This is a genomic window from Bradyrhizobium sp. DN3, assembly GCF_041357655.1.
Lineage (GTDB): Bacteria > Pseudomonadota > Alphaproteobacteria > Rhizobiales > Xanthobacteraceae > Bradyrhizobium.
Map to the genome: position 1 here is coordinate 112897 of NZ_JAULLN010000004.1, position 227919 is coordinate 340815.

211 protein-coding genes, 3 tRNA genes and 9 pseudogenes (2 of these 223 cut by a window edge) are annotated in these 227919 nt (G+C 62.4%); 115 read left to right on the plus strand and 108 right to left on the minus strand.

Features of this window, described 5'->3' with window-relative positions; translation table 11 throughout:
- The 3 genes and pseudogenes from AAE027_RS07810 to AAE027_RS07820 form a co-directional block, all read right to left on the minus strand.
- Window positions 1-708 carry the beginning of a strawberry notch-like NTP hydrolase domain-containing protein gene (locus AAE027_RS07810; protein WP_370986098.1) on the minus strand. It extends 3615 nt beyond the left edge of the window, so the window shows 708 of its 4323 coding nt (coding positions 1-708); it begins with the start codon at window positions 706-708; its stop codon lies off the left edge, out of view.
- 183 nt (window positions 709-891) lie between these two features.
- Window positions 892-2972 (minus strand): annotated as a pseudogene (locus AAE027_RS07815) (ParB/RepB/Spo0J family partition protein).
- Between the two features lie 124 nt (window positions 2973-3096).
- The gene (locus AAE027_RS07820; protein ID WP_370986099.1) at window positions 3097-4059 is read right to left on the minus strand and encodes an ArdC family protein; all 963 of its coding nucleotides are present in this window, start codon (window positions 4057-4059) and stop codon (window positions 3097-3099) included.
- A gap of 970 nt (window positions 4060-5029) precedes the next feature.
- Between AAE027_RS07820 and AAE027_RS07825 the strand changes: the two genes are divergently transcribed.
- The 3 genes and pseudogenes from AAE027_RS07825 to AAE027_RS07835 all read left to right on the plus strand — a co-directional run bounded on the left by AAE027_RS07825 (window position 5030) and on the right by AAE027_RS07835 (window position 8292).
- A complete protein-coding gene (locus AAE027_RS07825) occupies window positions 5030-6889 on the plus strand; it encodes a reverse transcriptase domain-containing protein (protein ID WP_370986100.1) in 1860 nt (619 codons plus the stop codon).
- A gap of 501 nt (window positions 6890-7390) precedes the next feature.
- Window positions 7391-7630 (plus strand): hypothetical protein, encoded by a 240-nt coding sequence (locus AAE027_RS07830; protein WP_370986101.1) that lies wholly within the window; start codon window positions 7391-7393, stop codon window positions 7628-7630.
- Window positions 7631-8012: 382 nt separating this feature from the next.
- Window positions 8013-8292, plus strand: a pseudogene (locus AAE027_RS07835) (hypothetical protein).
- A gap of 25 nt (window positions 8293-8317) precedes the next feature.
- Here the strand turns inward: AAE027_RS07835 and AAE027_RS07840 are convergent.
- Entirely contained in the window at window positions 8318-8506 is a 189-nt protein-coding gene (locus tag AAE027_RS07840; protein WP_370986102.1) for a DUF3606 domain-containing protein, read from the minus strand.
- 238 nt (window positions 8507-8744) lie between these two features.
- Here AAE027_RS07840 and ligD point away from each other — a divergent pair, with 238 nt between their 5' ends.
- Entirely contained in the window at window positions 8745-9692 is a 948-nt protein-coding gene (gene ligD, locus AAE027_RS07845) for a non-homologous end-joining DNA ligase (RefSeq protein WP_370986103.1), read from the plus strand.
- 82 nt (window positions 9693-9774) lie between these two features.
- Here the strand turns inward: ligD and AAE027_RS07850 are convergent, their stop codons facing one another.
- The 3 genes from AAE027_RS07850 to ku form a co-directional block, all read right to left on the minus strand.
- A complete protein-coding gene (locus AAE027_RS07850; protein ID WP_370986104.1) occupies window positions 9775-10239 on the minus strand; it encodes a metallophosphoesterase family protein in 465 nt (154 codons plus the stop codon).
- On the minus strand, window positions 10236-10739 hold the full coding sequence (locus AAE027_RS07855) for an NUDIX hydrolase (protein ID WP_370986105.1): 504 nt from the start codon (window positions 10737-10739) through the stop codon (window positions 10236-10238). The genes AAE027_RS07850 and AAE027_RS07855 overlap by 4 nt, the downstream gene beginning before the upstream one ends.
- A 284-nt stretch (window positions 10740-11023) precedes the next feature.
- Entirely contained in the window at window positions 11024-11956 is a 933-nt protein-coding gene (gene ku, locus AAE027_RS07860; RefSeq protein WP_370986106.1) for a non-homologous end joining protein Ku, read from the minus strand.
- Window positions 11957-12098: 142 nt separating this feature from the next.
- Here ku and AAE027_RS07865 point away from each other — a divergent pair, with 142 nt between their 5' ends.
- The 5 genes and pseudogenes from AAE027_RS07865 to AAE027_RS07885 all read left to right on the plus strand — a co-directional run bounded on the left by AAE027_RS07865 (window position 12099) and on the right by AAE027_RS07885 (window position 14650).
- Window positions 12099-12494 carry a hypothetical protein gene (locus tag AAE027_RS07865; RefSeq protein ID WP_370986107.1) on the plus strand — a complete coding sequence of 132 codons (396 nt, stop codon included), beginning with the start codon at window positions 12099-12101 and terminating at the stop codon, window positions 12492-12494.
- 46 nt (window positions 12495-12540) lie between these two features.
- On the plus strand, window positions 12541-12990 hold the full coding sequence (locus AAE027_RS07870) for a hypothetical protein (RefSeq protein ID WP_253587629.1): 450 nt from the start codon (window positions 12541-12543) through the stop codon (window positions 12988-12990).
- A 3-nt stretch (window positions 12991-12993) separates the two neighbouring features.
- Window positions 12994-13718 (plus strand): annotated as a pseudogene (locus AAE027_RS07875) (SOS response-associated peptidase).
- Window positions 13715-13840: pseudogene (locus AAE027_RS07880) on the plus strand (Y-family DNA polymerase); the annotation flags it as partial. The pseudogenes AAE027_RS07875 and AAE027_RS07880, both read left to right, overlap by 4 nt.
- A gap of 138 nt (window positions 13841-13978) precedes the next feature.
- Window positions 13979-14650, plus strand: a complete 672-nt coding sequence (locus tag AAE027_RS07885) for a hypothetical protein (protein WP_370986108.1) — start codon at window positions 13979-13981, stop codon at window positions 14648-14650.
- A gap of 259 nt (window positions 14651-14909) precedes the next feature.
- Here AAE027_RS07885 and AAE027_RS07890 read toward each other — a convergent pair whose 3' ends face one another.
- Together AAE027_RS07890 and AAE027_RS07895 are read right to left on the minus strand one after the other, a co-directional pair.
- Window positions 14910-15797 (minus strand): ImmA/IrrE family metallo-endopeptidase, encoded by an 888-nt coding sequence (locus tag AAE027_RS07890; protein WP_370986109.1) that lies wholly within the window; start codon window positions 15795-15797, stop codon window positions 14910-14912.
- A gap of 2 nt (window positions 15798-15799) precedes the next feature.
- A complete protein-coding gene (locus AAE027_RS07895; RefSeq protein ID WP_024342647.1) occupies window positions 15800-16126 on the minus strand; it encodes a helix-turn-helix domain-containing protein in 327 nt (108 codons plus the stop codon).
- A 148-nt stretch (window positions 16127-16274) separates the two neighbouring features.
- Between AAE027_RS07895 and AAE027_RS07900 the strand changes: the two genes are divergently transcribed.
- From AAE027_RS07900 to AAE027_RS07925, 6 genes and pseudogenes are all read left to right on the plus strand, one after another.
- A complete protein-coding gene (locus AAE027_RS07900; protein ID WP_370986110.1) occupies window positions 16275-16493 on the plus strand; it encodes a hypothetical protein in 219 nt (72 codons plus the stop codon).
- Window positions 16494-16495: 2 nt separating this feature from the next.
- A complete protein-coding gene (locus tag AAE027_RS07905) occupies window positions 16496-16759 on the plus strand; it encodes a DUF1883 domain-containing protein (RefSeq protein ID WP_091880655.1) in 264 nt (87 codons plus the stop codon).
- Between the two features lie 60 nt (window positions 16760-16819).
- Complete coding sequence (locus AAE027_RS07910; RefSeq protein WP_370986111.1) at window positions 16820-17449, plus strand: nucleotidyltransferase domain-containing protein; 630 nt, start codon at window positions 16820-16822, stop codon at window positions 17447-17449.
- Entirely contained in the window at window positions 17446-17583 is a 138-nt protein-coding gene (locus AAE027_RS07915) for a hypothetical protein (protein ID WP_370986112.1), read from the plus strand. The genes AAE027_RS07910 and AAE027_RS07915 overlap by 4 nt, the downstream gene beginning before the upstream one ends.
- Window positions 17580-18085: pseudogene (locus AAE027_RS07920) on the plus strand (DUF6602 domain-containing protein). The gene AAE027_RS07915 and the pseudogene AAE027_RS07920 overlap by 4 nt, the downstream one beginning before the upstream one ends.
- Window positions 18034-18297, plus strand: a complete 264-nt coding sequence (locus tag AAE027_RS07925; RefSeq protein ID WP_479714212.1) for a hypothetical protein — start codon at window positions 18034-18036, stop codon at window positions 18295-18297. The pseudogene AAE027_RS07920 and the gene AAE027_RS07925 overlap by 52 nt, the downstream one beginning before the upstream one ends.
- Before the next feature lie 129 nt (window positions 18298-18426).
- Here AAE027_RS07925 and AAE027_RS07930 read toward each other — a convergent pair.
- Window positions 18427-18969: pseudogene (locus AAE027_RS07930) on the minus strand (DUF2130 domain-containing protein); the annotation flags it as partial.
- Window positions 18970-19021: 52 nt separating this feature from the next.
- On the opposite strand from AAE027_RS07930, the pseudogene AAE027_RS07935 reads away from it, so the two are divergent.
- Window positions 19022-19446, plus strand: a pseudogene (locus AAE027_RS07935) (DUF2130 domain-containing protein).
- 74 nt (window positions 19447-19520) lie between these two features.
- Here AAE027_RS07935 and AAE027_RS07940 read toward each other — a convergent pair.
- Complete coding sequence (locus AAE027_RS07940; RefSeq protein WP_091880661.1) at window positions 19521-19970, minus strand: hypothetical protein; 450 nt, start codon at window positions 19968-19970, stop codon at window positions 19521-19523.
- A 1160-nt stretch (window positions 19971-21130) separates the two neighbouring features.
- Here AAE027_RS07940 and AAE027_RS07945 point away from each other — a divergent pair.
- Window positions 21131-22162 carry an agmatine deiminase family protein gene (locus AAE027_RS07945; protein ID WP_370986113.1) on the plus strand — a complete coding sequence of 344 codons (1032 nt, stop codon included), beginning with the start codon at window positions 21131-21133 and terminating at the stop codon, window positions 22160-22162.
- A gap of 7 nt (window positions 22163-22169) precedes the next feature.
- Here the strand turns inward: AAE027_RS07945 and AAE027_RS07950 are convergent, their stop codons facing one another.
- Window positions 22170-22415 carry a hypothetical protein gene (locus AAE027_RS07950; RefSeq protein WP_244550967.1) on the minus strand — a complete coding sequence of 82 codons (246 nt, stop codon included), beginning with the start codon at window positions 22413-22415 and terminating at the stop codon, window positions 22170-22172.
- On the opposite strand from AAE027_RS07950, the gene AAE027_RS07955 reads away from it, so the two are divergent.
- The 3 genes from AAE027_RS07955 (at window position 22335) to AAE027_RS07965 (ending at window position 25449) form a co-directional block, all read left to right on the plus strand.
- Complete coding sequence (locus AAE027_RS07955; protein WP_479714211.1) at window positions 22335-22949, plus strand: DNA-3-methyladenine glycosylase; 615 nt, start codon at window positions 22335-22337, stop codon at window positions 22947-22949. The genes AAE027_RS07950 and AAE027_RS07955 overlap by 81 nt on opposite strands.
- 417 nt (window positions 22950-23366) lie before the next feature.
- Window positions 23367-24197, plus strand: coding sequence for a hypothetical protein (locus AAE027_RS07960; RefSeq protein WP_370986115.1), 831 nt, complete (start codon window positions 23367-23369; stop codon window positions 24195-24197).
- On the plus strand, window positions 24133-25449 hold the full coding sequence (locus AAE027_RS07965; RefSeq protein WP_370986116.1) for an ATP-dependent nuclease: 1317 nt from the start codon (window positions 24133-24135) through the stop codon (window positions 25447-25449). Before AAE027_RS07960 ends, AAE027_RS07965 begins: the two co-directional genes overlap by 65 nt.
- Window positions 25450-25556: 107 nt before the next feature.
- On the opposite strand, the gene AAE027_RS07970 is transcribed toward AAE027_RS07965, so the two are convergent.
- The 6 genes from AAE027_RS07970 to AAE027_RS07995 form a co-directional block, all read right to left on the minus strand.
- Window positions 25557-27422, minus strand: a complete 1866-nt coding sequence (locus AAE027_RS07970) for a hypothetical protein (RefSeq protein ID WP_370986117.1) — start codon at window positions 27420-27422, stop codon at window positions 25557-25559.
- 32 nt (window positions 27423-27454) lie between these two features.
- Complete coding sequence (locus AAE027_RS07975; protein ID WP_370986118.1) at window positions 27455-27757, minus strand: hypothetical protein; 303 nt, start codon at window positions 27755-27757, stop codon at window positions 27455-27457.
- Between the two features lie 1221 nt (window positions 27758-28978).
- Window positions 28979-30307, minus strand: a complete 1329-nt coding sequence (locus AAE027_RS07980; protein ID WP_370986119.1) for a hypothetical protein — start codon at window positions 30305-30307, stop codon at window positions 28979-28981.
- Window positions 30308-30534: 227 nt separating this feature from the next.
- Window positions 30535-31758 carry a hypothetical protein gene (locus AAE027_RS07985; RefSeq protein ID WP_370986120.1) on the minus strand — a complete coding sequence of 408 codons (1224 nt, stop codon included), beginning with the start codon at window positions 31756-31758 and terminating at the stop codon, window positions 30535-30537.
- 21 nt (window positions 31759-31779) lie between these two features.
- Complete coding sequence (locus AAE027_RS07990; protein WP_370986121.1) at window positions 31780-32241, minus strand: hypothetical protein; 462 nt, start codon at window positions 32239-32241, stop codon at window positions 31780-31782.
- A gap of 99 nt (window positions 32242-32340) precedes the next feature.
- Entirely contained in the window at window positions 32341-32823 is a 483-nt protein-coding gene (locus AAE027_RS07995) for a hypothetical protein (protein ID WP_370986122.1), read from the minus strand.
- A 27-nt stretch (window positions 32824-32850) separates the two neighbouring features.
- On the opposite strand from AAE027_RS07995, the gene legP reads away from it, so the two are divergent.
- The 4 genes from legP (at window position 32851) to AAE027_RS08015 (ending at window position 37317) form a co-directional block, all read left to right on the plus strand.
- Window positions 32851-33741: a Dot/Icm T4SS effector Zinc-dependent metalloprotease LegP gene (gene legP, locus AAE027_RS08000; protein ID WP_370986123.1), complete on the plus strand. Its 891-nt coding sequence runs from the start codon at window positions 32851-32853 to the stop codon at window positions 33739-33741.
- A 9-nt stretch (window positions 33742-33750) separates the two neighbouring features.
- Window positions 33751-34932: a caspase family protein gene (locus tag AAE027_RS08005; protein ID WP_370986124.1), complete on the plus strand. Its 1182-nt coding sequence runs from the start codon at window positions 33751-33753 to the stop codon at window positions 34930-34932.
- A gap of 18 nt (window positions 34933-34950) precedes the next feature.
- Window positions 34951-36123, plus strand: a complete 1173-nt coding sequence (locus AAE027_RS08010) for a hypothetical protein (RefSeq protein WP_370986125.1) — start codon at window positions 34951-34953, stop codon at window positions 36121-36123.
- Between the two features lie 117 nt (window positions 36124-36240).
- Entirely contained in the window at window positions 36241-37317 is a 1077-nt protein-coding gene (locus tag AAE027_RS08015) for a hypothetical protein (protein ID WP_370986126.1), read from the plus strand.
- Here AAE027_RS08015 and AAE027_RS08020 read toward each other — a convergent pair.
- Together AAE027_RS08020 and AAE027_RS08025 are read right to left on the minus strand one after the other, a co-directional pair.
- Window positions 37314-39470, minus strand: coding sequence for a glycoside hydrolase domain-containing protein (locus tag AAE027_RS08020; protein WP_370986127.1), 2157 nt, complete (start codon window positions 39468-39470; stop codon window positions 37314-37316). The two genes, AAE027_RS08015 and AAE027_RS08020, sit on opposite strands and share 4 nt — an antisense overlap.
- 40 nt (window positions 39471-39510) lie before the next feature.
- Window positions 39511-40401: a DUF3616 domain-containing protein gene (locus AAE027_RS08025; RefSeq protein WP_370986128.1), complete on the minus strand. Its 891-nt coding sequence runs from the start codon at window positions 40399-40401 to the stop codon at window positions 39511-39513.
- On the opposite strand from AAE027_RS08025, the gene AAE027_RS08030 reads away from it, so the two are divergent.
- From AAE027_RS08030 to AAE027_RS08040, 3 genes are all read left to right on the plus strand, one after another.
- Window positions 40394-41047, plus strand: a complete 654-nt coding sequence (locus tag AAE027_RS08030; protein ID WP_370986129.1) for a hypothetical protein — start codon at window positions 40394-40396, stop codon at window positions 41045-41047. The two genes, AAE027_RS08025 and AAE027_RS08030, sit on opposite strands and share 8 nt — an antisense overlap.
- 53 nt (window positions 41048-41100) lie before the next feature.
- Window positions 41101-41805, plus strand: a complete 705-nt coding sequence (locus tag AAE027_RS08035) for a serine protease family protein (RefSeq protein WP_370986130.1) — start codon at window positions 41101-41103, stop codon at window positions 41803-41805.
- A gap of 209 nt (window positions 41806-42014) precedes the next feature.
- Window positions 42015-43424, plus strand: a complete 1410-nt coding sequence (locus AAE027_RS08040) for an esterase/lipase family protein (protein WP_479714209.1) — start codon at window positions 42015-42017, stop codon at window positions 43422-43424.
- Window positions 43425-43509: 85 nt separating this feature from the next.
- On the opposite strand, the pseudogene AAE027_RS08045 reads toward AAE027_RS08040, so the two are convergent.
- Together AAE027_RS08045 and AAE027_RS08050 are read right to left on the minus strand one after the other, a co-directional pair.
- A pseudogene (locus tag AAE027_RS08045) lies at window positions 43510-44550 on the minus strand (TIR domain-containing protein).
- 41 nt (window positions 44551-44591) lie between these two features.
- Complete coding sequence (locus tag AAE027_RS08050) at window positions 44592-45722, minus strand: Fic family protein (RefSeq protein WP_370986132.1); 1131 nt, start codon at window positions 45720-45722, stop codon at window positions 44592-44594.
- A 319-nt stretch (window positions 45723-46041) separates the two neighbouring features.
- Here AAE027_RS08050 and AAE027_RS08055 point away from each other — a divergent pair, with 319 nt between their 5' ends.
- The 6 genes from AAE027_RS08055 to AAE027_RS08080 all read left to right on the plus strand — a co-directional run bounded on the left by AAE027_RS08055 (window position 46042) and on the right by AAE027_RS08080 (window position 53342).
- Entirely contained in the window at window positions 46042-49926 is a 3885-nt protein-coding gene (locus tag AAE027_RS08055) for an XRE family transcriptional regulator (protein WP_370986133.1), read from the plus strand.
- 164 nt (window positions 49927-50090) lie between these two features.
- The gene (locus AAE027_RS08060; RefSeq protein WP_370986134.1) at window positions 50091-50366 is read left to right on the plus strand and encodes a hypothetical protein; all 276 of its coding nucleotides are present in this window, start codon (window positions 50091-50093) and stop codon (window positions 50364-50366) included.
- Between the two features lie 144 nt (window positions 50367-50510).
- Window positions 50511-50858, plus strand: coding sequence for a hypothetical protein (locus AAE027_RS08065; RefSeq protein WP_370986135.1), 348 nt, complete (start codon window positions 50511-50513; stop codon window positions 50856-50858).
- Window positions 50859-51434: 576 nt separating this feature from the next.
- Window positions 51435-51884, plus strand: coding sequence for a hypothetical protein (locus AAE027_RS08070; protein ID WP_370986136.1), 450 nt, complete (start codon window positions 51435-51437; stop codon window positions 51882-51884).
- An 8-nt stretch (window positions 51885-51892) separates the two neighbouring features.
- Window positions 51893-52429, plus strand: a complete 537-nt coding sequence (locus tag AAE027_RS08075) for a hypothetical protein (protein WP_479714210.1) — start codon at window positions 51893-51895, stop codon at window positions 52427-52429.
- A 13-nt stretch (window positions 52430-52442) separates the two neighbouring features.
- A complete protein-coding gene (locus tag AAE027_RS08080; protein ID WP_370986138.1) occupies window positions 52443-53342 on the plus strand; it encodes a hypothetical protein in 900 nt (299 codons plus the stop codon).
- Between the two features lie 91 nt (window positions 53343-53433).
- Here AAE027_RS08080 and AAE027_RS08085 read toward each other — a convergent pair whose 3' ends face one another.
- From AAE027_RS08085 to AAE027_RS08100, 4 genes are all read right to left on the minus strand, one after another.
- Window positions 53434-54177, minus strand: a complete 744-nt coding sequence (locus AAE027_RS08085; RefSeq protein ID WP_370986139.1) for a hypothetical protein — start codon at window positions 54175-54177, stop codon at window positions 53434-53436.
- A 174-nt stretch (window positions 54178-54351) separates the two neighbouring features.
- Window positions 54352-55029 (minus strand): hypothetical protein, encoded by a 678-nt coding sequence (locus tag AAE027_RS08090; protein WP_370986140.1) that lies wholly within the window; start codon window positions 55027-55029, stop codon window positions 54352-54354.
- A gap of 126 nt (window positions 55030-55155) precedes the next feature.
- Window positions 55156-55278, minus strand: coding sequence for a WGR domain-containing protein (locus AAE027_RS08095; protein ID WP_370986141.1), 123 nt, complete (start codon window positions 55276-55278; stop codon window positions 55156-55158).
- Between the two features lie 50 nt (window positions 55279-55328).
- Window positions 55329-55655: a hypothetical protein gene (locus tag AAE027_RS08100; protein WP_370986142.1), complete on the minus strand. Its 327-nt coding sequence runs from the start codon at window positions 55653-55655 to the stop codon at window positions 55329-55331.
- Window positions 55656-55869: 214 nt separating this feature from the next.
- Here AAE027_RS08100 and AAE027_RS08105 point away from each other — a divergent pair, with 214 nt between their 5' ends.
- Window positions 55870-56112, plus strand: a complete 243-nt coding sequence (locus AAE027_RS08105; RefSeq protein ID WP_370986143.1) for a hypothetical protein — start codon at window positions 55870-55872, stop codon at window positions 56110-56112.
- Between the two features lie 67 nt (window positions 56113-56179).
- Here the strand turns inward: AAE027_RS08105 and AAE027_RS08110 are convergent, their stop codons facing one another.
- A complete protein-coding gene (locus AAE027_RS08110; RefSeq protein ID WP_370986144.1) occupies window positions 56180-56635 on the minus strand; it encodes a hypothetical protein in 456 nt (151 codons plus the stop codon).
- A gap of 9 nt (window positions 56636-56644) precedes the next feature.
- Window positions 56645-57151, minus strand: coding sequence for a gamma-glutamylcyclotransferase (locus tag AAE027_RS08115; protein ID WP_370986145.1), 507 nt, complete (start codon window positions 57149-57151; stop codon window positions 56645-56647).
- 321 nt (window positions 57152-57472) lie between these two features.
- Here AAE027_RS08115 and AAE027_RS08120 point away from each other — a divergent pair, with 321 nt between their 5' ends.
- Window positions 57473-58036 carry a hypothetical protein gene (locus AAE027_RS08120; RefSeq protein ID WP_370986146.1) on the plus strand — a complete coding sequence of 188 codons (564 nt, stop codon included), beginning with the start codon at window positions 57473-57475 and terminating at the stop codon, window positions 58034-58036.
- Between the two features lie 207 nt (window positions 58037-58243).
- Here the strand turns inward: AAE027_RS08120 and AAE027_RS08125 are convergent, their stop codons facing one another.
- The 10 genes from AAE027_RS08125 to AAE027_RS08170 all read right to left on the minus strand — a co-directional run bounded on the left by AAE027_RS08125 (window position 58244) and on the right by AAE027_RS08170 (window position 74957).
- The gene (locus AAE027_RS08125; protein ID WP_370986147.1) at window positions 58244-58843 is read right to left on the minus strand and encodes a DUF3800 domain-containing protein; all 600 of its coding nucleotides are present in this window, start codon (window positions 58841-58843) and stop codon (window positions 58244-58246) included.
- A 17-nt stretch (window positions 58844-58860) separates the two neighbouring features.
- Entirely contained in the window at window positions 58861-59298 is a 438-nt protein-coding gene (locus AAE027_RS08130; protein WP_370986148.1) for a hypothetical protein, read from the minus strand.
- 8 nt (window positions 59299-59306) lie between these two features.
- Window positions 59307-59627, minus strand: coding sequence for a helix-turn-helix domain-containing protein (locus AAE027_RS08135; protein ID WP_370986149.1), 321 nt, complete (start codon window positions 59625-59627; stop codon window positions 59307-59309).
- Window positions 59628-59718: 91 nt separating this feature from the next.
- On the minus strand, window positions 59719-65874 hold the full coding sequence (locus tag AAE027_RS08140) for an HTH domain-containing protein (RefSeq protein ID WP_370986150.1): 6156 nt from the start codon (window positions 65872-65874) through the stop codon (window positions 59719-59721).
- Window positions 65875-66236: 362 nt separating this feature from the next.
- Window positions 66237-66473, minus strand: a complete 237-nt coding sequence (locus tag AAE027_RS08145; protein WP_370986151.1) for a tyrosine-type recombinase/integrase — start codon at window positions 66471-66473, stop codon at window positions 66237-66239.
- An 875-nt stretch (window positions 66474-67348) separates the two neighbouring features.
- Window positions 67349-68680 carry a tyrosine-type recombinase/integrase gene (locus AAE027_RS08150; protein ID WP_370986152.1) on the minus strand — a complete coding sequence of 444 codons (1332 nt, stop codon included), beginning with the start codon at window positions 68678-68680 and terminating at the stop codon, window positions 67349-67351.
- Between the two features lie 578 nt (window positions 68681-69258).
- Window positions 69259-70098, minus strand: a complete 840-nt coding sequence (locus AAE027_RS08155) for a universal stress protein (RefSeq protein WP_370986153.1) — start codon at window positions 70096-70098, stop codon at window positions 69259-69261.
- A 124-nt stretch (window positions 70099-70222) separates the two neighbouring features.
- The gene (locus tag AAE027_RS08160) at window positions 70223-70612 is read right to left on the minus strand and encodes a response regulator (protein WP_370986154.1); all 390 of its coding nucleotides are present in this window, start codon (window positions 70610-70612) and stop codon (window positions 70223-70225) included.
- Window positions 70609-73650 (minus strand): GAF domain-containing protein, encoded by a 3042-nt coding sequence (locus AAE027_RS08165; RefSeq protein WP_370986502.1) that lies wholly within the window; start codon window positions 73648-73650, stop codon window positions 70609-70611. Before AAE027_RS08165 ends, AAE027_RS08160 begins: the two co-directional genes overlap by 4 nt.
- Before the next feature lie 407 nt (window positions 73651-74057).
- Window positions 74058-74957: a LysR family transcriptional regulator gene (locus AAE027_RS08170; RefSeq protein WP_370986155.1), complete on the minus strand. Its 900-nt coding sequence runs from the start codon at window positions 74955-74957 to the stop codon at window positions 74058-74060.
- Window positions 74958-75165: 208 nt separating this feature from the next.
- On the opposite strand from AAE027_RS08170, the gene AAE027_RS08175 reads away from it, so the two are divergent.
- The 4 genes from AAE027_RS08175 (at window position 75166) to AAE027_RS08190 (ending at window position 78484) form a co-directional block, all read left to right on the plus strand.
- A complete protein-coding gene (locus tag AAE027_RS08175) occupies window positions 75166-76374 on the plus strand; it encodes an arabinose transporter (RefSeq protein ID WP_370986156.1) in 1209 nt (402 codons plus the stop codon).
- Window positions 76371-77147 carry a carboxymuconolactone decarboxylase family protein gene (locus AAE027_RS08180; RefSeq protein WP_370986157.1) on the plus strand — a complete coding sequence of 259 codons (777 nt, stop codon included), beginning with the start codon at window positions 76371-76373 and terminating at the stop codon, window positions 77145-77147. The genes AAE027_RS08175 and AAE027_RS08180 overlap by 4 nt, the downstream gene beginning before the upstream one ends.
- Window positions 77148-77268: 121 nt before the next feature.
- On the plus strand, window positions 77269-77664 hold the full coding sequence (locus AAE027_RS08185) for a (R)-mandelonitrile lyase (protein ID WP_370986503.1): 396 nt from the start codon (window positions 77269-77271) through the stop codon (window positions 77662-77664).
- A gap of 46 nt (window positions 77665-77710) precedes the next feature.
- Window positions 77711-78484 (plus strand): SDR family NAD(P)-dependent oxidoreductase, encoded by a 774-nt coding sequence (locus AAE027_RS08190; protein ID WP_370986158.1) that lies wholly within the window; start codon window positions 77711-77713, stop codon window positions 78482-78484.
- Window positions 78485-78510: 26 nt separating this feature from the next.
- On the opposite strand, the gene greA (AAE027_RS08195) is transcribed toward AAE027_RS08190, so the two are convergent.
- The 3 genes from greA (AAE027_RS08195) to AAE027_RS08205 all read right to left on the minus strand — a co-directional run bounded on the left by greA (AAE027_RS08195) (window position 78511) and on the right by AAE027_RS08205 (window position 80016).
- Window positions 78511-78993, minus strand: a complete 483-nt coding sequence (gene greA / locus AAE027_RS08195) for a transcription elongation factor GreA (RefSeq protein ID WP_370986159.1) — start codon at window positions 78991-78993, stop codon at window positions 78511-78513.
- 68 nt (window positions 78994-79061) lie between these two features.
- On the minus strand, window positions 79062-79547 hold the full coding sequence (locus AAE027_RS08200) for a hypothetical protein (RefSeq protein ID WP_370986160.1): 486 nt from the start codon (window positions 79545-79547) through the stop codon (window positions 79062-79064).
- 133 nt (window positions 79548-79680) lie between these two features.
- A complete protein-coding gene (locus AAE027_RS08205; protein WP_370986161.1) occupies window positions 79681-80016 on the minus strand; it encodes a hypothetical protein in 336 nt (111 codons plus the stop codon).
- Window positions 80017-80273: 257 nt separating this feature from the next.
- Between AAE027_RS08205 and AAE027_RS08210 the strand changes: the two genes are divergently transcribed.
- Entirely contained in the window at window positions 80274-80507 is a 234-nt protein-coding gene (locus AAE027_RS08210) for a DUF3551 domain-containing protein (RefSeq protein ID WP_370986162.1), read from the plus strand.
- Window positions 80508-80554: 47 nt separating this feature from the next.
- Here AAE027_RS08210 and AAE027_RS08215 read toward each other — a convergent pair whose 3' ends face one another.
- Window positions 80555-81073, minus strand: a complete 519-nt coding sequence (locus AAE027_RS08215; protein WP_370986163.1) for a hypothetical protein — start codon at window positions 81071-81073, stop codon at window positions 80555-80557.
- A 38-nt stretch (window positions 81074-81111) separates the two neighbouring features.
- A complete protein-coding gene (locus AAE027_RS08220) occupies window positions 81112-82659 on the minus strand; it encodes an acetolactate synthase large subunit (protein WP_370986164.1) in 1548 nt (515 codons plus the stop codon).
- 266 nt (window positions 82660-82925) lie between these two features.
- Between AAE027_RS08220 and AAE027_RS08225 the strand changes: the two genes are divergently transcribed.
- Window positions 82926-83504 (plus strand): L,D-transpeptidase, encoded by a 579-nt coding sequence (locus AAE027_RS08225; protein ID WP_370986165.1) that lies wholly within the window; start codon window positions 82926-82928, stop codon window positions 83502-83504.
- 80 nt (window positions 83505-83584) lie between these two features.
- Window positions 83585-84400, plus strand: a complete 816-nt coding sequence (locus AAE027_RS08230; RefSeq protein WP_370986166.1) for a DUF2927 domain-containing protein — start codon at window positions 83585-83587, stop codon at window positions 84398-84400.
- A 181-nt stretch (window positions 84401-84581) separates the two neighbouring features.
- Here the strand turns inward: AAE027_RS08230 and AAE027_RS08235 are convergent, their stop codons facing one another.
- Window positions 84582-85709 carry a threonine synthase gene (locus AAE027_RS08235; RefSeq protein ID WP_370986167.1) on the minus strand — a complete coding sequence of 376 codons (1128 nt, stop codon included), beginning with the start codon at window positions 85707-85709 and terminating at the stop codon, window positions 84582-84584.
- Between the two features lie 381 nt (window positions 85710-86090).
- On the opposite strand from AAE027_RS08235, the gene AAE027_RS08240 reads away from it, so the two are divergent.
- The 3 genes from AAE027_RS08240 to upp all read left to right on the plus strand — a co-directional run bounded on the left by AAE027_RS08240 (window position 86091) and on the right by upp (window position 89384).
- Entirely contained in the window at window positions 86091-87347 is a 1257-nt protein-coding gene (locus tag AAE027_RS08240; RefSeq protein ID WP_370986168.1) for a GTP cyclohydrolase II, read from the plus strand.
- Window positions 87348-87354: 7 nt separating this feature from the next.
- Entirely contained in the window at window positions 87355-88593 is a 1239-nt protein-coding gene (locus tag AAE027_RS08245) for a URC4/urg3 family protein (RefSeq protein ID WP_370986169.1), read from the plus strand.
- A 161-nt stretch (window positions 88594-88754) separates the two neighbouring features.
- Window positions 88755-89384: a uracil phosphoribosyltransferase gene (gene upp, locus AAE027_RS08250; protein WP_091881044.1), complete on the plus strand. Its 630-nt coding sequence runs from the start codon at window positions 88755-88757 to the stop codon at window positions 89382-89384.
- A 6-nt stretch (window positions 89385-89390) separates the two neighbouring features.
- Here the strand turns inward: upp and AAE027_RS08255 are convergent, their stop codons facing one another.
- The gene (locus tag AAE027_RS08255; RefSeq protein WP_370986170.1) at window positions 89391-90503 is read right to left on the minus strand and encodes a M48 family metallopeptidase; all 1113 of its coding nucleotides are present in this window, start codon (window positions 90501-90503) and stop codon (window positions 89391-89393) included.
- A gap of 3 nt (window positions 90504-90506) precedes the next feature.
- A complete protein-coding gene (locus tag AAE027_RS08260; protein WP_370986504.1) occupies window positions 90507-91652 on the minus strand; it encodes a YjgN family protein in 1146 nt (381 codons plus the stop codon).
- Between the two features lie 388 nt (window positions 91653-92040).
- Between AAE027_RS08260 and AAE027_RS08265 the strand changes: the two genes are divergently transcribed.
- Window positions 92041-93306 carry a cytochrome P450 gene (locus AAE027_RS08265; RefSeq protein WP_370986171.1) on the plus strand — a complete coding sequence of 422 codons (1266 nt, stop codon included), beginning with the start codon at window positions 92041-92043 and terminating at the stop codon, window positions 93304-93306.
- A 177-nt stretch (window positions 93307-93483) separates the two neighbouring features.
- Window positions 93484-94758, plus strand: a complete 1275-nt coding sequence (locus tag AAE027_RS08270; RefSeq protein ID WP_370986172.1) for a cytochrome P450 — start codon at window positions 93484-93486, stop codon at window positions 94756-94758.
- A gap of 268 nt (window positions 94759-95026) precedes the next feature.
- On the opposite strand, the gene AAE027_RS08275 is transcribed toward AAE027_RS08270, so the two are convergent.
- Window positions 95027-95947 (minus strand): LysR substrate-binding domain-containing protein, encoded by a 921-nt coding sequence (locus AAE027_RS08275; RefSeq protein WP_091881052.1) that lies wholly within the window; start codon window positions 95945-95947, stop codon window positions 95027-95029.
- Window positions 95948-96072: 125 nt separating this feature from the next.
- Here AAE027_RS08275 and AAE027_RS08280 point away from each other — a divergent pair, with 125 nt between their 5' ends.
- The 4 genes from AAE027_RS08280 to mdlC all read left to right on the plus strand — a co-directional run bounded on the left by AAE027_RS08280 (window position 96073) and on the right by mdlC (window position 100992).
- On the plus strand, window positions 96073-97242 hold the full coding sequence (locus AAE027_RS08280; RefSeq protein ID WP_370986173.1) for an acyl-CoA dehydrogenase family protein: 1170 nt from the start codon (window positions 96073-96075) through the stop codon (window positions 97240-97242).
- A 9-nt stretch (window positions 97243-97251) separates the two neighbouring features.
- Entirely contained in the window at window positions 97252-98355 is a 1104-nt protein-coding gene (locus tag AAE027_RS08285) for a CaiB/BaiF CoA transferase family protein (protein ID WP_370986174.1), read from the plus strand.
- A 15-nt stretch (window positions 98356-98370) separates the two neighbouring features.
- Window positions 98371-99222 carry an HTD2 family dehydratase gene (locus tag AAE027_RS08290; RefSeq protein ID WP_370986175.1) on the plus strand — a complete coding sequence of 284 codons (852 nt, stop codon included), beginning with the start codon at window positions 98371-98373 and terminating at the stop codon, window positions 99220-99222.
- A 147-nt stretch (window positions 99223-99369) separates the two neighbouring features.
- Complete coding sequence (mdlC, locus tag AAE027_RS08295; protein WP_370986176.1) at window positions 99370-100992, plus strand: benzoylformate decarboxylase; 1623 nt, start codon at window positions 99370-99372, stop codon at window positions 100990-100992.
- Window positions 100993-101088: 96 nt separating this feature from the next.
- On the opposite strand, the gene AAE027_RS08300 is transcribed toward mdlC, so the two are convergent.
- A complete protein-coding gene (locus AAE027_RS08300) occupies window positions 101089-101865 on the minus strand; it encodes an SDR family NAD(P)-dependent oxidoreductase (RefSeq protein WP_370986177.1) in 777 nt (258 codons plus the stop codon).
- Between the two features lie 73 nt (window positions 101866-101938).
- On the opposite strand from AAE027_RS08300, the gene AAE027_RS08305 reads away from it, so the two are divergent.
- The gene (locus AAE027_RS08305) at window positions 101939-102409 is read left to right on the plus strand and encodes a MarR family winged helix-turn-helix transcriptional regulator (RefSeq protein ID WP_370986178.1); all 471 of its coding nucleotides are present in this window, start codon (window positions 101939-101941) and stop codon (window positions 102407-102409) included.
- A 162-nt stretch (window positions 102410-102571) separates the two neighbouring features.
- On the opposite strand, the gene AAE027_RS08310 is transcribed toward AAE027_RS08305, so the two are convergent.
- A complete protein-coding gene (locus tag AAE027_RS08310) occupies window positions 102572-103366 on the minus strand; it encodes an SDR family oxidoreductase (protein WP_370986179.1) in 795 nt (264 codons plus the stop codon).
- Window positions 103367-103419: 53 nt separating this feature from the next.
- Window positions 103420-104115, minus strand: a complete 696-nt coding sequence (trhA, locus tag AAE027_RS08315) for a PAQR family membrane homeostasis protein TrhA (protein WP_370986180.1) — start codon at window positions 104113-104115, stop codon at window positions 103420-103422.
- A 180-nt stretch (window positions 104116-104295) separates the two neighbouring features.
- Here trhA and AAE027_RS08320 point away from each other — a divergent pair, with 180 nt between their 5' ends.
- The gene (locus tag AAE027_RS08320; RefSeq protein WP_370986181.1) at window positions 104296-105765 is read left to right on the plus strand and encodes a YcjX family GTP-binding protein; all 1470 of its coding nucleotides are present in this window, start codon (window positions 104296-104298) and stop codon (window positions 105763-105765) included.
- Complete coding sequence (locus tag AAE027_RS08325; protein ID WP_370986182.1) at window positions 105762-106790, plus strand: YcjF family protein; 1029 nt, start codon at window positions 105762-105764, stop codon at window positions 106788-106790. The genes AAE027_RS08320 and AAE027_RS08325 overlap by 4 nt, the downstream gene beginning before the upstream one ends.
- A 117-nt stretch (window positions 106791-106907) precedes the next feature.
- Here AAE027_RS08325 and AAE027_RS08330 read toward each other — a convergent pair whose 3' ends face one another.
- Entirely contained in the window at window positions 106908-108497 is a 1590-nt protein-coding gene (locus AAE027_RS08330) for a glycosyltransferase family 39 protein (protein ID WP_370986505.1), read from the minus strand.
- A 424-nt stretch (window positions 108498-108921) separates the two neighbouring features.
- On the opposite strand from AAE027_RS08330, the gene AAE027_RS08335 reads away from it, so the two are divergent.
- The 4 genes from AAE027_RS08335 (at window position 108922) to AAE027_RS08350 (ending at window position 112915) form a co-directional block, all read left to right on the plus strand.
- On the plus strand, window positions 108922-110652 hold the full coding sequence (locus AAE027_RS08335) for an adenylate/guanylate cyclase domain-containing protein (RefSeq protein ID WP_370986183.1): 1731 nt from the start codon (window positions 108922-108924) through the stop codon (window positions 110650-110652).
- A 333-nt stretch (window positions 110653-110985) separates the two neighbouring features.
- Window positions 110986-112185, plus strand: a complete 1200-nt coding sequence (gene sorA / locus AAE027_RS08340; protein WP_370986184.1) for a SorA family sulfite dehydrogenase catalytic subunit — start codon at window positions 110986-110988, stop codon at window positions 112183-112185.
- Between the two features lie 12 nt (window positions 112186-112197).
- Window positions 112198-112506 carry a SorB family sulfite dehydrogenase c-type cytochrome subunit gene (gene sorB / locus AAE027_RS08345; RefSeq protein WP_370986185.1) on the plus strand — a complete coding sequence of 103 codons (309 nt, stop codon included), beginning with the start codon at window positions 112198-112200 and terminating at the stop codon, window positions 112504-112506.
- A 208-nt stretch (window positions 112507-112714) separates the two neighbouring features.
- Entirely contained in the window at window positions 112715-112915 is a 201-nt protein-coding gene (locus AAE027_RS08350) for a cold-shock protein (RefSeq protein ID WP_008563500.1), read from the plus strand.
- Between the two features lie 173 nt (window positions 112916-113088).
- Here AAE027_RS08350 and AAE027_RS08355 read toward each other — a convergent pair whose 3' ends face one another.
- Window positions 113089-113550 carry an Lrp/AsnC ligand binding domain-containing protein gene (locus AAE027_RS08355; protein WP_018643717.1) on the minus strand — a complete coding sequence of 154 codons (462 nt, stop codon included), beginning with the start codon at window positions 113548-113550 and terminating at the stop codon, window positions 113089-113091.
- A gap of 114 nt (window positions 113551-113664) precedes the next feature.
- Here AAE027_RS08355 and putA point away from each other — a divergent pair, with 114 nt between their 5' ends.
- The 3 genes from putA to AAE027_RS08370 all read left to right on the plus strand — a co-directional run bounded on the left by putA (window position 113665) and on the right by AAE027_RS08370 (window position 118799).
- The gene (gene putA / locus AAE027_RS08360; RefSeq protein WP_370986186.1) at window positions 113665-116664 is read left to right on the plus strand and encodes a bifunctional proline dehydrogenase/L-glutamate gamma-semialdehyde dehydrogenase PutA; all 3000 of its coding nucleotides are present in this window, start codon (window positions 113665-113667) and stop codon (window positions 116662-116664) included.
- A 115-nt stretch (window positions 116665-116779) separates the two neighbouring features.
- Window positions 116780-117985 carry a CaiB/BaiF CoA transferase family protein gene (locus AAE027_RS08365; protein WP_370986187.1) on the plus strand — a complete coding sequence of 402 codons (1206 nt, stop codon included), beginning with the start codon at window positions 116780-116782 and terminating at the stop codon, window positions 117983-117985.
- 166 nt (window positions 117986-118151) lie between these two features.
- Window positions 118152-118799 (plus strand): glutathione S-transferase family protein, encoded by a 648-nt coding sequence (locus tag AAE027_RS08370; RefSeq protein ID WP_370986188.1) that lies wholly within the window; start codon window positions 118152-118154, stop codon window positions 118797-118799.
- A 222-nt stretch (window positions 118800-119021) separates the two neighbouring features.
- On the opposite strand, the gene AAE027_RS08375 is transcribed toward AAE027_RS08370, so the two are convergent.
- The 6 genes from AAE027_RS08375 to AAE027_RS08400 all read right to left on the minus strand — a co-directional run bounded on the left by AAE027_RS08375 (window position 119022) and on the right by AAE027_RS08400 (window position 124531).
- On the minus strand, window positions 119022-119186 hold the full coding sequence (locus AAE027_RS08375; protein WP_370986189.1) for a hypothetical protein: 165 nt from the start codon (window positions 119184-119186) through the stop codon (window positions 119022-119024).
- An 80-nt stretch (window positions 119187-119266) separates the two neighbouring features.
- Entirely contained in the window at window positions 119267-120817 is a 1551-nt protein-coding gene (locus AAE027_RS08380; RefSeq protein ID WP_370986190.1) for a hypothetical protein, read from the minus strand.
- Between the two features lie 93 nt (window positions 120818-120910).
- On the minus strand, window positions 120911-121909 hold the full coding sequence (locus AAE027_RS08385) for a hypothetical protein (RefSeq protein ID WP_370986506.1): 999 nt from the start codon (window positions 121907-121909) through the stop codon (window positions 120911-120913).
- Between the two features lie 453 nt (window positions 121910-122362).
- Window positions 122363-122860: a TPM domain-containing protein gene (locus AAE027_RS08390; protein WP_370986191.1), complete on the minus strand. Its 498-nt coding sequence runs from the start codon at window positions 122858-122860 to the stop codon at window positions 122363-122365.
- A gap of 3 nt (window positions 122861-122863) precedes the next feature.
- Window positions 122864-123790 carry a TPM domain-containing protein gene (locus AAE027_RS08395; RefSeq protein WP_370986192.1) on the minus strand — a complete coding sequence of 309 codons (927 nt, stop codon included), beginning with the start codon at window positions 123788-123790 and terminating at the stop codon, window positions 122864-122866.
- Between the two features lie 138 nt (window positions 123791-123928).
- Window positions 123929-124531 (minus strand): LemA family protein, encoded by a 603-nt coding sequence (locus tag AAE027_RS08400; RefSeq protein WP_091881097.1) that lies wholly within the window; start codon window positions 124529-124531, stop codon window positions 123929-123931.
- Window positions 124532-124673: 142 nt separating this feature from the next.
- Between AAE027_RS08400 and AAE027_RS08405 the strand changes: the two genes are divergently transcribed.
- Genes AAE027_RS08405 through AAE027_RS08415 form a run of 3 tightly spaced genes read left to right on the plus strand, consistent with a single transcriptional unit; the run spans window position 124674 to window position 127890 of the window.
- The gene (locus AAE027_RS08405; RefSeq protein WP_370986193.1) at window positions 124674-125525 is read left to right on the plus strand and encodes an enoyl-CoA hydratase; all 852 of its coding nucleotides are present in this window, start codon (window positions 124674-124676) and stop codon (window positions 125523-125525) included.
- Between the two features lie 4 nt (window positions 125526-125529).
- A complete protein-coding gene (locus AAE027_RS08410; RefSeq protein WP_370986194.1) occupies window positions 125530-126678 on the plus strand; it encodes an acyl-CoA dehydrogenase family protein in 1149 nt (382 codons plus the stop codon).
- Window positions 126679-126693: 15 nt separating this feature from the next.
- Window positions 126694-127890, plus strand: a complete 1197-nt coding sequence (locus AAE027_RS08415; RefSeq protein ID WP_370986195.1) for an acyl-CoA dehydrogenase family protein — start codon at window positions 126694-126696, stop codon at window positions 127888-127890.
- Window positions 127891-128108: 218 nt separating this feature from the next.
- Here AAE027_RS08415 and AAE027_RS08420 read toward each other — a convergent pair whose 3' ends face one another.
- The 4 genes from AAE027_RS08420 to AAE027_RS08435 all read right to left on the minus strand — a co-directional run bounded on the left by AAE027_RS08420 (window position 128109) and on the right by AAE027_RS08435 (window position 133721).
- On the minus strand, window positions 128109-130430 hold the full coding sequence (locus tag AAE027_RS08420) for a xanthine dehydrogenase family protein molybdopterin-binding subunit (protein WP_370986196.1): 2322 nt from the start codon (window positions 130428-130430) through the stop codon (window positions 128109-128111).
- A gap of 126 nt (window positions 130431-130556) precedes the next feature.
- Window positions 130557-131642 (minus strand): S1C family serine protease, encoded by a 1086-nt coding sequence (locus AAE027_RS08425; RefSeq protein ID WP_249759938.1) that lies wholly within the window; start codon window positions 131640-131642, stop codon window positions 130557-130559.
- 174 nt (window positions 131643-131816) lie between these two features.
- Window positions 131817-132692 (minus strand): dihydrodipicolinate synthase family protein, encoded by an 876-nt coding sequence (locus AAE027_RS08430; RefSeq protein WP_091881110.1) that lies wholly within the window; start codon window positions 132690-132692, stop codon window positions 131817-131819.
- Window positions 132693-132755: 63 nt separating this feature from the next.
- A complete protein-coding gene (locus tag AAE027_RS08435) occupies window positions 132756-133721 on the minus strand; it encodes a VOC family protein (RefSeq protein ID WP_370986197.1) in 966 nt (321 codons plus the stop codon).
- 197 nt (window positions 133722-133918) lie between these two features.
- Here AAE027_RS08435 and AAE027_RS08440 point away from each other — a divergent pair, with 197 nt between their 5' ends.
- The gene (locus tag AAE027_RS08440; RefSeq protein ID WP_370986198.1) at window positions 133919-134785 is read left to right on the plus strand and encodes a S1C family serine protease; all 867 of its coding nucleotides are present in this window, start codon (window positions 133919-133921) and stop codon (window positions 134783-134785) included.
- A complete protein-coding gene (locus tag AAE027_RS08445) occupies window positions 134782-135153 on the plus strand; it encodes a response regulator transcription factor (RefSeq protein WP_130220512.1) in 372 nt (123 codons plus the stop codon). Before AAE027_RS08440 ends, AAE027_RS08445 begins: the two co-directional genes overlap by 4 nt.
- Window positions 135154-135164: 11 nt before the next feature.
- On the opposite strand, the gene AAE027_RS08450 is transcribed toward AAE027_RS08445, so the two are convergent.
- The 4 genes from AAE027_RS08450 to AAE027_RS08465 form a co-directional block, all read right to left on the minus strand.
- On the minus strand, window positions 135165-136241 hold the full coding sequence (locus AAE027_RS08450; protein WP_370986199.1) for a sensor histidine kinase: 1077 nt from the start codon (window positions 136239-136241) through the stop codon (window positions 135165-135167).
- Window positions 136228-136920 carry a response regulator transcription factor gene (locus AAE027_RS08455; RefSeq protein WP_370986200.1) on the minus strand — a complete coding sequence of 231 codons (693 nt, stop codon included), beginning with the start codon at window positions 136918-136920 and terminating at the stop codon, window positions 136228-136230. The genes AAE027_RS08450 and AAE027_RS08455 overlap by 14 nt, the downstream gene beginning before the upstream one ends.
- Before the next feature lie 97 nt (window positions 136921-137017).
- Window positions 137018-137560, minus strand: a complete 543-nt coding sequence (locus tag AAE027_RS08460; protein WP_370986201.1) for a hypothetical protein — start codon at window positions 137558-137560, stop codon at window positions 137018-137020.
- Between the two features lie 321 nt (window positions 137561-137881).
- Window positions 137882-140218, minus strand: coding sequence for a Tex family protein (locus AAE027_RS08465; protein WP_370986202.1), 2337 nt, complete (start codon window positions 140216-140218; stop codon window positions 137882-137884).
- Between the two features lie 639 nt (window positions 140219-140857).
- Between AAE027_RS08465 and AAE027_RS08470 the strand changes: the two genes are divergently transcribed.
- The gene (locus tag AAE027_RS08470; protein WP_370986203.1) at window positions 140858-142327 is read left to right on the plus strand and encodes an amidase; all 1470 of its coding nucleotides are present in this window, start codon (window positions 140858-140860) and stop codon (window positions 142325-142327) included.
- Between the two features lie 39 nt (window positions 142328-142366).
- On the opposite strand, the gene AAE027_RS08475 is transcribed toward AAE027_RS08470, so the two are convergent.
- Window positions 142367-142687 (minus strand): hypothetical protein, encoded by a 321-nt coding sequence (locus AAE027_RS08475; protein WP_164934991.1) that lies wholly within the window; start codon window positions 142685-142687, stop codon window positions 142367-142369.
- Between the two features lie 143 nt (window positions 142688-142830).
- On the opposite strand from AAE027_RS08475, the gene AAE027_RS08480 reads away from it, so the two are divergent.
- Together AAE027_RS08480 and AAE027_RS08485 are read left to right on the plus strand one after the other, a co-directional pair.
- Entirely contained in the window at window positions 142831-143739 is a 909-nt protein-coding gene (locus AAE027_RS08480; protein ID WP_370986204.1) for a PaaI family thioesterase, read from the plus strand.
- A gap of 66 nt (window positions 143740-143805) precedes the next feature.
- Complete coding sequence (locus AAE027_RS08485) at window positions 143806-144171, plus strand: hypothetical protein (RefSeq protein ID WP_370986205.1); 366 nt, start codon at window positions 143806-143808, stop codon at window positions 144169-144171.
- Between the two features lie 211 nt (window positions 144172-144382).
- On the opposite strand, the gene poxB is transcribed toward AAE027_RS08485, so the two are convergent.
- The 3 genes from poxB to AAE027_RS08500 all read right to left on the minus strand — a co-directional run bounded on the left by poxB (window position 144383) and on the right by AAE027_RS08500 (window position 147790).
- Window positions 144383-146119 (minus strand): ubiquinone-dependent pyruvate dehydrogenase, encoded by a 1737-nt coding sequence (gene poxB / locus AAE027_RS08490; RefSeq protein ID WP_370986206.1) that lies wholly within the window; start codon window positions 146117-146119, stop codon window positions 144383-144385.
- A 107-nt stretch (window positions 146120-146226) separates the two neighbouring features.
- A complete protein-coding gene (locus tag AAE027_RS08495) occupies window positions 146227-146859 on the minus strand; it encodes a 2-dehydro-3-deoxy-6-phosphogalactonate aldolase (RefSeq protein WP_370986207.1) in 633 nt (210 codons plus the stop codon).
- A 1-nt stretch (window position 146860) separates the two neighbouring features.
- Window positions 146861-147790, minus strand: coding sequence for a 2-dehydro-3-deoxygalactonokinase (locus AAE027_RS08500; protein ID WP_370986208.1), 930 nt, complete (start codon window positions 147788-147790; stop codon window positions 146861-146863).
- 217 nt (window positions 147791-148007) lie between these two features.
- Between AAE027_RS08500 and AAE027_RS08505 the strand changes: the two genes are divergently transcribed.
- Together AAE027_RS08505 and AAE027_RS08510 are read left to right on the plus strand one after the other, a co-directional pair.
- Window positions 148008-149105 (plus strand): LLM class flavin-dependent oxidoreductase, encoded by a 1098-nt coding sequence (locus AAE027_RS08505; protein WP_128941523.1) that lies wholly within the window; start codon window positions 148008-148010, stop codon window positions 149103-149105.
- Window positions 149106-149161: 56 nt separating this feature from the next.
- Window positions 149162-149716, plus strand: coding sequence for a flavin reductase family protein (locus AAE027_RS08510; RefSeq protein WP_370986507.1), 555 nt, complete (start codon window positions 149162-149164; stop codon window positions 149714-149716).
- A gap of 339 nt (window positions 149717-150055) precedes the next feature.
- Here the strand turns inward: AAE027_RS08510 and AAE027_RS08515 are convergent, their stop codons facing one another.
- The 3 genes from AAE027_RS08515 to AAE027_RS08525 form a co-directional block, all read right to left on the minus strand.
- The gene (locus tag AAE027_RS08515; protein ID WP_370986209.1) at window positions 150056-151921 is read right to left on the minus strand and encodes a sigma-54-dependent Fis family transcriptional regulator; all 1866 of its coding nucleotides are present in this window, start codon (window positions 151919-151921) and stop codon (window positions 150056-150058) included.
- 108 nt (window positions 151922-152029) lie between these two features.
- Complete coding sequence (locus AAE027_RS08520) at window positions 152030-155335, minus strand: acetyl-CoA carboxylase family protein (RefSeq protein ID WP_370986210.1); 3306 nt, start codon at window positions 155333-155335, stop codon at window positions 152030-152032.
- A gap of 193 nt (window positions 155336-155528) precedes the next feature.
- Window positions 155529-157211, minus strand: a complete 1683-nt coding sequence (locus tag AAE027_RS08525; protein ID WP_370986211.1) for a methyl-accepting chemotaxis protein — start codon at window positions 157209-157211, stop codon at window positions 155529-155531.
- 358 nt (window positions 157212-157569) lie between these two features.
- On the opposite strand from AAE027_RS08525, the gene AAE027_RS08530 reads away from it, so the two are divergent.
- Together AAE027_RS08530 and AAE027_RS08535 are read left to right on the plus strand one after the other, a co-directional pair.
- Window positions 157570-158070 (plus strand): hypothetical protein, encoded by a 501-nt coding sequence (locus AAE027_RS08530; protein WP_370986212.1) that lies wholly within the window; start codon window positions 157570-157572, stop codon window positions 158068-158070.
- 11 nt (window positions 158071-158081) lie between these two features.
- Window positions 158082-158555 (plus strand): hypothetical protein, encoded by a 474-nt coding sequence (locus AAE027_RS08535; RefSeq protein ID WP_370986213.1) that lies wholly within the window; start codon window positions 158082-158084, stop codon window positions 158553-158555.
- A gap of 244 nt (window positions 158556-158799) precedes the next feature.
- Here AAE027_RS08535 and AAE027_RS08540 read toward each other — a convergent pair whose 3' ends face one another.
- Complete coding sequence (locus tag AAE027_RS08540; protein ID WP_091881148.1) at window positions 158800-159399, minus strand: TetR/AcrR family transcriptional regulator; 600 nt, start codon at window positions 159397-159399, stop codon at window positions 158800-158802.
- Between the two features lie 173 nt (window positions 159400-159572).
- Here AAE027_RS08540 and AAE027_RS08545 point away from each other — a divergent pair, with 173 nt between their 5' ends.
- The 3 genes from AAE027_RS08545 to AAE027_RS08555 all read left to right on the plus strand — a co-directional run bounded on the left by AAE027_RS08545 (window position 159573) and on the right by AAE027_RS08555 (window position 160821).
- Window positions 159573-159950: a tautomerase family protein gene (locus AAE027_RS08545; protein WP_091881150.1), complete on the plus strand. Its 378-nt coding sequence runs from the start codon at window positions 159573-159575 to the stop codon at window positions 159948-159950.
- 102 nt (window positions 159951-160052) lie between these two features.
- A complete protein-coding gene (locus AAE027_RS08550) occupies window positions 160053-160424 on the plus strand; it encodes a hypothetical protein (RefSeq protein ID WP_370986214.1) in 372 nt (123 codons plus the stop codon).
- 1 nt (window position 160425) lies between these two features.
- Window positions 160426-160821 carry a GFA family protein gene (locus AAE027_RS08555; RefSeq protein WP_091881155.1) on the plus strand — a complete coding sequence of 132 codons (396 nt, stop codon included), beginning with the start codon at window positions 160426-160428 and terminating at the stop codon, window positions 160819-160821.
- A 15-nt stretch (window positions 160822-160836) separates the two neighbouring features.
- Here the strand turns inward: AAE027_RS08555 and AAE027_RS08560 are convergent, their stop codons facing one another.
- Both AAE027_RS08560 and AAE027_RS08565 read right to left on the minus strand, forming a co-directional pair.
- Window positions 160837-161766, minus strand: a complete 930-nt coding sequence (locus tag AAE027_RS08560; protein WP_370986215.1) for a CobW family GTP-binding protein — start codon at window positions 161764-161766, stop codon at window positions 160837-160839.
- A 3-nt stretch (window positions 161767-161769) separates the two neighbouring features.
- A complete protein-coding gene (locus tag AAE027_RS08565) occupies window positions 161770-163260 on the minus strand; it encodes an amidohydrolase family protein (RefSeq protein WP_370986216.1) in 1491 nt (496 codons plus the stop codon).
- A gap of 842 nt (window positions 163261-164102) precedes the next feature.
- On the opposite strand from AAE027_RS08565, the gene AAE027_RS08570 reads away from it, so the two are divergent.
- The 5 genes from AAE027_RS08570 to groL all read left to right on the plus strand — a co-directional run bounded on the left by AAE027_RS08570 (window position 164103) and on the right by groL (window position 168689).
- Window positions 164103-164387, plus strand: coding sequence for a type II toxin-antitoxin system RelE/ParE family toxin (locus tag AAE027_RS08570; protein WP_091896996.1), 285 nt, complete (start codon window positions 164103-164105; stop codon window positions 164385-164387).
- A gap of 40 nt (window positions 164388-164427) precedes the next feature.
- Complete coding sequence (locus AAE027_RS08575; protein WP_370986217.1) at window positions 164428-164724, plus strand: HigA family addiction module antitoxin; 297 nt, start codon at window positions 164428-164430, stop codon at window positions 164722-164724.
- A 37-nt stretch (window positions 164725-164761) separates the two neighbouring features.
- Window positions 164762-165193: a hypothetical protein gene (locus AAE027_RS08580; protein WP_091896991.1), complete on the plus strand. Its 432-nt coding sequence runs from the start codon at window positions 164762-164764 to the stop codon at window positions 165191-165193.
- 127 nt (window positions 165194-165320) lie between these two features.
- Complete coding sequence (locus AAE027_RS08585) at window positions 165321-166346, plus strand: alpha/beta hydrolase (protein ID WP_370986218.1); 1026 nt, start codon at window positions 165321-165323, stop codon at window positions 166344-166346.
- Window positions 166347-167063: 717 nt separating this feature from the next.
- Window positions 167064-168689 (plus strand): chaperonin GroEL, encoded by a 1626-nt coding sequence (groL, locus tag AAE027_RS08590; protein ID WP_370986220.1) that lies wholly within the window; start codon window positions 167064-167066, stop codon window positions 168687-168689.
- A gap of 41 nt (window positions 168690-168730) precedes the next feature.
- On the opposite strand, the gene AAE027_RS08595 is transcribed toward groL, so the two are convergent.
- Together AAE027_RS08595 and AAE027_RS08600 are read right to left on the minus strand one after the other, a co-directional pair.
- Window positions 168731-169027, minus strand: coding sequence for a cytosolic protein (locus AAE027_RS08595; protein WP_370986221.1), 297 nt, complete (start codon window positions 169025-169027; stop codon window positions 168731-168733).
- Between the two features lie 493 nt (window positions 169028-169520).
- Entirely contained in the window at window positions 169521-170078 is a 558-nt protein-coding gene (locus tag AAE027_RS08600; protein WP_370986222.1) for a DUF4844 domain-containing protein, read from the minus strand.
- A gap of 542 nt (window positions 170079-170620) precedes the next feature.
- Here AAE027_RS08600 and acs point away from each other — a divergent pair.
- From acs to AAE027_RS08630, 6 genes are all read left to right on the plus strand, one after another.
- Window positions 170621-172648, plus strand: a complete 2028-nt coding sequence (gene acs / locus AAE027_RS08605) for an acetate--CoA ligase (RefSeq protein WP_370986223.1) — start codon at window positions 170621-170623, stop codon at window positions 172646-172648.
- A gap of 58 nt (window positions 172649-172706) precedes the next feature.
- A complete protein-coding gene (locus AAE027_RS08610; RefSeq protein WP_370986224.1) occupies window positions 172707-172964 on the plus strand; it encodes a hypothetical protein in 258 nt (85 codons plus the stop codon).
- Window positions 172965-173480: 516 nt separating this feature from the next.
- Window positions 173481-174368, plus strand: coding sequence for a class I SAM-dependent methyltransferase (locus AAE027_RS08615; protein ID WP_370986508.1), 888 nt, complete (start codon window positions 173481-173483; stop codon window positions 174366-174368).
- Window positions 174365-174733, plus strand: coding sequence for a DMT family transporter (locus AAE027_RS08620; RefSeq protein ID WP_370986225.1), 369 nt, complete (start codon window positions 174365-174367; stop codon window positions 174731-174733). Before AAE027_RS08615 ends, AAE027_RS08620 begins: the two co-directional genes overlap by 4 nt.
- 6 nt (window positions 174734-174739) lie before the next feature.
- A complete protein-coding gene (locus tag AAE027_RS08625; RefSeq protein WP_370986226.1) occupies window positions 174740-175429 on the plus strand; it encodes a glycosyltransferase family 2 protein in 690 nt (229 codons plus the stop codon).
- A complete protein-coding gene (locus AAE027_RS08630) occupies window positions 175426-175836 on the plus strand; it encodes a DUF2304 family protein (protein WP_370986227.1) in 411 nt (136 codons plus the stop codon). Before AAE027_RS08625 ends, AAE027_RS08630 begins: the two co-directional genes overlap by 4 nt.
- Before the next feature lie 32 nt (window positions 175837-175868).
- On the opposite strand, the gene AAE027_RS08635 is transcribed toward AAE027_RS08630, so the two are convergent.
- Window positions 175869-177629 (minus strand): hypothetical protein, encoded by a 1761-nt coding sequence (locus AAE027_RS08635; RefSeq protein ID WP_370986228.1) that lies wholly within the window; start codon window positions 177627-177629, stop codon window positions 175869-175871.
- Window positions 177630-177798: 169 nt separating this feature from the next.
- Here AAE027_RS08635 and galE point away from each other — a divergent pair, with 169 nt between their 5' ends.
- Window positions 177799-178911 carry a UDP-glucose 4-epimerase GalE gene (galE, locus tag AAE027_RS08640; RefSeq protein WP_370986229.1) on the plus strand — a complete coding sequence of 371 codons (1113 nt, stop codon included), beginning with the start codon at window positions 177799-177801 and terminating at the stop codon, window positions 178909-178911.
- Between the two features lie 344 nt (window positions 178912-179255).
- Here galE and AAE027_RS08645 read toward each other — a convergent pair.
- Both AAE027_RS08645 and AAE027_RS08650 read right to left on the minus strand, forming a co-directional pair.
- A tRNA-Glu gene (locus AAE027_RS08645) sits at window positions 179256-179330 on the minus strand.
- Window positions 179331-179558: 228 nt separating this feature from the next.
- Window positions 179559-179903, minus strand: a complete 345-nt coding sequence (locus AAE027_RS08650; RefSeq protein WP_091896954.1) for a hypothetical protein — start codon at window positions 179901-179903, stop codon at window positions 179559-179561.
- On the opposite strand from AAE027_RS08650, the gene AAE027_RS08655 reads away from it, so the two are divergent.
- The 3 genes from AAE027_RS08655 (at window position 179902) to AAE027_RS08665 (ending at window position 182759) form a co-directional block, all read left to right on the plus strand.
- Window positions 179902-180909 carry an RluA family pseudouridine synthase gene (locus AAE027_RS08655; RefSeq protein ID WP_370986230.1) on the plus strand — a complete coding sequence of 336 codons (1008 nt, stop codon included), beginning with the start codon at window positions 179902-179904 and terminating at the stop codon, window positions 180907-180909. The genes AAE027_RS08650 and AAE027_RS08655 overlap by 2 nt on opposite strands.
- A 218-nt stretch (window positions 180910-181127) precedes the next feature.
- Entirely contained in the window at window positions 181128-182027 is a 900-nt protein-coding gene (rpoH, locus tag AAE027_RS08660) for an RNA polymerase sigma factor RpoH (protein WP_018643767.1), read from the plus strand.
- A 390-nt stretch (window positions 182028-182417) separates the two neighbouring features.
- Window positions 182418-182759, plus strand: a complete 342-nt coding sequence (locus tag AAE027_RS08665) for a hypothetical protein (RefSeq protein WP_370986231.1) — start codon at window positions 182418-182420, stop codon at window positions 182757-182759.
- 221 nt (window positions 182760-182980) lie between these two features.
- Here AAE027_RS08665 and AAE027_RS08670 read toward each other — a convergent pair whose 3' ends face one another.
- The 5 genes from AAE027_RS08670 to AAE027_RS08690 all read right to left on the minus strand — a co-directional run bounded on the left by AAE027_RS08670 (window position 182981) and on the right by AAE027_RS08690 (window position 188063).
- Entirely contained in the window at window positions 182981-183607 is a 627-nt protein-coding gene (locus tag AAE027_RS08670; protein WP_370986509.1) for a peptidoglycan recognition protein family protein, read from the minus strand.
- A 34-nt stretch (window positions 183608-183641) separates the two neighbouring features.
- Window positions 183642-184850, minus strand: coding sequence for a GGDEF domain-containing protein (locus tag AAE027_RS08675; protein ID WP_370986510.1), 1209 nt, complete (start codon window positions 184848-184850; stop codon window positions 183642-183644).
- A gap of 753 nt (window positions 184851-185603) precedes the next feature.
- Entirely contained in the window at window positions 185604-186215 is a 612-nt protein-coding gene (locus AAE027_RS08680) for a LysE family translocator (RefSeq protein WP_370986232.1), read from the minus strand.
- 51 nt (window positions 186216-186266) lie between these two features.
- Complete coding sequence (locus AAE027_RS08685; RefSeq protein ID WP_370986511.1) at window positions 186267-186641, minus strand: response regulator; 375 nt, start codon at window positions 186639-186641, stop codon at window positions 186267-186269.
- A gap of 618 nt (window positions 186642-187259) precedes the next feature.
- Window positions 187260-188063, minus strand: coding sequence for a lytic murein transglycosylase (locus AAE027_RS08690; RefSeq protein WP_370986233.1), 804 nt, complete (start codon window positions 188061-188063; stop codon window positions 187260-187262).
- Window positions 188064-188219: 156 nt separating this feature from the next.
- Between AAE027_RS08690 and AAE027_RS08695 the strand changes: the two genes are divergently transcribed.
- The 3 genes from AAE027_RS08695 to AAE027_RS08705 all read left to right on the plus strand — a co-directional run bounded on the left by AAE027_RS08695 (window position 188220) and on the right by AAE027_RS08705 (window position 189965).
- The gene (locus AAE027_RS08695) at window positions 188220-188747 is read left to right on the plus strand and encodes a hypothetical protein (RefSeq protein ID WP_370986234.1); all 528 of its coding nucleotides are present in this window, start codon (window positions 188220-188222) and stop codon (window positions 188745-188747) included.
- Between the two features lie 131 nt (window positions 188748-188878).
- On the plus strand, window positions 188879-189229 hold the full coding sequence (locus tag AAE027_RS08700; RefSeq protein WP_091898785.1) for a hypothetical protein: 351 nt from the start codon (window positions 188879-188881) through the stop codon (window positions 189227-189229).
- Between the two features lie 499 nt (window positions 189230-189728).
- On the plus strand, window positions 189729-189965 hold the full coding sequence (locus tag AAE027_RS08705) for a hypothetical protein (protein WP_091898783.1): 237 nt from the start codon (window positions 189729-189731) through the stop codon (window positions 189963-189965).
- A 155-nt stretch (window positions 189966-190120) separates the two neighbouring features.
- On the opposite strand, the gene rpoD is transcribed toward AAE027_RS08705, so the two are convergent.
- On the minus strand, window positions 190121-192262 hold the full coding sequence (rpoD, locus tag AAE027_RS08710) for an RNA polymerase sigma factor RpoD (protein ID WP_370986235.1): 2142 nt from the start codon (window positions 192260-192262) through the stop codon (window positions 190121-190123).
- Window positions 192263-192637: 375 nt separating this feature from the next.
- Entirely contained in the window at window positions 192638-194647 is a 2010-nt protein-coding gene (gene dnaG, locus AAE027_RS08715) for a DNA primase (RefSeq protein ID WP_370986236.1), read from the minus strand.
- A gap of 255 nt (window positions 194648-194902) precedes the next feature.
- Here dnaG and AAE027_RS08720 point away from each other — a divergent pair, with 255 nt between their 5' ends.
- The 3 genes from AAE027_RS08720 to AAE027_RS08730 all read left to right on the plus strand — a co-directional run bounded on the left by AAE027_RS08720 (window position 194903) and on the right by AAE027_RS08730 (window position 196103).
- Window positions 194903-195214, plus strand: coding sequence for a BrnT family toxin (locus AAE027_RS08720; protein ID WP_370986237.1), 312 nt, complete (start codon window positions 194903-194905; stop codon window positions 195212-195214).
- On the plus strand, window positions 195162-195476 hold the full coding sequence (locus tag AAE027_RS08725; protein ID WP_370986238.1) for a BrnA antitoxin family protein: 315 nt from the start codon (window positions 195162-195164) through the stop codon (window positions 195474-195476). Before AAE027_RS08720 ends, AAE027_RS08725 begins: the two co-directional genes overlap by 53 nt.
- Window positions 195477-195539: 63 nt before the next feature.
- Window positions 195540-196103, plus strand: a complete 564-nt coding sequence (locus AAE027_RS08730) for a chlorite dismutase family protein (RefSeq protein WP_370986239.1) — start codon at window positions 195540-195542, stop codon at window positions 196101-196103.
- On the opposite strand, the gene AAE027_RS08735 is transcribed toward AAE027_RS08730, so the two are convergent.
- Window positions 196100-196498, minus strand: a complete 399-nt coding sequence (locus tag AAE027_RS08735) for a gamma-glutamylcyclotransferase family protein (protein WP_370986240.1) — start codon at window positions 196496-196498, stop codon at window positions 196100-196102. The genes AAE027_RS08730 and AAE027_RS08735 overlap by 4 nt on opposite strands.
- Before the next feature lie 291 nt (window positions 196499-196789).
- Here AAE027_RS08735 and AAE027_RS08740 point away from each other — a divergent pair, with 291 nt between their 5' ends.
- Complete coding sequence (locus AAE027_RS08740) at window positions 196790-197593, plus strand: N-formylglutamate amidohydrolase (protein ID WP_370986241.1); 804 nt, start codon at window positions 196790-196792, stop codon at window positions 197591-197593.
- A 3-nt stretch (window positions 197594-197596) separates the two neighbouring features.
- Here the strand turns inward: AAE027_RS08740 and AAE027_RS08745 are convergent, their stop codons facing one another.
- The 3 genes from AAE027_RS08745 to AAE027_RS08755 form a co-directional block, all read right to left on the minus strand.
- Complete coding sequence (locus AAE027_RS08745) at window positions 197597-198217, minus strand: LysE family translocator (protein WP_176946147.1); 621 nt, start codon at window positions 198215-198217, stop codon at window positions 197597-197599.
- Window positions 198218-198421: 204 nt separating this feature from the next.
- Window positions 198422-198961, minus strand: a complete 540-nt coding sequence (locus AAE027_RS08750; protein WP_370986242.1) for a hypothetical protein — start codon at window positions 198959-198961, stop codon at window positions 198422-198424.
- Between the two features lie 2 nt (window positions 198962-198963).
- On the minus strand, window positions 198964-200412 hold the full coding sequence (locus tag AAE027_RS08755; protein WP_370986243.1) for an LVIVD repeat-containing protein: 1449 nt from the start codon (window positions 200410-200412) through the stop codon (window positions 198964-198966).
- Between the two features lie 129 nt (window positions 200413-200541).
- On the opposite strand from AAE027_RS08755, the gene AAE027_RS08760 reads away from it, so the two are divergent.
- The 3 genes from AAE027_RS08760 to AAE027_RS08770 are packed head-to-tail and all read left to right on the plus strand — an operon-like array spanning window position 200542 to window position 201828.
- Window positions 200542-200856 (plus strand): ArsR/SmtB family transcription factor, encoded by a 315-nt coding sequence (locus AAE027_RS08760; RefSeq protein WP_091898771.1) that lies wholly within the window; start codon window positions 200542-200544, stop codon window positions 200854-200856.
- Window positions 200849-201316, plus strand: a complete 468-nt coding sequence (locus AAE027_RS08765; protein WP_370986244.1) for an SRPBCC family protein — start codon at window positions 200849-200851, stop codon at window positions 201314-201316. Before AAE027_RS08760 ends, AAE027_RS08765 begins: the two co-directional genes overlap by 8 nt.
- Window positions 201316-201828, plus strand: a complete 513-nt coding sequence (locus tag AAE027_RS08770; RefSeq protein ID WP_370986512.1) for an SRPBCC family protein — start codon at window positions 201316-201318, stop codon at window positions 201826-201828. Before AAE027_RS08765 ends, AAE027_RS08770 begins: the two co-directional genes overlap by 1 nt.
- A 157-nt stretch (window positions 201829-201985) precedes the next feature.
- Here the strand turns inward: AAE027_RS08770 and AAE027_RS08775 are convergent, their stop codons facing one another.
- From AAE027_RS08775 to AAE027_RS08800, 6 genes are all read right to left on the minus strand, one after another.
- Window positions 201986-202759 carry a DUF2189 domain-containing protein gene (locus AAE027_RS08775; protein ID WP_370986245.1) on the minus strand — a complete coding sequence of 258 codons (774 nt, stop codon included), beginning with the start codon at window positions 202757-202759 and terminating at the stop codon, window positions 201986-201988.
- A gap of 130 nt (window positions 202760-202889) precedes the next feature.
- On the minus strand, window positions 202890-203333 hold the full coding sequence (locus AAE027_RS08780; protein ID WP_370986246.1) for a hypothetical protein: 444 nt from the start codon (window positions 203331-203333) through the stop codon (window positions 202890-202892).
- A gap of 2 nt (window positions 203334-203335) precedes the next feature.
- Complete coding sequence (locus AAE027_RS08785) at window positions 203336-203704, minus strand: YybH family protein (RefSeq protein ID WP_370986247.1); 369 nt, start codon at window positions 203702-203704, stop codon at window positions 203336-203338.
- Between the two features lie 82 nt (window positions 203705-203786).
- The gene (locus AAE027_RS08790) at window positions 203787-204254 is read right to left on the minus strand and encodes a MarR family winged helix-turn-helix transcriptional regulator (RefSeq protein ID WP_370986248.1); all 468 of its coding nucleotides are present in this window, start codon (window positions 204252-204254) and stop codon (window positions 203787-203789) included.
- Between the two features lie 9 nt (window positions 204255-204263).
- Entirely contained in the window at window positions 204264-205874 is a 1611-nt protein-coding gene (locus tag AAE027_RS08795; protein WP_370986249.1) for an acyl-CoA synthetase, read from the minus strand.
- Window positions 205875-206055: 181 nt separating this feature from the next.
- Window positions 206056-206511 (minus strand): GatB/YqeY domain-containing protein, encoded by a 456-nt coding sequence (locus AAE027_RS08800; protein ID WP_370986250.1) that lies wholly within the window; start codon window positions 206509-206511, stop codon window positions 206056-206058.
- Between the two features lie 226 nt (window positions 206512-206737).
- On the opposite strand from AAE027_RS08800, the gene carA reads away from it, so the two are divergent.
- Both carA and AAE027_RS08810 read left to right on the plus strand, forming a co-directional pair.
- Window positions 206738-207928 (plus strand): glutamine-hydrolyzing carbamoyl-phosphate synthase small subunit, encoded by a 1191-nt coding sequence (gene carA, locus AAE027_RS08805; protein ID WP_091898753.1) that lies wholly within the window; start codon window positions 206738-206740, stop codon window positions 207926-207928.
- A gap of 209 nt (window positions 207929-208137) precedes the next feature.
- Window positions 208138-208659, plus strand: coding sequence for a cupin domain-containing protein (locus AAE027_RS08810; protein ID WP_370986251.1), 522 nt, complete (start codon window positions 208138-208140; stop codon window positions 208657-208659).
- Between the two features lie 159 nt (window positions 208660-208818).
- On the opposite strand, the gene AAE027_RS08815 is transcribed toward AAE027_RS08810, so the two are convergent.
- A complete protein-coding gene (locus tag AAE027_RS08815; RefSeq protein ID WP_370986252.1) occupies window positions 208819-209343 on the minus strand; it encodes a Dps family protein in 525 nt (174 codons plus the stop codon).
- A gap of 114 nt (window positions 209344-209457) precedes the next feature.
- Here AAE027_RS08815 and AAE027_RS08820 point away from each other — a divergent pair, with 114 nt between their 5' ends.
- Window positions 209458-210159, plus strand: coding sequence for a class I SAM-dependent methyltransferase (locus AAE027_RS08820; RefSeq protein ID WP_370986253.1), 702 nt, complete (start codon window positions 209458-209460; stop codon window positions 210157-210159).
- Window positions 210160-210213: 54 nt separating this feature from the next.
- A tRNA-OTHER gene (locus AAE027_RS08825) sits at window positions 210214-210289 on the plus strand.
- Window positions 210290-210401: 112 nt separating this feature from the next.
- Here the strand turns inward: AAE027_RS08825 and AAE027_RS08830 are convergent.
- Window positions 210402-210773, minus strand: a complete 372-nt coding sequence (locus AAE027_RS08830; RefSeq protein WP_370986254.1) for an ArsR/SmtB family transcription factor — start codon at window positions 210771-210773, stop codon at window positions 210402-210404.
- A 108-nt stretch (window positions 210774-210881) separates the two neighbouring features.
- Here AAE027_RS08830 and AAE027_RS08835 point away from each other — a divergent pair, with 108 nt between their 5' ends.
- The 3 genes from AAE027_RS08835 to greA (AAE027_RS08845) all read left to right on the plus strand — a co-directional run bounded on the left by AAE027_RS08835 (window position 210882) and on the right by greA (AAE027_RS08845) (window position 216361).
- A complete protein-coding gene (locus tag AAE027_RS08835; RefSeq protein WP_370986255.1) occupies window positions 210882-212051 on the plus strand; it encodes an MFS transporter in 1170 nt (389 codons plus the stop codon).
- 142 nt (window positions 212052-212193) lie between these two features.
- Window positions 212194-215658: a carbamoyl-phosphate synthase large subunit gene (gene carB / locus AAE027_RS08840; protein ID WP_370986256.1), complete on the plus strand. Its 3465-nt coding sequence runs from the start codon at window positions 212194-212196 to the stop codon at window positions 215656-215658.
- A 229-nt stretch (window positions 215659-215887) separates the two neighbouring features.
- Window positions 215888-216361: a transcription elongation factor GreA gene (gene greA, locus AAE027_RS08845; protein WP_027525218.1), complete on the plus strand. Its 474-nt coding sequence runs from the start codon at window positions 215888-215890 to the stop codon at window positions 216359-216361.
- Window positions 216362-216588: 227 nt separating this feature from the next.
- On the opposite strand, the gene AAE027_RS08850 is transcribed toward greA (AAE027_RS08845), so the two are convergent.
- Window positions 216589-217068, minus strand: coding sequence for an Lrp/AsnC family transcriptional regulator (locus tag AAE027_RS08850; RefSeq protein WP_091886563.1), 480 nt, complete (start codon window positions 217066-217068; stop codon window positions 216589-216591).
- A gap of 267 nt (window positions 217069-217335) precedes the next feature.
- Here AAE027_RS08850 and trxB point away from each other — a divergent pair, with 267 nt between their 5' ends.
- The 5 genes from trxB (at window position 217336) to AAE027_RS08875 (ending at window position 221301) form a co-directional block, all read left to right on the plus strand.
- Window positions 217336-218301, plus strand: coding sequence for a thioredoxin-disulfide reductase (gene trxB, locus AAE027_RS08855; protein ID WP_370986257.1), 966 nt, complete (start codon window positions 217336-217338; stop codon window positions 218299-218301).
- A 4-nt stretch (window positions 218302-218305) separates the two neighbouring features.
- Entirely contained in the window at window positions 218306-219229 is a 924-nt protein-coding gene (locus tag AAE027_RS08860) for a LysR family transcriptional regulator (protein WP_027575284.1), read from the plus strand.
- A 446-nt stretch (window positions 219230-219675) separates the two neighbouring features.
- Window positions 219676-220584, plus strand: a complete 909-nt coding sequence (locus AAE027_RS08865; RefSeq protein ID WP_370986258.1) for a 4-hydroxy-tetrahydrodipicolinate synthase family protein — start codon at window positions 219676-219678, stop codon at window positions 220582-220584.
- A 293-nt stretch (window positions 220585-220877) separates the two neighbouring features.
- On the plus strand, window positions 220878-221027 hold the full coding sequence (locus AAE027_RS08870) for a hypothetical protein (protein WP_164934661.1): 150 nt from the start codon (window positions 220878-220880) through the stop codon (window positions 221025-221027).
- 127 nt (window positions 221028-221154) lie between these two features.
- Window positions 221155-221301 carry a hypothetical protein gene (locus tag AAE027_RS08875; protein WP_164934659.1) on the plus strand — a complete coding sequence of 49 codons (147 nt, stop codon included), beginning with the start codon at window positions 221155-221157 and terminating at the stop codon, window positions 221299-221301.
- A gap of 77 nt (window positions 221302-221378) precedes the next feature.
- Here AAE027_RS08875 and AAE027_RS08880 read toward each other — a convergent pair whose 3' ends face one another.
- Together AAE027_RS08880 and AAE027_RS08885 are read right to left on the minus strand one after the other, a co-directional pair.
- Complete coding sequence (locus AAE027_RS08880) at window positions 221379-222056, minus strand: ParA family protein (RefSeq protein WP_091886574.1); 678 nt, start codon at window positions 222054-222056, stop codon at window positions 221379-221381.
- Window positions 222057-222406: 350 nt separating this feature from the next.
- A complete protein-coding gene (locus tag AAE027_RS08885; RefSeq protein WP_370986259.1) occupies window positions 222407-222766 on the minus strand; it encodes a hypothetical protein in 360 nt (119 codons plus the stop codon).
- A gap of 472 nt (window positions 222767-223238) precedes the next feature.
- Here AAE027_RS08885 and AAE027_RS08890 point away from each other — a divergent pair.
- Window positions 223239-224168, plus strand: a pseudogene (locus AAE027_RS08890) (AEC family transporter).
- Here AAE027_RS08890 and AAE027_RS08895 read toward each other — a convergent pair.
- The 5 genes from AAE027_RS08895 to AAE027_RS08915 all read right to left on the minus strand — a co-directional run bounded on the left by AAE027_RS08895 (window position 224161) and on the right by AAE027_RS08915 (window position 227164).
- A complete protein-coding gene (locus tag AAE027_RS08895) occupies window positions 224161-224640 on the minus strand; it encodes an RES family NAD+ phosphorylase (RefSeq protein WP_370986261.1) in 480 nt (159 codons plus the stop codon). The pseudogene AAE027_RS08890 and the gene AAE027_RS08895 overlap by 8 nt on opposite strands.
- A gap of 9 nt (window positions 224641-224649) precedes the next feature.
- Window positions 224650-225363, minus strand: a complete 714-nt coding sequence (gene parS, locus AAE027_RS08900; protein WP_370986262.1) for a type II RES/Xre toxin-antitoxin system antitoxin — start codon at window positions 225361-225363, stop codon at window positions 224650-224652.
- A gap of 187 nt (window positions 225364-225550) precedes the next feature.
- On the minus strand, window positions 225551-225964 hold the full coding sequence (locus AAE027_RS08905) for a hypothetical protein (protein ID WP_370986263.1): 414 nt from the start codon (window positions 225962-225964) through the stop codon (window positions 225551-225553).
- 347 nt (window positions 225965-226311) lie between these two features.
- A tRNA-His gene (locus AAE027_RS08910) sits at window positions 226312-226388 on the minus strand.
- Window positions 226389-226729: 341 nt separating this feature from the next.
- Complete coding sequence (locus AAE027_RS08915; protein ID WP_130212981.1) at window positions 226730-227164, minus strand: phasin; 435 nt, start codon at window positions 227162-227164, stop codon at window positions 226730-226732.
- Window positions 227165-227882: 718 nt separating this feature from the next.
- On the opposite strand from AAE027_RS08915, the gene AAE027_RS08920 reads away from it, so the two are divergent.
- Window positions 227883-227919 carry the 5' portion of a PAS domain S-box protein gene (locus AAE027_RS08920; RefSeq protein ID WP_370986264.1) on the plus strand. The gene runs 3293 nt beyond the window's last position, so only the first 37 of its 3330 coding nucleotides appear in the window; its start codon is at window positions 227883-227885; its stop codon lies beyond the right edge, outside the window.

Genomic DNA, 227919 nt, shown 5'->3' on the forward strand with positions numbered 1-227919 from the left:
GATGTGACGGAGAGCCGCATCCGCCATCCGTCGATCGACATTCGCCACCGCGGAGAACGGCGGGTTCATCAGAACGACGCTCGGCGCGACACTCACGTCGAGGTGGTCATCGATCTGAGCAGCATCGAACCGCGTGACGTTAACGCCCGCGAATAGATCCTCGAGCAACCCCGCCCGGGTCTCGGCCAACTCGTTCAACATCAAGGCGCCCCCGGCGAGCTCTGCAAAGACGGCGAGCAAGCCCGTCCCCGCGGAAGGCTCCAGAACGCGATCGAGCGATGTAATGCCGGCTGCAGTGCATGCGACCAGTCCCAGCGGAATGGGCGTCGAGAATTGCTGAAGCGCCTGGCTGTCCTCGGAACGCCGCGTGTGGGTCGGCAGGCAGTTCGCGACTTTCGCTAGCATCGGCAGCATGGCAGCCGTCGAGCCAGCCCTGGCCCGTATGGCCGGTCCGAACTTGCGAAGAAACAGAACGGTTGCCGCCTCGCAGACATCATAGGCGGTCTTCCAGTTCCAGGCGCCGGCCGCGTCGGAGGCGCCGAAGGCAGCCTCCATGGCGCTACGCAGAACAGCGGCATCGATGCGCCGGCCGAGTTCGAGCTCGGTCAGGAGCTGTCGCGCGGCCCTGACAGCGGCGGAGGTGAAAGTTGCAGCGGCGCGCAACGAAAGCGGCGCGGCGGCAGCGCCGCCGGCGAGAGATTCGGTCATGGCAGGGTTCTTTCGGAGAGCAGGAAGGGGTCGGACCGCCAGGCGCTCTCCTTTGACCCCGACGGCTCAAACCCGTCCCGGCCCGGCTCTCCCTCTCAAGCCTCGCTCAGAAGAATGGGGACTGGCGCTGTGCACCGGTCCCCGCGCTACCGCGGGACGGCTGTGCCATCCCGCTCCATGATGTCACTCAGCCGCGTCGAGCTGTTGCGAATCTTCGTCGCTGCCGTTTGCGGGATCCTCCTCATGGGCGAGGAATTCTGGCAGCGCACCCGCTTCGCCCTCCTGCTCCACTGGCGCCGCATCGGGATCGACGAGACGCAGCGGCTCCGGCAACCAGCCCGAGCCATCCAGAAGGCGCTCAGCCTCCTTGGCCATGTCAGCCTTCTTCAGATGGCGAGGACTCGCCTTTGGCCTCCCGCACGGCCTCCAGAATTCGCGGTTTGGTGACCCGGCCGAGATAGTTGTCGCGGAGGGCTTCCACCCTGCCTGAACCATGTCGAGCCCGACCGCCCGCGCCAGCACATCAGCTTGGTCGAGACGCGTGCGGACGCCGTGGGCTGAGACCGGCCCTGATTGTAGCGATTGGCCGGCTCACAGACGGCATTGACCGCAAATGACGCACAGTGGGCGAACAGCCGTGCCTGTGCACCACCATCGAGAGCCGTCAGCGTATCCCAGAGATCGTTCTCGCTCTTCGGCAACCGCGCCTTCCAGGCCTCGTGCCGCGCCTCGACAGCTTTGGCAGAGACGCTTTCCCTCAGCCCCGGAGCTTGGGCGGGAAAGTTCGGCGTGCGAAGGCCGATCTCAAGACAGCTCCCGGACGACGCGAACCGGTAAAAGGCCGTCAGCACGAAGTCATGCAGCACCGCCTGGAACGCGACCGCAGGATTTTCTGCCAGCGCATCGCGCAATGCCAGCGTCCGATGCGCCGTCAGCTCGGTGATCAGCCGATCCGGCAGAGGCTTGGCCGCGTCTTCATCATCATCCTCGGCATCGGGAGCACTGCCTGCGACCGCGATGACCGTGCGCTGGACGGAAGGGCCCTCCTCTTGACCTTCGCTCGACGACACGTCGGCGTCCTGCCCGACATGAGGATCAGTTGCCAGCACCTCGTCCTCTGGCCGGAGGTAACCCCGGTCCACGGAGAGGCGCCCTTCGGAATCGATGCTTATGAAGACACCAGCTCGGGCGATCTCCGTCGGTTCGTAAAGCATCGGCCGGTTTTCGAATGCCGCCAGTGCCGACTCGATTTCGCCGAGACGCTGATCGACCTCGTCGGGCAATTCATGGCAATCCTGGCAATCGGACTCAAGTTTAGCCTGCTCGGCGGTGAGAGCATCGATGGTGGCCTGCTCCTCAGGCGAGAGATCGACAGGTTTGCCTTCGATTTCTCTTAGGCCCTGAGTGTGACCGTAGGAGAATTCTACGGCGACGGAGATCCACTTCCAGCCTTCGGCCGCAATCGCCTCAGCTTCGGCTTTGAGCTTTTTGGTTACGAGGCGGTCGAGCAACACGACGTCCTGCAGCCAGCCGCCGTCGTCGTGCTCGAATAAATCCCGCAGAACACCGCCACCCGCGTGCTGATAGGTATCGAGGCCCACAAACTGCGCCCGGCGATCGGACCCGCGCACGGTGTTCTCGGTGAGCAGCCGGCGGATCTGGTAAGGCTCGTCATAACCAGAACGGCTGACGTTCTCCCAGACTTGCTCCTGGCGGGCGTGATCGGCTGTGACCGAGAACACCGTGAGCTGCTCGAGCGTCATGCCTTCTTCGGCATAGACCTCATGCAGCTTCGGCGACACCGACGCCAGCCGCAGCCGCTGCTTGACGATCGCAGGGTTCACGAAGTGCCGGGCGGCAATGTCTTCTTCGCTCATGCCGAGGCCGCGGAGGATCTGAAAGGCCCGAAACTGATCAAGCGGATGCAGGCCGACCCGCTCATCGTTCTCCGCCACCGAATCGTCCTCGGCGATGCCCCCTTCGCGAACGACGCATGGCACCGCTTGCGTCTTCGACATGCGCTTCTGTTTCACCAGGAGCTCGAGAGCGCGATAGTGCCTGCCGCCCGCGGGCACCTCGAACATGCCGGTCTCGTTGCCATCTGTATCAACGACGGCCCGGACACTCAGACTTTGCAGAAGCGTACGCTGCGCAATGCTCTCGGCTAGCTGCTCGATCGAGACACCGGCCTTGACGCGGCGAACGTTCGACTGGCTGAGTACGAGCTTGTTGAAGGGAATGTCCCGGGAAGGCGACAGCGTGATCTTTTAAACGGCTTTCGTCATCTTGGCTCTCCACGACGGGCGGCCGAAAGACTCTCTCTCGGCTACCAACCCGTCGCAAACGGCCTCCCCTCCTCTCACTCTCGCGCGGCCACGAGGCCAAGCATCACGCCGCCTCATGATCGGCCACAACCGAATCCAGCGACGCGGGCTCAATGGACCCGGGAACGAAGCCGAGCAAATAATCCGCGGCCTTGCTCGCCTGCGAAGCGGCACGCACGATGGCCCGATTGTCTTCGCGCAGGACTTCAAGCCAGGAGCCGATATAGTCGGCATGGCGCACGGTCGGGACGATCCCGAGCGATGCGCAGCTGAATGCGGAACTCAACTCGGCAACCAGTTCTTCGAAGGCATATTTCTTGGTACCGTAGCATCCGCTCTGGTCGCGATTGAGACGCGAGAGGTGCCCGGTCGCATGACCGAGTTCATGCAAGGCCGTACGGTGCCAGTTGATGGGTTCGAAATAGGCCTGCGGCGGCGGGACCTGAACATAGTCTTCGGTTGGTGCGTAGAATGCGCGATCTCCACGGATCCGAAATGGAATTCCGCTGGCCTTGATCAGGGCGTCGACCCTGGGTTCGATGAGGCCAGCCGGCGGGGGCGGCGCAGCGGCGGCGATGCCATCGGGCAGTTCCTCACACTGATCGATGTTGAAAACGGTAAATCGTTTGAGGAATGGAATTGCCTGCGCGTCCTCGCCGGTCTCAGCGGCGCGTCGCTTTTCGTCATTCGGCACGAAACGATCCGCGTAGACAACGGTGGTACCGCGCTCTCCTTTGCGAACGTGACCACCAAGCGAGAGCGCCTGGCGGAAAGTGAGCCAGCTTTGCCCGGTGAATCCGCGTTCGATCACCGCTCCCCAGAGAATGAGGATGTTCACGCCACTGTATTGCCGATTGGTCGACGCATTTTTCGGCATGGCCAGCGGCGCTTTCGCCGCGGCCGTACCCCAGGGCTGGACCCAGGGCACGCGGCCGGCCTCGAGCTCGGCAATGATCTTGTCGGTGATTTCGGTATAGAGGTTCGCCCGGGCCAGCCCGGCGCGCGCGCGAGCAGTAGGGTTTGACATCGCGGGTCTCCGCGACGGGCGCCACGAGCCTCTCTCGCAGCTTGTAACCCGTCACGGAAAAACCCAGCCTGCACTCTTACTCTCAGCCCTTGCGCCATCTACCGAGGGCCGCAGGCCCGATCAGGCGTGCGCCCAAGGACGCATCGCCTGGAAAATGGCACCCGGAGAGCGTGAGCATAGCGACCCGAAGGGGCACGCGGGTCCGAGTGCAGCGACGAGACCGGTTCAATAGCGGCACCCGGGAACGGGGCAGTGATAGCGATCGCCGCAGGCGAGCCCCTTTCCCGAGTGCCCCCGGCGAGGAGCACCAAAGCTCTAGCGCGAGGGATCGAAGCCGCAAGGCGCGCGCCGTAGAGGCGTGGAGAAGAAGGGAGTGTTCGAAAGAATGGAGCCTGCTGGTTATGGCTCTTACTTGCCCGGCTTACCGGTGTCGGAAACGACTGAAACCTCGAAAGGGGAACGGGACCAGAGCATGCCGGGAAACGTCTCGAAATCGGGCGCCGCAGCCCGGTGGAGAGTACAAAGTAAAGGTATGCATGGTGAAAGCTGTATTGCCTGAATCCCAGTTTCCAGTTGCCAAAGGGCTGGCCGTAGCGAACGCGGCTGACACGCTATGCCACGCGGGGCAGATCGCACCTCCCAGTGCGAACTGCCACCAGTCCGCGTGGGACGACCACCGTCAGTGGGTCAAGGAGACGAACGGGACACCTAAACATGCCGTAACTCCCCACACACGTAACTACGGGATCGCCTACAGCAGGCTCTTTCGAGAACCTGTATGGCGACGGAGCCGTCATAGTACCCAAATGCCCGACGTAATGGCCGGGACAGCCGCCGCGAGGTGGACGATCATGCGTATAAGGCCGGGTGACCGGACCGAAAGCGCCTCCGATCGGGGGAAGGACGATGCCGTTAACAGCGGCATTTGCAGTATGCGTAGAAGAGATTCTTCGACGGAGAGGTTCTGCTGATGCAGGCCGCTACTATCCAGAGAAGGATTGAATCACTGCCGACTTTGTCGCGGTCGGGTAAGCGCGTAAATGGCCTTCACCGCCTGATGAGATCTCCGCATCTCTTCGAGCGGGCCTACGAAAAGGTCTCCCGCAACAAGGGAGCCCTGACGCCCGGTGTAGATGGCAAGACCTTCGACGGCATGTCGCTGGCGAAGCTTGCCGATATTGCCAGGCGCGTAGCAGAGGGTACTTATCGCTTCCGGCCAGTCCGGAGGGTTTATATCCCAAAGGACAACGGCAAAACACGACCGCTGGGTATCCCCACGGTGGAAGACCGGCTCGTCCAGGAGGCGGTCAGGATATTGCTCGAAGCGATCTACGAACCTGTGTTCCTCGATGAGTCGCATGGGTTCCGCCCGGGCCGATCCTGCCATACCGCTCTCAAGACCATCAAGAAGACATGGACGGGTTGTAAGTGGCTAGTCGAAGTGGATGTGCGTGGGTTCTTCGACAATATCGACCATGACATTCTGCTCGAGCTTCTGAGAAAACGGATCGATGACGATAGGTTCATCGGCCTGATCGAAGGAATGCTCAAAGCAGGTTACATGGAAGATTGGGTCTACGGACGCACGTACAGTGGTACGCCACAGGGCGGCGTTGTCTCGCCCTTGCTCGCCAACATCTATCTGCATGAGCTGGATCAGCAAATGCAGACAATGAAAGCGGACTTCGACAAAGGCCGCGTGCGGCGTCCATTCCCGCGCTATGCCGCGCTGGAACGGCGCGTGCTCCGTCTCCGCCGCAAAATTGAACGGCTCCGTGCCGACGGCGCGGATCGGGCTGAGATCGACGCTGCATTTGCAGAGATCAAAGCCGTCAACAAGGACAGACGGAAAGTACCTTCCGTCGATCCGATGGACCCCAACTTCAAAAGGCTCCGCTACTGCCGCTACGCCGACGACTTCCTCATCGGCGTGATCGGGAGCAAGCGGGAAGCGTGTGAGATCATGGCGGGCGTCGAACAGTTCTTGACGCACGCCCTGAAGCTCGCCGTGTCGCCCGAGAAAAGTGGAGTTCACGCCGCTTCAAAGGGAGTGACCTTCCTCAGCTATCGCATCTCGACATACACATCCTACGGGGCTGGACGGAAAACCAGCCGCACGGGACCGGACGGACGGACATGGCGCGTCCTACGCCGCCCGACCACCGACAATGTCAGCTTGCGAGTGCCGCGGCAAGAAGTCACCAAGTTCTGTAAGCGACACGGCTATGGCGACCTCGCCAGGAAGACTGGCCGTCATCGCGCACAGTTCCTTGTTACCAGCGACGTCGCAACCGTCCTCGCCTATAACTCAGAGTTCCGTGGATTCGCGAACTACCATTCGTTGGCCGACGACATCAAAAGCGCCTTGGGACTGTTGGAGCTTGTCGTGTTCCGCAGTGCCGTGAAGACGCTGGCGATGCGACATCGGACGACGACAGCGAGAACCATGAGGCGTCTGTGGAATGGGACGGACTACGAGGTTAGCTCTGTAGTTCGTGGCAAGCTTCGCAGCATCAAGCTGTGGAGACTGAAGCATCTCACTCAAACCTTCTGGCCGAGTCCTATTGTGGACAACGTCACGGCAGGCGCGTGGTGGGTCAAAAACCCAAATGATCTGATCGACCGACTTAGCGCTCGCAGGTGCGAAGCGTGCGGCGGTACGAGCGGACCATTTGAGATGCATCACCTCCGCCGCGTAGGAGATCTGCGAAGCGTGCTGGCGGTTTGGAAACAGTCCGGTTGGCGGCGCAAGACTATTGTCCTGTGCCCGTCATGCCGAACAACCGTTTCTGGTCGAAAGCATGCGCGTACGGAAAGCCGTGTGCATTGAAAGGTGCCCGCACGGTTTGGAGGGAGGCGTAGGGATATCCTCTTACGAGGTGTCCCGCGCCTACCCTACCGAGACGCTGCGCGGCTCGGTTCACGAGAGCCCGGTGCGGCTCTGGCCGCACGCGCCAAAACCTGAGCGAACGGGATGCAGGCAATGATACGAGAACCGCCCAGCATTTTCACAGGAGTCTCACAATTATGGAAGAGAGGCCTGTGGGCGGAGCGAAAGCGAAGACCGCTCGCGGGACGCAGCGAAAGAGGCACCCGCAGGAGGGTCAGCATAGCGCCGACGCGTAGCGGCGGGACCCGGGACCGAGTGCAGTCGCGAGACCGGTTAAGAAGGCAGCCGACCCGAAGGGCAGTGATAGCGACGCCGGCATGCAATGACGGCGGGCCCGAGGGCGAGTGCCTCCGGCGAGCGACCCAATGCGGATTTACGTCTGCTTGGTATCAATTTTGCTTTTGTGATATCGTCTCACTCGTGCGCATGTCGATGCACGGCGTGGGCATGTTCACTGAGTCAATTCTTTACAGAGGACGACATGGCCAAGAAAGCCAAGAAGGCAAAGAAGACCGCGAAGGCAGCCACCAAGAAGGTGGCAAAGAAGACTTCAAAGAAAAAGAAGTAGTCGTATCGGCTACTGATCTATTGCCGCCTCCGGGTCGCAACCCGGATGAGAAGCGAGACCTCCCAAAGGATATGAAGCGTCCTTTGCAGCCGTTCGGTATCGCGGCACGCTAAGATAAGGCCGGACCTTTGTGCAGGTGGCTGCTGCATAAAGGTCCGGTTTTTCGTTTCTGCCCCGCGAGGGGCGTGATCTGCTCGTGCGCGAGGGATCGGAGCCGCATGGCCGAGACGCTGTGCGGCTCGGTTCACGAGAGCCCGGTGCGGCGACAGCCGCACGCGCAAAACGAATAAGGAGCAACAACCTGAGCTCGGACGTCTGAAGTATCGGAAAACAGTTTCTTCAGTTCGTTCTCGCCCACCCTACCACCTGGCCCGCTGAAAAATTCGGCCTTTGAAGGACCACGAGATCCCACGATCCGGAAATCCCAGTCGTGTGTTAGGGATGGGGAACGTCTGCGGGACTAAACGATTCGTCTCAGCGTGGGAGAACCTTTCAATGCTGATGACCAAGCAGAGACGGCCAGCGATCCGCACCTCTGCGCGGTTGGGCGATCAACGTGCTGAACGAAGCCGGCGCCATCCGCGAGCGCGAGGAGCACGGTTGGATGCAGGACCGCGCCGATCCGCATGCCCGAGAGCGGGCCTTCGATATCGCCCGTCGAGACCTGCCGGAAAGCGTATCCCGTCAAGCAGCGGAGGCCGCGGTTCACGACGTGCTGGACTCGATTGGTGATACCTGCCCAGAATGCCCCCCTGACGAGGAGGACCGGCGCTAGCCCCCGACGCCGCCCCGTCTCCGACTCAGCGGCCTAGCCGTTTCTCCACGCGCTTGCGCGTGTTGCCGACCTTCTTGACGGCTTTTTTCACCGCAGGTGCCGACTTTCGCGTCTTCTTCGCCTCGTACTGCACCTCGTAGTCCTGCCCGCCAGCCACCCGCGCCCGGTCCTGTTTTCGGCCGCGCGCCGTCTTGCTCTTCTTCGCTACCGCCATCGGTGCCTCCTGTTGTGACATCGAAGCAACGCGACAGGGATTCGCATGTTCCGGAACGATTCGAACTGTGCCAATTTGAATCGGCCGTGGAGTTCTTCAGTGGCGTTTCGACGTAAGAGGCGGGCGGCGTCGGCGTCAAGGCGCTTCTCCCCCGCTTCATCGAACCGGCCCCGGCCACCTCGAGCGATAAGGTGCCGTCCATGCATTACGCAACACGCTCCGAAAGATTGGCCCTTGAATGAGCCGGACGTCGACCCTGCCCAAGCGCTTACAGCCGATGCTCGCTACGCTCACCGACGCGCCGTTCGACGACCCTGACTGGATTTTCGAGGATAAGTACGATGGCTTCCGGATGATCGCGGAAATCCGGCGCGGCAAGGTTTCGCTCTACAGCCGCAACGGCAAGATCATCAGCCGCAGCTATATCGAGGTCGCCAAAGCGCTGGAGGACGTGAAGGGCGACGCCGTGATTGACGGCGAGCTCGTCGCAATCGGAAAGGACGGCGTCTCGCATTTCCAGCTGCTTCAGAACGCGCTGCGCCATGAAGCGAAGCTCCTGTATTGCGCCTTCGATCTCATGTTTCAGAACACAGTTGACTTGCGCAAACAGCCTCTTCTCGAGCGCAAGGAGCGGCTGAAAGCGATCCTGCCGAGCCACCGCCTGATCGCCTTCAGCCGTCACCGCAAAGCGAACGGCACGAAATTCTTCGGCGAAGCCGAGCGGAAGGGTCTGGAAGGCGTCATGGCGAAGCGCGCCGACAGCGCTTATGCCTCCGGAAGCCGGACGGCGGATTGGCTGAAGATCAAGACAGCAAAGCGGCAGGAAGTGGTGATCGCGGGCTTCACAGCGCCTAAGCGCACGAGGCCGTTCTTCGGCGCCCTGGCCCTCGCCGTGCGGGAAGACGACACATGGCGCTACATCGGACATGTCGGCACTGGCTTCAGCCACAAGGTCCTGGAAGACCTCCATGCCAAGCTCATGAAGCTGACGACCCCTAAATCACCCTTCCCTGCCAAAGTGAAGGACGAGGCCGCCACGACCTGGGTCAAGCCCTCGTTGGTTGCCGAGGTCAAATTTGCGGAGTGGACGAGCAAGGGCGAACTGCGCCAGCCCGTCTACCTCGGGCTCAGGTCCGACAAGCGGGCGAAGGAGGTCGTGCGCGAGCGAGAACGTCCGCGCAAGTAGAGCTTCCCTTCGGCGAAAGCCGGCAAAAAGGATTGATGCACTCGCCTCCTTCGGTGTGAACTCCCTCGGCGGTGGCACTAACTCAGTCGCCTCCAAGGTCGTGGATTTCCGGTCGCATGCCGTCAGGCGTGAGTTCGAGCGTCGCAAGCGTGATCGGCAGCTTGAAACGCCGGGGTCCCGCGCTGCCGGGATTCAGATAGAGAACGCCACCGACCCTGTCGATCTTCGGCACGTGGGAATGCCCGGAGATGATGACGTCGATGCCAGGACCTAGATCGGCCTTCAGCGTCTTCAAGTCGTGCAGAACGTAGATCGACTTTCCCGCCAGGCGCGCAAGGTTCGTGTCGGGGTAGTCGCGAGCCCACTCGGCACTGTCCACGTTTCCACGAATGGCCGTCACGGGCGCAATCCGGCGAAGCGCATCGACGATCTCGGGGCGCCCGATGTCCCCGGCATGGATGATGTGATCGACGCCCGTCAGGCCTCGTTCCGCCTCGGGCCTCAACAAACCGTGCGTGTCCGAAATGATTCCAATCCTGAAGATCATTTCCCGACGCTTTCAACCGCGATCGCCAAAAGACGATCGAGAAACTCTACCTGAGCGGACAGCATCTTGGTCCGCGCGAGCTCGATATCGAACCATTCCGCGCGGTCGACTTCGGGAAAGCTCTGCCGTCGACCGCTTCGAGGCGGCCATTCGACATCGAAGGTATTGCTGGTCAGCGCTGCCGGATCAAAGTGCCCCTCGCCGGCGAATGCGATGACGCGCTTTCCGCCTTGCTGTCGCACCTCCCCTAGGGCCTTAAGTGGGCCAACCGAAGCGCTTGGGCCGAGTTCTTCGGCAAATTCGCGCCGCGCGACGTCCTCCGGAGTATCATTGGCATCGATTTCGCCCTTTGGAATGGACCAGGCGCCATCATCCTTGTTACGCCCGAACGGACCGCCGGGATGAACGAGCAGAACCTCGAGCCCACGAGCGCCTTTGCGGTATGCGAGAATGCCCGCGCTCGAGGTCGATCTGCTGGAAGTTTTTTTCACCGCAGCCATATCGCTCCTACTTTGCAGAGCAATCGACAGCCGGCGAGCCGTCGTCCCGCCATACCGGACCGCGCTCGCCGAGCGCCTGCTTATCCTCGTCCACGCTCCAATGCACCGTTACTTCTGCCTCGCAGTCGGCCGCGTTCCTGGCGCGCGCATCGACCCGCCGGGCCCATTAGACCACCGACGAGATGATCTCGCGTGACCTCGTCGAGATGGGATTTGCCATTCGCCAGAGCCTGCCGCGGACGACGAATAGTGGCCGTCCGGCGTCACCGGATGCTTCACGACACCTAAGCCGACTTCCGCTGCGGCTTGGCCGCCGGCTTCTTCGCCGCGGCCTCTTTCGCCGGCTTCTTGCCCGCGATCGGCATCAACATTTCTTTCTGCCCCGCGGCGGCCTTACGCGGCTTTTTGCCTGATTTCTTGGGTGCCTCTGTCGCGGACGCGCCCTCTCTTCCGATGCTCTTTCGCAGCGCGTCCATCAGGTCCACCACGTTCTCACCTCGAGGACGCGCTTTCGCGGTAATGGGCTTGCCAGCACGCTTCTGATTGATGAGATCGATGAGGGCGGTCTCGTACTGGTCTTCGAACTTGTCCGGCTCGAAATGGCCCGCCTTCTGATTGACGATGTGTTTGGCGAGATCAAGCATGTCCTTGGTGACTTTGACATCCTGGATATCGTCAAAATATTCATCCGCAGCACGGACTTCGTAGGGGTAGCGCAGCAACGTGCCCATCAGTCCCTTGTCGAGAGGCTCGAGCGCGATGATGTGCTCGCGATTGGTCAGCACCACACGACCGATGGCGACCTTGTTCATCTCGCGGATGGTTTCCCGAATGACGGCGAAGGCATCGTGCCCGACTTTGCCGTCCGGACGCAGGTAGTAGGGGCGAATGAGATATCGTGGATCGATCTCGCTGCGGTCGACGAACTCATCGATCTCGATGGTTCGCGTCGATTCCAGCGGGACGTTTTCAAGCTCCTCCTTGGTCACCTCGATGAAGGTATCGGTATCAACCTTGTAGCCCTTGACGATGTCCTCGTTGTCGACCTCCTCGCCGGTGTCGGCGTCAACCTTGGCGTACTTGATCCGATGGCCAGTCTTTCGGTTCAGCTGGTTGAATGAGACCTTTTCGGATTCCGAGGTGGCCGGATAGAGCGCGACCGGACAGGTGACGAGGGAAAGACGCAGGAAGCCTTTCCAGTTAGCGCGGGGGGCCATGGGAACTCCGATACAGATACCGGATTCAAGACGAACGACCCAGCTTGGTTCCGACATCGCGACCCGTCCCCACAGGGGGATTTTTCTTCAGCGGCTGCCTGGTCAGACTCGACATTTGTTCTTGTTATGTTCTAATTCGGGCATGACCGACCGACCCGCGAGCTGGCGCATGCCCACCCCGAAACAGATGGAAAAACTGGCCGCTGAAGCCGACCGTAGACGAGCGCCGTCCGCTGCGCCTCCAGATGCTCCCCTCCCGGCCGAATATTGGGACTCAGTGCTCAAAGACCCCCGCGCAGACGCGACCGTGACCCATGCCCGACAGCGACGCCTTTCGGAAATCAAGGGCCACGTGCTGCGTGTTTCCTGCCGTCGCTGCGACCGAACGGTCGAAATCCAGACCGCCGATGCCGTCCGCTTGTATGGCGCCAACGCAGTCTGGAAAGACGTGGCGCAGCGGTTGCTCGACAACACCTGCCAGCAGCGCACCGGCAGGCATGAAGAAGACGGGTGCTGGCCAGCGTTCGAGACGCCGTAGTCGCTTTGGGTTTGCCGATCCGATCTCGTTGCACCTGGATGTCCGGATGGCGCCGAAGTATCACCCTACGCCCCTGTCGGGCGGCGATCGCAAGGCTCTGGCGAAAGAGCTCGGCAAGGCACGCGCGATGGCGAACATCCTGGCGACCCAATCAGCGGAGATGCGGGCCAAGGGCGAGGCGATGATCCAGCAAGCCGACAGGCTGCTTTGCGAAAGCTGGAACGAGCGGATGTGGAGTGACGGCGAACCGATCGATCCGTCGCCGACCATCGATCAGGCCGTGAACGGAGGCTTCCCCTGGCTGGAGATCAGGTGCGCGCGCTGCAAGACGCCGAGCGATGTGGATCTCGCGGCGATGAAGCACCCGCCGACCACCTTCGTGCACGATCTCGCCAGCCGGCTGCGCTGCCGCAAATGCGCCAAGGCGGGCCGGCGCCCATCCGCGACTCTGCTACAGTTGACGTGGCAGCCGCGCCACCCTCGAACCGAATCCTGACCGATGTGCAATCTTTATTCGATCACGACCAACCAGGCTGCCATCAGCGCGCTGTTTCGCGTGGTGAACCGATACGTCGGCAATCTGGCGCCGATGCCGGGGGTTTTTCCCGACTACGAGGCACCCATCGTGCGCAACGGAGCCGAGGGCCGCGAACTCGCTACGGCGAGATGGGGAATGCCGTCGTCGTCAAAAGCGCTGATGGACGCCACGAAGAAGCGAGCCGAGAAGCTGCAGGCCAAGGGCAAGATGGTGGATTTTAAGGAATTGCTGCGGATGGAGCCGGACGGCGGCACCACCAACATCCGCAATATAAAGAGCAAACACTGGGCACGCTGGCTCGGCCCCGAACATCGCTGTGTAGTGCCATTCAACTCGTTCAGCGAGTTCAACAAGGCCGAAGGCGGCGATATCTGGTTCGCGCTCGACGACACCCGTCCCCTCGCGTGCTTCGCAGGCATCTGGACCAACTGGACGTCCGTCCGGAAGGTCAAGGAGGTGAGACGACCAACGACCTCTACGCGTTCCTCACGACGGAGCCGAACGCCGAGGTCGGCGCCATCCATCCCAAGGCGATGCCCGTGATCTTGACGACGCCAAAAGAAGTCGAGACCTGGATGACGGCCCCTCTGGACGAGGCCCTGAAGCTACAGCGGCCGCTCGCCGACGGAACGCTTCGGATCGTCGCCCACGGCGTTAAGGAAGACACGGCCGGGCTCGCAACGTGACCATCGAAAACGACGAGGCGGCTTCCCCGAACCGCCAACGCAAGATCATCCATATCGACATGGACGCCTTCTACGCATCCGTCGAGCGGCGGGACAATCCGGATCTTCGCGGTAAGCCATTGAGAATGCGTCTGGGTTGGTCGTCTCGTCTTGGCCACTGCAACGATCTGTACCCCCAGCGATCCTGTGGCAGCATACCGTGCGCGCAGCAGCGCGCCGCACGTTGAAGGGCCTCGCCTTTGATGAGCGAATGCCAGCCGATGCGCAAAGCTGGACCGAAGTACCGTTCGGTCAGGACAAGCCCGATTCGCTCGAATGGCCTTGGGACGCAACGGTCACCATTTCAATACCAGAGGCCGGGCTCGTTTACGGCGGACGCATGGACAGGATCGACGTCGGAGCGGCGGGGATCGCGCGCGCATCAGCGCATCAAGCTGCAGGCTGATCGGACGGGAAGTCGCGCCCTGCTCGACCAGGCAGAGGCCCTCCGGGCGGAAGCAGTCACGGACGGCGTCCATTTTCCGATCGCGCCGGATCTGTTTGGCGGCGTTTACATGGACCTGAAGGTAGTGGACACCGTGGGGATCGGTGCGGGCGACGCCAGTTTCGTCAATAAGCAGGTGCTCGATGCCGCGCATTCCGAGACCTACGGCATTGCACCGGTGCTGAACACGCAGAACACCTACGAAATGGTCTACAGCTTCCGGATTGATCAGGGCGCGGGCTTGTTCGGCACGGCAGTCGAGGACCCCTTCAAGTGCTACGATTCAGCGCTTCTGAAGCCCGGCGTGACGGCGATCATGCTGGCGTACGATGCGGCGCCCGAGACGCTGCAGTACACCCGTATCCTCGTCAATGGACAGCGTCCGCTGGCTGCCTGGCTTCTCGACAATGCCGAACAGACGTGGGTGAACCAAGCACGAAGAGGATGAAGCCGAGCGCCTGATCCCCGTTCAGATGAATTATTCTTTCACCGTCCAGGTGTCAGGCGGGGTGGACGTCCGTTACACGCTCACATCGCCGATCTGGAGCCCCGCGCAGATCGGTGGCGGCGCCGGTGCGGTCCAGAGCAGCCAGATGTCCATCTACTTGAACGGCGAAGATGCCAATCTGGCTGGCAACCAGGGCCGACCAGTAATGTCTTGCCCCGGACGCTCGGCCGCCCGTTCGACCGACCTTGGACGCAAGACTCTAACGCCAGCGCGCCTGTTGATCTCTGAAGCGCTGCGCCGAGGTCCGGTTGTCGTCCGCCTCTTCCGCCTCCTCGATCTCCAGCCAAAGCATCAGCAGCGCAAACCCATCTTGTTGAGGATAGACCTGCTCAAACAGCTCTGCCCGCTGCCCCTGCTTCAGGTCCACCCAGTGCTCCGGAATGATGGATGACAACTCGCTGGCGACCCGCTGCCGCAGATCTTTCGCATGAAAGCTGGAAGCCCGCGGGACAGGCTTGCCATAGTGCACGCAAATCCACGGGAACGTCGGCCCCTTGTGGATGCGCCGGACGACGCCGTCCTTGATGACGACGATGGCCAGTTGCTCTGGATGATAACGGGCGTAGGCGCGGGCGGCCGCTTCCTTGCTGACCTCAAAGTGCCTCGCGACCAGCGGGACGTGCGCGAGTGTCGGATCGCCCTTGGGGATGAACTTTTTCAAGGCTGGTGGCGGGATCAGAATGAGGCCGGAGAATTCGTTCGCTTCGGCTTCCATGCGCGCGTAGCGGTCGCCCTGCTCCGTTGACCATTTGGCCATATCGGCCCGCGAGCAAAGAAATTTACCAGCCTCGACTGGCCGATGAGACACGATCAGGAAGTGTCCCAACTCATGCCCGATGGTGAACCTGCGGCGGCCGGAAGGCGCCGCGCGGTTGATGAGAATGAAGCCGGTCGAGCGAGCATCATCAGTGACGAGGCCTCCTTCGAAGCCTTCGGTCTCAAGCGGCGCGATCCGCTCGATGTCCAGTTGGAGGGCCAACTCTTCGATCGGCACCGGTATTGGCAGGTCCTTTTCGACGGACAGAATCTTGGTGACGAGGCCCATCGGCGAGCCCGTGTCGGCCAAGTCGATCCGCGAGATCTTCATGGCTACCCCTTGGGCTTCCTGTTCTTTAGGTGATCCATCATGGCCTGAATGGCTTGGCGGTCGGCAGAACTCAATTCGTTCAATTCCCGATACATGGCCACGACCTGCGGGTCGGCATCCTCGCCCGCCGGATTCTCGCCGATCAGTTCGGCGACGCTGACGCCGAAGCACTTTGCCAGCTTGGTCAGAAGCTCGATTGACGGATTGCTGCTCTTGCCGGTCTCCAAGTCCCATATGTGCGCCTTGGATGCCCCCACCTCATCCGCAACGTCCTGAAGCGACTTCTTTTTTTTCAGCCGCAGTTCTTTGATTTTTGAAGCCAGCGCCATCGAAACCTCTCGTGAATCGTAACGGCGCGGCTTGGGGCCGCGCCGCTCATCTGACGATTTTGTACCACAGCCATTGACGAGCCGCAAACCGTATAGATATACTTGTACAGAATCGTCGACATGAGTCGCGATTGGAAAGGAGCGACTGATGTCGAAATCAACTAAAGGCGGCGGTCCCTACCGCAGTGCAACCACCGGCCAGTACGTGACGCCGAAGTATGGACGCAGCCACCCGAGCACCACGGTTCACGAGGCACCGGGCAGGCACGGGTCGAGCGGGCCGCACTATCGCAGCGCCATCTCGGGCCGGTACGTCACGACCAAGCACGGCCAGTCCCATCCGAACACGACGGTGAAAGACAAGTAGCCATGAACTTCATTCACAACGACCTGGGCTACTTGAACGGCGGAGAAGTGGTCGAGGTCAGCCTCGACCATGCCGCCAACGTGCGGCTGATGGATGCCGGCAATTTCCAGAGTTACCGGCAAGGCCGGCAGCATCGCTACTATGGCGGCCAGGCGCGGCAGACACCGGTAAGGCTGCAGGTGCCGCAGTCGGGTCACTGGCATGTGGCGATCGACCTGGGTGGCGGGGCCGGCTCGATCCGGTCCTCTGTCAGGGTGCTCTCGTAGGAAGGACCATCGATGAATGCACTCGAATTGCGGGGTCTCGTCAATTCTCGGGGATGGCGGATGATGTCCGAGCAGGATTATCTGAACGCCATTCTGATGCGCGAACAGGTCGGCACGGGCCTGGCATCGCCCGCCCTGTTCGTGCCTGGCGTGATCAGGCCGGTCATCGAACAATGGGCCGGCCGATACCTTTTGGACGTCACGCCGAGCGGCTCCTACGCAAAGGGCACGGCCAACAAGAGCGGCACCGACCTCGATCTGTTCATCTCACTGTCGCCGGACACGGCAGAGACACTCTCGGAGGTCCACAAGACCCTGGCCGCGACCCTGAAGGCCGCAGGTTATCAGCCGCGCCCGCAGAACGTCTCGATCGGCATCAAGGTCAACGGCGACGCGGTGGACCTGGTCCCGGGTAAGCGGCAGAACTGGCTGTTCAATGACCACAGCCTGTACAAAAGGCGCGGTGATACCTGGACCAAGACCGACATCTCGCAGCACATCGCGAAGGTGAGCGGCTCGGGACGCCAGGCCGAGATCCGGCTTATCAAGCCCTGGCGAACCCAGAAGAGTCTGGAGTTTCCGTCATTCTATCTCGAACTGGCAGTCATCAAGCGCTTGAAACCGCCTGGTTGTCACCGCTGGCCGACAACATGCGCACGGTCTTCACCTATCTTCGCGGTAACATCATGACCGCGCGCTTCGTCGACCCGTCGAACATCAACAACATCATCTCCGACGATCTCACGGTGGCCGAAAAGCAGGCCATTAAGGCGGCCGCGGCGGCTGCTCTCATTGCGCCCTATTGGAGAGACATCGTCCTATGAGCGGGTGGTCGCTCGAGAAGCTCCTCGCCGGCCTGCATGGGGAGATTTCACTTCGGCTCGAGCGAAGCCGCGCCGCCATCGGCCATCCGGTCGCCAAGGGCGACGCGACGGAGGGCATCTGGATCGAACTGCTCAAGAACTACTTGCCGGAGCGATATCGCGTTGATCGGGCCTTCGTGATCGACAGCACGGATACCACTAGCCAGCAGATCGACATCGTCATTTATGACCGCCAGTACACTCCGCTCATTTTCAAGCAAGACGGCACCCTGGTGATCCCGCCGAAAGCGTCTACGCTGTCTTTGAAGCCAAGCAGTCAATCGATGCGGATCAGGTCGAATACGCCGCGCGCAAAATCGCGAGCGTGCGGGCTCTTCATCGAACCAGCCTGCCAATTCCCTCCGCCGGTGGTATGCAGCCAGCCAAGCCGCCTGGACACATCATCGGCCTTTGCTCACGTTTGAGAGCGAGTGGAAGCCGGCACTGGGCGAACCGCCGCTGAAGGCGCTGACGGCGGCTGACGGGATGGCACCGCTGGACCTGGGATGCGTGGCCGCACACGGGATCTTTATGAAGCAGGAGAAAGGCCACACGATCGAAGCCGATAAGCGCGCCGCAACGGCATTCCTGTTGGAGCTGATCGCGAGACTGCAGACGATCGCGACGGTGCCCATGATCGATGTTCGAGCCTATGCAAAGTTCCTAAAGGACTGAGAGAACCTGCACCTCAAGCCGGCTCTCGCTTGCGTAGGACCGCTACCAGGCGCCGTGCGGTTTTGACCAACCTAGGCAAGTTCTCCATGAAATGTCCGGCGCTCTCTCTTTAACCTAGCTAGGCAGAGATCACTCCGCGGCTTCAGCGGGCGGGCTCTTCAGCTCAGCAAATTTCGCCGCCATCGTTGGATTGCCCCTAGTCAGCTTCTTGATCGTGACGTCCTGCGCCTTGTCGTTCGCAAGGCGGAGGTTCCGGTCGGCTCCGATCAACGCATCCTTGGTCTTCTGCAGATGGTCGATAGACTTGTCGATCTCTGCGATCGCGGTCTGGAAGTGCCGGGAGGCAAGATCGTAATTCTTCGAGAATGAGGTCTTGAACGTCTCAAGCTGGCTTTCAAACTGGGTGATGTCGATATTCTGCGCCTTCACAAGCGCGAGCTCGGTCTTGTACTTGAGCGAGTTGATGGCCGCATTCCGCAGAAGCGTAATCATCGGGAGAAAGAACTGCGGCCGGATGACCTACATTTTCGGGTAGCGGTGGAAGACGTCAACGATGCCGGTATTGTAAAGTTCGTTATCCGGTTCGAGCAATGAGACCAGGATAGCGTACTCGCACCCCTTCTCAGTGCGATCGCGGTCGAGCTCCTTGAGGAACTCTTCGTTCTTGCTTTGGTAGCCAGGTATCGGCCGCGACAACAAGCGTTCAGCCAAGGCCGACATCGCCTTGATCATTTCCACTGCCCTACCCAAAGGTGTGGAGACCTTCGACCTGATCGATGGCGTCTACGTCGCACACCCGCGCTGCGCGATTCCGGTTGCCCTAACTCTTCGTCAAGGTCTTTTGGAGGTCGCCAGCTCACGCACGACGGACAGCAGTCAAAGGCTGAACAGGTCTATCATTATCTTACCGGATCAAGGTTCAAACAGCGGATTGAAGCCATTGTTGAGCGCTTCAAAGACATGCGAGACGACATCGATAAAGAGCGCAAGTTCATGCTGAAAGCCTGGGCCAAACGCGAAACTCAAGTCAGTGCGATGGTTGAATCTACCGTTGGCATGGTAGGCGACCTGCACGGCATTATGGGGCAAGCAATGCCCGAGATTTCGGCGATAGAGGAGCCGCCGCTGCTCGAAGGCAAAGCCGCTTAGGTCGATGCCGCAGCCGGGTCTCAAGCTCCATGCCGCGCTACATTTGGATTGTGCGGCCCGCGAAACGAACTTGCTTACTTGAGCGCGGCCGTCAGCAATTCAATAGAGCGCCGGTATTTGTCGTCACCGGCTCGTTTCTCAGGCGGCAGCTTCGCCAGCCGGGCAGGATCGAGATTGTCTTGGTTGTCGGCCCTCTTCACTGCCATTGCCATGCGGTCACCTGACCTTACAATCTCTTTGATGCAATCAAGGTACGGAATGCCTTTAGGTTTTGAGAGGCGCTGCACCGAATCCACAACCCTGTGAGGATAACCCAAGCGAAGCAGATCCTCCGCGGTGTATCTGGTGTCCTCGATCACGTCATGAAGCAACGCCACGAGCTTGCATTCGATAGAGGCATCTGGCCCTAGTCGATTCATCACGGATACGGGATGCTTCCAGTATTCAACACCTCCCTTGTCCACCTGACCGGCATGGGCCGATTTGATGAAAGCAATGGTTTGCTCAATTGAGGGAGTTGTCATGATAACGATTGTACGCGGCCAGCTTCTTCTGACAAGCGGGCACTTCGTTCAATATCTCAAGGCTACTCGCTTGGACGCCAATGCCTTTAGGCCAGCGATCTTCATTCGTTGCAACGGTGGCGAGTTATGTCGCCAACTTTTATATTCCCAGTGAACCATAGTCGAGGCTCTACCGGCACAACCCGAGGGTTGGGGCACCTAGGATCCAAAGCAGATTTTTATTAGCGTTATTTGACAACAATTGCGAACGCTTCATTGTGGTCGCGACCGTTCGCTGCCCTACCACGAGATTTTCCGTGACTGTTATTACACGTCGCAAGCTAATTGCGGGAGCCGGTTCGTGTTCGCTCTCCTCCTTCGTTCCTTGCAGACGCCGGGTCGACCCGGACGGCAACGAGAGAGCTTTTGTCATCGCTAATGATGACGAGCTGCGACATGGCTGCATATTTGCAAGGATGGGAAGCAGTCTCCTCCAGACGATGCGCTTAGCGCGTCCGCCATCGATTTTTGGACGTTTAGAGTAAGCGAGATTGAGACCAACACGCTTGCAGCATCCGTAGGACGCCTCATCGTCTGGGATGACCTTTTCTCATCTAGAACCCTCGCTAAAAGCGTGAAATCCATTCTAGAGGCTTTTCCGGAATGGTATGGCTTTGATCCTCTCGTCGGCAGGTGCTCATTCCACCTCGACGATTTCAGCGAAATTGGCCCTGCAGTCCGATCTGTGCTTCCAACAACAACAGGGTCCAGCCGTTCTCATCGAGTGGCGTTAATCGACGTTGAATCGTGTGGGCTCAGTCGAGTCGACTGGCCCGACGTTCTGCCACATCTCCATAATTCCTACGATGCTATCCTCGGATTTGCGCATTTCGCGGGGCGCGGCCCCAGCCACCCGCACGAGCTGTGCGATCTCGAATTCGATAATTCGAGGATCGCGAACACCTTGGCCTGCTGCGATCTTGCGTTCTGGACCAGTGACTCTCTGCTTGGATTTGACGATGTGCCAGATTACGAGGCCAGAACTCCTGTTCTGACTGCCTTAGTCCATGACTTCCTTCATGCCCTCTCAGCAAATAGCCCTGTTCGGAACTTAGCCGGGATATCCGAAGCGAGGCTGCGACCGGAACGTCCGCATAGAAAGTTCTCTGTGAGCTTAGAATATGATGAGGAAGGCGTTCTGCTTATCGACCGACGAATTGTGCTGTGACCGGTCAGATCGCTCAAAAAAGACCCGCGAAATGATTCCAGAGATCAAGATCCCCGCCGAATGGGAGCCGCACGCCTTCTGCTATATGGCTTGGGCTGTGCATCGAGAGTGGGGAGCTGACGTAGACAACGTGAAGCGAGAGCTTCGCGAAGTCATCAGCACGGTCGCCGAATATGAGCCGGTTCGGCTTTTAGTGCCGCCAGACCTTATCAACGAAGCCCAATGTCTGAACTTTGGTCAGAATGTCGAAGTCCTCCCGGCTCCCGTTGACGATATTTGGATGCGAGACATTTTGCCAACGTTTGCGCTGCGAGACGGCGCACCCATTGCAATCGACTGGAACTTCAACGGTTGGGGCTCCACCTCTCTGCGTCCGCCTCGTTCCGGAGACCGTCTTGCCGGAGCCATCGCATCTATCACCGGATTGCCAACAGTTTGCGTGCCATTCGTCGCGGAGGGTGGCGCGTTTGTCACGGATGGATACGGTACGATTGTCACGACGAAGAGCTGCTTGCTCAATCCAAATCGAAATTCTGCGATTGCCGGTGAGACAGACGCATGTATGGCGCGAATTGAACATGGGCTCTGGTCAGTAGGAGGTCGCAACGTCGTATGGCTTGAGGGCGACAGGAACGAACCAATCACAAGTGGGCACGCAGACGGTTATGTGCTTTTTGCCCCATCTCGCACCGTTCTGGTCGAGGGAATTGACACTGGCCTTCGATCTAACAACCGCCGGGCCGCCGATATCCATATCCTAACAACAATGACAGACACGAGAATGTCCCTGTTCAGAGTTGCTGAGGTTTTGCCGCCTCGCCAAAGGTTCTGGCGATTTTCGGGCTCACTGTTCGCGCCATGTTACCTAAATGCGCACGTTGCCAATGGCGCAGTGATCACCGCGATTTTTGGAGACCCAGAGCGGGATGAAGCGGCGAGGAACGCTTTGCAGTCCGCTTTCCCCGAAGAGAGATTCGTATGCTAAGGATTGATCACATTGCAAATGGCGGCGGCGGCGTGCGCTGCCTAACGCAGCCAATGCCGGAATCAAGGGAAAACGAAATATGATCGGGTTTGATTGCACCTCGTTCGAGTCCCTCCGACCACTTCCACAGGAGTTCTTCAAATCCGATGTTGAAACTGTCGCAAGAGCGCTGATAGGCGCTTTCCTCTTTAACGTCGATGAGCAGGGCACTGCGGTTGGAGGCCGGATCGTTGAAACAGAGGCATATTGCCAAGCCGACCCTGCTGCGCACTGTTTCGACGACAAACGTCCTCTCGGGAAACCACTTCCGCGCAGATTCTTCGATTCGATGTACCTGCCCGGAGGGCACGTATACGTTTACAAGGACGGTCCAAAGTATTGCTATTTGAATCTTACGTGCGGAGCACTGGACTACGGAAGTGCCGTTCTGATCCGAGCAGTTGAACCATGCAACGATAGCGTTGATGCGATGAAGGATCGGCGGCTAAAGTTCGTCAAGAGCCTTTCCGATGCGGAGCTAGAGCAAAAACTTTGCTCTGGTCCGATTAGGCTTTCTCAAGCGCTCGGTATCGAGCCTGGCATGGATGGAGCCCCCATTTCAAGAACCTCGCTCCGGCTATTTAGTAGCACCGAGCCCCCGGGAATTGTTTGCGGCCCCAGAGTGAACGTTACGCGGGGAGCGAATATAATTCGACGATACGCGATCCGCGGTTCAGCGTTTGTCAGCGAACGTGGAAACGAGCGATATCCTCTTTCCAACGGGCAATATGAAGGTTCAGCGGGATAAAGGCTCTGCAGCGGTGAGCCGGTATCGCGAGCGCCCGCTTGTACCAGCCCGGATCACTGCGTATGACGGACGGCAAGGGAGCCGACAGTTGAGAGCGCCTGCGCAGTTGGTAGATGTGAGGTGTCGAGGATTCGAGCCGGGGGAGCGCCATTTACGTTGCCCCTGACGGCTTTCCCCTGAATTCATTGGCTCCGTGGCTTAACACTGCGCGGGGACCCTCCTCCCCTTGCGGGCGAATGCGGCTCTACAATCAATTGATCATGCAGGCGAAACCGGGGCGGGCTGCCGCCGCGATTTTCCGCCGACTGACGCCCGTCCGGTTTTCCGATGCGCCCAATCGAGTTGTGGACTCTTGAGGCTAAACGCATTGCGTTTGTCTGTCTGCCAGGACAATCTCGTAGCGAGGGCCGGGAGATTATGATGCGGTTGATCAGATTTAAGGTGACGAATTTTCGATCCGTCGTTGACAGCGGCTGGATCGACGCCGAGCGAGTTACAGCGCTGATTGGTGTCAATGAGTCCGGCAAGACTAATCTGTTGCTCCCGCTCTGGAAGCTGAACCCGGCACGCGAAGGCGACATTAAGCCCACGTCAGATTATCCAAAGGGTAATTACGCAGCAGTGCGTGCGGCTCCAGGCTCATTTCCGTTCATACATGCGGAGTTTGTGCCGACTGATGCAATCAAGACGAAGCTCACTGAGCTTACCGGATTGGATAAGAATTCGGTTGCACTTGTTTGTGTCCACCGCTTCTTCGATGGGAGACACACAGTCACATTTCCGAACTTCAAGAAGACGGATACGCTAAGCAGCGCGGAATTAGTCGCAATCCTTACGGCCGCTGAGACCGACATCAGCGCGATGAATCAGTTAAGCAAGGAAGGGAGTTTGAAGGCCGACATACAAGCCGCTTTAGCATCTGCAAAACAGAGCGACGGGCCAGTCTCGGCTTATGACGCTGAAGCGCTAGATGCTGTGGTTGCGCCCTTCTCAGCGCTCCTTCCTGAAACGCCAGCTCCAACAAGCTCGATTGTGCCGCGTTTGAATCTGCTGATCGAAGACTTACAGGTCGCTAGGCTAAAACTGTTGGCTCCTGCGCCAAATGAAATCGATGCGGTGAAACAACTCGTAATCGAGAGCCTGCCGAGATTCGTATTACGGCAACCTCGACTCCGAAATCTACTTGCCGCATGTCGTTCAAAATTTAGCGCGCGAAGACCTTGGCGCGAAGGAGGCCGCAAAAGCTAGGACACTTCGGGTCCTGTTCAATTTTGTGCAACTACAACCACAGCAAATTCTAGAACTCGGACGCGATTTCCGGGATCCTAGCCGCCAACCAAACGAACAAGAGATTGCGGAGATCGCGACTAAAAAGCGCGAACGCACGATCTTGTTGAACTCGGCCGGAACTGATCTGACAAAAAAGTTCCGCGACTGGTGGAAGCAAGGTGACTATACATTCGAATTTCAAGCTGACGGCGACCACTTTCGGATTTGGGTCAGCGATTCGAAGCGGCCGGAAAAGATCGAACTGGAAGATCGTAGCAGCGGGTTACAATGGTTTCTGAGTTTCTACCTTATTTTCCTGGTGGAAAGCAGCGGCGTCCATGCCGATGCGATTTTACTCTTGGACGAACCGGGGCTCTCTCTACATCCACTGGCACAACGCGACTTGTCGGCATTCTTCGAAAACCTCGCGTCGACTAATCAAATTATTTACACGACGCATTCGCCCTTTCTAGTCGATGCCGACATGCTCGACCGCGTGCGGAAAGTCTTTGTTTCGGAGGACGGCTCAACTAAATCGTCGTCAGACCTGCGACAGGGCAGCGATAATCCTCGGCGAGCCGGAGCTACATACGCGATTTACTCCGCGCTCAACATGAGCCTCGCTGAAAGCATCCTGTATGGCTGCCATCCTGTGATCGTGGAGGGACCGTCGGACCAACATTACCTAGCTCTCATCAAAACGGTACTGATCGCCAACAAGAAGATAACCCCAAAGCGAGAGCTGGTGTTCCCGCCCTCTCATGGTGCGAACAACGCCAAGGTTATTGCTAGTATCCTCGGCGGAAAAGATGAGGTTCTGCCAAACGTGCTCCTTGACGGAGATGACGCTGGCAGGAAGATGGCGCGCGACCTGCAAAATGGTTTGTACCAAAGCGCCAAGGGCAAGGTAAAAACTACGGACAAGTATGTCGGCTTCACTAATTCCGAGATCGAGGACCTTTTCCCCCAAGACTTCCTTGTCGCAGCCGTGGACCGCTGGGGACGCAAAGCAGATATACCATTTGTTGACGTTGTGAAGTCCGGAGTGCCTATCGTTCCGCAAATCGAGGCGTGGGCGAAATCACAAGGCGTTCCACTGGATGATGGATGGAAGGTGGACGTGGCGCGCGAAGCTAAGAGACGAGCATTAGAATCAACAAAACCTCTTTTCGATAACGCGACCTTGGACAATTGGGCAAAGCTTTTTGAGGATCTGTTGAGCGAGAGCTAAAGGGCTCCAGGATCAGGTGCCAAGGTCGCGAGATCGGAGAAGATGAATGCGATCACGACCGCTGAGTTGCCGTCACTCAAGCGCAGATTATCTCCCAGTCATGATCACTAGGGGACAATCCAGCTCCAACCTTTGTTATCGATTTCGTCGCGCGGGATTACCACCTGGCGAGTATTTTCAAACTGCCAAGCCGCCGTATTCCGATCCTGACGCCCGTCTATCGTCACGTCTTCGGCTGGAGCGCTCCTCAGATTGATAACGAGCGCCTGCGCATCGTCCGCTAAATCGAGTTCGACGAAGTCCTTGTCGGCTCGCGATGGGAGGTTGGTTGGGCGATTACGCCACAGGGCAATCGTACGCTTGCCCCCTCCGCGCGTGGCGTTCGATCGCTTGATAAGAGCAAACGAGGTTAGGGTCAGAACCGATGAGCCCGGATCGTCAGCGAGGTTGGTCGCGTATAAGCCGGGCCAACGCCCCTTTAGTTGAGGGCCATCCATCAGGAGGGCGAAGATCAGGTTCGGTCCAAGCGACCTGATTTCCGACACAACGGGGTCCGCTCGCGCGAGGTCTTCGCAGATCACCGCTGTGAATGCAGATTGAGACCTAAAGACATCGATGTGAAGAACCCGGTCCTCAATCTCGAGATACTCCCACCAAACGCAATCCGTGCTTAGGTCGGCCTGCAGACCGTAGGCGCGAATCTGCGAATCATCCACTCTCCACCGGTGATGTTTTTTTCTGGAATGGGTCTCGGCGATCCGTTTCCCCAGTTCTTGGTGGATCACGGTAAAAACAACCTGGTTGCCTTTCCGCCTGTTGCAATCTTCGGAAACGCCCGCGATCAAGAACTCGATGGCAGGCCATCTATCCCGGAGGTGTCGAACCAATTCGTCGTACGTAGCCCAATCGAGTGAATATTCGGGCAGCACTACGCCATGTACTTCGCCGCCAGCCTTCTTAAGAAGCTCATTCACGAAGTCCACGAACGAGCGGCGAGCGCTGGAGTCGCTCCAGTGACCATCGCGGGCGGGGTTGTCCTTTTTCGGTGAGAGCCATTTCTGCTCCACTCGAAATCTGCCCCACTTCATATCTGCAGGACCGTTATGAACATCGCCTTTGAAACATCCCTCCGGAATTTCGTAGGGAAAAGGAACGAGTAGGACGTTCAGGCTATCATGGCGGTCCGACGTGCTCGACCATAGCTGCTGATGCCAGTAGACGTTCGGATGACCGTGCGGGCGCAGCAAAGTCAGGTTGTGGCTCAGCGTTCTCATGGTGCAGCCCACGTCCGTGGTGCGGCCCTTCGGAAGAACCCGGACGACATCACGAGATGCATCAACAGCGAGGCTGTCGAGTGCCACGTGACGGCTCAGGTGCCTGTCGTCGGTTCGGGAACGGCTCGACGGAATCACGAGCTTTCTGGTGCGGTTAATGAGCAAGTACGAGGCGAGCTTATTGGCCCAATTCGGATCTGCGCCGTCGTCGCCGAACGTCTCGTAGCCGCAGTTGATGCTCGCTTCATCCGCAATCACCAGAAGGGCATGAGCCGATTTCCACCATGACAGACGTGGTCTCGTTGCTTGTCCAACAACAAGCGGCTCGTTGCGGCAGGCCCAAAGCTCGGCCCAGAGTTCGGCTATTTCAGGTTGGGTCTTGAAGACATTGGAGGCCCAGCTCTTGCCTATCTTGCGCCAAGCGACCAGCTGCGCTGCCTTCGGCGCTTGAGTTGCACCAGAATAGCCAACCTTCGGCACGCCCCTTGTAGAAGCGAACGGAGCGACGATGTAGGTATAGGCACCTGAAGCATCGAGCAGATGGGCAACAGCTCCAAACAGCTCGGCAGGGAGAGCGGGAGGAGCAGACCAACGTCCCGTATCGGGATTGGTGCCTTTCGGAAACAGCCTCTTCAACTCGCTGCCAACAGTCGCAGACGCGGGAGGATTACCCGCGCGCGACTGGCGTCGTTTCGTCATCCCCCCTGCCCCCGCAATGAGGGGCGATTGTACTAGGAGCTTTTAAGTCCTAAAATGCGGTTCAATCCAACGATGCCCGCATAGCCCGCTTGTTCCCAATCGCCGTTGCTGATTGTCTTTTCCCGCGTTTGCCCCGGATACGCAGCAGCGAACGACGATGCCGCACGTTCTACGTACTTGCCAATCAGCTTAGCCGCTGCAGGATCGGACTCCAGCAACTTCAATACATCCGGGGCGCCCTGACCTGCGCCGAGCGCGAGAGCGAGCGATCGCATCTCGTTGCTCTTCCGGAGCGGCTTCAACCGGCGCTTCATGTTATCGTTGGTGCTGCCCATGGGGAACGGCTGGATCGGAGTGTGGCGAGAAAGTGTTTACGCGGCCTTAATAACAAGCTCGGCTGGGAGAGGTCAACGAAGATCTCCCCGTACGGTTGCACAATCGCACAGGATCGTGACGGGGGCGTGGCGCTGCCTAGCGCCGCACCTTCAGATGTAGGGAACGGCACCCGCGGTTCAATGCGCAAAGTTACAGACGCCGGTGCCCGCCTCGATCGAGGCATATTGCCTCATTTTAGGTAATACCTCAATTTGAACTTCTCAAAAAAGGTATTACCCGATTGCCTATAGGAGTGCTTTTAGGTAATACCCAAGCTTCAAACCTTCACGGACGTCGTTCGTAGACATCACCAGGTTCTCATGACCAGGACGAACGCATCAAGACCTAGGCGATCGCAACGAAAAGCGGGCGCTAAGGTGGGTCGGCCTCCCACCGGCAAGGATCCGATGCTGTCCTTTCGCGCGGCGGATGAGCTCATTCATCGGATTGAGCGCTGGTCCAATTCCCGTGGCATGAGCAGATCCGAAGGCTTAAGGGCACTGATCGAGCGAGGACTCGTCGATTCGCTAGCACCCTCCTGGGGCACTCCTGAGCTCGGCTGGCCACGCTAGTCACCGGCAGGTAGAGCAGAATCCCGGCAGTCGCGTGCAATTGCCTTCGGCACGATCCGGATTTCAGTCTGCGAATGCGATCGAATTTGTCGACGCTTTCAGCACGGCTGGCAACAGCCGCTTACACTAGAGCAAGAAAGGGGTGTGGAGGGTTTCAGTGGGAAAACTCCCGCAATAGCTTGCGGCGTTCGACCCGAATACCGCAATCGCGTGGGCGGTCAGCCCTGCCGGCCCTCAGATCTTTCTCCTGCCGTGTGCCCGCGCGGCCGCCTTTCGTCTGCTGTCTTGCCGAACGAGCGCCAAAGGATAGCCATGTCAGGCTCGATTGGTATTGATCGCAAGCGATGTACCTGTCGGGCCGTACGAGGATTAAACGTTCGCACTCCAGGCTCAAACCTGGCCCCGCTGATAAGAGCCAGCCTCGCGATGAGTATAATCAATGACTTATTGGTCGCACGACTGGCCCTATAGGCGAAAAATGGGCATTCGTGGCATGACCACCGCCCTTTGGCGGACTGCCCGAGGTCGACGATCCATGGCTCAACCGCCCTGACCTCGTCGCGTTCGGAAACACAAGATTTGAATGACAGCTAGCCCCGCGTGGCGAGACTAAGGATCCGGACAAGACCATTCTCCATAGCAATGGCCCTTCACCTGGTTGCTGCCGCAGCAGATCTCGATGTGGTTGGCGCATTGGCTGCCCGCCGCTCCGCACTGCACATTCATACGAGAACGAAGCCCCGCTTGCGGTTGAGAGATCGAGGGAAGACCAACCTTCTTTTTTTCCTTCACTGTGCCGTGAATCCTGAGAAAGATTCGGTTCGACCCATCCGTCGGAAGGACTGAGACATCGCTGCTCGCAAGCGTCCACCTCTCGTTTGCGTCGCTTTCGGGTATCAAGACGAAGTCGGCGCCAGTGGAGGACTCGACCTTTCCCTGGAATTCGACCCACTCCGAATCGCGAAAGTCAGCTGGGACAACCAATGTCGTCGTCATGCAAGGAGCTCCTAAGCGCGGAAAAACGACCCAAAGTAACTTCGCCGCGACCGGCAGACTAGTAGCCAGTATTGCGACCGCCAAACCGACACAGATGAAGCCACGAATGCCGGGGTAAATGATGTCGAACAGGGAGACGCCGAGATGGTACGTTTCCAAAGCAAGCCTAGTCGGAAACAGGCGCGCCATGGCAGCGGCAGCAGCCACCGTCGCTTCGACCGGCGGTCGATCGGAAGCTGCCAGCGTCTTCAGCCGTCCGGCTCGTTTATCCAAAAGCTCCTTCGTATCCTCTTCGAATAGACCTCGCCGTTCTTCGCCGAACGCCGCAATCGAGTTGCCGAGATCGCGCCCCGGGACTGCGCGGCCGTGACGTTCGACCGTTCGGACGAATACGAGAGCCGCGTCCTCGCGCGTGAGCGCACCGTCCTTGCGAATCGAATGTGCGAGTATCTGTGGGCAATACCGATTGTAGAACAGGTATAGCGCCAAATAGAGCATATAACCTGCGATTTCGATGCGGATGACTTCGACGGCCGTGAAGTGATGGCAGAACAGGTAGAAATTGAGTACGTTACTGTTGACCCATACGGCCCAAGCTGAATGTTTGTCCAAGCCTTGCGTTACGTAGAAAAGGACGTAAGAAAGCACCACCAAGGTAAGGGCCATCCTCGACCCCGCAAAAAACGGCTCGAGCGTCGTCCAGCGCGGCACGTGCAGTCTCGCCACCCAAACCGCCTCAGGGTACGAAGCGGCGAGCAGATCGATTGTGTAACTGATCAGGGCAAGGGGGACGCCTGCAAGGGCGAGCCAACCCACGTGCATTGCCGGCGTGCCCCAATTGGCGAACACGATGGCGAACCACAACGCATCGCAAAGCAGGAGGACGGCAAAAGCGATGCTCCAGCGCAAAAACAATGCCTTGATGTGGGTCATCGCATCCATCTACTCAGATCCCAACCGCTTACCTCGACCGCGCAACGGCACGGCGCGTCGCCTTACAGCAGACCGATTGCTGCGTGCGGCCCGCGAGCATAGGCGTCGATGAGAGGAGCGCGCTTCGTTCTGGCGAGACCGTATATTCAGACAGTTCCGTAAGGCCGATGCCCCAGGTTTGAGGAGCGGATCCGCCCGGAATGCGACGCGCACGGTCGAAGCCTGTTGTCCATGAGTTAATATTGCAGCGTAAGCTGAACTTGATACTTCTTCGACTTCAGAAGGGTCGTCTTGTCCGTCCCATCATCGTAAGTGACGGCAACGGAAATCTTCTCGGGGTCGACCGTAACGGGCACGCCGTCCACGCTGCAGAACCTACTTGGCTTCCCTCCCAGATCCACACTCGCTTGCGAGTGAAAGTTTTTGATGTCGGTGTTGTTCGAGGCGTTCCAGTAGTAGTGGTACTGTGCGTTTAGATGAATGCGACCGCACAGGGCGCCCATTTCCGGCATGTTCTGAAACAAGGTCGCATTCAACTCGGCTGTCCCGCCCAAGAAGCTGTAGGTAGTATTGGACCCGTAGTTAGTCAGACCGGCATTGGCTACGCGAAATACATTGGCTTCAGCGACAGTGCGGAAATAGACGCCAATCCATTGGGGACCAAGGTCCGGATTAACACCCCAGTGCGCTCTGGGAAGATAGGGCTCATACGTGCCGGAGAAACCACCGATGCCCGCCTTGCCGCGGAAGTCGGTCTGGCCGTAGGGAGTGAAACGCAACGTCTGGAGAGGGAAAAGGCCTCCGCCTGAAAGCTCGAACTGATTGTCGATTCCGGCCTGGAGCGCGCTACGCTCGGACGCCTTGAACGGTTCTCCGAGCGTCCCGTTCGCATATAAGAAGGGGGCAGCGGCATATCCGGAGAGGCCCAGCGACGATTGAACGCGCGGCAGCGACGGATCGCCCTGGATCGGCGGATTGGGCAGGTCCGGTCGCCATAACACATAGCTTGCGAACCCCTGCACTGCCAGCGACGTGGACTTCGCCAGTTCGTCCCGAGTGTAAGTTACAGAAGCCCCTTTTGTATCGAGCGGATAGCCTAACGGATAAAGATAGTAGGCGGCATCGATCGCCTCCTTGCGGAGAAAGAAGGGTTGCGTCTGATACTTCTTCTCGAGCGTCTTCGGATCGATCGCTTCGGGGTAAGGATCGGTCGCCGACGGGGCCGCTGTAGTTGGGACCAGCTTAGCGTTAGCGCTTCGCGTCTTCGGGACCGGCAGTTCAGCCGATCGCGCCTTCTCTTGCTTAAGCTTGCGAACTTCTGCTCGCAATCTCTGCAGTTCGGCACGTTCAGTTTCGCTCAGCGGCTTCTCGTCGTCGGCCGGCTGCGACGCCGCGCCTGATACTCCTAAAAGCAGACAAACTGCAGCCGCCAACGTGATGCGCCTTTGCATCCCAATCATTTTCGTCCCCCCGTTGAAATTCTATCGATTCAATGCGTTCCTTAAACCCCACGCGATCACACCGACAAGCTCCTTCACCGTTTTGACAAATCGAAGATCGTTCGGTCCGATCGCCAAACCGCGCTGGCGGAAAGCCGGATAGTCGTCGAAATCCTCCCACATAGCTACGAGCCTGGCCGGCCCCCCGGGAAGAAGGTCGTTGATCTCGTCGTCCTCCTTCAAGTTTCTGTTCGTGTTGAAGACGGCTTTGATGCCGTCGAGGATCTGGGCCGCGCTCAACGGAGGTGCCGTGACATGGGTCGCTAAGACGGCGTCGTTAGTTGCGACCTCGGCTTGCCCATCCTTGGCCGAGGAAATCGCGGCGGCATGCTGACGTATCGCTGCTGCAAGCTCGGAAATTGCCTCAGCGTGAACCAGAAGGGAATCTTTACGGGGTTGCCCGGGCTTTTTCGGCCCTTTCTTTGCTGCCATTTTCTTCGCCAAAGTCTTTCCTCCAAAGGGTTGCTCAGCCAAACGGCCGAAAAAACCAGAGTAAAACAGCTGCGATCGCCGGATAATGCAGCGATGACAGGCAGGCCGAGGTTACCTCTCCTTGTAAAATAGTGGCACGATGAGCGTCCACGCGAACACAAGCAGCATGGCCAATAGGGAATCCCATATCGTGTGGTTGCGTATCTCAATAACTTTAAACACGTCGCCAAGCGAATAGACCCAAATAAGAAATGAAATCGCGGCGATCGCGACAGCAGGCTTCTCCGCCGGCGTATTCTGATCGGAAGTCGCCCAAGCACGTCCCACAATAACGGCCAGGAAGCAAAATGCCGTCCAGCCGACCCAATAGGTCGTCTCCGAAAACAGATCCTGTGAGTGATCAGTCTTGTCTGCGAACCGAGCTTGTATGCCGGCCTTTCCTACTAGATATACCCCGACAACCTCGGTCGGAATGAGTTTCACCACGCGTTCGATGTATTGCTTGGCAGAGTCGGCCGCCGCAGCGCCTCCGGCAGGGGCATCCCCCTCGACGGCCTCCCCCTGAGGCGATCGGATCCGCAAAATAGTGCTCATGGATTCCCCCAAATCCAAAGATGTCACTTGACGTCCAGCTTCAACCTTAACACGATGATTTTATTTCTGACAACGATTACCGCGCGCATCTGCATCGAACTCGATTCTGGAGAGCCGTCAATGGCGGACAATGGATTTCTCAGCGGCGGTGACACCGGCACCACTTACATCCGACCGATCGGCGGAGATTGGAAGAAGGTCACCTATGCGGTGGTAGGCGACCTGGCCGTATTCGAAGGCTGCATCGTGCTGGGGACGGTGGCCGAGGTGCAAGAGGTTGCCGAATTCATCAAGCTGCATCCTGAATTACTCGCACCCGCCGCAGAACCCTTCGGCGCGGCAATAAAGGGCGTGCAGTATCGTTGGAAGAACAAGACTGTCCCGTACGAGATCGATGAAGGACTCCCCGACAAGCAGCGCGTGCGAGACGCAATCGCGCATTGGGTTGATAAGGTTGGGTTCAAGTTCGTCGAACGGACGGCTGCCAACCGGAACGATCCCGCTCTCGCCGACTATGTCGTCTTTCGGGGCGGAGGCGGTTGCGCCTCCACGGTCGGTCGAAAAGGCGGGGCACAGAATGTCATCCTGGGTCCGGGCTGCACGGCCGGCAACTGCATCCACGAGATCGGACACACGATCGGGCTCTGGCACGAGCAAAGCAGGGCCGATCGGGATACTTACATTACGATTAAGAGGGACAACATCGCCCCCAACATGCTGCACAACTTCGACCAACATGTCGTGGACGGCATCGACTTGGGTACATATGACTACGGCTCGATCATGCACTACCCCAAGGATGCCTTCTCGCAGAACGGTGGCGACACTATCGTGCCGAAGCAGGAAGGAGCTCAGATCGGCCAGCGCACCGGACTAAGCGCAGGAGACATTGCCGCGGTGAAGAACCTCTATCCTTGACGGCAAGCCATGTCCGAATTGATCGTGGACAATAGGGGCACGATGAACGCCGACGCTCCAGGCGTACACCTGCTGATCGTCGGGATTAGCGACTACGTGAACCTTCCTGATGAAGACGACCTTCCCCAAGTGGAATGGAAGTTGAACAAGCTGACATGCGCCTCATCCAGCGCATACGCCGTCTTCGACTGGCTGCAAAACCACCAGTTGAGATTACCGATCAAGACTATCAGAATGTTGCTGTCGCCATCTCAGCGCGAGATCGACGCGATACCTGCCTTGGCAGGCTTAGCGCCACGAGCCAACCGCCAGAACTTCGTGGACGCCGTTAGGGCTTGGCGAGCCGACGCCTCGAGCAATCGCGCAGATATGACGATCTTCTACTTCGCGGGCCACGGGATGCAGCGTGGACCGGAAGAAGGCGTCCTTCTACTCGACGACTTCCTGGCGCCAATGGACACGGTATTGAGCAGAGCCGCCGAACTGGGAAACATTCGAAACGGCATGGCGCCCTCCGAGGCGTGCCCGGCTATCGGACTTACCCAATTCTACTTCATCGACGCTTGCCTCGATCGGCCCAAGGCCCAGAACAAGTTCGTCAATCCTCAAATTCCGCCGATATTCGATGTGTTGCTCAATGTGGTCGACAGGCGTGAGGCACCGGTCCTCTTCAGCACATTCGATGGAGCTCTTTCCATCGGGCGTAGGGGAAAAACAAGCTATTTCGCCGAAGCCTTGATACAGGCGTTCGAGCGGGGGGCCGAAGATCCTGAAGACGTGCCCACCGGCGGCACCCACTGGCCCGTGACATCCCTGACGATCAAAAACTCGCTCGATGGCTTCTATGACAACAACAAGCTCGGTACCAACGTAACTCTCAGCAGCCTCGTGGGCTTACCGGTTCTAAGATATCTAACGGACCCTCCGCAGGTGGCTTGCAGAATTCTGGTCGATCCCCAGCGCATGAACGGGACATGCAAGATCACCCTTTGCGACGACGGCGATTTGCCCGCAGCCGGCGATTGGCCTCAAACCAAAACCGAATTCGAAGTTACGGTGAGAGCCGGACTGTACAAGGTCTTGGTCGATTCCAATCTACTCAGGACAAGCCCTTACAAGACAAAGCTCAGATGGATCACGCAAAAAGTCAGATCCTGGCCACTTAGTCTAGACTCGCTGCTGGTCCACTGAAAGTGAAGGGACACGCGCATGGTCGATACGCCCTCTTCCCTTACCGTCAGATTCGAAACCCCGATCGAAGCCCTGGACAAGCGATGGAGCGGCTTGTTCCCGGTCGAGGTACGCGACATCAAGACCCAAGTCCTGAGAGCACGCGGGGTGAGCGGCAACACACTCGGAATTCCGCCTGGGACCTATTTCGTGACCGCCACTCTTCCCGACGGACGAGAGATTGCGAGTGAGAATCCCGTCAGCATCGAAACAGGCATGAACGTCGAAGTTGTACTGCCGTCCGCAGAACTCCGTTTCCCCGAGTCCTTGCGACCGGTCAATACGATTTCCGCCACCGTCAAGGACTACGTCCGACCGCTAACGGAATACTTTTCCGCCCAGCAGGCGGCCGTTTTGCGGGGCAATTGGCTGACAGCGAAGTTCGGCGCGCCGAGCGCAGCGTTCAAGCGCGAGGCCACTGCACGTACTTCTCTCGAGTTCAATTTTTCGGATCTCCCTGCCATTTTCGAGATCAGCCTCGAAAGGGCAACCGCGCCAAATGGCGACAAAGTCCGAGTATGCGACTACTTCGCGCTGCCGGTCGAGAAGAGCGGGAAGACCACGATCAGTTGGTCGATAGAACAGACGTCGCGTCTTCCGATGCTGACTTACGATTTCAACGACGGGTCCCTTAACTCATTCTGCGACTTCATCCAAAATGGACAGGCGATGGAAGCTCGAGTTCTTTCCCGCGTGCTCCTTCAGTCGGAACAACTTTCGGAGGAAAGCAGCGCTCGGCCGTTACGGGCAACGTTGGGAGCCTACGTTATGCTCCGCGCAAATGAAGTCGACAACCTCGATTTTCTGACGGGTAGCCTGGTCGAATCTTGCGGCGCGGTACCAGATGTCCTGGCCGTTAGAATGGAATATCTGGCGCGTATGGGTAAGCACGACGAAGCGATTAAGACCTTGCTCCAAATTCCGGAGGTCGGAGCGCCGACCTTCCGCTCAGGCTTGGGATACGTCGCGGACCGAGCCAAGTTGTATTCGACCGCGTCCCTTGATCGGACCGGCAATCGTCTTCCCGAAGAACAGCTGAAGCTAGTCAAGCGAATCGCTTACGTTTTCGGCGAGCTGGCAGCTTCGCTGGATCTAACGCAGTCAGTTTGTACCTTCCGCCGCCCTACGCATCTCATCTCGCCCGAACCGTGATGGCAGACCTCCGACATCCAGACTGCGAGAGATAACGGCGCGGCCGTATCTACTTTCGCTGAGCCGAACAAGCCTTCTAACAGACTACTCATTCCGTTCTCATTTTCGAGACTTCAAATGAAGATAAGCGACGCAGACAGCTTCCTGGATACCGTTACCGACGAGATCCGAGACTTCCTGGCCGCAGATAGGGTCGATCAAACGGCAATCGACAAATGTCGCGCGATTCCGCTCAGCGGCTCGGCCGATATTCAAGCCAAGTTCGCGGCGCATGGCGGCTTTATCTCCTGGTACAATTCGACCCTTTCATCGACGACGCCATTCCAACATCGCGGCAAGATTCCGGCGAACGCGGGCGTCGCGACTAGGTTCAATTCATTCTGGGATCAGATACCAGCGATCTTCTCGGCCCCACATACGGACGCTCTCCAATTCGCCGCTGTGATGTGCCTCGGCATTCAGGAGAACAGCGGCGACATGTCCTGCGATCCCGAGGCGGTCGGCAAAGCCGGTTACCCTGGACTCGTCTACGCTTTCGAAAAGATTCCCGGCCTGAAGTCGTCATACAACGTCAACGACGACCTAGGTAATTGGACGGCGCTGAAGCTCTTCAAAGACGCCGGTTACGTGGCCGAACACAGTGGCTTGGCAGGATATCATCAAGTCGTCGACCACGGGATCGATCAGGCTTGGGGGACGGCGACCTGGCCTCAATCTTTTTCGTCGAAGGTAGATGCTTCCGTCAATGGCTTTATCATGGAGGCGGACTTCTACAAATTCAGGGGTCGAGGCGTAATCCAGACGACGGGAAGAGACGACTATGGCGTTCTTATCGACTACATCATGAACAACCCCGCCATCCCCGGCAACGCCAACCTGAACCACCTTCGCGCAACCTGGGACGCTTATCCGACGACTGGAGCGAGCAAGCGAGACACGATCGCGTCGCGGTCGACCAACGCACAGTGGAACGTCGCATTCGGAGAAGGCATCGTCCTTGCGGCCGCGATCGCCGAGGACAGTCGTATCAAATCCGACTATCTTCAGCTTGCGGCAGACGCGGCGACGCTAAATGGTGGAAAGACCACCAAAGGCTCACTCTACTTCATGGCTCGAAAGATAAACGGAGGGAGCTATCCCGATCAGGTCGTCCCGATGATGAAGGCAATGATCCGCGCTATCGCAGCGCTCTAAGCGATGTCATCGAAAATGCGCCAGTTCCAGGCGCTGTTGAGCGTCGGAGAAAATATCCCGTCAACAGGGACGCGCCTTCGTGACTGTTCATCGACGAGTGCCTTCTTCGTGACGCTACCGAAGTAGGAAGTCCGCTCGATGCCCAGCTTGTCTTGGAGACGATCGACAGCCGGCCCCTGCGAACCTGGCCTCAGTCGACCGAGCTCTCTGCGCACGATCGTCGGGTCACCGGCTTGGTTCTTCCTTCGCAGTTCGGCCGCGATCGCCAGATCCCTACCGGTAATCAAGACCAGGTCGCAGCGCTTGCCTTGACCCAACCGGTTCATAATGACTTGGGCCTTCTTCCATTGGTCCGTGGGTGCCTGATGTCCACGGATCGTCATGCATCCAGCCGACGAGAAAGGCGCTCCCCACCCCGGCACAGTGGTGGTCTGGAACGAGCAGTGCACATTGTCCGCGGGGATCGTCTTACACCAGACGTCGTCCAGACCATACGATAGGTCATTCTTGGTGCGGAGCACCGTCGCCGTTCCAACCACGTGAAGATCGAAGCTGTCGGTCAGACGCAGAGCCGGTTTGATCGCGCCGGCATGCGGCGAATTATGAACCCCAACGCGGTAGACGTAGCAGCCCGACGGCATCATGTTGCCGATCCCCGACGTGGTCTTGCCGTTCGCATAATTGAACCAGCTCTGGACGTATTCGGCGTTAGGTACGGTCGAGGCGGCGTATAATGTTAGATTACGCTTCTCGGCTTCCGGATCACGCCCGTAGAAACCAATGAGACATCGGAAATTCTTGTGATCCGGCCTTAGTTCAGTGATCCAAGTCGACGGGACTTTTTCGGCTTCAAGAGGCGGCGATTTATCATCTAGCTTGCCGAGCCGAGCTCCCCTGACAGCAAGGGCGACGATATCGTCGAACCCTATCGGATTCATCGAATTGGCCGATAGAACGAGTTCTACATCCTCAGGCTTCAGCTCGAAATCTGCGAGCGTCGCAACACCACTCGGAGGCACAGGCAGGGTCAGACTAGAAGCCAGATGGCAGTAATCGGGGGATGCCGCGTCCTGTTCCGGCCACTTTATTTTGGCCCAAGGGTCTGGGGCATGCGCCGCCGGTGCGTCGGCCAGCAATTCAGCCAGGTCTTGCTCAGATGGACCGGGGTCAGCCACGCTCGACATCCATGCAACAGCGAGCGAATCCTCCGCGAGGTTCAGGGCTATCTTCTGGTCAGGCATTATCTTGTCCACCGCTCCCGAAGCAGGGCCGCATTTCGGGTCGGAGGTCGGGCTCGCCGCGACAGGCGCGTCCGCCACGACGGCTGCGTCCATCTGCTTGAATTGCACAAAACGATCAAAAGCTTCTTGCGCGGCCACCGTCGCCTCGTCCAGTTCTGCCACCTCCATCGTTTCCTTCACATCAAGCAGGGCGCGGTCGACTGAGGCATAGTCCGACGGGTCGGCGACAAGACCGACGTTAAGGTCGAACCGTGGGCCATGGCCTCCGTCCGCGGGTTCATCGAGCCCTTGGAATTCAATCTCCCACTTGAACTGAATGGCCAACGGCCCCTTCCTGGGACTGGGTAGCGGGAGGCCCGTAGGATCGAGAGTTGCGGTAATCGCGTTACCCCGCGCGTCAAGGTTGTCCGGCGCGGCAAGCCAGACTATCCGGCCGTACTGAAGCGCCCACTGCAAGGCGCCTCCAGGACAATAGACCGCGGGCACGAAAGACCGCTTTTTCACCGCATCCATCCAGGCGAGGATATAGGCTTGGTAGGCCCCTGCCGGCTCGTCACCCTCCTCAAGGTCGATATAAACGACGGCCCCAGAGGAAAAGCCGGCCGACTTCATAAGATCACACGCCTGATTGCCGTCCGAAGCCCCTTTGCCGGCATTCAGCGCCGGGTTCGGCACCCTGACGCCAGATCGCTTCACATGCGCCTGCTGACCGACATACGTCGGCACCAGACCCCAGCCGGCAACAGCGAGATCGGTTCGCTGCCCCATCCAATCGGCACCCGGGTGGTTCTCGGTTGGGCCAAGGTAGAAGCAAGCGAAGCGGACCTTGGCCTTTTCTCGCAGCCACTTCATTGCGGGCATTCCCGGGAAATGGCTGATATCGACGCCGTAGATCGGCTTAGGGCTGGTCATTTGCTTCCGCCTTCCCACAGCGGTTGTTCACCGCCGATCATCATTTCAAGTCGATCAGGTACTTTCGTGGTGCCCCACCCTTCGCGCTGTCGAAGAGAACCAGAAGATCGAGCGTGGTCGGACCTTGCGCCAAGATTTGCAACGCTTCCGCCTTCCCGCCGTCGGGTACATCGAAGAGTTCGGCGATCGGCATCGCCGTCTTGCTCGTTGGCTCCACGGCGTACAGAGCGAAGGAAAGGTTCTCCGATTGCGCTGGACCAGCGAGGGCAAGAAGCCGGCCGTCCGCCATGACGGCAAGGTCTCGGATACCCCGGCCTCCCAAATCGAGATCAATTTCGTGAATATCGGCCTCTGCGATGGGCCGATCGGCATCGAATAGCCAATCTCGATCCATGGCAACCAGATAGGCTTTTTTTCCGATCACGGGTGCCCGAAGGCCCACATAGAGCTTGCCGCCGGCGACGGCCAGTCCTTCGATGTTGAGGCCGTTCTTGGTCATGAGATCTAGCGCATAGTAGTCCTTGAGTGTAGGCGACGTGAGAAGCGCCTCTGAAAGGCGGTAACTCGTAGATTTTGGTCCAATGGTATCGATGTTGTTGGAAGCGCCGGAGGCGGTTTTGACCACGTCAATCGGGACACGCGCCAAAATGAAAGAAGAAGCTCGGAATTTGTTGCTGTTACGCGAGCAACCGTGGGAGCCGGCGACGTAGAAGTATTTGTCGTCGAGAGCGACCGCCTCACCATCCAGATCCTTGAAATCATCCTTCCCCGCCGAACACTTCACGACTTTCGGGTCGAGGCCGGGTTCGCTTCCCACAGTATCAGCGGGCGCGTGATCCTTGCCTATCAACCTGATTTTGGCTTGGCCTGTAAGCGTCGATCCCTCGAACGTCGTCACTTGCGCCAGGCGCCCTTGATCGTCGATGACCACGCATATCCGCTTTTCGCCTTGCGGCCGCAGGCAACTGATACCGCTTATGTCGTCGCTTAGTTTCCCCTTATCGTCGGTAAGGGGAGCAGCGACCTGGACGCTGGAAGATTTGACCGAGGCCGCTCGCATCGAGCATGGCACGGTTATCACTATGACGGCCAAGGTGGCCAAGGCGCTTCTTCGAATGATCTTCCACATAATGGTCTCAAAACAATCGAACGCTGGAACAAAGCTCAATTATGTACGCAATCTTCGCACGAGTAAACTAGATACTTCACCTCGTGGGGCTTGCGGGATACCATTGCAATTCGATGCTGGCATCACCACCACGGACGGGAGGGCAAAAGTGCGGCTGTTGTTACCCATGATCGCTTTAGTGGGAGCGGCGCCATCGCTTCAAGCCGCCGCGGCTGACAGCCGCAACGATGTCGCGAACGCGATCGTCATGGTGGCCGTGCGCGGAAAAGCGGCCAACGGTACCACCGTTGAACGCAACGGAACTGGGTTCGTTGTCGGCACCAGCAGAAACGTGGTCACCGCACATCACGTCGTAGCGGCTCCGTCTGAAGGATGGGCCAAAACGGACTTCGGTCTCGCCGACTTCACCGTGGCCAAAGATTCAGAGATCAGCAAACAGGGCTTTTGACCGAGATAAGGCGAGCAAACGTTCAAAAAAGCGTTCCGGGCAAGGATTCAGCCTTGCTCGAATTCGAAGGCCTGCCGCGACGGGGACTGAGTACCTGTCCGGATGCCGACCTCGACCAAGTTGGCACACAATTGAATGTGGCAGGTATCCCCAATACTGAGGTCGGAGACGTCCCTCGCCTCGAATTGAACGTGGGCGTCCTGAATGAAGGACAACCGCAGGATGGGAAGCTCCGACGATTATCTGCTCAGACTAGGCCCGGCTTTAGCGGCGGCCCTGTATTTCTCGTCGAGAAACAGGACGAGTGGCATTTGGTCGGCGTGCTAAAGGGAGGCCAATCCTTCGGTGTTAGCCCAGAGAGCTACTTCACGCCGGTACGGGAGCTGAGAAGCTTCGTTCTCGGGGCTTGCGCGGTCGCTTGCCGCGATCCGAGCCATGGCGTCGAGCGCTACGATCGCGACATCCTTGGCCCACGCAATGAATCCGATTGGCTCAGAGGCGGATCAACCAGCGAAAGCTACTGCGGAGCTCTCAGGTCATCCGAGATGAATTCTCATCCTGGCGAGGACGTCTCGATCGAGGACCACGGTAAGCTAGACGACCGATTTTTCACCGGGATGAGAGGCGGCGCCCCCATCGTTCGCGAAGCACAGTACAAATTCTATTGCCAGTTGCGATACCGTTCTGGACCGACGTTCAAACTCGCACTGACGGACAAATGTCCACTTCCACCCAACCCTGAAAAACTACCCCATTGATCGCTATGTTGAGAGTCGTCACGATCTTGATCGTCTGCCTTTGGTTAGGTGACTGTCACGCGGCAGGCAACCGAAGTACTCAGCCCCACGCGCCTCCGCCGCGCCCCCTGATCGTCATCCCCGGGATCGCGGGGTCGGAATTGTGGATCAATGGCAAGCTCGCCTGGGGGACGCTAGACGGACTCCGGCACCTGGAGAATCTCCGCATCGTGGACGGCCCCCGAAAGATATCGGCGGCCGACGCATGCAACCCCGGTAATTCGGACGACACCTACAGAGCAACCTGCGGCACACTAAATCAATTCATCGCTCTGGGTCCTTTGAAGGTCGATGTATACGAGCCGCTTTGGCAGTACCTCCAATCTCTCGGCTATTCGCGTTCGGGCGAGCACAGAAACCTTTTTCTGTTCCCATACGACTGGCGGCGCAGCAATTTCGACACCGCAGCCGACCTCGACGCGTTCATCAAGAGCAGACCCGAACTGGCGGGCAAAGAAATCGACATCCTCGCGCACAGTATGGGCGGACTGGTGTCGCTGATCTACGCGACCCAGTACGATGCACCGTCGGACCCGGACGGCAAATGCGACTTCCCGAGAAATTGTCGCGTAAAGACCGTCATTACCATGGGAACGCCTTTTTGGGGATCGGTCACCGCAGTCGCAACTCCCTTTTTGGGATGGGGGCGAGCCTCGCGCTGGCTAATAGGCGGCACCGACACCATCATACGGACGCTGATGTCGTGGCCCTCGCTCTACGAGTTGCTGCCTACCTACGAAAACTGCTGCGTGTCCACGGACGGGCCAAGACCCCGATCGCTAAATTTACTCGATCCCGCTGATTTCTCCGCCCTCCCTCTCGATCTCGCACGGCACGATATCTCAACCGAGCATGTCACCGATGCCTTGAAAGCCACTGCCGAACTCCGGAAGATCGTCGAGGGTGGTTTCCCGAAACATATCCGCAATGCTACGACGTGTACTGGCTTGCCCCCTGAGGGCTTTTTCATCGTTGCCGGAGATCGAAACGGCACCCGCCAGAGCGTCACCATCGGAGCAGGAAAGATGCTCTACGTCGAACGGCGTGGCGACGGAACTGTCACGCTGCGGAGCGCTACTTTTGGCAACCCGGGTGGTGGCTTTCTCTCCTTCATGCCCCACATGAGCATTTTCAACGACGAGAACGCTCAAGCAAAGCTTGAAACCATTCTGTTCCGGTGCGAGATGGGCTTCAACGACTTCAACGGTAATGTTCCGACAGTCGAAGTCGGCCGTCAGCTAGGAGTTTCCGCGAGAATCCCGATCGAATTCGTGTCCGTCGAACTCGTCGAAGACAATAGCGTGCCGGATGGCTTCGCCGCTGCGGGTATACTTTCGCTCGCGGCTCCCGACGATGCGGTCGCCCCGCTGGCATTGCTCTCAGTCAAACTCAATGGAGCGGAAATCAAACGAACGGAAATCAGTTCCACGTCGCGACGTTTGGACGGATCCATGACAAGATTCGAATACGCTGTTGGTTCAATCAAAATAGAAGGTGAAGGCCGCGTCGACGTTGAGTTGACCTTTGGAAATTCCGGACCGACTGCGACGGACCACATTACTTTGCTGGCCAAACCCTAAATTTTCCGAGTCGATACCGTCTCAACCATATCGGCCACCCTGAGGACGTCGTCAGACTCAAGCGCGGAACGCCCGCGAAGATCAGCTATATGTTTGTCCAAAAGCGGCTTGAACGGCTCGGCGTCGTCCAACGCGGTGCTTTTGGGGCGGTTCGGTTCAAGAAACTTGAGGAGCAGATGTTCGGCGTTCCTTTCTGGAAGGCAAGAGCGCGCCGAAGGACCGTCGGAATCTGACAAAGCTTTACGGGTGCTGTAAGAACAACCGTGGTATCGAAGGGGATTTTCGCGTGATGCATTTCGCGCGCGAGCTCGGTCTTCCAGGATGTACCCGGGCCGTAGGGAATATAGGCAATGCCATCAAAGTCGGATGGCTTCTCCACCATCGACTTCCTACGCGCAGCCACATTGGCTGGCCCAAACTTTCCGATAAAGAAGCCGAGTTCAAACACGACATTCTACCGCGCTCGCGGCTGAAGGCCTGCATCCGGATCTGCAATACGGCCTACATCATCTGGCGTCATCAAGACCACGGCAAAGTTGGCTCCTTCTGCCTCTTCCCTGAATTTTGTGAGCAGATGACGACCACCGTTGGGGCGCAGCTGAAGAATGATCGGGTCCAGGCCGATGGAACGAAGAAACAGCGCCACTTCGTTCCTTGCCGCTTCGTCGCGACCATGCACAAGAAATATCTTGTTGCTGGCGGCTGCAGGCTCTGGCGCGTTAGATTGGGCGTCTGCAGGGATCATGAGTTCAATATCCTCTTGAACGAACGAGACACCGAAAGCCGTGTGCTCAGTATAGCTGATGTATGTGCTAAAGCTGCCGGTTGGCCAATCTTGGTCTGAGGCGGCATGACCTTTGGCCCACCAAAATACGTGAGGGACCGCACAATCATCGTGGGCCGAATCGCCAACCATGTACCGACGCGCTTTCGCCCGAACTAACTTAGCGTAGGCATGTTCACAAATCCGCATCTGAGCAGCGTACGCCGAGTTCTTGAGATACGGCTTTAATCGAGCAACTGCTGAACCAGCACTGATCCATTCGAGACCGCTGGCCGATCCGAGAGAATCCTGCGGCTCCCTGAGAGCCTTCGCAATGTCAACGTGCCGGTTGCCGACAGCCATGGTTCAGAATGCTCCTGGTCTTTCATACCCAAAAAGCACGGTTAGGTAGGCCGATCAGTTTGATCTGCATCGCTAAGTACAAGGGAGTAGCTGGTGCTGCGGCCGCCCGCGGCGTCCCTTCGCAGAATGCCGCGCTTGATCAAATCATTAATGTCACGCGTTGCGGTCGGCTGCGAGACCTTGGCAATTTTTTCCCACTTCGACGAAGTTAGTTTCCCCTCAAAGCCGTCCAGCAGACGATTCAGCATAAGTCGTTGGCGATCGTTGAGGTCGCTTGCAGCATGCTTTTCCCAGAATGCCGCCTTCTCCAGCACGTTACCGATGATAGTGTCGGCACCGTCGAATGCGCGGTCGAGACAACCGAGAAACCAGTCGAGCCAATTGGTGATATCGAGCCCGCCTCGCTGGGTTTTCTCAAGAATGTCGTAGTAGGCCTTCCGCTCTTTGCGGATTTGCGCTGACATGCTGTAGAACCGCTGCGTGCTCTGCTCGGACCGAGCTAGCGCCAAGTCGGCGATTGCACGCGCGATGCGTCCATTGCCGTCCTCAAAGGGATGGATGGTCACAAACCATAGATGCGCAAGTGCAGCCTTGATGACCTGGTCTTGGCCCCGCTCGGTGTTGAACCAGTCCAGAAACGCCTTCATCTCAGTGGAGAGCCGCTTGGCAGCTGGCGCTTCAAAGTGGACGCGCTCGCGGCCGAGGGCCCCCGACACCACTTGCATGGGGCCGGCCTGTTCGGTGCGCCAACCGCCCACAGTGATCTTCTGCATGCCGCTCCGCCCGGTCGGGAATAGAGCGGCATGCCAGCCGAACAGTCGGTCGGTGGTCAGGGCCTGGTCGTATTTCTGGGTGGCATCGAGCATCAGCTCAACCACTCCCTCAACATGCCTTTCAGCGGGGGTGAGGGCGCCGATGTCCATGCCGAGCCGCTGGGCGATCGATGAGCGGACCTGATCGCGGTCTAGGATCTCGCCTTCAATCTCGCTGGATTTGACGACTTCCTCGGTCAGTGTCTGCAGGGAGGCTTCAGCCTTAAGATTGAAGCCAAGGCTTCCCATACGGCCAAGCAGGCGCCCCTGCTTGTGGCGGACCTCGGCTAATCGCTTGAACACCCCCTCCGAGTTCCACTCGAACTCGGGCCATTCCGCCCTTTCGTGAATATAAACCATAAGTCGGCCCCTTTGAGGGGGCAGTATGGGACTAATCTCTTCATCTTCAAGCCATTCCGTTCATTCTTTGATTGGAATATGGGTATTTATCTCATCACAGCCTGTGACTTGCGCGTACGAAAGGATGTCATATAAATAGTATGACATGAAGACGAGTTCCAGCCAGCCCCCCGACCTCACCCCAGCCCAGGCCCGGGCCGCCCGGGCGCTTCTGGCATGGTCCCAGCACGACCTCGCCACCAACGCCAACATCGCCACTTCGACAGTCGCGGACTTTGAGCGGGGACGGCGAACACCGGTGCCCCAGAATGCGGAGGCCATGCGGGCCGCGTTGGAGCGCGCCGGGATTTCGTTCCCAAAGGGCGGCGCCGTCAGGGGGCCAGCGCTGCCGAAGCTCGCCGATCTTACAAAGACGGGCGCGCCGATCCGATATGTGAACGGCACCGATCTTGCTCAATGGGCGGAGCGGCGCGACGGCCAGGCCTCCATGCCGACTCTGCTCGCCAAGCTTGTGCGCGCGAGTGGAAGCGCCTCGCTGCATTTCCCTTCTGATGAAGCGGTCCAGTTTGCCGGCTGGGATGGCACCACCCAAGCCGCCACCGCTTCAGAATACGTCCCGGCCGGATCGACGGGATGGGAGATCGGTACGCAACGCGAGGGAATCGCCGGCAAAGCCAACGAGGATTACGCAAAGCGAACCGAAGACCCGCTGGGTCTTGAGCAGAGCGAATCCACCTTCGTGTTCGTGACGCCACGGCCATGGCCCAAGAAGGACGAATGGGCCCGCGAAAAGCGCGGTGAAGGCACCTGGAAGGATGTCAAAGCCTATGATGGCACCGATCTCGTCCACTGGATCGAGCAATACCCGGCCGTAGGCCAATGGCTGGCGACCGCCCTTGGGAAGTCCCCCCCGGGCGTGCGCCAGCTAGAAGAAGTGTGGTCGGAGTGGTCGCTCGCCACGCAATGGCCGCTTCCACCTGACCTCGTTCTCAGCGACCGGGATGAAGACAGTGCGGCTCTGCTTCGCTGGCTGCGGGATGAGAATTCGGCGATCGCCTTCCAGGGCGAGAGTTCCGAGGAGGTTGCGGCGTTCGCCTACGCCACGATCCATCAACTCCCCGGCGACATCGCCGAGCACTATCTCGCGCGCTGCGTCGTCGCGTCGAATTCTGATGCCGCTCGGCATCTTGCCAGCAGCCGCACGCCTCTGATCATCGTGATCCTCGAACCCGAGACAGGCGTTGCAGAAGCGATCGCGGCGAAAGGTCACCATGTCCTGGCGGCGTTCGGGCAGAACCCTGGCTCGCTAGGCACCGTGAGGAAGCTGAGCCGGCCATCACGCGACGGCATCGAAGCGGCCCTGATCGACAGCGGCGTTCCGGAAGAAAAGGCGAAGACCTCTGCGCGCGATTCCGCACGAAGCTTGGCGATCCTGCGCCGACTGATGCCAGGAGTGGCCAGCAGAGTCCCGCACTGGGCGCAGGGCACGATTTCCCGGTCATTACTCGCGGCGCTGTTGGCCGGCATGTGGGACGAAAGCCGGGAAGCCGACAAGGTCATGATGTCGCGACTGTCGGAGATGCCTTACGAGGCCTTCATCGCCAGTATCGCGCCATATGTCGGCGAGTTTGACAGCCCGCTTCGCAAGGTCGGCCTGGCCTGGAAGGTGGCCTCCCCCCGTGACGCCTGGCTGCTTCTGGCGTCCCATTTTACGGTCGCGGATATCGACCGATACCGCGCCGCGGTTGTCGATGTATTGAGTGCTGCCGATCCCCGATACACCTTGAGCCCGGAAGACCGTTGGTATGCGTCGATGCGGGGCATCGAGCCGGAATATTCCGCTTATCTGCGACATGGCCTGGGAGAAACCCTCATTCTGCTGGCGCTGTTCGGTGATCGCGCGGCGATGGTGCCGCTTGCGCCGCAATATCCCGACACGGTGGTCCGGAAGGTGCTCCGCGGTGCTGATGGTCAGCGCTGGTGGTCCTTGTCGCGGGATTTCCAGCTGCTTGCCGAGGCCTCTCCCGAGGAATTCCTCTCGGCGGTAGACGACAGCCTCGACAACGAGAATCCGCCAATTGCGGCGCTCTTCGGTTCTGATGAGAGCGCCATCTTTGGCAGCGCCGAGCATCTCTCGGACCTGCTGTGGGCGTTGGAGTCGCTCGCCTGGGCACCGCAGCTCCTGCTCCACGTTTCGCTCGTGCTGGCGCGGCTCGATCAACTCGATCCTGGCGGCCGCTATCTGAACCGACCGGCCGCCAGCCTCCGCACCGCGTTCCTGCTTTGGAGCCCGCAGACCAATGCCACCTTCGGCCAGCGCCTGAAGGTGCTGGACCGCATCCGCAAGCGCTATCCGAATCCGGCGTGGAAGCTGATGCTGGGCATCCTGCCAACGGGCCACGATTCCTTCTCGCCAACGCCGTCTACGCGATGGCGCGACTTCTCTACCGACAAGAAAGAGGTTGTCACCTATCAGCTGATCGGCAAAGGCGCAGAAGCTATTCTGGACCGCCTCCTCGAAGACGTTCGCTCGAGCGCAGCGCGCTGGGTCACATTACTTGACCGGTGGAGCGATCTTGGCGACAGGCGCCAAAAGGCGGCCGAGCAGCTGAGACAGGTCGCCCAGGGCAATCTCACTAGGGAGGACCGGGAGCTGCTGCGCGCCAAGCTCCGAGGCGTGTTGCACCATCAGCGCAGCTTCAAGGACGCTGAATGGGGATTGCCGGAAGAGGACCTCGCAGAACTCCAGGCAATCTATGACGCCCTTGCGCCGCTGGATCCCATCGAAAGCATCGCCTGGCTGTTCGAGACCTCGGTGTCCTTGCCCAACCCGACAGGCGACTGGCAGAAGGACCGACAGCAGCTTCAGTGCGAGCGAGCTGCTGCAGCAGAAGAATTCCTGCAGGACAATGGGAGCGAAAGATTGTTCGAGCTGATCGATGTCGTCCGTGAACCCGGCTATCTTGGGCAGTCGATTGCGGAATCCCGTCTCCCTGAGGAGACCCGCAAGCAGCTCCTGGTACGTGCGCTTAAGAGTGAGGATGATAAGCATCAAATGTTCGCGCGCGGCATTGTCGCGACCTGGCATAGCAGCGCCGGCCGTGAATGGGCTGAGGGCCTGTTCGATCAGGCGCAGCGGGAGGCTTGGGGCGACAAGGCGCTCCTGACGATCCTTCTGGCGCTGCCCTCGACTGGTTGGGTTTGGGCCCTCGCCAGCCGCGCGGGCGAGAACATCGAAGATTCTTACTGGAAGCGGCTAAATATCCTGTGGAGCAAGGACGACGATGCCGACGCCGCCTACGCGGTGGAGAAACTCATCGAGGTCGGCCGGGCCCGCGCCAGTGTCAGCTTCATCGGCTATCATCTGCACGACGGCCGGAAATTCGCGTCCGATTTGCTCGTAAAAGCGTTGCTTGAGGCCGCGCGGCAGCCGGTCGAGGGCGAGCTGGAAATGAACGACCGGACGATGTTCCAGCACTACGCCCAGGAAATCTTCAAGCAGCTCGACGAAGCGGAAGATGTTTCCACCGACAGGCTCGCGCCGCTTGAGTGGCTGTACTTGCCGATGTTCGAGCATTCGAAGCGCAAGGCGAAGGCGATCATGTCAGAACTTGCGACGAACCCTGATCTCTTCGTTCAATTGCTCACAGCGGTCTATAAGCCAAGTCAGGATAGCGGCGTGGTCGATCCACCTGTCGAGAATGAGGAGCAGGCCCGCAATATCGCGAACCAGGCTTACCGGCTGTTGCGGATCTGGGACGTGATCCCGGGCACTGGAGCAGACGGATCGATCGACGGTGCCAAGCTCGAGGCCTGGATCAGGGAGGCGCGCAAGCTCGCCCATGCGAAGGGCCGGGGTCTGGTTGCTGACCAGAAGATCGGAGAATTGCTCTCAGCCTCCAAGGTTGATGCAGACGGCATCTGGCCGGTAGTGCCGGTCCGGGAGGTGATCGAGGCGATCCGCAGCCGCGATCTGGAAACAGGCGTTATGATCGGCAAGTTCAACCGCCGGGGAGTGACAATGCGAGCAATGGGCGATGGCGGCAATCAGGAGCGACAGCTGGCGAAGCAATTCCGGGAGTGGTCTGAGGCAACAGCCATCGATTGGCACCGCACCTCGGGAATTCTTGAAAATCTTGCCAAGGACTATGACCGTCAGGCGAAGGCTCACGATGAGGACGCTGAGCGCCTAGATTGGCGATGAGCTCGGTCATGCGGTCGGGTACAAGCTGGTTCTGATGTCACGACCGGTAGCGTATGCGCCGATGTTTCAGGTACACAGAAGAAGTCGGACATTGAGCCAAGGCGAACGCCCAGGTCGCGCCGCCCTTTTTTGCTGGCACCAGACCAAGTTCACGTAGGTACGCTATGAGCAACAACGAGCAAGACGATCGGAAGCCAATCAAGCCCCCGGTGAAAAACCATCCGGACGAAAAGGTACGAAGCTTCGTAGAAGCAGTGGCCAGCGAAGTCCCGCTTGGCGGCATGGTGGTCAAACTGGCTGGTGATCTGGTCCCAACCCAGGCGCAGAAAGCCCGCACCGAATGGGAGGGCGCAATCTCGGAACGCACCAACGAACATTCCGAGCGGCTGGACCGGCATGCGCAAATGACTAGCGCCAAGCACGACACTGGTCGGCACTAGTGTGGACTTGGCCGTGGCTCTCGCCCGCGCACCAGGCGACGGTATGGCCGGGCGAGGCCTCACCCTTGATGATCTATGCAAACTTCTGCCTGAAGCCCATCCAAAGATGTCGAGAAAGCCGCTTTCGATCTGAATGCCCTTGGCTTGACCGATATTCAGCGGGCGATCGGTAGGCACTGGTGGCTCCGGTTAAACCAAGACTTCTACGAGCAGGTCGACCACCAAGTCATGGGCTGGGGGTCGACGACGGAGCAGGATGCCCGGACGTTGGCCAACCTTCTCCTGGAAGATGAAGGGCGGGAACGAACATCCGCCCTCCACGCGGCCAGCGGCTGGGAAAAGCGCCGTTTCAATCCGGCTTTCCAATTCCTTCTGAACGTCATCCCAGACGAGCGCGCAAGCCGGGAAATTCAGCCGGACTATCCATCAAGCAGCATCTTCTTATTGGACGAAGACAAGGCCTTATTGCGCAGGTTCCTTGCAGCGCGATAGGTATTGCCTCCCCCTGTCGACCGCCTTCTCAGCTGCTGCCGCTACGAGTCACCCCGGTGTTCCACGATATTGCAGATGAACAATGTTTTAGCCGTTTTCAGGCAATGAGGGGGTCGCATAGTGACGTCATTTCGAATGCAGGAACGAGACCTCGATCTCTTTCTCCTAGAAGAACTTTGTAGCGATAGCGGGTTCGATAAGTGGTTCGCAGAGCAAATCGGGCTCAACGGCTTTCGGTGCCGCGACGCAGTACATTCCGTTTCTGCAAAATCTAACGCGAAGTGGGGCGAGACCGACGTCCTCGCGTTATACTCAGATGATGCCGAACGCGTTGCTGTCCTTATTGAAGATAAAATTGCGGCCGATTTCACAGAAAGCCAAGCAAAGCGTTACCACGAGCGAACAGCTGACCTTGTCAGTAGCAGCACGGCCCAGCGTTACCTGACGGTCCTAATCGCTCCATCAATATACCTCAAGGCCGTTCCGAAAGACGACCCATAAGGCAGCACGGCGCATGCAACTTGGCGTGCGACCGCATTGGTACAGTGTCTTGCACACGTTGCGAAGAGCAAAAGCGTGGGGGATGCGGAAGTGCGCCGCTTCTCAGGAGCCTTCGCGTCCTTCTTGCAACGACAGACCAACGGGCTGTTTAGCCACAAAATTACCGGAGACAAATGGGGATTCATCATCAACACTCCGGATATCCCGCAGAATGTGCAGCTGGCATGGAAAAAAGGTAAGTCGCGCGTCGATTTAACTTTCTATGGACCTCACGTCGGAAAGGCGGGCCACATTCTGGTTCCGCCCGGTGTTAGCTTGCGGCTAGCTGATGGCGCGTCGCTCAAGAGTGATATATTTGGGATCGAAGTGCCGATGGTAGACATGTCCGCGGATTTCAAAGATCAGATGGAGGTGATAGACGAAGTGATGGTGGCGATACGACAACTGCTCCCACTCGTTCCTCAAACCTTGATGACTGCCGCCGATGAAAGGCCGGCTTCGCAAGAGGGGAGCGAGATTATTTGAAGTCGGCCATGCGCAACCCAACAATGAGGTCAGTACCAGCGTCGGAATGGGATCTCACCAACCTTAACGACGCGGACAGGCGCATACGCCAGCTGGAAGAGGTTTCCGGCGATAGCTTCATTGTTGGGATTGTCGTTGCCGCCAAGAAGGCCGCTAGTGAAAGCCAGGCCGAATTTCAGTGGCAGCGGGCCACCGACGAAGAAGCTCCACCCGACACCTTTCGTATCGTCAGCCAGTTTCCACTGCCCGAGCGCCTCTTTGACCAACTGTTCAATGGCCGCTGTGGCTATCGCGCGCAGTATTATCTAAGCTCCGAGGAAGGCGAGGCCTTCAATCGTCGTATCATCGTCGCCCTGGAAGCAGAGCTGGTATATCCCGCCTCGGTGAAGCTTGGACTTTCCAAGTCGTTGATCAGCCGCTCATTCAGGGGAGCTTACTCGAAGAGGGTGGCCAACGAGGGAGAGGCGTTCGATGCGGCACCCTCGGGAATGCTAATGCCTCGGCGTTGGAGATTCCACGCCGGCCGAGGCACTCGCATCGAATGATGAGAGTTAGCACATGAACGCGCAGGCCAAGAATTCCCTGGAGACCGTATTAAACGAGGTAGTCTCCTTCGTGTTCAAAGAGACACACCTGCTCGCCAGGTACGAGGCAGTCCTGCAGCAAGAACTCGGCCGGCTGATACCGGCTGGTGGTAGCGAGGCCTTTGAGAAGCGCATGAACGACGTCGTTGAACATCTGGGTGGACCACCAGAGTTCTATCTCTTGCGCAAAGACCAGGAACCGCCGCCCGCAGACAATTATCCGGAGGCGATAATGCGAGAAGCCTTCGCGGTATTTCATCGGGCTCGAACATCGGTACTACGGGCACATCTGTTTATGACCGGCTCGTCGGTCCTAGCCGAGCAGCCGGACCTGATCAACGCGCCCGAAAACGTAACGGCCGTATTTGCAAAGGAGGTGCAGAGTGCCTTCTGGGAACATGCGGAAGCCGCCTACATACGGCTCTATTCGTTTTGGGACCGAGTTGGGCAGGTGCTGGACTTCAGCTTCTTCAACATTCGGAAGTTCGACCAGAACGGCTTTACGGCTGTGATGGATCGCATTCACTCGAATGCGGTCCCGATGGATAACGGGCTAAAATCCAGCACGAGTTGGAAGCGCCTGCGCACTTTCCAGACTTCCGAGAAGGAGGACGGGTTGAAGTGGCTTCTCCAGCGTCGAAATCTCGTTGTTCACAGTCTTCACCTGCATCCGGTCGGAACGGAGGATGAAGGCGTATTCAAGTCGCAGTTCAACCACCTCGATGCGGCTCATCGCGAGAAACTGCGACCGAGGGAGCCGAATGAGGAAGTGGCGCTGCTAATGGGGCAACTCGCGAAAGCGAGCATGCACTTCAGCGACTTTCTTGACATCGTCGAATTGACGCCTTCCCGAAAACGAGAGAGCTATCTCTAGTCGTTGCCTATTACCGGAAGCCCCGCTTCAGCTTCCGTGTCCAGTTGAGCTGGTGACAGAGTTCGCGGGTTAAATTTGCACTTGCCGTATCCTACGGCACCGCTCGTACTTGCTGCACCGTCAACGCCTCATGCACCCTCCCGTCTTCCCAGCTCATCGTGAGCCAGCTGGTCGAGGTCGGGTACGATATGACGATTCTTCCTGGTCGGTACTTTGCTCCGCGTAAGAAGGGATACTTGCTGACATCGAGCGGTTCGAGCAGCAACACGAAGCCCAGGCCCAGGATGTTCAGCGCCAACGCTTCGATATCTTCTTGGGCATTTGTGAGCGGCTGCAATCGGAAGCGCGGATGATTTGACATCCGGTCGCCTGCGTTCATGGTGCAATAGAGTCCTGCACCCTCTGGCCAATGGCGCGGGTCGTCGAGCATGTCCAGTATCGCTGAGTCCCGCGAGAACGCGCCAGAAAGGGGTGCCCGCCCCCTCGCGAGATTCTTTGAGACCGCAGCGGCCTTGGCGGTCTTTAGGAGCCACCGCTCAACATCATGCCCCGAAACAAGGGCGTGCCTCATCCCCCCATCGCGTTCGAGGTACGATTTTAGCGACGCAAAGAAATACTGCGCCGCGTCGTCGAGCGGATGCAGCGCGCTGTTGTGCTTCGTACATAAGCAGTTCGTTCGAAGGCTTTGGGGCGCCAGAATCTTCTCCTCATTCGGCGCAAGCCAAGGTAGGCCAGCAATCGAAAATTCGCCGTCCCCCATCAAAACTCGTATCACCGACTCCGAGATAATGTGCTCGCCCGAGATTGGGCCGACACAAGAACCCAACTCCTTCATGTAGCACTTGGCCACACTCGAGGACGGTGGGAGCGACTTCAGCCCGAGAGTGGCCGCCAACTTGTGCCACTCCTTCCCATTAAAACAACAGGAGCGTGCGGCCTTGCTTGAGCCGCACGGGCACGGGCCGTTCAGGACAGCTTCCCTTTTCCGCTTGGCTTCGCCCACGCGAGTTCAGGACCTCACTCGATTGTTGTATACCACAATCCACGCCTCGTGCTCGGCCTTCAGGTTCGCAACGAGAGCATTTACCGTCGCGTCGTTGATGGCCTGCGGCGTTCCGTGACTAAACGCATTCCTGCGTTGATGGATGTCCTTCAATAGATCGGCAATACCGACAAAGCCATTTGCGCGAAGATCATCGAAATAATTGGTCCCGTAGAAGATCTTATACAGTTCGTAGAGGCGCGGCCCGATCCCGTTATAGCGCCGGAGCGTATCGTCCAGCACACGACGTGGCAGCCTACGCATTGCTGAGCGATGAAGCCGCTCGATGCGCGTTTCAAAGTAGCTCCAAAAAAGCAGCAACAAGGCCGCACGCGCGGACGGCCGGTCCACATCAGGGAAATGCATCAATCCCTTGAACTCGACTGCTGGACGCTCCCACTCATGCTGGAGCATTTCCAGATAAACGTAATCCTCGTAGCGCCCTTCGGCCCCCATAAAGGTCGGATGGACTACCAGCTCGTGACCGTTGATGTTTATCGTTTCGGACGACAGGTCGTACGGACCCGCATTGCACGCCGGGCAAGGTACATCGATCTTTCGAATGCCGGGACAATCCGCGCCGCACACAACGTAACCTGACCACAGGCTCGCCCAGGACTTTCCTGCTAACCCGTCGTACCACATGAGTTGCCCCTCACGAGCCGGTCGGACCGCCCCGGTCCCGGCCTGGCTTCCGGTTCAGCGATACCCCCGCCTCTGCTTCTCTGCCCATTTCGATATCAAGGCAAGATCAGCCTTACCACGAGTCGGCTAGCCACCAATGCGACCGTCCCTGGCGTCCCAATCCCCCCATTCGCGAAAGACGGACCATTCGCCGAACAGCGTCGGCTGGACGTCCAGCTTGTAGAACGGCGCTTCATTGCGTGGCTTCAATACGAGTGAGCATGATTGCGGTCATGCGGTTTCCTCATCTTTTTGTTTTATCAGCGACGAACCGGACGCTCTAAACCAAGAAGACGCAAGGCATCGCGCCGCAGCGCGCCGTCTGGCCCAACGAAGCGGTAAAGCGTCTGACGCGTGATGCCGAGCTCTTCGCAAGGCTTGCTGGTTTTGGTATCGCGGTTCGCCATGCTGGCTTGGGCCACCCGCCTCTTCTGCGCTTCGCGGGCGTCGACATCCGCACCGCGCAGGACGGCATCGCCGGTGACATCCATATCGGCGTGAAGGGGCTGCTCGGCTCGCTCTACCTCAAAGACCTGGCGCAGAAGACTGGACGCGGGCAAGCGGGCGTTGTGCGCGACGGTCGCCACAACGGCGATCGCAGCTACGGCTATCGGGCAATACCTGGAAGGCCTGGAGAGCTTGAGATCGATGCGGCAGAGGCCGCGGTTGTTCGCCAGAGCTTCCTGCCGCTAACCCATCATCCTGTTTGGCAAGGTTCTGGATCTGCCGTCCATCAGCCTCCAGCTTCTCAAATCCACTCCGCAACACCTTAAGAACATCGTTGGTGGTGTCGCAAATCTCTTGGCAGAGGCGGTCTTTGGTGAGGATGCCGCCAAAGTAAGTGGCGTACGTTGCGAACATGGCGTCCACCATCTGGCTGCCAATATTTTCTGCCGAAGCGCCCTTTCCGCCTCCCTCCTTGATGCAACGAAGGGCGATGACGTAGCCCGCCACAGCAAAGCGAAACAGAAAGGCATTCGGGAGAGTTTTGAAATCAGGCAGCTTTTTGAAGTAGTGGTGTGTAGCAACCAGCCAGAGGACTAATTTGAAGATGTGGTCTGTTATCTTGCTAAACAGCTCGGGAGTTATCGGCCCCCCTTCCGTAAAATCTTCAACTCTGCCTCAGTGTAGTTTTTTGCATGCTCAGCCAGTTTCCCGTAAACGTTTCCTGGTTTTTGACAATCGTCTGAAGGTCGCTCACGGCGGCTTCGCATTTGCCTTTCAACTGCTTCTGTAACAGTTGGTCGCCGTCCTTCGCTCCCTCTACCTTGTCGCAGAACGTCTTGAAAAAGGCTGTCTGGTTCTTGTCGACCAGCCGCCGCTGCAGCCCTCGGCTTCGGCGTCGTGAACGGAGCCCGGCCACAGAGTATGTCGGCTTCAATACCTTGATCTGCTTGGCGCGCTCAGCGCAGATCGCAAGCTGATCTGAAATTCCCGTTGCATCGCCGATCTTCAGTGTCTCCAGGATTGCAAAGTCGGGGATGACGGCGACATTAGTCGATTCGGATAGATACTCCTTCAACTCGTCCGACTTGAGGCTGTTCGTATCGATAACTATCCGCTTCAAGTGTTACCCCTATTCTTGGGCTAGAATTGCTTTCCAAAGTTCGGTAACGGCTGCGTCCTCCAGCCCCGCCGCTCGCAGCCCCTCGAAATTCCGCTTCACGTAGTCGACTGCGCTTCCACTTGTGCCGCTCGCCTTGCGGACAAGCGCGGCTAATTCGGCAAAGCTTTTCGACCGGTCATACAAGTTGCGGCCGTCGTAGATATAAGTCAGAGCCTCCACAGCCCGTCCATCAGCCAATTCCACAGGAAGCGACGTTGGCAGACAGGCTTCTCTTTTACGCAAATATGATAGGAGAGCTGTCGAGGATTGCTCGTCGCCCAAGAATTCAAAGGCAACGCCTTCACATCTCTCACCTAGTGCCCGCTCCAGATTCAGCTCAGTGCCCCAATTCACGACCGATTTTTTGTTAAACGCTCGCCGATAGCCGTGAAGCGTCCCCCGTTGGTGGCTCAGACATCCGAACTCTGATTGCCAGCCGTCAAACGTGAGCGAGCCAAAGCCGAATACCCAGATCACAATCTAGATCCTCCCTTTTATTGCAACCATTGCGTACAGCCTGAACGATGCCGCTGTGGATGTAACGGATGCGCCACTTGGATTGACTGACAACCTGACGTAATTTAAGCACATGGAAAATCAACTTATTGTTGTTATTGATTACGAAAGTCCACCGCGAGCGGAAGACGTTGGCGCACTATTTTCAGCGCTCGCGAAGGACTACAAGACCGTCTCAAGAGGCCGGGCACTTGTGATCGCCTCCATCGAACGCGGATCAATCATTGCCACGCTGGTGGATTGGGCTTTTCAGGCCCTCCCTACGTCAAGGCGTCGGTTGAGATGGCAAAAGGAGCCAAAGCCCTTGCGGACTTCGCGAAGCTGCTGAAAGACAGTATTACCGCTGTGAAGTCGCCCAACCAGGCAAAATCACTGCCTCCTATCGCAGGTAAACGCTCTGTTCATCGCACCATGAGGGCGATGGCCAAGACCGCCGCAGAAAACCATTGCGATATCCGCCTCAAGCATACCGAAGCAGACGGAGAAACATTGGAAGTGGAAATTACAGCCCGCCAGGCGGTCGAAGTTCAACAGGTGCTTGATCCGCCGAGAGCCGTTCAGGAGCACGCCGCGTTAGCTGGACCTCTTCCGGCTGCGCAATTACCGGCCGTAAGCGAAGCAATCGGCCGTCTCTATGGCCCTGGCGCTCAGGCATACTCGGCATCGGAAGCCCAAACTATCGCAGATTCGCTCTTCGATGTTCTTGAAAGCGCGGGACTTATCGAGATCATTCCCCAGCTCATCACGGACCTTCGTCTGAAAGGGTCGTTTACTCTGGCCGAGGCGTTGGAAACCAAGCTGAATGAGCGAAGGGGAAAACATGGGCCTTCATTGACGACGACTTAAGGATAAAGCGAGCGGCACCAATGCCATCTTTTTGGCATTGGTGATGGCCAGCCCTCCGCAACGCGAACGGACCGCGTCAAGGGTGGCTCCGCCGCTCGTCTCGACCCTTCATGCGGTCCGGGCGCGGTGCGATGTTCCTGCACCCGAGTATGTCATCTCGCGTAGGCCCCGTTAGGAAAACGGAGGAAGAGGTCGAGTTTGTCGATGTCATGCACACTGGCAACATGATGGAGGAATGCAATATTTTTCCGCATGTGAAGCGGAGATCATGCCTGAGAGGAGCTGTGCATTCTCCAGACTTGGCCCCACCAAGGCTGCTCGATCTGCCGCGACTTCCTCCGGACCGGTGTTCGTGAAGTAGGTATGCATCTTGCCCATCACACCAACAATAACGTCAGAGATCTGAAGGCCTGGCTCGTCCTTGGAATCAGCAAACCGGAAGTTCGTAACCGGCTTTCCATTGCTGGTGAGGGGTGCTTTCAGCAGACGCTCGCGAACGATTTTCTCCATGTCGAAGATATGGGCGAAGTTTTTGAAGATTGCGATCCGCCCTTGGAAGAACGTGCTGAACTCGTCAATGAACAGGTTAGGCGGGTACCCTTCAATGAAATCCAGGCTCGCCAGGGCCCGTCCTGCCTTCAGCACACTTTTCAAAACCATTGCGTTGAAGTCGGGCAGCACGCCACTGTTTCGTTCGACGATCTCGATCAGCTTGTCGAGGAAGGGTCTTCGGCCCTCGGGAGCCAAGCCCGGATATCCGAAGGCGTGAAACAACTGGATCGTCGTTGCCAGATCGCAGCGCAGCACAGCGACCAGATCGCTTTTTAGCAGGGCTGGTGCTGCGCAAGCGAAGGCACAATCGAATCGATGAGGTCTGCCACGGACCAGTAGAACGGATCGAGCTGGTGATAATGGATCATCAACCCATTCTCGGAGACCCATCTAAGAAACGTCGTCAGCTGCCGCGAACGCAGGACGTCAAGAAAACCGCCCTTGGCCACGTGCGCCAACTTGATTTCGGGGGCTGATTTCTGGATACGAATCGCCTCTCGGAGCGATTGAATCTCAAGCGGTCTCGGCTCGCCTTGATGCACGATGCCACCCAGGACAAACACCTTCAGCTCGGCAACGTTCAAGCCACCCACATCGATATATAACTTGCGGATGTTGTTGGTCTCATCGTGATAAAACGTATAACGGCCGTCGGCTTTGGTCAGGCCATGTAACCGTATTTGAGCGTCGCGAAGTTCATCAATATCCATTTACGCTCTTAGGCAGCAGCTCGTGAGGATGCACGACGAACAGGCTTGTGGCGGATAACCACGTCCACCCGATAGTTAAGCCGGTCTGGGCATCGAACAATTCTGTCGATCGAGAACTTACCTACGCGACCCGTGACCAAGGCGGACACATCGGGCTGTTTGAGGCCCAGCAGCTCTGCAGCCTTTGTTTGAGTAAGCTTCCGACGTTTGATGATAGCGCGAAGCTCCCGGATAAGCTTAGCTTTGAGGAGTTCTTCTTCGGGATTGGCAAAGCCAAGGTCAGCGAAGATATTTTCGCTGCCAACGGTTGCTTTCACAGCCTTGCTCATTTCTTTGCTCCTTTTGCAGGCTGATTCAAGTCCAACACCATGTAGTCTATCGGGCAGAAGGTCACCGGCTCATACAAAGCGATCGGCTCAACTATGCAGATGTACCATTCGGGCTAGTCAGATCAAGAAGCGCAATGGCTCGTCCGAGAGACGCGATAAACCTTGGTTCGCGCCTGTGTAACAGCTCCAAGGTAAGTCGGACCGTCTCAGTAGCAGCCACCGGCGTGCGGTATGCAAAACTAGCCACCGCATCGCCTATAGCCTCAAAATAGCGCTGCCTCTCTTCGTACGCAGCGCTCGCTCTTAAAGCCACGAGCACGAGACCCAAGATATCTCCAGCGGTCGATTGTGGCGTAACCAGACGCAAGCATCTCTCTACGACGGCTTGTGCTAATTTCTCACTCCTGGTGGTTGCGGCGACGTAAGCGCAGCAACGAAGGACCCGTACCGTAAATGGGCCACCGGGCAGATCTGAGTCGGATCGCTCCAGGAGCTTTAATACGTCGCTCGAAATCGGCTTACCAATCGCCCCCGTATGGGCGATCGTCTCTAGTCCGGCCGCGTCTTTGAATGATTTCCTTCGGCGCACAATCGATTTCAGTCGAGCATACACCTTCTTTTGCTGGTCAGTTATAACCTGCGGAACGAAATCATCCATGGGCCCCGCGTAGAATGCGAGCATCATAGATTGGAGGCTCTCGGTCTCCGCCTTGATGAGCTTGACCCAACTCTTAGGCCGCTTTGCTTCCGCGAGCATATTGAGCGTGTTGAAGCAACGACCGATGAGTTCATGCTTCATGTATTCTGGATCAATCCACTCGGAATCCCAACGAGGGGCTTCGGCCACGTCGACGATCCCGAACCAAGTGTAAGACGGTCCAAGCTCCTTGATTGCCCAATTCAAGAAGTCAGAGGTCCTACTCATTCCACCTAAAGCATTCGTCAGGACGCCTGCGTGAGTAAGCGATGCAAGTCGGAACCAATGCAGCGGCGCGGACCTGTCCTTAATGATCCTGCGCAAGCGAACAATCGAAACCACAGCACAGGCTGCGAACAGTTCGCATCGCTGTCGTAACCAGTCCTTGTCTCCAAAGATCCTTTCCAGAAACCTCAATCCAAGCTGCGCCGCTCCGCTCTCACCTGCAGCGACCTTGATCGCACACAGCTCGAACCCGAAGATCAGCGAGAACGGATCGCCAGCCTCAAGGAGCATCTCGACCTCCTTGAGAGGTCGCTTGGACAAGATCGCGTCAGGGAGGAGTCCTCGGCTAAGACCAGTGAATGCAAGACGCCGCAGGCCCGAACGCCCTTTACGCAATAAGTGGGCTCGATGCTCCTCCAACGGACCCGCCACATAAGCGGGAAAGTCGGAAGTGGCGGCTAGCGGTCCGACTAGTCTTTCGAAATAAGCCAGCTCATCTGGCACCATGTTGTCCGGATTTAGGTTCTGCGGTCGAACGAAAACCTCGGTCAATGTTTCTGGGGTGGCCCTCAGTGCCTCCGCCAGATCACCGTACTCCTCATCCGTTAAAGCGCGGGACGTGACTATAGCACTCCAGCGCTTTTCTTCGGGTGCCGTAAGCGGCCGGGAAGTAAGCAATCGACGTAGCGCCCCTGCGCGAACACTCTTGCTCTCGCTAAGAAGCGCAGCGTCGGGCACATCGAATTGTAGATTATCGAAGGAAAGACCCACAACCCCGGAAGACTTGAGGCTCAGCTTGACTTTCGTTTCGTCTTTATCGGCAAACTTGAGCGAGAACGTCTTTCGCCCTTTGAGACCAGCGCGCAGACATTTGTTAAAGCTAACCAAGTCGACCGAGTGCGCACCGTTGATGGTGAGCATGGTTTGCGCTTTCAGCTTAAGTGCCTTCTTCGCTATTTCGTTCGAAGCGACCTCTTTGCGCATTGTCTCAGAAAGTGACCGTAAGACATGCAGTCGAAGAGCCTTGCGCACCTCGGGAGGCGCTTCTTCAGCTTCCGTCAGACGATCCAAATAGTTTGCATATACCTGGAATGCCTTATCCCATAGCCATGGGAAGTCCATTCGGATCGGCGCTGCAAGGCGGCCCTCAATCCATGTACTGTATGGCTTTTGCCGCTCCTCCTCAAGATAAGGCGTGGCAAGAAGCATTCCGACTTGTCCTGCTGACTTCTGAGTAGCACTCGTCCACGCCTCGTCATTTGTAGGATCGACGCACCACGCCAGTGGATCGGGCAGAAGTCTAAGCAACCAATCCGCCTGTGTTACGGTCTCAGGAGAAATTGTTTGCTCACCCCATATGGCGCGAAGCGTTTGGAAGACAGCCAGACGCGATTGGTCAAGCCACGACATCTCTGCATCTAAAAACATACGGCTGCGGAGTGAGATCGTAAGGTTTCCTCGCATCTCTCGAAGTTCGGGAGTCTCTTCCAAACGATCGTTCTGGATACGCGCTCGCAGCAACTCGGTCTTCAGGGCATTGGGTTCAATAGGTACTAGGGCGTATCCGGCAACGCGCAAACGATGGAAAAGATCAAACCTCTGATGCTCTGAAAGTACAGTACGGCTATTGAGCGCGGCAATTACGTCGATAGTCGTGGCACAGACCACGCGCCGCTTTCCATCTTCCCAAAACAGCTCTTTGTTGAGAAATCTATCGTCACAGATCACAGCATCTATATCTGTGAGATCGGTCAAAATATCGATGGAGGGAAATGCTGCGCTTGGACCTCCATCCCCTGCTTCATCGTCATCGGTGGTGCCCGCTAATCGACGACCCGTGAACCTGATGGATGTTCCTTTTTCGATAGCCGCATGAAGTGCGGCGCGTATGCGGTCTACCGCGAGCCCTAGTTCGGCAGATAAATCGGCGCCTTGTAGGATGGCCTCGCAATCCGATTCCACCTCACTGGAGACGTAGACCTCCGACACGTTGGAAGTGAGCTTATCCAACAATCCGACGTGGTGAAGGTAAGTCACGGAAAGCTGGTCAAGATAAACGATGCTGTTCGCGTCCAGAGACGTTCCGTTAGTCCAACCTTGGTCGACTTGATTGAGGTAGGCCGTCGCATTCCGAGCTGTCGGGCTGTCGACCTTTGCCGACAGCAGGTTCATAACCGCTTGCGTGTCAGCAAGGATTCCGTCGTAATCGTCGAGACTGACAGTCTCTTCCATGAAAGATCGCAGTTTATATACTGGCGCACTTCTGACGACTTTCGCACCAGTGGCACGCGCCGTATCCAAGAGCAACTGAAGCTCGGGATCAATATCCAAGCTCGCTGGAGCGGTAGTCTGCTCTCGCTTAAGCAGCTTGAGCCGCCCCTTGCTAATAAGCTCCTTGATGTATTTGGCCTTCGCGACCTGGGACGGCTGACGAAACCGTATAAATTGCTTGTCGAAAAACAGCGAGCTTAGAGTGGATGGCGCAACGACGATCTGATCAAAGGAACCCAAGGTCTTTTGCAGGATACCCAGGAAGTCGAGTGTAAAAAGCGAGGTTACATCAAGCGCGATGGACCGCACTCCAGATAGATCGACACGAGGCCGCGCACCTGAGAACGCCATCAGCGGATATTTGAACTTCGCGTCCGCCCCTGTTGAGTTCCGCAGAGCAAGACCAAGAAACGCTTCTATGGGTTGTCGATTGAGGGAGCGGGCTGCTAGGTAGAGCGGCATGCGTGCTTGCCGCAGCTCCTGGTTGACTGCATCAATCCGTTTATTCCACCCCGAAGACCTGCGCACGATCTCCTTCATCGACATGGACTGAATTGGCCCCTTCTCTCCCGAAAGCTCAACGGCCTTCTGGAACCATTCATGCGCTCGAGATTCTTGATATTCTTCACCGCGATCGACGGAGAGTTGATAGGCCATGAGGTAGGGTTCTGGCGCGTCGGGACTCTTCGCGATAGCGGCATCTCGAAATGTATCCACGTACGGGCTATCCGTCTCAAAAGCCAAACGAGCCAACCGAATCAAGTCCTTGGTTTCCAGCTCGCTTATTCTCTTTGTTTCCTGGGCTAATATGGTCGCGAGGTAACCCCAGTCTCCTGTCTCTACGGCTGTGTTAATCGCGAGCTCTCGGTCAAAGGAATCATTACGGGTACCACGCAGCTCGCGAGCGATCGTCCGAGCCTCCATCAATCTTCCTAGGCTAAAGCATGACCATCCCTTCCAGGCTGCGAACTCCGCTTGCATTTCGTAGAGTTGAGGAAGCTCCTCACACAGAGAAACAAGCTCGGCATACTTGCGTTTGGCATATAAGGCCTGCAAAGCAAGCGAGAAGTCCTCGACCCTTTTGGTCTCACGTGCAAGGATCGGCGCATACACCGCGAGCTGATCCTCATTCTTTTGCGAGAAAAGAACCGAGACGAGAGCTCGCAGATAATGTGTCTGGCCTTCCGTCTCATAAAGCTTGCGGTATCGATCGGCCTCGCTCCCCTCCTCAATGGATTGAAGATTGGCAAGAAGGTGCTTGGCCTCTTCATCATCGACATGACCGCTCTTGCGGTGAGCTTCGATTTGTTTACGGGCATCCTTGAATCGGCCAAGCCTAGATAGCGCCTCGACCTCGATGCCCGCGAGGGACGCTGGATCAAGTTGCGGCTTTGCAAAAATCTCGGTTCGATACTGGTCGAAGAAATCTGCAAGAGCTGGCCCGTTCTCATCATAGAGTGCTAGCAGGAAAACGGCGAAGCGCTCATCGTCGGTCCAGTCACCGATTTGCTTCTGCGCTATAAGGTGGCGACGCAGTGCTTCCTTATTGAAAGGAATGCCGTAGGCGAACGCCAAACGCACGCGCCAAAGAGTCTTCTTTTGGTCTTTGATGTCCTCTGCAACCGCGGTCTGCGCTTCGGCACGAGTGCTGGGATCTTCGAGCTTAAGCCAAAGGATTAGCTCGTCGAGATATGGCTTCAGCTTTACAAGCCGTAATCCGTCAGCCTCAGCATGGAGAAGCTCAAAATCTTGGCGAGCATTGGTAAGCTTTGCCAAGCTGACGCTATCGTTCGCGATCTGGAGATGCTTGGGATTAAGAGGAAGACCGTTAAAGACCAATCCTTTCTGATCGGCTGGAAGGACCGCTGCTAAACGAAGATTCCCTCTGAACGAGTAGAGCGCTGGGCATTCAGAAAAGAAAGATGCTGGAAAGCTCTCAGCCTGTTCAAGAGCCTTTTGATACTGACCAACTTCTCTCCGTTTTATCAGCACGTTCAGCCACCCTAGGGGGAGGAGATCATTCAGCTGGAATGCGGAGTCATCCACCCATTGCAAGGCGGCGTCCGAGCCATCTCGCCTCACGAGGAGGTTAAAAATCGCTGCACGTGCATCCGGCAGGTCCAGCTTTCTTAAGCTTTGCAGAGCTTTCGCTGTACTTCCCTCCACATCGAGAAGGAGAGCTTCGTACAATCTCACATCGAGGCGATGGTTGAGCTTAAGCGCGTCGGCATGAAAGGCCTTTGCCTCTTCAACCGTCTCTGCATCTAGGTGAGCGCGTGCCGACCGCTCCAATATATCTGCCCGCAGATCTGCGTTGGCTAGGGCTAGATCACCATCGATGCCCCTCTGCGCAAGCAAGCTGAGTTCTTTTTTTATGTTGGCTTCAAAGAAAGCTCGACGCCCTTGAATGCGCGCCGACTCAGATCTTAACTCCTCATTTGCGTATGACGTCGGAAGCTGGGTTGGCTGAAAGGTCGTCTGCTGCTTGATAATCCGTTCAAGCTTCTCGATTTGATCAGCAGTTGCCTGCCTCCGCTGATTGTGTTGGATGCCCTTGAGCGCCTTTTGGTTGGCTTCGAAAGCTGGGCTCCAGCCCGGATCGAAAGCGTTCTTCGCCTCAAGATCTTCATTGATGCGTTCTTCAAGGACCCCCCAACCCCACACTTCGATGCGGATCTTCCGCCCTTTAGCTCTTTGTTGCTTGGATAGTGTTTGAGCTAACTGATCGAGCTTCGTATCGTTCGGTGCAGAAGTTACGATGAAGTATTCTGCTAGCGCAGGCTTATACTTCAGTGCTTTGCGAACTTCCTCACGGACCTCGGCTGCGGTTAACTTTTCCTTCGGCCCTTTTAGCTTGCATTGTATACCCACGAGGTAGCGTAGGTCACCATCGCGGTAGCCAACGACATCAACGCCGTCCTGCCCCTGCCCTCTTCGGCCTAGCCGTTTAACGCCTGGGTCCTTCAAAATGCCTTTGAAAAGAACGACTGTCTTCGTCTCAAAGTCGGTATCGTTCTTCGGAATCCTAATGTGTGTCGGCTCGAACCCTCCCATGATCGCCCTTAAGCCCACTTCATATTATTTTATTGCCCTACGGTCGCGCTTTGCGTGTCGACCAGCATCTCTGCATCTTAGCAGAAGTACGCAGCTTAAATAATTGGCAGAGAAGTATTTCCACGATTTTCGCACACCCACTAATCAAAGGTGCCGAGATCGGACGTGTAGGAAGTTAAGCAACAACAGCTTAGAAAGTGCGCCTTCGCGCAAAAAGGCGAGCCGGTACCGGCTCGTAAGAAGAGCCCCTCCGGGCTCTAAGTGCGTGCCCAGCTTGGCCCGCTAAGCGTCAGTATCCCTGGTTTCTAAGGCTTTAAAAGCGGAGGGATTCATAGGAATATCGGCCTCACTTGCATGGCCGTCTAGAGTACCTGCCGCAGCGTCACGATTTCATCGTGAATGGTGCTGCGTGCCGGTGCCTTCCCCGTCTTCGAGGTTGCGATCCGGTGCACTCTATATTCCTGCGCCTTGCCCGGCGTGATCTCAGATAATCCCATCTCGCCGAAGAACGGCAACAGGTGGAGGCGCAGCCGTATGCCATACCCCTCGATCCATCGCTTGCTGCGATGGCCCTCGGTGATCACCTCGTATTCTTTCAAGAACTGCTCGGCCGCCTGCTTGAAGGACTTTTCATTCTTCTTAAGGAGGCCCGCCTTGGACTTGCCGCGCAGGCAAGAAACCAGTCTTCTGCGTATTGCTTCGCGAGGACGAGGTCGTCCTCGCGAGTGGAGGCGCGATATTGGCGGCCTTCGATTGAAGCGGAGCAGTGCCAGGCGCGGCCGTCGCCGCGCCGGTAAATCTGAACAAGGCTTCCAAGGATTCAGTGCCGAGCCATCTCGCACCTCCTCAACTCAGGATAGCGCGGAACCGGCCGCCAGTCGAACCGATGTGCTAGGGCATTTACGAAAAATTAAAGGGTTAGGCACTTTCATAACCCTTTGTATTACATCATAAATTTGGTGCAGGGATACGATTTGAACCTATGACCTTCAGGTTATGAGGCAGAAGGTCGGAATGAAGCAAAAAGAGATCAATCGAATCGGTTCGTCCTTTTTGTACGCCACAGCCACCCAGCAGCCATACCTGCGCTCTTGATTTCTTTCTTGCTAGAGCAGGCTACGATCTTATTGCCTCAGACCCATCGCGATTCTGGACCGAGGCATGAGCGGCAAGGACGAAAAGACTCCGAACGGGACGCTGGGGTCGCCAAGTAGTCGGAAGATGCCGCATGCCATGAAGCGCCATCGCAAGAACCGTGGCATGCCGCCGCCCGCGACCTTTGATATCGATGTGCTACCGGGCAGCTCTAATTTGACGGCATTAGAGGCGGCCGCGGTCATCCGGCGCACACCCGGAGCGCTGGAGCTGTGGCGGCGCCATCCGAACCACCCGCTGAAATGGCGTTACGTCGACGGCCGGCCACTTTATCGTGTTGATGCGGTGCGTGACTATCTGGCCAAGTGTGACAAAACCCCTAAGACGCCTCAACCGCATAATGCTCACGGAGACGCCCGAGGAGCTCGGCCTTGATCGGGTCAAGCGGATTCGTCCGCTGCAGGCGCACGATTTTGCCGACGCGTTTCGCGCCGACCAACTCCGCAATGTAGTCGTGAGCCGCTTCGAACGCCATCTTGCGGATGATCCACTGTTCGTCGTGATTGTAGACCTGATCGATTCCGCTTGGCTTTTGCCCAACACACAGCCGCTGGATTTGGTTGTCGTAGCCACAGCGTGACATGATGGTGCGCAAGCTGCGCCTTAAGTCATGCATGGTGAACTTGGCGACGCTCGCTTCCTTGACCAGTCGCTTGACCATCTTGGTGAAGCCGGACATCTGGCCGCCGGTCTTTGGTGACGGGAAGACATAGTCGGAAGTTGCCCGCTGGAAATGTTTCGCGGCCGTGAGCACCTCGTCAACCAGGTGAGTGCGCGGCACATCGTGGTGCAGCCCCATCTTGGTCCACGCCGCATCGAAGGTGATCCGGTCATCCATGATGTGCTTTCGCCACTCGATCATGGTAGGCTCGCTGCGGCGCGGGCCGCCGAGCAGGCACATGCGTGCCAGGAGACCGAAAGCCCCGAGCTTGCCGGATGCATCCCAGACCTTGATGATTTCCTCATCGGTCAGCGCGCGGCCCTTCGTTCGGCGTCCGACCCTTTGCGCGCGGGTTTCCTTGGGCGCGCGATAGCCGGCGAGCACGTTGTGCTCGACATAGCCCTCGCCGACGCACCATTCGAGCAAGGTATGCACGTGCTTGCGCAGGTCCTTGGCTGCACCGCGCTTACCGGTCTTGGCAATCTTGTCGACCGCAGCCATGATCTGTCGCCGCGTCAGGTCCCCCACGCCGCTCTCGGCGTGATCCTTGAGCCCGCGCCTCAGCGCTGACATTGCTGGCTTCCAGTTGACGACTTGACGTTCGATCAAGGACGTCTGGTAGGGACCATCTTCAACAATGAGCGTCGCGAGCGTGGTGCGCTGCTTCTCGGCTGCCTGTTGCCGCCTCGCCTCGCGCTTCGCATCGTTCGGGTCCAAGCCCTTGACGACCTCGCCTGCGGCGATGGTGGCAGCCTTGCGCGCGGCCTTCTCATTATATTTGGGCCACGCGCCGAGGGTCTTGCGCTGGGTCCCCCTCACCCCCGGCTTGGTGAAGAGGTAGACCCAGGTCCGGCCGCCGGTGGCGCGCATGCGCAAGGCGAGGCCGGGCAGCTTGTCGTCGTGGAGATAATGCTGCGCCTTGCCGGGCGGCAGCGTTGCGTTGCGGATCACCGTATCGGTGAGTGTCAGCTGGTTGGCCGGCCCCGTCATGATTCCTTCCCTCTCTCTGTGCCCGGCGTCCCCCCGCAAGAAGGGCGGTCAGCCCTCGAGCTGAACCGGGCCTCAGACTTTCTCCTTGCCGTGTGCCCGCGCAGGGAGGATCCACAGACCCAAACAGAACCGGGTCTTAGACCTCCCCCGTTTTTGTGCCCCAAGGGAAAATCCACGGCGGGCACAACGGGGGCATACAAAATGTAGCAAGGTCACCTATGGGCTCTTATGGCCGAGTAAGGCCATAACCACTACCAATTAAAGGAGTTTTTATATCTCAAGTATGGCCGGATTTGGTTGGCTCTGGTCTACCGGTTGTGGTTCACACGGGAGAGGTCCAAGGTTCGATCCCTTGTGCGCCCACCATTTTTCTTCCATCCAGTTTCGAGCGATCGCGGCCGCCTGACGGCCCACTCGCGGCTGTCCGGACCCGTCTCATCAAAAAAATGAAAAAACAACCCCATGCACAGTAGCGGACGCGAGCGGAAACAATGGGTTACGCATTTTCCGAATTTCGGTTGACACGTCGGGCAAAACACGGGCAGGATGGCATGATCCGGAGAGGCCTGCGTGCGGCTCTAATGAGCCATCAGGACAGGCAGGTCCGCATGCTCCATGATATAGCTGGTCGCCCCGCCGAATATCATTTGCCGCAACCTGGTGCGGGTGAAGGCTCCCTTGATCAGGAGATCGCAGCCTTGAGCCCTGGCGGCATCGAGGACCGCCTCTCCGGTCTCGCGATTCTCCAGTCCAACCCTCGTCACATGGGCTGCAATGTCATTGTACCGCAATTGCTCGACGATCCGATCGGCAGATGGTCCTGGTACCCCCTGGCCGCCAATGACGGTTAGGACCGATACCCTTTCGGCCACACGGAGCAACGGCATGGCAAATGCGTTTGCCCGAGCTTGCTCGGTACTACCATTCCAGTGGATCATGATATTTGTCGCGATACTTCTTGGTGCATTCGATGGCGTCAGTAGGACGGGCCTGCCGCTCTCAAACAGCGCGGATTCAATCGCGCGACGGTGAGGGCTCGGAGCATCAATGTCAGACCGTGCCATCACGATCAGATCGAAAGCGCGCCCATAACTTCCGACAACGTCTTCGCCCTCCGGCGCGGTCTCCAGCCAGCCGAAGCATGGTCCACGCGATCCCGCAGTGGCTCGAGGAATATCGTGCTTCAACATGAATGCTTCGAAAAAGTTGCGCATGTCGTTCAATTCGGCTTCGGTCTTAACTTGATACGAATCTAAAAGGACGCCGGTGGCCAATTCCGCGGCTACATATTGAGGCATGCCGAAGCGGAGTGGAAAGCCTTCGATATAGGCGCCGGAACGTTGCGCGAGGCCTACGACGACATCGAGCGTGGATGTCATCATCGAAATATTTCGAAGCGGGACCAAGAGCGTCTTCATTTTGAACCCCCGGTGTTTTCGGTGAACATTGACGCAGGATGCCTAATTTCACTTAGGACGGCGCCTAGGAGATTACACCTTGCGAGCCGTTCCGGTTTGTCATCGACCACGAGAATGGTTGCAGTCATGCCGCTTGCTCGAGCCTTGTATCGATCTCCTGGCGCAGCGCCGCGAAATCAATAGGTTTGGTCAACAGGTCGGCCGCGCCGTTCTCCAGCGCTTTGCGCTTGGTCTCGGCGTCACCGTAGGCTGTGATCATGATGACCGGAACATCGGGGCGGGCCGAGCGCACGATAGATAGCATCTCCAGCCCGCTCATTCCGGGCATGTTGATATCAGACAGGATCAGGATCAGGGTGGCCTCCTCAATCTCGACTGCACGCCGCAGGGCCGCCGGTGCCGACGGGGCAAACTCCATGAGGAAACGACCGGCGCGCAGATCACGTCGGAACTGCTGGCGGAATAGCGCCTCGACGTCGGGCTCGTCGTCGACGACCATGATATAAACGCTCAACTTCTGCCTCCGGTCTGCAATGGTGCCGCCAGCGTGCGCGGCAGCGTAATGATGAACTCTGTATAATCGCCAGCCTCGGTCTCGACCTCGATGCTGCCGCCGTGTTGCTTCACAATGATGTCGTGGCAGATTGAAAGGCCAAGCCCGGTACCTTCGCCTGCGGGCTTGGTGGTGAAGAATGGATTGAATATTTTCTCTCTCACGTCGGCCGGGATGCCCGCGCCATTATCGCGAATCCGGATTTCGACGGCGCCGCCGAGATTTGTGGTCGTCGCGCGCAGCCTTGGCTCGAAGCCGCCACCGGCGGCGTCCTTTTGCTTGCTAGCCGCGTAGAATCCATTTGAAATGAGGTTGAGGAACACCCGCGTGATTTCCTGCGGATACAGGTCGAGCGCCCCCGCACTGGGATCGAGATTCCTTTCAAGCTTGATGTTGAAACCTGCCTTTTCAGCGCGCGCGCCGTGATAGGCAAGGTTGAGACTTTCCTCAACGATGGCGTTGATATCAGCCGAACGGCGCTCGCCAGAACCCTCGCGCGAGTGCAGAAGCATATTCTTGACGATGGAATCAGCGCGCTTTCCGTGCTGCACGATCTTTTCCAGGTTGCCTTGTAGCATGCGTATCAGCGCGTCGATGTCCTGCCTTGCTGCATCGCCGAGGGCGGCTGAGCGCAGCCCGTCGCCGAGCTCGTCAATCAGCTCGGAGGAAAGCGCAGCAAAATTATTGACGAAATTGAGCGGGTTCTTGATTTCATGTGCAATGCCGGCGGTGAGTTGCCCGAGTGAGGCGAGCTTCTCGGTCTGGATCAACCGATCCTGCGTGTTTCGCAATTCCTCGAGCGATTGCGACAGCTCCATCGTGCGCTCGCGCAGTTCATTCAGCAGGCGTGCATTCTCGATCGCGATCACAGCCTGATGCGCAAAATTGGACACGAGCTCGATCTGTTTGTCCGTGAAGGGCTTAACTTCCTGGCGGAAGATCGTGATGGTGCCGATCAGCTCGTCTTCCCTAAGCATGGGCACGATGACGAGGGTCCTTGCGCCAGCAAGATCGGCAAGCGCGCGAACGTTCGGGTTGCCTTCGACGTAGGGCGGCTGAGTTCTGATGTCGTCGATATGAACCGTCTGATGAGTTTTCTCGACGGTGCCGAGCCCGCTTGCGGGATGTGGGCGAATGCTCTGGTGCAGCCGGGTCTCAACATAAGCTGGCGGCGCGTTGTGCAATGCGACCGTACGAAAGCCGCCTTCCTCGTAGAGATTCATAGTGCCGAAGCCGGCGCCGCAGATCCGTGTCGCATTCTCCAGCATCTTGTGGAAGACCGGAGTCAGTGCGCCCGACGAAGCGCTTATGATTTCCAGCACCTCCGACGTTGCGGTCTGCCGCTCCAGCGATTCGTTCAATTGTTCGAACAGACGCGCGTTGCCGATGGCGATAACGGCCTGATCTGCAAAAGTTTGGAGCAGGTTGATCTGCTTCTCGCCGAATGGACGAACCTCGGTGCGACGGAGCACGATCGCACCCATGCTCTCGCCTTCGCGCAACAGTGGCACGCTTAGAACGGTCCGAACGTTGGAGCGAAGCGCATATTCTCGTCCTGTCGGGAATTCGTCCCCTTCGGGCCCAAGCAGGTCGTGCACGTGAACGGTGCGGCGGTCGCTGATGGCCCGGCCGCTGGGCGATTGCACACTGATCGATCGTCGGCTCCACACCACGGGAACTTGTCCATGGTGCGCCTGGACCACGATGTCGTCGCCGTCCCTCAGAACGACTAGCGCATCATATGCCTCGCAAAGCCCGCATGCGCTTTCCACAATCGCTTCGAGCGCCGGACCGACTTCAGTCGGCGAGGAAGCGATAACCCTCAGGATATTGGCGCTGCCGGTCTGGTACGTCAGCGCCTCGGACAGATCCCGCGTCCTGCTTTGCAATTGTTCGAAGAGCCGTACATTCTCGATGGCGATCACGGCCTGGTCGGCAAAGGTGGCGACGAGCTCGATCTGCTTTTCCGTGAAAGGCTGCACGCGCTTGCGAGCGATCACGATCGCGCCGATCGGCTCATTCTCGCGCAGGAGGGGAACACCGAGCGCCGTGCGCTGACCAGCCATGGTAGTCGACTCGCGCAGGCCGTATTCGGGATCGGCAGCGACGTCGAGGACCTGCACCGGACGGCGCTCGAGTACGGCCCGACCTGTGACCGTGCTCCGTCCGGGGATAATGGGGTGAGCTTGCAGAAACTCGCTGTATTCCGCGGAAAACCCGACCGCGGCACCGGCGTGATATTCATCACCTTCGCGGCGCATGATGAACGCCATCTCCGCTTCGCACAGCCGTGCCGCCGAATCGACCAGCGTGTTGAGCACGGTTTGCAGGTCGAAGGTCGAGCGGCTGATCACCTTCAGCACATCGGCCGTCGCGGTTTGCTGTTGGAGCGATTCGGCGAGATCGCGCGTCTTCGCCTGGACCTCATCGAATAGCCGGACATTCTCTATGGCGATGACGGCCTGATCGGCGAAGGTCTGCAGAAGCTGCACATGATGTGGAGCGAAGGTGCCAGGCTCGACTCGCGTGACGCTGATCATGCCGATCACCACGCCGCCGGTCGTGAGCGGAACGAACAGCATGCTGCGAAAGCCGCGGGCGCGCGCGATAAATTTGATTTCGTTCGTCAGCGCCTCAGTGTCGGGGGTCGGTACCACCTTACCCGCCTGTGTTCTTGCGAAACTCTCAAAATCGGCAATCGACCTCGGAAACATGTTCTGCAAAGCCGCATCGGCGGCAGGATTCGTCGGCGTGAATGCCGCCAGATGGGCCATGCCGTCGATGAAACGGAATACGGTCGTCGAAAAGCCGCCGAGCAAGGCATTGGCCCGCCTCGCGATTGCATCGAATACCGGCTTCACCTCCGATGGCGAACTGGCAATGATCTTGAGAATGTCCGCGGTGGCGCTCTCACGATCTTGTGCGGCGCGCAATTCGGCCAGCAGCCGTGCGTTCTCTTGCTGCAAATCCGCCACCACGTCCTGAGGAAGCGCGGCCATCATGAAAATCCACGTCGCCAGCCGGTTCGGGGTCGACGTCAAAATCTGATCAAGAAACCGTCGGGAATTATTCCACTGTCAGGTGCTTCCGACCAGACTTATCGTTAGTTGATTTTCAATCGACTACGCGTCAATTCGCCTCCGCGATCGACCGAACCGGCGAGTTCCACCAACTGCCTCTGCCGTCGACTTCCTTCGTGCGGCATGGTGGCAGGCCTTGACGAGCCGCTGGACCCAAGTGCTGCGCTAAGTGCGGCGCCCGCAAGATCCCGGCAACCGGCGTGCAACCATGACCGCACCGTCACCGATGCAACCACCGAGCTGGAGGGAAGCTCTGGCGCAAAGCAGTATCCTTCGGACATCGCAAAGCGGCATCCTTCGGACATGAAGTCCCGGGTCATGCCGTTCTACCTGCCGCGATATCGGAGCGCTTCCACGAGCAGCGAGAACGCCGGTGAAGGCTGGCGCCGACTGGGATAGTAGAGATGGTATCCCGAGAACGGCGGGCACCAATCCGAGAGCACGCGGACCAGGCGGCCCTGGGACAGGTAGGGCTGGACATGTCCCTCGGTGAGGTAGGCAAGGCCCAAACCTTTCAACGCTCCGTCCAGTAGAAGGCCCGCGCTGTTGAACACGAGCTGGCCCTCCACCCGCACATTGAGCTCCCGCCCGTTCTTTTCGAATTCCCAGGCGTAGAGGCTGCCGCCGTGCGTCGGCAGGCGAAGGTTGAGGCAATTGTGGTGAGTCAGATCCTGCGGTGTCTTCGGTCGCTTGCGTTCGGCGAAGTATGAGGGTGACCCGACGACCGCCATGCGGAGGTCGGGGCTGACGCGCACGGCGATCATGTCCTTGGTGACGAGCTCGCCGGGGCGGATGCCCGCATCAACCTGCTGCGCCACGATGTTGGTGAGCCCGTAGTCGATGATCACCTCGACATGGATATCCGGGTACTTGGGCAGGATCTTTCGGAGCGCCGGCAGCAGGATCTCGGCGGCGGCAAACTCCGTCGCCGTCAGCCGGATGGTTCCGGCAGGCTTTTCGCGCAATTCGCTGAGCGCAGCGAGATCGGCATCCATCTCGGTGAACTTCGGGCCGACGCTGAGGAACAGCCGTTCTCCGGCCTGGGTCGGCGTGACGCTCCGCGTCGTCCGGTTCAACAATCGCACGCCGAGCCGCTCCTCCAGATTCCGGATGATCTGACTGAGCGCGGATTGCGTCATGCCGAGCTTTGCCGCAGCGCGCGTGAAGCTGCGCTCCCTCGCCACTGCGAGGAAGGCGAGGAGATCGCTGGCATCATCTCGATTCATTCATAAGCTCGGCTAATGACCGCATTCGAAATCTATCACCTAATCGGTAAGCTGCGGAAGTCTTAGGTTCAGATCAGCCATCGAGCGGCAGGACGGCTCCAGAACGAAGGCGAGGATCCATGACAGAAGCAATCGAGCTCCCGAACGTCGTCAGCGATGCGCAAGACGCCGATCGCCTGCGCCGATGCAGCACGAGCTCTGAGCTCGCATGTCGGTAACAGCCATTCGAGAGGCCGCTGCGCCGCGCGGCGTCGCCAACCTGATGCCGATCATGGCGGTGGTGTTCGTTGCCTTCCTGGTCATCGGCGTCGCGATGCCGGTCCTTCCGCTTCATGTCCACGATGGATTGGGCCTGGGTACCTTCGTGGTCGGCCTCGTCGCCGGCAGCCAGTTCGCCGCTTCGCTGATCTCGCGGCCGTGGGCTGGCCACTTCTCGGATCGAAGCGGAGCGAAGCGCGGCGTGATTGTCGGCCTGCTCGCTGCCGCGGCCTCCGGACTGCTTTATCTGGCTTCTCTCGGCTTCGCCAACACCCCGCTGGCGTCAGTCTCCATACTGCTGCTCGGCCGTGGCCTGCTTGGCGCGGCCGAGAGTTTCATCATCACCGCTGCGGTGAGCTGGGGACTGGCGCTCGCCGATTCCGGCAGCACCGGCAAGGTCATCGCCTGGGTCGGCTCGGCGATGTTTGCAGCCTTCGCGATCGGCGCGCCCGCGGGATCCGCGCTCTACGCCGCCTACGGCTTCGCGGCGATCGCGACCGCCGCTGCGGTTGCGCCGTTACTGACGCTCCTGCTCGTCGTCCGGCTCCCCGCGGTCCCTCCCCTCCACCACCAGGCCCACACCTCCTTCGCCGAGGTGTTCGGTGCCGTCTGGCTCCCGGGCTTGGGCTCGGCACTCGGCAGCGTCGGCTTCGGCGCGGTCACCACATTCGCCGCGTTGTTGTTCGCGAACCGCGGATGGGCCAACGGATGGCTGGCCTATTCCGCTTACGCCATCGCCTTCATCCTGGCGCGGGTGTTCTTCAGTCATGTGGCCGATGTGCTCGGCGGAGCAAAGGTCGCGCTGGTCTGTGCGGGAATCGAAGCTGCGGGCCAGGCGCTGATCTGGCTTGCCGTCCGGCCCGAGATGGCGCTCGCCGGCGCCGCGCTCACCGGCTTCGGCTTCTCGCTGGTCTATCCGGGCTTCGGCGTCGAAGCCGTGCGCAGCGTTCCCATGCAGAGCCGCGGGCTCGCCATGGGCGCGTACACGGCGTTCCTGGATCTCGCGCAAGGGCTCGCGAGTCCGGCACTCGGATTGATCGCGACCGGCGCGCGACTGAACGTCGTATTTCTCGTCAGCGCCGTGACCGTGCTCTCTGCCGCCCTGGTGGCGCTGTGGCTGATGGCGCACCCGACAAGCTTGGAAGGAACCCCGTCATGAGGATGCTCGCGACCTTGCTTTCATTGTGTCTGTTCGCCGGCGCTGCCGCCGGACAGACGTCCATCGCAGGAGTAAATCCAATGCCAAAGCCGGAAGACGTCCGCGCCGTCGCTCCCGCCCTCGAAGGCTATGCGCAAAAATTCGTTCTCGGCGATCTGTGGAAACGACCGGGGCTGTCGCGGCGGGATCGCAGCATCGTCACCGTCGCCGCGCTGATCGCGCGCGATCAAACCGTCGAGCTGCCCTCCTATTTGGCACTCGCGCTCGACACTGGCGTGAAGCCGTCGGAGATATCGGAGATCATCACGCATCTGGCCTTCTACACCGGCTGGGCGAACGCGATGGATGCGATCCCGGCTGCGAGGGAGGTGTTCCAAAGCCGCAACATCGGAGCCGATCAGCTGCCGGCGGCCTCGGGGCCGCAGCTGCCGCTCGATGAGACCGCGGAGAAGCAGCGGGCGACGCGGGTTACAGAGCAGTTCGGGCAAATCACGCCAAGCCTGGTCCAGTACACGACGGACGTGCTGTTCCGGGATCTCTGGCTCAGGCCGGCGCTGGCGCCGCGCGACCGCAGCCTGGTCACCGTGAGCGCTCTCATCGCGACCGGCCAAGGCGCGCAGATCACCTATCACCTGAACCGCGCGATGAACAATGGGTTGACGCGGGAGGAAACCGGCGAAGTGCTCGGCCATCTCGCCTTCTACGCCGGCTGGCCCAACGCATTCTCCGCAGCGCCAGTGATCAAGGACGTCATCGAGAAGCGTCCGCGCTGAGCGGAGACACACCGTGATCACACGACGGGACGTACTCATCGCCGGCAGCGCCGCCGCCACTCTCGGAATTCAGAGGGTGCAGGCGCGCGCGTCCGAAGCACAGAAGGAGGCTCAAATGGAAATCGACATCAAGAGAAACGGGTCTCGGCCCTCGCAGAAGGGCTCCCAAGACTGGTTTACCGGCAGCGTCCGCATCGATCCGCTGTTTCAGGCGCAGGATCCGGCTCGCACTGGGGCCGGCCAAGTCACGTTCGAGCCAGGTGCCCGGACTGCCTGGCACACGCATCCACTCGGGCAGACGCTGATCATCACGGCCGGACTCGGCTGGGTTCAGCGCGAGGGCGGCCCGATCGAGGAAGTCCGCCCCGGCGACGTCGTTTGGTTCCCGCCCGGACTGAAGCACTGGCATGGAGCTTCGCCCACGACGGCGATGACCCACATCGCAATCCAGGAGTCCTCCGGCGGCAAGAACGTGGATTGGCTGGAGAAGGTGAGCGACGAGCAATATCGGAAGTGATGCGCAGGCGCTGTAGAGTACGTCCAGAAATCCGGAGAAACAGCGCATGGCGATCGTATTCATCACGGGCAGCACGGACGGTCTCGGCCGAGCGGCGGCACAATCACTCCTCGATCAAGGTCACCGCGTGGTGCTGCACGCACGATCGGTCGATCGCGCCGCGGCGCTTGGCGTGCTCAGGTCGCGTGCCGCCGGAATGGTGGTCGGCGATCTCAGAAGTGCGGCTGAGACGAAGAGCATCGCGGACCAGGTCAATGCGATCGGCCGCATGGATGCGATCATCCACAACGCCGGCGTCTACACCCAGCGGAGCCGCGGCTCGACTCCGGAAGGCCATGCGAGCACGCTGGCGATCAACACTCTTGCGCCGTACATGCTGACGGCACTGATCGAGCGGCCCAGCCGATTGATCTATCTCAGCAGCGGGCTGCACCGCGGCGGAGAGGGCTCGCTGGATGACCTCGACTGGAACAGACGCGCTTGGGATTCTGCAAAGGCCTACGCCGAGAGCAAGCTGCACGTGGTCGCCCTGGCATTCGCGCTGGCGCGGCGCTGGCCCAACGTCCTCAGCAACGCCGTCGATCCCGGATGGGTGCGTACGAAGATGGGTGGTGCGAGCGCCCCGGTCGATCTCGACACCGGACAACGGACTCAGACCTGGCTGGCGGTGAGCGAGGATTCCGCGGCCCTGGTCAGCGGGCGCTACTGGCATCACCTGCGGCAGGAGGAGCCAGCCGATGAGGCGACGGACTCGGGATTTCAGGAGGATCTCATCGCAAAACTGGGCAAGCTGACGGGCGTTGAGCTCCCGCAGGTCTAGGCGGGGGCCGATAGACGATGCGCTCGCTACGCGATCGATAGAATCTCGATCTCCTGGTTGCCCGAACCAACGACGTCGCCGACCGCCTTCCCCATCAACGACCTCGCAACCGGCGAGACGAAGGAGATCGAACCGGCCTTCGGATCGGCTTCGTCCTCGCCGACGATGCGATAGATTTGCACGCGGCCATCGGCGCGGCTGAAGGTCACCGTGCTGCCGAAGGCGACGATATCGGTCGAGGTCGGATCGGGAACGACCTGCGCCGTGCGCAGCCTTTCCGTCAGATAGCGGGCATCGCGCAAGGGCACGGCCGATTGCCGCCGCTTCTCGTTGACGTCCTCGATGGCTTGCGCGGCTTCATAGGCCGCGCGCGCCTCGGCAAGCTGAGCCTGCAATAACTGCAAGCCTTTTTCCGTCACGAGGTTTGGATGCGGCGAGATCGGGCGATCCGGCAACAGCGTCTCGGACGCGGTTTCGGCGCTTTCTTCCTTGGTAAAGGCGACGCTCAATTTCAAAATCCTGTCGAACTTGTTTTGGCTAATGGCGCGACGCTCGCGCCGCCCGCCGATTGCCCTGACTATATCTCAAGTTCGACGAAGCGGCGCAGCTTGAAGACGAGGTCCGGCAGGGCCTGGCGGAACCGGGTCGCGTTCCGGAACGTGGTCGAGAACGGCGCGAAGGTGATCATGGCGTTCCAGTGCCGGTAGCCATAGACCGTGACCGAGACGCCGGTCGCCGGAAAATTCTCGATCTTGCGCAATTCACCAAGCACGAGATCGGCAATTGCTTCCGCAGGCAGCAATTTCTTGCCGTCTCGTGTGGTGGCGATTTTCGGAGGTGGCGCGACCGGCTTGGTCTCGGCTGGTACGGCTTCGGGGGCCGGCTCAGACTCCGCCGGCTCCGCATCGGTGCTGGACGGCTCGACCGCCTCGAACCCGTTCGTCGGCGCTGTCGGAGGAGCCTCGGTGAGCGGCGGCGGCGTCACGACGTCCGCGCGCTTGTTGCCTCCAAGGATGCTGGTGATCATGGCCACAAGGCCAGCATCCTTCCCGTCGTCACTCATTCCTTCCCCCGGACTTAAGCCTAATCTAGCACCGCGCGCCACAATGTATGTGGTTGGATCCCATGGCCAAGGCCATCCTGCAATGGGCAACGGCGACGCAGCCTCTGATCCGGTCGCGCCGCCATGCGATCCGCTACCGCTTATCGAACGGAATGTATTGCTGGTACTGCTTGGGCACCGAGCTGCGGTAGCGCGCGGGAACGGTGCCGGTGTCGATCGAATGATCGATCTCCTGCTGCCGCGTCATCTTCTTCTTCGCCGGCTTCTTCAATGCGCTCTTCTTGGAATCGGTCGGCTGGCTGGAGATGTCGGTGGTCGCAGCCGGTGCCGTCGTCGCGGCCGGCGCAGTGGTTGTCGCGGCAGGTGCAGCGGTTCCGCCGGCGGCCGGCGCGCTCTGCGCCAGCGCGAGCGGCGTTTGCATCATGAGCACCAGCGCTGCCGTTGCAGCCAGCAAATATGATTTCTGCATCAGAACCTCCAAAATGCCTGATCCGAATGAGGCAAGCCTAGTCCCACGGGATCGAGGCGTGCAAGGTCGTTGAGATAGGTCGGAACCTGTGCGCGAACTGTGGTGGAGATCACATTGTCCGGCGCCGGCTGCGTCACGATGTACATTATGTCGAACGCATCCCGCGTCGCGGACACCAACACAGCATGACCATGCGTCAGACAGGCCACGGGAACGCCAAGGCACGGCCGTTCCACCATGCTCGAAGGAGATTTGAAATGCGTCGCACCATCCTCACGCTTGCATCGTTCGCAACCGTGATCGCAGCGTCATTGTCGGCGGCGCCGGCCCAGGCCGCAAACGACAGATACTGCCTGCAAGGCCGCCAGTGGGGCTATCCCGGCAATTGCCAGTTCGCGAGCTATCAGCAATGTGCGGCCACCGCCTCCGGCACGTCGGCCTATTGCGGCATCAACCCGCGCTACGCGTACTCGCAGCCGTACTATTACTGACGACCTGACGAGCTGGCGGCGTGCGTGACCGCGCACGCCGCGCTGCTCTATGCGCGAATTCCGAGACCGGTCTCCTGAAGACGCGTCGCGAACCAGCGCGACAGCGCCTCGTCGACGAGGCCGCTGACGTAAACCTCCGACATCGTCACGTGGTGCGCGTCCAGCACCAGCAGCAAGCCGATCCAATAGGGAAACCAGACATGCACGTCGGTCAGCGCCCTCAGCTTGTGCTGATCGTGCTCGAGCGGGGTGTGATTGCTCGCCTTGCGGATCTCGACAGTGAGCAGATTGTTCGGGATCTCGCGCTGGTGCACGGCGACATCAGGATAGATCGATTTGCCGAGATGGTCGTCGGTCGAGATGATGCTGCCGTGCGGCAAATGCAGCGTGCGCTCGCCGAGCCGGTCGTAATTGCAGTCGACTGACCAGCCGGAGAACTGCTTCTCCAGGTGCACGGCGAAGCGGTGCGTGATCGCGCGCTCGCCGACGTCCTTCTCGAACAGGAATGCTTCCTGCGCGTAGAAGTCCCGGAGCGCCGCGATCACCTTGTTCAGCTCGGTCTGCATCGTGCCTCCGGGCCCACGGCGCTCCGTCTGTTGACGCCCTACATCTGAACTTCGATCAGCCGCGGGCCGGGCTCGGCGACGGCCTCAGTCAGCGCCTTGTTGAGCTCGTCGGCATTGGTGACGGCGCGGCCGGGCACGCCCATGCCCTTCGCCAGCGCGACGAAATCCAGCGTCGGGCGATCGAGCCGCAGCATGTCGTTGGCGCGCTGGCCGGGCTCGCCGGCGCCGACATTGTCGAACTCGCCGCGCAGGATCTGGTAGATGCGGTTGGCGAACACGATGGTGACGATGTTGAGGTTCTCGCGCGCTTGCGTCCACAGCGACTGGATCGTGTACATCGCGCTGCCGTCGCCGACCATGGTGATCACCTTGCGGTCCGGACAGGCGATCGCCGCGCCGATCGACAGCGGTGTCGAGAAGCCGATCGAGCCGCCCATGTTCTGGAGCCAGTCGTGCGGGGCGGCTGCCGCCGTCGGCGGGAAGAAGCCGCGGCCGGTGGTGAGGGATTCGTCGACCATGATCGCGTTCTCGGGAATCGCACAGGCGATCGCCTGCGCGATCGAGGCGAAAGTAAGCGCCCCGGTCGGCTTGACCAGTTCCTGCAACGCCTGCGGCTTGACGTCCCTAGCGCTGGCCTTCACAGCGCCGGCAAGCGCTTCCAGCGCCGCGACCGAGTTCTCGCCCCAGGAGGTCATGCGATGGACCTCGCAGCCCTGAGGTTTGAGCATGCTCGGCTTGTTCGGATAGGCGAAGAACGCCACGGGATCGTCGGACTCGACCAGCACGATGTGACGGAATTTTGCCAGCATCGGCAGCGCGTTCTCGATGACGTAATGGATGCGGTCGATCGAGAAACGGCCGCGGCCGCGCGCCATCTTCGGACGGAAGGTCGGGCCCATCACCGTGCAGCCGGTCTTGCCGGCGATGCGCTCGGCCAGCGCCAGGCCATGCTCGCTCAGCGCGCTGCCGGTCATCAGCAGCAGCGTGCCCTCGCCGTCGCGATGCAGGATTTTTGCGGCCTGCTCGACCGCCTGCGGCGAATAGCTCGCCCGCTGCTGCTCGGCCGGAACATCGGCGACGCCGTCGGCTTCGTTCCAGGCGGTGTCGGCAGGCAGGATCAGGGTCGCGATCTGCGGCGGCGCGCTTTTGGCGGCGGCAATCGCAGCGGCGCCGTCGGCAGCAACCGATTTGGAATCCGGCGAGGTGCGGACCCAGGATGACATCGGCCGGGCCAGGCCCTCGATGTCGGAGGTCAGCGGCGCGTTGTAGCCGATGTGGTAGACCGCGTGCTGGCCGACGATGTTGACGATGCCGGAATTGGCCTTCTTGGCGTTGTGCAGATTGGCAAGGCCGTTGGCGAGACCGGGGCCGAGATGCAGCAGCGTCGAGGCCGGCGTGCCCTTCATGCGGAAATAGCCGTCGGCGGCGCCCGTCACCACGCCTTCGAACAGCCCGAGCACGCAGCGCATGCCCGGTACGCGGTCGAGCGCTGCGACAAAATGCATCTCGGAGGTGCCGGGGTTGGTGAAGCAGACGTCCACCCCGCCCTTGACCATTGTCCGCACCAGGCTTTCCGCACCGTTCATTCCAAGGCTCCCACGACCGGCATTATCCAGATATCGGTTCGATCAATCATTGTTCGCGCGTGCCGTCAAAGCAATAGCCGCCATCGCTGCCCTGCCCCGCGTGACGATGCGCCGGCTTGGCTAATTCTTTTCGGCAAATTGGCGTGGTTGCCGATTTGGTAACGCCAATCGTTAAGCATGGTGTTCCTCACGGGGCCGTGGCTTGCGGAATGCCCGCAAATATGGCCTGTGGCTTCCATTGAATCGATTTTTTGCTGGGGGAGACAATGATCCGGTTTTTTGCCGCGCCGATCGCCGCCATCGCACTGCTGTCGGCCATGGCGGGCGGCGTGCTCGCCGAAGAGTTCGACACGCGCGACATCATGGGTGGCGGCCCGAACTTCTTCCGTTCCGGCGCAAATCCCGTCCCCCGCACCACCGTCATCTATAACGGCAGTTACGCCCCCGGCACGATCGTGGTGAACACCGGCGAGCGGCGGCTGTACCTGGTGCTCCAGAACGGCCAGGCGCTGCGCTACGGAATCGGCGTCGGCCGCGACGGCTTCCGCTGGGGCGGGGTGCACAAGATCACCGCCAAGAAGGAATGGCCGGCCTGGACGCCGCCGTCGCAGATGCTGGCCCGCCGGCCCGACCTGCCGCGCCACATGAAGGGCGGCCTCGACAATCCGCTCGGCGCCCGCGCGATGTATCTGGGCTCGACCCTCTATCGCATCCACGGCTCCAACGAGCCGGAGACGATCGGCCAGGCAGTGTCCTCGGGCTGCTTCCGCATGACCAATGAGGACGTCACCGATCTCTACAGCCGCGTCGCGGTCGGCACCACCGTGGTGGTGCTGAACAATTAGGCCGCTACAGCGGGAACCCGCGAGGCGCGTGAATTTGCGGGCTTGTGCGCGCGACGCGAATGCGGCAGCGTCGCACGACAATGAGCGCATTGAACCTGACCGCGCCCGCCTTCCGCATCGCCCTCTTGGCGCTCGCCGCGCTCACATTGGTGCCTGACACCGCTACCACGGCCCGAGCGGGTGAACTGCCCGCCATCGTCTCGCGCCAGCGCTCCGAGAAGAAGAGCTTCACCGACGGCGAGATCGTCGAGGGTTTTCTCAAGACGGCGTTCGGCGCCGAGTACCACCTCGCCGGCCGCGTCGACCGCATCCGCAAGTTCGACGGGCCGGTGCGCGTCTACGCCGAGGGCGATCGCGCCGATCGCAAGACGCAGCTTGCGAAGGTCGTGAACGACATCGCCACGCGCGTGCAGCATCTCGACATCGCCATGACCACGATCAGCGAGGCGGCGAATGTGCGGGTCAAGCTCGTGCGTGACCGCGATCTCTACCGCACCCTCACCAGCTTCTACGGCGCCGAGAAGGCGCGCGAGATCCGCACCTCGCTCGATCCGCAATGCCTGTCCGGCTTCCGCAAGAACGATAATTTCGAGATCGAGCATTCCGACGTCATCCTCACCGTCGACAACGGCGATTTCGTTTTCCTCGACTGCGCCTATGAGGAGCTGCTGCAATCGCTCGGCCCCATCAACGACACCACCAGCGTGCCCTGGACCATGTTCAACGACAACGTCTCGATGGGCTATTTCGACGTCTATGACCAGTACATCCTCAATTTGCTCTACGATCCCCGCATCAAGGCGGGCATGACGGTGGCGGAGGTCAAGGCGGTGCTGCCCGCCGTGCTCAAAGATGTGCGCGCCTGGGTGAAGCGGGTGAATGATCTGAAGGAGTGAGATGATCTTACCCTCCCCTGGAGGGGGAGGGTCGGCTCACATTTGAGCGCAGCGAAAATTTGAGACGGGGTGGGGTGACAGTCTCTCCACAGATGCAGTGCCCGAGTGGAGAGATCACCCCACCCCGCTCGCGCTGCGCGCGATCGACCCTCCCCCTCCAGGGGAGGGTAAGATCTCCGCCCTACTGCACCAGATCGGCTACCGTCGTTGCAGCCTTCAGGCCCGTGCCGGTGAGAACCGCCACCGTGGTTTCGTTCGCCTTGATGGCTCCGGCAGCGAACAGTTTGTCCAGCGCGGCGGCTGCGCTGGCGCTGGTCGGCTCGGCGAACAGGCCTTGCCGCGCGAGACGGCGCAGGGCAGCGACGATCTCATCCTCGGTGAGCGCGACGGTGCCGCCGCCGCTCTCGCGCAAGGCGCCGATGATCTCGCGCAGGCGCAGCGGATTCTTGATGGCGGTGCCTTCGGCGATGGTCTTGTGCACCTCGCGCGCGACAGGCGTATCCGCGCCGGCCTGGAAGCTTGCATCGATCGGCGAGCAGTTCAGCGGCTGCGCCGCGAACAGGCGCGGCAGTTTTGCGATCTGACCGGCCCTCAGCAACTCGCGGAAGCCGAAGGCGCAACCGAGCAGGCTGCTGCCGGCCCCGACCGGAACGATGACGTTGTCAGGCGCGCGGAAGGCAAGGTCTTCCCAGATCTCATAGGCGAGCGACTTGGTGCCTTCGAGGAAGAACGGCTGCCAATTGTGGCTGGCGTAAAAAGTCTGGTGCGACTGGCGGATGGCTTCGGCTTCCGACTCCTCGCGCGGACCCTCGACGAGCTGCACCGCGGCACCATAGGCGCGGACCTGCGCGATCTTGGCCGGCGAGGTCGAGGCGGGCGCGAGGATCTTCACCCGCATGCCGCCGGCGGCACCGAGCCCCGCCATCGACGAGCCACCATTGCCGGAGGAGTCCTCCAGCACCGCATTGACGCCGATCTGGCGCAGGAAGGACAGCATCACGGAAGAGCCCCGGTCCTTGAAGCTGCCAGTCGGATTGAACCATTCCAGCTTGAACAACGGCCGCAGCTCGCCCCACTCCTGCTGGACCAATGGCGTGCAGCCCTCGCCGAGCGTGATCGGCTTTGCGATCTCGACCGGCAGCGCCGCCCGGTAGCGCCAGAGCGATCGTGTGCGGCCATCGATGTCCTCGCGCGAGATACCGGCGCCCGGCGTCACCAGCAGCGGCGTGCGCTCGTCCGAGCACCAGCGCGGCTGGTCCAACGGGTAAAGCTGTCCGTTGCGGGGGTCGATGTAGCTGGCGGCGGGCATGGCAGTCTCCTGGGCAAGGCGATTCGTACGATCGGGTTGATGTCAGGTTTTGTCGAGAACCTGACGCCTGTCGCACGAAACGACGCAGCCCCCTTGAAAACATGAAAAATGAAAATATTTCAATCTCTTAAACTGGCCGCGCAGGCAGAGCGGCGAGGTCGGCCAACGCGGCGCGCGGTGTCAAGGGAGCCCGGCCAACGCGGTGACCGACGGGAATTTGGCAACAAAGGGCCCTGCCCGCCCGGCACGATTAACTTGTCTGTCGTCGCCGGCCGCTACAATATGTTGGATTGAGCTCGCGTCGCCGGTGTCCTCGACTGGCAACGCGACCGAGCCAGGCCCGTCCGAACGGCGGGCCGTTGGCTTTTTGGGAGCCTGGACATGAGCCGCGCGAACCGTACCGACCACATCCGCCTGACCTCCCATCCGGAGCCGGGCCGGAAGGCCGCCTTCCCGATCCATTGGGGCGCCGCCGACGCGCGCGCCCGCGGGCCGATCATCGGCACGGTGTCGCGCGCTGGGGATCGCAACGTGATCGGCAGCCATGGCGGATCCTACGCGATGTACCGGGCGCTCGCGGTGTCCGCCGGCGCGCTCGATCCGATCAGGCGTCCCGACCTCACCAACACGTTTCCGGCCGCGACCATCGGTCCGTTCCCGCAATGGAGTGATCCCACAAAAATCGTCGCGCTCGATCCCTGGGGGCATCTCGTCGCCGAAAACTTCCGCCAGGAGATCGCCGAAGGCGCCGACATCAGGCCAAGCATCGCGGTGACGCGAGCGCGGCTGGACCTGCCGGAGATCCGCGAGGCGCTGGCCGCAAAGCGGCTGCGCGCCGACGGCGAGGTCGTGCACGCCAATGGCAGCGTGTCGGTGGTCAAGGTCGCGATCGATCCGGTCTGGCACCTGCCCGGCCTTGCGCAGCGCTTCGGCACCAGCGAGACCGAGCTGCGCCGCACGCTGTTCGAGCAAACCGCCGGCATGTTCCCCGAGCTGGTGACGCGGCCGGACATGAAGGTGTTCCTGCCGCCGATCGGCGGCACCACCGTCTATATGTTCGGCGACGTCAGCAAGCTGCCGGACCATCGCACCAAGATCACCTGCCGCGTCCATGACGAGTGCAACGGCTCCGACGTGTTCGGCTCCGACATCTGCACCTGCCGGCCCTATCTGATCCACGGCATCGAGGAATCCGCGCGCGGCGCGCAGGAGGGCGGGCTCGGGCTCGTGGTCTACAACCGCAAGGAAGGCCGCGCGCTCGGCGAGGTCACGAAATTCCTGGTCTACAATGCGCGCAAGCGCCAGGAGGACGGCGACGCGGCCGCGGCCTATTTCGAACGCACCGAATGCGTCGCCGGCGTCCAGGACGCGCGCTTCCAGCAATTGATGCCGGATACCATCCATTGGCTCGGCTTGACCCGTATCGACCGCTTCCTGTCGATGAGCGACATGAAATACGACGCGCTGACCTCGCAAGGCATCGACATCGTCGAGCGCGTGCCGATCCCGCCGGAGCTGATCCCGGCCGACGCCTATGTCGAGATCGCCGCGAAGAAGGCCGCGGGCTATTACTCGACCGACATCGCGCCGGAGAAGGACGTGAACGGCGTGGTCGGCCGCTCGCTGGAAAAATACTGATCGCGTGATGTCGGACTCTTTGGAACGAGAGGCCCGCTCGCTGCTCAGCGCAGCAGCGGTACGCGCGCGCGCCGCGCAGATGCTCGAGCTCGGCCTGGCCGGCGGGCTGAGCCATTTCACGATCGATCTCGACCGCATGGACGGCGTTGCGGAGGCGGTGCTGGCGGTAACACGCAAGGCCTATCCGACGCTGGACATTCCCTTCCATGCACGGTGGCGGCATTTCGTGCTTGGCGGCGTCGATCGCTGGGCGGAGCTTGCGGACGCGACGTCCTGGCCCGATCGCGCGGCGCGGGCGCGCGCGGAGTTCGACCTTGCTATCATCAGCGTGCTGCTCGATGCCGGTGCGGGTGCGGTGTGGCGATATCGTGATGACGTGACGGGAGCAGACGTCGGCCGATCCGAGGGGCTCGCAATCGCGAGCCTCGACATGTTCAAGCGCGGACTGTTTTCCGGCGATGCGCGCGCGCCGTTCAGGGCCGATGCGGATGTGCTCGCGCAATTGCCCCTAGCTTCCCTTGCCTCTGCGTTTCAGGTCAACGAGGCGAACCCTCTGCTCGGTCTCGAAGGGCGCGCCGATCTGCTGCGGCGCCTAGGCAACCACGTTGCGAACTACCCTGAGATCTTTGCCCGGCGCGAAGCCCCGCGGCCGGGAGGGCTATTCGATTACATTGCAGCTCGAGCCGTAAGTGGCACTATTCACGCATCCGCCATCCTCTCTGCCGTGCTGAACGAGCTTGGGCCGATCTGGCCCTCGCGGCTCGAACTCGCGGGCGTCCCGCTCGGCGATTGCTGGCATCATCCGGCGATCAAGGCGAACGACTCAACAGAAGGCCTCGTGCCCCTGCACAAGCTGTCGCAATGGCTGAGCTACTCGCTGATCGAGCCGCTCCAGCGCGCCGGCCTCAAAATCACAGACATCGACGGCCTGACCGGGCTTGCCGAATACCGCAATGGCGGCCTGTTCGTCGATCACGAGGTGTTGCGCCTGCGCAATGCCGCGGACGCTGCGCGCGCGCATGCGGTGGATTCGCTGCTCGTCGTGGAATGGCGCGCGCTCACCGTGGCGTTGCTCGATCGGCTCGCGGAGCGCATCCGCGCCAAGCTCGGCCGCACGCCAGACACGCTGCCGCTCGCCAGCATTCTGGAAGGCGGCACCTGGGCAGCGGGCCGCGCTATTGCCTTCGCACGCCGTCCCGATGGTTCACCGCCTCTCAAGGTGATCAGCGACGGCACGGTTTTTTAACCCTCTCCCCTTGCGGGAGAGGGTGGCTTCGCGAAAGCGAAGCCGGGTGAGGGGTTCTCTCCGCGAACCCATCTCTCAGTGAAGTTCGCGGAGACGACCCCTCATCCGGCGCTTCGCGCCACCTTCTCCCGCAAGGGGAGAAGGAAGAAAGGCATCCCATCATGCAAGGCGTCACGATCGTTGATCACCCGCTGGTGCAGCACAAGCTGACACTGGTGCGGGACAAGTCCATTTCGACCAAGTCGTTTCGCGAGCTGATCAAGGAGATCGGCATGCTGCTCTGCTACGAGGTGACGCGCGATTTGCCGCTCACCGACGTCGTGGTCGACACGCCGCTGGCGCGGATGCACTCGGCCAAGATCGCCGGCAAGAAGCTGGTGTTCGTGCCGATGCTACGCGCCGGCACCACCTTCGTCGACGGCATGATGGACCTGGTGCCGACCGCGCGCGTCGCCCATATCGGACTCTACCGCGAGCCGCACAGCTTTGCCGCGGTCGAGTACTTCTTCAAATCGCCGTCCGATCTCGGCGAGCGCCTGGCGATCGTCGTGACGTCGGTGGTCGCCACCGCCAACACGGCCGTGGCCGCCATCGACCGGCTGAAGGAGCGCGGCGCCAAGGATATCCGCCTCGCCTGCCTGATCGCCGCGCCGGAAGGACTTGAGCGGCTGCGAGGTCTGCATCCGGACGTGCCGATCTGGACGGCGGCAGTGGATGAGGGGCTCGACGAGAACGGCTTTATCTTGCCGGGCCTCGGCGACGCCGGCGACCGCGCTTACGGGACGCGATAAGCGGAGCTAGATCTTCCCGCTGCCGCAAATGCCCTTCAGCGACTGCCACTCCTTGTTCGTCAGCAGCGGCGGGCCGCTGGCGGGGCGGTCTTCCTTGGTCATGCGCGCGAGGCGGTCTTCGGTGAGCGGGTGGCTGGCGAGGATATTTGTCAGACCAGAGCCGCCTTCCTTGCCGGTGATGCGGAACATCAGCTCGGCCGCGGGTTTTGGCGAGCGGCCGAGCGCATGCATGGTCTCGATGGCGAAGGTGTCGGCGCCGGTCTCGGCCTCGCGCGAATAGGAGGCTTCGACCACACTGCGCGAGGCGAAGATCACGGCCGAGGAGCCGGTGACGTCGCCGAACAGCAGGCCGATCAGGAACGAGGTGCCGCCGTTGTAGATCAGGCCGCGCATGTTGTCGTGATGCTTGAGATGGCCGAGCTCGTGCGCGAGGATGCCGGCGAGTTCGTCGGGGCTTTCGGCCTTGTCGAGCAGGCCCTTCAGCACGAACACCTTGCCGCCCGGCAGCGCGAACGCGTTCGGCACCGGGCTCGGCAGCACGCCTGCCATCGTGGAATCGTCGTCGAGCCCGGCGGCATCGCGCAGGCGGTTGACGAGCTTTGTGAATGCGGCCTTGCCCGCGGGGTCCTCGCACACTCTGCGGCCGAAGATGGTCTTGACCTGAACCTCAGACGCATCGCCAATGCGTCGCTCGATCGGTTTCGGCACCAGCGGCGCGAGCCGGTCGGCGGCGAGCGGCACACCGAACAACACGACACAGACGATGGAGACGGCGGCGGCCACCGACCAGCCCACGATCTTTGCGACGCCGCGGCGCGAGGTCTGGTGCTCGTCGAGCCACAAGCATCGCGCGGTGAGATCCGCTGCAAGCGCGGCATCACGGATCTCGAGCCGCGCGAGCGGCGGCACTGACGTCGATGCCAAGCGCAAAACCCCGTCCGGGCCGTCGGCACGACGGATATCGGCATAGGCCCAGCGAACCGGCGCTTCGCCGTCCTCGGCGATCTCGAGCGCGTCACCGAGCGATAGCATCACCTGACGCCTGCGGCTCGAGACGCCGTCGAAGAAGATCGTCGGCTTGACGGACTGCTTCGGGGCCTCGGCAGACAACTCACTCACAGCTCAAAATCCTGCAACATCCAATCCATCGGCAAAGCCTTCGCCGAGCGCGCTGGCGAGCTTTCCGCTGCCGCGCACATCCGCTGCGGCCGCGATGTTGTGCACCTCGACGGTCTCCAGCACCTTGGCCCAGAGATCGCGCTGAAGATAGACCCGCATGACGATGTTGACGGCAAGGGCGAGCGCGAAATAGCCGATCACCATCATCACAACCATCGGGATGCTCTTGGCAGCATTGCCAGCCCCGAACGCCTCCTCGGCCGTAACTCCGGTCAGCGTGACGACGAGAAAGGCGCCGCCGCCCATGTAGGCCGCGAAGGCGGTCGTGAGCAGCACCCACCAGCCGATCACCTTCCAGTACAGGCCGTAGAAGGCGTCATGAGGCAGGCGCGAGGACAGGCTGACGCCGCCGATACGGATGCCGTCGAGCCACCAGCGCCATTCGCGTGCCTTGAACTCGGCGTAGAAGAACGGCGCGAGCGGGAAGATCAGCAGCGCGATAGGGCTGAGCAGCCACAGCCACCAGCCGCGCTTGAAGAACGTCCAGCCGTCGCCTTCGAAATCGCCGGTGAGATCGCCGTAATGGGTGTGCTGCATCTTGTAGCGTTCGAGTGCAGCCTCGCGCCAGGGCAGCGCCAGGCCGAGCGTCAGGAACACCAGCACACCCCACAGCATGGCGCGGAGCGAATAGGCCCAGCCCGAGCCATCCATCCAGAACCGCACGCCGCGCCAGACCGTACGCGTCAGGCGATAGCGCCGCGCGCGAAAAATCGCGAATTGGCCGAAGGCGTAGAAGGCGATGAAGAGTGGCGTCGAGGCAAAACCCTGCCAGCGCTCGAATTCGATGCCAACAAGAAAATACGCGAGATAGATCGGCATCAAGATCGCAAGCGCGAACAGGAAGCCGACCAAGAGCTCCTTAGCTCGTCCGGTGTATTCGGCGGCATCACCGTCCACCGCGGTGTTCGTCCACAGATGACGGCGAATGTCGGTGACGAGCCAGAACCGGTAGAAGCCGAAGGTGACGAGTTCGAGCATGGCCCCCTTGGTGACCAATTTGCGGAACTCGGAGCGGTTGCCGGTGAAATCGACCCGCGTGGGTGGCAGCGGCGGCGGGACGGGTTCGGAGCCGATGGGGGCCCATTGCATGTCGTTCACGGCGGCAACCTCGGGGTGCGGATCTGTTACGGCCAAACTATAGATCAGAGGTTAGTCGATCCCCAAGATGACCGGGTTCGATTTACCCCGATTCCAGTTGGTTTCTTGCATGATTCCGCCGTTAGAGGCGTGATGGGGATCACGTTGCAAATCTGTCCTCCCGTAGCCTGGATGGAGCGCAGCGCAATCCGGGTCAGCGGTCGTGGCGGCCCGAACCCCGGATTACGCTTGCGCTCCATCCAGGCTACGCACCTCCCGCAAAGGTTGGATGTGGCAAACTCTCCCTTGCTCCGGCGCAGACAACCGGCTGTAATTGCAAATCAAATACCGCAGCGCAGAATTCAACGAGAACGCGCGGTTCACCACAGGGAGAGCGGTCATGCATGGGACCATCGAGAGCGCGGCCACGCTCGACGCACTTCGCGCACGCGCCACGTCGCTGCCGCTGGAGCAATTCGACCCGGGCGATCCTGAATTGTTCAGGACCGATACGTTCTGGCCCTATTTCGACCGCCTGCGCCGGGAAGATCCGGTGCACTACTGCAAGGACTCGATGTTCGGGCCGTATTGGTCGGTGACGCGCTACAACGACATCATGGAGATCGAGACCAATCATTCGGTGTTCTCCTCGGCCTCCTCGCTCGGCGGCATCACCATCCGCGACATCGATCCGGACTTGCGTCGCGAGAGCTTCATCTCGATGGACCCGCCGCGGCATGCGGCGCAGCGCAAGACCGTGGCGCCGATGTTCACGCCGACGCATCTGGACAATCTCGCGCTGAACATCCGCAAGCGCTCGGCCGAGTGCCTGGACAACCTGCCGCGTGACGAGGTGTTCGACTGGGTCGACCACGTTTCGATCGAACTCACCACGCAGATGCTGGCGGTGCTGTTCGACTTCCCCTGGGAGGACCGCCGCAAGCTGACGCGCTGGTCCGACATCGCCACCACCATTCCCGGCCCCGACGGCCTCGTCGCGAGCGAAGACGAACGGCAGGCCGAGCTGACGGAATGCGCGGCGTATTTCTCTCGCCTCTGGAAAGAGCGCATCGCGCAGCCGCCGAAGAGCGACCTGTTGTCGATGATGGCGCATGGCACTGCTACGCGCGACATGGATGCGAAGAACTTCCTCGGCAATCTCATCCTGTTGATCGTCGGCGGCAATGATACCACCCGCAACACCATGTCGGGCTCGCTTCTCGCGCTGAGCCAGCATCCGGAGCAGTACCGCAAGCTGCGCCAAAACCCCGATCTGCTCGACAGCTTCGTGCCGGAGGTGATCCGCTGGCAGACGCCGCTCGCGCATATGCGGCGCACGGCGCTCTCCGATTTCGAGTTCCGCGGCAAGCAGATCAAGAAGGGTGACAAGGTCGTGATGTGGTACGTCTCGGGCAACCGCGACGAGGCGGCGATCGAGAAGCCCTACGATTTCATCATCGATCGCGCCCGCCCGCGCACCCACCTTTCCTTCGGCTTCGGCATCCACCGCTGCGTGGGCTTGCGGCTTGCCGAACTCCAGCTCAAGATTATTTGGGAAGAAATTCTCAAGCGCTTCGACCATATTGATGTGGTCGGCGAACCCAAGCGGGTCTATTCGAGTTTCGTCAAAGGACTTGAGACGCTGCCGGTGAAGATTGCGGCGTGAGTTAACTCCCTCTCCCCGTCCTTACGGGGAGAGGGTCGGGGTGAGGGGCTCTCTCCGCGAGCACGCTGAGAGACGGACTCGTGGAGAGTCCCCCTCACCCGGATTGCATCTTTGATGCAATCCGGCCTCTCCCCGCAAGCGGGGAGAGGCGAAGGAAGATCAACTGGAGCCACGACGATGAACATCCAAGCGCCGGTTAAAGTGGACAAGGCCGAACGCATGCGCAGGGCCCGCGAGGAGGCCTATGCGACGCCGCTGGCGCAATTCCACCCCGGCGCGCCCCGGCTGTTCCAGGACGACACGCTGTGGCCGTGGTTCGAGCGGCTGCGCAAGGAAGAGCCGGTGCATTACTGCACCAATGCGCCGATCGAGCCGTACTGGTCGGTGGTGAAGTACAACGACATCATGCATGTCGACACCAATCACGGCATCTTCTCCTCGGACTCGACGCTCGGCGGCATCTCGATTCGCGACGTGCCGGAGGGCTACGACTGGCCGAGCTTCATCGCCATGGACCAGCCCCGGCATTCGGCGCAGCGCAAGACGGTGTCGCCGATGTTCACCCCTCAGCATCTCGACGAACTGGCAAAACTGATCCGGCAGCGCTCGCAGACCGTGCTGGACAATCTGCCGCGCAACGAGACCTTCAACTTCGTCGAGCGCGTCTCGATCGAGCTGACGACGCAGATGCTGGCGACACTGTTCGACTTCCCCTGGGAGGAGCGGCGCAAGCTGACGCGCTGGTCCGACGTCTCGACCGCGCTGCCCAAGAGCGGCATCGTCGCCTCGGCCGAGGAGCGCCGCCGCGAGATGGACGAGTGCTACGCCTACATGTCCAAGCTGTGGAACCAGCGCGTCAACTCGGCGCCGCGCAACGATTTGCTGTCGCTGATGGCGCATAACGACGCCACGCGGTTCATGGATTCCGACAATCTCATGGGCAACATCATCCTGCTCATCGTCGGCGGCAACGACACCACGCGCAACACCATGACCGGCTCGGTGCTGGCGCTGAATGAGAACCCCGAGCAGTACGACAAGCTGCGTGCCAACCCGGCGCTGATCGATTCCATGGTGCCCGAGGTGATCCGCTGGCAGACGCCGCTGGCACATATGCGGCGCACCGCGCTTGCCGACACCGAGATCGGCGGCAAGCCGATCAAGAAGGGCGACCGCGTCGTGATGTGGTACGTCTCCGGCAACCGCGACGAGGAGATGTTCGAGAAGCCGAACGACTTCATCATCGACCGCCCGCGCCCGCGCACCCATCTTTCCTTTGGCTTCGGCATCCACCGCTGCGTCGGCATGCGTCTCGCCGAGCTCCAGCTCCGCATCGTCTGGGAGGAGATGCTGAAGCGGTTCGACCGTATCGAGGTGGTCGGCGAGCCCAAGCGGATCTATTCGAGCTTCATCAAGGGGTATGAGTCGCTGCCGGTGCGGATTCCGGGGTAGGCCCTCATCCTCCGTCATTGCGAGGAGCTCTTGCGACGAAGCAATCCAGACTGCCGCCGCGGAGGAATTCCTGGATTGCTTCGCTGCGCTCGCAATGACGAGGTTTTGCACACTCGTAGCCGCGGCGCGTTGACGCCCGCCAGCTATAAAATTCCGGCATGACAGCTCGCTCAAGATGCGAAGGGCCGGCTGCGGGCTTGTGCCCTAAACCGCTGGCGCGGCAGCGTTCGGTGCGCTCCCTCGCCCCGCTTGAGGGGAGAGGCGAAGATCACGCGAGCCTGATGTCCCACACCCCTTCCTTGCGGCAGGCGGCGACTTCCTCGCGCAGGAGCGCGGTGATGGCGAGCGAGGCCGTCGAGGCCGGACGATCGATCGGAGAAGCGAAAATGAGCTCGCGGGTCATCGGCTTGGAAACGGGCGCGGTCTCCAGTCGCCCGTCTGCGACCTCGCCGTGGACGGATGACGGCGGCAGCAGCGCGAAACCGAGGCCCTCCTCGACCAGGCTCGTCAGCACGCGGAACGAATCCGCTTCTAACTGGACGTCGAGCTTGATCTTGCGCTGGGCGGCCGCGTGCTCGATCAGGGCGCGAAGGCCGTGGGAATGACTCGGCAGCACCAGCCGCTGCCGCAGCAGCCAGCCGATATCGACGCTCTTCTTGCGCGCGAGACCACAGCCGCGCGGGCCGACCGCGACGATGTTGTCGCGCCCCAAGCTCTGCACATTGAGATGCAGATCGGCCGAGCGGCCATAGAGGATGGCGAGATCCATCTCGCCGCGATGCAGCCATTCGACGAGATGGCCGCTGTAGCTCTCGACGATGCGCAGCGAGATACCGGGAAATTTCTCGACGCAGCGCCGCGCAAAGCGCGCCGACAGCACGCAGCTCACGGTCGGAACCAGGCCGAGCACAACCTGGCCGGAGGGCGGACCCTTGGCCGACTGGATGTCGTCGCGGATCTGGTCGATCTGCCGCACGATGCCGGAGGTGCGCGCGAGCAGCAGGCGGCCAGCCTCGGTCAGCACCATGCCGCGGCCGTTGCGCGTGAAAAGATCGGTGCGCAGCTCGTGTTCCAGGAGCTTGATCTGGCGACTCAGCGCCGGCTGCGCCACGCGCAACGTATCGGACGCCTTGGACAGGCTGCCGAGCTCCGCCACGCAACTGAAGGTCCTGAGCTGACGGAAATCCATGCTTGCCAATCCTGGAAGGCTACTTCATACGCTATAACAAATGAGCATAGGGGGCTGGCGTTGTTTTCACAACGCCTGAGGATTGGCCGGCGTTATCTTAACTGCCGCTATCGATTGGAAACGCCATGAGTCAAGAACACCACAGCGAAGATTATGCCGACATCCGCGAGGCGATCGCCAAGCTTTGCGCGCAGTTTCCCGGCGAATATTGGCGCAAGCTCGATCGCGAGATGGCTTACCCCAAGGCCTTCGTGGATGCGCTGACTGAGGCCGGCTATCTCTCGGTGCTGATCCCCGAGGAATATGGCGGCGCGGGGCTGAAGCTTTCCGCAGCGGCGGCGATCCTCGAAGAGATCCAGCGCGCGGGGTGCAACGGCGGCGGCTGCCACGCCCAAATGTACACGATGGGCACGGTGCTGCGGCACGGCAATGCCGAGCAGAAGGCGAAGTATCTGCCGAAAATCGCGAGCGGCGAATTGCGCCTGCAGGCGTTCGGCGTCACCGAGCCGACCAGCGGCACCGACACCACCTCGCTGAAAACCTTCGCGCGCAAAGAAGGCAACGACAGCTACATCGTCAACGGCCAGAAGATCTGGACCAGCCGCGCCGAGCATTCCGACCTGATGATCCTGCTCGCGCGCACCACGCCGAAGGAGCAGGTCAAGAAGCGCACGGACGGGCTTTCGGTGTTCATCGTCGACATGCGCGAGGCCAAGAACCATGGCCTGGAGATCCGCCCGATCCGCACCATGATGAACCACGCCACCACGGAAGTGTTCTTCACCGACATGAAGGTGCCGGCCGAGAATCTGATCGGCGAGGAAGGCAAGGGCTTTCGCTACATCCTCTCCGGCATGAATGCCGAGCGCATTTTGATTGCGGCTGAATGCGTCGGCGACGCCAAATGGTTCATCGCGAAGGCCACCAATTACGCCAAGGAGCGCGCAGTCTTCGGCCGTCCGATCGGCCAAAATCAAGGCATCCAGTTCCCGATCGCCAAGGCCTACGCTTCGATGCGTGCCGCCGAGCTGATGGTGAAGGAAGCGACGCGCAAATACGAGGCCGGCCTCGACTGCGGCGCCGAGGCCAACATGGCGAAAATGCTCGCGGCGGATGCGTCCTGGGAGGCGGCCAATGCCTGCATCCAGACCCATGGCGGCTTTGGATTTGCCGAGGAATACGACGTCGAGCGTAAGTTCCGCGAGACGCGGCTCTATCAGGTGGCGCCGATCTCGACCAATCTCGTGCTGTCCTATGTCGCCGAGCACGTGCTCGGCATGCCCCGCTCATACTGAGGTCGCGCCATGGGAGCACTGGACGGGATCAGGGTGATTGCGGTCGAGCAGGCGGTCGCGGCGCCGTTCTGTTCATCACGCTTGGCGGATGCCGGCGCGGAGGTGATCAAGATCGAGCGGCCCGAGGGCGATTTCGCCCGCGGCTATGACGCGGCGGCCAAGGGCCAGAGCAGCTATTTCGTCTGGCTCAACCGCGGCAAGCAATCGGCGGTGGTCGATCTCGCAACGAAAGAAGGCTGCGCGGAGCTGGAGAAGCTGATCGCGAGCGCCGACGTGCTGATCCAGAACCTCAAGCCGGGCTCAATGGACAAGCTCGGCTTCTCGCGCGAGCGGCTGCTGAAGGACTATCCCAAGCTGATCTCATGCACCATCACCGGCTATGGCGATGAGGGTCCCTACGCGCATCGCAAGGCCTATGATCTCCTGATCCAGGCGGAAAGCGGCCTCGCCTCGATCACCGGCAATCCCGACGGCGCCTCGCGCGTCGGCATGTCGATCGTTGACGTCGCAACCGGCGCCACCGCACATGCGGCGATCCTGGAAGCGCTGATCGCACGCGGGCGCACCGGCAAGGGCGCCGACATCCGCATCTCCATGTTCGACGTGATGGCCGATTGGTGCACTGTGCCGCTGCTCAACTCGGAAGCCGGCAATCCGCCCAAGCGCATGGGCCTGCGCCATCCCTCGATCGCGCCCTACGGCGTATTCACCTCCAAGGACGGCAAGGACATCCTGATCTCGATCCAGAGCGAGCGCGAGTGGAAGACGCTCTGCGCCAAGGTGCTGGACCAGCCGGATCTGCCGAGCGATCCGCGCGTCGCCAACATGGTCGAGCGCGTGCGCAACCGCGACTTCACCGATAAGACGGTCGCAGATATCTTTGGCAAGATGACGCGCGACGAGCTTCTGAAGCGGCTGTCGGACGCCGACATCGCCTTTGCCGAGGTCAACACCATGGCCGACCTCACCAGCCATCCGCATCTGCGCCGCATCGAGGTCGACACGCCGAACGGCCGCGTCAGCTATCCCGCGCCGGCGCCGATCATCGTCGGCGAGACGCGCTCGTATGGCCCGGTGCCCGCCATCGGCGAGCGTCCCCAATCCAGGAAATAACAAGAGCGAGGCGTCATGACCGACAAGCTCGACATCGACCATTTGCGGCAATGGATCGGCCGCAGCACGGAGGCCACTGACATCGTCACCGCGCAGCTCGTGAAGGGCCTGCGCGCGACGCTGTTCCAGGAGGTCGGCAAGCCCAAGACCGGCGATGCCGCACCGTTCACGGTGCATTGGTGCCTGGCGCAGCCGGTGTTTCCGATGTCGATGCTCGGCCCCGACGGTCACCCGACCCGCGGCGGCTTCCTGCCGCCGGTGCCGCTGCCGCGCCGGATGTGGGCCGGCGGCGAGATCGAATTTTTGCAGCCGCTACGCGTCGGCGACGATTCGACGCGGACCTCGCGCATTGCCGACGTACAGGTGAAATCAGGCTCGACCGGCACGCTGTGCTTCGTCTCGGTCGAGCACAGCATCTCTTCGCCGCGCGGGCTCGCCATTCGCGAGCGGCAGGACATCGTCTATCGCGAGATGACGAGCAGCGCGCCGGCGCCCGCAAAGGCTCCGCCCCCGCCACCGAAGGCGCAGCATCGCGAAACCCATGTCTCGGATCCCGTGCTGCTGTTCCGCTACTCCGCGCTGACCTTCAACGGCCACCGCATCCATTACGACCGCGACTACGTCACCAAGGTCGAGGGCTATCCGGGCTTGATCTTCCACGGGCCGTTGCAGGCGGCGCTGATCGTCGAGATGGCGGCCCGCTTGCGCGACGGCAAGGCGCCGAAGAGGTTCACTTATCGCGGTGTGCAGCCGCTGTTCGAAGGCACGGAGTTCTCCATCAACGCGAATGACAGCGGCGAGAGCATGGAGCTGTGGACTGCGAACGCGGAAGGGCAGCCGACGATGAAGGGGACGGCGGTGTGGTAAGCCACCGCGGCCTCCTCGTCATTGCGAGGAGCGAAGCGACGAAGCAATCCAGACTGCCACCGCGGCGACAGCCTGGATTGCTTCGCTTCGCTCGCAATGACGAGTGCGGGGCTGCTACCTTCGCTAAACAACAAGGGACGGAAACCAATGTCCAAGAACGGCAAGACCGGCAGCAAATCCGTCACCGTGAAGCAGGCAACGCTCGGCCTGCTGCGATCCTTCGGTATCAATAAGGTGTTCGGCAACCCCGGTTCGACCGAGCTGCCGTTCCTGAGCGACTGGCCCGATGACATCGACTACGTCCTGGCGCTGCAGGAAGCCAGCGCGGTCGGCATGGCCGACGGCTACGCCCAGGCGACGCGCAATGCCGGCTTCGTCAATTTGCATTCGGCGGCCGGCGTCGGCAACGCGCTCGGCAACATCTACACCGCGCATCGCAACCAGACACCGCTCGTGATCACCGCGGGCCAGCAGGCGCGCTCGATCCTGCCGCTACAGGCATTCCTCTATGCCGAGCGCGCCTCCGAGTTTCCGCGGCCTTACGTCAAATATAGCGTCGAGCCGGCGCGGCCCGAGGACGTGCCGGCCGCGATCGCGCGCGCGTATTACACGGCGATGCAGCCGCCGTGCGGCCCGACCTTCGTGTCGATCCCGATCGACGACTGGGCGCATGCGGCAGCTCCCATCGAGGCGCGCAAGGTCAGCCGCGAGATCGGGCCCGAACCTGACGCGATGCAGGCGCTGGTGAAGGCGCTGACGTCGAGCAAGCACCCCGCGCTCGTGGTCGGTCCCGGCGTCGACCGCGCCGGCGCGGTCGACCTGATGGTGCGCGTCGCCGAGAAGGCCAAGGCCAGCGTCTGGGTCAGCCCGTTCTCGGCGCGCTGCTCGTTTCCCGAGCGGCATCCGCAATTCGCGGGCTTCCTGCATGCGTCGCCCGCGCAGCTATCCGATGCGCTGCGCGAGCACGACCTCGTGGTCGTCATCGGCGCGCCGGTGTTCACTTTCCATGTCGAGGGCCATGCCGCGATTTTCGACGGCGGTGCGACGATCTTCCAGATCACGGATGATCCGGATGCGGCGGCGGTGACGCCGGTCGGCACCAGCATCATCGCCACCATGAAGCCGGCGCTGAGCCTGCTGCTCGACCTTTTGCCGGAGAGCAAGCGGTCAACGCCGAAAGGCCGCACGCTGCCGCCGCCGCCGCAAGCCGCCGATCCGCTGCCCGTCGACTTCCTGCTGCATTCGTTGTCGCAGGCGATGCCTGAGGGCGCGTCGCTCGTCGAGGAGGTGCCGTCGCACCGGCCGGCGATGCAAAAGTTCATGCCGATGCGCGGCCAGGACAGTTTTTACACGATGGCGAGCGGCGGCCTCGGCTACTCCCTGCCCGCCGCGGTCGGCATGGCGCTCGGCAAGCCGAAGCAGCGCACGGTCTGCCTGATCGGCGACGGCTCGGCGATGTATTCGATCCAGGCGCTATGGACCGCTGCGCAGCGCAAGCTGCCGCTCACCGTCGTCGTCATCAACAATTCCGGCTACGGCGCCATGCGCTCATTCAGCCAGGTGATGCAGGTGCGTAACGTGCCGGGGCTGGAGCTGCCGGGGATCGATTTCGTGCGGCTCGCCGAAGGCATGGGCTGCCATGCGGTGCGGGTGAGCAAGGCGGCGGAGTTGAGCGAAGCACTGAAGCGCGGGATGGCACACGAGGGCACGAGCCTCGTCGAGGTGATCGTGGATGCGGCGGTGCCGGTGCTGTACGGGCAGAAGCATTGACACTGTCGTAGCCCGGATGGAGCAAAGCGAAATCCGGGACTCCTGCCACAAGCGAGTTGGTCCCGGATTACGCTGCGCTCCATCCGGGCTACGACATCACGACGCCAAAAATCCTCCATCCGCCGCGAGCACGTGTCCCACGACATACGACGACGCGTCCGACGCCAGCCACACCACCGCCTCCGCCACTTCCTCCGGGCTCCCCATCCGCCGCAGCGGCAGGCCGGCGCTCACGGTTGCGACATCGCCGACGCCGGCGCGTAGCATCATGTCGGTGACGACGCGGCCTGGTGCGATGGCGTTGATGCGGATGCCTCGCGGGGCATTCTCCATCGCGGCCGAACGCGTCAGCGAGATCGCGGCGGCCTTGGAGGCCGAGTAGAGCGAGAAGCCGGGATTGGGATTGCGCACGCCGCTGACGGAGGCGTTGACGACGATGCTGCCGCGGCCTTGCGCGAGCATAACAGGCAATTGATGGCGCAGGCACAGGAACAACGCGCGGACATTGGTGTCGAACACGCTGTCGTAGATCTCCGTGCCCTGCTCCTCCAGCGGCGCGCGGCGCTCCTGGAATCCGGCATTGTTGAAGGCGACGTCGAGCCGGCCGCAACGCGTCACGGCCGTGCTGACGAGGCGCGCGACGTCGTCCTCTCGCGTGATGTCGGTCTTGACCGGAATGGCGAGCGCACCGAGCTCGCCGCATGCCGCGGCGGTGGCTTCGATCTCGGCCTCGCGCCGCCCCGCGACAAAAATCGCTTCCGCGCCTTCGGACGCCATCCGTAGCGCGGTGGCGCGGCCGATGCCGCTGCCGCCGCCCGTCACCAAGCAGACTTTGCCCCTCATCCGCATCCCCGCCGGCAAAGTTCCGCTCATGGCTCACTCCAAAACGCTTGCGCGCGCCGTTGCACGCATATAGTTGTATGATACAACTATATGCGGAGTAAAGATGGCCGAGCTTTCGCTGATCGACGACATCCGTGCCGCCTCGCGCCTGATGGTGCGCGAGCTCGGCTTCATGGACGCCACGGTAGCGGCATCGGACTATCCGCCGTCGGCGGTGCACACCATCCTGGAAATCGGCATCCGCGGGCCCACGACCTCGGGAGAGCTCGGCGATTTCCTGCGGTTGGAGAAATCCAGCGTCAGCCGCCTGGTGCGCAAGCTGATCGACTGCGGCGAGCTCAGGGAGACGCCAGATGAGCTTGATGCACGCAGCAAGCTGCTGTCGCTGACAGCGAAGGGACGGCGCACGCTGGAGGCGCTGCACGCGTTTGGGCGCCAGCAGGTGAGCGGAGCGCTGGCGGCGCTGACGGAGGCGGAGCAGCACACCGTGCGCGAGGGGATGATGCTCTATGCGCGGGCGCTCAGGCAGAGCCGGGCGGAGGAGGAGATGGCGGAGTGCGGCGTAGCCGTGTAGCTCGCCCCATCGTCGTCCTGGCGAAAGCCAGGACCCATTACCCCAAGGAGTAGTTTGGCGAAGACTTGCCGTTCGGTACTCCTATCGCGGCTAGATCGGTAGACCTCGCGGTATGGGTCCTGGCCTTCGCCAGGACGACACCGAAATTGCGGCACTCCCTCCCTACTTCCCGAACTCCTCCCGCATCTTCGCCTGGATCTTGGCCATGCCGCCGATCCAGCGGTCGTAATTCTCGGTCTTCTTGCGCATGTAGCCGAGCACCTGGGGATGCGGCAGGATCAGGAACGTCTCCTGTTCGAGGCCGGCGAGCACGTCTTTCGCCACCTGCTCCGGCGTCAGGTCGCCGTCGCCGGATTGCGGGCCTTTCGGGATCGAGCGCAGCATGTTGGTGTCGACGCCCTGCGGGCAGAGGATCGAGACCTTGATGTTGTGGGCCTTGTGCGAGATCGCGAGATTTTCGGCAAAGCCGACCGCGGCGTGCTTCGTCGTCGAATAAGCCGGGCTGCCGACCTGCGACAACAGGCCCGCGGCCGAGATCGTGTTGAGGAAATAGCCGCCGCCGCGCGCCCTCATGCGCGGGACCAGATGCCGCGCGGCATAGACGTGGGCCATGACGTGGATCGCCCAGCTGCGCTGCCATGGCTCGTCGGAGGCGCCGCCGGCATTTTCCGACATCGGATCGAAGCCGCCGCCGATGCCGGCATTGGAGCAGAACAATTCGATCGGGCCGAACTGCCGCTCGGTCTCCTCGATGACGTGCGCAATGTCCTTTTCCTGCGCGACGTCGCATTTGAAGGCGGCACCATCCACCATGGCCGCGACCGCCCTCGCATTGGCGGCGTCCATGTCCGCGACGACGACCTTGGCTGCACCCGCCCCTTGAAAAGCCTCGCACAGCGCCTTGCCGATGCCATTGGCGCCGCCCGTGACGACCACGACCTTGCCAGTCACCTGCATGCGACGTCTCCTCTTGTCTTGGACCGCGTCTCTTATACCGCTTCGCGGCTTGCTTAGCTCAACACGAGGTCGAGCACCGCGGTATAATGACACGCCGCGCCGGCCAAGACAAAGCCGTGCCAGATCGCATTCTGGAAGCGCAGTCGCCGCCAGGCGTGGAAGATCACGCCAAAGCTGTAGAGCAGGCCGCCTGCAAGGATGAAGCCCAGCACCAGCGAGGGCAACGCCCTGACGACGGCGTCGTAGATCATGAGGCCACTCCAGCCCATCGCGAGATAGATGCCGACCGAGACCCGGTCGAACCGGCCGGGATAAAGAAGCTTCAGCACGATGCCGAGGATCGCCACGCACCAGACGCCGGCAAGCAGCACCAGCGCGAACACGCTGTCCTTCACTTCGAGGATGAACGGCGTGTAAGTCGCCGCGATCAACAGATAGATCGCGGAATGGTCGAACCGCCGCAGCAGCCATTTTGCCGGCGACACCGGCCAGAGATTATAGGTCGCCGACAGCACCAGCATCGAGATCAAGCCGGCGACGTAGATCGAGACGCCGACGATGTCGGTGGCGTTGGAATAGACCGCGGCCAGCACCACCAGCACGGTCGCTGCGATGATGCCGAAGAGGACGCCGATCGCATGCACGACGCCGTCGGCGATCAGTTCGGCGCGATCGTAGTTCCAGCCCATCGCGTCGGCTGCGGCGTGGATGGAGCTGGATGCAAGCTGTTTCAGTTGGAAGACGGTCATGGCAATCCGCAAAGCGTGGCAATGCCCTCTTGTATGGGTCTTTCGAGATCGGCGCATCGTTCAATCGGCTGATTTGCCGACAAAGGCGGTGGAAGTATGAAGCTTGATTTTCCTCAGGCAATTGCCACTTTTGTGACTAATCCATTTTGCGTTTCCCCGCCCAAGGTCCCCCACGTTCATATGGCATTCAGTTTCCAGGATATGGTCGAGGAGGCGCGGCTGTCGGCGAGGGCGCTGATCGACTACGGCGAGCATTTCTTCAATCCGACGGTGCGGCTTGGCGTCACCGGCCTGTCGCGGGCCGGTAAGACGGTATTCATCACGGCGCTGATTCACGGCCTCACCCGCGGCGGCCGGTTTCCGGTGTTCGAGGCCTATGCCTCGGGCCGGATCGCGCGGGCGCATCTGGCGCCGCAGCCCGATGATGCCGTGCCGCGCTTTGCCTATGAGAACCATCTGCGCGCACTGATCGAGGAGCGGCGCTGGCCGAGTTCGACCGTCGACATCAGCGAGCTCCGCCTCGTCATCGACTATCAGCGCCCGAACGGCGCCGACCGCACGCTCACGCTCGACATCGTCGACTATCCCGGCGAATGGCTGCTGGACCTGCCGCTGCTGCAGAAGAGTTATGAGCAATGGTCGGCGGAAAGCCTGGCGCTGTCGCGTGAGGCGCCGCGTGCGCATCTGGCAACGGACTGGCACGCGCATCTTGCAACGCTCAAGCCCGACGCACGCGAGGATGAGCAGGCAACGCTGACGGCCGCGAAGCTCTTCACCGATTATCTGCGCGCTTGCCGCGACGAGCGCTTCGCGATGAGCCTCTTGCCGCCCGGCCGCTTCCTGATGCCCGGCAGTCTCGCCGACACGCCGGCGCTGACCTTTGCGCCGCTCGACGTGCCCGCCGGCGGGCCGGCGCCGGAGGGATCGCTGTGGGCAATGATGGTGCGGCGGTTCGAGGCCTACAAGGACGTCGTGGTGCGGCCGTTCTTTCGCGATCATTTTGCGCGGCTCGACCGCCAGATCGTGCTCGCCGATGCGCTCACCGCGTTCAACTCCGGACCCGAAGCGCTGCGCGATCTCGAAGCCGCGCTTGCCGGCATTCTGGATTGCTTTAACATCGGTCGCAGCACGTTGCTCTCCAGCCTGTTCCGGCCACGCATCGACCGCATCCTGTTCGCGGCGACCAAGGCGGACCATCTGCATCATTCCAGCCACGACCGGCTCGAGGCCGCGCTGCGCCGTGCGGTCACCGGCGCGGTGACGCGCGCGGAAAATACCGGCGCGCAGATCGACGTGGTGGCGCTCGCCGCCATCCGCGCCACGCGCGAGGCGCAGGTGGCGCATGGCCGCGACAAATTGCCGTCGATCCTGGGAACGCCAACCGCGGGCGAAAGCGCAGGCGGCGAATTCTTCGACGGCAACACCGAGGTTGCGACCTTTCCAGGCGATTTGCCGCTGGATCCCGAACCGCTGTTCAACGGTACGGACGCGTTCCGTGGGCTCTCGACGCGGGCCGCCGAGAAGAGTGATTTCCGCTTCCTGCGCTTCCGCCCGCCGAAGCTCGAGCACGAGGGCACGGAAGAGCCGGCGCTGCCACACATCCGCCTCGACCGTGCCTTGCAGTTCCTGATCGGAGACAAGCTCTCATGAACGAGCGATCCCAGCAGCGGCGGCCGGCGACGTTCCGGCTGGACGATCCCAGTGTCGTCGTCACCGAAGCCGACGAGACGGGACGGATCAGTCGCGGCACCATCCAGATCACGCCGGAGCCCGATCCACTGGCGCTGCCGGTGCCGGTTCAAACCACGCTTCCGGCCCGGCGCGGCTTTCCCTGGGGCGCGCTGTTCTGGTCCGGGCTCGCCGGATTGACGCTGCTCGGTACCGGGCTCGGTGTCGTCCGTCTGATCGAGGATCTGTTTGCGCGCAGCGAAAGCCTCGGCATGGTCGGCCTCGCTTTCGCGTTCGTCACCGCACTTGCGCTCGCGGTGGTGATCGGGCGCGAGGCGTTCGGGCTGGCGCGGCTCGCGACCATCGAGAAACTGCATCAGCGCGCCGCCGCGGTGCTTGCCAGTGACGATCGCAAGGAAAGCCGCGTCATCGTGCAGGACCTCCTGAACATCGCGCACCAGAATCCGCAGCTCGCGCACGCCCGCGCGACGCTCGAGAGCCACACCGGCGAGATCATCGACGGCGCCGACATGATCCGGCTCGCCGAGCGCGAGTTGATGTCGCCGCTGGATGCGGAGGCGCGGCGGCTGGTGTCGTCGGCCGCGCAAAAGGTCTCGATCGTCACGGCAGTCTCGCCGCGCGCGGCGATCGACGTGCTGTTCGTGTTCGTCGCCGCGCTGCGCCTGATCCGCCAGCTCGCCTACCTCTATGGCGGCCGCCCCGGCGCGCTCGGCATGATCCGCCTGCTCCGCCACGTCATCGCCCATCTCGCCATCACGGGCGGCATGGCCGCGAGCGACAGCCTGGTGCAGCAGATGCTCGGCCATGGCATCGCCGCGAAGCTGTCGCAGCGGCTCGGCGAAGGCGTGCTCAACGGTCTGCTGACGGCACGGCTCGGCCTTGCCGCGATCGAAGTCACGCGCCCGCTGCCGTTCGCGGCCCTGCCGCCGCCGAAGCTGTCGGACCTCGCGACGGATCTGTTGCGGAAGAAGGACGAGGAGGAGTAGTGCGCTCTCTCTTACCCTCCCCTGGAGGGGGAGGGTCGGCTCACATGGAGCGTAGCGAAATGTGAGACGGGGTGGGGTGACAGTCTCGCCACATCCAACAGTGCCCGAGTGGAAAGATCACCCCACCCCGCTCGCGCTGCGCGCGATCGACCCTCCCCCTCCAGGGGAGGGTAAGAGAAACCGCGCGAGCCTCGCGCTGAATTCTCCCGCCAGCACGCGCCATTGGAACAGCGGCGAGTCCTTGGGCGGCGATAGCTCGGGTGTCCAGCCGGTGAGCTTCTCAAGCACATAGGTGTCCATCACGCGCCCACGCCAGCGGCGCTCGACCTGGCCAAGCGGCTCGCGTTTCGCCGGGATGCTCTCCCACATCGATGATCGATTGTCCGGCTCCCGCCCGACATAGATGCCGGTGTTGCCCTTGATCCGATCCATGCCGGGATCGCGGAAATCCTGGAAGCGGCCGCGCTCGTTGATCTCGACCACGGGCACACGGCCCCTGAACAGCCAGCGCATCATGGCGTAGGTGCGATAGTCCGTGGTGGCGATCCAGGTCGCGCCGGTCTCGTCCAGCGCGGCCTGCGCGCGCGCGGCGACCTGCTCGTAGCCGGCTTCCGCGCCGATCGGGTCGATCTTGCCGAGGAGATTCCAGGGCGCGGCCACGTAGTAGAGGAACACGATGACGACGAAGGCGATACCCGTCGTGATGGATGTCCTGGCCCAGAACGCCGACGATCTGAGCATGCGCGCCGACCATCCCTCCTTCGTCATCGTTGCGAGGTTCACTGCCGCGGCGGCGAAGCCGACCGGCCACATGAACATCGGCCAGGTGTCGCCGACCCGAAGCGTCATCGACTTGACCAAGAAATAGAGAAACGGCACCAGCACCGCGGTCGACAACAGGATCGCGACCGGCTCGCGCGTGCGATAGCCGCGCCATGCCGTCAGCACCAGGCCCGTCAGCACCACCGGCAGCATCACGAAGCCGACCAGGCCGAATTGCAGACCGATGTAATCGCCGATGGTGCGGAGCGAGATGCCGTAACTGGCGGTCGCGCGCACGCCCTGGAAGCGGAACGAGGCCCAGTCATGCTGCGCATTCCAGATCAGCACCGGCGAGAACACGAGGGTCGCGACCAGCACCGCGAGATAGGGATAGGGGCTGCGCAGCCAACGCCAGCGCCAATCCGGCACGAGTATAAAAGCGGCCACCGCGGGCGCGAACATGATCGCGGTGAACTTCGACAGCATCGACAGGCCCGCGAACAGGCCGGCCGCGAGCCACCAGCGTCCATCGCCGCTTTGCGCGAGCCGCACCAGCGACCACATCATCGCCACCGCAAACGGGATCATCGCGACATCGGGCGCGACCTTGGCCATCAGCAGGCCGTAATAGAGCGCGGCCTCCGGCATCAGCACCGCGAACATGACCGCGCGCGCATCATGGGTGAGGCGGCGAACGATGTCGGCGAGCAGTAGCTGCGTCACCAGCATCGCGACGATGCCGCCGAAGCGGACGCCGAGCGCGGTGTCGCCGAAGATCGCAGTGCCGAAGCGAATGACCCAGGCGATGCCAGGCGGATGATCGAGGAAGCTGAGCGCTCCCTCCTTCGACCAGGTCCAGTAATAGGCCTCGTCGGTGCGCAACTCGATCGCGGAGGCGTAGACGATGCGCAGCACGGTCATCGCGGCGATGATCGCTGCGGCCATCACGAAGGGCCGGCGCGCGGCGCCGCGGAGGGGCACGGTGATGTCAGGGGCTGTCGTCACGGCCGCGCTTTTCGCCAACCTGGGAGGGGGAGTCAATGCGGGCCGCCACCGTCGTCCCGGGCAAGCGAAGCGCAGACCCGGGACCCATAACCACAGGGTGGAGTTTGGCGAAGACTCGGAGTTACCAGCCCGTCGCACAACATCTTCCTGTGATTATGGGTCCCGGATCGGCGCGCGCTTGGGGCGCGCTTGTCCGGGACGACGGCGGAGCGGAAGGACGCGGAATGGTGGGCACGGCGCCAAGGCGCCTTTGCCCACCCTACGATTCCGTAACCTTGCCGCGGATGTGACCTCACAACCTGTCCAGCCCTGGAATTAAACGCTACGCTGGCTGTTCTCCTTCATGAACCGATACAACCGAATCATGGCCACCGCTCCCATACAGATGTCCGTCGTCCGTGCAACCAGCGTGCGGCAGGTGCGGCTCATCTGCGGCATCATCCTGTTCTCGTACGTGGTGAGCCATTTCCTCAACCATGCGCTCGGCAACATCTCGGTCGATGCCATGGAGGCCGGGGTCTACTACCACACCCTATTCTGGCAGTTCCTCCCCGTCGCGATCGTGTTCTACACGGCCGCACTCACCCATATGGGGCTCGGCCTCTACGCGCTGTACCAGCGCCGGCAGTTCCGCTGGCGGACGATCGAGCCGCTCCAGCTGGTGCTGGGCTTGAGCATCCCCGCTTTGGTCATGGCGCATGTGATCGGGGTGCGGCTCGGCCAGACGCTGTACGGACACCAGAAGCTGTATCCGCAGGAACTCTATCTGTTCTTCGTCGCATCGCCCGGCCGGCTCTGGCAGATGACGATCCTGCTTCTGATTGCCTGGGTGCACGGCTGCATCGGCATCTTCTTCTGGCTTCGCCTCAAGCCGTTCTTCACGCGCGCGGCACCCTATCTGCTCGCGGCGGCCGTGCTGATCCCGACGCTGTCGCTGCTCGGCATCTATCAGGGCGGCCGCAGCATCGCCGTCGAGAGCGACGATGGAGAATGGCGTACGCACAATCTCACCCGCCGCCAGGTCGGCACGGTCGCGGAAGGCAATACGCTCGACCGCATCACCGGCGGCCTCACCGTCGGTTATTTCGGCCTGCTCGGACTGGCGCTGGCGGCGCGCGGCGTGCGCGCGTTGCGCGAACGGCGCGGCGGCATGATCGCGCTATCCTACGGCAACGGCAAGACGGTGCGGGTTCCCAAGGGACTGTCGGTGCTGGAAGCGAGCCTGCGCCACAATGTGCCGCATGCCAGCGTCTGCGGCGGCCGCGCCCGCTGCTCGACCTGCCGCATCCGCATCATCGGCGATCACGGCGCCCTGCCCGAGCCGTCGCAGCGCGAGGCCTTCGTGCTGACCCGCGTCGGCACCAGCGATCCCTCGATCAGGCTCGCCTGCCAGCTGCGGCCGACGTCGGATCTCTCCTTCTTTCAGCTCTTCACCCCGCACACACTCTCCGCGAATGCGCAGGCTTCGACGCCCGCCAGAATTGGCCAGGAGCGTTATCTCGTCAGCCTGTTCGTGGACATGCGCGGCTCGACGCAGCTTGCCGAGAAGCGGCTGCCGTTCGACACCGTCTTCATCGTCAACCGCTTCCTCGGCGCGGTGTCGCAGGCCGTGATCGAGAATGGCGGCCAGCCGAACCAGTTCGTCGGCGACGGCATGCTGGCGCTGTTCGGGCTGTCGGCCGATCCGCGAGAGGCCTGCCGGCAGGCCCTGAAGGCGGCCGCGGGGATCGCCATGCATATTGACGAGCTCAACGAGCTCCTGAGCCACGATCTGCGCCAGCCGATCCGCTTCGGTATCGGCATCCACGGCGGCGAGGTCATCATCGGCGATATCGGCTATCGCGATCACATCGTCTTCACCGCGCTCGGCGATGCCGTCAACGTCGCCGCCCGCCTCCAGGACATGACCAAGACGCTGGCCTGCGAAGCGATCGTCTCGGAGGAAGTCCGCCGCACCGCCGGCGTTGTCGAGGACGCTCTGCCGCAGCAGGAGGTCGCGATCCGCGGCCGCGACGAGCCGATGGCGGTGCGCGTCGTCGCGGATGCGAGGCAGTTGTCGGCGCTGATCGACGGGAGCGTGCGCGTCGCGGCGTAGCGCGCAAGCCGCACGGAAGGTGCGCTCCCTCCCCCGCTTGCGGGGGAGGGTTGGGGAGAGGGTATTTCCGCAACGGGACAATCCCCCAGAGGAGAGAGCCCTCACCCGGCGCTCCGCGCCGACCTCTCCCGCAAGCGGGAGAGGTGGAGCGCACCGTCGCTGCCGTTACAACTCTAGTCCCTCTCATCACCACGTAACACCGGCCTGCTGCAACGCAGCGGCATGGGCTTGCTGCGAAAGCACGAATTGACTTCGTCCAAATCGTTGCAACAGATGAGCGCGGGATCGCGGTGATGACCGTGATCCAACGAAAAGCTCCGGGAGGGGACCAGAATGTTTGATCGACGCGACCTGCTCAAGGGAGCGGGTCTTTCCGCACTTGCGGCCACACTGAGCTCAGCCAAAGCGCTGTCGCTCGACACCGTCACCCTGCCCTTTGCCAATGGCGAACGGCCGCTGGTGAAGTATCCGCAGAAGCGGCCGATGATCGGCCTGACGAGCCGGCCGCCGCAGCTCGAGACGCCGTTCGCGGTGTTCAACGACGGCCCGATCACGCCGAACAACGCCTTCTTCGTGCGCTATCATCTCTCCGACATGCCCTACAATCTCGATCCCGACAAGTTCACGCTGGAGGTCAAGGGCAAGGTCGACAAGTCGCTAAGACTGTCGCTGAAGGACATCAAGAAGATGAGGGCGACCGAGATCGTCGCCGTCAACCAGTGCTCGGGCAACAGCCGCGGCTTCTTCGAGCCACGCGTCGCCGGCGGCCAGCTCGCCAACGGCGCCATGGGCAATGCGCGCTGGCGCGGCGTGCCGCTGAAGGCGGTGCTGGAGATGGCGGGCGTGCAGGCCGGCGCCAAGCAGGTCACCTTCAACGGCATGGACGGCCCGGTCAACGACAAGACGCCCGATTTCATCAAGGCGCTCGACATCGATCACGCCACCGACGGCGAGGTGATGCTGGCCTATGGCATGAACGGCGAGGACCTGCCGTTCCTCAACGGCTTCCCGCTGCGCCTGATCGTGCCCGGCTATTACGGCACCTACTGGGTCAAGCACCTCAACGAGATCACGGTCATCGACAACGTCTATGACGGCTTCTGGATGAAGTCGGCCTATCGCATCCCCGATACGCCCAACAATGCAGTCGAACCGGGCACTGCGCCGAAGGCGACGATCCCGATCAATCGCTTCACCATCCGCTCCTTCATCACCAGCGTCCCCGACGGCGCCAAGCTGAAGGCGGGAGCTGTGACCCTGCGCGGCATCGCCTTCGACGGCGGCAAGGGCATCAAGGAGGTCCAGGTCTCCACCGACGGCGGCAAGAGCTGGACCAGCGCCAAGCTCGGCAAGGATCTGGGCAAATACTCGTTCCGCGAATGGAAGCTGCCGGTGAAGCTCGCGGCAGGCAGCCACGATCTCAAGGTCCGCGCCACCAGCAATGGCGGCGAGACCCAGCCGGACACGCCGCTCTGGAACCCCGCGGGTTATTTGCGCAATGTCGTCGAAACCGTCCGCGTGACCGTGGCCTGAAGGAGAATGATCATGCAGCGCACCGTTCTCCTCGCCATCTCGCTCGCCCTCGTCGCCGCGATCGGTTCGGCACTTGCGGCGCCGGTCAATTACAAAACCCCCGACGAGATCGCGGCGTTCAAGCCGGGGCCCAATCTCGAGGTCGTGCAGGGCAATTGCGGCGCCTGCCACTCGTCCGACTACATCGCCACGCAGCCGCCGATGAAGGACAAGAAGGCCTTCTGGCAGGCCGAGGTGACCAAGATGATCAAGGTCTATGGCGCACCGATCGACGATGCCGATGTCGGCAAGATCGTCGATTATCTGGCCGCGACTTATTGACGGATGGCGCGCGGCCTGTCGGCCATTTGACCGCGAAACGGGCAAAACTGGCAAAAACGCTGCGAAGTTGAGCGGAATTCGGGGAAATGCCGATGTGGTTTGAGCTACCAAGCCTGCCACATTCCGCGTATCCTGTTAGGACCGAACCGGCCGGTTGGCGGGGACTGGCGGTTCGAGATCTCGGAGGAAGACCCGCGGAGAAGTCGTGATGGCTAAAGGTACGGTCAAGTGGTTCAACCCGACGAAGGGTTATGGATTTATCCAGCCTGCGTCGGGTGGCAAGGATGTGTTCGTGCATATCTCGGCAGTGCAGAAGGCCGGTCTGTCCACCCTCAACGAGGGACAGACGGTGGAATACGAAGAGATCGCAAACCGGGGCAAGACCTCCGCAGAGAACCTCAAAGTATAAGCCCGCGCCAGCCATTGCTGCCTCCCGGATCTGTCCGGGAGCGGGGCCAAAAAAATTTCAGAAGACGGCCAGTGCATTCGACGACAGGCGTTGCGATTGCACAGGGATAGCTATTTTTTCCGTGAAGACCGCTCACTCAACGCCACAGCAATGACAATCGCGACAGCACTTCGCTAACCCACCGGCAACGGTGCGTCGCGCTTGATCTCCTCCATCACCGCATAGGTTCGCGTCTCGCGCACGCCCGGCATCGACAGCAGGGTCTCGCCGAGGAAGCGTCGATAGGCGGTCATGTCGGCCAGCCGTGCCTTGACAAGATAGTCGAAGCCGCCGGCAACCATGTGACACTCCAGCACCTCCGGTGCCAGCTTCACGGCACGCGCGAAACGCTCGAAATTGTCGGGCGTTGTCTTGTCGAGCAGCACCTCGACGAACACCAATAGACCGAGGCCAAGCCGATGCGGATTGAGCCGGGCGCCGTAGCCCTCGACAAAGCCCTCGCGCTGCAAGCGCTTCAGCCGCTCGCCGATCGACGTCGGCGACAGCCCGATGCGCTCGGCGAGCTCGACATTGGCGATGCGCCCATCCTCCTGCAAGATCGAGAGGATTTTCCGGTCTATTCGATCAAGTTCCATATTATACGCGGTCAAATAGGGAATGATCTTCATTTTCTAAGGCAGTTCGGTTAAATTGTCTATCGAACCACGGTAACGCGGGCCTTATCCTGGATTTCAGCCACAGGACACGCCATGCCGAACATTCCGCCGCCCTTCTCCGCCCCTTACGCGCCCGATGATAGTGACATCGCCGCGCGCCTGTTGCCGGCCTCGCATCTGTCCCCGCCGCAGGAGGCGCGGATCGACCGCACCGCTACGCGGCTGATCGAGGCGATTCGCAAGCGCGACGATCGGCTCGGCGGGGTCGAGGACATGCTGCGGGAGTTCGCGCTCTCGACCAAGGAGGGGCTCGCGCTGATGGTGCTGGCCGAGGCGCTGCTGCGCGTGCCTGACGCACGCACCGCCGACCAGTTCATCGAGGACAAGCTCGGCGAGGGCGACTTCATCCACCACGAAACCAAATCCACCGCCTTTCTGGTCAATGCCTCGGCCTGGGCACTCGGCCTCTCGGCGCGGGTGATCCAGCCCGGCGAGACGCCTGATGGCACCATCGGCCGGCTGGTGAAACGGCTGGGGGCGCCTGCCGTGCGCACCGCCACGCGCCAGGCGATGCGGCTGATGGGCAATCATTTCGTCTTGGGTGAGACCATCGAGCAGGCGCTGGAGCGCGGCCAGCCGCGCTCCGGCCAGAAGCCGCGCTATTCCTTCGACATGCTCGGCGAAGCCGCGCGCACGGCGGCGGACGCCAAGCGCTATTTCGACGCCTATGCAAGCGCGATCGAAACGATCGGCAAGGCGGCAGGCCCCCATCCCCTCCCCGACCGGCCCGGCATCTCGGTCAAACTCTCGGCGCTGCATCCCCGCTTCGAGACGATCAGCCGCGAGCGGGTGATGCGCGAACTGGTGCCGCTGCTGCTGGACCTCGCGCAGCGCGCGAAGGCCCATGACCTCAACTTCACCGTCGATGCCGAGGAAGCCGACCGGCTGGAGCTGTCGCTCGACGTGATCGCGGCAACGCTCGCCGATCCCTCGCTTGCCGGCTGGGACGGATTTGGCCTGGCGATCCAGGCCTATCAAAAGCGCGCGAGCGCGGTGATCGACTATGTCGAGGCGCTCGCCCGCGCACATGATCGCAAGCTGATGGTGCGGCTGGTGAAGGGCGCCTATTGGGACACCGAGATCAAGCGCGCGCAGGAGCGCGGGCTCGACGGCTATCCCGTGTTCACGCGCAAGGCGATGACGGACCTGAACTACGTCGCCTGCGCGTCAAAACTGCTCGGCTTGCGGCCGCGCATCTTCCCGCAATTCGCCACCCACAACGCGCTGACCGTCGCGACCGTGCTGGAGCTTGCCGGGAAGAGCGGCGGCTTCGAATTCCAGCGCCTGCATGGCATGGGCGAAGCGCTCTACGAGCAGCTTGCCAAGGATCACCCCGAGATCGCCTACCGCACCTATGCACCGGTCGGCAGCCACCGCGATCTGCTCGCATATCTGGTGCGGCGGCTGCTGGAGAACGGGGCAAACTCCTCCTTCGTGGCCCAGGCGGCCGATTATCGCGTGCCGGTCCCGGCGCTGTTGCAGCGTCCGGCCGATGCCATCGAACGTCCGCAACAGGCGGCCCATCCCAAGATTCCGCTGCCCCGCGATCTCTTTGCGCCGGAGCGCCGCAATTCGCGCGGCGTCGAATTCGGTGAGCGTGCCGCACTCGACCGGCTGCTAGCCGACGTCAAGGCCGAGGCGGCCGATCTCAAGCCCATCACCGACGCGACGCCGGATCAGGCAAATGCAGCAGTGTCTGCTGCGCGAGCCGGCTTTGTTGCCTGGAGCCGGACGCCGGCAGCTGCGCGCGCAGCGGCGCTGGAGCAGGCCGCGCATCTGCTGGAGAACCGCAGCGCCCATTTCATCACGCTGCTGCAATCCGAGGGCGGCAAGACGCTGGACGACGCGCTGTCCGAGCTGCGCGAGGCCGCCGACTTCTGCCGCTACTACGCCGCGCAGGGCCGCAAGCTGTTCGGCGTTGATGCCGCCATGCCGGGCCCGACCGGCGAGAGCAATGCGCTCGCCATGCGCGGCCGCGGCGTCTTCGTCGCGATCTCGCCGTGGAATTTTCCGCTTGCGATCTTCCTCGGCCAGGTCACGGCGGCGCTGATGGCCGGCAACAGCGTTGTGGCCAAACCTGCCGAACAGACCCCGCGCATCGCGCGCGAGGCCGTGGCCCTGCTGCACGAGGCCGGCATCCCCAACAGCGCGCTGCATCTCGTCACCGGCGACGGTCGCATCGGCGCCGTGCTGACCGCGCATGCGGACATCGCCGGAATCGTCTTCACCGGCTCGACCGAGGTGGCGCGCGCCATCAACCGGACGCTCGCCGCCAAAGACGGGCCGATCGTGCCGCTGATCGCCGAGACCGGCGGCATCAATGCCATGATCGCGGATGCGACCGCGCTGCCCGAGCAAGTCGCCGACGACGTCGTAACCTCGGCGTTCCGTTCCGCCGGCCAGCGCTGCTCGGCGCTGCGGCTCTTGTTCGTGCAGGAGGACGTCGCCGACCGCATGATCGAGATGATCGCGGGCGCGGCGCGCGAGTTGAAGATCGGCGACGCGAGCGATGTCGCGACCCAGGTCGGGCCGGTGATCGATCGCGAGGCCAAGCAGCGTCTCGATGCCCACATCGCGCGGATGAAGACGGAGGCGCGGCTGCACTTTGCAGGCCACGCACCGGAGGGCTGCTTCGTCGCGCCGCACATCTTCGAGCTCAAGGACGCTGGCCAGCTCACCGAGGAGGTGTTTGGCCCGATCCTCCACGTCGTCCGTTATCGGCCCGAGACCCTCGAACATGTCTTGCAAGCGATCGAGCGCACCGGCTATGGGCTCACGCTCGGCGTCCACTCCCGCATCGACGACACCATCGAGGCGATCATCGATCGCGTCCAGGTCGGTAATATCTACGTCAACCGCAACATGATCGGCGCCGTGGTCGGCGTGCAGCCGTTCGGCGGCAACGGCCTGTCCGGGACTGGCCCCAAGGCCGGCGGCCCGCACTACCTCGCGCGCTTTGCGACCGAGCAGACCGTGACCATCAACACCGCGGCAGCCGGTGGCAATGCTGCGTTGCTTGCGGGGGAGGAGTGAGGCCCTGCGCCAGGCGCCGTTGCATCCCGCGGAAACATCGGTCTAATGCTCCCACGAGGCGCTCGCGCCAATTCCAGCGCGCGGGAAACGACAAGAGCGAGGGAGCAACGCCGCGATGGAAAAGGGCATTTTTGCGGGGCTGAAGGTTCTGGACTGCGCGAGCTTCATCGCAGCGCCCGCGGCCGCGACCGTGCTGTCGGACTTCGGCGCCGACGTCGTCAAGATCGAGCCGCCCGGCACCGGGGATCCCTACCGCAATCTGCCGAATCTTCCGGGCTATCCGACCGGCGAGCACAATTTCGCCTGGCTGCTGGAGGCCCGCAACAAGAAGAGCATCGCGCTCGACCTCTCCAAGCCGGAAGCGCAGGCCGTGCTTTACAAGCTGGTGGCGGAGGCCGACGTCTTCATCACCAACATGCCGCCGCCGGTGCGAGCCAAGCTCGGCATCACCTATGACCACCTCGCCCATCTCAACGACCGGCTGATCTACGCCTCTTTCACGGGCTATGGCGAAAAGGGCGAAGAGGCCAACAAGCCCGGCTTCGACAGCAACGCCTATTGGGCGCGCTCCGGCCTGATGGACCTCGTCCGCGCCGATACCCACACGACACCCGCCCGCTCGGTCGCCGGCATGGGCGACCATCCCTGCGCGATGGCGTTCTACGGCGCCATCGTCACCGCGCTCTATCAGCGCGAAAAGACCGGCAAGGGCTCGCATGTCGCCTCCAACCTGATGGCGAACGGGGTGTGGGCGGCGAGCGTGCTGGCGCAGGCAAAACTCTGCGGCTCCAAGTTCGGCGAGCGGCGGCCGCGCGAGCGCGCGCTGAACGCGGTCGCGAACCACTACCAGTGCAAGGACGGCCGCTGGCTGATCCTGTCCCTGCTCAACGAGGAGCGGCAGTGGCCGACGCTGGCGCGCTGCCTCGGGCGCGAGGATCTGGTCGACGATCCCCGCTTCGTCACCAAGGCCGACCGCCACGCCCGCTCGGTCGAACTGATCAAGATTCTGGATGACACTTTCGCGACCAAGGATCTCGCCGAATGGCGCAAGATCCTCGACGGCAATGGCCTCGTGTTCGGCGTCGTCGCCATTCTCGACGACATCCCCAACGACAAGCAGATGCTCGACAACGAGGTGCTGGTGCCATTCGAGAACGACACCATGCTGACCATCAACAGCCCGATCTGGATCGATGGCGCCAGGAAGGTCCAGCCGCGCAAGCCGCCCGGCGTCGGCGAGCACAGTGACGAAATTTTGCGCGGGGCGGGATACGACGAGGCGGCGATCAAGCAGCTGCGGGCGAAGGGGGCGGTGGGGTAGGGCCGAGTCGCTCGCTCCGAACACCGTCATTGCGAGGAGCCCTTGCGACGAAGCAATCCAGACTGTATCCGCGGATGCATTGCTGGATTGCTTCGCTACGCTCGCAATGACGATGCCGTACTATCCCGATATAATTTCACGACCACATTCGTCGTCGTGAGGTCCCATGCCCAGCTATCGCCTGCACTACTTCCCCGAATCCGGCAACAGCTACAAGCTGGCGCTGATGCTGACGCTTTGCGGCGAGACGTTCGAGCCGGTCTGGACCGATTTCGGCGGCGGCGTCACGCGCACGGCGGAATGGCGCAAGGCTGTCAACGAGATGGGCGAGATCCCCGTGCTCGAAATCGACGGCGTGAAGATGACGCAGACCGCGCCCCTCCTGCTCAAGCTTGCCGACCAGTACAAGCGTTTCGGCGCCGAGAGCGACGAGGAAAAGTTCGAGCTGTTGCGCTGGCTGTTCTGGGACAACCACAAGCTTACCGGCTACATGGCGACCTACCGCTTCATGCGCGCCTTCACCGAGAAAAACGATCCGCAGGTGCTGAAGCATTTTCGCCGGCGGCTCGAGGATTTCCTCGGCATCCTCGACGGACACCTCCAGCACAATGAATTCGCGGTCGGCGTAAAGCCGACGATCGCCGATATCTCGATGATGGCCTATCTGCACTATCCGAGCGACGAGCACGGCTTCGAATTCGCGGCGAGCCATCCCGCCATCCACGCCTGGCTCGGCCGCATGGCCGCTCTGCCCGGCTGGAAGCCGGCCTATGAGCTGCTGCCCGGAAAACGGATGACGAATTACGCGAAGTGAGGCTTCGATCTTCTCCCTCTCCCCGTTCTTACGGGGCCGGGACGAGCTTCGCTCGCTCTGAGAGGGTTGGGGTGAGGGGCCTCTCTCCACACATGAGATCGCCGAGAGGCCTGTACCCCCTCACCCGGATTGCATCTTCGATGCAATCCGACCTCTCCCCGCAAGCGGGGCGAGGTGAACCCGCGGCTTGCTCCGCGCTTTCAATCGAAAGAGCTTGCGCAGCTACCGCAACGCCAGCCAGCCGAGCGTGAACAGGATTCCGCCGACGATGACGACAACAGCGACCGCCCAGGTGCTGACGCGGATGCTGCCGGTGACCTGCTTGGCTTCCTCATTGCGCGCGATCTCGCGATTGCGCTCCTTGTTCGCCTCGCTCGTATCCGTCATGGGTCATCCAAATCGCTTCGTTGCTTTATCTTGCGCGGGATCTTTTCGAAAAACCGCTACACACTTTTTCGGATCACGCGCTAACGCGCCTTGATGAAGCACATGCCGATGCGGCGCGAGGCCGCGGCAGCCTGACAGGTGAGACCTTTAGCACAGCTCCATGACGTAAAACTCTTGTCCGCCGTTCCCGATCCCGCAGTTTGCAGGGAACAATGCGCGCCCCAGCCGTCCTGATATTCGGTGCCAGCGAGCTCGCGGCTGCCGCGGGTCTGCGGTCGGCTGGCAAATCCGCGCGAGAAATCAGGGCGTTTACCCGCGGCGAATGCGGTCAGGATGTCGCGGCGGCGGAGCTGGTCGCCGAAGAAATGCGGCGAGGCCGGCACGATGGTGGAATTGGACGGCTTGTCTGCGAGCCAATCCACGCCCGGGAAATGGAAGCCGCCGATGCCGCGGGTCTGGTGGCAGCCGGCGCAGGTGATGTCGTTGAGGCGGCGCTGAAAGCCCGCGACCGAGCGGAGGTTCTGCAGATCGATGCCACGCGCGGCAGCCTGCTTCAAGGCACCGACCACGTCGTCATCGCTGAAAACGGGATCGTCCCTGCCCTCCGCTTTTCCTTCTCCCTGCATCATGCCGAACTCCGGCTGCAAGGCGGAGGCATCGAGCCCGGCGGGTGTCGGCACCACCGCAGATGTCGCCAGGAATTTCTCGGGGATCAGCACCGTGCCGCGATCGAACTCGCGCAGATTTTCGGGCGCGAGCAACCAATCCCTGAAGCCGCGCCGCAACGCATGGTCGGCAAGGATCCGGTCGCGGTCGATCTGGTTCTCCAGCGTCGATTCCTCGAACTGCTTGGTGGCTGCGTCGTACTTGAACACCTTGAGCAGATAGTCGGAGCGAAAATCGTGCAGCGCCGATTTCGGCGCGACGGAGACCTGGATGTTGGTCTCGATACGATCGAGCATGGCGTCATCAGGGGAGAAGCGACTGCCGATCAAATTTTGCCAATCACCATTGTCGAGCCAGCGCCGCGCGATCTCGGCGCAGCTGATGGGATTGCCGTTCCCGTCCGTCTGGCGCGCATCGCGCGCCTTCATCACCAGATTGAGCGTCATCGGCAGGCGCGTTGCGGTCTTGCCGCCGTCCGGCCTGCCCTCGAAACGCGCGAGACGGTAGATCAGCCGGATCTCGCCGCAGGACTCTTCCGAGACATAGGCGCGGTCCATGCGGTTGACGATGCCGGCGAGGACGAAACGCGTGTCGCGCGATTTCAGATTGGCGCGGTCGAACAATTGCACGTCAAGACCGTCGCCGACGCCGATCGTCTCGCCCGGATATGTCGCCTTGTACCGAGAGATGTAGCGGTCGAATTCCGCATCGATCGCCGGCGGAATCGCTTTGAGCTGCGGCAGCGACGAGAACAGCAGGTCGGTCGTGAGCGGAACGTCCGCGTTCCGCTCCGGCCACAGCAGGCGCGCGATCGTGAGCGCGTCGCTCTGATCGAGCCGGCGCAGCAGATCAGGATCGGTGATCGCCGTGCCGCGCGCCAGTTGCGCGTTCTCCGCCGCCGAAAGCGAAACGACGCCGCCCAACAATGCAGCGACAGCAACGAGAATTCGCAACGCGCGGCTCATGCCTCCAGTAACACCGCGCGCGGATGCCTATTCAAGCAAAAAGGCGCTTCACATGGTGGTGAAGCGCCTCTTCGAAAGTCGAATATCGGACGCTCAGCGCGCGACGATCAGGCCCTTGCTGGTGACGACCACCCAGCGGCCGTCCTGGCGGCGGATCGCATCGACGCGGCCGATGCCGGGGATGGGATCGCCGGGATAGACTTCGTAGAGGCCGTCGCGGCCCTCGATCAGCGCACCGCCATTGGCGGCGTTGCGCAGCCTCCAGCCTTCGATCGTCGGCAGGCGGCCGACCTCGGTCTTGGGCGCGGCGGGCGTCGGAGCCGGGGCGGCCGCGGCGGTCGCGACCCGGGTCGGTGCGATCGAGCCGGTGGTCTCCTTGGCGGGCGCGGCGGCTGCGGCCGGCGCAGGGGCCGGCGGCGCGGCGCGGAGCTTTTCGACCGTCTCCGAGAGCTTGGCGATCTTGGCCAACGGCTCGGCCTGCGCCTTCTCGAGCTTGTCGAGGCGGTCGTTGGCCCGGTTGAACTGACTGACGCCGGTTTTCGAGCTGTGCTCGACATTGGCCTTGAGCGCGACGAGGTCGGCATCGATCCGCGCGACGGAAGCATCCAGCGCGCTGGTATCGGCGACCTGAACCGGCGCCGGGGCCGGGGCGGCTAAGTGCATCATGCCGGCGGTCGCGAGCGCGCCGCTGATCGCGCCGACGCAAGCGGCAATCGCAACCACCGCGGCCATCGCCGACAAGCGGCGCTTGCCGCCGGTCTCGCGCGGTTCCTCCGCCTTGACGTGGGGAGCAAAATCCTCGCGGTCCCAGGAGCGCTCCGAGGGCGCCATCACGATCAGCTTGCCGGGGCTCGGCTCGACCTTGGGTTCAGCCTTGGACTCAGTCTTGTGTTCAGCTTTGGCTTCGAACTTCGGCACCTCGATCCTTGGCGCCTCGATCTTTGGCGGCTCGACCTTGACCGGGTCAGGCTTGGGCGGTGCCTCGTGGTCGGGTGCGATCGAGGGGGCCTCGATCCCGGCAGCCTCGACGGCCTGCGGCGCGGTCGCTGCGGCTTCGACGGCGCCGTGATCCAGGGCGGCCTGCTCGGGCATTGGTTCGCTCACGGCTCAAATACTCCAGTCTAGGTTGACCTTTTGGTAACTTTCATTGCTTGCGAAATCCTTACCTTAGGACCCGCTTACCGAAATTTTAGGAACTCGTCCGAGGCCGAATTTGGCCGGGAAAGTGGAACCGGCGTGGCGGCATGCAACAAATTGTAATCGAGGCAAGATGAACGGCCGCGCAACGGCCGGGCCGTCGCCCTTCGAAGCTCGCTGCGCTCGCGCCTCCAGCGATAACAGCTTCGCCGTTGCGCGGGTGACGGTGAGAGAGCCGGCCACGCTGTCTCCAATTGTCATTGCGAGCGCAGCGAAGCAATCCAGAATCTTTCCGCGGACAGACTCTGGATTGCTTCGTCGCATCAGCGCAAATTGCTCCGCAATTTTATCGCGAGCTCCTCGCAATGACGGAGCGCGCGGTGGCTACCTCGTCCACATCACAGTCCGTCACATCAGCACCGGCGCATCCGGCAGCTCGTTCGAACGCGGTCCTTGCGGCGGGAAATGCCGCGCCAGCTCGCGCGACACGGCCTCGATGCCGGCGATCACGCCGCGTTCGAACTGGCCCGACCTGAACTCGGCCTCCATCGCGCGGCAGATGTCTTCCCACCCCTGCGCGCCAACCTTCGCGTCGATGCCGCGGTCGGCCACGATCTCGACGTCGCGGTCGGCGAGTAGAAGATAGATGAGGACGCCGTTGTTGTGCGCGGTGTCCCAGATGCGCAGATGCGAGAACACATCGAGCGCTCGCGCCCGCGCCGGCTGGTTGCGGAACAGCGGGCGGCCATCGAGCGCGCCTTCGACCACGAAGCGGACCTGGCCGGAATGGGTGGCTTCGCCCCGCTTGATCGCCTGCTCGATGCGGTCGAGCACGGCTCGCGGGAAAATCTGCTTCGCCCGCCAATGATGCTGCACGAGGTGTCTGGCAATGCGCTTCATGCTCATGACCTACCAGCTCCCCGAGGCGCCGCCGCCGCCAAAACTGCCCCCGCCGCCGCTGAAGCTGCCGCTGTCGCTGCTGCTCGATGAGCCGCTGCTCCAGCCGCCGCCTCCCGATGAGCCGCTCGACCACGAACCGCCGCGCGACGATCGCGTGCTTGGCCCCATCGCCGAAAACAGATCGGCGATGAATCCGATGATGAAGCCGAGCACGCCGAGACCGATCGCAAGCGCAAGAGAGCCAAGAATGAGCCAAGTCAGCGCGGCGATGATGCCACCGGTCGCCAATGATCCGAGCAACCGCCCCAGCATGGCCCGGAAGAACCCGCCGATCCCGATCGAGGCGAACAGCGTCACGATGAAGACCGGCGCGAGGTCGTCCAGATGGCCGAAGCTGACGGTCGGCGAGGGAACCGGCAGCGGCTCGCCGTCGATGACTCGGATCATGCGATCGACACCATCCGAGATGCCGCCGCTGAAATCGCCCGTCCTGAATTTCGGTGTGATGACTTCATCGATGATCCGCCGCGACGTGACGTCGGTGAGCGCGCCTTCGAGCCCATAGCCGACCTCGATGCGCAAATGCCGATCGTTCTTGGCAACGATCAGGATCGCGCCGTCATCGACCTTCCTGCGCCCGATCTTCCAGGCGTCGGCAACGCGGATCGAGAACTGCTCGATCGTCTCCGGCTGTGTCGTCGGCACGATCAAGACGGCCACCTGGCTGCCCTTGCGGTTCTCGAAGTCACGCAGCTTTTGCGACAGCGCGGCGATGTCGCTGCTGGACAGCGTGCCGGTCTGGTCGACCACGCGGCCGGTGAGCTCCGGCACGGCGACGTCGGCTGAGGCTGTGACCGCGAAGGTGAGACACAGGATGAGCAGGAGAACGCCGCGCTGTAAGAAGGCAGAACAGGCGCGCCAAAACCTCGCTGTCATCGCCCGGCTTGACCGGGCGATCCAGTATTCCAGAGACGCCAGAGGACTACGGTGAAGCCGCGGCGTACTGGATTCCCCGCCTTCGCGGGGAATGACGGCGGTGGGTGGGGCTAAGGGCATTTGCGAAACGACGCGCGCTTACTTCGACGGCGCCGGGTTGAAGTCCACCTTCGGCGCGGTCGAGATCTCCTTCTCGTTCTCGACCGAGAAATTCGGCTTCTCCTTGTAGCCGAACGCCATCGCGGTGAGGTTCGTCGGGAACGATCGGACGGTGACGTTGTACTCCTGCACCGCCTTGATGTAGCGGTTTCGCGCCACCGTGATGCGGTTCTCGGTGCCCTCGAGCTGCGACATCAGGTCCTTGAACAGGGCATCCGATTTGAGCTGCGGATAGTTCTCGGTGACGACGAGGAGCCGCGACAGCGCGCTGGTGAGCTCGCTTTGGGCGGCCTGGAATTTCTGGAAGGCGGCGGGATCGTTCAGCACCTCCGGCGTTGCCTGGATGCTGCCGACCTTGGCGCGTGCATTGGTGACGCCGAGCAGCACGTCCTTCTCCTGCTGGGCAAAACCCTTCACCGAATTGACCAGATTGGGCACGAGATCGGCACGGCGCTGATACTGGTTCACGACCTCGGACCAATTGGCCTTGATCTGCTGATCCTCGCTCTGGATCGCGTTGTAGCCGCAATTGGTCAGGCTCAGCGAGGCCAGCGCCGCCAGCACGGTGAGGATCTTGCGCATCAAATTTCTCCCGGTGGAATCTGGTGCAAACTACCAGATTAAGCGCGTGAGAAAAGCAGCCGACTGCCGCAAGCCTCTTGCCTATCGCTCGCCCACATAGTCAACTCGGGCAAAACAAGAACGGAAACGCCAGGGGAAAGCGATGAGCTCGTTCGAGACCATCCTCGTGGAGCGGCCAGAGCCGGCGATTGCCCGGATCGTGATGAACCGGCCCGAGGCGCGCAACGCGCAAAACCTGCAAATGACCTACGACCTCAACGCCGCCTTCGATGCCGCGGTACAGGACGATGCGGTCAAGGTCATCATCCTCGCCGGCAACGGTCCGCACTTTTCGTCCGGGCATGACCTGCGTCCCGGGGCTAAGAACGCCACGGGCGTCGATTTTCCGCCGATTGGAAATTGGGGCGGTTTTGCCGAGCCCAATGCCCATGGCCGCTTCGCGCGCGAGCAGGAAATTTATCTCCAGATCACCCGGCGCTGGCGCAATCTGGCAAAACCGACCATTGCCGAGGTGCACGGCAAGTGCATCGCCGGTGGGCTGATGCTGGCCTGGGCCTGCGACCTCATCGTCGCCAGCGACGATGCGCAGTTCTGCGACCCCGTCGTCACCATGGGCGTCTGCGGCGTCGAATGGTTCGTGCATCCCTGGGAGCTCGGCCCACGCAAGGCCAAGGAGTTCCTGTTCACTGCCGACAGCTGGAGCGCGCAGGAGGCGCATCAGCTGGGTATGGTCAACCAGGTCGTGCCGCGCGCGGAGCTGTCATCAAGTGTGCTGGCGCTAGCGCGGCGGATCGCGACAAAACCGTCCTTTGCGCTGAAGCTGACCAAGGAGGCGGTGAACCGCTCGGTGGACGTGATGGGCCAGCCCGCCGCGATCGACCAGGCCTTTGCGCTGCATCAGCTCTGCCACGCCCATAATCTCCAGGAGTTCGGCATGATCGTCGATCCCTCCGGCCTGCATCCCTCCGTGCGCAAGCCGCCAGTGGCGGAGTAGCCCCATGGACCTCAATCTCAGTGACGAGCAAAAGTTGCTGCGCGAGAGCGCGGAGCGGTTCGTGGCCGAAAGCTACGATGCCGATCATCGCCGCAAGATGGCGAACGATCCGCTCGGCTTTAGCCCTTTGGTATGGAAACAGTTCGCCGAGCTCGGCTGGCTGGCGCTGCCGATCGCGGAGGAATTTGGTGGGCTCGGCGGCGGCGCGGTCGATGTCGGCATCCTGATGGAAGCTTTTGGCCGCGGGCTGGTGTCGGAGCCCTATGTCGCAACCGTGGTGCTGGGAGCCGCGCTGATCGCAAGATGCGGCACTACGGAGCAGAAGCAAGCGAGCCTGCCCAAGGTGGCGGACGGATCACTGAAGCTCGCATTGGCGCATTCCGAGCGCGCCGCGCGGTTCGATCTCGCCAAGGTCGCGACGGTCGCGGACAAAACGGCGCAGGGCTGGCGCCTTTCCGGCAGCAAGATCGCCGTCCTCGACGGCCATGCTGCGGACGAGATCATCGTCTCCGCGCATGTTCACGATCATCGGGGACCTTCGGGACGGATCGGCCTGTTCCTGGTGCCGGCGACGACGCCGAGCATTGCGATCAGCGACTATCAGCGCCTTGGCGGCGGACGCGCCTGCAACATCGAGCTGTGCGACGTGCGTCTACCCGAAGACGCTATGCTCGGCGACGGCCACGACGCGCTACCCGCCATCGAATGGGCGGTCGATCGCGCCATGGCCGCGTTAGGTGCGGAAGCTGTCGGTATCATGCAGACGCTGCTCGACACCACGCTGGAATACACCAAGATACGAAAACAGTTCGGCCGTCCGCTTTCGGCCAACCAGGTGATCCGCCACCGCCTCGCCGACATGGCGATGCAGGTCGACGAATCCCGCTCGATGGCGCTGCGCGCTGCGCTGAAAGCCGACGCCGATCCCGTTGAACGCGCGCGAGCCGCCTCGGGCGCGAAGGCGAAGATCGGCAAGTGTGCGCGCTTCGTCGGCGAGCAGTCGATCCAGCTCCACGGCGGCATGGGCGTCACCGAGGAGCTCGAGGTGGGCGCCTATTTCAAGCGCCTCGTCGCCTTCGACACGCTGTTCGGCGGCAGCGCGCACCACTATGCCCGCCACGCCGAACTGGGCCGCACCAAAGCGCCGGCCTGACACTGGGAGAGCCTCATGGACCTGTCGTTCAATGCCGAGGAGCGCGCCTTCCAGGACGAGGTGCGGGGCTTCATTGCGAAGAATCTCACCGACGAGATGAAGCGCGCGACCGCGCTGACGCCTTCGGTGTTCTCCGACCCCGACATCGGCATGGCCTGGCAGCGCGCGCTGCACAAGCAGGGTTGGGGCGCGCCAGGCTGGCCGGTCGAGCATGGCGGACCGGACTGGACTCCGGCGCAGCGCTGGATTTTCGAGACCGAATGCGCGCGCGCCGGTGTGCCCAACGTCAACGTGATGGGCGTGAAGATGGTCGGGCCTGTCATCATCGGTTTCGGCAGCCCCGAGCAGAAGAATTTCTATCTGCCGCGGATTCTCTCCGGCGAGGACTATTGGTGCCAGGGTTATTCCGAGCCGGGCTCCGGTTCCGATCTCTCGTCGCTGAAGACGCGCGCGGTGCGCGACGGCGACGATTACATCATCAACGGTACGAAAATCTGGACCACGCATGCGCATCACGCCAACCGCATGTTCGCGCTGGTGCGCACCAGCGACGGGCCGCGGCAGCAGGACGGCATCAGCTTCATCCTGATCGACATGAAGACGCCGGGCATCACCACGCGCCCGATCCTGACCATCGGCGGTGACCACGAGGTCAACCAGGTGTTCTTCGACGACGTGCGCGTGCCCGTCGCCAACCGCGTCGGCGAGGAAGGCAAGGGCTGGACCTACGGCAAATATCTGCTCGAGTTCGAGCGCGGCTCGGGCATCGCCTCGGCAAAACTGCGCGAGGGCCTGAAGGCGATCGCTGATCTCGCCGAGTCCGACCTGACGGGGCGCGCGATCGACAGCCCCGATATCGCGACGCGCATCTCGGAGGTCGAGGTCGACATCGATGCCCTGGAGATGACCGAGCTGCGCGTGCTCTCGGCGCTGCAGACCGGGCAAAATCCCGGCGCGGTGTCGTCGATCCTGAAGCTGCGCAACAGCGAAATCCGCCAAGCCGTGACGCGGCTCGGGGCCGACGTGATCGGCCACGACGCGCTCGCCGTCGACCCGATGCGCCCGCTCTACAAGCTCAACCACGAGCCGGCGATCCCGGAGGAGATGCTGACGGTGCTGCCGGAATATCTCAACGGCCGCGCCTATACGATCTTCGGCGGCACCTCCGAGATCCAGCGCGACATCATCGCGAAGATGATGCTGGGGATTTGAGGTCGAGCTGGCGCTGCGTTCTCCGCTGTCGTCCCGGCCTAGTGCGCAATTGCGCACGGGGGCCGGGACCCATACTCCGGGGAGAAGCTGTGGTGCGAAGCTGGTAACCACCAGCATTCGCCAAATTTGACTCGGTGGTTATGGGTCCCGGCCCCCCGTGCGCAATTGCGCACTAGGCCGGGACGACGAGCTGAGTTTGGGGCAGCGACGGAGAACTCCTAACCCGCCTTTGCGTCGCGGATCGCCTGCCAGATCTTCTGCGGCGTCAGCGGCGTATTCAGCTGGGTGATGCCGAGCTCGGCCAGCGCGTCCATCACACCATTGGTGACGCAGGGCGGGCCGCCGATGGCGCCGGATTCGCCGCAGCCCTTGGCGCCGAGCGGATTGGTGCGGCAGGGCGCGGAATCGTCCAGCGTCACCACGATCGGCGGCACGTCGTCGGCGCGCGGAATGCAGTAGTCCTGGTAGCTCGCGGTGAGGAGCTGGCCGTCGGGATCATAGGACACACCCTCATACAGCGCCTGGCCGATGCCTTGCGCAACGCCGCCATGGATCTGGCCCGTCACCAGCATCGGGTTCACGGCGATACCGACGTCGTCGACGGTGGTGTAGCGCACGACCTTGGAGACGCCCGTCTCGGGGTCGATCTCGACCTCGCAGATATGCGTGCCGTTGGGCCAGCTCGGACCATCCACCTCCCCCTCGGAATCGACGCTTAGCCTGGCGCCGCTTTCCTTCTCGGCGAGATCGAACAGGCTGATCCGGCGGTCGGTGCCGACCACGGTGAGCATGCCGCCCTGATACTCGATGTCCTCGACCGAGGTCTCCAGCGCGTTCGCCGCCTTCTCGCGCGCCTTCCGGATCAGATCGTTGGAGGAGACTGCCACGGCGGTGCCGCCGACGAACAGTGAGCGCGAGCCGACGCTGCCAAAGCCCATCGCCAGATCAGTGTCGCCCTGAACCACGTCGATCTTGTCCATGGGGACACCGAGCGTGTCGGAGATCATCTGGGTGTAGGTGGTCTGCAGCCCCTGCCCCATCGCCATGGTGCCGGAATGCAGCACGACGCGGCCCTGCGAGGTCGCGTGCAGGCTGACCTTCTCGGTATGCGCACGCCCGCCCGTCCATTCGATATAGGAGGTGAGACCGCGGCCGTAGAGCAGGCCCTTCTTCTTCGCCGCCTTCTTGCGCGCAGCAAAGCCGTCCCAGTCGGCGAGCTTCACGGCGCGATCGAGCATATGCGCGAAGGCGCCGGAATCGTAAACCTGGCCCGCCGCGTTCGTGTAGGGCAGCTGCGCCGGCTTGATGTAGTTGGCTTTGCGGATCGCGCGCGGATCCATGCCGATCTTGCGCGCAGCCGCGTCGAACAGGCGCTCGACGATGAAAACGGCTTCGGGTCGGCCCGCGCCGCGATAGGCGCCGACCGGCGCGGTGTGCGTCATCACCGACTGCACCTCGAAATGCACCAGCGGCAGATCGTAGACGCCGGTCTGCACGAACGGCCCGAGCACCAGCGGGATGATGTTGGCCGCCCCCGAGGAATAGGCGCCGGTGCAGCCGATCGACTTGACGCGATAGGCCAGCACCTTGCCCTTCTCGTCGAGCGCGAAGGAGGCGGTGGAGGTGAGGTCGCGGCCGTGGGTGCCGCCGACGAACTCGTCGGTGCGATCGCCGCGCCAGCGGATCTTCCGGTTCAACTTGGTCGCGGCATAGGCGACGAGGCCATCTTCGGGATAGAGGTTGGTCTTCTGGCCAAAGCCGCCACCGATGTCGCCGACCAGCACGCGCACGCTGTCCTTGGGACGCTTCAGCACGGCTTCCGCCAGCACGTCGCGGGTCGAGGCCGGCGTTTGCGACTGCACGTGCAGCAGCAGGCGGCCGGTCTTCTTGTCGATCTCGGCAATGGTCGAGCGCGGCTCCATCGCGGAAGGAACGAGGCGCTGGCTGACGAGATCGAGCTCGACGGTATGCGCGGCCTTGGCAAACGCCTCGTCCACCTTGGCCGCATCGCCGTAAGCCATCGCGCCGACGATGTTATCGGGCGCCTCCGGCCACACCACGGGCGCGCCGGGTTTTACCGCCTCGACCGGATCGACCACCGCCGGCTGCACGTCATATTCGACCACGATCGCTTCGGCCGCGCTCTGCGCCTCAGCGCGCGAGGCGGCCACCACTGCGGCGACCGCTTCGCCGGCGTAGCGCACGATTTCATGGGCCAGCAGGCGTCGCGGCGGCACCGTCATCGACTTGCCGTCGGGACGCTTGAAGATGTTGAGCGTCGGAATGCCACCGATGTCGTCCTTGACGAGGTCCGCGCCGATATAGACCGCAGTGACGCCCGGCATCTCAGCCGCGGCGCTGGTGTCGATCGAGACGATCTTCGCGTGCGCATGCGGCGAGCGCAGCACATGCAACCACAGCGCGCCGTCCTCCGGCTTGTCGTCGATGAATTGCCCCTTCCCGGTAAGCAGCCGCTGATCTTCCAAACGCTTGACGGGCTGGCCCGCTCCGAAACGCAAATTGCCGGGAAGAATGTTCATTCCGCTATGTCCTTGAAATCCGGAAAACGACCGCGGCGGTTTTAGCCGATTTTGCAGTCGATACAACCGAGCCGCAGCACATCAGCATTGCGTGCCACGCCCCTTTTGGTCGCGCAGATTGCGAGGTCAGGAACGCTCGATGTCGATGATGCCCACATTCACGTCGCGGGTATCCGAGCCGCGCTTGACAGTGAGGCGGACGGTCTTCCCGGCCCCAGCCTGCTCCAGCGCATCGGACAAGTCGGCGAGGCGCCGCACCGGCTTGCCTTCGACCGCGGTGATGATGTCTCCGACCGCTCCGGTCGATAAGTTGACACCGCGAATCCCTGCCCGTTCGGCAGGGCTGCCGGGGGCCGTCCGCACCACGATCACCCCTTCGACGCCAAGCCGCGTCGAAACATCCTCGCTGGCGGCGACGATGCCGATGCCGGGCGTTGGCACCCGGCCGTTGCGAATGAGCTCAGGGACAATCCGGTTCACGACATCGACCGGCACCGCGAACCCGATGCCGGCGTTCGAGCCGGACGGTGAGATGATCGCCGTCGTGACGCCAATCAGGCGGCCTGCGGAATCCAGCAGCGGCCCGCCTGAATTGCCTGGGTTAATCGCGGCATCAGTCTGGATCACATTGGCAATCTCCCGGCCGCCATGGGTCGGAAGCCTGCGCTTGAGGGCACTGATGATGCCGCTGGTCATCGATTGATCGAGCCCGAAGGGATTGCCGATCGCAAAGGCGGATTGCCCGACCTTCAGGTCGCTCGAACTGCCGAGCGCCACCGGCGGAGGGAGTTCGCGCACGCTCCGGATTCGCAGGACCGCAAGATCGTAATTGGGGGCCGTGCCGATAAGGTCCACCTGGGCCACCTCTCCCGACGCAAAGCGCACGGCGATCTCGCCGCCATTGGCCACGACATGATTGTTCGTCACGAGGTGACCCTCGCGGTCCCAGACGAATCCCGTGCCGGAAGCGCCGCCCTGGCCTTCCTCACCCATGAGAGGATTGGCCGCCGATCTCGCCGCCACCTGGACAACCGAAGGAGACACGCGCTCGAAGATGTCGATCGTGGCCGTTTCGGCCTCGGACAGCGGCCCGCGCTGCTCGACGGCTCGCGCGGTGGGAGTGGTCCATGGCGCATGTTGGATTTTCGCAGCAGTAATTACGAGCAGCAGAGCGGCAAGAGCTGCCGCGGCAATTCCGTATCGACGATTCATGGCGATCACCGCGGTGTGTGCTGAAAGCAGTGTTCGGAATGCACATGCATGAGATGGCGGACCTCGCTCACGCGGCAACGTCGCAAGCGGCGGGAAGTTTCCTGACCAAGGCAGATAGGGAACGGCTTTGCTTTCGGCAGGGCGTCCAAGGACATATTGCCGCGTGACAATCGGCTATGCCAACTCCCGCAACGCAGCTTCCACGATCCTCCGCTGCTCGGCCGTCAGCGCGGCCTGAGGCGGGACGGGATCGCCAACGTCGTAGCCCTGGATCGAAAGCCCCGCCTTGATGCAGGCGGCGAGATTGAAGCGGGCGAAGGCCTCGTTGATCCGCCACAGCCGGCGCTGCAGCACTATAGCCTCGTCCCAGCGGCCGGCCTTGCAGAGGTCGTAAAGCGCAACGCTCTGGCGCGGGATGATGCAGGCTGGGCCCGCCATCCAGCCGCGGCCGCCGATCAGCATCACCGCGGCCGGAATGTGGGCGGAGGCCGAGAACACGCGCAAGCCATCGCCGCAGCGGTTCATGATCGAGAGCAGACGGCCGGTGTTGGTCGAGGCGTCCTTGATGTAGCCGATGCGCGGATGCGCGGCGAGGCGCGGGATGACATCGAGGGTGAGATCGGAGCGCTGGAATTGCGGATTGGTGTAGATGACGACGGGGATGTCCACGGCATCGGCGATGGCGCGGAAATAGGATTCGACCTGCGCATCGGCGAGCGGGAAGTAGGCTTCCAAAATCGCCAGGATGCCGTCGGCACCGAGCTTCTGGTACGCTTTCGCCTGCGCCACCGCATCCACCGTCGAGGTGGAGGCGACACCCGCGACAACAGGCACGCGGCCGTTGGCCGCCTCGATCGTGGTCTGCACGATCGCCATGCGCTGTGCGGCGTTGAGATAGGCGAACTCGCCGGTCGAGCCCAGCGGCGTCAGGCCGTGCACGCCGGCGCCGATCAGATCGTCGCAGAGCGTGCTGAGAACTTCGCTGCGCACCGTGCCATCGGCGTCGACGGGCGAGACGAGATAAGGAAAGACGCCGTGGAAATCGGCCATGTCGGAGTGTACCCCGGAAGCTGGTTTACGCCAGACCGGTATTACCAACGCACGTAGCCGCGATCAAACCCTGAGAAGCCGCACCCGCGTGCCCCAGGGATCGACGGCTTCCAGGCCGCTCCCGAGCGCTGTGACCTGCGCGCCGCTCTTGCGCAGGCGCTCCTCCTGTGCGGCAAGCAGTTCCTGCTTTTCCATGACCAGCGAGAACCAGGCGAGACCCGTCGCCTGATCGTCACGTTGGCCCGCGCCCTGGCTCTGCCAGACGTTCATGCCGAGGTGATGATGATAACGGCCGGACGACAGGAACGCGGCGCCGTTGCGGCGGCGGGTCGGGTCGAGGCCGACGGTGCCGTGATAGAAGCTCTCGGCCTGCGCGAGATCGCCGACGCGCAGATGCATGTGACCGATACGCATTCCGTCCGGCGCCCTGGCATAATCGGCCACGCGCGTATTGGTCAGCGACAAGAGGTCGGGGATGTTGAGCTCGTCGGTCGCCATCTTCACGCTGCCCTCGCTCCATTGCCATTGCGATGGATCGCGGTCGGCATAGACCTCGATGCCGTTGCCTTCGGGGTCGTCGAGATAGACGGATTCGCTGACGAGGTGATCGGCAAAGCCCGACAACGGCACGCGATGCGCGGCCGCTGCTACCAGCCAGCGCGCGAGATCCTTCCGCGTCGGCATCAGGAAGGCGGTGTGGTAGAGGCCGGCGGCGTTGCGCGGCTCGATGGCGGCTTCGGGCCGGGCTTCCAGCACGAGCAGCGTGATGCCGGCCGTGCCGAGCCTGGCTGCGGTCGCCGAGCGCTCCATCACGGTGAGCCCGATCACATCGCGGTAATAGTCGGCGACCTTGTCGAGGTTCTTGACCCGGAGCGTCACCATGCCGACCCGCATCGGCGTACGGCTGGCATAGGTCGGCCCGCCGCCCTGTGCATTCCCCTCGGCGCGCGCCGCGGCTGCGGCCGCCATTGCGAGCGAGGTCGCGCCGGCAAGTTGAAGCAGGGTGCGGCGGGTGAGATCGATGGTCATCAGTCAGGGCTCGCGGAAATGGTTGAGGCCGTGCGGCGCAATGTCGGGCCGATTGCTACACGTTCCCGTGAGCGGCTCCCAATCACATGTTCGTCGGCCGGCGCTGCAGGCCCGGCCGTCCCATATGTCCTGGCCACCCGGCCAGTTTCGCAAATGCCTGTGACGTCCCAGATTGAAGACAGCTATAGGAGCCTGCCATGACCGACCCCACTCCTCTGTCTTCGCTATCGTCCGCGCTCGCGGACGTGGTGGCGCGCACCGCGCCGTCCGTCCTCTCCGTGCATTCGCATCGCTCCCGCGCGACCGGCTTTGTCTGGAAGCCTGGCCTGATCGTCACCGCCGACGAGGCGCTGGCCGACGAGGGCTCGGTCGAGATCGGCCTTCCCGACGGCAGCCGAGTGGCCGCCACGGTCGCCGGCCGCGACCATACGACAGACATCGCGCTACTGCGCACTGAGGCCGCCATTGCCCCGGTCAAGCTGACCACAACGGTCCCTGCACTAGGAACGCTGTCGATCGTCGTCGCAACCAGCCGCGATACGCCGAGTGCGGCGCTCGGGATGGTATCGGCGTCGGGCAAGAGTTGGCGCAGCCTGCGCGGCGGCGACATCGATGCGCGGATCGAGCTCGACGTCCGCCTGCGCGGTAGCCAGCAGGGTGGCCTTGCGCTCGATGCATCGGGTGACGCCTTCGGCATGGCCGTGCTCGGACCGCGGCGGGTGCTGGTGATCCCGACGGCGACGATCGAGCGCGTCGCGCCCCAGCTCGAGACGCGCGGCCGCATCGCGCGCGGCTATCTTGGTCTCGGGCTCCAGCCAGTGCAGCTCGACGACGGGATCGGCGCGATGGTGATGAATGTCGACAAGGCCGGGCCTTCGGCCGCGGCCGGCATCCGCCAGGGCGACGTGATCGTGGCGGTCAACGACCAGAAACTGTCCGGCGTGCGAGCGCTGTCGCGGACGCTGGGACCTTCGAGCGTCGGCACGGTGGTCGATATCGCGGCGCGCCGCGGTGGCGAACCGGTCAGCTTCAAGGTCACGGTCGGCGAGAGGCCGGAGGCGTGAGCGAGGACAACGCGCCGGAGGTCGTGCTCGCCCTGGAGATCGACGACCCTGCCCTCGCCGATCGCCTCGCCAAGCTGCTCGGCAACGTCGCCGGACTTCGCCTCGCCGCGCCTGGCGAAGCCGCCGCGGCGACGGTTGTCGCCCGCGATCCGCGCATCATGCCCGGCGACATCGCGCTGACCCAGCGCGAGCTCGACGTGCTGGCGCTGATGGCCGAGGGATCCTCCAACAAGATGATCGCGCGCCAGCTCGGCATCTCCGTACATACCGTTAAATTTCATGTCGGCTCGCTGCTCGACAAGCTGGATGCCACCGGCCGCACCGACGCGGTCGCGCATGCGGCTCGCCGTGGCGTGATCGAGCTCTGATGCCGTCCGATTCACGTCGCTGATGCCGCCTTGAAGCTGAGCCGGACGGTGAGGCCCGGCACATTGTCGTGCAGCGCGATCTCGGCGCCATGGAGGCGCGCGACCGCAGCGACGAGACTGAGGCCGAGGCCATTGCCCGGCGTATAGCGGCTCTGTTCGAGCCGATAAAAGCGCTTGAACACGTGATCGCGCTCCCCGGTGGGAATGCCCGGACCGTCGTCGGCGATCGCGATCACCGCGCAGCCATCGGCGCTGCGGCAGGTGACGGTCACTTGCCCGCCTTTGCGGCCGTGCTTGATCGCGTTGTCGACGAGATTGGCGATGGCATCGAACAAGAGGTCGCGGTCGCCGGTCACCGGCACCTCGCGGTCGCTGGCGAGGCTGAGCTTTGTGGCAACCTGCTCGGCCGCGGCATCGTAGAGCTCGACGACCTCACCGGCGATCTCGGCGAGGTCGAGCGCGCGGAAGGCGCCGGTGCGGGCGCGGGTTTCGATCTCCGAGATCCGCGTGATGGAGGCGAACATGCCGAGCACGGCGTCGAGATCGGCGATGGTGTCGCCGATCAGCGCCGCGTCCGCCTCGCTGTTGCGCGGGGCGTGATAGGCCTTCTCCAGCCGGCCACGCATGCGCGTCAGGGGAGTGCGCAGATCGTGGGCGACGTTGTCGCTGACCTGCTTGACTTCGCCCATCAGCGTCTCGATGCGGTCGAGCATCTGGTTGAGGTTTTCCGCGACGCGGTCCCATTCGTCGTTGCTGCCGCGCAAGGGAATGCGCTGGTCGAGGCCGGCGAGCATGATGGCGCGGCTGGTGGCGTTGATCTGCTCGATCCTCCCGACCGTGCGCCGTGTCACCAGCACCGCCGCGAGCCCGGCGAGCACCAGAAGCAGCACGGCGACCGCGGCCATCGCGAGCTCGATCATGCCGGTGAAGCCGTCATGATCGCCGACGGTGCCGAGCCTACTCTTCACATAGGCGAGCGTGCCGAAATAGACATACGCCATGATGGCCGCGACGATCAGCCCGAACGCCGCGATCGCGATCAGCGCCAGACGGAAGGTCGAGGAGCGGAGCGTCTTAGCCAGGAGCACGGAGGCAATATCCGATGCCGCGGATGGTGTGGATCAGCGGATAGTCCTGGGCATCGTCGACCTTGCGGCGGACCCGTCCGACATAGACGTCGATGATGTTGGTGGAGGGATCGAAATGCAGGTCCCAGACATGCTGGAGCAGCATCGCGCGGGAGACGACGCGGCCTTCGTTACGGACGAGATATTCGAGCAGTTGAAACTCGCGCGGCAGCAGCGGGATCTTGCGGCCGCGGCGGCTGGCACTGCGTGCGATCAGATCGATGGCGAGGTCGCCGACCCGAATCAGCGTTTCCTTGGCAATGGTCTCGCTGCGGCGGCCAAGCGCCTCCAGCCGTGCGAGCAGCTCGACGAACGAGAACGGCTTGACGAGATAATCGTCGCCGCCGGCGCGCAGGCCACGCACGCGGTCGTCCACCTCGCCGAGCGCTGAGATGATCAGGAACGGCGCGGCAATGCCGTCGTCGCGCAGCTGCCGCATCACGGTGATGCCGTCGATGTCGGGCAGCATGCGGTCGATGGTGATCACGGCATAATCGCGCGCGGCGCCATGGCTCAGGGCCTCGCGCCCGTTAGCTGCGAGATCGACCTCGTAACCGGAGGTCGTCAGTTCCTCAACGAGCTGGCCTGCGGTTTCCGGATCGTCCTCGACGACCAGGATGCGGCGGTGACTTCCGGTCATGACGAACTCCGCGCGACGATCGCCACCAGACTATCCCGTCCCGGGGCTGAGCGGAACCGCCCGGTGGCGACCGCGACAATGGTGCGGTCCGGCGATGCTAGTACCAATCGTACCCGCACACATTGACCCAGTGCCAGCCATAGGGCGTCCATCTCCTGCGCCAGCAGCCGTCGTTGTAATAGCTGGCATAGACGAACGGCGCGCCGACGAAGGCGAACCGGTGGAAGCGATGGTGCCGGAAGAAGAAGGCGTGGCGATGAATGAAAGGCCTGTTGTGGAAGCCCGCGCCGGCAAACCGCGGGGCGAAAGCCGCGCGGGTAGCGAAAGCCGCACCGGCAAAGCGCGGCGCGATCGCCGCGCGAGCGGCCATCGGCGAACCCGCGAAACGAGCACCACCAAATTGTGCGCCGCCGAAACGCGCGCCGCCCATGCCACCAACATGCATGCCGCCCCCCATGCCACCAGCACGCATACCGCCGCCCATACCGCCAGCGTGCATGCCGCCACCACTCATATGCCCACCACCAAAGCCGCCATGCCCGCCGCCACCAAATCCGCGTTGGGCGAGGACGGGCGACGCAACCGCCAGCGTCGCGGCGACTGCCGCTGCGACGAGGCCTGTGAGAAGCCTGTTCTTCATCGGAATATCCTCCTTGCAGTGCGGCGGTAGCCTCGCCGCACGAGGAGGATCAGGAGACGCGAATGCGCTGTCCCCATCAACTTACAAATGCGCCAGATTCTGACGCGGGTGTCAGGGAGGCGCCGTTCTGTCACTCCCTCTCCCCGTTCTTACGGGGAGAGGGCGGGGTGAGGGGTGCTTCGGCAAATTCGATTTGAGTTATGAGCCGGATATCCGACGAGTCGGATGGATTCCCGTCTCGGCACCATAGTGCCCTGCCCCTCACCCGGATCGCTGACGCGATCCGACCTCTCCCCGCAAAGGGCGGGGAGAGGTTAAGAGTCACACCCGCTTGCCGCCGCTCTTCTCGGCTGCACGCCGCAACGCCTCCGCAAGCGCGCCGCCGCCGGAGGATTCCTGCTTGCGCGGCGCCGACGAGGTCATGCGCGCGCTGTTGCGCGAATTGTTGTCGCGCTGCATGCCGGGCGCGTCCTTCTTGGCGCCGACCTCGTCATCCAGCCGCAGCGTCAGCGAGATGCGCTTGCGAGCGACCTCGAAGTCCAGCACCTTCACCTTGACGATGTCGCCGGGCTTCACCACCTCGCGCGGATCCTTGATGTAATTCTTCGACATTGCCGAGATGTGCACGAGGCCGTCCTGGTGCACGCCGATGTCGACGAAGGCGCCGAAGGCGGCGACGTTGGTCACGGTGCCCTCGAGGATCATGCCCTTCTTGAGATCCTTGATCTCCTCGACGCCTTCCTTGAACACTGCGGCCTTGAACGCCGGGCGCGGGTCGCGACCGGGCTTTTCGAGCTCGCGCAGGATGTCGGTGACGGTCGGCAGACCGAAGGTCTCGTCGACGAAATCCTTCGGCTTGAGGGTACGCACGATCTCGCTGCTGCCGATCAGCGCCTTGATGTCGCTCTTGGTCGCCGCGAGAATCCGGCGCACCACCGGATAGGCTTCCGGATGCACGCCGGAGGCGTCGAGCGGATCCTCGCCGCCGAGGATGCGCAGGAAGCCCGCGCACTGCTCGAATGCCTTCGGCCCGAGTCTCGGCACGTCCTTGAGCGCCTTGCGCGACTTGAACGGGCCGTTGGCGTCACGGTGCGCCACAATGCTTTGCGCAAGGCCTGCGCCGACGCCCGACACGCGCGCCAGCAGCGGCGCGGAGGCGGTGTTGACGTCGACCCCGACGGCATTCACGCAGTCTTCGACCACGGCATCGAGCGATTTTGCGAGCTTGGCCTGGCCGAGGTCGTGCTGATACTGGCCGACGCCGATCGCCTTGGGCTCGATCTTGACCAGCTCGGCGAGCGGATCCTGGAGCCGCCGCGCGATCGAGACCGCGCCGCGCAGGGTGACGTCGAGGCCCGGCAATTCCTCCGAGGCGAAAGCCGAGGCCGAATAGACCGACGCGCCGGCTTCCGACACCACGATCTTGGTCATCTTCAGTTCGGGAAGACCCTTGACGAGGTCGGCCGCGAGCTTGTCGGTCTCGCGCGAGGCGGTGCCGTTGCCGATCGCGATCAGCTCGACGCGGTGCTTGAGCGCAAGCCTGCCGAGGGTCGCCAGCGACTCGTTCCATTGCCGCTGCGGCTCGTGCGGATAGATCGCGGTGGTGTCGACCACCTTGCCGGTGGCATCGATCACGGCGACCTTGACACCGGTGCGGTAGCCGGGATCGAGCCCCATGGTGACGCGGGTGCCGGCTGGCGCCGCCAGCAAGAGATCGCGCAGATTGGAGGCGAACACACGCACGGCCTCGGTCTCGGCCGAGTTCCACAGCCGCATGCGCAGGTCGATGTTGAGATGGACCTGGATTTTTGTACGCCAGGCCCAGCGCACGGTGTCGATCAGCCAGCGGTCGCCGGCGCGCTTGAGATCGGCAATGCCGAACCGCTTCATGATCTTCAACTCATAGGCGCTCGGCACGCCGGGCGGCGGCGCCTCGGCCTCGGCCTGAATTTGCAGATCGAGGATCTCTTCCTTCTCGCCGCGGAACATCGCGAGGATGCGATGCGAGGGCAGCTTCGTCAGCGGCTCGGAGAAATCGAAATAATCGCCGAACTTCTCGCCCTCGGTCTTCTTGCCGTCGCGCACCTTGGAGGCCATGCGCGCATTGGTCCACATCTCCTCGCGCAGCGCGCCGATTAGGTCGGCGTCCTCGTCGAAGCGCTCGACCAGGATGGCGCGGGCGCCATCGAGTGCGGCAGCGGCATCGGCAACGCCCTTCTCGGCGTTGATGAAGGCTTCGGCCACGACCTTGGGATCGTTGCCAGGCTCCGCCATCAGCTGAGTGGCGAGCGGCTCGAGTCCGGCTTCCTTGGCGATCTCGGCCTTGGTGCGGCGCTTCGGCTTGAACGGCAGATAGATGTCTTCGAGGCGTGCCTTGCTGTCGGCGGCGAGAATGCTGGCTTCGAGAGCCGCGTCGAGCTTGCCCTGTTCGCGGACCGATTCGAGGATGGCCTTGCGGCGGTCTTCGAGCTCACGCAGGTAAACCAGGCGCTCCTCCAGGGTGCGCAATTGCGCGTCGTCGAGCGCACCGGTCGCTTCCTTGCGGTAGCGGGCGATGAAGGGAACCGTGGCGCCGCCGTCGAGCAGCGTCACCGCCGCCTCGACCTGCTCGGCGCGAACCCCAAGCTCCTGCGCAATTTTCTGGTTGATATTTGCCACGCGAAATTCCCTCTATCCAAGCACGCGACGCAGGGGCGAACCACCGGCCACGGGACGCCGCTTATGGACCAGCCGGGGTTGATTCATCAAGGTGCGGCGGATGGCCGTCGACAGAGGATTTTTTGTTGAACCGATGCGATCTCGCCACAATCGTGGGGAGGACGACGTGTTCGTGCTGTGCTCTCGTGTCCCGGACGCGCTGCAGCGCATCGTCGAAGACGCGGCGCTGCGTCCGGGGCACGAGAGCGGAGTGCGGCGCCCGCTCTCTCCACGCCGTCATTGCGAGGAGCTCGCGACAAAATTGCAGAGCAATTTTGCGCTGATGCGACGAAGCAATCCAGAATCCCACCGCGGGGAGACTCTGGATTGCTTCGCGGAGCCTGTCATCGGGCCGCGCTTCGCGCGGACCCGGTGGCTCGCAATGACGGAGCGAGGGACATGCTCCATTGAGCCCGCGGGCTACGGTGTCCGGCGGCGGGCCGGTTGCAGCGATCGCGCGACTGTCGGATTGATACAGCCGGCAGCTCCGCGTCCCCGACCTCTCCGCCCCACGCAACCCTGCCCCTCGCGCCAGCTCGGTTGATTCACGCGGTTCCTTGCGAAAGGAAGGTGACGCCGCATCAAGGGGATTTTGAGTACATGACTTTGCCGATGAGCTGGAGTGAATGGGCGCAGCACGACGGCGTGGCGCTGGCCGCCCGCGTCCGCAACGGCGAGCTGACGGCGAAGGAACTGGCGCGGCAGGCCGCGGCGGGCGTCGCCAAGGTCAATCCGGCGCTGTCGGGCGTGGTCGAGCTGTTCGATGATGTGATCGCCGATCCCGCCAAGGACGGGGCCAACCTCTCCGGCCCGTTCGCAGGCCTGCCCTTCCTGATGAAGGATCTGGGACCGACCATGAAGGGCCGGCTCCAGGAGATGGGCTCTCTCCTGATGCGCGGCAATCGGGCGGCCTCCGACACGTTCCTGACCGGCAAATTCCGCCATGCTGGCCTCAACCTGATCGGACGCACCACGACGCCGGAATTCGGCGTGTGCAGCTCGGCCGACAATCCCGCCGTCTATGTCACGCGCAATCCCTGGAATACCGACTACACCACCTGCGGCTCGTCGGCCGGCAGCGCCGCGATGGTCGCGGCCGGCGTGGTGCCGATCGCGCATGCAACCGACGGCGGCGGCTCGATCCGCATTCCCGCCGGCGTCAACGGCAATATCGGGCTGAAGGTCTCGCGCGGGGTGTTCTCGCTTGCCCCGCACATGTCCGATCTCACCGGCCTTGTCTCGATCCAGGGCTGCCAGTCGCGCTCGGTGCGCGACACCGCTGCCTTCGTCGATCACGCAAGGGGACCGGCGCCCGGCGAGTTCATGCCGTTCTGGACCACGGCGCAGCCCTATTGCGAGATGATCAAGCGCGATCCCGGCAAGCTCCGGATCGCGCTGTCGCACACCTGGGGCGACTACACTGCGACGCCGCACATCGCAGCTGAGCTGGAGAAGACCGGCCGCTTCCTCGAAGGCCTCGGCCATCACGTCGACTACGCCCTGCCCGAACTCGACTTCCGCGCCGCGTTCGCGGCGCAGACCACCTGCTACATCTCCAACTTTGCGGTAGTGATCTCCAACATGCTCGCCGCGCGCGGTCTGGAAAAGCCGCCGGAAGATCTCATCGAGCCCATGAACATCCGCATCTGGGAAGCCGGCCGGCATACCAGCTTCGCCGAGCGGGCGAAGATGCAAGGCGTATTCAACACGACCTCCCGCGGCTTCGGCGCCTTCTTCGAGCAGTGGGACGTGATCCTGACGCCGGTCACCGCGCTGCCGACGCCGAAGGTCGGCACCAAGGAATATCTCACGATCTCCGATAATCCCGATGTGCTCGACTGGTTCGGCAATCTCTGGCGCAATTTCGCCTTCACGCCGCTCGCCAATCTCTGCGGCATGCCGGCGATCTCGCTGCCGATGGCGACCCACGAGCACGGCCTGCCGCTCGGCATCCAGGCGATCGCGAAGCAGGCCAATGACGGCCTCTTGCTGCAACTCGCCGCCCAGATCGAGCGCGCGCTCGACGGCAAGTGGAACGGCGGAAAGAAGCCGAAGGTGCATGTGGGCTGAGAAGCTGCGATTGCGCTGACAGGCGATCGCGCTTCGGCCTCAATTCTTCACCGCGGGGATCTCTTCCGTCGGTGGCTGCTGCTGGCCCTGCTTGTACATCGCCAGCGCCTTGTCGAGCGCTTCGCGCAGCGCCAGCGCGGCGGCCACGCTGCAACGCAGGTGCGCGGTCTGGACCACGTCGACCCTGACGGCGGCGCCGACCGGCATCAGGAGGTTCGCGGCGAGCTCGATCTGGATCGCACCGTTGTGGTGACCGAAGCAGGAGGCGCCGTCGAAATAGATGATCGGCGCCCGCTCCGAGCTGGAGGTCGAAATGGTGACGGGCCCCTGGGCGGTCGAGGGCGTTTCGGGGTCGGTCATGGGCGCTCCTTACGGCTAGTCGAACGAACGAAGCACCCACCATCGTCGCTTCGGCCCGCCCTGTCGAGACCAAACCGCCCGAGGCAGACCGGCGGCGCTTATTCGGGGTTTTGCGGCGCCCGGCGCTAGTCTAGAACGTCATCATGTCCACTCTACCTACCACACTCCCTTTCGAGGAACTCGCCGAGGCGATCCAGGGCCGCCGCTCCGACTACGGCCATATCAGCGGGCTCCAGCTCGACCGCTTCGCACCCGGCGAGGCCTGGTCCAGCCTGCCCTACCGTCCCGTTTTCGTCGGCGACACAGAGACCGGCGTTCTGCATGGCGGCGTCGTCACCGCGATGCTGGACGAGAGCTGCGGCATGGCGGTGCAGCTTGCACTCGACGGCACGCGCGCGATCGCGACACTCGACCTGCGCATCGACTATCAGAAGCCGGCGACGCCGGGCCTCGACATCAAGGCGCATTCGGTCTGCTATCGCACCACGCGCTCGATCGCCTTCGTTCGCTCTACCGCTTATCAGGAATCCGAGGACGATCCGGTCGCGACCGCGACGGCCTGTTTCATGATCGGCGCCAACCGCACCAACATGCTCGCGGACCGCAGGATGGATGCGCGCAGCATCCCGACGCTGGAGGCGCCGGAGGATCCGGATGGCCCGTTCGCGAACAGCCCGTTCGCGCGCTGCCTCGGCATTCGCGTCAACGACGACGGCACGCTGACGATGCCGTTCTCGCCGAAGATCATCGGCAATCCGATCCTGCCCGCGATCCATGGCGGCATGACCGGTGCTTTCCTGGAGACCACCGCGATCATCGGCGTAGCGCGCGAGCTCGGCACTGCGGCGCCGCCCAAACCGATCGGCCTCACCGTCAACTATCTGCGCTCCGGCCGTGCGCTCGACACGTTTGCCAATGTCTCGATCGTGAAGCAGGGCCGCCGCATCGTTGCCTTCGAGGCGCGGGCCTGGCAGGACGATGCGAACAAGCCGATCGCCACGGCCTTCGGTCATTTCATGTTGCGGCCGACGCCTGGAAGTGACGAGGAATAGGCGTATTTTACTTGACGGGCGGGGCGCAGGACACAACGATAGCGCGTCCCCGCGAGAGGTATTGGATTGCGGCATCCGCTCGACATCGTCGCCATGTTCGCCGCACTCTGGCTGCTGGCCTCGATGGTGCTCGACGCGCTGACGCCGAAGGAACTGACGGCGGTGATGATCGCCATTGCGATCGGGCCCGCCATCGTCGTCACCGCCGTGTTCTACTACCTGCGCTGCCCGCGCACGGATTTTGCGGTGATGTTCGCGGCGCTCTGGCTGATCTCGGACATCGCGATCGCCTTCATCTCGCCGAAGGAGTTGCCGCATTTCTTGATCATGCTCGGCTTCGTGCCGGCGCTGCTGATCGGCGTCGTGCTGCACTGGCAGCGCTTCCAGCGCCGCCACGAGCGGATGCCCGCGCCCTCGATGAAGCGGGGCTAGCGCGATTCCCACCTCTCCCCGACGGGGAGAGGTCGGATTGCGCCTGGCGATGCGGAGCATCGTCCAGTGCAATCCGGGTGAGGGGCCGCAGCAAACGATGAGACTGTAGCCCCTCACTCGGATCGCATCTTTCGATGCGATCCGACCTCTCCCTTCGGGAGAGGTGAACCGCGTTCGTGGCTCGCATTTGCTTGCCCAACTTCGCCGCACTTCAGCGCGGCAACAGATTCGTCTTCGCGAGGTCGAGCACCTCGTCGCCGCGGCCGTTCATCACGGCGCGCAGCACCCACAAACTAAAGCCCTTGATTTGCTCCGGCGTGATGGTCGGCGGCATCGACAGCTCCTGCTTGGCGGTGACGACGTCGAGCAGCGCCGGCCCGTTATGGGCCAACACCTCCTTCATCGCGCCCGGGAGTTCGCCCGGATCCTCGACGCGCTTCGCAAAGACGCCCATCGCACGCGCCATCGCGGCGAAATCAGGGTTCTCCAGATCGACATTGGTGTCGACGAAGCCCGCGGCCTTCATCTCCAGCGCGACGAAGCCGAGCACGCCGTTGTTGAACACGATCACCTTCACCGGCAGCTTCATCTGCGTCAGCGTGATCAGGTCGCCCATCAGCATGGTGAAGCCGCCGTCGCCCGACAGCGAGATCACCTGGCGGCCGGGCTGTGCAGCCTGCGCGCCGATCGCCTGCGGCATGGCGTTGGCCATCGAGCCGTGCACGAAGGAGCCGATCAGCCGGCGGCGGCCGTTCATGTCGAGATAGCGCGCGGCCCACACCGTGGGCGTGCCGACATCGGCGGTGAACACGGCGTCGTCGGACGCATGGTCGCTGATGACTTTTGCAAGATACTGCGGATGGATCGGCTTGCTGCCGGGTGTGCCCTTCGCAAGCGAGTCCAGCCCTTCGCGGGCCTTCTTGTAGTGCGCGATGGCATCGTCGAGATGCTTGCGCTGCGTTTTGGTCTTCAATAGCGGCAGCAGCGCCTCGATGGTGAGCTTGACGTCGCCGACGAGGCCAAGATCGATCTTGCAGCGCCGTCCCAGATTGTCCGGCCTGATGTCGATCTGCGCGATCTGGCAGTCGGTCGGAAAGAACTGCTTGTAGGGGAAATCTGTGCCGAGCATCACCAGCGCGTCGCAGGCGTGCATCGCCGCATAGCCCGAGGAGAAGCCGATGAAGCCGGTCATGCCGACGTCGTAGGGGTTGTCGTGTTCGACATGCTCCTTGCCGCCGAGCGCATGCACGATCGGGCTCTTCAGGGTCTCCGCAAGCTGCATCAGCGGCGCGTGCGCGCCGGCGCAGCCGCGGCCGCAGAACAGCGCGATGCGCTCGGCGCCGTTCAGGAGATCCGCGAGCGCCTTCAACTCATCGGCCTGCGGCATGACCTTCGGCGCTGCCAGCGCGAGCCCGCGCGTCGTCGACAGCGCGCGCTTCGGCGGGCTGCGGAAAGCGACATCGCCGGGCATGGCGACGACGGCGACACCGCGCAGGCCCACCGCGGCACGGATTGCATTCTCCAGCACGTAAGGAAGCTGGCTCGGGTCGGAGACCAGCTCGCAATAATGGCTGCACTCGCGGAACAGGTTTTGCGGATGCGTTTCCTGGAAATAGCCGCCGCCGATCTCGGCTGAGGGGATCTGCGCCGCGATTGCGAGCACAGGAACGCGGCTGCGATGCGCGTCGAACAGGCCGTTGATCAGATGCAGATTGCCCGGGCCGCAGGAGCCGGCACACACCGCAAGGCTGCCCGTCATCTCGGCTTCGCCGGCGGCGGCGAACGCCGCAACCTCTTCGTGCCGGACATGGATCCACTCGATGGTGCCGCGACGGCGCAGCGCCTCGGTAAATGCGTTCAGGCTGTCGCCGACGATGCCGTAGATGCGCTTGACGCCGGCCTGTTCGAGCGTTGCCACGAACAGATCGGCCACATTGTTGATCGCCATGTCGGTCTCCTGCTTCAGCCAATCACATGCACACGATGTGCAGGCATCGATTGCGATGCCGTGAGGCACAATAAGCTATGACACGATCACCGCGTATCTGTTCCGGCTCACTCTTTCACAATCGCCCGATCGTAGGCTGTGATCGTCGCCTTCGCGCGCGCGGCGACATCGGCGGCCGACATGCCGGGCTTGTAAAGGCTGGAGCCGAGCCCGAACGCCGTCACGCCGCCCTTGATGTACTCGGCAAAATTCTGATCGGAGACACCACCAACGGCGGCGATCATCACGCCGGCCGGCAGCACGGCACGGATCGCCGCAATGCCGGACGCGCCGAGCACGCTCGCCGGAAAGAACTTCAGGCTTGAGGCGCCGGAGCGCGCCGCCAGCAATGCCTCGGTCGGCGAGAACACGCCCGGCATCGTCACCATGCCGTGCTGGTGCGCGCGCGCCAGCACCGCGGTATCGACATTCGGCGAGACCATCAGCTTGCCGCCGACGTCGTTGAGACGATCGACATCCTGAGCCGTCAGCACCGTGCCGGCGCCGATCAGCACGCCGGCCGGCGCGAGCTTCACGGCGGTGCCGATCGAGCGGAACGGATCGGGCGAGTTCAGCGGGATCTCGATCGCGGTCATGCCGGCCTCGATCAGCACGCCGACGATCGCCTCGGCTTCCTCGGGCTTGACGCCGCGCAGGATCGCGACCAGCGGACGCTTCATCGGCGGAAAGGGAACGCTCATCTCAAGAGTCCTTCTTATATTTCGTCCAGATCGCCGCAGCCGCCATCGACAGGCCGCGGCGGACGGCTTCATCGGCATCGATCGGCTGCACGGTGACCGACAGTGCGTCGAAAGCCAGCCGGTATAGCGTTGCAAGGCGACCCGATGCGAGCAACATGACGCCTGCTTTCGGCAGTGGACCGGAGAGCCCTGCTGCCAGCTCGACGCCGATCAACGTGCCCGACAGCGCTTCACGCGCTGCGGCCGGCGTGCCGCCGAACAAGAGCTGCCGCGACCGCGCGGTGAACAGAAGATTGGCGGCGAAAGCCGGCGCCTTGAACGCTGCAATCACCGCCGCTTTGAAGCTTGCGACATCCTCGGCATCATCGGCGCCGGCGACCGCGAGCGACAGGATGGTCTCGCGCGAGACGACGCTGAAGAGCTCGCCGGTCATGAACGTCGAAAAGTGCTCGACAATGCCATCCTTCACGCGGACCCATTTCGAATGGGTGCCGGGCATGCAGACCAGCGCCTCGCCGGCGGCATCGAGGCCGAGCGCACCGAGCAATTGCGTCTCCTCGCCGCGCATGACGTCCGGCGCGTTTGCATCGCGCTGCGCGATGCCCGGCAGGATGCGGATATCGCGCGCCTCGCCCGGCACAAGCGCGGCCTGCTTCAGGATGGCGGCAAGTGGCGCCGGCGTGTCGACATAGCCGGCCTCGACCCAACCCGTTTTGGCGCCGGCCATGCCGCACACGAGAACAGGCAGATGATCCGGAGCTTCGACCGCCGCAAGATGCGAATGCAGCACGGCGGGAAAACCGGTCTTGGCCGCAGCCAGCATGCCCTCGCCGCTGCGGCGTTCCGCCAGCACCTGGCCGGCACGATCGATCAGCCAGAGCCGGAAGCTGCTGGTGCCCCAGTCCACCGCGACATAGGCGGGTTCGGTCATCTCAATTCTCGTCCTCGTCTCACGGCCAAGACGCCGTCTCGCGACAATGAGACAGCGCCTTGCAAATCCGTCCCGGGATATCGGCTATTGCCGCCGTAAACCAGCCTTTTCTCGCGGGTCCGCGGCGTCGCCCGCGCTGGCACACCGCTTGCTGAAGCGTCCCCACTCACGTCCGCGAACCGCGCACCAAGACGCGTCAACATCAGATGAGGAAACCATGGAGATCGGTTATTTCACGATGCCTTCGCATCCGCCGGAGTGCGGCCTGAAGGAAGGGAACGACTGGGACTTGCAGGTCATGCGCTGGCTCGACGAGCTCGGCTATCAGGAAGCCTGGGTCGGCGAGCACCACACCGCGCCCTGGGAACCCAACCCGACGCCGGATCTCCTGATCGCGCAGGCGCTGATGCAGACCAAGAAGCTTCGCATCGGACCGGGCGGCTTCCTCTTGCCCTATCACCACCCGGCCGAGCTCGCCAACCGCGTCGCGATGCTGGACCATCTCTCCGAGGGCCGGCTCAATTTCGGCGTCGCGGCAAGCGGGCTGCCGAGCGACTGGGCGATGTTCAACGTCGACGGCATGAGCGGGCAGAACCGCGACATGACGCGCGAAGCGCTGGAGATCATCCTGAAGCTGTGGACTGAACCTGCGCCCTTCACCCATAAGGGCAAGTTCTGGACGGTGACCAAGCCGGACACGATGTTCGACTTCCTCAAGCCCCACATCAAGCCGCTCCAGGCGCCGCATCCGCCGATCGGCGTCGCCGGGCTCTCCAAGAATTCAGACACGTTGAAGCTCGCCGGCGAGCGCGGCTTCATTCCGATGAGCCTCAATCTCAACCCGGCCTATGTCTCGAGCCATTGGGATTCGGTCGAGATCGGCGCCGCCAAGACTGGACGCAAACCGAACCGGCAGGACTGGCGGCTGGTGCGCGAGGTGTTCGTCGCCGACACCGATGAGGAGGCCTGGAAGCTCTCGACCGGCGACATGATGGGCCGGATGATGCACGAGTACTTCCTGCCGCTGCTCGGCCATTTCGGCTTCAAGGACTATCTGAAGCACGCGCCCGACGTGCCCGACAGCGACGTCACGGTCGAATATTGCGCCAAGCGGAACTGGATCGTCGGCTCGCCCGCGACTGTCGCCGAGAAGATCGAGAAGATCTACGACGAGGTCGGCGGCTTCGGCGTGCTGCTGGTGTTCGGCTTCGACTACAAGCACAAGGCGGAAGCCTGGCACCACTCGCTGTCGCTGCTGAAGAACGAGGTGATGCCGCGCCTGGCGCATCTCGGCTCCGCGAAGAAGGCAGCTTGACCCGCAGCGGGTGCGGCGCGATCGTGCCGCACCTGCATCATTTCGGAGATTTCCGCGTGACGGTCGACGCCAAGGATTTCAAGCAGGCGATGCGCCATTGCGCCGGCGCGGTCGCGCTGGTGACGGTTGGCGCCGAGCACGGCAAGCGCACCGGACTGACCGTGACCTCGGCCTGCTCGCTCTCCGACAATCCGCCCTCGCTGATCGTCTGCGTCAACCGCAACGCCAGCGCGCATGGGCGCATCCGCGAGGAAGGCGCCTTTGCGATCAACTTCCTGCACGAGGATCACGCCCTGCTGGCGCTGACTTTCAGCGGCCAGAAAGGCGTCAACGGCGACGACCGCTTCGCATTCGGACAATGGACGCGCGGCGAGACCGGCGCGCCGGTGCTGACGGACGCGGTCGCGGCATTCGATTGCGTGCTGGCGCAGGAGTTCGAGACCAAGACGCATTCGATCTTCGTCGGCGAAGTACGCGGCGTGTCGCATGCGGCGACGGCCACGCCGCTGGTGTACTTGCGCAGCAGTTTTCATACACCCCACGAAATCCGCGAGACAGTTACAGTCGGCGACCTCGATTCGCGGCATCTGAGCTGGACGGATTTTTCGTAAGGGCGCTGCCCTCTTCCCTTCTCCCCTTGTGGGAGAAGGTGGCGTAGGCGGCCCTCGGCCGCCGTTCTTGAGAACGCCGATGCTTCGCATCGGCTATGGCGCCGGATGAGGGGTATCTATCCGCGAACACAGATATCGTAGGGTGGGCAAAGCGAAGCGTGCCCACCGCTTCTGTTGCAGAGCTGGATCGATCGTGGGCACGGCGCAAGTGCGCCTTTGCCCATCCTACGATTCCGGACTCGCGGATAGAGACCCCTCACCCGTCTCGCCGCTATCGCGGCGGGCCACCCTCTCCCACAAGGGGAGAGGGGAAGAACGCTCGACGCACGCGATTGAAAGCTACTGCGCCGTGTCGATCTTCATCGCCTTGATCTTGCGATACAGCGTGGCGCGGCTGAGTTTCAATGCGCGTGCTGCTTCCGAGACGCGGCCGCCGTGCTTGCGCAACGCGTCGACGATCGTGGCGCGCTCGGCCGCTTCGAGATTCGGCTCCGTCCTTCCGAACGGCGGCAAATCGAGATCGGCATCGGTGATGACACCGTCTTCCGCGGTGCAGCCGGCGAGCCGCAGCACATGGCGGAGCTGGCGCATGTTGCCGGGGAACGGATAGGCCACGAGATGTGACCAGGCTTCCTCCGCGAGGCGGCAGTTCGGCGCCTCCTCGCGCGCGATCTGGCGGATGACATCGTCGCGGTCGGCGCGCTCGCGCAAGGCCGGTAATCGCACCTCCATGCCGCGGAGGCGGAAATAGAGATCGGCGCGAAAGCCTCCCTCCTCGGCCATGCGGCCGAGATCGCGATGCGTGGCGCTGATCAGGCGGATGTCGACGGCGACAGGCTTGAGCGCGCCGAGCGGCCAGACCTCACGGTTTTCCAGCACGCGCAACAGGCGGGTCTGGAGCGCGACCGGCATGTCGCCGATTTCGTCCAGGAACAGCGTGCCGCCATCGGCCTGCACGATCAGGCCCTTCGAGCCCTCGCGCCGCGCGCCGGTGAAGGCCCCGGCCTCGTACCCGAACAGCTCGGCGTCGATCAGGCTTTCCGGCATCGCCGCGCAGTTCAGCGCGACATAATTGTTGCGCGCGCGGCTGCTCGCGGCGTGAATGGCGCGCGCGAACACGTCCTTGCCGACGCCGGTCTCGCCATGCAGCAGCACCGGCAGATTGTGGTCGCCGATGCGCCTCAGCCGTTTCACGCTTCTGATCAGTCCGGGGTCGCCACCGGCAAGCCGGTGCAACATGACGAAGCGATCGACCGGGCCATCGCCGCGCGGTGCAAGCGGGCGCGTCGACGACCTTGCGCGCAGCGGCGGCGCGATACGGCCCCGGCCCACGGCACGGCCGTCGGCACGACGCAGCTCGACAACATCCTCCGCGCCACGCACGCCCTCACGGTCGACCTCGATGTAGCGCGACAGATCGATGCCGGATGCGATCGTGCCATCGGTGAGGCCGAGCAGGGCGCGCGCCGAACGGCAGGCGCCGACGACGCGCCGGTCCTCGTCATAGGCGAGCAGGCCGTTGCCGCCGTCACCTCCCGGCACGTGCGCGATCCAAGCGTCACGGAAGTGATCGCGGAAGATCGCGCCTTCGATGCGGCGCGTCGCCTCCATCGTGACTGCGAGTGCAAGCTGATGCGCGGTGCGGCTGAGATCGCCGCGGCACGAGGTGATGTTCACCGCACCCGCGATGCGGCCGGTGGAATCGAACAGCGGCGCCACCGCACAGGAGAAGATACCCCATTGCTCGCGAAAATGTTCGTCGCGATGCACCAGGATCGGTTTCTCTTCCGCGAGCGCGGTGCCGAGCCCGTTGGTCCCCTCGAAGCTTTCCGAGAAATTCGAGCCGGTATAGACCCCCCAGTGCAGGAAGATGTCGGCATCGGCGGCGCCGGGCAGCCAGCTGAGCAGAGCTGTTGCGCTGGGGTCCGCCAGATTGACGCAATAGCCGGCCTCTCGCAGGACCCGCGCGAGGTTTTCGAGCTCCGGCGTCGCGAGCCTGATCAGCTGCTCCATCGGTTCGGCGGCATGCCGGATTTCGGCTTCGGTCAACGTCTGGGGCGGCCCGCGGCGGGCCGGATCGAGCTTGTGATTGACCAAGCAGCGCCGCCAGGAATTGGCAATCCGCGAAGAGGCATCGACGTCGGCCACGCGATTGGCGACGGACAAGACCCGGGCGACATGGTTCGAGGCCGAAAGGCTGGCCATCGCGGACGTCTCCACCCTGTACTATTGTGCAAAGTCTGGCACCGGAGGCGGGGAAGTCAATCGGGAACCGGGAACGCACGCGGCGCAGTCAAAATTGCTGCACCGCCCTCACCACGTATCGATGCACGGTCGCTTCTTGCCCGTCCGCGGCGGCGGCTTCGGCACCGAGCGCAAGCCCGCCATGATCCAGCGCCGCGTCTCGGCGGGGTCGATGACGTTGTCGATCTCGAACACCGAGGCGATCGAGACCGCCTTGCCGTTGGCGTAGAGCTCGGCGACCTTGTTGCGGTAGTAGGTCTCGCGCTCCTCGGGATCGGCGATCGCCTCCATCTCCTTGCGGAAGCCGAGGCGGACATAACCCTCCAGCCCCATGCCGCCGAACTCGCCGGTCGGCCAGGCCGCGGTGAAGAACGAGGCGTGGAAGCCGCCGCCGATCATCGACTGCGCACCGAGGCCATACCCCTTGCGCAGCACGATGCCGAACAGCGGCACGGTGAGGCTGGCGCCGGTCACGAACATGCGCGAGACGTGACGGACGATCGCGGTCTTCTCCGCTTCCGGCCCGACCATGAACCCAGGCGTGTCGCAAAGCGAGACGACGGGTAAGTCGAAGGCGTCGCAGAGCTGGAGGAAGCGCGCGGCCTTGTCGCCGGCATCGGCATCGATCGCACCACCGAGATGGCGCGGATTGTTGGCGATCAGGCCGAACGGCTTGCCTTCGATGCGGATCAGCACGGTGATCATGCCGACGCCATAGTCGCGGCGCAGCTCCAGCACGGAGTCCTTGTCGGCGACGAGGTCGATCACGCTGCGGATGTCGTAGACGCGAAGACGGTTCTCGGGAATCGCGCGGCGGAGCAGGCGCTGGTCGGCGGCCTGCCACTCCGTCACCGCGCCCTGGAAATAAGACAGGTATTTCTGGGCGACGGCCGTCGCCTCCTCCTCGTCCTCGACGAGGATGTCGATGACGCCGTTCGGGGACTGGAACGAGACCGGGCCGACCTCGGCGGGATGATAGACGCCGAGCCCGCCGCCCTCGATCATGGCGGGGCCGCCCATGCCGATCGAGGCGTTCTTGGTGGCGATGATGACATCGCAGCAGCCGAGCATCGCGGCATTGCCGGCGAAGCAATAGCCGGAGACGACACCGACCACGGGCACGAGGCCGGACAGCCTTGCGAACTGCACGAAGGACGGGCCGTCAAGTCCGGTCATGCCGAGCCGGTCGGTGTCGCCGGGCCGGCCCCCGCCGCCCTCGGCGTAAAACACCAAGGGCACACGCCAGTCTTCCGCCAGCGTCAGCATGCGGTCGATCTTCTTGTGGTTCATGTGGCCCTGCGTGCCCGCGAGCACGGTGTAGTCATAGGCCACAACGATGCAGCGCGCGCTCTCGGGATCGAACTTTTCGGCGTTGACGGTCGCAACGCCCATGACGAGGCCGTCGGCCGGCGTGTTCTTGATGAGGTCGTCGAGCTTGCGCCGGCGGCGCTGCGCCGCGATGGCGAGGCTGCCGTACTCCATGAACGAGCCGTCATCGACGAGCTGGGCGACGTTCTCGCGCGCGGTGCGCTGGTTGGTGTTGCGGCGGCGCTCGACCGAGGCCGGCCGGTTCGCATCGAGCGTGTTGGCCTGGCGCGCGATCAGTTCGGCAAGATCGGGACGGATGTGATCGAGATCGATGTCGGCTTCCGCCGCCGTGCTATCGGCCGCGACGTCGAGCGGCTCCAGATACAGGATCGGCTCACCATGCATCAGCGTGACGCCGTCGCCGGCAACGAGCTTCATGACGCGGCCGCCCTGTTCGGCCATGACCAGATGCTCCATCTTCATGGACTCGATCACGGCGAGCTGCTGGCCGGGGCGGACGATCTCGCCTTCCTTCACCTGGATAGTGACGATGGTTCCCTGCAAGGGCGCCGCGACCATCACCGCACCTTCAGGCACGACTTGCGCGACATGCGCCTCGGTGCCGTGAGCGCTGCTTCGCTCGGTTGCAGCAAAGTAGAGCGGCTTGGCGGCGCCATCGGCCGCTTCCACGAGCTTTGCGATGTTGCGATCGATGAAATCGGTCGCGATGTGGTTGGTCCTGAAATCGGGATGCACCAGCACGGCCTGAAGGAAGGCGATGTTGGTGACGACGCCGTCGATCCGGAACTCGCGCAGGACGCGCGAGGCTTTTGCGACCACGTCGTGCCAGGCCGCGCTCGGCGTGTGCACAATGACCTTGGCCAGCAGCGAGTCGAACGCCGCGCTGGTCTTATAGCCGGCATAGCCAAAGCTATCGACGCGGACGCCGGGCCCCGATGGCGGTTCGAACACGGCGAGGACGCCGCCGGTCGGATGCGTCGCCCCCGTTTCGTCCAGCGTCTCCATGTTGACACGAAGCTGCATGGCATGGCCGCGCGGCTTCGGAATATCCCCTTGCGCAAAGCCGATCGAAGCGAGTGTCGCACCTGCGGCGACCGCGAGCTGGGCGCGAACAAGGTCGAGGCCGAGCACTTCCTCAGTGACGGTGTGCTCGACCTGGAGCCGCGGATTGGCCTCGATGAAGGCAAAGCTGTCGTCGGCGCTGCCATCGACCAGGAACTCGAACGTGCCGAGATTGTCGTAAGAGACGGCCGCGGCGAGCTGCTTCGCCGCCTCGATGATGCGACCACGCAAAGGATCGCTCAGCGAGGGGCTCGGGGCCACCTCGACCAGCTTCTGGTGCCGGCGCTGGATGGTGCATTCGCGCTCCCAGAGGTGGGAGATCACGCCGTGGCGGTCGCCGATGATCTGCACCTCGATGTGGCGCGCCTGCCGGATCAGCCGCTCGGCGTAGACGCCGTCGAAGCCGAATGCCGCCTTCGCCTCCGACTGGCAGCGCGCATAGGCTTCCACGAGATCGGCGGCATCCTCCACGACACGCATGCCGCGTCCACCACCGCCGGCCATCGCCTTGATCACGATCGCCGCCTTGCCGCCGAGCGAGGCGAAGAACGCCGTGATCTCCTCCAGCGAGGATGGTCCGCTGGTGCCCGCGATGATCGGCACACCGCAGCGTTTTGCCAGTTGCCGTGCCGCAACCTTGTCGCCGAACAGCTCGAGCGCCGCGGGCTTCGGCCCGACGAAAGCGATGCCTGCGTCAGCGCAGGCTTTTGCGAACGCGGCGTTCTCGCTGAGGAAGCCGTAGCCGGGATGCACGGCATCGCAACCGGCGGCTTTCGCCGCCTTCACCACCGCGTCGATGTCGAGATAGGCCCGCGCACCGCGGCCGGGAATTTCGACCGCCTCGTCGGCAACTCGCACATGCAGCGACAGCGCATCGTCGGCGGGATGGATCGCAACCGTCGCGATGCCGGCATCGGCCGCGGCGCGCGCGACGCGGATGGCGATCTCGCCGCGGTTGGCGATCAGGAGCTTCTTGAACGACATGCAACGGTCTCCATGCCCGCGACGCCAGGCGCGGGTCGGCAGGTTCGATGATCCTGCTTCTTCACTTTAACCGCAGCCGTCAAGAGCGGGAAAGCCGGTCGCGATGACCGCTCCCGCAGGCCGGAATTTCGATCCGCAACGCGCGCCGCAACGAGGCGAATAATCCACGTCACGGCAGACAGATCGGCGACGATCAGGCCGCCCGAACGCCCGCAACGAAGGCGCCGACCTCGTCTTCGAGCGATTGCAGCTTCTGCGTCAGCCGGCCGCTCAATTGCAGTACGAGGCCGGCGGCCTGGCCGGTTTCGGCCGTGGCATCGGTGACGCCGGAGATGTTTTGCGAGACCTGATCGGTGCCGGACGCTGCCTCCTGCACGTTGCGCGCGATCGCCTGGGTCGCGGCGCCCTGCTCCTCGACCGCGGCGGCGATCGACGAGGAGATCTCGTTGACCTCCATGATGGTGGCACGGATGCTCTCGATGTTGCCGACGACCTCGTTGGTCTCGGCCTGGATAGCGGTGATCTGCGCGCCGATCTCGTCGGTCGCCTTCGCGGTCTGGCTCGCCAGCGATTTCACTTCGCTCGCGACCACCGCAAAGCCCTTGCCGGCTTCGCCCGCCCGCGCCGCCTCGATGGTGGCGTTGAGCGCGAGCAGATTGGTCTGCGAGGCGATCTGGTTGATGAGATCGATGACCTCGCCGATCTTATGCGCGGCCGCGGCCAGCCCCTGCACGGTGTCGTTGGTGCGCTGACCGTCGGCGGCGGCCTTGTCGGCCACGCTGGCAGCCTGCGCGACGCGCTGGCTGATTTCGGTGATCGAAGACGACAGCTCGCCGGCGGCGGAGGCGACCGTCTGCACGTTGCTCGAGGCCTGCTGGCAGGCGGTGGCGACGAAGCTCGCGCGGTCGGTCGCCTTGTTCGCGGTCTCCGACATGCCCTGCGCGGCCTGCTGCATCGCGCGCGCCTCGTTGAAGACGTCGCGCACGACGGCCTGGACGCTCGCCTCGAACTTGCCGGCAAGATCGGCCATCGCCCTGCGCTTCTCGTCGTCGGCCTTCTGCTTTAGCTCCTGCTGCTCGGCATGCATCCGGCTGACCGCCGACGCATTGTCCTTGAATACGGCGAGCGCCTTGGCGAGCCCGCCAACCTCGTCGCGGCGATCGGTGTAGGGCACGTCGAACGCGCTATCGCCGGCGGCGAGGCGCTCGGTCAGCGCGGTGATCCTGGTCAGCGGCCGGGTGACGCTTCGCCCGATCAGGAAGGAGGCGCCGAGAACCAGGATCAGCACAGCGAGGCATATATAGCCGAACGTCATCGCATTCTGGCGGAAGGCAGCGTCGACGTCGTCGAGATAGATGCCGGTGCCGATGATCCAGCCCCAGGGCGCAAAGCCCTTCACATAGGAGATTTTCCCGACCGGCTGGTCGAAACCGGGCTTCGGCCAGAGGTAGCCGTAGAAGCCCGCGCCATGCTTGTTGACGACGTCAACGAAGCCCATGAACAGCGCGTTGCCGGCGGGATCCTTCATCCCGGAAAGGTCCTTGCCGTCGAGCTCGGGCTTGATCGGGTGCATGACCATTTTGGGGGCCATGTCATTGATCCAGAAATACTCGACCTTGTCGTAGCGCAGGCTCTTGATTTCTCCCATTGCACCGGCCTGGGCCTGCTCGCGCGAGAGTTTTCCTTCGCTCTCGAGCTTCTGGTAGTGCGCCAGGATGCTGTAGCCGATATCGACCATGTGCTGCGTCTTGGCCTGGCGGTCGGCGATCATCTGCGCGCGCAGGGTCGACAGCGCGATCGGCGCCAGCGCGACCATGCCGAGGAGGCTGATGCCGACAATCAGGACCAGCTTGAAACTGATGCGGGAGAAAACCATCGGTGCTCGCAAGAATTGGAAGGGCTGATATGTCAGTTTATCCCGTTCCCCTTAGCAAAGCTTTAAGCATTGGATTCCCAGCCCCGTAGAACTGCGTGAGGATGGCGCGCCGTTCATCCGGCGGCCACCTGCGACCTCGATCCCCCGCCGTCGTGGACGTCGCTGGAGAGGGTTGGAATTCGTCGACGCCTCCCTGCATTGGAATAGTTCGAGACAAGGCCGGAGACAGGCTCTTTAGATCTAGAAGACCTCGATATCGCCCCTCCGAGCGTTGACTTGCAGAGGGCTCTGGCAGAACGATCGGCGCAGATCATCAACGCCAACCGTGGCGTGAGCGCAGCCGAACGCCGGAGCCTCAATGCATCAATCGACATACACCTGGTCCCTCGACCTTCCCGCGCTGAGCGCGGCGGAGCGGCTCTTCATCTGGGGATTTCGGGCCAAAGCACGCAGCGGAGGCGCCGTCCCGACCGCGGCCGATATCAAGCAAGTGTACGACCATTTTCGCGTCGGCGATGCCGTACCCTCGCTGGAATCCATCATCGAGATCTTCGCGTGCACGGCGCATACGGCGATCGAAGTGCACTGCCCCACCTGTCCGCGCATGTCCGACAGCGAGCACGGAATCCTGCGGGCGATTGCCGCGGCCCAGCAGGAACGCATCGACGTCGCGCGCGAGCAGTTCGAGTGCTGGCTGCCGCCGGTCGGGGCCGATTGGGCGCTGGCGCCGGTGTGCGGGCTTGCAACGATCTTCCGCATGGCGGGTCTCATCCTACCCGACCGGCACGTCCGCTCATTCGAGCATGATCGGACGATGGCCATGAAAAGCTGGTTTGTGGGCAGTCCCGCGCTGCACTGATGGGATCGTCGATGATACAGGACGCGAGCGGCTCCGTGCCAGTCCCGAAGGCGGGCCAATCGCGGCTCTGTCCGCTCCAGGCCGTACTTTCGACGCCACCAAGCGTCGAGAGCTACGATCAGTTTTCCCGCGTCGCGCTGTCGTTGTTCCGCTTCATCGGGGCGGCGTATGCGACCGGCGCATCCGATTGCTGGGAAGCAGCCTACCGCTTCGCCGACGAGACTCCTGACATTGCTGACAGCGCGTTGCTGGTGGCGCGGGCTGCCGCGCTGGTCAGGATCCTGCGCAGCGGCCGGCCATGCGAGCTGTGCTTCATGCCGCCGTCCTGCCGGCGGCTGTCGAAGGACGAGACGGAGCTGATGCGGTTGCTGGCGGTCGCCCGCCGCAAGCAACCGGGCGAGCTCGAGTCCATGGTTTGCCAGTTCGTCGGCTCCGGCAAGGAGGATGCCGCGACACGCGCGGTCAACGCGCTCGCGTTGTGCTGACACTTTGACGGGTTCTAGTCGCATCCGCAGCAGCCTTGCGGTATCAACATCGCCGTGGAGAGGCCGGAGCTCGACGCCTTCCATGAAACCTCCAGACGATCCCAGCGCGATCATCGCTGGGATCGTTGTTTCTCGCATGTCCACCCAAAGCGCGATGAGATTAGGATGAATCGTCATCGCGCTTTAGGTTGTTGTTTGAGCATGATCTTTTCGGAAAACCGCTGCGCACTTTTCCGGATCTGCTTTAGGCGCCCTTCTTGCCCAGCACGAGGTCGATCGTGTGGGCGGCGATCTTGCGCAATTGCGGCTCGTCGCCGAACGCGCGTTCGAGCACGGCGAGTCCACGCGTCATCGTGACGATGTGTAGGGCTGCGGTGGCGGGGTTGCCACTGAACTCGCCACGTTCGGCGCCGGCCAACAACGTGTCCTGGACCAGAGCAGTGATGCGCGAGACAAGGCTTGCAAAAGCTTGACGCGCCTCTTCATCCAGCCCTTCGTCTTCGGCCGCGCCGAGCTCCATCAAGCCACGCGTGGTCGGACATCCCCGCGGCGGAGAGCCCGAGCGGAAGTTGCTGATGGTCAGGTCGAAGAACGCGGTGAGGCGTTTGCGCAATGAGCCCGCGCCGAGCGCCTTTTGCAGGGCGACGAGATAATCGCCCGAATAGCGCTCATAGGCCTGGAGGAACAGCGCCTCCTTGCTGCCGAACGCATTGTAGAGGCTGCCGCGCTGGACGCCGGCGTCACGCGCGATGTCCGACAGCGACGTGCCGCGCACACCCTTGCGCCAGAACTGGTCGAACGCGATGCGCAGGACGTCGTCGTGGTCGAACTCGCGCGGTCTCAAATGGCGATCCTCCTGGACTGCCCGGTCCTGAATGAACCGGCAGTATTTGACATGATGTCAAGAACGTGCTTTTTTGACACTACGTCAAAAACAGATCGAGGTCGATCGCCAGCTTCCTCCCTGGACCGGCCCGCAAGCAGGCGGTCGCGCCGGAAAGCAAAAGTGGAATCCCGATGCCTCTGCTCCACATCTCGATGCGCGCCGGCAAGCCGGAAGCCTACCGGCAGGCGATCCTCGACGGCCTCTACCGCGCCATGCGCGAGGCGCTGAACGTGCCCGAGGGCGACCAATTCATGACCATCAGTGAGCTCGAGCCCGCGAACTTCCGCTGCGGCAACGCCTACGGCGTCCAGCGCAGCGATGACGCCGTGCTGATCCAGATCACCGTGTTCGCCTCGCGCACCGCCGAGCAGAAGACGGCGCTGTATCGCCGGATCGCGGACCTGCTCGGCGAAAATCCCGGCATCCGCCCCGAGGACGTTTTCGTGAACGTGCTCGATGCGCCCAAGGAGAACTGGTCCGTCGGAAACGGAATCGCACAATTCGCGTGAGTTTGCCGGATCTGCCGACGCCCTCTTGAGAATTGCCGGCCGGAAGGGTCTGATAGGCTGCGGAGGAAGACTCCGCCGAGCCGAACCCGGGACCTGAACGGCATGACCATGTCGATCGAGCAATTGTGGAGCTTGCCGGAAACGGCGCTGATTGGCGCCTATGCGGAGGCGCGGCGTCGCTACGCGGAGAAAAAGTTCGAGCGCGACACCCAGCGGGCACGACTCGAATGGATGCGCGCAAAGCTTTTCGTCAACACGCAAGGCAACGTGACCGAACGCAAGATGGCGGTCGACGTGTCGGAGGAACTGGCGCGCAAGGGCCAGGAGGTCCGCGAGATGACGCACAATCTCGACATGCTGAAGATCGAGGTGGACGTGATCGACACCATGATCCGGCTGCGCGGCGCGCATGGCGCGCCCCCGGTCCATGCGGACGAGACGGCCGAGAAGCCGGCTGAGCCGGAGGTTGAGTGAGATGATGGCGTTCCGGGGAAGCTGCCTCTGCGGCGAAGTCGCGTTCGAGGTCGAGGGTCCGTTTGACCGCTTCCTCAACTGCCATTGCTCGCGCTGCCGCAAGGCGACCGGGACCGCGCATTCCTGCGAGGTGATCGTGAAGGCGCAAGCACTGCGATGGCTGCGTGGTGAAGCATCCGTCGTGCGCTTCGATCTGCCCAATGCGCGAAGCTTCGCGACCGCGTTCTGCAAGATTTGCGGCAGCCCGATGCCGCACCTCACACGCAGCGGGCGCGAGGCGATCATCCATGCCGGCGCATTTGACGAGATGCTGGGTGCGACGCCCGACCGACACGTACAGTGGGCATCCCGTGCGGCATGGTATGTCCACGGGGACGGATTGCCGGTGGAGGATTGAGACGGCGCGCAGGCTTCACACCGCCGCAACGCACGCCTCCATAATTTCATCGAGCTCCGCCTTGGAGAGGACACCGAGCTCGGCGATGAAGACGATCCGCGTCCGCGCCGCGCCCGGCGTCGGCGCATCGCCCGGCGCTAGCGTGGCGCGGCCGGCGGCGAACTGAAACACCATCATGCGGCCGGGCTGCTCGACGGTCTCGAACAGGCCTTTGGCGCGCGCGAGCTTTGGCGCAAGGCGGCTAATGGCCTGCTGCAAGCGGGGCAACGAGATGGGCTGGTCCGATGTCCAGCTCAGTGTCTCGAAGCGCTCTTCCACCGGCCGTCGCGGCGCCACCTCGCGCGGCGCGGGCGCGCGATCGACATTCGCGGGAAACAGCAGCGCGGACGGAAGCTCGCCGTGGGTCGCATCGACCACCACGGCAGGGATGCGCTGGGCGCGGATCGCCGCGCGCATCCCTAGCCCCGCGCCCTCGTTAGCCAGATCCAGCTTGCTCAGCACCACGATATCGGCGACCCGCAGCTGCGACCGCTGGAGCGCATCCTCCAGGGCCGCCGGCGGCGCCGTCGCGTCCAGCACGCAGAGCACGGTTTCGAGCGGCGCTTCGCGCAGGATCACCGGGTCCATGAGATTGCGCACGATGTCGGCGGGATCGGCGACGCCGCTGGTTTCGATGACGATGTAGTCCGGCTTGGGATCACGCCGCAGCAGCGTCGAGAGCGTACGCAAGAGATCGCCTTCGAGCGAGCAGCAGATGCAGCCATTGGCGAGGCTGACCACGCCGTCGCTGGCACCGGCGATCAGCTCCGCATCGATATTGATCGCGCCGAAATCGTTGACCACGGCGGCGATGCGTCGCCCGTCCGCGTGCGCCAGCAGACGGTTCACGACCGTGGTCTTGCCCGCCCCCAGAAAGCCCGTCACCAGGAGGATGGGGACCGGCATGGATCAGCTCCCGACGACGGGCCGGCGCACGGGGCGGCCGGGCCGCGCCGCCACGTCAAGCACGCCGTCACTGATCAGCACCTGGCCGCTGACGAGCAGGTGCCGCACGCCCTCGGAGGGGCGGTTCATCGCCGTGAAGGTCGCGCGATCCGAGAGCTTCTCGTAGTCGAACACGACGATGTCGGCGTCCGCGTCCTTCGCGAGCCTGCCCTTGGCGCGCATCGCGGGCGTGCTCTGCGACAAGATCTCCGCGGGAATCAGCGCGCATTTGCGCACGCCTTCGAGCAGTGACACGGCCTTGCGCTCGCGCACCCATTCGCGGATGAACTTTGTGAAGCAGCCCGCCGAGCGCGGATGCGAGGTGGCGTCATTCGGCAACGGCCAGGCATCGCCGGTGTAGGTCGAGCCGTCGGGCAGCGTCCACGGCATCGCGTCGGACGCGATCGCGCCGCCGGGATAGAGCACCGACATGTCGAGCAGGTCGCGGTGATGCGCATTGTTCTCGGTGTCGAGGATGTGCCAGAGCACCAGCGAGGACGGCTCTTCGGCCTGCGCCTTGAGCAGCTCCTCGCGGTCGCGGAAGCGATGGCCGTCGGTGACGCGTTGGACGGAATCGTAGCCGGTGCCGTTGCGCTCGACGAATTCGGGATCGCTGAAGAAGGCGGCGGCCAGCACGGTCGATCCGGTGCCGTAAGGATAGGCCTCGACCGTGATGGGCAGGCCCTGCGCCTGCGCCTTCTCGACCAGCACGCGGCAGCGCTCGATGTCGGTCTTGCTTGACGAATTGAAATGGCAGATGTGCATGTGCGCGCCGGTGGCGCCGGCATAGCCGATCAGGCGGATATAGGCTTCCGCCGCGCTCTCAGGGTCGATGCGCGACATGAAGGCGACGTGGGTGAAGGTCGGCACGTCCTTTGCGGCGGCGAGTTGGCAGACCGCGGTCAGCTCCTGCACGCCGGCGCCAGGGGCGTAGGCGTTCAAAATGCCGATGCCGATGCCGCCTTCGTTGAGGCCGCGCGAAAGGCGCTCGAGGATGCCGGCGACCTCCGCATCGGTCGCGACGTTCTCGATCCAGCGGCGGTCGCGCATGGCATTGCCGAACGCCTCCAGCGAACTCTCCGCATTGGAGCCCGTCATCGCGCCGATGCGCGCAAACGCCCAGTTGGCGGCGGCGCCGTAGTTCAGCACCCGCCCCTTCCTGGCCTGGCGTTCATACCAGGATGCGACCGGCAGCACCCCGGCCTCGAGGTCGAGCGTCGTCGTCACGCCATCGAACGCCTGCATGCGGTCGGCCGGGAGCGACTGGCCATGTGCATGCAGATCAATGAAGCCGGGCGCGACCACGAGGCCGGTGGCGTCGATCACCCGCTCGGCGCCGCCGAGCGAGGAGCCGACCGCGGCGATCTTGCCGTCCACCACCGCCACATCGCCAACGGCATCCATGCCGCTGGCGGGATCCACCACCCGGCCGCCAGAAATCACCAAGCCGCTCATATCAAAACTCCTCCGCGCTGATATCGCATCAAGGCAGATTCCGGGGGCAACGACCACCTCCACTGCGGCCGATGCATCATGCTCACACGGAAGATCATTTGGCAGGCAGACCGCAGACGCGCGTTCGCAGCCTCGCGGCATGTTTTGCCCGAGCTGTGCTCTTCTCTTCGCACCCTCTCTAAGAAAGGGCGCAGGGAAGGCCGGGCGCCGGCTGGCACCCATAAGACCCCTGCGCTGAACGAATGCACACGCAACGCACAGGGGAGACACAGGGCAGCCGAAACCAGGCCTTCCCTGCGCGATGGTTTGAAGGCCTATGCCGCGCTCTCCCGGGAGCCGAGTTCCTTCTGGCCTCCCTCACCTCCGCGAAATGCACGGCAGCGCGCCGGTTGACGCGATGACGCCTTCGCGAAGGCTTGACCGTAGCAACGACGGCCAGGACCACACGGTTTCGCCGTACGCAGGCCATCCGGCTTCGCCAAGAGGCTTCGCCGGACATGGGCGCCGTCCGTCTTCGCGAGTTCGCGCCATGCTCACGAGGTTCATCCCGCCCTGCATGCTCGAAGCCGCCTTAACGCCGCCCGCGTCCACCGCAACCCCCAACCCGCGTTCGTGACGACGTACGACCGCCCCTATGGTGGGCTGGGATGGGCCGACACATACGACAAATCCGAATTTCGGTAAAGTGGAATATTTTTGACAGAGCGACTTGACACTGGTGTTTCGCCCGAGAGCCGAGCCGATCCTTTCGGCCAGCTTCCGCGGAGCGCGGCAACTGCCCTTAGTATCCCAACGAGATACGAAGGCCTTGAATTACGTATCCCGACAAGATACGTATTGACATGATCCAGAGCTTCAAGGGGAAGTTCGCCGAGCCGATCCTTAAGGGCCGCACGATTCCGAAAGGTTTTCCGGCGGACCTCGCAAAGATCGCCCGCCGAAAACTCATCATGGTGGACGCTGCCGACTTTCTCGACGCCCTGAGATCACCTCCCGGCAACCGCCTCGAAGCTCTCAAGGGGAAGCTGGCGGGGAAGTACTCGATTCGCATCAACGATCAATGGCGGATCGTGTTCAGATGGACGGACGCGGGCCCCGAAGATGTCGAGATCATGGACTATCATTAGTCCGACAGGCCGATTGTGGCTAGCCAAAAGGAGTTCGCAGATGGCAAGGAAACTTCCGCCGATTCATCCCGGCGAAATCCTGCGTGAAGAATTTCTCGTTCCGCTCAAGCTGACGCCCTACGCGGTCGCGGCCGCTCTGAACGTGCCGCGCACCCGAATCGAACGCATTGCGCGCGAAGAAAAATCCGTCACGGCCGACACCGCGCTGCGGCTGGGAAAGTTCTTCAAGACAGGCGCCGCGTTCTGGATGAACATTCAGACTCGCTTCGACCTCGAAACGGCGGAGGACGTGCTCGCACCTCAGATCAAGAAGATCGCGTCTTATGAGGCGGTTTGAGAGTGCTGCAGTTGCGATGATGTAGCGACCAAAGCCAATGCCCGTGAAATTCGAAGACATCACCACAGCCTTCGAGTTCGCCAACACCAACGGCGACATGGGGGAATTCCGCGCCTTCGTCTGCAGGCAGACCGGGAAGATCTATTATCAAACAGATTTCATGGACGCAGCAGAGTTCAACGACGAACTGCCTGATGACATCGACGACGAGGAGAAATTTCTCGCGCTCCCGGACAAACGAGATCTCGGCCTCGGCAAGCCCCTGGTGCTGGCTTTCGTCCGCGAGTTCCTGCCGGATGATTTCGACGATGTCCGCTATTTCTTCAGCAAGCGGGGCGCCTATCCGAAATTCAAGTCCTTGCTCGCCAGACGCCGCGCGATCGATCGCTGGCATGCCTACGAGAATGAGGCGACGAAGCAGGCGTTGCGCGATTGGTGCACGCTACATTCGATCGAAATCATCGACTGACCTGGCGCTCGTTCGGACACTATGTCTACGCAACCGCGACGCTACTCCGCCGTCTTCTTGCCCCCATTGTCATTCAGGGAGCTAGGCGGGGCGGCGTTACGGTGGGCAAAGTTCCCAAAGGTTCCGTGTGATCGTCCGACGTCTTCTGCAAAGCGACTCCGGTCGTTCTGTTTCGCGCCGCGCTCTCCTCGGCGGACTTGTGTCGGCAGGGAGTGCCCTCGCGCTCGGCGGATGCGCCGGCTTGGGTGCGACCGGCGCGCGCTTCGACGCGTCGTCTCTTTCCGTTGACCCCACATTGCTTGTCACCACCACGCGCAAGCCCGTGAACGGCGGTCGCGCGAAACCCTGGTTCGGACCGGACCGCGCGACGAGCATGACGGTCGCGCGGGCGAAGCTGGTGGCCCCGGACGAGAGCCGACTTTCTCTCGCCTCGGTTGGACTTGACGATTGGCGCCTTGATCGGATCGAACCGGTGTCGGCCGAGGCCGGCGATCTCGCTGCGCAGGCCGGCGCAGGGGACGTGCTGATCTATGTGCACGGCTTCAAGCAGACATTCGAGACGGCCGTGCTGGATGCCGCCCATCTCTCCGATGGGATCAAGTTTCGCGGCCGGACCATGGTGTTCTCCTGGCCCTCCAAGGCCGGACTGTTCGACTATGCCTATGACCGCGACAGCGCGATGTGGTCCCGCGACGCTTTCGAACGCGTGCTCTCCGCGCTCGTATCGAGTCCAACCGGCGGCCGCGTGCACATCGTTGCGCACAGCATGGGAACCATGCTGACGCTCGAAAGCCTGCGTCAGCTCTATGCCCGATATGGCGACACCGTCACGAGCAAGATCGGCGCGGTGGTGTTTGCCTCGCCTGATATCGACATGGACGTGTTCTCGTCGTCGATCCAGCGCATCGGTCCGCTGACCGGCAAGATCACCGTGATTGCCTCGACCAACGATCGCGCATTAGCGCTGTCGGGACAGATCGCAGGCGGAATGACCAGGGTCGGCGCCGCCGAGAAGGCTGCCATCGCGCGGCTCGGCGTGCGCGTGGTCGATGCCTCGCAGGAAGGCTGGGGCATCATCAACCACGACCTGTTTCTGTCGAATGCGGAAGTGCAGCGGGTGATCCGCCGCTCGATCGACGGCACGACCGCGTAAGGGAGCGCCTGCGCCGAGCGAAGCGAAAGCTTGCTCCTGCGCACGCTCGTTGCGGCTCCAACGGAAAAACGGCCGGTGGCGGCAATGATTGAACTCTCTGAGCGCGCCGCTCCATGGGAGACTAGCCGCGCGGGCAACAAGCGCTGAGAAGACGATCCCCGCGGAGCCGGACCGCCCCCCTGCGCCATCGTGTCGCGATCGAAGCGGCGGGACCTTTCGGTTCGCTGGCAGGTTACAGCCCCGAGGAATCGAGTTGAACGCTGCAAGTTCCTCTCGCGTGGCGGGTGATGAGGCTGGGGAGAAATTAGAGGAAACACATGCTTGCCCACTGGACCCCACCGGAAAGAGTCACAAGGTCTGGGGCTACTCGGACCTGAACGACATCGCCAGGGGATGCTGACGGACGCGCCGTATCGATGGCTCGCCGGACTTGGGCCCAGGCGGACCCTTGCGCCGCCGGATACAATTGTCGGCCCGGATACTGACCGCCAATGCCACGGGTTCACCCGGCGGGCGGAACAATCAATCGAAATCAGAGGAAGGTTGGTTTCGAGAAATGGCGCTCCAATCAGAACAAAAATGCGAACTCCTATATAATTGAAATTGCTGTATAATCCAGACGTAGCCGACGGACGGTCAAGGGCGACGGCTCCTGATTGAAGGCGACCTGAGACCGCTTGCTCAGCTTAAGGGGAGGAGTGAAGGGAGGTTCGCATCATGGTTGCCAAGGATCTGAAATTCGCGACCGAAGCGCGCGAACGGATGCTGCGGGGCATTGATACGCTGGCGAATGCCGTCAAGGTCACGCTCGGTCCCAAGGGGCGCAATGTGGTGATCGAAAGATCGTTCGGCGCGCCGCGTATCACCAAGGACGGTATCACCGTCGCCAAGGAGATCGAGCTTGAGGACAGGTTCGAGAACATGGGCGCCCAGATGGTGCGCGAGGTGGCGTCCAGGACCAGCGATATCGCGGGCGACGGCACCACGACCGCAACCGTGCTCGCAGAAGCCATTGTCAAGGAAGGCGCCAAGTCGGTCGCCGCAGGCATGAATCCGATGGACCTCAAGCGCGGCATCGATCTTGCGACGGACGCGATCGTGCATGACCTGAAGTCTCATGCCAGGAAGGTGACGGCTAACGAGGAGATCGCTCAGGTCGCCACCATCTCGGCGAATGGCGACGCCGAGATAGGCAAGTTCCTCGCCGACGCCATGAAGAAGGTCGGCAATGAGGGCGTCATTACGGTGGAAGAGGCAAAGAGCCTCAGCACCGAGCTCGAAATCGTCGAAGGCATGCAGTTCGACCGTGGCTACATCTCGCCCTATTTCGCCACCAATGCCGAAAAGATGCGCGTCGAGCTCGAGGACGTCTATCTGCTGATCCACGAGAAGAAGCTGTCTGTACTGCAGACCCTGCTTCCGCTCCTGGAGGCGGTGGCGCAATCGGCCAAGCCGCTTCTGATCGTCGCGGAGGATGTCGAAGGCGAAGCGCTCGCAACGCTCCTGGTCAACAAGCTGCGTGGCGGCTTGAAGGTCGCCGCGGTGAAGGCGCCGGGTTTTGGCGATCGCCGCAAGGCGATGTTGGAAGACATTGCGATCCTGACCGGCGGCATCGCGATCTCCGAAGATATCGGCATCAAGCTCGAGAATGTCACGCTCGACATGCTCGGGCGCGCCAAGAAGGTCGTGGTCGATAAGGAGAGCACGACCATCGTCGACGGCGCCGGCGCGAAAAAGGACATTGAAGCGCGCACGACGCAGATCAAGGTGCAGATCGAGGAGACCACCTCTGACTACGACCGCGAGAAACTCCAGGAGCGTTTGGCGAAGCTTGCCGGCGGGGTCGCGGTGATCCGCGTCGGCGGCGCAACCGAGGTCGAGGTCAAAGAGCGCAAGGACCGCGTCGACGACGCGCATCATGCAACGCGCGCAGCGGTCGAGGAAGGCATCCTTCCCGGCGGCGGCGTCGCCCTGCTGCGAGCGCAGAAGGCGCTCAAGGGCATGAGGACGGCAAATGCCGATCAGAAGGCAGGCGTCGAGATCGTGCGTCGCGCGCTGCGGATGCCAGCATGCCAGATCGCGGAGAACGCGGGTGAAGAGGGCTCGCTGGTCGTCAACAAGGTGCTTGAGAACGACAACTACAATTGGGGGTTCAATGCTGCAACCGGCGAATATCAGGACATGGTGAAGGCCGGCGTGATCGACCCCGCCAAGGTCGTGCGTACCGCGTTGCAGGATGCCTCCTCCATCGCCGCGCTCCTGATCACGACGGAAGCGCTGGTCGCCGAAAAGCCGAAGAAGGCCGAGACGCATGCGCCGGGCATGCCGCCAATGGATTTCTGACGGCAACCAGCCGCTCCCTTCCGGGCGCGATCAAGCGTGCATCAGGCTTGCTCTTGCAATACTGCGGCACCGAGTTCGTCGAAACGAAACAGCTGAAAGATCCGCTGGCCATTGAAATCGAGGACCCTCAAGTCGTCTGTTTCGTGCAAATCGCCCTCGACCGCGTGGAAATGCCCGCCATAGCGCTCCTTCGCGAGATCAAGCGGCACATCGAAAGCGACAAACTTGCCGATTCCCTTGGCTTTGAGCCTGCCCAGGAACTTCGGATCGTGCAGCGTTCCGTGGGACGTGAGGACCAGCAACGGACCACTGGCCGTCAGCAGCAGAAAGGACCTCATCGATCAACTCCCTGGTCGTTGGTTTCATCAGCACCTATGCCGCGAACAAGGCCGCGGCAACCGTCGTGCTGGTGCGTATCGATGGATACATAAGAGCGAGCTGGTTCGACTGCACGGTTGCGATTGTTCAGAGAAAGGGGGCGGCATCGTCTTCGGCACGCTCAATCTGCGACCCGACCGCACCTGCGCTTCGGCGAACCGGACGGCAGCAGCCTATCGACAGTGTGTCGTCGAGAGCTGTGCGCCGCGTGTCCTGATCCCAAGAGGGCGCCTTGTTTTCGAAGGCACGTCGGCGATGACGACCAGGCCTTTACCGGGCCTTTCGCGCTATCGGCCAGTCGAAGTTATTGCGGGGGGCATCAGGCTGGCTGCGGTACCGCAACCTGGTCTTGCCAGCAGAGCAAAGGCAATGGCGCTCCCTAGGGGACTATGCCAAATCAATAGAACCAATGGCTTACGGAAAAGTGGGACACCAGATCGTTCTACAGGATCGTTATGCTTTTTGTCGGGAATGTCCCACCGGATCGCCGATCGGACGTGGCTTGTCTGGTGCGATCCAGCCCGGTGGAAGCGGTTCGCCAAAGCCGTCGAGTTTAGGGTAGGCAGAGCCGTAAGCGAAGAGCCCCGTCGGACCTTTAAAGCCAAGGATGTACCAGATCTCCAGCAAATAGCCTTGTGTCCGATCGCGATCCTCCGTGGCAAGTGTCGCCACTTCCCGCATCGCCTTTTCAATAAGGGCGATAGGCACTTCGGCACGGAGAGACTCGTTGGCTTGAGCCAGGATCGCGTCGATAGCCTGGTTCACCGCGGCCGTTGCTCGCGCTTCATCTTCGCGTGTTTCCGCGCCGGTGTAGCCCAAGGGGGGATAATCATTTGGTTGAAACTTGGTCTCTGCTCTGAGACGCTGCAGCAATAGGCGCTTTTCCGGCGTGAGTTGAACAATCTCAGCAGACGGCTTGGGCCAAAGCCGGGAGTACTGCCAGAAGCGCACGCCCAGAAACGCGAAAGCCGCCAAGCCCAGGACAGAGATCGCGATAACTAGAAGACGCATTCGCGCAAACTACGCGACCGCAGTTCAACAGCCTAGTAGCTTGATTTGCGGAGAAGGATTTCGCGTTGGTGGGACCAATTGCCGGAGAAGCCAAGCGATATCAATGGCCTGCAATTTGTGGCGCGCCGCTCAGAAACAAAACCGCGAACTCTTATGTAGTGGAAATACCTGTAGTGGAAATACCGATACAATCCTGCACCGCACTGTGATGCGCTGCGGTTCACTGCTGCGCCGCACCAACTGAGGCATTGAGGGCGCTGCATTGCAATAGGCACCACCTCATATGTGCGAGGAGAGAGGGAGCAAGCCTCGCCAGGTTGACTGAAACGATCTAAACTTGTTGCCAGCTCGTAACGCTCCCGCTGGACGTTGAGCGTGAATTGCGCTCCCGCCACGGCATAGGGAGTGCCGGATGATCGAATTTCTGAGACATGCATTCTTGAAACGGCCTCGCGCTGCGGGTGCCGCCAGCGCCCGTCTGCGCGAGAGCACCCTGCGGCCCGTGTGATTTCGAGGCTACGCGATAGCTTGGGAGACAGCGTATGTCACAAGGAACAGCAGAAGTGTCGGAAGCCGAGATCGCGGTCCACTGGCAGGAAGAGAATTATATCAACCCGCCGGAGAGATTTCTCGCGCAGGCCAACCTGACTGACAAAACGGTCTTTGATCGATTCAGTCTCGATAACGTCCCGGACTGTTTCAAGGAGTACGCCGATCTCCTTCATTGGTACCGGCCCTGGGACATCACGCTTGATACGAGCAATCCGCCGTTCTGGCGATGGTTCGTCGGCGGCAGGATCAACGCCAGTTACAATTGCGTCGATCGCCATCTCGCCAAGTACAAGAACAAGACGGCGATCCACTTCGTCCCCGAGCCGGAGCACGAGGCGATCCAGCACGTCACCTACCAGGAGCTCTATGTGCGCGTGAACGAGGTCGCCGCGTTATTGCGGGACGGTTGTGGTCTTAAGAAGGGTGACCGGGTAACACTGCACATGCCGATGGTCCCGGAGCTTCCGATCACGATGCTCGCCTGCGCCAGGCTCGGGGTCATTCACTCGCAAGTCTTCAGCGGCTTCAGCGGGAAGGCCACGGCAGATCGCATCGTCGATTCCGAAAGCCGTGTGCTGATCACAATGGACGCCTATTACCGTGGCGGCCAGCTTCTCGATCACAAGGAGAAAGCCGACGTCGCAGTCAGCGAAGCGGAGAAGGACGGCGTCAAGGTCGAGAAGGTGCTCGTGTGGCAGAGACACCCGGGGAAGTATTCAAGCAAAACACCGCTGGTTGGGGGCCGCGATTTCGTCATGAACGAGATGTTGTCGGCCTATCGGCGGCGCCGGATCGACCCTGTGGAAATGCCCGCGGAAGATCCGCTGTTCCTGATGTACACCAGCGGCACCACCGGGAAGCCGAAGGGATGTCAGCACTCTACCGGCGGATATCTGTCCTACGTCGCGGGAACGTCGAAATACATTCAGGACATCCATCCGGAGGATGTCTACTGGTGCATGGCCGATATTGGCTGGATCACGGGCCACTCCTACATCGTCTATGGGCCGCTGGCGCTTGCCGCATCGTCGGTGGTGTACGAGGGGCTTCCTACCTATCCCGACGCGGGGCGTCCGTGGCGCATCGCCGAAGAGCTCGACGTCAATATCTTTCATACCTCGCCGACAGCCATACGGGCGCTTCGGCGCGCCGGGCCGGACGAGCCGCCAAAGTACAATCACCACTTCAAGCATATGACCACCGTGGGCGAGCCCATCGAACCGGCGGTGTGGAAGTGGTACTACGACGTCGTTGGCAAGGGCGAGGCGGCCATTGTTGACACCTGGTGGCAGACGGAGAACGGCGGCTTCCTGTGCAGTACAGTACCGGCTCTCTACCCGATGAAGCCGGGAAGCGCGGGGCCGGGTGTGCCCGGCATTCACCCGATTATCTATGACGAGGCCGGCGCCGAGATTCCGCCGCGCTCCGGCCGTGCCGGAAACATCTGCATCCAGAACCCCTGGCCGGGCTCATTTCAAACGATCTGGAAAGACCCCGATCGCTTCGTCCAACAATACTACGCGCGCTACTGCAAGGACCGGACGAGCCACAACTGGCGCGATTGGCCGTACATGGCCGGCGACGGCGCTCTACAAGCGGCCGATGGCTATTATCGCATCCTGGGTCGAATTGACGATGTCATCAACGTGGCCGGGCATAGGCTTGGGACCAAGGAAATCGAGTCCGCGAGCCTGCTTGTTGAGGAGATCGCCGAGGCGGCAGTGGTTCCTGCCAGGGACGAAATCAAAGGCAAGGTCCCCGATCTCTACGTCTCGCTAAAGCCTGGGCTCGCCGCGAGCGAGGACATCCGCAAGCGGGTGGAAGATTCCGTGATCCGTGAGATAGGGGCGATCGCTCGTCCGCGCCGTGTCGTGATCGTCCCCGATATGCCGAAGACCCGTTCCGGAAAGATCATGCGCCGCGTTCTCGGGGCGATTTCGAACAACGAGGATGCCGGCGACATCTCGACGCTCGCCAATCCCGAGATTGTCGACGAGATTCGAAAGATGAAATCTTAAGTCCGCGGTTTTTCGCGGCTTGTCCCGCGAAACGCGTCGGACGGAACAGCGAGGAGCGATGGAAACAAACGAGCTCGTGGAGTGCATCCGGCCATTGCTGGCGAGGTTCTCCGAGGACGAAGAGGTCGTGCGCCGGTTGGTGGCGACGGACGGAACCTTCGACGCGCTTTGCCACCAATACCGCCGCGTCACTGATCTCCTTAAAAGTTACGAGGCGCAAGCTGATCAGGAGGCGGAAGTTGAGTGGCTCAAGAAGCGCCGGGCTGTGCTGGAAGAAGAACTGCTGACGCGCATTGAAGGATATCAGCCGCAGTAGTGCTGCTCCTGCGAGGCGCGGAGCGCGCTGTCCGGCGGGCGATCGTCACAGGCACGCTTCAGCGCAAGCCAATTGCGGCGCGACGCGACCTGATAATTCCGAGCGTCCAGACACAAATGGCGCACCATTCAGAACAAAAACACGATCTCTTATGTGCTTGAGATTGCTATCTAATTCTAGACCGCGCTATCCAATCGAGCACGTCATGAAGACGCCGGAGCTCACGGACGAGCACCGCGCCGGCATCCTGGGCGACAACGCAGCCAAGCTACTCAAGATCAGCCTCAGCTGACGCTGCCCCAGCGCGACGACGCTGGCGCCCAGTAGCTCCGGCATCGTCCCTCGGACGACCGCCGTCTCACCGTGCTGCACCGGCGAGAGTGTGGATCATCCTCGAGCTATTCGCAGCTACCAGCCAGGCAGCCTGCGACCCCGTGGCCGTTCGCCGAGCGGAACAGTTCGGCGCCGGAGGCGTTTTTCGCACTGACAAAACGCCAGGGGGGGACTTATGTGCTGATGCGAAACGACCGAACTGCGCTTACGCTTAAGTGTCCCGCGTGCAGTCGGGTGACGCCGCATCGGTTTCTTTACATTAAGAACGGTTGCGACATCTTTCAATGTCGTAACTGCGGACTGGGACGCACCGAGGCATCGAGCTTCGATCCCCTCGCCTATTATGACGATGGCTACTTTTCCGGCCGTCAGTCCGACGGCTACGCTGACTATCGCGGCGCCGAACCCGTGCTACGGCGCGAGTTCGCCCGCACGGTCGAGTTCATCCAGCGCCGCAAGCCACAGGGCTACCTGCTCGAGATCGGTTGCGCCTACGGCTTTTTTCTCGATGAAGCCCGCCGCGCCGGATTTGAGGTGAGCGGCATCGAGCCGGCGGAGGCGGCTGCTGCCCATGCTGGCGATCTCGGCTTGAACGTCGTCTGCGGCCTGCTGAGCGAAGCGACTCTCAACTCGTTTGGCACCCTGGATGTCATAGTGCTCCTCGACGTCATCGAGCATCTGCCCGACCCGCAGGAAGCCCTCGCGCTATTCGCGGACCATCTCCGGCCGGACGGAATCATCGTGCTGACGACCGGAGACTTCGGTTCCTTGGCGGCGCGCTCGACCGGCGCGCACTGGCGCCTGATGACGCCTCCGCAGCACCTGTGGTTCTTCAACCGCGACAGCATCGCGTCTCTGGCCCATTCGGTCGGCCTTTGCGTCGAGAGTTCCGATCACCCCTGGAAATTCGTGCCGTTCTCGCTGATCGCCTTCCAGGTCGGTCGCATGCTCGGCCGCAGGATCGCGGCCAGCCCGAGCGGCAACCGGTTCGCCATTCCGGTGAACCTGTTCGACGCGATGCGCGTGGTCTTGAGCAAGGCGCCCCCATATCCTGATACGAGCCTCCCATGACAGAGCGCCTCAACTTCGGCCAGATCGCATTGCTCCTCACCTACGCGGCCGGCATGGCGGCGGGCCAACTCCTGTTCAAGGCCGCCGCGCTGCGCCTCGGCGACGGCCATCCGTTGTCGGCGCGTGCGCTGCTGCTATTGCAGGACGCACCGTTTATCGGCGCCATCGCGCTCTATGCGGCGCTGTCCGTCCTGTGGGTCTGGCTTTTGACATTCACGCCGCTGTCGCGCGCGTATCCGTTCGTGGCCGTCGCGTTTGCGGTAACGCCCGTCCTCGGCGCGCTGGTGTTCGCCGAGCCGCTGTCGGCGCGCCTTCTGGTCGGAATCGCGGTGATCGCCTGCGGTCTTGTGCTTGTTGTGGGTTGATGAGACATGAACGGCCGGATTCGCAATCCCTGGGTCGTTGTCGCGGCGTACAATGAAGCGCCGGTGGTCGGCAGCGTCGTGTCCGGCATTCGCCGCGCGGGATACGCCGTCGTCGTAGTCGATGACGGCTCCGGCGACCGCACCGGCGACGTCGCGTTGCTCGCAGGCGCGGTCGTCGTCCGGCATCCGATCAACCTCGGACAGGGCGCCGCGCTGCAGACCGGCATCGACTACGCCCTCGAGCAGCGTGCGGATGCGCTCGTCACGTTCGACGCCGACGGCCAGCATTCCCCCGCGGCCATCGCCGCGCTGCTCGCGGCGATCGAGCAGCCCGGCATCGATTTCGCGCTCGGCAGCCGCTTTCTCATCGGTGCGACCGCAAATCTGCCGATGTCGCGCCGCATCCTACTCAGCGCCGCGCTCTGGTTCACGCGCGCGAGCACCGGGCTGCCGGTCACCGATACCCACAATGGCCTACGGGCGATGACCGCGCGCGGCGCCCGCGCGATCTTCTTGCGACAGAACCGAATGGCGCACGCGTCCGAGATCCTGCACCAGATCGCGCAGAGCCGCCTGCGCTTTGTCGAAGTGCCAGTAAATATCGAGTACAGCGCCTATTCGCTGGGCAAGGGTCAACGCATCACCGATGCGCTGACCATCCTGATCGATCTGTTTGCACGGAGGCTCTACCGATGATCGCGCAGCTGTTGCTGACGGCCCTTCTGATGTTGGTTCTGGTTTACGCCTGGTCGGCGCATCGGACGGTGCCGATCATCGGCCTGCTTGCGAGCGGCGCTGCGCTCGCCGGCCTCTACTTCGTCTGGGTGCAGGAACACGCTACAGCACTTGCGGCTCTCGTGGGAATCGGCCGCGGCTCCGACCTGATCGTCTATATCTGGGTCGTGATCAGCCTGCTCATCATGCTCAACTTGCATCTCAAGCTGCGGCTCCAGCTCGACATGATCACGCGGTTGGCGCGCGCCGTGGCGATCGATCGCGCCAGGCAGCGACGGCGTGAGGCAGTCCCTCCGCGAAAACGTCGCCCGGTCATGTTGGGTCGAAAGGCCGAGGCGCCCCCGATCGAGTCGCAGGCGAAGAAGTAGATGCCATTGCCAAGTCGCACCGGAACTTGACGTCACTCATCGAGCCCGCGATGATTGGCGTAGATCTTGGCGAACGGGCGGCCAAATCGCGTGACCTCGTCAACCAGTACGGCCGTCGTGCCGTCGGCACAAGGCCAGCGCTCGGTGGCGATCAGGTAGTCGGCCTCTTCCACATGTGTTTCGGCAATCCAGTTGCGTCGGAACATCACGCCTGCGAGTTGCTCGCGCCAGGCCAGGCAGAGGAGCACGCGCGGTGGATCGCCCGCGAACCGGCCTTCGGCGTCAATTCGATCCTCGAGGCGGCGCAGCGCCTCGGGAGCCGCCATGCTCCAATAGTCGAGGTCGAAACGGCCGTAAGCGCCGGCGACGCCGCCTGCCAGACTGTTCATCGCGATATATTCGAGCGGATGTAGGATGACGAGCGTCACCACGATGGCAGCCGTGTGCGCGCCCCCAAGGGCCACGGGCACAATCGGGAGGCGTCGCAAGAAGGGCAAGAGGCTCGTGAGCCCGCGCGCGGCCACGATGGCGAGCATTGGGATCACGAACAATACATGGCGGACACCGTCATAGAGCGTCGAGCCCTGCAGGATGAGCACTGCGATAGGCCCGAACGCCGCCACACTGACGACCAGCACCGCGCGCGATCCTGCGAGCTCGGCCGCGACCGGTCGCAGTCCCACGACGCCAGACCGGCGCAGGGCGCCGAGGGTGGCGCGGGTCCACGACGCTGCAGCACCGATCCAGACCGCCATGCCGAGCAACAGCAACGCCAAAAAGCCCTCGGGCAGACGCGCCAGGAGCTGTCCGGGGATGTACCAGGCGGGCACGTTATCGGTGAACGTGAGCCGGCCCCAGTTCTGGAATTCGAACGAGGTGTCGAGCGTAGCAAAGTGCCGATAGGCCTCGAGGAATTGTGTGATCGGATGTCCAGTCTGCAACCACGGCCAGAGCGCAATCGCCGTCAGCCAGGCGACGAGGATGGCGAGCAGCGTATGCAAGGCGATCTGGCGCAATTGGCCACAGCCCACGCGGCCATGGCGCAGCAGCACCTCGAGCGCGCACAGGCTCATGCCGCCGACGAGGTAGGCGTGCGTGATCACCCCGCCGGTGCGCGTCGCGATGGCGAGGCCAGTGGCACAGCCCGTCGCAAGGGTCAGACGCCAGCTCGGCACTCCCTGCCGCACCATCAGGACGATCAAGAGCGTCGACCAGCTCATGGCGAACAGGAACGGCACGTCGATCGGAGCAAAGAACAGGTTGCCGTACAGGTAGCCGGTCAGCAGGCACAGGGTGAGCGCCGTCAACCCAGCCCAGTACCCGACCGTGAGCCGCGCCATCGGCACGACGGCGGCGAGGCCGGCGAGACCGAACAGGAAGGTCATAGCGTGCCGGACCATGATTGGGCTCGCGAGCCCAAGCGACTGCAGGGCCGCGACGAGCATCTGAAACCACGGCCCATACATCCAAAGATACTCTTCGACCGTCTCGAACTGAGACCGGTCCGCAAACGCGCTCGTGTACCAGGCAAGTGCCTTGGGGCCGTACTCGTCGGTGTTGAATTCGTCGGTGGACAGCCCGTAATCCGCGGCGGTCACAAGCCCGATGATCAAGGCCACGCCCAGCACAAGGAGCACAAGCAACGTCTCGGCATGGCGAGCAGCAAATGCGAGGCCGAGTTTCGGCCTCGCAAGCCTAGAACAGTCGCCATCCACTCGTTCAAGCGCCATGCCTGTCCTGCGATCGCGGCTGCACGAGGAGTCCAAGCGGCGGATCAAGATGCAGACGGCCATCGGCCGACACTGCCGCCTCCATCACATCAGGCGACATCCCGCTCAACCGCTTAATCGCGAACGAACCCCCAGCGCACCTCAAGTGTTGTCCTTGGCTGAGCTTTCATAACACGCCTGAAGGGAACTTTGTTCCGAAGCTTCAAATCAGGCCTCCCAAGGTGGACGAGCAATGGCGATCCTTATCACCGGAGGTGCCGGATACATCGGGAGCCACATGGCGTACGAACTCGCTGATCGTGGCGAACAAACCATCATCATCGATGATTTCTCATCGGGCTTCGAAGCGGCAATACCCACCGGCGTACCGGCTTTCGCCGGGGACATCGGCGATCAGCGGCGAATTGCGCCGCTGATCGCGAAGTACGGGATTTCGGAGATCATTCATTTTGCGGCTTCGGCAGTTGTTGCGGAGTCGATTGCCGATCCGCTTCGATACTATCGCAACAACACCGCAAATACCCGAAGCCTGATCGAGCTCGCGATCAGGAGCGGAGTACAGCGTTTCATCTTATCGTCGACGGCCGCGGTGTACGGCAATCCGCCGGCAAATCCCGTCACGGAAGAGACCCCTGTTGCGCCTGTATCGCCCTACGGTTCATCCAAATTGATGGCCGAAACGGTGCTGCGCGACGCTGCACGCGCTCACGGCCTGCGCTACGTCATCCTGAGGTATTTCAACGTAGCAGGCGCCGATCCTGCTCTGCGCACTGGACAGGCAACGCGAGGGGCAACGCATCTTATCAAGGTTGCAGCGGAAACTGCCGTGGGTCTGCGAGAAAGGATGCAGGTTTTCGGCACTGACTATCCCACGCCTGACGGGACCTGCATCCGCGACTATATCCACGTGAGCGACCTCGTAAACGCCCATTGTCACGCGCTTTCATACCTGCGCGGTGGTGGAGAGTCCCTGACGCTAAATTGCGGCTACGGCTGCGGCTTTTCGGTCATGCAGGTGATCGACGCCATGCGGCGCGAATCCGGATACGACTTTCCCGTCGAACTTGCCGCCCGCCGGCCTGGCGATCCGGCGGAGATCGTGGCGTCGGCGGAACGGATGCGCAACCTTTTAGGCTGGCGGTCCCAATGGGATGATCTTTCCCTGATCGTCCGCCATGCGCTCGCTTGGGAACGCAAACTATTGGCACAAGGTAACGCCAGTCTTCTCTCCGGAGTGTCTCAGCTGGTCCCGCCCCGTCCCATTGTCAGCAAGGTTAGACGGGGCAAGCGTCTGCCGCGCGAAAGTTCAACGCTCGTCCAAGAACAGAGGAGGCGCCGGCGATGAGCCTGGTGATGGCAACCGTGCCATCACTGCGCTCGTTTTCCGTCAGCCGGGGGTGGGGGACTAGCGACGAGATTCGGCATAAGCGCGAGTCGCGCGCACAGGGGTCGTCTGGTCGGCAGCAGCCGTGATTCAGAACCCCTTTGCCGGCCGCTACAAGCCGGACTCCGCCTTCCCTACGAGCGCACATTCTGTAGCCGCTCATTATGCGAATTGAGCCGCCAAGTCACAAAACTTCGCTGATGCAGTCGGCTGTGAGGGGCAGCTGGCGAGTGCGAATGCTAGCGCCGCCTGACGGGGGGGCGGCATCGTAGAATGTCGTAGAACATCACGGAATATCGCAGCAATGGCGCTCCCTAGGGGAATCGAACCCCTGTTTCAGCCTTGAGAGGGCCGCGTCCTAACCGCTAGACGAAGGGAGCGTGAGGGGTACGACATAGCCGCGAATTTTGCCGGCGGCAAGGTGAGATTGGGGGTTTCAAAGGTCCTCTCGGCCGTCGTCCTGGCGAAAGCCAGGACCCATTACCCCAAATGGTCGTGGTTAAGGCAAATCGGAGTGCCGATCTCGTTCACGCATGCGGACCCGGTGGTTATGGGTCCTGGCCTTCGCCAGGACGACGGCGGGGACTTAGGCAATTATCCGGGCGGCCTCACGGCTCATTGGCGAATTTCAGCTTTCCGGCCGGCTTCAAGGTGTGTGCATCGAAGGTGCGGATCTCGATCACGCCTCCCACGTCCAGCGTGACCACGACGCGGTCGCCGGCCACGCCAGTTGCGACGATCTTGGCGCCCTTCGGCAGGGTGGCGGTGACGTCGCTGGCCACCTCGACCGCCCTTCCCTCCGACTTGAAAAGGCGGTAGCCCACCGCGATCAGGACGGCGCAGATCGCCAGCGCCGTGGTCAACCCCGCGATCAGCATCATCCGCCGCACCCGCGCGAACAGCGCGGCCTGCTCGGGGGTTGGTTCGGGAATAGCGGTATCAGACGTCGTCATGGACAATTTTGGCTCTGCGCAAAGGTTGGAGGTCGTGGTCGCCGGCGACGAGGGCTCGGCCCGGCTCGACCGCGTGCTGGCGGCGCACCTCACCGACCTGTCGCGATCGAGGCTGAAAGCCCTGATTTTGGCGGGCGCAGTGAGCCTGAAGGCTTCCGCGGTCCGCGACCCCGCTTATCACGTCGCATCCGGCGATACGATCACAATCGACGTGCCCGAGGCGGCGCCGGCGGAACCGAAGGGCGAGGATATCGCCCTCGACATCGTGTTCGAGGACGACGACATCGTCGTCATCAACAAGCCGAAGGGCCTGGTCGTGCACCCCGCGGCCGGCCACGAGACGGGCACGCTGGTGAATGCGCTGATCGCCCATTGCGGCGCTTCGCTCTCGGGCATCGGCGGGGTGCGCCGGCCCGGCATCGTGCACCGGCTCGACAAGGACACCACAGGGCTGATGGTCGTGGCCAAGAACGACCTCGCCCATGCCTCGCTGTCAGAGCAATTCGCCGACCACGGCCGCACCGGTGAGATGCGGCGCGGCTACATGGCCTTTGCCTGGGGCGTACCGAACCGGCATCGCGGCACGGTGGACGCGCCGATCGACCGCCATCCGCATGCGCGCGAGAAGATGGCGGTGCGCCATGGCGGCCGCGAGGCGGTGACGCATTGGGAAATCCTGGAGAGTTTCAATGGGCGCGACGGCAAGGGCGTAGCCGCCCTGCTCGCCTGCGAGCTCGAGACCGGGCGCACCCACCAGATCCGCGTCCACCTCGCCCATATCGGCCATCCCCTGCTGGGCGACGCCGTCTATGGCCCTCACTTCAAGACCAAGGCAAACCAGCTGGCGCCTCAGTCGCAGGCCGCTTTGGCGGCGCTGGGGCGGCAGGCCTTACATGCTTACCTGCTGGTATTGCAGCACCCAAGAACGGGAGAATTACTGCACTGGGAGGCGCCGTTGCCGGAGGATTTGCTTCTCCTCGAAAGCTGCCTGAAAGCGGCGCTATGACGCAGCCATTTTAAGAAAAGCGTTACATTACAAAAAGTTATAACTGCCACACGGGGACGTGACGTCAGCAATCCTTCCCTTTTTGGCCCCCGATGGGGTATATTGCGCCTGCGTTGGAAATGACCAACGCGGAACATCGCAGCCCGGCCGGCTTTGACACAGCGGTCGTCTGCCTGGCCCGCCGCTATCGGGGGCCTGAACCTTTTGGAGGGCGCACTATGGCCCGTACCGCTGCTTTGCCGGTCCTCAATGGAGAATCCGGCCTTTCCCGTTACCTCGCCGAGATTCGCAAGTTTCCGATGCTGGAACCCCAGCAGGAATACATGCTCGCCAAGCGTTGGCGCGAGCATGACGATCGCGACGCGGCGCACCAACTCGTCACCAGCCATCTCCGCCTCGTGGCCAAGATTGCCATGGGCTATCGCGGCTACGGCCTGCCGATCTCCGAGGTCGTCTCGGAAGGCAATGTCGGCCTGATGCAGGCGGTGAAGCGATTCGAACCCGAGAAGGGGTTCCGTCTCGCCACCTATGCGATGTGGTGGATCAAGGCGTCGATTCAAGAGTACATCCTGCGTTCCTGGTCGCTCGTGAAGATGGGCACCACCGCGAACCAGAAGAAGCTGTTCTTCAACCTGCGCAAGGCGAAGAGCAAGATCAACGCGCTGGACGAGGGCGATCTCCGCCCCGACCAGGTCGCGACCATTGCCAAGCGGCTGGGCGTGACCGACCAGGACGTGATCGACATGAACCGCCGCCTCGGCGGCGACGCCTCGCTCAACGCGCCAATCCGCGACGACGGCGAGGCCGGCGAATGGCAGGACTGGCTGGTCGACAATACGCCGAACCAGGAAGCCCTGATGGCGGAGCACGAGGAGTATGATCACCGCCGTGACGCGCTGAACGGCGCCATGGGCGTGCTCAACCCGCGCGAACGCCGCATCTTCGAGGCCCGCCGCCTCGCCGATGAGCCGATGACGCTGGAAGACCTTGCCGCCGAGTTCGGCGTGTCGCGCGAGCGCGTCCGCCAGATCGAGGTCCGCGCCTTCGAGAAGGTGCAGTCCGCGGTCAAGGGCACGATCGCAAGACAGGAACAAGCCGCGCTGGAAGCCGCGCATTAAGCGGGGCGCTTGAGCGGTTAAGAGATTGGCGGATCGAAAGAGACAGAAAGCCGGCGGCAACGCCGGCTTTTTTGTTGGACCGATGCATCGTTTGAGCGATGCGCAAACGTCGCCGAAATGATGCGAAGCACAGCCCCACACTCGGTGTCATGCCCCGGCTTGACCGGGGCATCCAGTACGCCGCAGCGCCAATAGCAAGAGCGAGATCTTGAACGCACGCCTCTGAAATACTGGATCGCCCGGTTGAACCGGGCGATGACAGCGGCGAGTGAGATGGCCATCACATTTCCCTCTCCCTAAGCCGACGTAGAACCATGCCTGCCTTGAACCCGCGTTGGCGGTCAGCCGACCCAAAACTGTCGGACCGACAGCATCGATTGGACAGACACCGTGTCGATCATCCTGCAATCCACCGTCGGCGGCTTCGAAGCCCAGTTCATGCGCAAGCTGCCGCTGGTCGAGCAGGCGATGCGCGAGCACGGGCTCGAGCCGTCGGAGTTCGTGATCTCGAAGGATTATGCGGGCACAGCGACGATCCCGCTCATGGGCCCGTTCTTCTATAGTTACAGCGTGTTCTTCGGCGAGGAGCAATTCACCGTCACCGAGCCGAACGACATGGTGTTTCTGGACTATTTCTTCAAGCGCGTGCTGGCCGTGGACGAACCGCCGGAACTGCCGCGGCGGCCTGGTTTGATCCGGCGGTTTTTCGGCTGGATGTCGCAGGCGATTTAGACCCTCTTCCCTTGTGGGAGAGGGTGGCTCGACGCAATAGCGGCGAGACGGGTGAGGGGTGTCCATCCTTACGAACGGTCTTGCGAGCGGAAAGAACCCCTCATCCGGCGCCATAGCCGATGCGAAGCATCGGCGTTCTCGAGAACGGCGGCCGAAGGCCGCCTATGCCACCTTCTCCCGCAAGGGGAGAAGGAAGAGCGCACCGTCCGCGCTCGCTAACTCTACTCCCCCCACACCCGCGCCAGCGTGGCGAGCCAGCAGCCTTCGCAATAGCGGGCATCCTTGTAGTCGATCCAGTTGTGCGCATAGACGTGGTCGAGCGTGATGCCGTAGCGCGCGCGCAGCACCTTGACGAGGATCTTCCAGGCCGCGACCTGCGCCTCGGTCGGGCCGGCCGCGACGTCGGGATAATTGCCGGCGAACTCGACGCCGATCGAATTGTCGCGCACGACCTGGCGATAGGTCGGCCTGTTGTCGATGTATTTGTTGTCGTTGCGGTTGGCGCCGTCGCCATGGGACGGCACCAAATTCTCCGCCACCGCCCAATAGACCGTGCCGTCGGTCTCGACCCACACCGTGACGCCGCGACGGGTTGGGTTCTTCGCCTGCGCCAGCGCGCCGCCGCGCGCCGATCCCGCCGGTCCTTCGGTCTGGTGCACGATGATGTTGCGCCAGGGGTTTGCGCTGCCGACGTCGCCCCATGGCGCCAGCCACACGATCTTCAGGCCGGGAATGTCGGGCGTACCGGAGGCGCGCGCGAATTTTTCCAGTTCGGCGTCCTCAGCGGTGGCGGGGGCTGTCAGAAACAGAGCGGCGAGAACGGCCGCGAACAGGCGAGACATCATGATGCGGATCCAATGCGGCCCCTGATGTAGCACGCCTCTACGCGAAGTTGCGCACGGGCTCGCCGGGACCGACCGGCTCGGGCGAGAGCGGCGGCGCCGGATCGTAGACGGCAAAATCGTTCTTGCCGTTCTTCTTGGCAGCGTAGAGGGCGTGGTCGGCATGCGCGATCAGGCGGTCCGGGAATTGGCCGATGCCGCGGTCCCACTGCGCGACGCCGATCGAGATCGCGATCGGGATGTCGCCGCCGGTGCAGGTCGCGGCGTCCTGACGGCAGACCTCGAGCACGCGGCGGGCGATCGCGGCGCCCTCACGCAGCGACGACGACGGCAGCACGATGCAGAACTCGTCGCCGCCGGTGCGGGCGAGCATGTCGCCGGGCCGCAACCGCGTTTGCGCCATCAAGGTGAAGTGCCGCAGGCAGGCGTCGCCGGCGGCATGGCCATGGGTGTCGTTGATGGTCTTGAAGCCGTCGAGATCGATCACGAGCAGCGAGAACGGCGCGCCGCCGCGTTCCGAGCGGGCGCATTCCTCGGTCAGGCGCTGCAGCAGATGCCGCCGGTTGGCGACGCCGGTGAGATCGTCGAGCAGGGCGAGGTCGGCAACCTCGTTACGCAAGCTGTCCATCGCCATCAGCAGGAAGCCGAAATTCAGCGTCATCGACAGGAACAGCAGCCCCAGCACGATCACGGCATGGGGCTGACTACCGGCGCGCGCCGACAGATCGTGGCCGAGCAGATTGCCCACCGTGCGCACGAGCAGGATCGCGATGATGGTGAGGATGACGATGCCGGACAGCCGCGCGCCCGGGCTGACGCGCCCCTCCGGCGACAGCAACAGACGCAGCGCCAGCACCAGCGGCAGGGCCTGGCCGAGCGTGTAGCTGAGCATGCGCAGTTGCATGTGCTCGAAGCCGACCATGAAGACCACGACGCCGCCGAGGCTCAAGCCTCCCGTTGCGGTCATGAGGCGCCAGGAGACCGGCCGATCATAGAAGCGCTGAATGCCCATGGCGGCAAGGCAGCTCGCGGCAATGACGCCGCCAGCGCCGAGCAGAAGCGGCAAGGGAGAGGCGACGAACAGACGGATCAGGGCCGTCATCGCCCCAGCCGCGCCGACGAAGGACGAAGCCATCCAGAACCGCGCGGCTGCGAATTTCGGATAGGAGCGCGTCACGTAGGCCCAGATCACGCCGAGCGCCAGGAAGTTGACGACGAAGACCATCCACAATGTCGGTACGTTCAGCATGGCGCGTGCGGCACACGCAGCGTCGCGCCCCCCGTCCCTGGCAGCCGTCCGTCCATCACCCATCCCCGTTTTCTTGCGGGGAACAATGCGGCGGTTGCGCTTAACGGAGTCTCACTGCGATCCCCGAAAACGCGCCTTTGGTTTTGGATTCATGAACAGCGCGCGGCTGTTGTCGGATCGTTAAGCCTGTCGCCGGCGATGCCGCGCTGGCGCGGCGATGCGGATTCGCGCACCAAAATCACCTGAAAATGCATCTGAGCTGTGGATAACACGATGACACGGATGTGACGGCGCGGGGCAGAGACCTGCGAATCTGCTGAGCTTGTCGCCGAGGATGTTGCGAGGCTGGCCCTCCGCCGAGCATCCCTCGTGTCGCGTTCCACCATTAACCCCTAAGAGGATACTATGGCTAAGAAAGCGAAGAAGGCGGCGAAGAAGAAGGCGAAGAAGGCCAAGAAGGCGAAGAAGAAGTAACGCGGCTTCTTTTTCTTTGCCCGGGTGGAGCCTCGCTCCGCCCGGGCGTCGGGAAGGGTCGAGACGAAGTGAAGGTAGCGGGCGCAAGGCCCGCTTTTTTATTTGCGCGTTGCCGGGCTCCGCTCTTTCACTCCCTCTCCCCGTTCTTACGGGGAGAGGGTGGGGTGAGGGGCCTCTCCGCGCATGAGATATCCGTGAGACCTGTACCCCCTCACCGGCATCCCATCTACGATGGGATGCGACCTCCCCCCGCAAGCGGGGAGAGGTGAAGAGGAAAGTCTACCTCTCCGCAAACGCGAGCTTGGCGCCGAGCGCGGCAAAGCCGGCGGCAAAGCTGCGGCGCAGCCAGGCCATGACGGCCGGACGGGAGATGACGCGCTCGCGCACCGAAGCGGCGCAGAGGCCATAGACGACGAACACCGCAAAGGTCATCGCCATGAAGGCGCCGCTCAATTCCAGCATCCGCGCCAGCACATGGGCCTCATCCAGCGCGATGAACTGCGGCAGGAAGGCGAGGAAGAAGATCGACAGTTTGGGATTGAGGATGTTGATCAGGAAGCCGGTGACGATGACGCGGCCGATCGACCGCTCCGCGATCTTGCCCTCGACCGCGAGCTCGCCTCGCTCGCGCAGCGCCTGCCAGGACATGTAGAGCAGATAGGCGACGCCGCACCATTTCAGCGCGGCGAAGGCGAGCGCGCTGGTGTGGAGCACCGCGGCAAGGCCGAGCATCGCCGCGATCATGTGCGGCACGATGCCCAGCGTGCAGCCGAAGGCCGCGGCGACGCTGGCGCGCGAGCCGCGGGTGAGCGCCGCGGCGAGCGTATAGAGCACGCCGGTGCCGGGCGAAGCGACGACGATGAGCGAGGTGAGCAGGAAGGACCAGGTCATTGGGCCGACCTTACCAGCTCGCGACGAGAAAGCGAGCCTGCGGAATAGCCGTCAGGACAGCTGCGCGATCTCGGCCTCGCGCAGCACGTCGAGCGGGGCCCAGGGTTTTGCCCAGAATTTTGCGCCAGCAGGCAAGGGCTGCTTCAAGGGACGGCCGGAGGTGACGACGACGTCGAGCTTGGGATTGCGCTCCTTGGCGACATGCGCGAGCTCGACCCCGTTCATGCTTCCGGCGAGCTGGACGTCGGTCAGCATCAGACAAAGCGCGCCGGCGTTCTTGTCGAGGACGCGTTCGGCGTCCTCGGCGCTCTCGCACTGGATGACCTGGTAGCCGCTCTCTTCGAGAAGAAGACTCAGCATCTCCCGCTGCATGACGTCGTCTTCAACGATCAGCGCTGTTGCACGAAATGGCCCAGCCTGTCCCATCAGCGGCTCCCAATATTTGCTCACGTAACACATGTTAAAGGTCCAACTCGGCCATTGTTCAGTTCCATTCTGAAAAAATGTAAATCATGGTTCCCGCCCTCAGTGCGTGACTGGGAACCTCATGACTGGGATTCGCAGGCCGGCCATCATGAGAGCGGCAAGCGGCATCGGCCGTACGTTAGCCATTGAGCTTGCGCAGCGCGGCTGTGACCTCCGTTGCAGCGGAGGCTGGAGAAGATGGCGAAAGGCAAGTAGTCGCTTGGTACGATAGCGGCACGACATCCTCCGCCGTCGTCCTGGCCTAGTGCGCAATTGCGCACGGGAGCCAGGACCCATAGCCACCGAATCCCATTTGACGAAGGCTGGCAGTTACTCAGCCAATGCAAGTGAATGCCAGTCGTCGCCAAACTCCTCCCTGGGGTAATGGGTCCTGGCTTTCGCCAGGACGACGATGGGGGAGAGATTGCGCGCGACTCTCAACCGTCATTGCGAGGAGCCCTTGCGACGAAGCAATCCAGATTGTCTCCGCGGCGAGATTCTGGATTGCTTCCGCCTTCGCCAAAGGCTTCGGCGGACAAGTCGCTTCGCTCGCAATGACGACCGCGACTATCGCCCGCCTCACTGCCCCATCAAGCGATCCGCGAAATATCCGATGGTCTTCCTGTAGACCACCGCCCTGTTCCACTCGCGCATCGCTTCGAAATTGGCGGTGCCTTCGCCATAGGGCTGGCCCATCTTGAAGCCGCTGGTGTGGAGCAGGTTCGCGGTCGAGGCGAGCACGTCGGCGACGCTGTGGCGGAGGTCGACATGGCCGTCGCCGTCGAAATCGACGCCGTATTTGATGTAGGACGACGGCAGGAACTGGGTCTGGCCGATCTCGCCGGCATAGGCGCCGATGAGGTCGCGCAGCGGCAGGTCGCCGCGCTGCACGATCTTGAGCGCGGCGAGCAGCTCGCCCTGGAACAGATCGGTGCGGCGGCAGTCATGCGCGAGCGTCGCCAGCGTCTTGATCACTGGCAGCTTGCCGGTGTCGCCCTTGCCGAAATCGCTCTCCAGTCCCCAGATTGCGACCAGGATATAGCGCGGCACGCCGAACTGCTGCTCGATGCGCGACAGCAGCGCGGCATGGCGCTGGAGCAGCGCCCGCCCGCCATTGATGCGGCCGGGGCCGACGCGGGTCGAGACGTACTGCTCAAAACTCTTATTGAAGGTGTGACGCTGGCGGCGGTCGAAGGCGAGCACGGCGCCATCGGGGGTGACACCACTGAGCGCCGCATTGGTCACGCTCGCCGAGACGCCGGCTCCTTGCGCTTCTGACGCCATGGTTGCGACAAAGCTGTTGAAGTCGCCGCCGCAGCGCGCGGCCTGCGCCGACCCGGCCAGACAAACGACGAACGCGGCGGCGAGAAGCAGTCTCGGCATGTGGAGCAATCCCCCAAAAATCCTGGCGTGAAGCGGCGCGGATCATGCCCGGGAAAGCGGGAACCGTCAAAGCGGCGCGCTTGATCCGCATCAACGTGTCTCGCGCCCTGCTTTCTAGATTGCAGCGAACAGGAAAGCCGCCCAGGAGACTAGCCAATGACCGGAATCACCTTGACCGCCGAGCAGATCCGCAATGCCCCCGCACCAGTGCGGCAATGGATCGAGCAGGAGGTCATCGCCGCGCTCGGCCTCGCGCCGCGGACGCCGGCCGCCGCCCCGCCGCAGGCCGCTCATCTCGTCGCCTGTAGCGTGGAGGACATGGCCAGCGTGCTCGAGCACATCCGCGGCGTATTTCCCGCGGTGAACGTGCTGTTCGAGCTCGGCCGTCCCGGCATCAGCTTCGGCCAGCCCGCGGTGATGATGGTCCGCCTGATGGACATCCTGCACCACACGCGACTTCAGGACGTTGGCCAGGTCATAACCTGCCTGGAGATGATCAACCAAGCGCTGACCGAGGTGAAGAAGGATCCGTCGGTGCGGTTTTGCGATTTCGACAATGAGGGCCACTGCCTGATCGCACCGCAGACGCAAGTGAGCATCGCAACGCTGTGGCAGACCATGATGGAGCGCCAGCAGGCGGCGCAGGAGCGCGAGGCCGACAGCCGGGTTGCGCCGGCGGCGTGAGATAAAGGGCGGCGCGCACCCCGGTCATTTCGGGGCGCGTCGCAAGGACGAACGAGAAACTAGCCGCTATGATGCCAATGGTCGGACGACGCGTTCGGCTTCTGCGTCAAGTGCCCGTGAGGCAATCACCCATGTCCCACCGCCAGCGGCCTCCTCATCCACCTCGCCGCGCCCTCCTCCGCATCCCCCTCTTCCGCCTGCTCGCCATCAACCTCGCGATCGGCGCCTGCGCTGCGGCGCTGCTCGTCGGCGGACTGCTCTGGCTCAATCCCGGACATCTGCGCGAGCTGATCTTCGCCGACCGTTCGCCCGGCATCGCGCTTGCGCTGTTGCTCGCATCCTTCCTCATCACCTTCGGCTCCGCCGCGATGGGCAGCGCGATCATGGCGCAGGGTCGCAAGGAAGAGCGCAGCGGACATGACGGCGGACACGGATCGCGGCTCGCCGCGCAGGAACTTGCGCCGCGCAGGCGCACACCTTGAGATATGCGCAGGACGGTGGAACTCGCTTTTGCACATCGGATCACAGCACATCATCTGCACGCTGGCGGGAAGGCGTGCAGGTTGGCGCACTTCGCTACAAAGCACTCCAGTCGCGCCGCGTTGCGACGGCCGGAGAGATGAACAAAGTAATTGAATGATCCAAGCAATTGTTGCGACGCGCACCAAAACCGAATGCCGCGACCAGCGCATATCTGATCCACCCGCTGCGACATCAAAGCCGCCACGATTTGCCTTGCCATCGCATGGCGCGTTCTATAGAATTCTATTTTAGGTTGTCGCCCCGCCAGCCCCGGGCGACACTGAAGACCAAAAATAAACGGCGGGCTTTTCGGCCCGCCGTTTATTGAGGCTGAGGGTCGCGGCAGGCGCTTGGCAATCGCGGCTCCATTGTTGGCCAGTCGAACGCTCCGGCGCGACGCTGATGTCGACAGCCGCCGAAGTCATTTGACTGCGGCCCCCTGATCGACGACAAGCCGCCATGGCAAAAAAACCCGGAACCAATCCCAAAGGCGAGTTCGCCTTTTTCAACGTCGTCTATGAAGACGGCTCACAACGCTCCAATCGCCGCGTGCCCACTGAGCTGCTCGGCGGTCTCGACGGCGACGAGCCTGCGCGCGGTTTCATCATGGAGCAGGACCGCGAGATCGCCGAGAAGTCCGGTCGGCCCGCGCTCGAGATCAAGCGGATCGAGCGGGTCGGCGCGAAGAAGAAGTAGGCCTTCAGCTTCTCCACCGTCATTGCGAGCGCAGCGAAGCAATCCAGAAATGCCTCTGCGGAAAGACTCTGGATTGCTTCGCTGCGCTCGCAATGACGACAAAACAAAAACGGCGGGCCAACGCCCGCCGTTTTGCTTTGGATCGCTGCCTACGATCAATTATCCAAGAAGCTCCGCAGCTTCCTTGACCGCGACGGATGCTTCAGCTTGCGCAGCGCTTTCGCCTCGATCTGGCGAATGCGTTCGCGCGTCACCGAGAACTGCTGACCGACTTCTTCCAGCGTGTGGTCGGTGTTCATGCCGATGCCGAAGCGCATGCGCAGGACGCGCTCTTCGCGCGGGGTGAGCGAGGCCAGCACGCGCGTGGTGGTCTCGCGCAGGTTGGACTGGATCGCGGCGTCGATCGGCAGGATCGCGTTCTTGTCCTCGATGAAATCGCCGAGGTGTGAATCCTCTTCGTCACCGACCGGCGTCTCCAGCGACAGCGGCTCCTTGGCGATCTTGAGGACCTTGCGGACCTTTTCCAGGGGCATGCCGAGCTTCTCGGCCAGCTCTTCCGGGGTCGGCTCGCGGCCGATCTCGTTGAGCATCTGGCGGGACGTGCGCACGATCTTGTTGATCGTCTCGATCATGTGCACGGGGATGCGGATGGTGCGCGCCTGGTCGGCGATGGAGCGGGTGATCGCCTGCCGGATCCACCACGTGGCGTAGGTCGAGAACTTGTAGCCGCGGCGATACTCGAACTTGTCGACCGCTTTCATCAGGCCGATGTTGCCTTCCTGGATCAGGTCGAGGAACTGCAGGCCGCGGTTGGTGTATTTCTTCGCGATCGAGATCACCAAGCGGAGGTTGGCTTCCACCATCTCCTTCTTGGCCTGACGTGCTTCGCGCTCGCCCTTCTGCACGGAGTGCACGATCTTGCGGAACTCGACGATCTCGAGGCCGGTCAGCGCGGCAAGCTGATGCACCTCGTGGCGGAGGTCCTTGATGCGGTCCTTCTCGTGGTGGACGAAATTCTTCCAGCCCTTGGCCGACAGTTTTGAGACACGGTTAAGCCAACGCGGGTCCAATTCAGAACCGGTGTAGTTGCGCAAAAAGTCTTCGCGCGCGACGCCATGGCTGTCTGCAAGACGCATCAGGCGGCCCTCGTGCGAGACGAGGCGCTTGTTGATGTCGTAGAGCTGCTCGACGAGCGAGTCGATGCGGGCCTGGTTCAGGCGCAGCGACTTCACTTCGACGATGATCTCGTCCTTCAGCTTCTTGTACTTGCGCTCCTGGTGCGGCGAGAGCGACTCGTTCTGGAGCTGGTTCTGGATGTCCTGCTCCTGAAGCTTGCGCAGCTTCTTGTAGCTGTCGGCGATCTTGTCGAAGATCTCGACCACCTTCGGCTTGAGCTCGGCCTCGATCGCCGCGAGCGACATCTGGTTCTCGAACTCGTCGTCGTCCATGTCGGCTTCGGCGGCGGCCTCGCCCGGATCCTTCTCCTCGCCGGCCTCAGTGCCAGCGGCGGCCGGTGCGGCGCGGAACGGGGTCGGCGACGGGGGCGCAGCGGGCGGGGCGACATGCGCGGGGGCAGCTGTGGACGCGGTGGCGTCGCTACCCTCAGTCGACGCTTCGCCGCCCTCGCCGTTGGGGCCGGCAATCATCGCGGTGTTCATGCCGCCCTTGGCGTCGGGGCCGGCATAAGTCGCTTCGAGATCGATGATGTCGCGGAGGAAGATCTTGCCTTCGTTGAGCTCGTCGCGCCAGATGATGATGGCCTGGAAGGTCAGCGGGCTTTCGCAGAGCCCTGCGATCATCGCCTCGCGGCCGGCCTCGATGCGCTTGGCAATGGCGATTTCGCCTTCGCGGGACAGCAGCTCGACCGTACCCATCTCGCGCAGATACATGCGCACGGGATCGTCGGTGCGCTCGCCCGGCTCGCTCTTCTTGACCTCGGTGACGGCCTTCTGGGTGACCTCGACGAGCTCGTTATCGGTCTCGTCGTCGGCCTCGTCCTTCTCGTCCTCGCCTTCGGTGTCGTCGGCTTCGGTGACGTTGATGCCCATGTCCGAGAGCATCGACATGATGTCCTCGATCTGTTCGGGCGAGGTCTGGTCGGACGGCAAGACTTCGTTGAGCTGATCGAAGGTCACGAAGCCGCGCTTCTTGGCCTGCTTGATCATCTTCTTCACGGCGGCGTCGGACAGGTCGAGCAAGGGCGAGGGCGCGTCTTGGGAGTCCTTCTCCGGCGCGTCCGCTGCCTTGTCGTCTTTTTCCTTGTCCTTCGCCTGCAGCGTCTTTGCCTTGGTGGCCATCCATTGCTCCTAAACGCGCTTCAATGCAGACGGCGCGCCCCGCCTGCCTGAATTCACATGAACCTGTTGCTCGACGCTCTCGCTTCGGCAGCTCTCGACACGGAAAGGGCGGCGCACATGTCTCTCGCCACCCCCAACTTTCTCTCGCCGGATTTGCCTAACGCTTCGTGAGCCTCTTTGCCGCAGCGGATGCAGGTGTAGTGCCAACAGTGTTCGCGCGGATTCATTCCTGACGCGTCTGTTCTGCCTGCGGCCGCCTCTGGGCCAAAGTGCTACAAGACCGTTAAGCCTCGATTAACCCTGTTTTTGCCGCCAAACCCAGGATTTGGCGAGTCTTTTAGCGGTTTCGGCCGCGGCCGTCCGCATGATTCTTCATCACATGCTCTTCTGGAGCCGGCCCGACAGCTCACCAAAACCCTCGATCAGGGCCTCGGTACCGTCGACTTCACCTATCCGAGCCTTGACGTCACGCAGCCATGCCAAATTGGCCTCGCTGGGGTCCTCCCCCAAGGCCAGCTCGGCGTCTTTCAGCTCTCTAAGTAGTGAATGCCATTGCCGATGCAAGGCAACCAGCTGATGCCAGGTGGCAAGAACGTCGTCCCGCGCCGCGCCCTCGCGGGCGCCCCACACCGCTGCGGTCGTGATACCGTTCTCAACCCTTTGAAGAGTTTGAGAAAATCCGCCCTTTTCGAGGTCGCCGCGCATCTTCTCGGCCTGCTCGCCGGGGTCCGCTGAGTGGTGATGGTCGTTGGCAAAGGCGGCGATGATGCCGGCCCTGAGCTTATGGGCTTCGGGATGGGCCAGCTCCAGGGCGGCGACCTCCTCGAGGTGCTCATGCAGCAGCCAGGGGTGGTTGATCAGGCATTGCAGGATCAGGGCTTCCCGGCGGGAGATGGCGCTCCGTTGGCCGCGCATGATCGGGCTTGCCGCCAGCTGCGGGCTCGCCGCCTGGTAGGGACCCGAGGGCAGCGGCACGGGACCGGGCGGGCCGCGGCGGCCTCCACCAAATCCCTGGCCACCGAATCGATTCGCACCTCCCCCACTCCTCGGCTGGAAGGACCGGCCGGAATTGCCGCGGAAATTGCCCCGGCCACCAAAGCCGCCGCGCCCGCCCTCGGGCGCGAAGGCGCGCTGCAGCCGGTCGGCGAAGTCGTCGCGGTAATAGCGCCGCACCACCTCGTCGCGGATGCCGTTGGACAGCTCCTTGATGCGCGCCTCCAGCGCGGCGCGGCGCTCCGGCGTGGCGAAATTGCCGCCTTCGAGCTCGCGCGACCAGATCATGTCGGCGAGCGGACGCGCCGCCGCGATCACCTCCTCGATCGCGCCGCGCCCGCCCGAGCGCACGAGATCGTCGGGGTCCTGCCCTTCCGGCAGCAGCGCAAAGCGCAAGCTCTTGCCGGGTGCGAGGAAGGGCAGCGCGAGGTCGGCGGCGCGATACGCCGCCTTTTGTCCGGCGCGGTCGCCGTCGAAGCAGAGGATCGGCTCGTCCGCCATCTTCCAGAGCAGCGCGAGCTGGCTTTCGGTGAGCGCGGTGCCGAGCGGCGCGACAGCGCCTGCGAAGCCCGCGGTGACCATGGCGATGACGTCGACATAGCCTTCGACCACGATCAGCGGCGCGCCGTTGTGGGATGCGGCGCGGGCCGTCTGGTGATTGTAGAGATTGTCGCCCTTGTGGAAGAGCGGCGTCTCCGGCGAGTTCAGATACTTCGCCGGAACGTCCTTCTCCAGCGCGCGCCCGCCGAAGGCGATGACGCGGCCGCGCAAGTCCGTGATCGGAAACATCACGCGGTCGCGGAAGCGGTCGTACGGCACGGGAATGTCGTCGCCGCTAATCAAGAGGCCTGTCTCGACCATGTCGTCGACGGAGACGCCGAGCTTGCCGAGATGCTCCTTCAGCGCGAAGCGGTCGGGCGAAGCATAGCCGAGGCGGAACTGCAATTGCGTTGCGGGTGAGATGGCGCGGTCGGCGAGATAGCCGCGCGCTTTCGCCCCCACGCGCGAGGCCAGCGCCTCCGCAAAGAATTTTGCCGCAAGATCCATGACGTCATGCAGCGATTTGCGCCGCTGCTCATACCGGGCCGCATCTGGCGTCACCGCCGGCAGCGGCAGGCCCGCCATGCCCGCGAGCCGCTCGACGGCCTCCGCGAACGGCAGGCCATCGGTCTCCATCACGAAGGTGATGATGTCGCCGTGCTTGCCGGAGGAGAAGTCGTGGTAAAAGCCCTTCTGGTCGTTGACGTAGAAGGACGGCGTCTTCTCCTGCTGGAACGGCGACAGCCCCTTCCACTCCCGCCCCGCCTTCTTCAGCTTGACGCGCTTGCCCACGACTTCGGAGACCGAAAGCCGGGCACGAAGCTCGTCGAGGAATTGAGGCGTGAAGCGCATGGCGTGTGTGTAGCGCGAAACCGGGTGAGTCGGGCGAAAGGTTAGGGATATAGGTGCGGCTGGGCCAGAAGTCAGGTTTAAGCGGGTTATCCGGGTTATCCGCGCTGTTCACAGCCGAGCACCCAGCAGCGGCCGAAACAAAATCGTTGACTGCGGATATACAATCGTATATACAAGCGACTATCGAAAAAGATGCGATGGAGTGGAACGCCGGAGGGTAGCGGACGCAAACCGACTACTACACGGATTCCAAGGATGTCAGACAGGTTCGATCGTGAATCGTTCGATGGACTCGAATGGGACGAGGACAAGAAGAATTCAAACCTCGTCAAGCATGGAATCGACTTTGAAGATGCAATTGAGGTTTTCGATAGACCGCTTCTTCGTCGATCCGATCGCCACAATGAGGAACGCTGGCTCGCGATAGGTATCTTGGAGGAGAGGCTGATCGCCGTCGCCTTTACGCGGCGCGCAAACATCCTTCGAATAATCTCCGCACGCCGCGCACGGAAAAATGAAGAAAGAGCGTATCGTAACAAGGGCATGGGGCGATCGCCGCAAGGGTAAGACTGACTGGGCGCGCGTCGATGCACTGACCGATGAAGACATTGCCAAGGCGGTCGCAGAGGATCCTGATGCTGCCCCCATCGACATCGATTGGTCGGACGCCGTGCTGGTGATCCCTCCGAAGAAAAAGGCCATCTCCATCCGCGTCGACGAGGACGTCCTCGATTTCTTCAAGCGCGAGGGCGAGGGCTATCAGCGGCGCATGAATGCGGTGCTGCGCTCCTACATGCAGCAGAAGTCCAAGCCGAAGAAGCGCGCCTGATCCGGAGCGAAAGCTGGTAAAAGAGGCCTTGAACCGCGCCCGGTTCCACGCTTCCATACCCCCATGTTCAGGACCTTTCGAGGCGGCCAGAGCGGGGGCTGGCGTGTGAGCTCGATTTCGCCTGTGACGGGCGAGCCCCTGCCCTTCGTGCCGGCGCTATCGGTCACCGACAGCGAAGCCGTCTCGTTGCCGCTGGTGCCCTCGCGCAATGCCTGGCGGCTGGTCGGCGTCACGAGCAGCTTGCGTTACACCGAGCGGCCTGAGAAGGAGCAGCTCGTAGCTGTGCAGGCCGGCCTCGGCCGGTTAGAGGCGACCAGCGCAGCGCTGATCCCGATCCGCAAGTCGCAGGCCTGGTGGGAGCTGACGCAAGAAGAGCGCCGCAAGATCTTCGAGGACAGATCGCACCACATCGCGAGCAGCCTGCGCTACCTGCCCGCGATCGCGCGGCAGCTCTATCATTGCCGCGACCTCGGCGAGCCCTTCGACTTCCTCACCTGGTTCGAGTTCGCACCGGTTCATGCCGAGTTGTTCGAAGAGCTGGTGGCGATGCTGCGGCGGACCGAGGAGTGGAGTTACGTCGAGCGCGAAGTCGATTTGCGCATGGTGAAGGAGGTGCTGTCGGCTTAGTGCTCCAGGAAGCGCCCGGACTCGATGCGCGGCAGATCGGTGACGGGCCAGTTGTAGACGTAGGTCCAGGCCTTCTCGGTGGTGCCGTCCGGCAGCGTCACGTCGATCAGCCTGCGCAGATATTCGGTCGGCTCCGGAAACCCCTCGCCGCAGGCCTCATACATGTCTAGCTCGCGCAAGAGCTCGTCGCCCGCCCGCAAGTAAAAGAGCTCACCATGAACGATGTCGGACGGCGCGTCCGACAGCAGCAGCCCCGGATAATGCTTCACCAGGACGAGCGTGCCGCGGCAGGTCGCTTCCCCCAGGAAATCTGCATGAGCCGCAAGCAGCCGCGCCATCGGATGATCGAAGCCGCGCATCAGGGTGCCGTAGACGAAGAGACGATCGGTGGTCATGGGGAATCTATAGCTGGCAATGATGGGGAACGACAGCGCCGCATATTCGCTGTCGTCCTGGCGAAGGCCAGGACCCATAGCCACCGAACGCAGCAATGGGCAATCTGATCGTCCCAGCTTCGGGCCACACGGGCAGCCGGGGTAATGGGTCCTGGCCTTCGCCAGGACGACTATGTGTAGGCAATGACGCTCTCAGCGGCATCCTCGGTGAAGCATGGTGATTTGAAGCGAACCAATCTATACCGATTTCCCATCGACTTTCAGGGCGACTTTTTTCCATAGGCAATCAGGATGGCTTTAGACACCGCCGATGCGACCGATCAGCTCCTCGGCGAGGGCGACATTGCGCCGGTGCATGAGGTGAATACGGGGGGCCAATCGCCCTTCCTGCTCACAGCGGATCACTACGGACGGGTGCTGCCGCGCGCGCTCGGCGATCTCGGCGTCGCGGAAAGCGATCTTGTCAGGCACATTGCCTGGGACATCGGCATTGCCGGCGTCGCCGAGCGGCTCGCAAAAATGCTCGACGCGCATCTGATCGCGCAGCGCTACTCGCGGCTCGTGATCGATTGCAACCGCCCGCCTGCCGTGGCGAGCTCGATTCCCGTGATTTCCGAAGCCACCGCGATCCCACGCAACGACGGCATTTCGGAATGGGAGCGCGAGGCGCGGCGGCGCGAGATTTTTGTGCCCTATCATCATCGCATTGATGCCGCGATTGCCCACCGCCTGCACGGCAAGCAACCGACGGTGCTGGTGTCGCTGCACAGTTTTACGCCGGCCTATGCCGGCGTCGCGCGGCCCTGGCACATCGGCGCCCTGTATAACCGCGACACCGTGCTGCCGCAGCTGCTCTTGAAACATCTCCGCGCTGAAAGCGATCTCGTCGTCGGCGACAACGAGCCTTATGCGGTGAGTGACCACACCGACTACACCATTCCCGTGCACGGCGAGGCGCGCGGCCTCGTCAACACCGGCATCGAGATCCGCCAGGATCTGATCGCCGACCAGTCCGGCCAGCAGCAATGGGCCGAGCGGCTGGCAAGGATTCTTGCGCAGATCGAGATCGAGCTGAAGGCCGAGCTGTTGGTGTAGGCCTCACTTCGCCCGCGTCAGCGCCAGCCAGATGCCGCCGCCGATCATGAAGCCGCCGGAGATGCGCGACATCATGCGCGTGCGGCGCGCCGAGAAGAATTTACGGGCGCGGCCGGCGGCGATGGCGTAGAGCGCGTCGGTCATGACCGCCGTGACCATGAAGGTGGCGCCCAGCAGTGCGACTTGCGGAACGTGCGGCTGGTTCATGTCCATGAACTGCGGGATGAAGGCGCCGAAGAACACCAGCACCTTCGGGTTCGACAGCAGCACCAGAAATCCTTGCAGGAAGAAGCCGCCGCGCGGCGGCGGAGGCGGCGCGTCGACGCCGACGCCCTCGACCGGCGCCCAGATCAGCCTGATGCCGAGCCAGACCAGATAAGCGGCGCCGGCAAAGCGCACCCAGTCGAACCAGTAGCCCATGGTCGCCATCAGCGAGGTCAGGCCGACCGCGACGACGCCGATCACGATGGCGAGACCAGCTTGCGCGCCGGCGACATTGGTCAGTGCTGCACGCGTGCCGTGGCGCAGGCCGTTGGCGATGACGAGGGTGACGATCGGCCCCGGCAGCAGCGCCAGCGCAATGCAGGCGGCGACGAAGGCGAGATAGGCTTGCATGGACATCATGAGGAGGACTCGCTGCGGTTTGTACGCATTAATGCATGGGAAGGGCAGGAACGGAAGGCTCCTCAATCACAGCCGTCATGCCCCGCGGAGGCGGGGCATCCAGTAAGCCGCGGCCTCTCGGTATCCCCACCAGCGTCTCTGGAATACTGGATCCCCGCCTTCGCGGGGATGACAGCGGAGAATGTGGAAGCGGGCGCACCAACATCACCTTCCATCGAGCGCGGCGACCATCCATTGCTTCATCTCCTCCGTTTCCAGAAACGCTAGCGTCGCGCGCTGCAAGGCGTTCGCATCGCCCGCGCCTTGCGCGACCGCGACGAGCAGATCGCAGCGGCGCGAGACGGCGAAGCCGATTGCGGCGGAGCGCGCTCCGTCCGGCATCTCGAGATCATATCGCCTAGCGCGACCGCGCATCTCGCCAAGCCCCACCTCCTCCCCCGGTGCGGCCGCCGCAAAGCGCGGGCTGATCAGATCGACGTCCGCAACACGATCCACCTCATCATCGTCGGCGACACCGCGGTCGCAATTGCAGAAGCCCCGCTTGGCGCGCACGTAGAGCTCCGTGCCCGCGCAGGCGCCGTCGCAGCGGAATGCACGGCCCACCGGCCAGCCATCGCGCGGAAACGGCCAGGCGATCTCGCGCCAATGCGCCAAGTCCTGCACCGGCGGCGCGAGCTGATAGGCCGCGACACCGGACACACCACACGCGATCATCACGGCCGCGATCGTCGCCGCGCCTTGCATCGTCAGTTCTTCGGCAGGCCGGCGACGGTGCGCGCCGGTCCTGTCAGCTCGAGGATATGCAGGCCGGTATTGGCGCGATCGACGATGTAGATGTAGCCGCGGTCGTCGGTTTCGACATTGTTGGTCTGGATCGCGACCTTGCAGCGCTCGCCGCCCTCGACCGGGATGCAGCGCTTGTCGGTGGCAGCCGTGATCGACGGAATGAAATAGCCGACTTCCTTGGGATGATAGGGATCGCGGATGTCGAGCGCGCGCACGCCGGCATTGAAGAAGGCGATGAAGGCCATCTTCTTGTAATAGACCGGCGCCATGCTCTCGTTGGAGGAATGCGAGCCGAAGCGGCCGCCGCGCTGGCAGAACTGCCCGCTCGCCTCCGGCACCGTGTAGCTCGAGATCATCATCGGCCGCGCCTCGGTGGTGACGTCGGCGAACCAGACCATCTGCCGGGCCTCGCCGCATTCGTTCAAGATCGCCTCGTCGACGATCATCACGATGTCGCGGGTCTTGCCGTCCTTGTCCTCGGCGAACTCGGCGATGGGCATATCGAGCATCGGGAACGTGGTGTGCGCGCCGTTGAAGGCGGACATCGGCATGCGCGAAATCTCGGGATAGCGCAGATTGTCGGGCGCCGGCTCCTTCGGTCCGTTCAAGAGCTTTTCGCGATCGACGATCTGCAGGATGCCGCCTTTGTTGGTGCCATAGCCGAAATAGATGCGATTGCCATCGGGCCCGGTCGAGATCGGACCGTGCAATTCGGTCGGCACCGCGCCGGTCGAACCGGGCTCCTGCCCGGGCAGGCCGAAGTCGCGGATCTTCTGCGGATGCGCGGGATCGCTGAGATCGTAGACCTGCGTCATCCGCCGCGTGCGCCAGTCCGGCGCGCCCGAAACGAGGAAGGCAATGCCGGTGTCGCACTCCCACCAGCTCTTATGCGTGTCCTTCAAGCCGCCGATGCGGGTGATGAGCACGGGGCTGGCGGGCTCCGTGACGTTCCATATCTCGTGCGCCTCGCTGCCGAAGGTGCGCAGCATGTAGACAGCGTTGGGATCACCCTTCGGCAACGCCTTGCCGTCGCAGACCCGCACCATCTGGGCGCCGCCGGATTCGTACTTGCCTTCCTGTCCCGGCAGATGCCGCAGATATTTTGGATGCGCGGGATCGGTGACGTCGACAATGGACGTTCCGTTCGGTTCAGCCTTGCCCGTTATCGGATTGACGGGCGCGGGCACGTCGTCGGTGCCGCCGTGATGGCCGATATAGGCGATCCAGCGATCGCCCTGATGATGGATGGTCGGCTGATAGGCGCTGCGCGCCTGGAGATCGTTGGTGCCGACCAGCTTCATGTTGGAGGCTTCCGGCGGCGCGCCGATCACTTGCTGCTTCTGGGCGTGAACGGCCGTGCTGCCAGCAAGAAAGACGAGGCAGGCAGCAGTCAAGACGCAACGGATCATGAAGTCCTCCCCGGAACCAATCTGCGTTGGCTGAGGCGTGAGGCTAGCACGGCGGATTGCGCGCGACCAAAACACGATTTCTCAAGCCGCGCTTGACATGCAACCATTTGGTTGCCTATTATCACGGCCATGGATGAGGTCTTCAAAGCGCTCGCCGATGCGTCACGACGCTCGCTCTTGGACAGGCTTCACGCCCGGAACGGCCAGACGCTGAACGAGCTCTGCGAGGGACTTGCGATGACGCGTCAGGCCGTGACCAAGCACCTTGCGATTCTGGAGGAGGCCAACCTCGTCACCACCATCAGGCATGGCCGCGAGAAGCTGCACTATCTCAACCCCGTGCCGATCCATCAGATCGGCGAACGCTGGATCAGGAAGTTCGAGCGCGGCAAGCTCGCCGCGCTCAGCGAGTTGAAACGTCAGTTGGAGAAGCGCGATGAGTAAGCCGGAGTTCGTCTACGTCACCTATATCGAGACCACGCCGGAGAAGGTCTGGGAGGCGCTGACCAACAGCGCGTTCACGCGGCAGTACTGGTTCGATACCGAGGTCAGGTCCGATTGGAAGGTCGGCTCGCCCTTAACCCTCGTGATGGGCGGCAAGGTCACGGACACCGGCGAGATCCTCGAGGCCGACCGGCCGAGGCGGCTCTCCTATACGTTCAAGCACGAACTGATGGAGGAGATGCGGAACGAGGCGGCGACGAAAGTCGTTTTCACCATCGTGCCTCACGGCGATCTCGTGAAGCTGACGGTGACGCATGAAGGCTTCGCCGCCGGCAGCAAGCTGCTCGACGGCATCTCCAAGGGTTGGCCCGCGATCCTGTCCGGGCTCAAGAGCCTGCTGGAGACCGGCAAGGCGCCCACGATTCCGCCCGCCGCACTCGGCATCGAAGGATTTCAATGATGAGTCTCGATCAATTCACGCCGCTCACCGTCTACACCATCTACATCGCCTCCACGCCCGGGAAGGTGTGGGAGGCCCTGACCTCGGCGGAGTTCAGCCGGCAGTATTTCTTCGGCAATGCCGTCGAGGTCGAGCCACGGCTCGGCGGTGCGTTCATCGTGCGCACGCCTGACGGCGCCGTGCACATCAGCGGCGAGGTTCTCGCCTACGACCCGCCGCGAAAGCTCGCGGTCACGTTCAACGTCAACTGGCCCGATCTGATCGAGAAGCTCGGCCCGACCCTCGTCACCTACGAGATCGAACAGGTCGGAGATGCGGTCCGGCTCACCATGAGCGAAGGCCACGATCGTCCGCTCAGCGATGACATTCTTGCAGGCGGGCGCTCCGGCTGGCCAGCGATCCTGTCCAGCCTCAAGAGCCTGCTCGAGACCGGCAAGCCGCTGGTGGTCAAGCTGGGCCCGCCGCAACGGATGCTCGATGCGCTGAAGGCGATGGGGATCAAGACGCCGTAGTTGCGGCGATCTCCGCTGTCGTCCTGGACAAGCATAGCGAAGCGGAGCGCAGATCCAGGACCCATTGCCACCAAAGCCGATTTGACGAAGGCTGGTCATGACCAGTTCGCACCAAACTGCTCCCCCGGGTAATGGGTCCTGGCTTTCGCCAGGACGACTATGGAATCGGCACCACAAGCCGCCGATAGAGATGCCAGGTCGCATGCCCCAGCACCGGCAGTGTCACGATCAAGCCGAGAAAATAGGGCAGCGCCGAGACGATCAGCAGCATCACGATCACCGCGGCCCATGAGATCATCGGCAGCGGGCTCGTCACCACCGCGCGCACGCTCGTCACCATGGCCGTGACGAAATCGACGTCGCGGTCGAGCAGCAGCGGAAACGACACCACGGTCAGTGAGAACAGGATCAGCGACAGCACGGCACCGACCGCGTTGCCGATGGCGAGGAACAGCAAGCCCTCGTTGGTCGTCAGCACCACCGTCATGAATTCCTGAAGGCTCGAGAACGAGGCGTGCAGGCCGAGCAGCAGCGCGATCAAGAGCCGCACCTGGTACATCCAGACCACGAACACGAACAGCGTCACGAACGCCATCCAGCCGATTTCGCTGCGCGAGCGCACGGCAGACCAGATCGCGCCGAAGGAGACGGGCTCGCCGCGCTCGCGGCGGCGGCTGACCTCATAGAGACCGATCGCGACGAACGGCCCGATCAGCGCGAAGCCCGCCGCCAGGGGATAGACCAGATAGACCATGCCGAACGCGGTGAGGCAGAGCATGATGACGATGCCGCCGGCGGCATAGAGCGCGCCGAAGCAGAGGCCGTAGAGCGGCAGCGCCTGGAAATCGCGCAGGCCCTCGACCAGCGCCTCGGCGATGTCGGTCGCCACGACCGGGCGCACCACCGGATCGACTTTGCCCGAGATGGACATCAGCTTCCTCCCTCACGCGATCTTCGCCGCGCGTTGTCGGAACTGATGTTAGCTCGCTCCCGCGATCCTTGCACGGAAGAGTTGACGGTCGGCTGATACCGCCATCCGCCACCGGAAAACTGGCGCTTGTTCAGGAGCGCGACGTGAGCAGCAGCGCCACACCGAGATTGGCCACGAACAGAGCCGCGTCGATGACGAAGATCCTGAGCATCGGGCCCTTCAATACGGGCCAGTAAGCCACCCCGACGCGGCCGCCGCGCATCAGGACCGGAAGATTGTAGGCGAACTGGCTGAAATGGCAGGCGGCAAAGAACAGGAACAGCGCGAGCTGGGCCTCGACCGGCTGGAAGAAGGACGGACGCGCGGCCAGAAGATAGAATGACAACAGTCCAATAGGTAGATTCATCCCGCCCAGGAACGCGACGCTGGCCGCCAGGGTCGGCGCGATCGGATTGCTGCGTTCTTCCCGCGGCAACAGGATCTTCAGCGTGTTGCGCTGGGCGATGCTGAACTGGATGAAGGCGCCGACGAACCAGAGCGTGTTGAGGAGCAGGACGATATCCGAAAAGCGCATGACTATTTTCCGTAAAAGGCTTCGCTGCGCACCACACGGCCCGCATCGTCGAAGTCCATGAACTCACTGGCGCGTGTGTCGCCCAGCTGCCACCACACGGTCAGTCGCGCGATCGCCTCATCCCAGCTCCAGCCCAGGATCTTCAGGTCGGCGCTCTCGATGTGGCCATAGGCCTTCCGCCAATAGGCGCGGATGTTCTCGGCGCCCGTGACGAGTGGAGAGCCCGTCAGGGTGAGAGCGAGAGGACTGCGCATCTGCGCATCGTCGGCAAAATGCGCGACGACCGCATCGATATCGACCCTGCACCAGCTCGCGCACCATGCCGCGACAAACCGTTCGGCGGCCGCACGGTTCATTGCCTGTGCACCCATGACCGGCGCCCTCCCTGGCTCGTTGGCCGGGAAAATGGCAAAGCCCGTACCTCATGTCAACTATATTGACTTGAGAATGTCCTCAATTGTTGTCGGCGATGGTCTCCATCACGCCCATCCATGCCGCCGTACCCGGCGCCCCGACGCGGTCGAACGCTTCGCGCAGCACCTTGCGTTCGTGGTCCGATGCCCTTTGCTCGATGCGTTGTCCCGCCGTCGTCAGGCGCAGCAGCTTGGAGCGGTGCTGCTCCGGCGAACGCTTCGACGTCACGAGCTTGCGCTCCAGCAGCAGGTTGAGCGGCCGGTTGAGGGCTTGCTTGGAAATGCCGAGGATCTCGATCAGCGACCCGATCGCGATATCGGGCCGGCGCGCCACCACGTAGAGAATGCGGTGGTGCGGACGCGACAGGCCCTGCTTCGCAAGATATGCGTCGGCCTCCAGCGTCATGCCGCGCCAGCCGTAATACATCAGCTCCAGCGCCGCATCCAGATCGTGCAGCTTCGGCAGTGAGGCGCGGTGAAGCCCCGCGGCTTGAGGCGTCTTTGCCATTGTCGGAAGCTAACCTTTCGCCCGCAGCTCGCGCCGCAGCACCTTGCCGGTGGCGGTCATCGGCAACGTCTCCGCGAACGCGACGAAGCGCGGATATTCGTGAGCGGCGAGCTGCACCTTCACGAATTCCTGGATTTCGCGCGCGAGCGCGTCGCTGCCGGTAAAGCCGGGGCGCAGCACGATCCAGGCCTTGATCGATTCGGTGCGGATCGGATCGGGAATGCCGACCACGGCGGCCATCGCCACCGACGGATGCTTCATCAGTGTGTGCTCGATCTCGGACGGGCCGACGCGATAGCCGGCGGTAGTGATGACGTCGTCCTCGCGGCTGACATACCAGAAATAGCCGTCCTCATCCTGCACGCCGAGATCGCCAGTGAGCAGGAATTCGCTGGCATATTTCTTCGCCGTCGCCTCCGGGTTGCGCCAATATTCGAGCATGGTGACGGGACATGGCTGGCGCACGCCGATGATGCCGCGCTGTCCGCGCTTCTGCTCTTCGCCCTTGTCGTTGACGATGCGGACGTCGAAGCCCGGCGTCGCCTTGCCCATCGCGCCGGGGCGGATCGGGAACAGGTTGGAGTTGCTGCCGATCACGAGATTGCACTCGGTCTGGCCGAAGACTTCGTGCGCATCGATGCCGAAGGTGTCGCGCACCCAGCCGAGCAATTCACCGCCGAGCGATTCACCGCCGGTAAAAATGCTGCGCAGCTTCACACCCGGATGTTTCACACCGGCCTGCCGCATCAGCTTCAGCGCGGTCGGCGGCAGGAAGACGTTACGCACGCCGAGGTCCGCCATCATCTGCATCGCCGCCTGTGGCTCGAATTTGCGCGCACGATGACCGACCAGGGGAATGCCGTGATACCAGAACGCCAGCAGGCCGTTGACGAGGCCGCCGATCCAGGCCCAGTCCGCCGGCGTCCACATGAGATCGCCAGGGCGCGGCAGGAAGTTGTGGCACATCTCGACGTTCGGCAGATGGCCGAGCACGACGCGGTGCGCATGCAGGGCGCCCTTGGGGTTTCCGGTCGTTCCCGAGGTATAGATGATCAACGCGGGATCATCGGCGGAGGTGTCGACCCGCGTGAAGTCGGGCGAGGCGGCCTTGACCGCATCCCAGAATGATTTCGCGCCCTCTGGTGCGCGCTCGCCGACGACATAGACATTCTTCAGCTCCGGCAGGCGATCGCGGATCTTCGCAAGCTTCTCCCAGCCGCCCTCGTCGGTGACGATCGCCTTGGCCTCGGAATTCGACAGGCGGAATTCCAGCGCATCCTCGCCGAACAGCGCGAACAGCGGGATCGAGATCAGGCCTGCGCGGAACGCCGCCATGTGCACGATCGGCAGCTCCAGCGACTGCGACAGGAACACCGCGACGCGGTCGCCGCGCGCGAGGCCATCCGCCGTCAGCACATTGGCGAAGCGGCGCGACATCTCGGCAACCTCGTCAAAGGACGTGCGCGTGGTGGCGCCGTTCTCATCGACATAGATCAGCGCGAGCCGGCCCGTGCCATCGGCATGACGATCGCAGCACGCCTCCGCCATGTTGAAGCGCGCGGGGATGTCCCAGCGGAAATTGCGATAGAGCTCGTCGTAGGTTGCGGCTTCGGTGAGCATGGGGTCGTTTCCACGGTCGGCGTCATGGCCGGGCTTGTCCCCGGCCAGCCACGTTCTTGTTCGTTGCCACCAGTTTAAGGCCGTGGATGCCCGGGACAAGCCCGAGCATGACGCGCGAAGCGCCGGCGGCCGAAGGCCGCCTATGCCACCCTCTCCACAAAGGGAAGAGGGGAAGAACGAGCTAGCCCGACAGCGCGGCCTTCACCAGGCCGGACGCCTTGCCGAAATCCATCTGTCCGGCGTATTTCGCTCGCAATACCGCGATCACCTTGCCCATGTCCTTCATGCCGGCGGCGCCCGTTTCAGCGATCGCATCCGAGATCGCCTTCTTCACCTCATCGTCCGACATCTGCTTCGGCAGGTACGCCGAGATCACCGCGATCTCCTCGCGCTCCTGAGCGGCGAGCTCGGCGCGGCCGCCCTTGTCGTAGAGCTCGACCGCCTCCTGGCGCTGCTTGATCATCTTCTGCAGCACGGCGAGGATGTCGGCGTCCGACAGCGGCGGCTTGCCGCTGCCGCGAGCGTCGATGTCGGCATTCTTGATGGTCGAGTTGACCATGCGCAGCGTGGACAGCTTGCGCTCGTCCTTGGCCTTCATGGCCTCCTTGACCGCATTGTTGATGTCGTCGCGCAGCATGGTCGGATCCTCTCAATCTGTCGCGCCTGATCTAAGCCGTTCGCGGGCAAGAGGCCATACCGGACCAGCCGCCGGTGCATTGTTTCCTTGCCAGGGCTCGAAATGGCTCAAAATTGCCAGTTCCGGCTTAAGTGCCTGAAGCCGCCCGGCAAATATGCAAAAACGCATGTGAATCCGGCCTGTCCCGCTTTGACGGCGGCGTTTGCGCAGACTATGAAACGCGCTCATGACACAACATGACAACGATCCCGCCTGGCCGGACCACAAACCGACCGCGCTCCTCGTGCTTGCCGATGGCACGGTGCTCGAAGGCTTTGGTCTCGGCGCCGAAGGCCACGCCGTCGGTGAAGTCTGCTTCAACACCGCGATGACCGGGTATGAGGAGATTTTGACCGATCCCTCCTATGCCGGCCAGCTCATCACCTTTACCTTCCCGCATATCGGCAATGTCGGCACCAACGAGGACGACATCGAGACGGTGAACATGGCGGCGACGCCCGGCGCGCGCGGCGTGATCCTGCGCACCGCGATCACCGATCCCTCAAACTACCGCGCCACCAAGCATCTCGACCAGTGGCTGAGGGCCCGTGGTATCATCGGCCTCTCCGGCATCGACACCCGCGCGCTGACCGCGCTGATCCGCTCGAAGGGCATGCCCAACGCAGTGATCGCCCATTCCAGGACCGGCGAGTTCGACCTGCATGGCCTCAAGGAAGAGGCGCGCGAATGGCCGGGCCTCGAAGGTATGGACCTGGTGCCGATGGTCACCTCCGGCCAGCGCTTCACCTGGGACGAGACGCCCTGGCTGTGGGACAAGGGCTTTGGCCGCCAGGACGAGCCGGAGTTCAACGTCGTCGCCATCGACTATGGCATCAAGCGCAACATCCTGCGCCTGCTCGCCGGCGTCGGCTGCAAGGTGACGGTGGTGCCGGCGACGACCTCATCCGAAGACATTTTGGCGATGAAGCCGGACGGCGTGTTCCTGTCGAACGGCCCTGGCGATCCCGCCGCGACCGGTAAATATGCCGTGCCCGTCATCCGGGACGTGATCAAGTCGGGCACGCCGACCTTCGGCATTTGCCTCGGTCACCAGATGCTCGGCCTCGCCGTCGGCGCCAAGACCAAGAAGATGCATCAGGGCCATCACGGCGCCAATCATCCCGTCAAGGACGAGACCACCGGCAAGGTCGAGATCACTTCGATGAACCACGGCTTTGCCGTGGACGAGACGACGCTACCGAGGGGCGCGACGCAGACCCACATCTCGCTGTTCGACGGCTCCAATTGCGGCATCCAGCTCGACGGCAAGCCGGTGTTCTCGGTGCAGTACCACCCTGAGGCATCCCCGGGTCCGCGCGACTCGCACTATCTGTTCCAGCGGTTCGCGGAGCTGATGCGGCAGAAGAAGAGCGCTTGAGGCACACTGCGGCTCTCGTGCCCCGGGCGCAGTGCAGCGCGCCGCTTTTCGCGGCGTGATGCGCTGCTGAACCGGGGCCCACGCTGAGCTTTCTGGATCCCGGCTCAGCGACGCACCGCTGCGCGCTGCATCGCGTCTGGGACACGAACGGAACGCATTGCGGGCGACTCCGGTTGAACGAGCAGGCGTTCTTTTCTCGGAGCCCCACCATGTCCGTCGTCCGCGACAAGGCCGAGCCGCTTGCCATCGTGTTCGAGGATGACGGGCTCGTGCCGAACAACATCCTCCCGTTCCTAGTTTACCAGAGCGCGGTGAAGCTCGATCCGGAGCATCCGGAGGAGACCATCGAAGAGCTGTTCGAAGCGAACGGCTGGGGCGGCACATGGCGCAACGGCGTCTACGACTATCTGCACTATCATTCGACCGTGCACGAGGTGCTCGGCGTTGCGCGCGGCAGCGCTCGCGTCCGCTTCGGCGGCGATCATGGCCAGGAGCTACAGATCAAGGCCGGCGACGTCGCGATCCTGCCGGCCGGTACCGGCCACCAATGCATCAAGGCGAGCGACGATTTCTGCGTGATCGGCGCCTATCCGCCGGGCGCCAAGATGGAGATCACGCGCGCCACACCGGAGAACCACGCCAAGGCGCTGAAGACGATTCCCGAGGTCGCGATGCCGCCGGCTGATCCCGTGACCGGCAAGGATGGCGCGTTGACGCGGCTGTGGCGGTAGCCAAAGGGCAGGTGCCGTAGGGTGGGCAAAGCGACTCGTCCGCCGTAGCTCGAAGAGCGAAGGCGGAAGCGTGCCCACCAAACACATCGACCGTAAGGATGGATGGTGGGCACGGCGCGCAATGGCGCGCCTTTGCCCACCCTACGGCAGTTGCGGCCCCTACGCCGCGTTGCTGCCCTCCTGCCGTGTCGCTTCGAACAGGAACCAGGTACGGCGCTCGGTCTCGTCGATGAAGATTTCGAGGATGCTGGCGCTGGCGACATCGCCGGCCTCGTCGCAGACGTCGTGTGCCTTGCGCATCGCGCCGGCGACATGCTTGTTATCCTGCATCAGCTCGCGCAGCATCTCGCGCGGCGGGACGTAGTTCTCGTTATTGTCCTTGATGGTCTGGAGCTTTGCGACCTGGCCGATCGACTTGAGCGTGGTGCCGCCGATCTTGCGGACGCGCTCGGCGAGCTGGTCGGTGGTGGCGAAGATCTGATCGGACTGCTCGTCGAGCAGCAAATGGTAGTCGCGGAAATGCCGGCCGCTGATGTGCCAGTGGAAATTCTTGGTCTTCAGATAAAGCGCGAACGCGTCGGCCAGAAGCACGTTGAGCGCCTCCGAGACCTTCTTGACCCCATCGGGCGACAGATCGGTGGGGGTGTCGAGATCGGGCGAGACCTTGTTGTTGGTTTTGCTCACGGGAGACCTTCCTGTTAGGACGCGGACATTGACGGCGCGCCGTCGCACCCCTAACGCAAGGCGGCCAGCGCCGGTTCCTTTTAGCGGAACCATTTGGCCGGGACCCTCAGTACCATGGACGATTGGATCGATTATTACGACTCCACGCATACGATCTATGTCAGCAAGCTGCATCGCGACTTGCACTTCCAGATCATTGCGCGGGACATCATCGGCTATATCCCCTCGCCCGAGGCGGTAGTGCTGGACTATGCCTGCGGCGAAGCGCTGTCGGCGAACCAGGTGGCATCCGCCTGCGGCAAGCTGATCCTGGCGGAGCCCGCGCCCGGGGTGCGCGGCCGACTGATCGCGCGGTTCGCCCCGAACACCAAGATCCGCGTCCGCTCGCTCGACGACGTCCGCAAGATGCAGGACCAGTCGGTCGATCTCGTCGTGATGAACTCGGTCGCGCAATACATGACGCCGGAGGAGCTCGATGCCGCCCTCCTCAACATCCGCCGGATCCTGAAACCCTCCGGCAAGCTGGTGCTCGGCGATATCCTCCAGCCCAATGTCGGCATGGTGAGGGACGTGATGGCGCTGCTCGGCTTCGGCCTGCGGCACGGTTTCCTGAAAGACGCGCTGGTCGGGCTGATCAGCACCGCGCTGTCGGATTACCGCCAGCTGCGCACGCGCATCGGGCTCCAGCGCTACAGTGAGGCGGAGATCACCGCCAAGCTGACCGCGGCCGGGTTCGTGGTCCAGCGCGCCCACAGCAATATCGGCCACAATCGCTGGCGCATGACCTTCGTCGCGCGGCCGCCTCTTGTTCGTTAAGCATAACAATCAGCCGTTGTGGCTTGTCGCACTGCAATCGGTAATGATCGCCCTGGCCCGGTGGCGGAAGCGTCTACGCGAGGGCGGTGCAACGCTCTTCATCCTGGTTCAAATCCAGGCCGGGTCTCCACGCTTCGCCCCTGCGGGGCTACGCGTGGCGCAGCCACGTGAGGCCCGCAGGGGCGAAGCGTGTCCGGCGCAGCTGAAGCGAAGCGGACACGTAGACAGACTGTATCCGCGGCTCAATCTGCCTCAATCAGATCGCACTCGGACAGAAGCTGAAGCCGGCCGGCATCCCTGGCTGCGGAATTGATGACGGCATCGAGCAGGCCGGGGAAGCGCGCGTCCAGATCCTCGCGGCGCAGCCGCATGAAGCGGTTGGTTCCGGCCACGCGGGTCTGCATCAGCCCGCATTCGCGCAGCTTGGCGAAGTGATAGGCGAGGTTGGACTTGCCGCCGAGGCCGCTGAAATCGCCACAACAGAGCTCGCTGCTGACACGTTCTTGCTGCGCGAGCTGATAGACGATCGCCAAGCGGATCGGATCGCTCAGGCAATCCAGGACCATCGACAGCTCAATCTGCTCGCGGGTCGGGTGAAGGGGCGTGCGGCTCATGGGTCAATGATAGCAAAAAGGCCGAGATGTTCAATAGTTCTTGAACCAATTGACTCCTGGATCAGCCGAGCCAATAGTTCAATAAACGTTGAACATAAGGGTTTCTCCATGGGCGTGTTCTGGCTGGCCTTGGCGGCCTTCGCGATCGGCACAGAAGGCTTTGTTATTGCAGGACTTTTGCCGGCGATCGCCACTGACCTCTCGATTTCGGTCTCGGCCGCCGGGCAACTGGTCACGGCTTACGCCGTCACCTATGCCGTGGGCTCGCCGATCCTGGCGGTGACGCTCAACAACATCGACCGCCGCACCGTGCTGGCGCTGGCACTGACGACCTTCATCGCCGGCAACCTCGCCGCGGTGGTGGCATCCAACTACGCCCTGCTGCTGGCCTCGCGCATGCTGATGGCGCTGGGCTCGGGGCTGTGCATGCCGACGGCGCTCGCGGTGTCCGTGGCGGTGGCATCGCCCGAACGGCGCGGACGTGCGGTGGCCCTCGTCACCTCGGGCCTCACGGTCGCGACCGTCATCGGCGTCCCCCTTGGCAATCTCGTCGGCAGCCTGCTCGGCTGGCGCGCAACTTTCGCCATGGTCGCGCTGATCGGCACGGTGGCGCTCGCAGGCCTCCTGCTCGGGCTACCCAAAGGCCTGCCGCGCAACACGGCCTCGCTCAGCGAGCGGCTGGCGGTAGCGCGTCACAGCAACGTGCTGGTCGCGCTTGTGATCACCATTCTCTGGGCGCTCGGCGGCTTCACCGTGTTCACCTATTTCGCGATTCCGCTGCACGGCCTCGGCTTCGACGCTTCGCAGATCAGCCTGGCGCTGCTGGTGTTCGGCGGCGCCGCCGCGATCGGCAACATGCTCGGCGGCGTCCTGGCCGACCGGCTCGGCACGCTCGCCACCGCTGCCCTTGGGCTCGCCGGCATGGCGAGCGCGCTGATCCTGCATTCGCTGGTCCTGAAGCTGATGCCGGGACAGGCGCATTATGCGGTGTTGGGCGCGATCTTCCTCTGGGGCCTCTCGGGCTGGGCGTTCTATCCGGCCCAGATCGCCAGCATCATCCGGATCGAGCCGCAGGCCTCGATGATCGCGCTCTCGCTCAACGCCTCCGCGATGTATCTCGGCTTCGCGATCGGCGGCGCGCTGGGCGGCGCCGTGCTGGCCACCCTCTCGCCCAACGACCTCGGCTGGATCGGCGGATCGAGCGTTGCGGCCTCGCTTCTGGTGCACCTCGCCCGCGGCTGGCAGGCGCGGCCAAAACCGGTCAAAATTGCCGGTTGATGGGCGTTTTTCGGGGTTTCGCCGCCCCGAAAACTGGTCTAAGACCCACCCGCGCGCGAGGGAGACCCCGCGCTCTCGCACAAGGGGACGCGCGGCAAGCGCGCCCTTTTTTTGTGCCCAAATTCCAGTCCGGCGAGAGTTGATGCCCAAACGTACAGACATCACCACCATTCTGATCATCGGCGCCGGTCCCATCGTGATCGGCCAGGCCTGCGAGTTCGACTATTCGGGCACACAGGCGGTGAAGACGCTGAAGGAAGAGGGCTATCGCATCGTCCTCGTCAATTCCAACCCGGCCACCATCATGACCGACCCGGAATTGGCCGATGCGACCTATATCGAGCCGATCACGCCCGAGATCGTCGCCAAGATCATCGAGAAGGAACGCCACGTCATTCCCGGCGGCTTCGCGCTGCTGCCGACCATGGGCGGCCAGACCGCGCTGAACTGCGCGCTGTCGCTGCGCCGGCAGGGCACGCTGGAGAAGTTCGACGTCGAGATGATCGGCGCGACCGCCGACGCGATCGACAAGGCCGAGGACCGCCAGCTTTTCCGCAACGCCATGGAAAAGATTGGGCTGCAGACGCCGAAGTCGCGGCTCGCCAACGCGTCCGAACTGAAGAAGTCGTTCCGCGACAAATACCACGCCGAACGCGAGAAGCTGTCGGGCGCGGCTCTCGAAGAGCTCGACCGGCAATGGACTCTCGGCGAAGGCGACCGCCGCAAGCGCTATCAGGAATATGCGCTGGGCCAAGCGATGATGGCGCTCTCCGAGATCGGCCTGCCCGCGATCATCCGTCCCTCCTTCACGATGGGCGGTACCGGCGGCGGCATCGCCTACAACAAGGAGGAATTCCTCGACATCATCGAACGCGGCCTTGATGCATCGCCCACCAACGAAGTGCTGATCGAAGAATCTGTGCTCGGCTGGAAAGAGTACGAGATGGAGGTGGTGCGCGACAAGAAGGACAATTGCATCATCGTCTGTTCGATCGAGAACCTCGATCCGATGGGCGTGCACACCGGCGATTCCGTCACGGTGGCGCCGGCGCTGACGTTGACCGACAAGGAATACCAGATCATGCGCGACGCCTCGCTGGCGGTGCTGCGCGAGATCGGGGTCGAGACCGGCGGCTCCAACGTGCAGTTCGGCGTCAATCCCGACGACGGCCGCATGGTCGTCATCGAGATGAATCCGCGCGTGTCGCGCTCGTCCGCACTGGCCTCGAAGGCCACCGGCTTTCCGATCGCAAAGGTCGCCGCCAAGCTCGCGGTCGGCTACACCCTCGACGAGATCGCCAACGACATCACCGGCGGTGCCACGCCGGCCTCGTTCGAGCCGACGATCGATTACGTCGTCACCAAGGTGCCGCGCTTCGCCTTCGAGAAATTCCCGGGTGCCTCCACCACGCTGACGACCTCGATGAAGTCAGTCGGTGAAGTCATGGCGATCGGCCGCACCTTCCAGGAAAGTCTTCAGAAGGCCTTGCGCGGGCTCGAGACCGGATTGACCGGCCTCGACGAGATCGAGATCGAAGGGCTCGGCCGCGGCGACGACAAGAACGCAATCCGCGCCGCACTCGGCACGCCGACGCCGAACCGGCTGCTCCAGGTCGCCCAGGCGATGCGGCTCGGCTGGTCGAACGAGGACATCTTCAACTCCTGCAAGATCGATCCGTGGTTCCTCGGCGAAATGCGCGGCATCGTCGACATGGAGGAGAAGGTTCGCAAGAACGGCCTTCCTGGCAATGCCTTCGGCATGCGCACCCTGAAGGCCATGGGCTTCTCCGATGCGCGCCTCGCGGTGCTCGCCGAGACGACGGAAGCGGAGGTGACGGCGAAGCGCCACGCGCTCGGCGTTCGCCCCGTCTACAAGCGCATCGACACCTGCGCGGCCGAATTCGCCTCCCCCACCGCCTATATGTATTCGACCTATGAGGCGCCGTTTTCGGGTGCGCCTGCGGACGAGAGCACCCCGTCCGACATGAAGAAGGTCATCATCCTCGGCGGCGGGCCGAACCGCATCGGCCAGGGCATCGAGTTCGACTATTGCTGCTGTCACGCCTGCTTCGCGCTGCATGACGCCGGCTACGAATCCATCATGGTCAACTGCAACCCGGAGACCGTGTCGACCGACTACGACACGGCCGACCGGCTCTATTTCGAGCCGCTCACCGCCGAGGACGTGCTGGAGATCATTGCCAAGGAGCGCAGCAAGGGCACGCTGCACGGCGTGATCGTGCAGTTCGGCGGTCAGACCCCGCTGAAGCTGGCGCACGCGCTGGAAGCCGCCGAAGTGCCGATCCTCGGCACCTCGCCGGACGCCATCGACCTTGCCGAGGACCGCGACCGCTTCAAGCGCGTGCTCGACAAGCTCAGGCTCAAGCAGCCGAAGAACGGCATCGCTTATTCGGTCGAGCAGGCGAGGCTCGTCTCCGCCGATCTCGGCCTGCCGCTGGTGGTGCGCCCGTCCTATGTGCTCGGCGGCCGCGCCATGCAGATCATCCGCGAGGAGAACCAGCTCAACGACTATCTGCTCGGCACGCTGCCGGAGCTGGTGCCGGCCGACGTCAAGGCGCGCTATCCCAACGACAAGACCGGGCAGATCAACACCGTGCTCGGCAAGAACCCGCTGCTGTTCGACCGCTATCTGTCGGATGCGACCGAGGTCGACGTCGACTGCCTCTGCGACGGCAAGGACACTTTCATCGTCGGCATCATGGAGCACATCGAGGAAGCCGGCATCCATTCCGGCGATAGCGCCTGCTCGCTGCCGCCGCACTCGCTCGATGCCGGGATGATCGAGGAGCTGAAGCGGCAGACCCGCGAGCTCGCGCTCGGCCTCGACGTGGTCGGCCTGATGAACGTGCAATACGCCATCAAGGACGGCGAGATCTACGTGCTGGAAGTCAATCCGCGCGCCTCGCGCACAGTGCCGTTCGTCGCCAAGGTGATCGGCACGCCGGTCGCGAAGATCGCCGCGCGCATCATGGCCGGCGAGAGGCTCGACGACTTCAAGCTGAAGAAGGCAGAGCTCAAGCACGTCGGCGTCAAGGAATCGGTCTTCCCCTTCGCCCGCTTCCCCGGCGTCGACACGGTGCTCGGCCCCGAGATGCGTTCGACCGGCGAAGTGATGGGCATCGACCGCTCGTTTGCGGTGGCGTTCGCCAAGAGCCAGCTCGGCGGCGGCACGCGGGTGCCGCGCAAGGGCACGGTGTTCGTCTCGGTTCGCGAGAGCGACAAGACGCGCATCGCCGACGCCGTTCGCGAGTTGCATTCGCTCGGCTTCAAGGTGCTGGCGACGTCGGGCACTCAGCGCTTCCTGACCGATCAGGGCATCCCGACCGAGAAGGTGAACAAGGTGCTGGAGGGCCGGCCGCACATCGTCGACGCCATCACCAATGGCGACGTCCAGCTCGTCTTAAACACCACCGAAGGCCCGCAGGCGCTCGCCGACAGCCGCTCGCTGCGGCGCGCGGCCCTCTTGCATAAAGTGCCGTATTACACCACTCTTTCCGGGGCCGTGGCGGCCGCGCAGGGCATCCGCGCCTATCTTGGCGGGGACCTTGAGGTTCGTACCCTGCAGAGCTACTTTTCGGAAACCTGATCGCTAGCGGGGGGCCAAGCCTTGAGGGCTCAAGCTTTCCGCTAAGTGATTGGCAATGAAGCCACAATGGCCGGAGGAACTGTCCGGCCATGGGGGTGTTCTGTTCCGACGCTAAGCCCATATCTGTCAACGTCCGGCGGCCCGCGTGTCGAGCCCCGGAAAGACCGACGAATCAAGGTTGGGCGCTCAATCATGTTCTGGGACGCGCGACCGAAGGACGAGAGAGAAGATGGAAAAGGTTCCGATGACTTCGGCCGGATTTGCCGCGCTCGGAGAAGAATTGAAGCATCGCCAGTCCGTGGATCGTCCGCGGATCATCGAGCATATCGCGGAGGCGCGGTCACACGGAGACCTGTCGGAGAACGCGGAATATCATGCCGCGAAGGAAGAGCAGTCCCACAATGAAGGCCGCATCGCCGAGCTCGAGGACAAGCTCGCGCGCGCCGACATCATCGACATCTCGAAACTCTCCGGTGACACCATCAAGTTCGGCGCCACCGTGACGCTGGTCGACGAGGACACCGAGAAGAAGACGGTGTGGCAGATCGTCGGCGAGGTCGAGGCCGACGCCAAGAAGGGCCGCATCTCCATCACCTCGCCACTCGCCCGCGCACTGATCGGCAAGAAGAAGGGCGCCTCCGTCGAGGTCAACACGCCGGGCGGCGCCAAGGCGTATGAGATCACCAAGGTGGAGTGGCGGTAAGGATTTGCCGTTGCCTGTGACGACGTTTCGAAAAAGGCCGCGCACTGCGCGGCCTTTTTTGTGTCTGCTCGGTGCCCGAGATGATTTCGCGCTCTCTCCACTCGTCATTGCGAGCGGAGCGAAGCAATCCAGACTGCCTCCGCGGAAAGACTCTGGATTGCTTCGCGGAGCCTGCCATCGGGCCGCGCTTCGCGCGGACCCGTTGGCTCGCAATGACGGAGCAGGCGCTACCTTCGTCCCTTCACGTCCAGCGGTACCGCCGCCTCGTATTTCGAATTATGCAGAACCAGCGACGTGCGCACGTTGCGGACATGGGGCGCGGCGGTCAGGTGGGTGACGAAATCCTGGAAGGTCGCCATGTCGGGGGCGACGCATTTCAGGATGAAATCGACCTCGCCCGATAGCATCCAGCATTCCCGCACCAAGGGCTCGGCGCGGACGAATTCCTCGAAGGCACGCAAATCCGTCTCGGCCTGGCTGGACAGGTGCACGGCGGCGAACACAGTGACGTCGAAGCCGAGCTTGCGGGCGTCCAGGAGGCCCCTATAGCCGTGGATGTAGCCCTCCTCCTCCAGCGCCCGGACGCGGCGCAGGCAGGGCGGCGGCGAGATGCCGACGCGCTTGGCTAGTTCGACATTCGTGATTCGACCGTCGGCCTGAATCTCGGTGAGAATCTTCAGGTCGATCTCGTCTAGGTTCCGCGACACGTGATTGGAACTCCTGCCCTTTGCGGCGGTATTGGGTGGTTTGTCGCAATCGTCATACCCTAGTCCACGCGCGCAGCGCAATTTTATTGCGCGTGCAGCGCAATCGACTTTTGTTCCTTGTTGGAAAAATCCGCCGATAGGGAATGCAATTCTTGCATAGCTCATCAGAAGGCTTAGATTAGCTCTGATATTTCAGCGCCTCCGCGAGGCCTCCCGGCACGTTCCGCGCCCGCGCTGCAAAATCCCCCGTGAAAGGCGTCCATCGAAATGTCCGCTCCTGTTCATGCAAAGGTCATCATCATTGGCTCCGGCCCCGCCGGTTACACGGCGGCGATCTACGCCGCGCGTGCGATGCTCGAGCCGATCCTGATCCAGGGCATACAGCCGGGCGGCCAGCTCACCATCACCACCGACGTCGAGAACTATCCGGGCTTCGCCGACGTGATCCAGGGCCCCTGGCTGATGGAGCAGATGGAGAAGCAGGCGGTCCATGTCGGCACCACGATCGTCACCGACCTGGTCACCAAGCTGGAGACTGCGCAGCGGCCGTTCCGCCTCACCTGCGACAGCGGCGATGTTTATCTCGCCGACACCGTCATCCTTGCCACAGGCGCCCAGGCGCGCTGGCTAGGGCTGCCCTCCGAAGCGAAATTCCAGGGCGGAGGCGTGTCGGCCTGCGCCACCTGCGACGGCTTCTTCTACCGCAACAAGGAAGTCGTGGTGGTCGGCGGCGGCAACAGCGCGGTCGAGGAAGCCCTGTACCTCACCAACCATGCCTCGCAGGTCACCATCGTGCATCGTCGCGATCACTTCCGCGCCGAGCGCATCCTGCAGGAGCGCTTGTTCAAGCACCCGAAGATCAAGGTGGTCTGGGACTCTGCCGTCGACGAGATCTGCGGCACCGAGAACCCGAACAAGGTCACCCATGTGCGCCTCAAGAACGTCAAGACCGGCGCGCGCAGGGACCTGAAGACCGACGGCATCTTCATCGCCATCGGCCACGCGCCGGCGACCGAGCTCGTCAAAGGCCAGGTCAAGCTCAAACCGTCGGGCTATGTCGAGGTCGCCCCGAACTCGACCGCCACCTCGGTGCCCGGTCTGTTTGCCGCCGGCGACGTCGCCGACGAGACCTATCGCCAGGCCGTGACGGCCGCCGGCCTCGGCTGCATGGCAGCGCTCGAAGCCGAACGTTTCTTGGCCCTGCGCGCCAGCGAGCGCGCCGCAGCGGAATAGAATCATGCCCCGAACACGCGACGGATTTACGGATATGGACTGGGACAAGCTGAAGGTGTTTCACGCGGCGGCGGAAGCGGGCAGCTTCACGCATGCGGGCGAGCAGCTCGGCCTGTCGCAATCGGCGGTGTCACGCCAGGTCTCGGCGCTGGAGCAGGAGCTCTCGGTCTCGTTGTTCCACCGCCACGCCCGCGGCCTGATCCTCACCGAGCAGGGCGACCTGCTGTTCCGCACTGCGCATGACGTATTCATGCAGCTGCAGGCGGCGCGCGCCAAGCTGACCGACAGCCGCGAGCGGCCGAGCGGCGACCTCAAGATCACCACGACGCCCGGCGTCGGCATCAACTGGCTGATCCCGCGGCTCGGCGAGTTCACTGCGCTCTATCCCGAGATCCGAATCTCGCTGATCGTCACCGATGAGGAGCTCGATTTGTCGATGCGCGAGGCCGACGTCGCGATCCGCACCCGCAAGCCGACGCAGCCCGATCTCATCCAGCGCAAGCTGTTCGCGATGGGCTTTCACGCCTATTGCTCGCCGGAATACATCAAGCGCTTCGGCACGCCGCGCACGCTGGAGGAGCTCGACTCCCACCGCATCATCACGCTTGCCGACGGCAACTTCGCGCCGCATCTGCAGAACCGCAACTGGCTGGTCGAAGCCGGTCGCAACGGGTCGGGTCCGCGCGAAGCCTATTTCAAGGTCAACAACATCCTCGGCCTCGTGCGCGCCTGCCAGCAGGGCCTCGGCATCGCGGCCCTGCCCGATTACCTCGTCGAGGAGCAGAGCAAGCTCGTGCAGCTGTTCGGTGAATCGGATTCGATCCAGCTCGATACCTATTTCGTCTATCCCGAGGAGTTGAAGACGGTCGCACGCGTGCAGGTGTTCCGCGACTTCGTGGTGAGCAAGGCGCAGCGCTGGCCGTCCTGATTTCCGCATGACTGACATGCGGCCTCGGCTGTTGCTGCAGGGCGCTCGTCAAGCTCATACTGTTTGTACGCTGAGCCTTCGCGTTGCGCATTTGTCCCCCTCCTCCAGTGGCGCGGGAGTTCAGTAATCCCTCTTGGAAGGTGATTGTGTCGGCCTCACGTGGCCAATACCTAAGCCGGGCCTTCGGGTCCGGCTTTTTTTCGTCAAAATGGTGCTTCGCCTTCCGCGTGTATTGACAGTTCCAGGCATACCTCGCATCATTTGCAAATGATCACGAAGTCGTGCGCACTCATTTCGAAAAAAGGCCCCCATCCGGGGACCTCGGAATGTTGCGCGCGCTAGGCTGACTTCGTCATCGCGAGCTGATCCCGAAAACCCCGCCGCCTGGACGGGGTTTTTTCATATGCCCTCCGTCTCAGGTTTTTTTCCGAGAAGGAGATGGAAACATGACCGGACTACGAGACCAATTGCACGGGCTGTGGCTGCCGCTGGTGACGCCGTTTCGCGACGGACGTCTCGACGAGACATCATTGCGGCGGCTGACACGGCACTACGGCACACAGGCCGTCGACGGCTTCATCCTGGGGGCGACCTCGGGTGAAGGCATGACGCTGCGCGAGGCTGAACTCGAGCGCCTCGTCGCCATCGTCCGCGACGAGATGGCGGCGGGCCGCCGCACCTTGCCGATCTGCCTCGGGCTCTCTGGCGCGGACACCTCGCGGCTGAAGGATCGCCTCGATGAAACCGCGGACTGGCCGATCGACGGCTATCTGATCGCGAGCCCTTACTATGTGCGGCCATCGCAGCGCGGGCTGCTGGCGCATTTCGAGGCGCTCGCCGATCACGCCGCCTGGCCGATTGCGCTCTACAACATTCCCTATCGCACCTCGGTGAACATCACCAACCAGACGCTGCTGCGCCTCGCCGAACACAAGAACATCCTCGGCCTCAAGGATTGCGGCGCGAGCCGCGAGCAATCCATCGCGCTGCTGCGTGACCGGCCGAAGGATTTTCGCGTGCTCACCGGAGAGGACGCGAATTATTTCGAGGCGCTCAGCGACGGCGCCGACGGCGGCATCGTGTTGTCCGCTCATGTCGAGACCGCGACATTTGCGGCCGTGTATGCGGAGTTCAAGCGCGGCAACCACGACGCCGCGCAGGCGCGCTGGCAGGAGGTCGCCGAGCTGACGCGGCTGCTGTTTGCCGAACCGAGCCCCGCACCGGCGAAGTACTGGCTGTGGCGCAGCGGCCTGATCGACAGCCCTGAGGTGCGCCTGCCGATGGTGGAAGTGAGCAGCGAGCTCGCGGCAACGATCGATCGCGAGATCGAGCGAAGGATGAAAGTCGCGGCGTAGGGCTTCATTTACCCTCCCCTGGAGGGGGAGGGTCGATCGCGCGCAGCGCGAGCGGGGTGGGGTGATCTCTCCACTCGTGGCACCGCTTCTGCGGAAAGACTGTCACCCCACCCCGCTCCGCATTTCGCTTCGCTTCATGCGGAGCGACCCTCCCCCTCCAGGGGAGGGTAAGAGGCGCCATGGTTAACCGCACCCCACACGCCCTTCGCATTCGCCGCATGGTGCATCCACGCCCCGTTTACCCAACCGCGCCTATCGTTTCTGCCTGAGACCTTCCAAAAGGGGGAATGACCATGGGACATCGCACCCGGCCTACGGCCGCGAGCCAATTCGCGCCGGCCGATCTCTTGCAGGGAATTCTGGTGGTGTCGTCGTTCGGGTTCTGGGCGGTGATGCTCGGCCTGATGCCGGTGCTGCTGTTTCGCGTCTGGCTGGCGGGCTGACGGCGCGGCGCGGATGGTTAACCCGTGGTAGCAGCTGTGTTCAAATGTGCAGCTCGCTGCGCCCCGGAATCTTAAAACATCCCGCGTATCACTGACGCCCATAAGCGAAGAACTCGCGGAGGCGTTTGTGAATAATCATAATGAGATGGCGTCGCATTACGACGCCGGACAGCAGAGCTTTACCACCGAGGACATTCTCTGGGCCGCCGGCATCTGGTCGGTGATCCTGAGCCTGTCGCCGGTCATCGTGTTCTACATGCTGATGGTGGCGTAGCCTCCTTCAGCAGACCCGAAAAACGCAAAACGCGCGGCTCGTCCGCGCGTTTTCGTCCGGGGAAATGAATGATGAAATTATGCCGCCTGCTTGTGCATTGCGCCGGATGCCGACGCCGTGCCGCGAATAGCCTTCACTGAACGCTCGATCGCCGCCCACAGCCGTGCAATTTCCTGAGCTGCACGACTCTCGGCCTGATACTCGCGCGCCCCTTCGCCGTGGCTGAGCGCCATCAAGAGATCCGAACGGTTGGTGATCTGGCCGCCCCACACCGGAGCGCGGAATTTCGCCAGCGCCTCGCGGGCGATGGTGACGATCGGGCTTTCCGACTCGTCGCGGCGCGCAGGCGCACCGTTGAGCACGACCGCGTAGGGCTTGCGCGCGGCGCGGCACATCTGGATGGTTTCCTGCACCGCGTTGACGTCGAACACGCCGGGCCGCGCCGGAATGATCACCATCGTCGCGTTCCTGATGGCGTCGTCGACGACGGCCGACAGGTTCGGCGGCGTGTCGATCAACACCCATTCATAACCGTCGCGCTTGGCCGCGGAGACGATGCCGCTGACGGAGTTCACGGCCGGCTTGATCGGCGGCTCGTTGGTGCCACGCAGCTTGTGCCACAGCGTGAGCGAGCCTTGCGGATCCGCGTCCACCAGCATGACCTGCTTGCTCGCCTTGATCTGCGCGGCGAGATGTGCAGCCAGGGTGCTCTTGCCCGAGCCGCCTTTACGCGATGCAAAAACAATAACGTTCATACCTTCGGCCTCCAGATTGACCCCGTGGCTCGAAAATGAATCAGCGCGGTGATTCGTGAAAGAAAAATTTATCGGAAGTTGCGTTGCCGCCACGAAATAACAAGGCGTGTTGGCTTTTGAGTCACACTGCCTGGTACGACGCTCGGTGAAAACTGCAGCAAAGCGCCTGCATTCGTGCGTTTTTTGAGCAGCGAGGCGGGATAAAGTGGAATGCAACCTTGCCGGGCAAATCGCCCTGCGACTCTTTTCCATCGCGCGCGCGTCATCGCCGCAAGGCTAGCGCGCGAACAAAACGAGTCCGACGGCGGAAACGCAGCTGCCGGGTTTCAAGGATGAACGCGCTGTCGCACTCAGCCTTCGCTGGATTTCTTCTTCTTGCTCGCCTTCGCCGCCGGCTTGGTGCTCTTCTTCGCGGTTTTGGGCGCGATGTGGGTCGGCTTGCCGGCACGCACCTCGCCCGGCTCTGGTCCCGGCCGGAAGAACACCCGGCACTGCGGCGAGAGCTGCGACTTCTTCGCGATCATGCAGGCGGTGATGGCATCGACGTTCGGAACGAACTCGCCGCACAGCCGCATCGCGTCGGGCGTGCAGGCCTGCTGCTCTTCCTGGGTGTAAGCGAAGCCAGCGCGCGGCAGGACCAGGACGGCCAGGGCAATCCCGAGGGTTGCAACGGCCAAGGCTTTTGACATCTTCAAGCGAAACGCCAGCATCGATCCCCCCACATGTCGAGTTCAGTTGGAATAGTGGGTGAACGGGCGTTGGTTGGCAACCGAGGGGAGATGCGAAAGCCGGGACGTGTGCGGTCTCGGCAACAGGCGGGGCGGTCTGGTGTCGGCACGGAGCTACTTCCAGCAAAACAGGTGTCATCCCCCGCGCAGGCGGGGGATCCAGTATTCCAGAGGCGCCTGACGTTCCCAGAGGAGCCGCGGCGTACTGGATCCCCCGCCTGCGCGGGGGATGACAGTTGTGGGTGGGGGCGAGATCGGGCTCGACCCGAGGCCTCAGCAACCATCCAACCAATAACCGCGAAAACAACCCCATGCAAAGTAGCCAAGTCCAACTGCGGATTGGCCTTTACGGATTTTACGAAATCAATTTGACGCGTCGGGCAAAACAGTGGCATGATGGCATGATCGAGGATGCTGGGGGTGGTCGGCCAGATCCCCTTGAGATGAGGGGCGCATGGCCACCGTACTGATCGTCGCGCCGGTGTTCGCCCTGATCGCGGCGGGCTATGCCGCGGTGCTGTTTCGCTTCGTCTCGGAGAGCGCGAAGGGCATCAGCGAGTTCGCCTTCAGCATCGCCATCCCTGCCCTGCTCTTCCGCACCATCGTCGTCTCGGAATTCCCCGACGTCAGCCCCTACCGGATGTGGGGCGCCTACTACGGCGCGCTCGCGATCACCTGGATCGCGGCGCTGGCGCTCTCGGCCCTGCTGCGCGCGCGGCGCGAGGACAGCGAGGACGGCGTCGTGTTTGCGATCGGCTCGGTCTACGGCAACATCGTGATGCTCGGCATTCCCCTGACGCTCTCGGCGCTGGGCAATGAGGCCGCGGGGCCGATGGCGCTGATCCTGTCGGTGAACACGCCGCTGCTCTGGCTCTGCGGCATCCTGCAGATGGAGCTTGTCAGCCGCAAGCGGACCGGCTCGGCGTTATCGGTGATCTCGCCCGTGCTCGCGGACCTCGCGCGCAACCCGCTGATGCTGGCGATCGGTCTTGGCGTGATCTGGCGCTTCACCGGCCTCGGCCTCAACCCTATCGTCGACAAAACGATCGAGCTGCTGGCGCAGGCGGGATCGCCGATCGCGCTCGGCATCAACCTGTTCCGCTTCTAGGTGAAGGGCGAGAAGCTGAGCATTTTGGTGATGTGCGCGCTCAAACTGCTGGCGATGCCGGCGACGGCGTTCGTGCTGGCAAATCTACTCGACCTGCCGCCGATCGCGGCCGGCGTCGTCGTCCTGTTCGCGGCGATGCCGACCGGCGCCAACGCGTACATTTTCGCGGTCCAGTACCAGCGGCTAGTGAACCCGGTGTCCGGCGCGGTGGCGCTGGGGACGTTGCTGGCGGCGGTGACGCTGCCGGTGGTGGTGATGATGGTGGGGGTCAGGTAGGTCGGCTCGTCCTTTGTCCGAACAGCCGCGCATCATGGGGATAGCGCGCGACATGCGCCACGCGGATGCGCGATGCGTCCTGGTGTCTCGGATTGATGAGGTAGTTTTGCGCGAACGGCACGATGACCGATGGCACCGAGATTACCGCGGTACGCGCGTCAGTGAACCAGGACCGCAACACACCACGTGTCACCCTGGGATCATCAGCCCAATTCCGCGACATCTTCTCGATATCGGCCAGGCTCACCGTTTCGACGGCGAGATCGTCGGGCACGTCGATGCCGAGCAGCTGGTAGGTCGTCGGCAAATCCTCGACATCGATTTCCAGATGCACCATCACTTCGAGCAGCGCCGAAGCCGCATGATCCGCGGCGTAGACCACGTGCCGGCCGCGATCATGCCAGCGGCCATCGGCCTTCAGGCCGCCAATGCCCGACAGATCGTCGAAATTGGAGATCCGCCAGATCCTCACGCCAAATCCTTACGCAAGGATGCCGTGATCGATCCGGTGCAACATCTCCTCGACCACGCGCGCGCCCGCCTCCGTCGCGAGGTAAGCCAGCGGTGTCTCGCCGCCCAGCGCCTTCTTGGGCTTGCGCAGCCAGCGGTGCGCCTTCGCAGGCTCGCCGAACACGTTTGCGGCGAGCCGGTCGACCCGCGCCAGCCGCACGGCCTTGTCGGTCTCCTCGACCGTCAGCGGCTCGCCATCCGACAGCCGCCGCGCCAGCGTGCGCTTTGGCACGACGAGCGCAAAAATTTCATCGTCGCTGTAATTGGCGAGACGCTTGAGCGCGGCGGGCTCAATGCGAAACAGACTGTTGGCGTCGATGACGACATTGAACAGTTCGGCCGTGGACTGCGGTTCATCCGCGGCGGTCCCACCCAGCCCGAGCGACGGCGCATCGGTGACCGTGGAGAGTCCCGTGACCGCATCGAAATGCCCCCGCACGACAACCGCGCCGGGCTGCGGTTGATAGGCCTGGTCTGGCTCGGCGGCGGACAGGCGTCCTTGACCTGCCGACTTCCCCGATGTCTCGGGAGGAGATTTGCGCGTCGGCTTCTTGTGGTCGGGCCGCTGAGTAAGGGCCGACGCCGCGACCGCCTTAATCCGCTTGTTGGTCAGCGAGCCGGGGCCACGAAGCCGGTGCGGAGCGGTTGAACCGACGCCTTTGCCAGTACGCGCATTCTTTGCCATCGAACCTGTCTCGGCACGCTTATGCCAGATGCCTCAAAAAGTCGGTCAAGTGGCATTTAAGCACATGGGCAGGTGGATTCAAGCAACATTCGCCAGATCGAGCACGCTCTCGCGCGTGAAATTTCGTGCACTGTCAGCGCAACTTTGATGATAACCGCGACCGGTCCAAGAACTTTATTCTCTCCGGTCAACCCAGCGACGCCTGATAAACGGCACTCAGAATCAAAAGCGGCATCACGAAAGCCAACCAACTTAAGAACAGACCCACGATGAAGGTCCATAGGAGCGTGAAGCTCATTGAAACTGCATCAACGTGCTCACCGCGCTTTCGCCGTTCGGAGATAGACCTCCATTCGACGACCGGTCCAAGAACTGGCCCGCATAGAATCCTGGCACAGCCTCGAAAGAACGCGGCGGCGGCTCCGGGGAACTTGGGTGCTGTGTTACGTACACCCACCAAAATCCATGCCACCGCGACGATCAGTCCGTAGAGCAACATCAATGTCGCGACAATGGCCGCAAACCACCCAAACCCGGCCAACACTGCGCCCGCTCCGAATAGCAGGACACAGAGTATTAGGATCAGCAGCAGCACTACCATCTAGAGCACCGGTATCGTAGCAACGATAGTTCGGACGCGCGGCTCCGAGCAGCCGACCCACTCACCCTGCGCGCGACGTCCCCTGTTGTACACAACTTCTCCGGATTTCAAGCGCGCAATCGAGACCGCGTGGGGCTGATCTCGCCTTGCCCACAAGCCATACAAAATGGAATCTCGTATCGGACGATTGAGTAGTGGATGGAGTTTGCTGTTGGTGGCGAACCGAAAGACGTAGCGACGTGGTGAGCACCTCTCACCATCCACATTCTTGGATCGGGGCTGAGACCGGCCAAGATTTTAGCAACCGGGTACCTTGCAGCTCTGCGGGGCTAAGTCCCTACCACCGCTGGTACAGTTGGGTGGGCTCGAACCACCGACCTCCTGTTCCACAGACAGGCGCTCTAACCAACTGAGCTACAACTGCATCCTGGCGAGCCGCTCCAAGGCGGGCCTGAAAAGGCCGGCGACCTAAGGGGCTGGACGGGGCGGAAACTAGGTGCAACGGGCGTTTTTGGCAAGGCCGCAAACGGACGAAAAACCAGCGGAAATCACCCTCGGCGCGATGAAATCGGGCTTGATGGCGACGATAAGGGTGCTGCGCTCCCTCTCCACGCGCGGGAGACTTCCCGTGGGGAGAGAGCCCTCACCCGGCGCGCGGGACGATGCTACGCATCGCCCGGAGCGCCGACCTCTCCCGCAAGCGGGAGAGGTGAGAAAAACCCGGGCCTTTCGGCCCGGGTTTCTCAACTCAAACCGGCCGGCGGCTCAGGCGGCGGGCGGGTAGTACTTCGAGGCGGAGGCCTTGATCGGCTCGGCGGTCTCATTGGCGACGCGCTGGCTGAGCTCGACCAGCTCCTTGGCCTGGGACTGGAAGGTCTCGAGCTGCTTGCGGGCGTGGCCGGTCCACAGCTCCAGCGCTTCCGAGGGCGATTTGGCGCCGAACAGCTGCTGGGCGAAGTCCAGCTGGGCGCTGCTATTGGCCTTCATGAACTCCACCAGCTTGGCGGTGTACTCGCTCGCGCCCTTGCTGGCGGAGGTGAACACGGCCTCGACGGTGCCATTGTGGGTTTCGGCGGCGTCCTTGAACTTGGCGTAGTTCTCGCGGGCCTGCGACACGCCCTTTTCGGCGAACGCACGCATCTGCTCGGGAACCTCGAACGGGATGATCGAGGCAGAAAACGGATCAGTCGCACCTGTCATGGTTGTCCTCACGCAAATTGAAAAAATGGAGTGAGCCTTCTGGCGCGCCCGCCGGCCCCGAGTTTGGGCCCTCGCATTCAGCGGGTACGTAGACTGGAAACGCGAAACAAACGAGATGGCTCGCCCAGCACCGCCATTATTGCCGTGCTTCATGTCAACATTGTGCATCGCAATGAGATCCGCCAGGCGTCGCAAAAATTTAATCTCGGAGAGAGTGAGGTTCCTGGGATGGGGAACCGGTGGTTGAGAGGGGAGGATTGGTGCCGAGGCGAGGCCGGCCCTTACCCACCCCTGGAGGGTCCGAGACGAGCGGAGCTCGCTCGTGGGTCGATCGCGCAAAGCGCGAGCGGGGTGGGGTGATGTCTCCACTCGGGCACTGTCGGACGCGGAGACACCGTCACCCCACCCCGTCTCACATTCCGCTGCGCTCCATGTGAGCCGACCCTCCCCCTCCAGGGGAGGGTGGCACCGGTGATGCCGCGTGCGCGCACGTCACCTGGCATACGGCCTGACGACAGGCTTTGCTCGCGAATCCCTTGGATGCAAGCGGGCTGCGGCTTGCGGGTTCGGGACCATTAAGGTTATCGCGGCTTTAGGCCGGCTGTGAGAGACCGTGGCCGTGGACCTGCCCGCGCCTGCGGGCGATACTAACCCTTTCTTAAGGCTGCCATTCCCGGCAGCCACCCCACGCTGACACGCGAGACTTAAAGCCGGTCGGATGAAGAGTTCGGATTTCCAGTTGCGAGGCGTGGGCG

What these genes read in the sequence shown, in the direction of transcription:
- AAE027_RS07820 (WP_370986099.1), bottom strand. Translation starts at nt 4,059, where the DNA reads ATGTCAAACCCTACTGCTCGCGCGCGCGCCGGGCTGGCCCGGGCGAAC.
- AAE027_RS07825 (WP_370986100.1), top strand. Translation starts at nt 5,030, where the DNA reads ATGCAGGCCGCTACTATCCAGAGAAGGATTGAATCACTGCCGACTTTG.
- AAE027_RS07840 (WP_370986102.1), bottom strand. Translation starts at nt 8,506, where the DNA reads ATGGCGGTAGCGAAGAAGAGCAAGACGGCGCGCGGCCGAAAACAGGAC.
- ligD (WP_370986103.1), top strand. Translation starts at nt 8,745, where the DNA reads ATGAGCCGGACGTCGACCCTGCCCAAGCGCTTACAGCCGATGCTCGCT.
- AAE027_RS07850 (WP_370986104.1), bottom strand. Translation starts at nt 10,239, where the DNA reads ATGATCTTCAGGATTGGAATCATTTCGGACACGCACGGTTTGTTGAGG.
- AAE027_RS07855 (WP_370986105.1), bottom strand. Translation starts at nt 10,739, where the DNA reads ATGGCTGCGGTGAAAAAAACTTCCAGCAGATCGACCTCGAGCGCGGGC.
- ku (WP_370986106.1), bottom strand. Translation starts at nt 11,956, where the DNA reads ATGGCCCCCCGCGCTAACTGGAAAGGCTTCCTGCGTCTTTCCCTCGTC.
- AAE027_RS07865 (WP_370986107.1), top strand. Translation starts at nt 12,099, where the DNA reads ATGACCGACCGACCCGCGAGCTGGCGCATGCCCACCCCGAAACAGATG.
- AAE027_RS07870 (WP_253587629.1), top strand. Translation starts at nt 12,541, where the DNA reads ATGGCGCCGAAGTATCACCCTACGCCCCTGTCGGGCGGCGATCGCAAG.
- AAE027_RS07885 (WP_370986108.1), top strand. Translation starts at nt 13,979, where the DNA reads ATGCGCAAAGCTGGACCGAAGTACCGTTCGGTCAGGACAAGCCCGATT.
- AAE027_RS07890 (WP_370986109.1), bottom strand. Translation starts at nt 15,797, where the DNA reads ATGAAGATCTCGCGGATCGACTTGGCCGACACGGGCTCGCCGATGGGC.
- AAE027_RS07895 (WP_024342647.1), bottom strand. Translation starts at nt 16,126, where the DNA reads ATGGCGCTGGCTTCAAAAATCAAAGAACTGCGGCTGAAAAAAAAGAAG.
- AAE027_RS07900 (WP_370986110.1), top strand. Translation starts at nt 16,275, where the DNA reads ATGTCGAAATCAACTAAAGGCGGCGGTCCCTACCGCAGTGCAACCACC.
- AAE027_RS07905 (WP_091880655.1), top strand. Translation starts at nt 16,496, where the DNA reads ATGAACTTCATTCACAACGACCTGGGCTACTTGAACGGCGGAGAAGTG.
- AAE027_RS07910 (WP_370986111.1), top strand. Translation starts at nt 16,820, where the DNA reads ATGATGTCCGAGCAGGATTATCTGAACGCCATTCTGATGCGCGAACAG.
- AAE027_RS07915 (WP_370986112.1), top strand. Translation starts at nt 17,446, where the DNA reads ATGACCGCGCGCTTCGTCGACCCGTCGAACATCAACAACATCATCTCC.
- AAE027_RS07940 (WP_091880661.1), bottom strand. Translation starts at nt 19,970, where the DNA reads ATGACAACTCCCTCAATTGAGCAAACCATTGCTTTCATCAAATCGGCC.
- AAE027_RS07945 (WP_370986113.1), top strand. Translation starts at nt 21,131, where the DNA reads ATGATGAGGAAGGCGTTCTGCTTATCGACCGACGAATTGTGCTGTGAC.
- AAE027_RS07960 (WP_370986115.1), top strand. Translation starts at nt 23,367, where the DNA reads ATGATGCGGTTGATCAGATTTAAGGTGACGAATTTTCGATCCGTCGTT.
- AAE027_RS07970 (WP_370986117.1), bottom strand. Translation starts at nt 27,422, where the DNA reads ATGACGAAACGACGCCAGTCGCGCGCGGGTAATCCTCCCGCGTCTGCG.
- AAE027_RS07975 (WP_370986118.1), bottom strand. Translation starts at nt 27,757, where the DNA reads ATGGGCAGCACCAACGATAACATGAAGCGCCGGTTGAAGCCGCTCCGG.
- AAE027_RS07980 (WP_370986119.1), bottom strand. Translation starts at nt 30,307, where the DNA reads ATGGATGCGATGACCCACATCAAGGCATTGTTTTTGCGCTGGAGCATC.
- AAE027_RS07985 (WP_370986120.1), bottom strand. Translation starts at nt 31,758, where the DNA reads ATGATTGGGATGCAAAGGCGCATCACGTTGGCGGCTGCAGTTTGTCTG.
- AAE027_RS07995 (WP_370986122.1), bottom strand. Translation starts at nt 32,823, where the DNA reads ATGAGCACTATTTTGCGGATCCGATCGCCTCAGGGGGAGGCCGTCGAG.
- AAE027_RS08005 (WP_370986124.1), top strand. Translation starts at nt 33,751, where the DNA reads ATGTCCGAATTGATCGTGGACAATAGGGGCACGATGAACGCCGACGCT.
- AAE027_RS08010 (WP_370986125.1), top strand. Translation starts at nt 34,951, where the DNA reads ATGGTCGATACGCCCTCTTCCCTTACCGTCAGATTCGAAACCCCGATC.
- AAE027_RS08015 (WP_370986126.1), top strand. Translation starts at nt 36,241, where the DNA reads ATGAAGATAAGCGACGCAGACAGCTTCCTGGATACCGTTACCGACGAG.
- AAE027_RS08020 (WP_370986127.1), bottom strand. Translation starts at nt 39,470, where the DNA reads ATGACCAGCCCTAAGCCGATCTACGGCGTCGATATCAGCCATTTCCCG.
- AAE027_RS08030 (WP_370986129.1), top strand. Translation starts at nt 40,394, where the DNA reads ATGACCACGCATATCCGCTTTTCGCCTTGCGGCCGCAGGCAACTGATA.
- AAE027_RS08050 (WP_370986132.1), bottom strand. Translation starts at nt 45,722, where the DNA reads ATGGTTTATATTCACGAAAGGGCGGAATGGCCCGAGTTCGAGTGGAAC.
- AAE027_RS08055 (WP_370986133.1), top strand. Translation starts at nt 46,042, where the DNA reads ATGCGGGCCGCGTTGGAGCGCGCCGGGATTTCGTTCCCAAAGGGCGGC.
- AAE027_RS08060 (WP_370986134.1), top strand. Translation starts at nt 50,091, where the DNA reads ATGAGCAACAACGAGCAAGACGATCGGAAGCCAATCAAGCCCCCGGTG.
- AAE027_RS08075 (WP_479714210.1), top strand. Translation starts at nt 51,893, where the DNA reads ATGCGCAACCCAACAATGAGGTCAGTACCAGCGTCGGAATGGGATCTC.
- AAE027_RS08080 (WP_370986138.1), top strand. Translation starts at nt 52,443, where the DNA reads ATGAACGCGCAGGCCAAGAATTCCCTGGAGACCGTATTAAACGAGGTA.
- AAE027_RS08085 (WP_370986139.1), bottom strand. Translation starts at nt 54,177, where the DNA reads ATGAAGGAGTTGGGTTCTTGTGTCGGCCCAATCTCGGGCGAGCACATT.
- AAE027_RS08090 (WP_370986140.1), bottom strand. Translation starts at nt 55,029, where the DNA reads ATGTGGTACGACGGGTTAGCAGGAAAGTCCTGGGCGAGCCTGTGGTCA.
- AAE027_RS08120 (WP_370986146.1), top strand. Translation starts at nt 57,473, where the DNA reads ATGGCAAAAGGAGCCAAAGCCCTTGCGGACTTCGCGAAGCTGCTGAAA.
- AAE027_RS08130 (WP_370986148.1), bottom strand. Translation starts at nt 59,298, where the DNA reads ATGGATATTGATGAACTTCGCGACGCTCAAATACGGTTACATGGCCTG.
- AAE027_RS08135 (WP_370986149.1), bottom strand. Translation starts at nt 59,627, where the DNA reads ATGAGCAAGGCTGTGAAAGCAACCGTTGGCAGCGAAAATATCTTCGCT.
- AAE027_RS08140 (WP_370986150.1), bottom strand. Translation starts at nt 65,874, where the DNA reads ATGGGAGGGTTCGAGCCGACACACATTAGGATTCCGAAGAACGATACC.
- AAE027_RS08150 (WP_370986152.1), bottom strand. Translation starts at nt 68,680, where the DNA reads ATGACGGGGCCGGCCAACCAGCTGACACTCACCGATACGGTGATCCGC.
- AAE027_RS08155 (WP_370986153.1), bottom strand. Translation starts at nt 70,098, where the DNA reads ATGAAGACGCTCTTGGTCCCGCTTCGAAATATTTCGATGATGACATCC.
- AAE027_RS08165 (WP_370986502.1), bottom strand. Translation starts at nt 73,650, where the DNA reads ATGGCCGCGCTTCCTCAGGACGTGGTGGCGGATTTGCAGCAAGAGAAC.
- AAE027_RS08170 (WP_370986155.1), bottom strand. Translation starts at nt 74,957, where the DNA reads ATGAATCGAGATGATGCCAGCGATCTCCTCGCCTTCCTCGCAGTGGCG.
- AAE027_RS08175 (WP_370986156.1), top strand. Translation starts at nt 75,166, where the DNA reads ATGTCGGTAACAGCCATTCGAGAGGCCGCTGCGCCGCGCGGCGTCGCC.
- AAE027_RS08180 (WP_370986157.1), top strand. Translation starts at nt 76,371, where the DNA reads ATGAGGATGCTCGCGACCTTGCTTTCATTGTGTCTGTTCGCCGGCGCT.
- AAE027_RS08190 (WP_370986158.1), top strand. Translation starts at nt 77,711, where the DNA reads ATGGCGATCGTATTCATCACGGGCAGCACGGACGGTCTCGGCCGAGCG.
- AAE027_RS08200 (WP_370986160.1), bottom strand. Translation starts at nt 79,547, where the DNA reads ATGAGTGACGACGGGAAGGATGCTGGCCTTGTGGCCATGATCACCAGC.
- AAE027_RS08205 (WP_370986161.1), bottom strand. Translation starts at nt 80,016, where the DNA reads ATGCAGAAATCATATTTGCTGGCTGCAACGGCAGCGCTGGTGCTCATG.
- AAE027_RS08210 (WP_370986162.1), top strand. Translation starts at nt 80,274, where the DNA reads ATGCGTCGCACCATCCTCACGCTTGCATCGTTCGCAACCGTGATCGCA.
- AAE027_RS08215 (WP_370986163.1), bottom strand. Translation starts at nt 81,073, where the DNA reads ATGCAGACCGAGCTGAACAAGGTGATCGCGGCGCTCCGGGACTTCTAC.
- AAE027_RS08220 (WP_370986164.1), bottom strand. Translation starts at nt 82,659, where the DNA reads ATGAACGGTGCGGAAAGCCTGGTGCGGACAATGGTCAAGGGCGGGGTG.
- AAE027_RS08225 (WP_370986165.1), top strand. Translation starts at nt 82,926, where the DNA reads ATGATCCGGTTTTTTGCCGCGCCGATCGCCGCCATCGCACTGCTGTCG.
- AAE027_RS08230 (WP_370986166.1), top strand. Translation starts at nt 83,585, where the DNA reads ATGAGCGCATTGAACCTGACCGCGCCCGCCTTCCGCATCGCCCTCTTG.
- AAE027_RS08235 (WP_370986167.1), bottom strand. Translation starts at nt 85,709, where the DNA reads ATGCCCGCCGCCAGCTACATCGACCCCCGCAACGGACAGCTTTACCCG.
- AAE027_RS08240 (WP_370986168.1), top strand. Translation starts at nt 86,091, where the DNA reads ATGAGCCGCGCGAACCGTACCGACCACATCCGCCTGACCTCCCATCCG.
- AAE027_RS08245 (WP_370986169.1), top strand. Translation starts at nt 87,355, where the DNA reads ATGTCGGACTCTTTGGAACGAGAGGCCCGCTCGCTGCTCAGCGCAGCA.
- upp (WP_091881044.1), top strand. Translation starts at nt 88,755, where the DNA reads ATGCAAGGCGTCACGATCGTTGATCACCCGCTGGTGCAGCACAAGCTG.
- AAE027_RS08260 (WP_370986504.1), bottom strand. Translation starts at nt 91,652, where the DNA reads ATGCAATGGGCCCCCATCGGCTCCGAACCCGTCCCGCCGCCGCTGCCA.
- AAE027_RS08265 (WP_370986171.1), top strand. Translation starts at nt 92,041, where the DNA reads ATGCATGGGACCATCGAGAGCGCGGCCACGCTCGACGCACTTCGCGCA.
- AAE027_RS08270 (WP_370986172.1), top strand. Translation starts at nt 93,484, where the DNA reads ATGAACATCCAAGCGCCGGTTAAAGTGGACAAGGCCGAACGCATGCGC.
- AAE027_RS08275 (WP_091881052.1), bottom strand. Translation starts at nt 95,947, where the DNA reads ATGGATTTCCGTCAGCTCAGGACCTTCAGTTGCGTGGCGGAGCTCGGC.
- AAE027_RS08280 (WP_370986173.1), top strand. Translation starts at nt 96,073, where the DNA reads ATGAGTCAAGAACACCACAGCGAAGATTATGCCGACATCCGCGAGGCG.
- AAE027_RS08285 (WP_370986174.1), top strand. Translation starts at nt 97,252, where the DNA reads ATGGGAGCACTGGACGGGATCAGGGTGATTGCGGTCGAGCAGGCGGTC.
- AAE027_RS08290 (WP_370986175.1), top strand. Translation starts at nt 98,371, where the DNA reads ATGACCGACAAGCTCGACATCGACCATTTGCGGCAATGGATCGGCCGC.
- mdlC (WP_370986176.1), top strand. Translation starts at nt 99,370, where the DNA reads ATGTCCAAGAACGGCAAGACCGGCAGCAAATCCGTCACCGTGAAGCAG.
- AAE027_RS08300 (WP_370986177.1), bottom strand. Translation starts at nt 101,865, where the DNA reads ATGAGCGGAACTTTGCCGGCGGGGATGCGGATGAGGGGCAAAGTCTGC.
- AAE027_RS08305 (WP_370986178.1), top strand. Translation starts at nt 101,939, where the DNA reads ATGGCCGAGCTTTCGCTGATCGACGACATCCGTGCCGCCTCGCGCCTG.
- AAE027_RS08310 (WP_370986179.1), bottom strand. Translation starts at nt 103,366, where the DNA reads ATGCAGGTGACTGGCAAGGTCGTGGTCGTCACGGGCGGCGCCAATGGC.
- trhA (WP_370986180.1), bottom strand. Translation starts at nt 104,115, where the DNA reads ATGACCGTCTTCCAACTGAAACAGCTTGCATCCAGCTCCATCCACGCC.
- AAE027_RS08320 (WP_370986181.1), top strand. Translation starts at nt 104,296, where the DNA reads ATGGCATTCAGTTTCCAGGATATGGTCGAGGAGGCGCGGCTGTCGGCG.
- AAE027_RS08325 (WP_370986182.1), top strand. Translation starts at nt 105,762, where the DNA reads ATGAACGAGCGATCCCAGCAGCGGCGGCCGGCGACGTTCCGGCTGGAC.
- AAE027_RS08330 (WP_370986505.1), bottom strand. Translation starts at nt 108,497, where the DNA reads ATGGCCGCAGCGATCATCGCCGCGATGACCGTGCTGCGCATCGTCTAC.
- AAE027_RS08335 (WP_370986183.1), top strand. Translation starts at nt 108,922, where the DNA reads ATGGCCACCGCTCCCATACAGATGTCCGTCGTCCGTGCAACCAGCGTG.
- sorA (WP_370986184.1), top strand. Translation starts at nt 110,986, where the DNA reads ATGTTTGATCGACGCGACCTGCTCAAGGGAGCGGGTCTTTCCGCACTT.
- sorB (WP_370986185.1), top strand. Translation starts at nt 112,198, where the DNA reads ATGCAGCGCACCGTTCTCCTCGCCATCTCGCTCGCCCTCGTCGCCGCG.
- AAE027_RS08350 (WP_008563500.1), top strand. Translation starts at nt 112,715, where the DNA reads ATGGCTAAAGGTACGGTCAAGTGGTTCAACCCGACGAAGGGTTATGGA.
- AAE027_RS08355 (WP_018643717.1), bottom strand. Translation starts at nt 113,550, where the DNA reads ATGGAACTTGATCGAATAGACCGGAAAATCCTCTCGATCTTGCAGGAG.
- putA (WP_370986186.1), top strand. Translation starts at nt 113,665, where the DNA reads ATGCCGAACATTCCGCCGCCCTTCTCCGCCCCTTACGCGCCCGATGAT.
- AAE027_RS08365 (WP_370986187.1), top strand. Translation starts at nt 116,780, where the DNA reads ATGGAAAAGGGCATTTTTGCGGGGCTGAAGGTTCTGGACTGCGCGAGC.
- AAE027_RS08370 (WP_370986188.1), top strand. Translation starts at nt 118,152, where the DNA reads ATGCCCAGCTATCGCCTGCACTACTTCCCCGAATCCGGCAACAGCTAC.
- AAE027_RS08375 (WP_370986189.1), bottom strand. Translation starts at nt 119,186, where the DNA reads ATGACGGATACGAGCGAGGCGAACAAGGAGCGCAATCGCGAGATCGCG.
- AAE027_RS08380 (WP_370986190.1), bottom strand. Translation starts at nt 120,817, where the DNA reads ATGAGCCGCGCGTTGCGAATTCTCGTTGCTGTCGCTGCATTGTTGGGC.
- AAE027_RS08385 (WP_370986506.1), bottom strand. Translation starts at nt 121,909, where the DNA reads ATGCCCGAGCAGGCCGCCCTGGATCACGGCGCCGTCGAAGCCGCAGCG.
- AAE027_RS08390 (WP_370986191.1), bottom strand. Translation starts at nt 122,860, where the DNA reads ATGAGCATGAAGCGCATTGCCAGACACCTCGTGCAGCATCATTGGCGG.
- AAE027_RS08395 (WP_370986192.1), bottom strand. Translation starts at nt 123,790, where the DNA reads ATGACAGCGAGGTTTTGGCGCGCCTGTTCTGCCTTCTTACAGCGCGGC.
- AAE027_RS08400 (WP_091881097.1), bottom strand. Translation starts at nt 124,531, where the DNA reads ATGCGCAAGATCCTCACCGTGCTGGCGGCGCTGGCCTCGCTGAGCCTG.
- AAE027_RS08405 (WP_370986193.1), top strand. Translation starts at nt 124,674, where the DNA reads ATGAGCTCGTTCGAGACCATCCTCGTGGAGCGGCCAGAGCCGGCGATT.
- AAE027_RS08410 (WP_370986194.1), top strand. Translation starts at nt 125,530, where the DNA reads ATGGACCTCAATCTCAGTGACGAGCAAAAGTTGCTGCGCGAGAGCGCG.
- AAE027_RS08415 (WP_370986195.1), top strand. Translation starts at nt 126,694, where the DNA reads ATGGACCTGTCGTTCAATGCCGAGGAGCGCGCCTTCCAGGACGAGGTG.
- AAE027_RS08420 (WP_370986196.1), bottom strand. Translation starts at nt 130,430, where the DNA reads ATGAACATTCTTCCCGGCAATTTGCGTTTCGGAGCGGGCCAGCCCGTC.
- AAE027_RS08425 (WP_249759938.1), bottom strand. Translation starts at nt 131,642, where the DNA reads ATGAATCGTCGATACGGAATTGCCGCGGCAGCTCTTGCCGCTCTGCTG.
- AAE027_RS08430 (WP_091881110.1), bottom strand. Translation starts at nt 132,692, where the DNA reads ATGGCCGATTTCCACGGCGTCTTTCCTTATCTCGTCTCGCCCGTCGAC.
- AAE027_RS08435 (WP_370986197.1), bottom strand. Translation starts at nt 133,721, where the DNA reads ATGACCATCGATCTCACCCGCCGCACCCTGCTTCAACTTGCCGGCGCG.
- AAE027_RS08440 (WP_370986198.1), top strand. Translation starts at nt 133,919, where the DNA reads ATGACCGACCCCACTCCTCTGTCTTCGCTATCGTCCGCGCTCGCGGAC.
- AAE027_RS08455 (WP_370986200.1), bottom strand. Translation starts at nt 136,920, where the DNA reads ATGACCGGAAGTCACCGCCGCATCCTGGTCGTCGAGGACGATCCGGAA.
- AAE027_RS08460 (WP_370986201.1), bottom strand. Translation starts at nt 137,560, where the DNA reads ATGAAGAACAGGCTTCTCACAGGCCTCGTCGCAGCGGCAGTCGCCGCG.
- AAE027_RS08470 (WP_370986203.1), top strand. Translation starts at nt 140,858, where the DNA reads ATGACTTTGCCGATGAGCTGGAGTGAATGGGCGCAGCACGACGGCGTG.
- AAE027_RS08475 (WP_164934991.1), bottom strand. Translation starts at nt 142,687, where the DNA reads ATGACCGACCCCGAAACGCCCTCGACCGCCCAGGGGCCCGTCACCATT.
- AAE027_RS08480 (WP_370986204.1), top strand. Translation starts at nt 142,831, where the DNA reads ATGTCCACTCTACCTACCACACTCCCTTTCGAGGAACTCGCCGAGGCG.
- poxB (WP_370986206.1), bottom strand. Translation starts at nt 146,119, where the DNA reads ATGGCGATCAACAATGTGGCCGATCTGTTCGTGGCAACGCTCGAACAG.
- AAE027_RS08495 (WP_370986207.1), bottom strand. Translation starts at nt 146,859, where the DNA reads ATGAGCGTTCCCTTTCCGCCGATGAAGCGTCCGCTGGTCGCGATCCTG.
- AAE027_RS08500 (WP_370986208.1), bottom strand. Translation starts at nt 147,790, where the DNA reads ATGACCGAACCCGCCTATGTCGCGGTGGACTGGGGCACCAGCAGCTTC.
- AAE027_RS08505 (WP_128941523.1), top strand. Translation starts at nt 148,008, where the DNA reads ATGGAGATCGGTTATTTCACGATGCCTTCGCATCCGCCGGAGTGCGGC.
- AAE027_RS08515 (WP_370986209.1), bottom strand. Translation starts at nt 151,921, where the DNA reads ATGGCCAGCCTTTCGGCCTCGAACCATGTCGCCCGGGTCTTGTCCGTC.
- AAE027_RS08520 (WP_370986210.1), bottom strand. Translation starts at nt 155,335, where the DNA reads ATGTCGTTCAAGAAGCTCCTGATCGCCAACCGCGGCGAGATCGCCATC.
- AAE027_RS08525 (WP_370986211.1), bottom strand. Translation starts at nt 157,211, where the DNA reads ATGGTTTTCTCCCGCATCAGTTTCAAGCTGGTCCTGATTGTCGGCATC.
- AAE027_RS08530 (WP_370986212.1), top strand. Translation starts at nt 157,570, where the DNA reads ATGCATCAATCGACATACACCTGGTCCCTCGACCTTCCCGCGCTGAGC.
- AAE027_RS08535 (WP_370986213.1), top strand. Translation starts at nt 158,082, where the DNA reads ATGATACAGGACGCGAGCGGCTCCGTGCCAGTCCCGAAGGCGGGCCAA.
- AAE027_RS08545 (WP_091881150.1), top strand. Translation starts at nt 159,573, where the DNA reads ATGCCTCTGCTCCACATCTCGATGCGCGCCGGCAAGCCGGAAGCCTAC.
- AAE027_RS08550 (WP_370986214.1), top strand. Translation starts at nt 160,053, where the DNA reads ATGACCATGTCGATCGAGCAATTGTGGAGCTTGCCGGAAACGGCGCTG.
- AAE027_RS08555 (WP_091881155.1), top strand. Translation starts at nt 160,426, where the DNA reads ATGATGGCGTTCCGGGGAAGCTGCCTCTGCGGCGAAGTCGCGTTCGAG.
- AAE027_RS08560 (WP_370986215.1), bottom strand. Translation starts at nt 161,766, where the DNA reads ATGCCGGTCCCCATCCTCCTGGTGACGGGCTTTCTGGGGGCGGGCAAG.
- AAE027_RS08565 (WP_370986216.1), bottom strand. Translation starts at nt 163,260, where the DNA reads ATGAGCGGCTTGGTGATTTCTGGCGGCCGGGTGGTGGATCCCGCCAGC.
- AAE027_RS08570 (WP_091896996.1), top strand. Translation starts at nt 164,103, where the DNA reads ATGATCCAGAGCTTCAAGGGGAAGTTCGCCGAGCCGATCCTTAAGGGC.
- AAE027_RS08575 (WP_370986217.1), top strand. Translation starts at nt 164,428, where the DNA reads ATGGCAAGGAAACTTCCGCCGATTCATCCCGGCGAAATCCTGCGTGAA.
- AAE027_RS08580 (WP_091896991.1), top strand. Translation starts at nt 164,762, where the DNA reads ATGCCCGTGAAATTCGAAGACATCACCACAGCCTTCGAGTTCGCCAAC.
- groL (WP_370986220.1), top strand. Translation starts at nt 167,064, where the DNA reads ATGGTTGCCAAGGATCTGAAATTCGCGACCGAAGCGCGCGAACGGATG.
- AAE027_RS08595 (WP_370986221.1), bottom strand. Translation starts at nt 169,027, where the DNA reads ATGAGGTCCTTTCTGCTGCTGACGGCCAGTGGTCCGTTGCTGGTCCTC.
- AAE027_RS08600 (WP_370986222.1), bottom strand. Translation starts at nt 170,078, where the DNA reads ATGCGTCTTCTAGTTATCGCGATCTCTGTCCTGGGCTTGGCGGCTTTC.
- acs (WP_370986223.1), top strand. Translation starts at nt 170,621, where the DNA reads ATGTCACAAGGAACAGCAGAAGTGTCGGAAGCCGAGATCGCGGTCCAC.
- AAE027_RS08610 (WP_370986224.1), top strand. Translation starts at nt 172,707, where the DNA reads ATGGAAACAAACGAGCTCGTGGAGTGCATCCGGCCATTGCTGGCGAGG.
- AAE027_RS08615 (WP_370986508.1), top strand. Translation starts at nt 173,481, where the DNA reads ATGCGAAACGACCGAACTGCGCTTACGCTTAAGTGTCCCGCGTGCAGT.
- AAE027_RS08620 (WP_370986225.1), top strand. Translation starts at nt 174,365, where the DNA reads ATGACAGAGCGCCTCAACTTCGGCCAGATCGCATTGCTCCTCACCTAC.
- AAE027_RS08625 (WP_370986226.1), top strand. Translation starts at nt 174,740, where the DNA reads ATGAACGGCCGGATTCGCAATCCCTGGGTCGTTGTCGCGGCGTACAAT.
- AAE027_RS08630 (WP_370986227.1), top strand. Translation starts at nt 175,426, where the DNA reads ATGATCGCGCAGCTGTTGCTGACGGCCCTTCTGATGTTGGTTCTGGTT.
- AAE027_RS08635 (WP_370986228.1), bottom strand. Translation starts at nt 177,629, where the DNA reads ATGGCCGTCTGCATCTTGATCCGCCGCTTGGACTCCTCGTGCAGCCGC.
- galE (WP_370986229.1), top strand. Translation starts at nt 177,799, where the DNA reads ATGGCGATCCTTATCACCGGAGGTGCCGGATACATCGGGAGCCACATG.
- AAE027_RS08655 (WP_370986230.1), top strand. Translation starts at nt 179,902, where the DNA reads ATGGACAATTTTGGCTCTGCGCAAAGGTTGGAGGTCGTGGTCGCCGGC.
- AAE027_RS08650 (WP_091896954.1), bottom strand. Translation starts at nt 179,903, where the DNA reads ATGACGACGTCTGATACCGCTATTCCCGAACCAACCCCCGAGCAGGCC.
- rpoH (WP_018643767.1), top strand. Translation starts at nt 181,128, where the DNA reads ATGGCCCGTACCGCTGCTTTGCCGGTCCTCAATGGAGAATCCGGCCTT.
- AAE027_RS08675 (WP_370986510.1), bottom strand. Translation starts at nt 184,850, where the DNA reads ATGCTGAACGTACCGACATTGTGGATGGTCTTCGTCGTCAACTTCCTG.
- AAE027_RS08680 (WP_370986232.1), bottom strand. Translation starts at nt 186,215, where the DNA reads ATGACCTGGTCCTTCCTGCTCACCTCGCTCATCGTCGTCGCTTCGCCC.
- AAE027_RS08685 (WP_370986511.1), bottom strand. Translation starts at nt 186,641, where the DNA reads ATGGGACAGGCTGGGCCATTTCGTGCAACAGCGCTGATCGTTGAAGAC.
- AAE027_RS08690 (WP_370986233.1), bottom strand. Translation starts at nt 188,063, where the DNA reads ATGCCGAGACTGCTTCTCGCCGCCGCGTTCGTCGTTTGTCTGGCCGGG.
- AAE027_RS08695 (WP_370986234.1), top strand. Translation starts at nt 188,220, where the DNA reads ATGACCGGAATCACCTTGACCGCCGAGCAGATCCGCAATGCCCCCGCA.
- AAE027_RS08700 (WP_091898785.1), top strand. Translation starts at nt 188,879, where the DNA reads ATGTCCCACCGCCAGCGGCCTCCTCATCCACCTCGCCGCGCCCTCCTC.
- AAE027_RS08705 (WP_091898783.1), top strand. Translation starts at nt 189,729, where the DNA reads ATGGCAAAAAAACCCGGAACCAATCCCAAAGGCGAGTTCGCCTTTTTC.
- rpoD (WP_370986235.1), bottom strand. Translation starts at nt 192,262, where the DNA reads ATGGCCACCAAGGCAAAGACGCTGCAGGCGAAGGACAAGGAAAAAGAC.
- dnaG (WP_370986236.1), bottom strand. Translation starts at nt 194,647, where the DNA reads ATGCGCTTCACGCCTCAATTCCTCGACGAGCTTCGTGCCCGGCTTTCG.
- AAE027_RS08720 (WP_370986237.1), top strand. Translation starts at nt 194,903, where the DNA reads ATGTCAGACAGGTTCGATCGTGAATCGTTCGATGGACTCGAATGGGAC.
- AAE027_RS08725 (WP_370986238.1), top strand. Translation starts at nt 195,162, where the DNA reads ATGAAGAAAGAGCGTATCGTAACAAGGGCATGGGGCGATCGCCGCAAG.
- AAE027_RS08730 (WP_370986239.1), top strand. Translation starts at nt 195,540, where the DNA reads ATGTTCAGGACCTTTCGAGGCGGCCAGAGCGGGGGCTGGCGTGTGAGC.
- AAE027_RS08735 (WP_370986240.1), bottom strand. Translation starts at nt 196,498, where the DNA reads ATGACCACCGATCGTCTCTTCGTCTACGGCACCCTGATGCGCGGCTTC.
- AAE027_RS08740 (WP_370986241.1), top strand. Translation starts at nt 196,790, where the DNA reads ATGGCTTTAGACACCGCCGATGCGACCGATCAGCTCCTCGGCGAGGGC.
- AAE027_RS08745 (WP_176946147.1), bottom strand. Translation starts at nt 198,217, where the DNA reads ATGATGTCCATGCAAGCCTATCTCGCCTTCGTCGCCGCCTGCATTGCG.
- AAE027_RS08750 (WP_370986242.1), bottom strand. Translation starts at nt 198,961, where the DNA reads ATGCAAGGCGCGGCGACGATCGCGGCCGTGATGATCGCGTGTGGTGTG.
- AAE027_RS08755 (WP_370986243.1), bottom strand. Translation starts at nt 200,412, where the DNA reads ATGATCCGTTGCGTCTTGACTGCTGCCTGCCTCGTCTTTCTTGCTGGC.
- AAE027_RS08760 (WP_091898771.1), top strand. Translation starts at nt 200,542, where the DNA reads ATGGATGAGGTCTTCAAAGCGCTCGCCGATGCGTCACGACGCTCGCTC.
- AAE027_RS08765 (WP_370986244.1), top strand. Translation starts at nt 200,849, where the DNA reads ATGAGTAAGCCGGAGTTCGTCTACGTCACCTATATCGAGACCACGCCG.
- AAE027_RS08770 (WP_370986512.1), top strand. Translation starts at nt 201,316, where the DNA reads ATGAGTCTCGATCAATTCACGCCGCTCACCGTCTACACCATCTACATC.
- AAE027_RS08775 (WP_370986245.1), bottom strand. Translation starts at nt 202,759, where the DNA reads ATGTCCATCTCGGGCAAAGTCGATCCGGTGGTGCGCCCGGTCGTGGCG.
- AAE027_RS08780 (WP_370986246.1), bottom strand. Translation starts at nt 203,333, where the DNA reads ATGCGCTTTTCGGATATCGTCCTGCTCCTCAACACGCTCTGGTTCGTC.
- AAE027_RS08785 (WP_370986247.1), bottom strand. Translation starts at nt 203,704, where the DNA reads ATGGGTGCACAGGCAATGAACCGTGCGGCCGCCGAACGGTTTGTCGCG.
- AAE027_RS08790 (WP_370986248.1), bottom strand. Translation starts at nt 204,254, where the DNA reads ATGGCAAAGACGCCTCAAGCCGCGGGGCTTCACCGCGCCTCACTGCCG.
- AAE027_RS08795 (WP_370986249.1), bottom strand. Translation starts at nt 205,874, where the DNA reads ATGCTCACCGAAGCCGCAACCTACGACGAGCTCTATCGCAATTTCCGC.
- AAE027_RS08800 (WP_370986250.1), bottom strand. Translation starts at nt 206,511, where the DNA reads ATGCTGCGCGACGACATCAACAATGCGGTCAAGGAGGCCATGAAGGCC.
- carA (WP_091898753.1), top strand. Translation starts at nt 206,738, where the DNA reads ATGACACAACATGACAACGATCCCGCCTGGCCGGACCACAAACCGACC.
- AAE027_RS08810 (WP_370986251.1), top strand. Translation starts at nt 208,138, where the DNA reads ATGTCCGTCGTCCGCGACAAGGCCGAGCCGCTTGCCATCGTGTTCGAG.
- AAE027_RS08820 (WP_370986253.1), top strand. Translation starts at nt 209,458, where the DNA reads ATGGACGATTGGATCGATTATTACGACTCCACGCATACGATCTATGTC.
- AAE027_RS08830 (WP_370986254.1), bottom strand. Translation starts at nt 210,773, where the DNA reads ATGAGCCGCACGCCCCTTCACCCGACCCGCGAGCAGATTGAGCTGTCG.
- AAE027_RS08835 (WP_370986255.1), top strand. Translation starts at nt 210,882, where the DNA reads ATGGGCGTGTTCTGGCTGGCCTTGGCGGCCTTCGCGATCGGCACAGAA.
- carB (WP_370986256.1), top strand. Translation starts at nt 212,194, where the DNA reads ATGCCCAAACGTACAGACATCACCACCATTCTGATCATCGGCGCCGGT.
- greA (WP_027525218.1), top strand. Translation starts at nt 215,888, where the DNA reads ATGGAAAAGGTTCCGATGACTTCGGCCGGATTTGCCGCGCTCGGAGAA.
- trxB (WP_370986257.1), top strand. Translation starts at nt 217,336, where the DNA reads ATGTCCGCTCCTGTTCATGCAAAGGTCATCATCATTGGCTCCGGCCCC.
- AAE027_RS08860 (WP_027575284.1), top strand. Translation starts at nt 218,306, where the DNA reads ATGCCCCGAACACGCGACGGATTTACGGATATGGACTGGGACAAGCTG.
- AAE027_RS08865 (WP_370986258.1), top strand. Translation starts at nt 219,676, where the DNA reads ATGACCGGACTACGAGACCAATTGCACGGGCTGTGGCTGCCGCTGGTG.
- AAE027_RS08870 (WP_164934661.1), top strand. Translation starts at nt 220,878, where the DNA reads ATGGGACATCGCACCCGGCCTACGGCCGCGAGCCAATTCGCGCCGGCC.
- AAE027_RS08880 (WP_091886574.1), bottom strand. Translation starts at nt 222,056, where the DNA reads ATGAACGTTATTGTTTTTGCATCGCGTAAAGGCGGCTCGGGCAAGAGC.
- AAE027_RS08885 (WP_370986259.1), bottom strand. Translation starts at nt 222,766, where the DNA reads ATGCTGGCGTTTCGCTTGAAGATGTCAAAAGCCTTGGCCGTTGCAACC.
- parS (WP_370986262.1), bottom strand. Translation starts at nt 225,363, where the DNA reads ATGGCAAAGAATGCGCGTACTGGCAAAGGCGTCGGTTCAACCGCTCCG.
- AAE027_RS08905 (WP_370986263.1), bottom strand. Translation starts at nt 225,964, where the DNA reads ATGGTAGTGCTGCTGCTGATCCTAATACTCTGTGTCCTGCTATTCGGA.
- AAE027_RS08915 (WP_130212981.1), bottom strand. Translation starts at nt 227,164, where the DNA reads ATGACAGGTGCGACTGATCCGTTTTCTGCCTCGATCATCCCGTTCGAG.